At 44.3% G+C, this 230686-nt stretch carries 192 protein-coding genes, 2 tRNA genes and 1 pseudogene (2 of these 195 cut by a window edge); 98 read left to right on the top strand and 97 right to left on the bottom strand.

The features are described from left to right. Window positions 1-433: the end of a glycosyltransferase family 4 protein gene (locus tag AC2D6U_RS10630; RefSeq protein WP_484720963.1), read on the top strand. The gene continues 797 nt to the left of window position 1, outside the view; only the last 433 of its 1230 coding nucleotides appear in the window; its start codon lies beyond the left edge, outside the window; it ends in the stop codon at window positions 431-433. Here AC2D6U_RS10630 and AC2D6U_RS10635 read toward each other — a convergent pair. Then, window positions 399-1595, bottom strand: a complete 1197-nt coding sequence (locus AC2D6U_RS10635; RefSeq protein ID WP_484720964.1) for a gliding motility protein GldB-related protein — start codon at window positions 1593-1595, stop codon at window positions 399-401. The two genes, AC2D6U_RS10630 and AC2D6U_RS10635, sit on opposite strands and share 35 nt — an antisense overlap. Before the next feature lie 147 nt (window positions 1596-1742). Here AC2D6U_RS10635 and AC2D6U_RS10640 point away from each other — a divergent pair, with 147 nt between their 5' ends. Then, window positions 1743-2372 carry a porin family protein gene (locus AC2D6U_RS10640; protein WP_484720965.1) on the top strand — a complete coding sequence of 210 codons (630 nt, stop codon included), beginning with the start codon at window positions 1743-1745 and terminating at the stop codon, window positions 2370-2372. Window positions 2373-2420: 48 nt separating this feature from the next. Here AC2D6U_RS10640 and AC2D6U_RS10645 read toward each other — a convergent pair whose 3' ends face one another. From AC2D6U_RS10645 to AC2D6U_RS10675, 7 genes are all read right to left on the bottom strand, one after another. Beyond that, the gene (locus AC2D6U_RS10645; RefSeq protein WP_484720966.1) at window positions 2421-2855 is read right to left on the bottom strand and encodes a hypothetical protein; all 435 of its coding nucleotides are present in this window, start codon (window positions 2853-2855) and stop codon (window positions 2421-2423) included. 4 nt (window positions 2856-2859) lie between these two features. After that, entirely contained in the window at window positions 2860-3402 is a 543-nt protein-coding gene (locus AC2D6U_RS10650; RefSeq protein ID WP_484720967.1) for a hypothetical protein, read from the bottom strand. Between the two features lie 149 nt (window positions 3403-3551). Next, window positions 3552-4031 carry a hypothetical protein gene (locus AC2D6U_RS10655; RefSeq protein WP_484720968.1) on the bottom strand — a complete coding sequence of 160 codons (480 nt, stop codon included), beginning with the start codon at window positions 4029-4031 and terminating at the stop codon, window positions 3552-3554. Next, a complete protein-coding gene (locus AC2D6U_RS10660) occupies window positions 4028-5239 on the bottom strand; it encodes a hypothetical protein (protein ID WP_484720969.1) in 1212 nt (403 codons plus the stop codon). Before AC2D6U_RS10660 ends, AC2D6U_RS10655 begins: the two co-directional genes overlap by 4 nt. Before the next feature lie 359 nt (window positions 5240-5598). Continuing rightward, window positions 5599-7155 (bottom strand): Rne/Rng family ribonuclease, encoded by a 1557-nt coding sequence (locus tag AC2D6U_RS10665; RefSeq protein WP_484720970.1) that lies wholly within the window; start codon window positions 7153-7155, stop codon window positions 5599-5601. Between the two features lie 169 nt (window positions 7156-7324). Then, window positions 7325-8143 (bottom strand): tetratricopeptide repeat protein, encoded by an 819-nt coding sequence (locus AC2D6U_RS10670; protein WP_484720971.1) that lies wholly within the window; start codon window positions 8141-8143, stop codon window positions 7325-7327. Between the two features lie 20 nt (window positions 8144-8163). After that, complete coding sequence (locus tag AC2D6U_RS10675; protein ID WP_484720972.1) at window positions 8164-8466, bottom strand: HU family DNA-binding protein; 303 nt, start codon at window positions 8464-8466, stop codon at window positions 8164-8166. 144 nt (window positions 8467-8610) lie between these two features. Between AC2D6U_RS10675 and mutY the strand changes: the two genes are divergently transcribed. The 7 genes from mutY (at window position 8611) to AC2D6U_RS10710 (ending at window position 16603) form a co-directional block, all read left to right on the top strand. After that, complete coding sequence (gene mutY, locus AC2D6U_RS10680) at window positions 8611-9705, top strand: A/G-specific adenine glycosylase (RefSeq protein ID WP_484720973.1); 1095 nt, start codon at window positions 8611-8613, stop codon at window positions 9703-9705. 4 nt (window positions 9706-9709) lie between these two features. Beyond that, the gene (locus tag AC2D6U_RS10685; protein ID WP_484720974.1) at window positions 9710-10159 is read left to right on the top strand and encodes a single-stranded DNA-binding protein; all 450 of its coding nucleotides are present in this window, start codon (window positions 9710-9712) and stop codon (window positions 10157-10159) included. Between the two features lie 21 nt (window positions 10160-10180). After that, the gene (gldE, locus tag AC2D6U_RS10690) at window positions 10181-11509 is read left to right on the top strand and encodes a gliding motility-associated protein GldE (RefSeq protein WP_484720975.1); all 1329 of its coding nucleotides are present in this window, start codon (window positions 10181-10183) and stop codon (window positions 11507-11509) included. Further along, a complete protein-coding gene (gldD, locus tag AC2D6U_RS10695) occupies window positions 11502-12092 on the top strand; it encodes a gliding motility lipoprotein GldD (RefSeq protein ID WP_484720976.1) in 591 nt (196 codons plus the stop codon). Before gldE ends, gldD begins: the two co-directional genes overlap by 8 nt. 158 nt (window positions 12093-12250) lie before the next feature. Next, window positions 12251-14344: an ATP-dependent DNA helicase RecG gene (recG, locus tag AC2D6U_RS10700; RefSeq protein ID WP_484720977.1), complete on the top strand. Its 2094-nt coding sequence runs from the start codon at window positions 12251-12253 to the stop codon at window positions 14342-14344. Window positions 14345-14635: 291 nt separating this feature from the next. Next, window positions 14636-15439 (top strand): DUF6503 family protein, encoded by an 804-nt coding sequence (locus tag AC2D6U_RS10705; RefSeq protein ID WP_484720978.1) that lies wholly within the window; start codon window positions 14636-14638, stop codon window positions 15437-15439. A gap of 114 nt (window positions 15440-15553) precedes the next feature. Further along, on the top strand, window positions 15554-16603 hold the full coding sequence (locus tag AC2D6U_RS10710) for a WD40/YVTN/BNR-like repeat-containing protein (protein ID WP_484720979.1): 1050 nt from the start codon (window positions 15554-15556) through the stop codon (window positions 16601-16603). Window positions 16604-16747: 144 nt separating this feature from the next. On the opposite strand, the gene acs is transcribed toward AC2D6U_RS10710, so the two are convergent. From acs to recF, 4 genes are all read right to left on the bottom strand, one after another. Further along, window positions 16748-18646: an acetate--CoA ligase gene (gene acs, locus AC2D6U_RS10715; RefSeq protein WP_484720980.1), complete on the bottom strand. Its 1899-nt coding sequence runs from the start codon at window positions 18644-18646 to the stop codon at window positions 16748-16750. 148 nt (window positions 18647-18794) lie between these two features. Beyond that, window positions 18795-21443, bottom strand: a complete 2649-nt coding sequence (locus tag AC2D6U_RS10720) for an ABC transporter permease (RefSeq protein WP_484720981.1) — start codon at window positions 21441-21443, stop codon at window positions 18795-18797. After that, window positions 21433-21780, bottom strand: coding sequence for a PadR family transcriptional regulator (locus AC2D6U_RS10725; RefSeq protein ID WP_484720982.1), 348 nt, complete (start codon window positions 21778-21780; stop codon window positions 21433-21435). The genes AC2D6U_RS10720 and AC2D6U_RS10725 overlap by 11 nt, the downstream gene beginning before the upstream one ends. A gap of 96 nt (window positions 21781-21876) precedes the next feature. Continuing rightward, window positions 21877-22980 carry a DNA replication/repair protein RecF gene (gene recF / locus AC2D6U_RS10730; RefSeq protein ID WP_484720983.1) on the bottom strand — a complete coding sequence of 368 codons (1104 nt, stop codon included), beginning with the start codon at window positions 22978-22980 and terminating at the stop codon, window positions 21877-21879. 89 nt (window positions 22981-23069) lie between these two features. Here recF and pdhA point away from each other — a divergent pair, with 89 nt between their 5' ends. The 4 genes from pdhA to AC2D6U_RS10750 all read left to right on the top strand — a co-directional run bounded on the left by pdhA (window position 23070) and on the right by AC2D6U_RS10750 (window position 26704). Beyond that, window positions 23070-24104 (top strand): pyruvate dehydrogenase (acetyl-transferring) E1 component subunit alpha, encoded by a 1035-nt coding sequence (pdhA, locus tag AC2D6U_RS10735; protein ID WP_484720984.1) that lies wholly within the window; start codon window positions 23070-23072, stop codon window positions 24102-24104. A 55-nt stretch (window positions 24105-24159) separates the two neighbouring features. Then, window positions 24160-24831, top strand: a complete 672-nt coding sequence (locus AC2D6U_RS10740) for a tetratricopeptide repeat protein (RefSeq protein WP_484720985.1) — start codon at window positions 24160-24162, stop codon at window positions 24829-24831. Window positions 24832-24896: 65 nt separating this feature from the next. After that, on the top strand, window positions 24897-25373 hold the full coding sequence (gene ribH, locus AC2D6U_RS10745; RefSeq protein WP_484720986.1) for a 6,7-dimethyl-8-ribityllumazine synthase: 477 nt from the start codon (window positions 24897-24899) through the stop codon (window positions 25371-25373). Window positions 25374-25384: 11 nt separating this feature from the next. Continuing rightward, window positions 25385-26704, top strand: coding sequence for an aspartate kinase (locus AC2D6U_RS10750; RefSeq protein ID WP_484720987.1), 1320 nt, complete (start codon window positions 25385-25387; stop codon window positions 26702-26704). Window positions 26705-26814: 110 nt separating this feature from the next. On the opposite strand, the gene AC2D6U_RS10755 is transcribed toward AC2D6U_RS10750, so the two are convergent. Continuing rightward, entirely contained in the window at window positions 26815-27714 is a 900-nt protein-coding gene (locus AC2D6U_RS10755) for an MBL fold metallo-hydrolase (protein ID WP_484720988.1), read from the bottom strand. A gap of 115 nt (window positions 27715-27829) precedes the next feature. On the opposite strand from AC2D6U_RS10755, the gene AC2D6U_RS10760 reads away from it, so the two are divergent. Continuing rightward, a complete protein-coding gene (locus AC2D6U_RS10760) occupies window positions 27830-29461 on the top strand; it encodes a M14 family metallopeptidase (RefSeq protein ID WP_484720989.1) in 1632 nt (543 codons plus the stop codon). A 1-nt stretch (window position 29462) separates the two neighbouring features. Continuing rightward, entirely contained in the window at window positions 29463-30953 is a 1491-nt protein-coding gene (locus AC2D6U_RS10765; RefSeq protein WP_484720990.1) for a M28 family peptidase, read from the top strand. 196 nt (window positions 30954-31149) lie between these two features. Here AC2D6U_RS10765 and AC2D6U_RS10770 read toward each other — a convergent pair whose 3' ends face one another. Genes AC2D6U_RS10770 through AC2D6U_RS10780 form a run of 3 tightly spaced genes read right to left on the bottom strand, consistent with a single transcriptional unit; the run spans window position 31150 to window position 33899 of the window. Further along, window positions 31150-31368 (bottom strand): hypothetical protein, encoded by a 219-nt coding sequence (locus AC2D6U_RS10770; protein WP_484720991.1) that lies wholly within the window; start codon window positions 31366-31368, stop codon window positions 31150-31152. Next, window positions 31358-32182 (bottom strand): type III pantothenate kinase, encoded by an 825-nt coding sequence (locus tag AC2D6U_RS10775; protein ID WP_484720992.1) that lies wholly within the window; start codon window positions 32180-32182, stop codon window positions 31358-31360. Before AC2D6U_RS10775 ends, AC2D6U_RS10770 begins: the two co-directional genes overlap by 11 nt. Window positions 32183-32228: 46 nt before the next feature. After that, entirely contained in the window at window positions 32229-33899 is a 1671-nt protein-coding gene (locus tag AC2D6U_RS10780) for an amidase (protein WP_484720993.1), read from the bottom strand. 65 nt (window positions 33900-33964) lie between these two features. Between AC2D6U_RS10780 and AC2D6U_RS10785 the strand changes: the two genes are divergently transcribed. Further along, entirely contained in the window at window positions 33965-34387 is a 423-nt protein-coding gene (locus AC2D6U_RS10785; RefSeq protein WP_484720994.1) for a hypothetical protein, read from the top strand. Here the strand turns inward: AC2D6U_RS10785 and AC2D6U_RS10790 are convergent. Next, window positions 34376-35809: a DUF5723 family protein gene (locus AC2D6U_RS10790; protein ID WP_484720995.1), complete on the bottom strand. Its 1434-nt coding sequence runs from the start codon at window positions 35807-35809 to the stop codon at window positions 34376-34378. The two genes, AC2D6U_RS10785 and AC2D6U_RS10790, sit on opposite strands and share 12 nt — an antisense overlap. A gap of 194 nt (window positions 35810-36003) precedes the next feature. Here AC2D6U_RS10790 and polA point away from each other — a divergent pair, with 194 nt between their 5' ends. Together polA and AC2D6U_RS10800 are read left to right on the top strand one after the other, a co-directional pair. Next, window positions 36004-38802, top strand: a complete 2799-nt coding sequence (gene polA / locus AC2D6U_RS10795) for a DNA polymerase I (RefSeq protein WP_484720996.1) — start codon at window positions 36004-36006, stop codon at window positions 38800-38802. After that, on the top strand, window positions 38802-39749 hold the full coding sequence (locus AC2D6U_RS10800; protein ID WP_484720997.1) for a pyridoxal-phosphate dependent enzyme: 948 nt from the start codon (window positions 38802-38804) through the stop codon (window positions 39747-39749). The genes polA and AC2D6U_RS10800 overlap by 1 nt, the downstream gene beginning before the upstream one ends. Window positions 39750-40179: 430 nt before the next feature. Here AC2D6U_RS10800 and AC2D6U_RS10805 read toward each other — a convergent pair whose 3' ends face one another. The 3 genes from AC2D6U_RS10805 to AC2D6U_RS10815 all read right to left on the bottom strand — a co-directional run bounded on the left by AC2D6U_RS10805 (window position 40180) and on the right by AC2D6U_RS10815 (window position 42255). Further along, window positions 40180-40629 carry a hypothetical protein gene (locus AC2D6U_RS10805; RefSeq protein ID WP_484720998.1) on the bottom strand — a complete coding sequence of 150 codons (450 nt, stop codon included), beginning with the start codon at window positions 40627-40629 and terminating at the stop codon, window positions 40180-40182. A gap of 79 nt (window positions 40630-40708) precedes the next feature. After that, a complete protein-coding gene (locus AC2D6U_RS10810) occupies window positions 40709-41245 on the bottom strand; it encodes a TrmH family RNA methyltransferase (protein WP_484720999.1) in 537 nt (178 codons plus the stop codon). Window positions 41246-41343: 98 nt separating this feature from the next. Then, window positions 41344-42255, bottom strand: coding sequence for a Cbp1 family collagen-binding glycoprotein adhesin (locus AC2D6U_RS10815; protein WP_484721000.1), 912 nt, complete (start codon window positions 42253-42255; stop codon window positions 41344-41346). A 220-nt stretch (window positions 42256-42475) separates the two neighbouring features. Between AC2D6U_RS10815 and mutS the strand changes: the two genes are divergently transcribed. The 5 genes from mutS (at window position 42476) to AC2D6U_RS10840 (ending at window position 49156) form a co-directional block, all read left to right on the top strand. After that, window positions 42476-45082: a DNA mismatch repair protein MutS gene (mutS, locus tag AC2D6U_RS10820; protein ID WP_484721001.1), complete on the top strand. Its 2607-nt coding sequence runs from the start codon at window positions 42476-42478 to the stop codon at window positions 45080-45082. A gap of 93 nt (window positions 45083-45175) precedes the next feature. After that, window positions 45176-45248: transfer RNA gene (locus AC2D6U_RS10825), tRNA-Gly, on the top strand. A 117-nt stretch (window positions 45249-45365) separates the two neighbouring features. Continuing rightward, window positions 45366-45611, top strand: coding sequence for a GIY-YIG nuclease family protein (locus AC2D6U_RS10830; protein ID WP_484721002.1), 246 nt, complete (start codon window positions 45366-45368; stop codon window positions 45609-45611). Between the two features lie 5 nt (window positions 45612-45616). Further along, window positions 45617-45700 (top strand) — tRNA-Leu (locus AC2D6U_RS10835). Between the two features lie 252 nt (window positions 45701-45952). After that, window positions 45953-49156: a VPS10 domain-containing protein gene (locus AC2D6U_RS10840; protein WP_484721003.1), complete on the top strand. Its 3204-nt coding sequence runs from the start codon at window positions 45953-45955 to the stop codon at window positions 49154-49156. 125 nt (window positions 49157-49281) lie between these two features. On the opposite strand, the gene AC2D6U_RS10845 is transcribed toward AC2D6U_RS10840, so the two are convergent. Together AC2D6U_RS10845 and AC2D6U_RS10850 are read right to left on the bottom strand one after the other, a co-directional pair. After that, window positions 49282-49797, bottom strand: coding sequence for a DUF6155 family protein (locus AC2D6U_RS10845; protein WP_484721004.1), 516 nt, complete (start codon window positions 49795-49797; stop codon window positions 49282-49284). Then, on the bottom strand, window positions 49794-51113 hold the full coding sequence (locus AC2D6U_RS10850) for an alpha-L-fucosidase (protein WP_484721005.1): 1320 nt from the start codon (window positions 51111-51113) through the stop codon (window positions 49794-49796). Before AC2D6U_RS10850 ends, AC2D6U_RS10845 begins: the two co-directional genes overlap by 4 nt. Before the next feature lie 48 nt (window positions 51114-51161). Between AC2D6U_RS10850 and AC2D6U_RS10855 the strand changes: the two genes are divergently transcribed. From AC2D6U_RS10855 to AC2D6U_RS10865, 3 genes are read left to right on the top strand one after another with little or no spacing between them, the layout of a single operon-like run. After that, a complete protein-coding gene (locus AC2D6U_RS10855) occupies window positions 51162-52181 on the top strand; it encodes a bestrophin family protein (protein ID WP_484721006.1) in 1020 nt (339 codons plus the stop codon). Window positions 52182-52229: 48 nt separating this feature from the next. After that, a complete protein-coding gene (locus AC2D6U_RS10860) occupies window positions 52230-52838 on the top strand; it encodes a DUF4956 domain-containing protein (protein ID WP_484721007.1) in 609 nt (202 codons plus the stop codon). Then, complete coding sequence (locus AC2D6U_RS10865) at window positions 52835-53530, top strand: DUF2490 domain-containing protein (RefSeq protein WP_484721008.1); 696 nt, start codon at window positions 52835-52837, stop codon at window positions 53528-53530. Before AC2D6U_RS10860 ends, AC2D6U_RS10865 begins: the two co-directional genes overlap by 4 nt. Here AC2D6U_RS10865 and AC2D6U_RS10870 read toward each other — a convergent pair whose 3' ends face one another. Next, window positions 53531-54925, bottom strand: coding sequence for a CotH kinase family protein (locus AC2D6U_RS10870; protein WP_484721009.1), 1395 nt, complete (start codon window positions 54923-54925; stop codon window positions 53531-53533). A 141-nt stretch (window positions 54926-55066) separates the two neighbouring features. Between AC2D6U_RS10870 and AC2D6U_RS10875 the strand changes: the two genes are divergently transcribed. Together AC2D6U_RS10875 and AC2D6U_RS10880 are read left to right on the top strand one after the other, a co-directional pair. Next, window positions 55067-55531, top strand: coding sequence for a (2Fe-2S)-binding protein (locus AC2D6U_RS10875; protein ID WP_484721010.1), 465 nt, complete (start codon window positions 55067-55069; stop codon window positions 55529-55531). Next, on the top strand, window positions 55528-57696 hold the full coding sequence (locus tag AC2D6U_RS10880; RefSeq protein ID WP_484721011.1) for a xanthine dehydrogenase family protein molybdopterin-binding subunit: 2169 nt from the start codon (window positions 55528-55530) through the stop codon (window positions 57694-57696). Before AC2D6U_RS10875 ends, AC2D6U_RS10880 begins: the two co-directional genes overlap by 4 nt. Window positions 57697-57707: 11 nt before the next feature. On the opposite strand, the pseudogene AC2D6U_RS10885 reads toward AC2D6U_RS10880, so the two are convergent. Beyond that, window positions 57708-58674, bottom strand: a pseudogene (locus AC2D6U_RS10885) (hypothetical protein). 300 nt (window positions 58675-58974) lie between these two features. On the opposite strand from AC2D6U_RS10885, the gene AC2D6U_RS10890 reads away from it, so the two are divergent. Then, window positions 58975-59553 carry a YdeI/OmpD-associated family protein gene (locus tag AC2D6U_RS10890; protein ID WP_484721012.1) on the top strand — a complete coding sequence of 193 codons (579 nt, stop codon included), beginning with the start codon at window positions 58975-58977 and terminating at the stop codon, window positions 59551-59553. Here AC2D6U_RS10890 and AC2D6U_RS10895 read toward each other — a convergent pair. Together AC2D6U_RS10895 and AC2D6U_RS10900 are read right to left on the bottom strand one after the other, a co-directional pair. Next, window positions 59550-60227, bottom strand: a complete 678-nt coding sequence (locus tag AC2D6U_RS10895; protein ID WP_484721013.1) for a response regulator transcription factor — start codon at window positions 60225-60227, stop codon at window positions 59550-59552. The two genes, AC2D6U_RS10890 and AC2D6U_RS10895, sit on opposite strands and share 4 nt — an antisense overlap. Window position 60228: 1 nt before the next feature. After that, complete coding sequence (locus tag AC2D6U_RS10900; protein ID WP_484721014.1) at window positions 60229-61728, bottom strand: sensor histidine kinase; 1500 nt, start codon at window positions 61726-61728, stop codon at window positions 60229-60231. A 117-nt stretch (window positions 61729-61845) separates the two neighbouring features. Here AC2D6U_RS10900 and AC2D6U_RS10905 point away from each other — a divergent pair, with 117 nt between their 5' ends. Next, entirely contained in the window at window positions 61846-62691 is an 846-nt protein-coding gene (locus AC2D6U_RS10905) for a GLPGLI family protein (RefSeq protein ID WP_484721015.1), read from the top strand. A 23-nt stretch (window positions 62692-62714) separates the two neighbouring features. Beyond that, complete coding sequence (locus tag AC2D6U_RS10910; RefSeq protein ID WP_484721016.1) at window positions 62715-65402, top strand: carboxypeptidase regulatory-like domain-containing protein; 2688 nt, start codon at window positions 62715-62717, stop codon at window positions 65400-65402. Window positions 65403-65534: 132 nt separating this feature from the next. Here the strand turns inward: AC2D6U_RS10910 and AC2D6U_RS10915 are convergent, their stop codons facing one another. Then, window positions 65535-66653 carry a DegT/DnrJ/EryC1/StrS family aminotransferase gene (locus AC2D6U_RS10915; protein ID WP_484721017.1) on the bottom strand — a complete coding sequence of 373 codons (1119 nt, stop codon included), beginning with the start codon at window positions 66651-66653 and terminating at the stop codon, window positions 65535-65537. Between the two features lie 59 nt (window positions 66654-66712). Between AC2D6U_RS10915 and AC2D6U_RS10920 the strand changes: the two genes are divergently transcribed. The 4 genes from AC2D6U_RS10920 to AC2D6U_RS10935 all read left to right on the top strand — a co-directional run bounded on the left by AC2D6U_RS10920 (window position 66713) and on the right by AC2D6U_RS10935 (window position 71028). Then, on the top strand, window positions 66713-67285 hold the full coding sequence (locus AC2D6U_RS10920; RefSeq protein ID WP_484721018.1) for a DUF5655 domain-containing protein: 573 nt from the start codon (window positions 66713-66715) through the stop codon (window positions 67283-67285). Window positions 67286-67384: 99 nt separating this feature from the next. Further along, window positions 67385-67741 carry a hypothetical protein gene (locus AC2D6U_RS10925; protein ID WP_484721019.1) on the top strand — a complete coding sequence of 119 codons (357 nt, stop codon included), beginning with the start codon at window positions 67385-67387 and terminating at the stop codon, window positions 67739-67741. Window positions 67742-67805: 64 nt separating this feature from the next. Then, a complete protein-coding gene (locus tag AC2D6U_RS10930; RefSeq protein ID WP_484721020.1) occupies window positions 67806-68306 on the top strand; it encodes a hypothetical protein in 501 nt (166 codons plus the stop codon). Window positions 68307-68628: 322 nt separating this feature from the next. Beyond that, window positions 68629-71028, top strand: a complete 2400-nt coding sequence (locus AC2D6U_RS10935; protein ID WP_484721021.1) for an ABC transporter permease — start codon at window positions 68629-68631, stop codon at window positions 71026-71028. A 52-nt stretch (window positions 71029-71080) separates the two neighbouring features. On the opposite strand, the gene AC2D6U_RS10940 is transcribed toward AC2D6U_RS10935, so the two are convergent. From AC2D6U_RS10940 to AC2D6U_RS10955, 4 genes are read right to left on the bottom strand one after another with little or no spacing between them, the layout of a single operon-like run. Further along, the gene (locus AC2D6U_RS10940) at window positions 71081-72694 is read right to left on the bottom strand and encodes a S8 family peptidase (protein WP_484721022.1); all 1614 of its coding nucleotides are present in this window, start codon (window positions 72692-72694) and stop codon (window positions 71081-71083) included. Next, on the bottom strand, window positions 72687-73178 hold the full coding sequence (locus tag AC2D6U_RS10945; protein ID WP_484721023.1) for an asparaginase domain-containing protein: 492 nt from the start codon (window positions 73176-73178) through the stop codon (window positions 72687-72689). The genes AC2D6U_RS10940 and AC2D6U_RS10945 overlap by 8 nt, the downstream gene beginning before the upstream one ends. Before the next feature lie 21 nt (window positions 73179-73199). After that, window positions 73200-74255 carry a PorP/SprF family type IX secretion system membrane protein gene (locus tag AC2D6U_RS10950; protein ID WP_484721024.1) on the bottom strand — a complete coding sequence of 352 codons (1056 nt, stop codon included), beginning with the start codon at window positions 74253-74255 and terminating at the stop codon, window positions 73200-73202. After that, on the bottom strand, window positions 74230-82383 hold the full coding sequence (locus AC2D6U_RS10955) for a PKD domain-containing protein (protein ID WP_484721025.1): 8154 nt from the start codon (window positions 82381-82383) through the stop codon (window positions 74230-74232). Before AC2D6U_RS10955 ends, AC2D6U_RS10950 begins: the two co-directional genes overlap by 26 nt. 460 nt (window positions 82384-82843) lie before the next feature. Between AC2D6U_RS10955 and AC2D6U_RS10960 the strand changes: the two genes are divergently transcribed. From AC2D6U_RS10960 to AC2D6U_RS10985, 6 genes are all read left to right on the top strand, one after another. Further along, entirely contained in the window at window positions 82844-83833 is a 990-nt protein-coding gene (locus tag AC2D6U_RS10960) for an AAA family ATPase (protein WP_484721026.1), read from the top strand. Window positions 83834-83970: 137 nt separating this feature from the next. After that, a complete protein-coding gene (locus tag AC2D6U_RS10965) occupies window positions 83971-85464 on the top strand; it encodes an autotransporter outer membrane beta-barrel domain-containing protein (protein ID WP_484721027.1) in 1494 nt (497 codons plus the stop codon). An 83-nt stretch (window positions 85465-85547) separates the two neighbouring features. Beyond that, window positions 85548-88433 carry a TonB-dependent receptor domain-containing protein gene (locus AC2D6U_RS10970; RefSeq protein WP_484721028.1) on the top strand — a complete coding sequence of 962 codons (2886 nt, stop codon included), beginning with the start codon at window positions 85548-85550 and terminating at the stop codon, window positions 88431-88433. A 99-nt stretch (window positions 88434-88532) separates the two neighbouring features. Continuing rightward, window positions 88533-89435, top strand: a complete 903-nt coding sequence (locus tag AC2D6U_RS10975; protein ID WP_484721029.1) for a TIGR01777 family oxidoreductase — start codon at window positions 88533-88535, stop codon at window positions 89433-89435. A gap of 33 nt (window positions 89436-89468) precedes the next feature. Continuing rightward, window positions 89469-90176, top strand: coding sequence for an LOG family protein (locus AC2D6U_RS10980; RefSeq protein WP_484721030.1), 708 nt, complete (start codon window positions 89469-89471; stop codon window positions 90174-90176). Further along, the gene (locus AC2D6U_RS10985) at window positions 90176-90829 is read left to right on the top strand and encodes an HAD family hydrolase (RefSeq protein ID WP_484721031.1); all 654 of its coding nucleotides are present in this window, start codon (window positions 90176-90178) and stop codon (window positions 90827-90829) included. The genes AC2D6U_RS10980 and AC2D6U_RS10985 overlap by 1 nt, the downstream gene beginning before the upstream one ends. Here the strand turns inward: AC2D6U_RS10985 and AC2D6U_RS10990 are convergent. Further along, a complete protein-coding gene (locus AC2D6U_RS10990) occupies window positions 90826-91455 on the bottom strand; it encodes a hypothetical protein (RefSeq protein ID WP_484721032.1) in 630 nt (209 codons plus the stop codon). The genes AC2D6U_RS10985 and AC2D6U_RS10990 overlap by 4 nt on opposite strands. Before the next feature lie 100 nt (window positions 91456-91555). Between AC2D6U_RS10990 and AC2D6U_RS10995 the strand changes: the two genes are divergently transcribed. The 10 genes from AC2D6U_RS10995 (at window position 91556) to trhA (ending at window position 102976) form a co-directional block, all read left to right on the top strand. Further along, window positions 91556-92173, top strand: coding sequence for a hypothetical protein (locus AC2D6U_RS10995; RefSeq protein ID WP_484721033.1), 618 nt, complete (start codon window positions 91556-91558; stop codon window positions 92171-92173). Continuing rightward, complete coding sequence (locus AC2D6U_RS11000; protein WP_484721034.1) at window positions 92170-92487, top strand: winged helix-turn-helix domain-containing protein; 318 nt, start codon at window positions 92170-92172, stop codon at window positions 92485-92487. The genes AC2D6U_RS10995 and AC2D6U_RS11000 overlap by 4 nt, the downstream gene beginning before the upstream one ends. Further along, on the top strand, window positions 92480-93472 hold the full coding sequence (locus AC2D6U_RS11005; RefSeq protein ID WP_484721035.1) for an endonuclease/exonuclease/phosphatase family protein: 993 nt from the start codon (window positions 92480-92482) through the stop codon (window positions 93470-93472). Before AC2D6U_RS11000 ends, AC2D6U_RS11005 begins: the two co-directional genes overlap by 8 nt. 83 nt (window positions 93473-93555) lie before the next feature. After that, window positions 93556-96417: an excinuclease ABC subunit UvrA gene (uvrA, locus tag AC2D6U_RS11010; protein WP_484721036.1), complete on the top strand. Its 2862-nt coding sequence runs from the start codon at window positions 93556-93558 to the stop codon at window positions 96415-96417. 264 nt (window positions 96418-96681) lie between these two features. Next, on the top strand, window positions 96682-97995 hold the full coding sequence (locus AC2D6U_RS11015) for an NAD(P)/FAD-dependent oxidoreductase (protein WP_484721037.1): 1314 nt from the start codon (window positions 96682-96684) through the stop codon (window positions 97993-97995). A 64-nt stretch (window positions 97996-98059) separates the two neighbouring features. Continuing rightward, window positions 98060-99121 (top strand): sensor histidine kinase, encoded by a 1062-nt coding sequence (locus AC2D6U_RS11020; protein WP_484721038.1) that lies wholly within the window; start codon window positions 98060-98062, stop codon window positions 99119-99121. A 9-nt stretch (window positions 99122-99130) separates the two neighbouring features. Then, window positions 99131-99853, top strand: coding sequence for a LytR/AlgR family response regulator transcription factor (locus AC2D6U_RS11025; protein WP_484721039.1), 723 nt, complete (start codon window positions 99131-99133; stop codon window positions 99851-99853). An 80-nt stretch (window positions 99854-99933) separates the two neighbouring features. Continuing rightward, on the top strand, window positions 99934-101547 hold the full coding sequence (locus tag AC2D6U_RS11030) for a mechanosensitive ion channel family protein (protein ID WP_484721040.1): 1614 nt from the start codon (window positions 99934-99936) through the stop codon (window positions 101545-101547). Further along, entirely contained in the window at window positions 101544-102344 is an 801-nt protein-coding gene (locus AC2D6U_RS11035) for an ion transporter (RefSeq protein WP_484721041.1), read from the top strand. The genes AC2D6U_RS11030 and AC2D6U_RS11035 overlap by 4 nt, the downstream gene beginning before the upstream one ends. Beyond that, on the top strand, window positions 102341-102976 hold the full coding sequence (gene trhA / locus AC2D6U_RS11040) for a PAQR family membrane homeostasis protein TrhA (protein WP_484721042.1): 636 nt from the start codon (window positions 102341-102343) through the stop codon (window positions 102974-102976). The genes AC2D6U_RS11035 and trhA overlap by 4 nt, the downstream gene beginning before the upstream one ends. A 4-nt stretch (window positions 102977-102980) precedes the next feature. Here trhA and AC2D6U_RS11045 read toward each other — a convergent pair whose 3' ends face one another. Further along, entirely contained in the window at window positions 102981-104000 is a 1020-nt protein-coding gene (locus AC2D6U_RS11045) for an RluA family pseudouridine synthase (RefSeq protein ID WP_484721043.1), read from the bottom strand. A 43-nt stretch (window positions 104001-104043) separates the two neighbouring features. On the opposite strand from AC2D6U_RS11045, the gene AC2D6U_RS11050 reads away from it, so the two are divergent. Next, the gene (locus AC2D6U_RS11050) at window positions 104044-104931 is read left to right on the top strand and encodes a 1-aminocyclopropane-1-carboxylate deaminase/D-cysteine desulfhydrase (RefSeq protein ID WP_484721044.1); all 888 of its coding nucleotides are present in this window, start codon (window positions 104044-104046) and stop codon (window positions 104929-104931) included. Here the strand turns inward: AC2D6U_RS11050 and radA are convergent. From radA to rbfA, 4 genes are all read right to left on the bottom strand, one after another. Next, entirely contained in the window at window positions 104928-106301 is a 1374-nt protein-coding gene (radA, locus tag AC2D6U_RS11055) for a DNA repair protein RadA (RefSeq protein WP_484721045.1), read from the bottom strand. The genes AC2D6U_RS11050 and radA overlap by 4 nt on opposite strands. Before the next feature lie 23 nt (window positions 106302-106324). Then, window positions 106325-109252, bottom strand: coding sequence for a DEAD/DEAH box helicase (locus AC2D6U_RS11060; protein ID WP_484721046.1), 2928 nt, complete (start codon window positions 109250-109252; stop codon window positions 106325-106327). 75 nt (window positions 109253-109327) lie between these two features. Next, entirely contained in the window at window positions 109328-110554 is a 1227-nt protein-coding gene (locus tag AC2D6U_RS11065) for an ABC transporter permease (RefSeq protein ID WP_484721047.1), read from the bottom strand. Further along, a complete protein-coding gene (gene rbfA / locus AC2D6U_RS11070; RefSeq protein WP_484721048.1) occupies window positions 110551-110928 on the bottom strand; it encodes a 30S ribosome-binding factor RbfA in 378 nt (125 codons plus the stop codon). The genes AC2D6U_RS11065 and rbfA overlap by 4 nt, the downstream gene beginning before the upstream one ends. Window positions 110929-111050: 122 nt before the next feature. On the opposite strand from rbfA, the gene AC2D6U_RS11075 reads away from it, so the two are divergent. Continuing rightward, window positions 111051-111980, top strand: a complete 930-nt coding sequence (locus AC2D6U_RS11075) for a DUF6427 family protein (protein ID WP_484721049.1) — start codon at window positions 111051-111053, stop codon at window positions 111978-111980. On the opposite strand, the gene AC2D6U_RS11080 is transcribed toward AC2D6U_RS11075, so the two are convergent. From AC2D6U_RS11080 to AC2D6U_RS11095, 4 genes are all read right to left on the bottom strand, one after another. Continuing rightward, window positions 111963-112394, bottom strand: a complete 432-nt coding sequence (locus tag AC2D6U_RS11080; RefSeq protein ID WP_484721050.1) for an RpiB/LacA/LacB family sugar-phosphate isomerase — start codon at window positions 112392-112394, stop codon at window positions 111963-111965. The genes AC2D6U_RS11075 and AC2D6U_RS11080 overlap by 18 nt on opposite strands. After that, window positions 112391-113221: a twin-arginine translocase subunit TatC gene (gene tatC / locus AC2D6U_RS11085; RefSeq protein ID WP_484721051.1), complete on the bottom strand. Its 831-nt coding sequence runs from the start codon at window positions 113219-113221 to the stop codon at window positions 112391-112393. The genes AC2D6U_RS11080 and tatC overlap by 4 nt, the downstream gene beginning before the upstream one ends. Next, window positions 113222-114496, bottom strand: coding sequence for a serine hydroxymethyltransferase (glyA, locus tag AC2D6U_RS11090; protein ID WP_484721766.1), 1275 nt, complete (start codon window positions 114494-114496; stop codon window positions 113222-113224). It abuts the gene before it with no gap. 77 nt (window positions 114497-114573) lie between these two features. Further along, window positions 114574-115047, bottom strand: coding sequence for a response regulator (locus AC2D6U_RS11095; RefSeq protein WP_484721052.1), 474 nt, complete (start codon window positions 115045-115047; stop codon window positions 114574-114576). 218 nt (window positions 115048-115265) lie between these two features. Between AC2D6U_RS11095 and AC2D6U_RS11100 the strand changes: the two genes are divergently transcribed. Then, complete coding sequence (locus AC2D6U_RS11100; RefSeq protein ID WP_484721053.1) at window positions 115266-115808, top strand: RNA polymerase sigma factor; 543 nt, start codon at window positions 115266-115268, stop codon at window positions 115806-115808. After that, window positions 115805-116812: a tetratricopeptide repeat protein gene (locus AC2D6U_RS11105; RefSeq protein WP_484721054.1), complete on the top strand. Its 1008-nt coding sequence runs from the start codon at window positions 115805-115807 to the stop codon at window positions 116810-116812. The genes AC2D6U_RS11100 and AC2D6U_RS11105 overlap by 4 nt, the downstream gene beginning before the upstream one ends. 46 nt (window positions 116813-116858) lie before the next feature. Here AC2D6U_RS11105 and AC2D6U_RS11110 read toward each other — a convergent pair whose 3' ends face one another. After that, a complete protein-coding gene (locus tag AC2D6U_RS11110; RefSeq protein WP_484721055.1) occupies window positions 116859-119864 on the bottom strand; it encodes a CHAT domain-containing protein in 3006 nt (1001 codons plus the stop codon). A gap of 99 nt (window positions 119865-119963) precedes the next feature. Between AC2D6U_RS11110 and AC2D6U_RS11115 the strand changes: the two genes are divergently transcribed. Together AC2D6U_RS11115 and AC2D6U_RS11120 are read left to right on the top strand one after the other, a co-directional pair. Beyond that, window positions 119964-120416 carry an SRPBCC family protein gene (locus AC2D6U_RS11115; RefSeq protein ID WP_484721056.1) on the top strand — a complete coding sequence of 151 codons (453 nt, stop codon included), beginning with the start codon at window positions 119964-119966 and terminating at the stop codon, window positions 120414-120416. Window positions 120417-120438: 22 nt separating this feature from the next. Next, the gene (locus tag AC2D6U_RS11120) at window positions 120439-121680 is read left to right on the top strand and encodes an aspartyl protease family protein (protein WP_484721057.1); all 1242 of its coding nucleotides are present in this window, start codon (window positions 120439-120441) and stop codon (window positions 121678-121680) included. A gap of 50 nt (window positions 121681-121730) precedes the next feature. On the opposite strand, the gene AC2D6U_RS11125 is transcribed toward AC2D6U_RS11120, so the two are convergent. Beyond that, on the bottom strand, window positions 121731-124238 hold the full coding sequence (locus AC2D6U_RS11125) for a zinc-dependent metalloprotease (RefSeq protein ID WP_484721058.1): 2508 nt from the start codon (window positions 124236-124238) through the stop codon (window positions 121731-121733). 114 nt (window positions 124239-124352) lie between these two features. On the opposite strand from AC2D6U_RS11125, the gene AC2D6U_RS11130 reads away from it, so the two are divergent. Beyond that, complete coding sequence (locus AC2D6U_RS11130) at window positions 124353-125456, top strand: NAD(P)/FAD-dependent oxidoreductase (RefSeq protein WP_484721059.1); 1104 nt, start codon at window positions 124353-124355, stop codon at window positions 125454-125456. Here AC2D6U_RS11130 and AC2D6U_RS11135 read toward each other — a convergent pair. After that, a complete protein-coding gene (locus AC2D6U_RS11135) occupies window positions 125453-126355 on the bottom strand; it encodes a UbiA family prenyltransferase (protein WP_484721060.1) in 903 nt (300 codons plus the stop codon). The genes AC2D6U_RS11130 and AC2D6U_RS11135 overlap by 4 nt on opposite strands. Before the next feature lie 50 nt (window positions 126356-126405). On the opposite strand from AC2D6U_RS11135, the gene AC2D6U_RS11140 reads away from it, so the two are divergent. Next, a complete protein-coding gene (locus AC2D6U_RS11140; protein ID WP_484721061.1) occupies window positions 126406-127488 on the top strand; it encodes a type III polyketide synthase in 1083 nt (360 codons plus the stop codon). Here AC2D6U_RS11140 and AC2D6U_RS11145 read toward each other — a convergent pair. After that, window positions 127485-127919 (bottom strand): hypothetical protein, encoded by a 435-nt coding sequence (locus tag AC2D6U_RS11145; protein WP_484721062.1) that lies wholly within the window; start codon window positions 127917-127919, stop codon window positions 127485-127487. The two genes, AC2D6U_RS11140 and AC2D6U_RS11145, sit on opposite strands and share 4 nt — an antisense overlap. Window positions 127920-127954: 35 nt before the next feature. On the opposite strand from AC2D6U_RS11145, the gene AC2D6U_RS11150 reads away from it, so the two are divergent. Beyond that, window positions 127955-128647: a methyltransferase domain-containing protein gene (locus AC2D6U_RS11150; RefSeq protein ID WP_484721063.1), complete on the top strand. Its 693-nt coding sequence runs from the start codon at window positions 127955-127957 to the stop codon at window positions 128645-128647. On the opposite strand, the gene AC2D6U_RS11155 is transcribed toward AC2D6U_RS11150, so the two are convergent. Continuing rightward, window positions 128644-129228 (bottom strand): nitroreductase family protein, encoded by a 585-nt coding sequence (locus AC2D6U_RS11155; protein ID WP_484721064.1) that lies wholly within the window; start codon window positions 129226-129228, stop codon window positions 128644-128646. The genes AC2D6U_RS11150 and AC2D6U_RS11155 overlap by 4 nt on opposite strands. Then, on the bottom strand, window positions 129225-131465 hold the full coding sequence (locus AC2D6U_RS11160; RefSeq protein ID WP_484721065.1) for a TonB-dependent receptor: 2241 nt from the start codon (window positions 131463-131465) through the stop codon (window positions 129225-129227). The genes AC2D6U_RS11155 and AC2D6U_RS11160 overlap by 4 nt, the downstream gene beginning before the upstream one ends. Before the next feature lie 94 nt (window positions 131466-131559). On the opposite strand from AC2D6U_RS11160, the gene AC2D6U_RS11165 reads away from it, so the two are divergent. The 3 genes from AC2D6U_RS11165 to AC2D6U_RS11175 all read left to right on the top strand — a co-directional run bounded on the left by AC2D6U_RS11165 (window position 131560) and on the right by AC2D6U_RS11175 (window position 136236). Further along, a complete protein-coding gene (locus AC2D6U_RS11165) occupies window positions 131560-134661 on the top strand; it encodes a S41 family peptidase (protein ID WP_484721066.1) in 3102 nt (1033 codons plus the stop codon). Window positions 134662-134704: 43 nt separating this feature from the next. After that, window positions 134705-134980 (top strand): Rieske (2Fe-2S) protein, encoded by a 276-nt coding sequence (locus AC2D6U_RS11170; protein WP_484721767.1) that lies wholly within the window; start codon window positions 134705-134707, stop codon window positions 134978-134980. 65 nt (window positions 134981-135045) lie between these two features. Further along, window positions 135046-136236, top strand: a complete 1191-nt coding sequence (locus tag AC2D6U_RS11175) for a DUF418 domain-containing protein (RefSeq protein WP_484721067.1) — start codon at window positions 135046-135048, stop codon at window positions 136234-136236. Here AC2D6U_RS11175 and AC2D6U_RS11180 read toward each other — a convergent pair whose 3' ends face one another. Further along, on the bottom strand, window positions 136237-137211 hold the full coding sequence (locus AC2D6U_RS11180; RefSeq protein WP_484721068.1) for a glycosylasparaginase: 975 nt from the start codon (window positions 137209-137211) through the stop codon (window positions 136237-136239). It lies immediately after the preceding gene. A 152-nt stretch (window positions 137212-137363) separates the two neighbouring features. On the opposite strand from AC2D6U_RS11180, the gene AC2D6U_RS11185 reads away from it, so the two are divergent. The 3 genes from AC2D6U_RS11185 to AC2D6U_RS11195 all read left to right on the top strand — a co-directional run bounded on the left by AC2D6U_RS11185 (window position 137364) and on the right by AC2D6U_RS11195 (window position 140716). Beyond that, window positions 137364-139562: a family 20 glycosylhydrolase gene (locus tag AC2D6U_RS11185; RefSeq protein WP_484721069.1), complete on the top strand. Its 2199-nt coding sequence runs from the start codon at window positions 137364-137366 to the stop codon at window positions 139560-139562. Between the two features lie 73 nt (window positions 139563-139635). After that, complete coding sequence (locus tag AC2D6U_RS11190) at window positions 139636-140247, top strand: hypothetical protein (RefSeq protein ID WP_484721070.1); 612 nt, start codon at window positions 139636-139638, stop codon at window positions 140245-140247. A 55-nt stretch (window positions 140248-140302) separates the two neighbouring features. Further along, window positions 140303-140716: a YccF domain-containing protein gene (locus tag AC2D6U_RS11195; protein WP_484721071.1), complete on the top strand. Its 414-nt coding sequence runs from the start codon at window positions 140303-140305 to the stop codon at window positions 140714-140716. Between the two features lie 330 nt (window positions 140717-141046). Here AC2D6U_RS11195 and AC2D6U_RS11200 read toward each other — a convergent pair whose 3' ends face one another. The 17 genes from AC2D6U_RS11200 to AC2D6U_RS11280 all read right to left on the bottom strand — a co-directional run bounded on the left by AC2D6U_RS11200 (window position 141047) and on the right by AC2D6U_RS11280 (window position 160860). Then, on the bottom strand, window positions 141047-141586 hold the full coding sequence (locus AC2D6U_RS11200) for a hypothetical protein (protein WP_484721072.1): 540 nt from the start codon (window positions 141584-141586) through the stop codon (window positions 141047-141049). A 304-nt stretch (window positions 141587-141890) separates the two neighbouring features. Further along, window positions 141891-143699: an acyl-CoA dehydrogenase family protein gene (locus tag AC2D6U_RS11205; protein WP_484721073.1), complete on the bottom strand. Its 1809-nt coding sequence runs from the start codon at window positions 143697-143699 to the stop codon at window positions 141891-141893. 34 nt (window positions 143700-143733) lie between these two features. Next, window positions 143734-144087, bottom strand: coding sequence for a four helix bundle protein (locus tag AC2D6U_RS11210; RefSeq protein WP_484721074.1), 354 nt, complete (start codon window positions 144085-144087; stop codon window positions 143734-143736). Window positions 144088-144138: 51 nt separating this feature from the next. Beyond that, window positions 144139-145317, bottom strand: coding sequence for an acetyl-CoA C-acyltransferase (locus AC2D6U_RS11215; protein ID WP_484721075.1), 1179 nt, complete (start codon window positions 145315-145317; stop codon window positions 144139-144141). Window positions 145318-145350: 33 nt separating this feature from the next. Further along, window positions 145351-147735 (bottom strand): 3-hydroxyacyl-CoA dehydrogenase/enoyl-CoA hydratase family protein, encoded by a 2385-nt coding sequence (locus AC2D6U_RS11220; RefSeq protein ID WP_484721076.1) that lies wholly within the window; start codon window positions 147733-147735, stop codon window positions 145351-145353. 1 nt (window position 147736) lies between these two features. Next, on the bottom strand, window positions 147737-148171 hold the full coding sequence (locus AC2D6U_RS11225) for a MarR family winged helix-turn-helix transcriptional regulator (protein ID WP_484721077.1): 435 nt from the start codon (window positions 148169-148171) through the stop codon (window positions 147737-147739). A gap of 116 nt (window positions 148172-148287) precedes the next feature. Beyond that, window positions 148288-148488: a hypothetical protein gene (locus AC2D6U_RS11230; RefSeq protein WP_484721078.1), complete on the bottom strand. Its 201-nt coding sequence runs from the start codon at window positions 148486-148488 to the stop codon at window positions 148288-148290. Window positions 148489-148491: 3 nt separating this feature from the next. Next, window positions 148492-150324, bottom strand: coding sequence for a tetratricopeptide repeat protein (locus tag AC2D6U_RS11235; protein ID WP_484721079.1), 1833 nt, complete (start codon window positions 150322-150324; stop codon window positions 148492-148494). Window positions 150325-150698: 374 nt separating this feature from the next. Continuing rightward, entirely contained in the window at window positions 150699-152318 is a 1620-nt protein-coding gene (locus AC2D6U_RS11240) for an Ig-like domain-containing protein (RefSeq protein WP_484721080.1), read from the bottom strand. After that, entirely contained in the window at window positions 152308-153186 is an 879-nt protein-coding gene (locus AC2D6U_RS11245; protein ID WP_484721081.1) for a class I SAM-dependent methyltransferase, read from the bottom strand. Before AC2D6U_RS11245 ends, AC2D6U_RS11240 begins: the two co-directional genes overlap by 11 nt. Beyond that, the gene (mnmG, locus tag AC2D6U_RS11250) at window positions 153183-155048 is read right to left on the bottom strand and encodes a tRNA uridine-5-carboxymethylaminomethyl(34) synthesis enzyme MnmG (protein WP_484721082.1); all 1866 of its coding nucleotides are present in this window, start codon (window positions 155046-155048) and stop codon (window positions 153183-153185) included. The genes AC2D6U_RS11245 and mnmG overlap by 4 nt, the downstream gene beginning before the upstream one ends. A gap of 66 nt (window positions 155049-155114) precedes the next feature. Then, window positions 155115-155543 (bottom strand): rRNA maturation RNase YbeY, encoded by a 429-nt coding sequence (gene ybeY / locus AC2D6U_RS11255; RefSeq protein WP_484721083.1) that lies wholly within the window; start codon window positions 155541-155543, stop codon window positions 155115-155117. Continuing rightward, window positions 155544-155945 (bottom strand): ATP-binding protein, encoded by a 402-nt coding sequence (locus tag AC2D6U_RS11260; RefSeq protein ID WP_484721084.1) that lies wholly within the window; start codon window positions 155943-155945, stop codon window positions 155544-155546. Window positions 155946-155953: 8 nt separating this feature from the next. Further along, window positions 155954-159301 (bottom strand): DUF4175 family protein, encoded by a 3348-nt coding sequence (locus AC2D6U_RS11265; protein ID WP_484721085.1) that lies wholly within the window; start codon window positions 159299-159301, stop codon window positions 155954-155956. Between the two features lie 94 nt (window positions 159302-159395). Then, on the bottom strand, window positions 159396-160154 hold the full coding sequence (locus AC2D6U_RS11270) for an exodeoxyribonuclease III (protein ID WP_484721086.1): 759 nt from the start codon (window positions 160152-160154) through the stop codon (window positions 159396-159398). After that, window positions 160151-160516: a hypothetical protein gene (locus AC2D6U_RS11275; RefSeq protein ID WP_484721087.1), complete on the bottom strand. Its 366-nt coding sequence runs from the start codon at window positions 160514-160516 to the stop codon at window positions 160151-160153. The genes AC2D6U_RS11270 and AC2D6U_RS11275 overlap by 4 nt, the downstream gene beginning before the upstream one ends. After that, window positions 160516-160860, bottom strand: a complete 345-nt coding sequence (locus AC2D6U_RS11280; protein ID WP_484721088.1) for a carboxymuconolactone decarboxylase family protein — start codon at window positions 160858-160860, stop codon at window positions 160516-160518. The genes AC2D6U_RS11275 and AC2D6U_RS11280 overlap by 1 nt, the downstream gene beginning before the upstream one ends. Window positions 160861-160881: 21 nt before the next feature. Here AC2D6U_RS11280 and AC2D6U_RS11285 point away from each other — a divergent pair, with 21 nt between their 5' ends. Next, complete coding sequence (locus AC2D6U_RS11285) at window positions 160882-161583, top strand: ComF family protein (protein WP_484721089.1); 702 nt, start codon at window positions 160882-160884, stop codon at window positions 161581-161583. 44 nt (window positions 161584-161627) lie between these two features. Here AC2D6U_RS11285 and AC2D6U_RS11290 read toward each other — a convergent pair whose 3' ends face one another. Beyond that, entirely contained in the window at window positions 161628-163292 is a 1665-nt protein-coding gene (locus AC2D6U_RS11290) for an SUMF1/EgtB/PvdO family nonheme iron enzyme (RefSeq protein WP_484721090.1), read from the bottom strand. Between the two features lie 246 nt (window positions 163293-163538). Here AC2D6U_RS11290 and AC2D6U_RS11295 point away from each other — a divergent pair, with 246 nt between their 5' ends. Both AC2D6U_RS11295 and AC2D6U_RS11300 read left to right on the top strand, forming a co-directional pair. Next, on the top strand, window positions 163539-164693 hold the full coding sequence (locus AC2D6U_RS11295; protein WP_484721091.1) for a sensor histidine kinase: 1155 nt from the start codon (window positions 163539-163541) through the stop codon (window positions 164691-164693). Continuing rightward, window positions 164690-165412, top strand: a complete 723-nt coding sequence (locus tag AC2D6U_RS11300) for a LytR/AlgR family response regulator transcription factor (RefSeq protein ID WP_484721092.1) — start codon at window positions 164690-164692, stop codon at window positions 165410-165412. Before AC2D6U_RS11295 ends, AC2D6U_RS11300 begins: the two co-directional genes overlap by 4 nt. Here the strand turns inward: AC2D6U_RS11300 and mfd are convergent. Beyond that, window positions 165399-168752, bottom strand: coding sequence for a transcription-repair coupling factor (gene mfd / locus AC2D6U_RS11305; protein WP_484721093.1), 3354 nt, complete (start codon window positions 168750-168752; stop codon window positions 165399-165401). The genes AC2D6U_RS11300 and mfd overlap by 14 nt on opposite strands. Window positions 168753-168874: 122 nt before the next feature. Here mfd and AC2D6U_RS11310 point away from each other — a divergent pair, with 122 nt between their 5' ends. Next, entirely contained in the window at window positions 168875-169501 is a 627-nt protein-coding gene (locus AC2D6U_RS11310) for a cytochrome c oxidase subunit 3 (RefSeq protein WP_484721094.1), read from the top strand. A 56-nt stretch (window positions 169502-169557) separates the two neighbouring features. On the opposite strand, the gene AC2D6U_RS11315 is transcribed toward AC2D6U_RS11310, so the two are convergent. Continuing rightward, window positions 169558-170787 (bottom strand): hypothetical protein, encoded by a 1230-nt coding sequence (locus AC2D6U_RS11315; protein ID WP_484721095.1) that lies wholly within the window; start codon window positions 170785-170787, stop codon window positions 169558-169560. 436 nt (window positions 170788-171223) lie between these two features. On the opposite strand from AC2D6U_RS11315, the gene AC2D6U_RS11320 reads away from it, so the two are divergent. Next, window positions 171224-172135: a PKD domain-containing protein gene (locus tag AC2D6U_RS11320; protein WP_484721096.1), complete on the top strand. Its 912-nt coding sequence runs from the start codon at window positions 171224-171226 to the stop codon at window positions 172133-172135. A 92-nt stretch (window positions 172136-172227) separates the two neighbouring features. Here AC2D6U_RS11320 and AC2D6U_RS11325 read toward each other — a convergent pair whose 3' ends face one another. From AC2D6U_RS11325 to AC2D6U_RS11340, 4 genes are all read right to left on the bottom strand, one after another. Next, window positions 172228-172983 carry a LytR/AlgR family response regulator transcription factor gene (locus AC2D6U_RS11325; RefSeq protein WP_484721097.1) on the bottom strand — a complete coding sequence of 252 codons (756 nt, stop codon included), beginning with the start codon at window positions 172981-172983 and terminating at the stop codon, window positions 172228-172230. 3 nt (window positions 172984-172986) lie between these two features. Beyond that, window positions 172987-174006 carry a sensor histidine kinase gene (locus AC2D6U_RS11330; RefSeq protein WP_484721098.1) on the bottom strand — a complete coding sequence of 340 codons (1020 nt, stop codon included), beginning with the start codon at window positions 174004-174006 and terminating at the stop codon, window positions 172987-172989. An 8-nt stretch (window positions 174007-174014) separates the two neighbouring features. Beyond that, window positions 174015-175268: a hypothetical protein gene (locus tag AC2D6U_RS11335; protein WP_484721099.1), complete on the bottom strand. Its 1254-nt coding sequence runs from the start codon at window positions 175266-175268 to the stop codon at window positions 174015-174017. A gap of 130 nt (window positions 175269-175398) precedes the next feature. Beyond that, window positions 175399-176481: an amidohydrolase family protein gene (locus AC2D6U_RS11340; protein ID WP_484721100.1), complete on the bottom strand. Its 1083-nt coding sequence runs from the start codon at window positions 176479-176481 to the stop codon at window positions 175399-175401. 79 nt (window positions 176482-176560) lie between these two features. On the opposite strand from AC2D6U_RS11340, the gene AC2D6U_RS11345 reads away from it, so the two are divergent. Next, window positions 176561-177319 (top strand): SDR family NAD(P)-dependent oxidoreductase, encoded by a 759-nt coding sequence (locus AC2D6U_RS11345; RefSeq protein WP_484721101.1) that lies wholly within the window; start codon window positions 176561-176563, stop codon window positions 177317-177319. Window positions 177320-177360: 41 nt separating this feature from the next. Then, the gene (locus AC2D6U_RS11350; protein ID WP_484721102.1) at window positions 177361-177600 is read left to right on the top strand and encodes a hypothetical protein; all 240 of its coding nucleotides are present in this window, start codon (window positions 177361-177363) and stop codon (window positions 177598-177600) included. 28 nt (window positions 177601-177628) lie between these two features. Here the strand turns inward: AC2D6U_RS11350 and AC2D6U_RS11355 are convergent, their stop codons facing one another. Continuing rightward, a complete protein-coding gene (locus tag AC2D6U_RS11355) occupies window positions 177629-178102 on the bottom strand; it encodes a hypothetical protein (RefSeq protein WP_484721103.1) in 474 nt (157 codons plus the stop codon). 61 nt (window positions 178103-178163) lie between these two features. Here AC2D6U_RS11355 and prfA point away from each other — a divergent pair, with 61 nt between their 5' ends. Beyond that, the gene (prfA, locus tag AC2D6U_RS11360) at window positions 178164-179237 is read left to right on the top strand and encodes a peptide chain release factor 1 (RefSeq protein WP_484721104.1); all 1074 of its coding nucleotides are present in this window, start codon (window positions 178164-178166) and stop codon (window positions 179235-179237) included. Beyond that, the gene (locus AC2D6U_RS11365) at window positions 179237-179659 is read left to right on the top strand and encodes a secondary thiamine-phosphate synthase enzyme YjbQ (protein WP_484721105.1); all 423 of its coding nucleotides are present in this window, start codon (window positions 179237-179239) and stop codon (window positions 179657-179659) included. Before prfA ends, AC2D6U_RS11365 begins: the two co-directional genes overlap by 1 nt. Here the strand turns inward: AC2D6U_RS11365 and AC2D6U_RS11370 are convergent, their stop codons facing one another. Then, a complete protein-coding gene (locus tag AC2D6U_RS11370) occupies window positions 179660-179869 on the bottom strand; it encodes a helix-turn-helix transcriptional regulator (RefSeq protein ID WP_484721106.1) in 210 nt (69 codons plus the stop codon). Window positions 179870-180062: 193 nt separating this feature from the next. On the opposite strand from AC2D6U_RS11370, the gene AC2D6U_RS11375 reads away from it, so the two are divergent. Beyond that, a complete protein-coding gene (locus tag AC2D6U_RS11375) occupies window positions 180063-180200 on the top strand; it encodes a hypothetical protein (protein ID WP_484721107.1) in 138 nt (45 codons plus the stop codon). Here the strand turns inward: AC2D6U_RS11375 and AC2D6U_RS11380 are convergent. Beyond that, on the bottom strand, window positions 180195-180737 hold the full coding sequence (locus AC2D6U_RS11380; protein WP_484721108.1) for a hypothetical protein: 543 nt from the start codon (window positions 180735-180737) through the stop codon (window positions 180195-180197). The two genes, AC2D6U_RS11375 and AC2D6U_RS11380, sit on opposite strands and share 6 nt — an antisense overlap. A gap of 11 nt (window positions 180738-180748) precedes the next feature. After that, window positions 180749-182161, bottom strand: coding sequence for a pyridoxal phosphate-dependent decarboxylase family protein (locus AC2D6U_RS11385; RefSeq protein WP_484721109.1), 1413 nt, complete (start codon window positions 182159-182161; stop codon window positions 180749-180751). Between the two features lie 93 nt (window positions 182162-182254). Between AC2D6U_RS11385 and AC2D6U_RS11390 the strand changes: the two genes are divergently transcribed. The 6 genes from AC2D6U_RS11390 (at window position 182255) to AC2D6U_RS11415 (ending at window position 186076) form a co-directional block, all read left to right on the top strand. Further along, on the top strand, window positions 182255-182848 hold the full coding sequence (locus AC2D6U_RS11390) for a LemA family protein (RefSeq protein ID WP_484721110.1): 594 nt from the start codon (window positions 182255-182257) through the stop codon (window positions 182846-182848). Further along, window positions 182848-183288, top strand: coding sequence for a TPM domain-containing protein (locus tag AC2D6U_RS11395; RefSeq protein WP_484721111.1), 441 nt, complete (start codon window positions 182848-182850; stop codon window positions 183286-183288). Before AC2D6U_RS11390 ends, AC2D6U_RS11395 begins: the two co-directional genes overlap by 1 nt. A gap of 1 nt (window position 183289) precedes the next feature. Continuing rightward, entirely contained in the window at window positions 183290-184081 is a 792-nt protein-coding gene (locus AC2D6U_RS11400) for a TPM domain-containing protein (protein ID WP_484721112.1), read from the top strand. 95 nt (window positions 184082-184176) lie between these two features. Then, the gene (locus AC2D6U_RS11405; RefSeq protein ID WP_484721113.1) at window positions 184177-184593 is read left to right on the top strand and encodes a VOC family protein; all 417 of its coding nucleotides are present in this window, start codon (window positions 184177-184179) and stop codon (window positions 184591-184593) included. A gap of 74 nt (window positions 184594-184667) precedes the next feature. Then, entirely contained in the window at window positions 184668-185225 is a 558-nt protein-coding gene (locus AC2D6U_RS11410) for a transposase (RefSeq protein ID WP_484721114.1), read from the top strand. Window positions 185226-185347: 122 nt separating this feature from the next. Continuing rightward, window positions 185348-186076, top strand: coding sequence for a DJ-1/PfpI family protein (locus AC2D6U_RS11415; RefSeq protein WP_484721115.1), 729 nt, complete (start codon window positions 185348-185350; stop codon window positions 186074-186076). A gap of 337 nt (window positions 186077-186413) precedes the next feature. Here AC2D6U_RS11415 and AC2D6U_RS11420 read toward each other — a convergent pair whose 3' ends face one another. The 3 genes from AC2D6U_RS11420 to AC2D6U_RS11430 are packed head-to-tail and all read right to left on the bottom strand — an operon-like array spanning window position 186414 to window position 189504. Continuing rightward, window positions 186414-187112 carry an ABC transporter ATP-binding protein gene (locus tag AC2D6U_RS11420; protein ID WP_484721116.1) on the bottom strand — a complete coding sequence of 233 codons (699 nt, stop codon included), beginning with the start codon at window positions 187110-187112 and terminating at the stop codon, window positions 186414-186416. 8 nt (window positions 187113-187120) lie between these two features. Next, the gene (locus AC2D6U_RS11425) at window positions 187121-188593 is read right to left on the bottom strand and encodes a DUF5687 family protein (RefSeq protein ID WP_484721117.1); all 1473 of its coding nucleotides are present in this window, start codon (window positions 188591-188593) and stop codon (window positions 187121-187123) included. Window positions 188594-188598: 5 nt separating this feature from the next. Further along, a complete protein-coding gene (locus tag AC2D6U_RS11430; RefSeq protein WP_484721118.1) occupies window positions 188599-189504 on the bottom strand; it encodes a M28 family peptidase in 906 nt (301 codons plus the stop codon). A 124-nt stretch (window positions 189505-189628) separates the two neighbouring features. Here AC2D6U_RS11430 and AC2D6U_RS11435 point away from each other — a divergent pair, with 124 nt between their 5' ends. Next, a complete protein-coding gene (locus AC2D6U_RS11435; protein ID WP_484721119.1) occupies window positions 189629-190645 on the top strand; it encodes a hypothetical protein in 1017 nt (338 codons plus the stop codon). Between the two features lie 67 nt (window positions 190646-190712). Beyond that, the gene (locus AC2D6U_RS11440; RefSeq protein WP_484721120.1) at window positions 190713-192257 is read left to right on the top strand and encodes a M20/M25/M40 family metallo-hydrolase; all 1545 of its coding nucleotides are present in this window, start codon (window positions 190713-190715) and stop codon (window positions 192255-192257) included. A gap of 46 nt (window positions 192258-192303) precedes the next feature. Here the strand turns inward: AC2D6U_RS11440 and yjjX are convergent, their stop codons facing one another. From yjjX to AC2D6U_RS11460, 4 genes are all read right to left on the bottom strand, one after another. Continuing rightward, window positions 192304-192843 (bottom strand): inosine/xanthosine triphosphatase, encoded by a 540-nt coding sequence (gene yjjX / locus AC2D6U_RS11445; protein ID WP_484721121.1) that lies wholly within the window; start codon window positions 192841-192843, stop codon window positions 192304-192306. Then, window positions 192836-194008, bottom strand: a complete 1173-nt coding sequence (locus AC2D6U_RS11450; protein WP_484721122.1) for a hypothetical protein — start codon at window positions 194006-194008, stop codon at window positions 192836-192838. Before AC2D6U_RS11450 ends, yjjX begins: the two co-directional genes overlap by 8 nt. Before the next feature lie 174 nt (window positions 194009-194182). Beyond that, window positions 194183-197482 carry a WD40/YVTN/BNR-like repeat-containing protein gene (locus tag AC2D6U_RS11455; RefSeq protein ID WP_484721123.1) on the bottom strand — a complete coding sequence of 1100 codons (3300 nt, stop codon included), beginning with the start codon at window positions 197480-197482 and terminating at the stop codon, window positions 194183-194185. A gap of 103 nt (window positions 197483-197585) precedes the next feature. After that, window positions 197586-200051 (bottom strand): S9 family peptidase, encoded by a 2466-nt coding sequence (locus tag AC2D6U_RS11460; RefSeq protein ID WP_484721124.1) that lies wholly within the window; start codon window positions 200049-200051, stop codon window positions 197586-197588. Between the two features lie 177 nt (window positions 200052-200228). Between AC2D6U_RS11460 and AC2D6U_RS11465 the strand changes: the two genes are divergently transcribed. Genes AC2D6U_RS11465 through AC2D6U_RS11480 form a run of 4 tightly spaced genes read left to right on the top strand, consistent with a single transcriptional unit; the run spans window position 200229 to window position 205011 of the window. Then, window positions 200229-200711 carry an ADP-ribosylation factor-like protein gene (locus AC2D6U_RS11465; protein ID WP_484721125.1) on the top strand — a complete coding sequence of 161 codons (483 nt, stop codon included), beginning with the start codon at window positions 200229-200231 and terminating at the stop codon, window positions 200709-200711. Then, window positions 200708-202606: an ATP-binding protein gene (locus AC2D6U_RS11470; RefSeq protein ID WP_484721126.1), complete on the top strand. Its 1899-nt coding sequence runs from the start codon at window positions 200708-200710 to the stop codon at window positions 202604-202606. The genes AC2D6U_RS11465 and AC2D6U_RS11470 overlap by 4 nt, the downstream gene beginning before the upstream one ends. Window positions 202607-202622: 16 nt before the next feature. Then, window positions 202623-204269: a sensor histidine kinase gene (locus tag AC2D6U_RS11475; RefSeq protein WP_484721127.1), complete on the top strand. Its 1647-nt coding sequence runs from the start codon at window positions 202623-202625 to the stop codon at window positions 204267-204269. A gap of 1 nt (window position 204270) precedes the next feature. After that, complete coding sequence (locus tag AC2D6U_RS11480; protein ID WP_484721128.1) at window positions 204271-205011, top strand: LytR/AlgR family response regulator transcription factor; 741 nt, start codon at window positions 204271-204273, stop codon at window positions 205009-205011. Window positions 205012-205091: 80 nt separating this feature from the next. On the opposite strand, the gene AC2D6U_RS11485 is transcribed toward AC2D6U_RS11480, so the two are convergent. After that, window positions 205092-207608 (bottom strand): M14 family metallopeptidase, encoded by a 2517-nt coding sequence (locus tag AC2D6U_RS11485; RefSeq protein WP_484721129.1) that lies wholly within the window; start codon window positions 207606-207608, stop codon window positions 205092-205094. A 19-nt stretch (window positions 207609-207627) separates the two neighbouring features. Here AC2D6U_RS11485 and AC2D6U_RS11490 point away from each other — a divergent pair, with 19 nt between their 5' ends. After that, entirely contained in the window at window positions 207628-208236 is a 609-nt protein-coding gene (locus AC2D6U_RS11490) for a 2'-5' RNA ligase family protein (RefSeq protein WP_484721130.1), read from the top strand. A gap of 7 nt (window positions 208237-208243) precedes the next feature. On the opposite strand, the gene AC2D6U_RS11495 is transcribed toward AC2D6U_RS11490, so the two are convergent. Beyond that, window positions 208244-209137, bottom strand: coding sequence for a DUF3298 and DUF4163 domain-containing protein (locus AC2D6U_RS11495; protein WP_484721131.1), 894 nt, complete (start codon window positions 209135-209137; stop codon window positions 208244-208246). Then, window positions 209100-209618: a DUF6702 family protein gene (locus AC2D6U_RS11500; protein WP_484721132.1), complete on the bottom strand. Its 519-nt coding sequence runs from the start codon at window positions 209616-209618 to the stop codon at window positions 209100-209102. Before AC2D6U_RS11500 ends, AC2D6U_RS11495 begins: the two co-directional genes overlap by 38 nt. 57 nt (window positions 209619-209675) lie before the next feature. On the opposite strand from AC2D6U_RS11500, the gene AC2D6U_RS11505 reads away from it, so the two are divergent. Together AC2D6U_RS11505 and AC2D6U_RS11510 are read left to right on the top strand one after the other, a co-directional pair. Further along, window positions 209676-210260 (top strand): HupE/UreJ family protein, encoded by a 585-nt coding sequence (locus AC2D6U_RS11505; protein ID WP_484721133.1) that lies wholly within the window; start codon window positions 209676-209678, stop codon window positions 210258-210260. Window positions 210261-210278: 18 nt separating this feature from the next. Then, window positions 210279-212618, top strand: coding sequence for a M1 family metallopeptidase (locus AC2D6U_RS11510; RefSeq protein WP_484721134.1), 2340 nt, complete (start codon window positions 210279-210281; stop codon window positions 212616-212618). Window positions 212619-212758: 140 nt separating this feature from the next. Here AC2D6U_RS11510 and AC2D6U_RS11515 read toward each other — a convergent pair whose 3' ends face one another. From AC2D6U_RS11515 to AC2D6U_RS11535, 5 genes are read right to left on the bottom strand one after another with little or no spacing between them, the layout of a single operon-like run. After that, the gene (locus AC2D6U_RS11515; protein ID WP_484721135.1) at window positions 212759-213475 is read right to left on the bottom strand and encodes a hypothetical protein; all 717 of its coding nucleotides are present in this window, start codon (window positions 213473-213475) and stop codon (window positions 212759-212761) included. Between the two features lie 55 nt (window positions 213476-213530). Then, a complete protein-coding gene (locus AC2D6U_RS11520; RefSeq protein ID WP_484721136.1) occupies window positions 213531-214289 on the bottom strand; it encodes a LytR/AlgR family response regulator transcription factor in 759 nt (252 codons plus the stop codon). Beyond that, window positions 214286-215311: a sensor histidine kinase gene (locus tag AC2D6U_RS11525; protein WP_484721137.1), complete on the bottom strand. Its 1026-nt coding sequence runs from the start codon at window positions 215309-215311 to the stop codon at window positions 214286-214288. The genes AC2D6U_RS11520 and AC2D6U_RS11525 overlap by 4 nt, the downstream gene beginning before the upstream one ends. Window positions 215312-215328: 17 nt before the next feature. After that, entirely contained in the window at window positions 215329-216003 is a 675-nt protein-coding gene (locus tag AC2D6U_RS11530) for a hypothetical protein (protein WP_484721138.1), read from the bottom strand. Between the two features lie 4 nt (window positions 216004-216007). Beyond that, window positions 216008-216652 (bottom strand): hypothetical protein, encoded by a 645-nt coding sequence (locus AC2D6U_RS11535; RefSeq protein WP_484721139.1) that lies wholly within the window; start codon window positions 216650-216652, stop codon window positions 216008-216010. A 475-nt stretch (window positions 216653-217127) separates the two neighbouring features. Here AC2D6U_RS11535 and AC2D6U_RS11540 point away from each other — a divergent pair, with 475 nt between their 5' ends. Together AC2D6U_RS11540 and AC2D6U_RS11545 are read left to right on the top strand one after the other, a co-directional pair. Beyond that, window positions 217128-218354, top strand: coding sequence for a hypothetical protein (locus AC2D6U_RS11540; RefSeq protein ID WP_484721140.1), 1227 nt, complete (start codon window positions 217128-217130; stop codon window positions 218352-218354). Window positions 218355-218358: 4 nt separating this feature from the next. Beyond that, window positions 218359-218778, top strand: coding sequence for a hypothetical protein (locus tag AC2D6U_RS11545; RefSeq protein ID WP_484721141.1), 420 nt, complete (start codon window positions 218359-218361; stop codon window positions 218776-218778). Window positions 218779-218874: 96 nt separating this feature from the next. Here AC2D6U_RS11545 and AC2D6U_RS11550 read toward each other — a convergent pair whose 3' ends face one another. The 5 genes from AC2D6U_RS11550 to AC2D6U_RS11570 form a co-directional block, all read right to left on the bottom strand. Then, window positions 218875-219306 carry a DUF2141 domain-containing protein gene (locus AC2D6U_RS11550; protein WP_484721142.1) on the bottom strand — a complete coding sequence of 144 codons (432 nt, stop codon included), beginning with the start codon at window positions 219304-219306 and terminating at the stop codon, window positions 218875-218877. Between the two features lie 2 nt (window positions 219307-219308). Then, entirely contained in the window at window positions 219309-221474 is a 2166-nt protein-coding gene (locus AC2D6U_RS11555; RefSeq protein ID WP_484721143.1) for a TonB-dependent receptor, read from the bottom strand. A gap of 115 nt (window positions 221475-221589) precedes the next feature. After that, a complete protein-coding gene (locus tag AC2D6U_RS11560; RefSeq protein ID WP_484721144.1) occupies window positions 221590-222342 on the bottom strand; it encodes a LytR/AlgR family response regulator transcription factor in 753 nt (250 codons plus the stop codon). Continuing rightward, window positions 222339-223424 (bottom strand): sensor histidine kinase, encoded by a 1086-nt coding sequence (locus AC2D6U_RS11565; RefSeq protein WP_484721145.1) that lies wholly within the window; start codon window positions 223422-223424, stop codon window positions 222339-222341. Before AC2D6U_RS11565 ends, AC2D6U_RS11560 begins: the two co-directional genes overlap by 4 nt. A 59-nt stretch (window positions 223425-223483) precedes the next feature. After that, a complete protein-coding gene (locus AC2D6U_RS11570; protein ID WP_484721146.1) occupies window positions 223484-224191 on the bottom strand; it encodes a LiaF transmembrane domain-containing protein in 708 nt (235 codons plus the stop codon). A 292-nt stretch (window positions 224192-224483) separates the two neighbouring features. On the opposite strand from AC2D6U_RS11570, the gene fumC reads away from it, so the two are divergent. The 5 genes from fumC (at window position 224484) to AC2D6U_RS11595 (ending at window position 230632) form a co-directional block, all read left to right on the top strand. Next, window positions 224484-225884 carry a class II fumarate hydratase gene (gene fumC, locus AC2D6U_RS11575; protein WP_484721147.1) on the top strand — a complete coding sequence of 467 codons (1401 nt, stop codon included), beginning with the start codon at window positions 224484-224486 and terminating at the stop codon, window positions 225882-225884. Window positions 225885-225921: 37 nt separating this feature from the next. Beyond that, window positions 225922-226578 (top strand): Ezrin/radixin/moesin family protein, encoded by a 657-nt coding sequence (locus AC2D6U_RS11580; RefSeq protein WP_484721148.1) that lies wholly within the window; start codon window positions 225922-225924, stop codon window positions 226576-226578. A gap of 83 nt (window positions 226579-226661) precedes the next feature. After that, window positions 226662-228362 (top strand): single-stranded-DNA-specific exonuclease RecJ, encoded by a 1701-nt coding sequence (gene recJ, locus AC2D6U_RS11585; RefSeq protein WP_484721149.1) that lies wholly within the window; start codon window positions 226662-226664, stop codon window positions 228360-228362. Between the two features lie 10 nt (window positions 228363-228372). Further along, the gene (lptB, locus tag AC2D6U_RS11590) at window positions 228373-229119 is read left to right on the top strand and encodes an LPS export ABC transporter ATP-binding protein (RefSeq protein WP_484721150.1); all 747 of its coding nucleotides are present in this window, start codon (window positions 228373-228375) and stop codon (window positions 229117-229119) included. Beyond that, entirely contained in the window at window positions 229106-230632 is a 1527-nt protein-coding gene (locus tag AC2D6U_RS11595; protein ID WP_484721151.1) for a GH3 auxin-responsive promoter family protein, read from the top strand. The genes lptB and AC2D6U_RS11595 overlap by 14 nt, the downstream gene beginning before the upstream one ends. Here AC2D6U_RS11595 and AC2D6U_RS11600 read toward each other — a convergent pair. After that, window positions 230629-230686, bottom strand: the final stretch of a protein-coding gene (locus tag AC2D6U_RS11600) for a redoxin domain-containing protein (RefSeq protein ID WP_484721152.1). It continues 536 nt past the right edge of the window; only the last 58 of its 594 coding nucleotides appear in the window; the start codon falls outside the window, past its right edge — the gene reads right to left on this strand; its stop codon occupies window positions 230629-230631. The two genes, AC2D6U_RS11595 and AC2D6U_RS11600, sit on opposite strands and share 4 nt — an antisense overlap.

Consider the following 230686-nt stretch of genomic DNA (forward strand, 5'->3'; position numbering starts at 1 on the left):
ACAACTTAATAACGTCAAACTGATCGGTCATCAGAACAAAGAAGGGGTCCGAAGAATCCTCAACGTCACCGATGCTACGTATGTATGTTTTAAGGCGATACCTGTTTTAGGAACGAACAGCCCCAACAAACTTTTTGATAGTTTGGCAGCGGGAAAATTGACCATTGTCAATACCCCCGGTTGGACCAAAGACCTTGTTGAGCAGCACCAATGTGGGTTTTATGCTGACCCTCATCAACCTGAACAATTCATTAATCAGTTGAAACCCTTTTTAGAAGAAGAAGCCTTGCTTAAGGCCTATAAAAACAATGCCCGGAAAATTGCGGAAAAGCTCTTTTCCAAAAAGTTACAAATCGAAAAGCTCGCTCAAGCATTGGACCCAGAAAAACCAAATGCCATTAACGCAGACGCGGCCTATACTTTGACAGCCTAAGAATTTTTTGGACATCCGTTTCTTCCATCAACTCCTTAAACCCTACGCCTGTTTCCTCGCGATAGGCCTTTACAATTTGCCACCCGACCCATTGGCCTATTCTGCCCGGACATATTTTATCGATCTCAGGTACTGCCGGTCTTTCATCGATGTAACGTGTGAGTTCAATGGGCTTTTCACTGTAGACCAATTGATTATCCAAAAAGTAGTTCCATATCACTGCCTCGCTGGTAAAGGCATTGGCCATTTGCTGAGGCGTATAGCCCATGATGATGTGTTCGTCTACACAAGGAAGCAGTTCATGAGAAAACTCCAAAGCTTTGCCATAGTAGATCATTTCGTCGAGCAAGCTGCGGTTCTTTTGGTTGGTCTTATTGAACCTCAAGGAAGTGAACTGCATGATCTGCGGTGCCAAATGCTCTGGGGTCAATCTTGATTTCACATACTCATAGACATTAGGGCGAAATGAGGCCTGCTCTCCCAGGTAGTAGTCCAAGCCGAGAATAAGTAGCGAATCGGAAATAAAAATGTCTTTGCCAAAACCTGAATATACTGCCTGTACCTTAGGCATTTCAAAACTGGGATAATGACCAATAAGTCTTTGATAGGCCCTGTCCAAGTCAAAGCGCAACTGGCCAATGTCCATCAGTTCCAACACATCCTGATAAAGTGTATCCACATAAGGATTTTGCAGTGTCTCAAAGTTCTCTTGATCTAAGTCTTTGATAGTAATGAATCCGAAAGCCGTTGATAGGAGTTCATATTCCTTTGGGTTTCGATCTAGGTAGAGCCCTACTCCCTCCAAAGTATTGACGTTGGTGATGGTAGAGGAATTCAATAGCGCATGTAGGTCATACAAACTTCTGCCTTGTTGAGCAGAAAGAAAGGGGTAAGCCAAAAGGTCTCTGATGTCTCTATGCTGATTGAGCAATTGCTCTAATTGATCAACAGTCGAAGCCTTGTAGATCTCTTGTACTTTAGGCGTTGTGATCAGCCGAAGTACCTGAGCGTGAAAAGCTGCTTCAGGCTGTAAACTTCCATACTCAAAGAACTGATCCCGGATAATCGGGTGCGACTGGAAAAACTCCTTCATTTCTGGAATGCTCTGGAGTTCGTGAATCTGATGCGTCAGATCTTCAAAATCCAACGTGACTTCCTGCATTGTCCCTTCCTGAAATTGCTCACAAGCATTATCATTGGAACAAGCAAAAATCAGAAAACACAGCACCAGTAAACTTCCCTTTTTCAACATCCTCTTTTATTTCAATGACAAAAGTATTTATTTATTTTTACGCATATGAGAAAATCAATGCTAGCTGTCATTTTCAGCATCCTTCTTTTCGGACAGCTAAATGCTCAAGATTACAAAATCGGTATCAAGGTAGGTCCTACCTTTTCCATGACCCGAACAGGGACACAGGGCACCAATACTTCAATCGATGGAGATGGTACCGCGGTAAAGTTCATGTTGGGTGCCTTTGTCGATATTGGCTTTAAGGAAAATTATTACTTCCAAACGGGTGTAAATTATGCCACTAAAGAGACTCGAATCAGTGCGTCTCAGACAAATGCAGGAGGAGCAATTACAGAGCAGTATGCACATGAATACTTGCAATTACCTATACTATTGAAGCTCTATACAAACGAGGTAGTACTAGATACCCGTATTTACCTAAACTTTGGTTTGATCCCGGAGATCTGGTTAAGTACCTCAAATGAAGTAGTAAGTACTGTGGTCATTGAAAGCTTCAAGAGCTTTGACTTGGCAGGGAATGTTGGTGCTGGTGTAGAACGAAGCCTAGGTCCAAATACGAGGTTATTTGGTGGGCTGAACTTCAATCTTGGGTTTCTGAATATGGTAAAAGACCAAAGTAGCCAATTTGAAGACATTACTGTTAAAAGCAATCTACTTGCCGTTGAAGTCGGCATTAAGTTTTAATAAAAGGCCTTCTACATTTCGGTTACCTGTTTTAGCCAAGTGGTTTAATCAAAGGCCAACAAAGTCCACAAACTCAAGGTCCATATTGAAAATTGCTAATGGTGTTAACCCCAAAGCAAACTTCCTTCTTTTATAAATGGCAAAATAATAGTCATCTGTCCGGTAAAAATGGATACTGTATTCATTTTCAGCTTCACCCCAATGACTTTTCTCGTTTAAAAGAGCGGTAATGCGCGAGCATGTTTGAGTATCTTTAACTGCACGCAATTGCACCGCCGGTATGTCTTCCAATCCATTTCTTTTTTTTATGGTATTGTAGGGGGGATTGTCTTTCTTAATTAGAAAGAACTTCAAGGTTCTCTCGGCTTCGTAATTAGGCTCAGGACAATTCTCAAGTCTTCTTTCGGTGTCTTGAGTTATCAAAAGCATAAGAAAAAAAACTAATTGAACCGTTGAGCAAAAGTATAATGTATTAAACCTCATGACATCAATAATTACAACGTGAATAATATGTATTATTATAGAGAACATTAGTCCTAACAATGTTACTTCCATCCATATTATAGCCTACAACGTTAGGATTGCCTGTTCTTTCTGCTATTGCAAGTAATAGATTGTAATCATCAGTGTTAGTTCCTGATTGATACGAATCCGAACCACCTTCCCCGCAAACCACTTTAGTATTTTCACCTTCAAAAAAAGGATGTGTATGAATAAAACCCACGGTTCCTGCGGGCATTTCATCTAGAAAATTAGAAGGAGGAGTCATGCCACATGCATAAGCTGGCCAGTCCACAGGAACAATACTGTGCGCACCATTGGTATCTCTTACAATCCAACCGCCTTTCTCTATCCTAGAAACAATAGGTTCTAGCGTAAGGCTATTTCTCCACAAGTTTGACATATAAAGATTCATATTTACATCATCTAAGATAGGATCGCCAGTGGAGCATGGATCTTGAGGTTCATCATAAACATCGACCACAGCAACTTCACCATCTGCACATCCAGTATCATCACTGCTTGACATTGCTGTAGTGTAGCAAACAGTAATTAATATGGATCTTGATGCAGATACGTAACTATTAATAAATGCTCTTTTGGTGTAAAAGCTATTTGTACCAAGAAAGGTATTAGTCGTTCTTAACTCATTACACATGAAAGCATAACCGTATAATCTTAGTAGTCTAGATAATAATCGCCCTTAAGATAGTGCCATATACCATCCCTGCTTTTTTCAAAAATATATACAAATTCAGAGCCTCCTTTTTGATACTTAAATCTACCTAAGTAGCATACTCTGTTCATGCTCATCGAAAAAGCTGGGCTAACTAAAACGTTAACTTTTATAGGATTAGAATTCAGTAGTTCAATATAGGTTTTTAATTCTTCAGAAAATTCCAAATCCTCTTTTAATGGATGTAGAAAATTCACCTTAGAGAAATATGGTTTCAGCTTTTGGTAATTCTTAAATGATTCAAGTTGAGCATTAACTTCATCTTGATTTAATGATTCCTTTTCTAAAACGAAGCTGAACTCTTTGGCTTTGAAGCTTTGGATTTCTCTCAGCAAAATTTTTGACAAAGCCTGATCTTGAGCAAATAAGGAAATGCTAGTTATAAAAGAGATGACCGTTATACAACCAATTTTTCTTTTCAATTATTCCTCTTTAAGACTAATAGGGCATTATGCTCTTCTATAATTTGACCATAGGCCTCAACCTCAAACCACCATCCTTCTTCAGCATTTGGTCTTCGCCATATATCATTATTATAATTGAAATCACCCCAATGAACAAATTCATGCAAAATCGATGCGCCTATTAAAAATGCTAGGGCATCAGCACCATCGGTACCAATCATAGAGTTTTCTAGCTTCATTAGATAATCAATATCCAAATATAATCGGTCTGGTGTTCTTTTATCGAAAGAGGCATAGATACCAGAGTCATTGTGTTGTTTTATATATATTAATGGACCAGCCCCCCACGTCAAAGCTTCTTGGATTTCAGAATTAGTCATTGAAGTGAATCTTTTAATAGCGTTTGTTATACGATCAATTCTGCCAACCTTGGGCATCTGATTAGATAGATACTCTGTTAATTTTGGGTAAAGAATGTCATAGTTTAAACCTTCGGGATATTTGAACATTGGCCTTCTTTTATAAACCACGGCAACCTCGCCTTCATCGCACCCAGCATCATCACTGCTTGACATTGCTGTAGTGTAGCAAACAGTAATTAATATGGATCTTGATGCAGTTACACAATTATTCCCACAGGAAGTAGAATCATCGAAGTCAATCCACTCATCATAGCAAACCTCGTTATAAATGGTATTATTATAGTTAGGATTGCTGTTTGGGTCATTGTCCGTTGGTGGCCCAGAACCTCCTCCACCGGGACCTCCTACCTGCGAAGTGGAGTTCGAACAGTCCGTATTATTAAGCACAGCTTTAGGGCTTTCAATATTTGCAGAAAAAATACCTTGCGTATAGTTTCCCGTGATTTGCTGCTTCACAATTGTGCCTTTAAAACCATGAATTGAGCCTGTCAGTAAATACTGAGCTTTAAATTCTTCACTCATAGTATAAGTGTATAAAAAAGGCTGAGAAAAAGAACTTTCTCCTAATCTTCTGACGATAATATTTTTAAAACTATAAGGCTCTGTTTCTAGGTCCTTCACGATAAAGGTGTAAGAAATATGACCGAGTGAGTCAGTAAATTCTGTAATATTCTCCCAATCGACACTAAACTCAACGTTACTGTCTTGACCTCCAAGACTGTATAAACCGTTTGAAGCGTCTCCTAAACTAGCTTGAAGTGTCTCTGTTACAACGGGTATCTCATACCATTTTTTAGTCACCATTGATCTTATGGGTTCTTGATTTGGCGTAATCTCCTCTACTTCTTGGCAACTAATTATGAAAAAGCATCCACAAACTAATGCTAAGTAAAAGTATGCTTTTTCTAAACTATGGAGGGGGGGGGTATGACTTATTCATGGGTTTATTGATTTATCACAAGTTTATATCAAAATTTTAAATATCACAAGAAACCGTTGCAAATTACATTTTTCTGATTTTCATCATCATTTTAATGACTTCAAAACAGTTTTTATTCTATAAAAACTGCCTGATGTTGAAGTCGGCATTAAATTCTATTAAAAAAGCCTTCTCCGAAATCGAAGAAGGCTTTGATACTTTTGAATACTGAACATCAAGATGATCAGACTTTCAATTCTATTTCCTCACCATGCTTGTTATAGAAGGTGTATTCACTTAAGCTCAATGAGCTATCGGTCTCCAGTTTGATCCAGCTGCTGTACTTTCTGTACCACTTCCATCGGATAGAGAACATCCCCTTAGTGAAATACGCATGCAAGAAAGGATGCACCGCAATGGTTATGCCTTTCTCATTTTGTGTTTGCATCAAGTACTCCAGGTGCTTTTCGATCTGATCAGAAACCAGGATCGTTGCTCCTACCTTTCCTGTGCCTCCACAAGTCGGACATACTTCGCGGGTCACAATATTCATCTCCGGTCTAACCCGTTGACGTGTGATCTGCATCAAGCCAAACTTAGAAACAGGTAAAATGGTGTTTTTCGCACGATCATCCTTCATCACGTCGCGCATGTGCTGATACAGTTTTTTCCTGTTCTCTGCTTTGCGCATGTCAATGAAGTCAATGACCACGATGCCACCCATATCGCGCAGACGCAATTGCCTAGCGATCTCTTTAGCCGCTTCCATGTTCACTGATAAGGCCGTAGACTCTTGATCTTCTCCTGCATTGGACTTGTTGCCACTATTGACATCAATAACGTGTAAGGCTTCCGTATGCTCGATGATAAGGTAGCCCCCTTTGGGTAGACTCACCGATTTTCCGAACAGGGATTTAACCTGCTTTTCGATCCCAAATGCTTCAAAGATCTTCGCTTTACCGGTATACGGTTTTACGATCTTCTCTTTATCTGCAGCGATCTTTTGCACGTAGCCCCTGATCTCTTCGTACATGTCTTTGTCGTCAACGACAACCGAATCAAAGGATTCGTTCAGAATGTCACGGATCAAAGAGGAAGCTCGGCTCATTTCGCCGATCACTTTTTCTCGTGGTTTTACTTTATGCAGATTTTGAATGCCTTCCTTCCAGCCATCGACAAGGTTTCTAAGGTCTTTGTCGAGTTCTCCGACACTCTTCCCTTTGGCAACCGTACGAACGATGACACCGAAATTTTCAGGCTTAATGGATGATATGAGACGGACAAGGCGTTTACGCTCTTCTCCATCCGCAATTTTTTTCGAAACGTTGATCGAATTCGAAAATGGCACGAGCACCATGTAGCGCCCAGCCAATGACAACTCACAAGTGAGTCGTGGCCCTTTTGTAGAAATTGGTTCTTTAACAACTTGTACAAGAATCTGCTGTCCTTTCGACAGCACTTGATTCATCTTACCAAGTTTGTTGATATCGGGTTCCATCTTGAACTTGCTCAAACCACCCGTTGCATGTTTGTTGGTTTGCGCTTGTTTCGAGTATTTGTTCAAGGACCTGATCTGCGGACCTAAATCTAGGTAGTGCAGAAAGGCATCTTTTTCGTAACCGATATCGATAAATGCTGCGTTGAGACCCGGAACAATTTTTTTGACCGTTCCTAGGTAAATATCACCGACTTTGAATTTGTTCTCTTCATTGTCGTGATGAAATTCAACGAGACTTTTATCCTTTAAAAGGGCTAAACGAGCTCCATCATGAGTCGAATTGATAATTAATTCGTTACTCACTGTGAAAGAAGTTTAGATTAAGAAATGAACCTTATGCAAAATGCACAAGAAGAAGTGAAATTACTTCTTCTTGTGTCTGTTCTTTCTTAGTCTCTTCTTTCTTTTGTGGGTCGAGATCTTATGTCTCTTTCTTTTTTTACCGCAAGGCATAATCTTAATTTTTTATGTTTTACTTAATTCTTCCGAGGTACTCATCAGCAGCCGTAATGATCTGCTCAGCAGCACCCAATTCTTTCACTTTTTCGAATTGTGCCTGAGCCTTGACCAACTGGCCTGTCTCATAATAACACACTCCTAAAAAGAAAATTCCTTCTACATTCTCCGGATAATAAGAAACCAAGCTTTCAAAACGGTCTACACCGTTTTCAAATTGCCCTGTTTGGATAGACATTCTACCCATGCTCATCAATGCCTGCTGATTGCTAGGATCTTGTTCAATGATGTCTCTCAACATCATGATTCCCTGCATCGGCGCACTACTAGACACATAGGTCATGGCAATGTTGTGTTGCACGTCAAAGTTCTCAGGTTCGGCTGCGAGAACTTTCTCGTAGGCCTCTCTGGTCTTGTTACCCATTGACATTATTTTCTGCTCATCCAAGGCGAAGGTAAAGGCCTCATAATAAGCATCACCGGCCATCTGCCAGTTATTGACTGTATTAAATGTTGTTGCGAACTCGGCAGCATAAAATGCTGCACTGTCGTATTTGTTAATGCTTCGAAAGACGCTCATCAGGGAATCTAACGCTACCCGATCGTTGGTCATTTCTCCGTTGACGAAGAGTTGGCTTTTCCATTCTAGCACCCTACCCTTCGCTTCTTCAGGAATCTCAGAGCTATGATCTACCACCCCATTAGGTTCGGCAGGATCAATAAACGCCTGAGCTGTTTGATCGCTATCGTTGTCGACTACCACTTTTGGCAAGCTATACAGTCCGACGACTGCCAAGAGTGCAACAACCAATAAAACGACCTGTCCTTTATTCATATAGCCTTACGGCTTCTTTATTATTTGTTCGCTGCTTTTACGCGATCGCTTGTTTTGATCTGCTCGATGAAAACCTTTGATGGCTTGAAGCTGGGCACAAAGTGCTCGTCTATCACTATCGCAGTGTTTTTAGAGATGTTTCTGGCGATCTTCTTTGCTCTCTTTTTGTTCACAAAGCTACCGAAACCTCTTACATATATATTTTCTCCTTCTGCCATTGAATCTTTCACTACCGCGAAAAGAGTCTCAACAGTTGTAGTAACATCAGATCTATCAATTCCTGTCTTATCAGCTATCTGATTTATAACATCTGCTTTAGTCACGCTTAATTGTATTTAATTAGTTCAAAAATTCGTAAAAAACTTATTCCCAGTTATTTTGGTGCGCAAAATTACACGTTCAGGTTTAATATTAAAAGCAAACCTCAAAAAATATAGGATAACATGAGGCTTGTTTGAGGGTAAGGCATGGGAGAGCAGGATAATAATCAAGTATTTACAAATCAATTACTTAAGTGGTATGCCTCAGAAAAGCGCGAGCTGCCCTGGCGGAATACCAAAGACCCTTATCGCATCTGGCTTTCGGAGGTCATCCTTCAACAAACGCGCATTCAACAAGGCCTGCCCTATTACGAACGATTCGTTCAAACCTTTCCCAACGTACACTCTTTGGCTGAGGCTAAGGAAGAGGAAGTCTTGCGCTTGTGGCAAGGACTGGGCTATTACTCCAGGGCCCGAAATCTACATGCCTGTGCCCGACAGGTCGTTGAAGCTTATGATGGACGTTTTCCAGAGAGTTATGCCCAACTACTCGAATTGAAAGGTATTGGTCAATATACTGCTGCAGCCATTGCTTCTTTCGCCTTTGATAAGGCACATGCTGTAGTAGATGGCAATGTGTTTCGGGTCTTGAGTCGCTATTTTGGCATCAGCGATGACATTAGCGAAGCCCGTAGCTTCAAGGTATTTGAAGCCAAAGCGAATGCGCTCATTCCTTCAACCAACGCCGCCAATTTCAATCAGGGGATCATGGACTTTGGGGCGATTCAGTGCAAACCGAAGCAACCCCATTGTGCGTTATGTCCATTGTCTGCTACCTGCTTTGCCTTTAACAAGGGAATGATCGGGCAGCTCCCGGTAAAAAGCAAAAAGATCAAGGTCAGGAAGCGTTACTTCAACTACCTCGTCATCTCGTATGGTGAAGACTACTTGATGAAGGCAAGAGGAGAAAAAGACATTTGGCAAGGAATGTATGATTTTGCCCTTCTTGAAAGTAAAAAGAGCCAGTCCGTGGTGAACACCTTAGAGGCTTTTGAAAAGAAGAATGGATTCTCTGTAGCCCATCATCACGGCCCAGTAAAGCACGTGCTCTCTCATCAACAGATTTTTGCTCAATTCATAGGGCTAAAGGTGCAAGATTTCGATACCTTTGAACAGTTAAAAAAAGAATTTGACTGCCAAGTCTTTTCGGCAGATCAGATCGAAGCACTTCCCAAACCTATTCTGATAGAGAAATATTTGAAGGAAGTTGTTTTTTCAGTAGATTCAATGACAAAGAACTAGCGATATGGCAGGTGTAAACAAAGTAATATTGGTCGGTAACTTGGGGAAAGATCCTGAAGTAAGGCATCTCGATAATGGCAGAGCCGTTGCCAACTTTTCTATTGCAACAAGTGAAACCTACAAAAACAAAGCAGGAGACAAAGTCACCAATACAGAATGGCACAATGTGGTGCTATGGACTCCTCTTGCTGAGATCGCTGAGCGTTTTTTGAAGAAGGGTAGCCAAGTATACATTGAAGGCAAACTGACCACGCGTTCTTGGGACGACCAAGACGGAAATAAACGCTATACTACCGAAGTTGTGGGTAGAGAAATGACCCTCTTGGGTAGCCGAGACAGCAATGGAGATAGCAGCGGTGGTGGCATGTCTTCAAGCCAAAACACTATGGCTTCGCCGACAGAAAGCCCCGTTTCAAGTATTCCTGAAGATGATTCAGACGATCTTCCATTCTAATGTTGGACTAAAAATTATACTTTGGATTTCCCAGACGAACCCGAGCCGAGTTTAGCGTTATTGTTGCAGCTTTCTGAACTAAGCACTCCTTACATTCTTTTGAATGTATTCGCCTTTGTTGCATTGATTTTTTCAAGCTCATTGATCTCTGGATCTGAAGTGGCCTTCTTTTCTTTATCAAAAGAACAAGTGAACTCCTTGGACCAGAACGCCAAAGCTGACAAAGCGATCATTTCTCTTCTCAACAGAAAAAGACAACTTTTGGCCACCATCTTGATCTTAAATAACCTGGTCAACATTGCGATCGTTACCCTATCTACCTTCTTTACCTGGTCTATTGTTGGAAGCAACACCACAGAAGGAAAGATCGTTGTGGTCCTTTCGGCAGTTGTCACATTTATCATCCTGTTCTTCGGTGAAGTGGTTCCCAAAAACCTGGCCAACCAGCACAACCTTCCTTTTGCGCGTCTCACCGGCCGTGCCTTGTTTGTTGGAGAAAAATTATTCCGCCCTTTCTCTTTTTTACTGATCTCGGTCACCAACATCATTGAGAAAAATGTGGAGAAAAAAGGGAGAGACATTACGGTACATGAATTGAATCAGGCTTTGGAGATCACTACCGGTGAGGATACTACCGTAGAAGAAAAAGGAATTTTAAAAGGCATCGTGAACTTCAGCACCCTGAGTGTAAAACAGGTAATGCGTTCGAGAATGGACCTTACGGCGCTGGATATAGAGCTGGATTTCCACGAGTTAATGGACAAGATCAACAAAAGTGGCTTTTCCAGAATTCCCATTTTCAGGGAGACCATCGACAAGATCGAAGGCATTTTATACATAAAAGACCTCATCGGTCACATAGAGGAGGATGAAAACTTTGCCTGGCAAGAGCTTCTTCGCCCGGGTTTCTTCGTTCCAGAGAACAAAAAGGTCGATAGCCTTTTAAAGGATTTCCAGGAACAGCGTGTACATATTGCCATTGTGGTAGACGAGTACGGCGGCACCTCCGGGTTGATCACCATGGAGGATATCATTGAAGAAATTGTCGGTGAGATCAACGATGAATACGACGATGAAGAGATCGCATTTAACAAGCTCGATCAATCAACCTATATTTTTGAGGGAAAAACCAGCCTACACGACTTCTGCAAGGTAGTTGATATTGAGCCCTCAGAGTTTGATGATGTAAAGGGGGAAAGCGAATCGTTGGGAGGTCTTTTGCTCGAATTGAGCAATAAACTTCCACGCGCTGGTGAAAAAATTGAATTCAAGCGTTTTCTTTTTACCATTGTGGCCGTAGACTTAAGGCGTATCAAACGCGTTAGAGTATTGATAAGGCCCAATGCATAAGATTAGTCCTTTCTTCTTTATCACCATACTGCTTCTTGCATTCAGTTGCGAGGAGGCCTATACACCCAAACCCAAAGGATTTAACCGCATTGACCTACCGGAACATAGCTATCGCGTATTGCCTGATTCATTTCCTTATCAGTTTGAATATTCGAAACTCTCTACGCTTGAATCTGCCCAATCAAAATTTTCAGAGCGATACTGGATCACCTTGAATTACGAAGACTTTGAAGCCATCGTGCAGTTGACCTACAAAAACCTGCAGGACCCCTCCATTGACACGGATGTGTTGCTCAATGAGGCCTTTGAATTGACCAAGCAACATCAGGTAAAAGCCTACTCCATTGAAGAAAGTCTAGTCGCCCTGCGCAACGGACAGGTGGCCAGTATTGCAGAACTAGAAGGCGAAGTACCGACGCAATTTCAGTTTTATACATCTGATAGCACCCAACACTTTTTTCGTGGCGCCTTGTACTTTAATACGGCCATGAAAAACGACTCCTTAGCCCCGGTGATCGAATTCATCAAGACGGACATCATGCATATGCTCAATACGTTTGAGTGGACGTATGACCACCCCTAACTCCTCATGGAAGGAAGGAAAAGATTGCTTCATTCAGCTGTGCTTCTTTCGCAATGACGAAAACAAATTAGAACGGCATTGTGAGCGAAGAATGAGCAAAGCAATCTCTTTTCTTCAATTGTTTTTCGAGTTATAGAAATGAAGTTTAATTTCACACTATGCCCTCATTCTTCGATACGAGCATCGAATTTCTGAAAGGTGTAGGTCCCCAAAAAGCAGCGTTGATCCAAAAGGAACTGGCTATTTTTACCTATGGAGACCTTATCCAGCACTACCCTTTCCGTTATGAGGACAGAACTACCTTCCATCCGATTAGCCAAGTCAGCGCCGACATGCCTTTTGTACAACTCAAAGGAAGGGTCACGCGATTGGAAACCATGGGAGAAGGAAGAAAGAAACGTCTGGTTGCACGTTTTGCCGACGAAACCGGAGAAATGGAGTTGGTCTGGTTCAAAGGAATTCCTTGGGTGAGTAAAAAGCTGCAGTCTGGAGTAGATTATGTTGTCTTTGGAAAGCCTAGCGCTTTTGGCAGAAAACTGAATATCGCCCACCCAGAGCTGGAGGTACTGACCTCTCAAAATGCCAATGCCGGCTTCTTGCAGCCTGTTTATCATAGCTCGGAAAAACTCAAGGCAAAATTCATAGATAGCAAAGCCATTGGCAAGATGATCCGCCAGGTCATGGTCTTAGCGGAAGCACAGATCCAAGAAACTTTACCACCTCATTTAATCGACCAATTTGGTCTGATCTCAAAACCGCTTGCCCTGTGGCATATTCATTTTCCGAGCAACCTGGAATTGCTGAAAAAAGCTCAATATCGACTCAAATTTGAAGAGCTCTTTTACGTTCAATTGAGGCTCTTAAAGCTAAAGCTCAGCCGAATTGAAAAATACAAAGGTCAGGTGTTTAGAGATTCGGCTCTGCTCACTCAATTTTACAACGAAAACTTACCCTTTGATTTGACTGGTGCCCAAAAACGGGTGATCAAAGAAATTTACCACGACATGAAGTCGGGCAAACAAATGAACCGACTGCTGCAAGGGGATGTGGGCTCTGGAAAGACCATCGTTGGTTTTATTTGCATGCTCCTGGCCGTGAGTTCAGGCGCTCAATGTTCTATGATGGCCCCGACCGAAATTCTCGCAGATCAACACTATCAAGGGCTAAAGGAGTATGCTGATCTGCTAGGCATCAAGATCGCTAAGCTCACGGGCTCTACGAAAACAGCCGCTCGCAGAGAGATCCATGCTGGCTTACTCGATGGTAGCCTCAAAATCTTGGTGGGTACTCACGCCTTGATCGAAGATAAAGTGCAGTTTAAGAACCTGGGGTTAGCGATCATTGATGAGCAGCATCGTTTTGGTGTGGCGCAACGTGCCAAGCTATGGCGCAAAAACACCACTCAATACCCACATATTCTGGTCATGACCGCCACTCCTATTCCAAGAACCTTGGCCATGACGCTGTATGGTGACCTGGATGTTTCGGTGATAGATGAATTGCCCTCGGGCAGGAAACCCATCAAAACCATCCATCAATACGATTCCAAGCGATTGGAAGTATTTGGTTTCATGAAACAAGAGATCAAGAAAGGCCGACAGATCTATGTCGTTTATCCATTGATCGAGGAGTCGGAAAAGCTTGACCTCAAGGACCTGATGGACGGCTATGAAAGTATTGCCAGGGCTTTCCCTGAGCATCACATCAGCATTGTCCACGGCAAGATGAAACCGCAGGATAAGGATTTTGAAATGCAGCGTTTTGTTCGGCACGAAACGCAGCTCATGGTCGCTACAACGGTCATTGAAGTAGGTGTCAATGTCCCCAATGCTACGGTTATGGTCATCGAAAATGCTGAGCGTTTCGGGCTGGCGCAACTGCACCAGCTGCGCGGCCGCGTAGGCCGCGGTGCCGAACAATCGTACTGTGTGCTGATGACAGATGTCAAATTGAGTAAGGAAGCCCGCACTCGATTGGAAACCATGGTGCGCACCAATAATGGTTTTGAGATCGCCGATGTAGACCTCAAGCTACGAGGGCCAGGTGATATCACGGGAACGCAGCAATCGGGTGTATTGGATCTTTTGATCGCCGATATTGCCAAAGACTTTTCTATTCTCCAGGCGGCCAGAAATGCTGCCTCTGACCTTTTGGACAAGGATCCTGAACTGAAGAATCCTGAGAATTATAACATCGCCAGACACATCAGCTCGTTGAAGAAGTCGGTGGTGAATTGGGGAAGGATTTCTTAACAGTTGAATGTTAAGTGCTCACACTAAAAACTTAACCCCGATAAATCCTTTCTGTTAAACGCTTGAAACTTAATAGCCTTTAGCTAAGACACCTCTACTTGCTAAAAAGAAAAATTTGTCCAATGTTATTGAAAGCATCTTCTGTACTAATTCCCCTCCCTATTAAGGAAGGGCCGGGGCCTGCCTACTGGTAAAGGCAAGGTGGTTGAACAAACCCAAAGCCCACCAAGTTCTACCAATGGTATTGACCCCCTTTGATCAAAAGACTAACTTCAACCCAAAATCAACGTCATGCAAAAGATCCAACTCTTCCTCTCAGCAATAAGCCTTGTTGTTTTTGCCCTTGCCTGTAATGCACCAAGCGAAAAGCAAAATGAAACAAGTGTTGCTGGCAACCCACCTGCTGAAGGCTTCAATCTGGCCGGTTCAGATGCCAAGGCCATTGCCATTGCGGATGAGGTAATGGAAGCCATGGGTGGCCGAGAAGCCTGGGACAATACACAGTATGTTTGCTGGAAATTCTTTGGTAGAGATGCCTTAGTTTGGGACAAATGGACAGGAAATGTACGCATTGATGCAGCGAATGGAATGACTTACCTGACCAATATCAATGACGAAAGCGGTCGCGCATTCAAGGAGGGCAGAGAAATTACCGATGCTGATTCCGTTGCTAACTTGATGCAACAAGCGAAAAGCATTTGGATCAATCATTCCTATTGGTTGGTGATGCCGTTCAAACTGAAGGATTCTGGGGTGACCCTGACCTATGTGGGTGAAGAGACTACTCAAGACGGCCAAATGGCTGATAAGCTGAACCTGACCTTCGAAGGTGTAGGAAGAACTCCACAAAACATGTACTACGTTTGGGTTGACAAAGAGACCCGACTTGTCAGCCAATGGGCGTATTTCCCATCTACAGATGCTGAAGAACCCCGCTTCGTCATGCCATGGAAGCAATATGAACAGCATGGAGAAATCTTGCTTTCAGCAAGCAGAGGTGAGCGAGGAATGGAAGACATTATGGTCTTTGATGAATTGCCAGAGACTGTGTTTACCTCTTCTGAAAAGCCTGACCTCAACGCTATGATGCAATAAAATTAGCACGTCATCCTGAACTTGTTTCAGGATCTCTTTACTTTTCCATGGATTACAATAATTAGAGGCTGAAACAAGTTCAGCATGACGATTACTTTTTCTATTTTTCGTTCTATGAAAAACCTCCTCCTACTCTTTTCTTTACTTTTTATGCTCTCCTGTTCAAGCGACAAGAAAGAAGAGACCAACCAACAAATACCTTTTTGGCAACCGCTTGAATCAGGCGTGAGGGCCAGTTTCCGAGGATTATCCGCTGTTTCCGATCAAGCAGCCTGGGCTAGCGGAAGCAGAGGCACCGTCATCAGAACAACAGACGGAGGGGACACTTGGGAAAATGTGGCTATTTCTGGAGCTGACACCTTAGATTTTCGTGATATAGAAGCCTTTGACGCAAATACTGCTATTGTCCTAAGTGCAGGCTTACCGGCAGTGATCTATAAAACGACAGATGGTGGACAAAACTGGGAACAGAAATATTTCAGCATGGCAGAAGGCACATTCTATGATGCCATGGACTTCTGGAATGAACAGGAAGGCATTGCCTTTGGTGACGCCATCGATGGTAGGCTTTTGATCCTTAGAACTTTTGATGGAGGAGAAACCTGGGAAGAACTGCCATTTGACCAAAGACCACGAGCCCTAGAAGGACAAGGTGGCTTTGCAGCCAGTGGCACTTGTCTGCGAACGGTTGGCAACAACGCCGTGTATATCGGTTTAGGCGGACAAGAAGCCAGTGTACACTACTCCACCGATAAAGGAGAGACCTGGCAAAAGACCATTTCACCGATTCAATCCGGTGAACCTACTGAAGGCATTTTCTCCATTTATTTTAAGAATGAAATGGAAGGCATAATGGTCGGTGGAGATTATCGGGGAGACTCGTTGACAGCCATCAATGCCGCTTACACCACCAATGGTGGACGCACCTGGTTGCCAGTGATGTCGAGCATGAAACCAAAAGGCTATCGTTCGGGAGTCGCCATTTGGAAGAATTATGTCTTTGCTGTTGGCCGAGAAAGCTGCGATTACTTTAAAGAGGGAGATGAAGCCTATAGCCCTATGGAAGGTCAGTATTATGCGGTGGACGTCTCGAGAGATGGCGAAGCCGTTTGGGCTAGTGGACCGAGAGGTGCTGTTGCGAAATTGATATTTCGCGAGCAGTAATGAGTATTGAGACCTTCTTTAGATACAAAATGCACATCAAAAGAAGATATGAGCGATGACTTAGAGATTCCCGCCTGCGCAGGAATGACGAAGAGAAAAAGTAGTGAGCAGCGATTCTCAATACGCAATACCCTCAACTCAATACTACAACCCTGCGCCGGCTATGATCTCCTCTACCACCTCAGGATTCAACAAGGTTGAGGTATCTCCTAAATTCGAAACATCCTTGCTCGCTACTTTGCGCAAAATGCGTCGCATGATCTTTCCTGACCGTGTTTTAGGTAAACCCGGAACGATCTGCACGATGTCAGGCTTAGCAATCGGACCGATGATATTCCTAACCGTTTCTTTGATCTCCGCGATCAGGTTCTCTTCTGTACGCCCTTCCATGTCGCAGATCACATAGGCGTAAATACCCTGTCCTTTCACGTCATGCGGATAGCCTACTACTGCCGATTCCACCACTTTTGGATGCTCGTTGATGGCATTTTCTACCTCTGCCGTGCCCATTCTGTGCCCGGAGACATTGATGACATCATCTACTCTACCGAGAATTCTAAGGTAACCGTCATGGTCGCGTTTAGCGCCATCACCCGTAAAGTACATGCCTTTGTATGCACTGAAATAAACATTTCTGCACTTTTCATGATCGCCATAGGTAGTGCGGATCATCGAAGGCCATGGGAATTTGATGCATAGGTTGCCCTCCACATTATTCCCCGTTAATTCTTTTCCCTCAGCATCTACGATCACCGGTTGAATACCAGGAAGTGGTAAGGAAGCGTGTGCCGGTTTGTTCGGCGTAATGCCCGCTAGGGCTGAGATCATGATCCCTCCCGTTTCGGTCTGCCACCAGGTATCGACCAACGGACAATTTCCTTTTCCAATGTGCGAATGGTACCAATGCCAGGCTTCTTCGTTGATCGGTTCACCTACTGAGCCGATCACTTTTAACGAGTCTAGCTTGTATGGCTCAAGCGGTTCCAGGCCATGGGCCTGCAAGGCACGAATGGCCGTTGGAGCAGTATAGAATTGGTTGACTTGGTATTTGTCGCAAATGGCCCAGAACCTTCCGGCATCGGGGAAGGTCGGGACACCTTCAAACATCAGCGTGGTGGCCCCAGCCAGTAGCGGACCATAGACAATATAGCTATGACCCGTGATCCAACCGATGTCGGCAGTACACCAATAAATGTCTCCTTGTGTGTATTGAAATACGTTCTCAAATGAATATTGTGCATACACCATGTAGCCACCCGTGGTATGCACCACTCCTTTTGGTTTGCCTGTAGAACCGGAGGTGTAAAGAATAAAAAGCATATCCTCTGAATCCATCTCTTGGGCTTTGTAGTCGGTCGATTGCCCCTCGATCGCGTCATGCCACCAAATGTCACGCCCCTCCACCATGGTCACTTCATCATTCGTGCGCTGATACACAATGACCTTTTCAATCGAAACGCATTTTTCGAGCGCCTCATCCACCACTGCTTTCACCGGAATGCGCTTGGCTCCGCGGAAGTTTCCGTCAGAGGTTAGAACGGCTTTGGCCGAGCAATCATTGATGCGGTCAGCCAAGGCAGAAGATGAAAAGCCTGCAAAAACGACAGAGTGGATCGCACCAATTCGTGCACAAGCCAACATCGCTACAGCTGCCTCCGGCACCATTGGCATATAAATGATCACCCGATCTCCTTTACCTATGCCCTGGGCTTCCAAGGCATTGCAAAACTGATTGGTCATTTCATAGAGTTCGCGATAGGTGATGGTTCTGCCTTCTTCGTTGGGGTCATTCGGCTCCCATAAGATCGCAGGCGTGTCGCCTTTGGTGTGTAAATAACGTTCAAAGATATTCTCCGTAATGTTCAGCTTCCCATTCACAAACCATTTCACATCGGGACCATCAAAATTCCATTCTAAGGTTTTATCCCAGGCTTTCTTCCAATGAAACGACTCAGCGATTCTGTCCCAAAAGGCTTCAGGTTCCAAAACAGATTTTTGGTATTCATGAATGTACCCGGAAAGGGTTTGAATTTTATGGCTCATAGGTGTTGAGTTGACTTGTCAGTAAGAAATTACCAATAAACAATTGGCTGAATAAGTTAAGGGATTCCGTTTTCAGCCACAATGCCAAAAGTAAAAATGGTAGGATAGTTCACCCAAAATACAAACTCTTCATTTTTGCAGCGACCTTTTACTCGTTTCTTAACGCATATGCCGGATTAATCCTGGCCGTTTTTATCGAAAGGATGCTGATCGTAAGCAGAATCAAGAGCAGCAAACCCATGGCCGTTATAATAAATACCGATGCGCTGATACCATTTTGATAGGTAAAATTACCCATCCAATTCTGCATAAGACTGAAAGTAATAGGCACTGCGACCATTGTGGAAACCAGACCAACAAGGATAAACCTTGTGTTGATCAATAGTAAGATTTGCCCAATAGAAGCACCCAAAACTTTCCTGATTCCTATCTCCTTGACGCGTTGCTTTATGGCGATCAACACGATACCGATAAGACCAGCGATAGACAAGAAAATAGAGATTCCAGATAAAAGCGTTGTCAGCAGCAGCGTTCTAGATTCTTCTTGATACATCTCATCTATTTGTTGATCTAAAAACCCATACTCAAACCTAAGTTCAGGATAGAACTCTGCAAATGCACTTTCCAATTCATTGACACTGGAGGTAAAATCAACCTTATCCAATTTAACCAATATTTTATTGTAACTCTGAGGTCTGATCGTCATGATCAAAGGCCTGATCGGTGTATGTAAAGATTGGTAATGGAAGTCTTTTACAACACCCACAATTTGTCCTTTAATCAGGTTTTCATTGAAATTCCAAACGATATTTTCTCCGACTCCAGACACCAATCCCAATTCCTTTATCGCAGTCTCATTCATAACAAATGAAGTTCCTGCTGAGTCAGCAGCTAAGCCAATATCCAAAAAGCGTCCTTCCTTCAGTTCAATATCCAATACGGCCAATGCTTCTTTATCAACAAAAATTTCTAAAGCATCTATGCTTCTTGTTGGATCAGCTTCGGCATACAACGAGTGTTGATTGAATTGTCCGCCGGGAGGGTTAGATATAGTCGAAGCTTCTTTTACCCCAGCGATTTGCCTCAATCGATTCTTTATGATTTCAGAACGATCTTCCCAATTGTCAATATCAATCATCACAAGGTTTTCAGCTGAAAAACCTAAGTCTTTATTCTTGATAAACCTGATCTGATCAGAGATGATCAAACTACCTGAGATCATGATAATTGCCGCTACGAATTGAATGCCCAATAAGGCCATTCTCACCCTAGCACCACCAATCTTCTTTCCCCCTGCTCCTTTGAGGATGTCTCCAGGCTTAAATGCGTTAAGATAAATCGAAGGGTAAGCAGCCGCTAGAATCGCAGTGAGCGTTGTGATAACGATTAGAAAACCCAGTGATTGAGTAGTCAAAATCAAGTCAGTATCGATATTTCCTGATACCAGGTGATTAAATTTTGCTTCTAATCCTCTGATGCTAAAAAGTGCCAATATCAAGGCTGCATAAGAAATCAGAATAGTCTCGAAAACGAACTGCGTAAGTAACTGTCCTTTACGCGCACCCAAGGTTTTCTTGACTCCAACCTCTTTCAGTCTTTGAGCCGAACGTGCTGTACTCAGGTTCACAAAATTGATGACTGAAATCAACAATATAAACAAGCCGGAAACGCCATAAATGATCAAATAGGTCATGCTACTGTTTGCCTCAAGTTCCCATCTGATATTAGATTTCAAATGAATATTGGTAATAGGCTGAAGTGCGAACTTGACCTCGCCTTGCCGAAGACTTTCCAGGTCTTCTTGAGGCCAATTCAAATATTTTATTGCAAAATCAGGAATTTTAGATTCGACATTTTGGGCCGAAGAACCAGCTTTCAATTTCACATAATTAAAATGTCCAAAATCGCCCCACGATAGCCAGGCATCATTAAAGCTCATAGACTTCAGTGTCATGTAAGAGATCAAGAAATTGAAGTGAAAATGAGACTCCAGCGGGAAATCTTCCACCACACCAACAACCTCAAGCATATCTGTACTAGGTCCAAATGAAAGTCTGTTACCTAAAGCCTCCTCACCTAAGAAATAGCGCTCAGCCATAGATTGAGAAAGGACCACCCCATTTACTGTCTGCAATGCCGTTTCCGGATTCCCCTCAATAAACTTGACGTCAAATACATCGAAAAATGTACTATCTGCAAAGAAGCCATCAGGCTCTTCGAAAGTGATATTCGATTTCTCCAAAGTAATGGGAATAGTAACTTTTGTTAAGCCAGGACCATAAATTGGCGAAAGAGTCACGGCAGTCTCTACTTCTGGAATATCAGAAACCATGGCCTGTGCCATAGGGTGAGGCGTACGGGTCTGTGGATTTTCATTCATCCACGCCACACGATAAATATCTTCTGAGCGTTCATGAAATTTATCGTAGGACAATTCTCTATTGACATGTAGATAAATGAGCCCACAAACTGTAAAGGCTAAGACAAGACCAATAAGATTAAATGCTGTGCTTGCTTTTTGCCTCCACATACCGCGAATAGCAAATTTGAAATAACTGTTGTACATGATGAGAAAATTTGATTGTTGACCAATTTTTTTTAGAGCAAAAGGACGTAGAAAATGAAGGGCATGAAACCAGTAACTAAAAGCCGCTGTGAATCGCGAGTTTCGAGTTCTGAGTTCCTGGTAATGCTCAAAGAGATCTCCTTCAATTTCTTCCAGAAGTTCGTCTTTGCAGACCAATCGCAATAGACGTTCCGGTGCTTTTGGGGGTTGATATAGTCGTTCAGGTGCCACTAAGGTTGAGCCCTTTTAGTACGACATCGGGTATTTGGTTGAATAATGCATTGCGCATTTGATAGGTGTGTTCCAATGCCTTTTTTCCTTCCGCAGTGATATGGAACAGGCGTTTTCTTCGTCCTCCTCTTTCGTGAGTAGCCTCAGCAAGGTCAGATTTCAAAAAGCCCTTTTCCTGTAGTCGGCTTAAGGCAGAGTGAACGGCTCCTATGGCTACCTTTCGATTGGTTTGGCTGATGATCTCCTCCCGAATGTTCAATCCATAAGCTTCAGGATGTAAGACACCGACAATCAGTAACACCAGTTCTTCAAATTCACCTAATTGTGTTCCTTTCATCTATCAAAATTCGTATTTGTAGAACAAACATAAGAAGCAAATTCTACATTTATGAAACTTGATATAAATTATTGCTTTTCGCGTTGAAAAGAACACCTAGACCTTGTCTAAAATCCTTCCATCATTGACATGATAAAAATTACTCTCAATGTCTAGGGCTTGAAAAAAACCGATCGAGCGTTCGGGTCGGGCATCGGTAATGAAGATCTGACCAAAGCGATCGGATGCGACCATTTCGATCAACTTGGCGATTCTTGTATCATCCAACTTGTCGAAGATGTCATCCAAGAGCAGAATGGGGTCTTGGCCCTTGTGTTCCTTCAAAAAATCATAGTTGGCTAATTTCAAGCTGATCAGATAGGACTTTTGTTGTCCCTGTGAACCAAACTTCTTGATGGGCTTGGCTTCCATCTGAAACTCAAAGTCGTCTTTATGGACTCCTACATTCGTTCGTTTCAATGCAAGGTCCTTTTTTATTGACTTCTCGAATTGGGCATCAATGGGCGCATGAAAATGAGAAGCATAAGATATATCGACTGCCTCACCATGGTCACTGACCTCTTCATAGTGCTCAGATAAAAGTGGCTTGAAGAAGGCCAAAGCCTCTTTTCTCTTTTCATAAATGAACGTGCCTAGCTCGATGAGCTTTGCCGTATACGGGGCCAACTGATCTGCATGAAAAGTATGTTGCTCAGCAAAGCGCTTCAGTAAGCTATTTCTCTGTTTTAAGACATGGTTGTAATTGATCAAATGTTGGAGATACACCGGATCCGTTTGACTCAAAATAGCGTCAAAAAACTTACGTCGCTCATCGCTCGCACCGCGAATCACATCCGTATCATTCGGTGCGATCATGACCACGGGAATCTTACCGACATGCTCACTTGCTTTTTTGTAGGGTACATTATCCCACTTGATCTGCTTTTTCTTTCCTAGTTCCAAGGCGCAGAGCACCACGCCTCTTTTCTCGCCAAAAGCAACCTCTCCTTTGATGGAAAAAAAGCTTTCCTCATGTCGCACACAGAGTTGATCTTGACTTTGTTCTGCACTTTTTGTGAGCGCCAGGTAATAAATAGCGTCCAGAAGATTGGTCTTTCCACTACCATTTGGTCCTAAAAAACAGTTCACCTGTGAGGAAAAGCTGAGCTTTGCCTCCTGATAATTTTTGAAATTGGCGAGTCTGATGGATTCCAGATGCATTAGTTTCAAAGTTGAACGTTTTTGTCTTATTTTCGCAGTCCGAATTGAATTATTGACGAATCGGGTGAAACCCATCAAAATACAAACACATGGCAGCTACTAAAGCGAAAACAACCAAAGCCAAGGCGACAAAAAAGCCAAAGTTTGACAAAGACACCTACATGTTCTGGTTTGAGAACATGATGCTTCAAAGAAGATTTGAAGAAAAAGCAGGCCAATTGTATGGCCAGCAGAAGATCAAAGGTTTTTGTCACCTCTACATTGGTCAAGAAGCTTGTTCTAGTGGTTCTGTTACGGCACTGAAAGAAGGTGACAAATGGATCACGGCCTACAGAGATCATGGGCAACCTCTTGCGCTTGGGACGGACCCGGGTAAGGTGATGGCCGAATTAATGGCGAAAGCCACAGGCATCTCAAAAGGAAAAGGCGGCTCCATGCACATGTTTGATAAAGAAAAGGGATTTTTTGGAGGACATGGTATTGTTGGCGGTCAAGTGCCATTAGGTGCGGGCATCGCTTTCGCCGAAAAGTACAAAGGAACAGATAACCTGTGCATTTGTATGATGGGAGATGGAGCTGTACGACAAGGTGCCTTCCACGAAGCCCTAAACATGGCCATGACCTGGAAACTTCCGGTGATCTTCGTGATCGAAAATAATGGTTATGCCATGGGTACCTCAGTAGCCAGAACCTCGAACGTGAGGGAATTGTACACCCTGGGTGAAGGATATGACATGCCTTCGGCTCCGGTTGATGCCATGAACCCAGAAAACGTGCATGTAGCGGTAGAAGAAGCCGCTGATAGAGCCCGAAGAGGCGACGGCCCAACACTGCTGGAATTTAGAACCTATCGATTCAAGGGGCACTCTATGTCGGATCCGGCGAAGTACAGAACCAAAGAAGAACTGCAAGAGTACAAAGACAGGGATCCTATTGAATATGTACGTGCAAAACTCATTGAAAACAAATGGGCTACTGAAGAAGAATTGAAAGAGATCGATAAAAAGATCAAAGCCGATGTGGTGGAATATGTAAAGTTTGCAGAAGAGTCTCCTTACCCGGATGCCTCAGAGGCATACAAGGATGTTTACATGCAAGAGGACTATCCTTACATATTAGAATAAGTAGAATCCATTGTTTTCAACAATTTCTTTATATTTGCGACCTAATTTTTGAGAGATGGCGGAAGAGCAAAAAAAGTCTGGTAAAAACTCTATTGAAAAGTTCAAATCGGAGGTTGGACCTATTGGCTTTATTGGTGCGATTGTAGGTTTAGTGGTTTTAGTTGGCGCGAGCGTCGTGTTCTTTTTGAACTTTAGACAAGATCAACGAAACGAGGAGGCTCAAAATGAGATCTTCCAAGCACAGTATTACTACGAAAAGGATAGCTTAGACTATGCCCTTAATGGTGATGGAAGAAACTTAGGTTTTGTCCAGATCGTAGATATTTACAGCGGTACAGAAGTGGCCAATTTAGCAAGCTTTTATGCCGGTGCATCCTATTTGAAGCTCCGCGATTTCCAAATGGCTGCAGATTATCTTGAGGGCTTTTCTTCTGAAGAAGAAATCGTCATGGCACGTGCATTGAAGCTTTTAGGTGATGCGTACATGGAGCTAGGCAATTTCTCAGATGCGGCTAAAAACTATGTGAGTGCTGCCAATACTGTAGATGATCAATTCTTTTCTCCTTCTTACCTCATGAGTGCTTCTTTGGCCTTTGAACGAGGTGGAGAGTTACAAAAAGCGATCGATGTATTGGATCAGATCGTCACAGATTATAAGGAAGCAACCAACGAAGTGTTGGAAGCACGAAAACAAAAAGCACGATTGGAAATCCTTGCCGGTCGTTAATGAAGAAATTAAAACATTAACTATTTAAGGTAAGGCTGCGGTCTTACCTTTTTTTATTTACCGTTATGGCATCAAGTATTAAGAATCTTAGCGAATACAGTGGGAAAAACGTCCTGGACGTGAGCAAGAAAAAATTCGGCATCGTTGTTTCAGAATGGAACGAGGAGGTAACAGAAGCACTGTACAATGGGGCGTATGAAACCCTATTAAGCCATGGTGCTAAAAAAGAGCACATCATTCGAAAAACTGTACCCGGCAGTTTTGAGCTTTCTTTAGGCGGACAATGGATGGCACAGCAAGAAGATATCGATGCTGTGATCTGTATTGGTTGTGTGATTCAAGGAGAAACCAAACATTTTGATTTCATCTGCGATGCTGTTGCGCAAGGCATTACCAACGTATCGCTCAAATACAACAAACCTGTGATCTTTGGTGTGCTCACACCAAATACGCAAAAACAAGCTTTAGACAGGGCGGGAGGTAAATACGGTAACAAGGGAGATGAAGCGGCCATTACCGCCATCAAAATGCTCGGTTTTTAATCATCAGCAACATGCAAGTCTTAAAATTTGGGGGTACGTCAGTTGGTAAACCAGAGCGCATGCATCAAGTCGCGCAGCTCATTACCCGAGATGAGCGGCCCAAGGTGGTTGTCCTATCCGCACTTTCGGGTACCACTAATGCATTGGTCAGTATAGGAGAAGCGCTTGCAGCGGGCAAAAAGCTGGTCGCTAGCGAAAAGATCGGTGAACTAAGGGCGCATTATGATGAGTTTATCAATGCCTTGCTTTCTTCCGAAGACAAAAGAATCGAAGCCCGTGAGATCATTAATGAGCATTTTGAGTTCTTTCAAATCACCCTTAAGATCTCCTTTAATGAAGCCCTGAACCGTGATATTCTGGCTCAGGGAGAATTGATGTCGACCAAGCTCTTTACGCTTTATCTGGCCGAGCAAGGAATCAAAGCCGCCCTTCTACCAGCACTTGAGTTCATGCGCACCAATGAAGAAGCTGAACCGGATATTCCATTCGCTGCTGAAAAATTGGCGGCATTGATCGATTCGCACAAAGACATCGACCTCTTCATCACGCAAGGCTTTATCTGTAAAAACTACAAAAACGAAATCGACAATCTCCAACGAGGGGGAAGTGATTACACAGCTTCTCTTATCGGTGCGGCCCTCAAAGCCGATGAGATCCAAATTTGGACTGACATTGACGGCATGCACAACAATGACCCACGGGTGGTGGACAAAACCTTTCCTATTGCTGAGCTTTCCTTCGATGAAGCGGCGGAGCTGGCCTACTTCGGGGCCAAGATCTTGCACCCGGCATCCATTTGGCCTGCCCAGAAATTTGGCATCACGGTCAAGTTGTTGAATACCATGCAGCCGGAGGCAAAAGGCACGGTGATCAGTAAACAGAGTAATTCGGATGATGTGAAAGCCCTTGCGGCCAAGGATGGGATCATTGCGGTGAAGATCAAATCTTCTCGCATGCTGTTGGCCTATGGTTTTTTGAGAAAAGTCTTTGAGATCTTCGAGCGGTACAAAACGCCGATCGACATGATCACCACGTCAGAGGTTGCTGTATCGGTTACCATCGATGATGATACCCATTTGACTCGCATACAGCAGGAGCTGTCATCTTTAGGAAAAGTGGAGATCGATCGCAATCAAACCATTATTTGTGTGGTGGGTAATTTTGTTGCTGAGAAAAAAGGTATTGTGAATAAGATCTTCGATGCCTTAGATGATATTCCGATTCGAATGATCTCTTACGGTGGCAGCCGTCATAACATCTCTTTACTAACGGACGAATCCAATAAGGAAAAGGCCTTGAAGATGTTGAATGAGCATCTCTTTGGTCTCTAACCACCCCCAACCCCTCCTTAGAAAGGAGGGGAGTTATCATCGGTTATTTTTAATAAATAAGAATACAATTCCTCCTCTTTTCAAGGGGAGGTGTCCGCAGGACGGAGGGGTTACTCCTCAAATAACTCGGCCCACACAGCAGTGACCGCACGCGTCTGAGTCCCTTTCCACTCCGGTGCACCTGGCACTTCTTCTGCTTTGGCCAGTTCTTCTTGCGTTTTTCCAGCAGCCTTACCTGCTTTCACAAAGGCGATCACCTTGTCCAAATAATTTTGAAATGCCTTCAAATCTTCGCGTGATCCTGTGATGTCGTAGCCGTTCCCGGAGTGACCAAAAACAAAAAGCGTATCGTCGTCGAATGCTTTGTATCCCTTCTCCATCACTTCCATCCAGTTCTGCACATTCGCTCCCGAAGACTTATCAATGAAGGGCACTCGTTTGTTGAAGAGCAGGTCGCCTGTATGAACGATGTTGGCATTTTCAAAATGCACAAAAGAATCACCATTGGTGTGCGCAGCACCGAAATGATGCAGTGTAATTCGTTCTTTTCCCACCTTATTGAGCATTTTTCCTTTCTTGTAGGTCTCATTTGGCAGCAGCTGATCGTCCAAACCGCCTCTTCCCTCAGCCACTCGTTTCTGATTCATCAAAGAGTTCTCGTGTGCAACCACTTTATCGACCATTCCTTTGAAGGCAATACTTCCTGCCGAGTGATCTCCATGATGATGTGTATTCAGCAATAGGTCGACACGTTGAGCACCACTTTTCTTGAGTTCCTCGATCAAATGCCCGGCTTGTTCTGGAAATTGTGAATCGACAACTGCGAGGCCATCGTCACCCATATAGGTGGCTATCGTACCTCCTCTTTCTGTGAAAATATACACGCCATTCCTCAACTGCTTGAATTCATAGGTGTCTTGAAAGAAGGCGATCCAAAAATTTGAGCTAGGCAAAAGTGAAAGGGAGCCGAGAGCTGAAGCTTGCTTGAGAAAGTCTCTTCTTAATGACATGATGATAATTAGTTAAGGTTGACGAATACCTCAATCTAACCATTTATGTAAATGAAAGTTCAAAAGCACCTCCTCTGCCCTTGCTTTTTGTAATTTAGGACACAAATCAAAACCCATGAAAAGAATACTCTTCTCTTTTGTAGCGCTTGTTCTTGCGCTAGCTCTTCATGCTCAAGAATCCTGGCCTGTGGAGCTCTTGACAAAACCAGAGCAAACCAACTACCGAGAAACCTCTACTTATGCTGAGGTAATGTCCTTTATCAATGCAGCAATCGCCGGCAGCGATCACGCTCGACTGATCAGTATGGGAACCAGCATGGAAGGAAAGGATATTCCTGTGGTCGTGTTGGCCAAGCCGATGGTCAATAGTCCAGAGGAAGCAAAAGCCAGCGGAAAACCCGTGATCTATGTGCAAGGCAACATCCATTCAGGTGAGGTTGAAGGCAAAGAAGCAGTACAAATTATGCTGCGCGAAATATTAAAAGGGGATAAAGGGTATTTGTTGGGCAATCAGATCATCCTCTTCGCTCCTATTTACAACACAGACAGCAATGACAAACTTGAACAAGGTCGTCGCCCATCACAAGAGGATAGCCCTATTGAAGTAGGTATACGTGCCAATAGCCAAGGATGGGATCTAAACCGCGATGGTATGAAAATGGAAACCATCGAAACACGAGGACTCTTTTCAAACATCATTTTGCCTTGGGACCCCACTCTTTTTGTTGACCTACACACCACCAATGGCGTTTGGCACGGTTACTCCTTGACTTGGGCACCAAGTTATCATACGGCTGGAGAAAAAGCACCATACGATTACACATGGGATGTTATGCTTCCTGAGATCACCGAAACAGTGGCCTCAAAGGACGATGTGCATTTGGGCCCTTATGGCTACTTCTACACGCGAAGAGATGGATGGCCAATAAAATCCATCTACACTTACAATCATCACCCACGCTATCTGGTCAATCAATTCGGACTGAGAAATCGCATGGCGATCCTGAGCGAAGCCTTCGCACACGAAAGGCTCTATCAGCGCATGAATTCAACTTATGCTTTCGTGCGCGAGATCTTGGAGCACACTAACAAAAATGGAAAGGAAATGATGCGCATCAATCAGGAGGCAGAGCAAGCCGCCATCGATTTGGTGAAAACGCAAGGAGGAAAGGTGACCAAGGGTGTACGTTTTGAAATGGTGCCACTAGATGAGCCTGTTGAACGCTATAGGATCTACGACCACATCAAGAGCAGCAATGCACGAGGACAAGAAGCCTTCATTCGTAAACCGAATATCATTACCCTCGAAAACATCACCAATTACTCCGGTTTTAGCGCCACTAAGGAAGCTGTTTTACCCAAAGGCTACTTGATCCCTGCGGAATTTGAAAACATTGTCAACCATTTGCGACGTACCGGTGTCAAGGTAAAACAACTCACAAAAAACCAGCGAGCATCGGGCGAAGTATTTGAAGCCAGTGCGATCACTTTTGCCAATAGGCCCTTTGAAAAGCATTTGATGGCCACCTTAGAAGGAGAGTTCAAGCCTGAAACCAAACGATTCAACAAAGGCGATTACTGGGTAGATCTTGCCCAGCCTTTAGCCAACCTCATTTTCTATCTCTTAGAACCGCAGTCCGACGACGGCTTGGTGACCTGGAATTTCTTCGATCAGTACTTCGAAGAAAACGGCATTGCCGAAAAGCCTGTAGAATATCCTATCTTTAAATACTTTGAACTAAAATAAAATGAAAAGCCTTTTTAGCCTTACTGCACTCACTTTGCTACTGACCTCAGTAGCCTGTGCACAAAAAACAGATCTTGAAATCACCCAAGAAACAGTTGATCAACAAACCATCAAAGACCATATTTATTACTTGGCCTCAGATGAAATGCGTGGAAGAAACACCGGATCGCCTGAAATCTTAAGGGCAGCTGATTACCTCGCCGAACAGTTAGCCAGCTATGGCGCACAACAGGTTCCGGGAGCAGACGGTTGGTTTCAAGCCGTTCCGTTAAGATTAAAATCTCCCGCCACATCGGGCTCTTTTTCTTTTGGAGGAAGAAACTTCAATCTCAACAACGACTTTTTGGTAGTTGAAGGCAAGAGCGGAGAATTTAATGGTGAAGTCGTTTACTTGGAATACGGGCTAGAAGCTGACTACGAGGGAAAGGAAGTGGAAGGAAAATTCGTTTTTGCCAAAGCGGGTGATGGAGAAACATCTGATAGAAGAGCCATTCTTCGCTTGAGCAATGAAAAATATGAACTCGCCAGGGCCAATGGTGCTGCCGGCTTAGTTGAATTCTATTCATCTCCAGCTACCCCATGGCAACAACTCAGTTTCACGTTTAACCGCGTGGGTATTTCTTTGGATGAAAGCAGTAGCGATGCGCCGATCATTCCACACCTGTGGCTGAAAGACCTTGATAATGCCAATCAACGCTTTATGATGACGCGGAGCATCAAGCGAGCGGAATTGACTATTGAAGGCATGAGCAACGAGATCACAGGAGATAAGAATGTCTTGGCCATGGTCGAAGGGACCGACCCTGAGTTGAAAAATGAATTCATCATGTTCTCTGCACATTACGACCATGTAGGTGTGGGACGTCCTAACGAAGAAGGCGATTCGATCTACAATGGAACCCGTGACAATGCCATTGGGACAGTAACGGTTCTTTCTGCGGCAGAGAACATCGCCAAATACCCTATGAAGCGCTCTGCACTTTTCGTGTTGTATACCGCGGAAGAAAAGGGACTCCTGGGTAGCCGTTATATGGCCAATAACCCGATCATCCCGAATGAGGACATCGTATTTTGCTGGAACAGTGACAATGGAGGATATAACGATACCACGATCTCTACGATCATAGGACTTGAGCGTACCACAGCTTCTCAATTCATCAAAGATGCCAATGTGGCCTTTGGCTTAACCGCTATTGATGATCCGGCTGGTGAGCAGGGACTATTCGATCGTTCGGACAATGTAAACTTTGCCCGCAAAGGCATTCCTGCGCCTACCTATAGCTTGGGCTTTAGGGCTTTTGATGCTGAGATCATGAAGTACTACCACCAACCGAGCGATGGTCCAGAAACCGTAGACTATGATTACTTGGAAAAGTTTTTCAAGAGTTATGTGTTTGCTTCTCGCTTGATCGGCAACGCACCTGAACGACCTTTCTGGGTGGAAGGCGATAAATACTATGAAACAGGAAAGCAGTTATATAACATGAACTGACCCCGGTTGCATTAAGATTTGACAATTATCCATAAAGAGCCCTCCTTCGCTTAATGCTTTGGAGGGTTTTTTATCTCAATAGCAGGTCACCATTGTCCCTCCTTAGCGCCTGACCGATAGCCGGAGGGTGGTGCTAGCCGCAGCATTCATTGAAGAAAAGTTTAATCCTCTTATTCCCTTACTGATTTAGGATGGGTCAAGGGTTGTCCTGACGTTTCTTTATTCGCTTAGGCAACATGACAAAGCGATAATAACCCCAGGCAATGCCAGCAGGTACTGCAAAAATGAGGTGTAACCAATACTTCTCCGGCTCAAGAGGAACGTCCGCATCGACGTAAGGCACCACAACATAAACGATCGTCCATAGGGCGATGCCGTAAAGTATTCCACGCCAGATCCATGGTTTATTTTTCATCTTTCAACGTTTCGTATATGATCCGAAGTCCCTCAAGTGTCAATTGCTTGTCGACAACATGAAAACGCTCATGTAACGGGTGTAAAATAGATGATAATCCACCCGTGGCCACAACTTTATAGGTGGTCCCCAGCTCTTTTTGAATCTTATCCAACATACCTTCAACCAAACTTACATAACCCCATAAAATGCCATTCTGAATGGCCATGGTGGTATTGGTACCGATCACAGAAGCAGGTAGTTCTAAAGGTACCTCAGGAAGTTGTGCCGTCTGTCCAACTAAGGCATTGATCGCCGTTTTCAGACCGGGGGCAATGTTAACACCTCTGATCTTTCCACTTTCATCAACAATGGTAAAGGTCAGCGCTGTTCCGAAATCAACAATGATCACATTTCCTCCATGAAGGACCTTTCCTGCAACGGCATTCGACACAAGGTCTGTTCCGATCTCATGTGGGTTTTGTGTGGTAATAGGAAGCTGATCATAAATGGCTGGCCCTACAAACAGGGGCTTTTTTTCAATCAGCGGACGAGTAAATTCGGTCAGTATATCAAATAACTGCGGCACCACAGAAGACACCACAATACCTGAAACGTCCTCCATTTTCAGATTGGCTTCCAGAAAATTGAGTCTGAGAAACATCTCATACTCCACTTGATTGCGCACAGGCAGCGTTTCGAAACGCCATTCATGGGTCCACTTTTCTCCGTCGTGAAGTCCAAAGACTATATTGGTATTACCGGCATCGATGGCTAACAGCATATTCGAAGATATCAAATAATTATTCATGTCATGCTGAACTTGTTTCAGCATCTAGGACAAAAAGACCCTGAATCAAATTCAGGGTGACGAAAAGTGATTAATCCACAAACTTCGGCGGATGCTGCTCATCGAAATCTGTTGCTTCTTGATAAGCCCTGGCCACAGCCAGAATGGTCGCCTCGTCGAAGAGGTTCCCTATAAACGAGATACTCGTTGGTCTGCCGCGCTGGTCGTATCCGTTTTTCAGCACCACGCACGGATGCCCTGTTAGATTCGTCGTCAACAACTGGCTGCCCCCAAAACTTGGCGTAACGATCACATCATACGCTTTCATCAATTCATTGACGCGTTGCACCAGCTGATAACGGGCACGATTGGCATTGATGTAATCGACAGCAGAAGTAAATCGAGCGGCTCGAAATGTATTGGGCCAGGCACCAGCATTCTGACGGACCAACAAGGTGTCCTGATCGGAACGTGTGAGGGCATCAAAGGCGGCGGCAGCCTCTGCCGTCAGAATTGACTGCATGGCAGGAAAAGGAAAATCACTGACCCATTTTACCGGCTTCAAATCGGCCCCCAAAGACCTCAATGCCACTAAGGTCAGGCTATCTTGTTCGCGCATGCCCCTACCTCTTGGATCAAAATAATCGGCGAGGTAACCCACCCTCAAACTTGACAGATCAGCTGCTCCTTTGTAATTGAAGGGATGATCCTCAACCGTCAGGTCGATGTTGTCTGTTCCTCGAATGGCATCAAATACCAGCGCACAATCAAAGGCATTTCTGGCCATTGGCCCTATTTTATCCATGCTCCAACTCAGGGCCATGGCCCCAGCTCGACTCACCCGCCCGAAAGTAGGTCTTAAGCCCGTCACCCCGTTTCGCGTTGAAGGAGAAACAATAGAACCTAGCGTTTCCGTACCGATAGCGAAAGGAACCAAACCTGCGGCTGTAGAAGAGCCTGAGCCAGCTGAGGAGCCGCTTGCTCCTTGTTCGAGGTCCCAAGGGTTTCTGGTGGTACCGCCATACCATACATCTCCCATGGCCAAAGCACCCAGTGTCAACTTGGCCACTAAGACGGCGCCGGCATCATCCAATTTTCGGATCACCGTGGCCATTTCTTCTCCACGGTTTTGCTCTTGGTAAGGGCCAGCGCCCCAAGTCGTTTTATAGTCAGGCACCGCCAACAGATCTTTCGCTCCGTACGGAATACCGTGCAGTGGGCCCAGGTAGGTGCCTCCGGCCAGTAATTCATCCGCCCTTCGAGCACTCTGCAAGGCTCTTTCTCTGGTAATGGTGATCACCGCCGCGAGCGTATCTCCATAGGTTTCCAGCCTATTTAAAAAGAACTCTGTCAACTCTACTGAGCTGATCTTTCTTTCCTTGATCAAAACAGACAATTCCGCTACGGTGTAAAAAGCCAACGCATTTGGATCTTTGGGTAGATCCACCTTTTCAGGAAAACCCCATTCAATTCGTTCTTGTCTTGCAGGAATCGGTTTGCCGCCCTTGGGAGGATTAAACCAAAGCACCGGAGGCACGCTGTTATCGATCTCATAGTCGTGCAATTCTTTAATTCCCTCAAGACTTCGATTCACATTGGGCAAGAGTTGTTTGATCTCATTATCGGTAAATGCTAAATCGAGAAGTTTTTGAGCACTTTTTACATCATTCGCCTCAATGGCCAATTCCTGAGCCAGCTTGAATCCAGATAAAAAGAGCGCCACGCCCAGTAGCGCAAAAAGGATTAACTTGGGAGATCTCATAGGGTTGTGGTTAGTTTAAGTTGATTTCTTTTCAACCAAAGTGAAGTGAATAAGTTATAAAAACGATGGAGACACAGCAAACACTTTTCCCTCATTGGATGAGAGGCTTTCTTTTGATTGCCACTGCCTACAATGCCGGTTGGGGCATTTTCATTGGTTGGTTTCCCGATACCTTTTACAGTTGGGTATTAGAGACGCCTGACCTTACCGCTCCTGGCTTGATCATTTGGCAAGGCAGAGGCGTTTTGTTTATGGCGGCAATATACTTGGCCACAGCCATTTATCCCGCTAAACTGTGGTATTTGCCTTTTTTTGGCGCATTGACCAAAATTGCCGGATCTGCCTGGTTTTATTTCGAAGTACTGAACCAACAGGTTGGTGACAAAGCACTCTTCCATTTGCTGATGAATGACTGGATCTGGGTACCCGTGCTGATCTGGATTGGGTTTGAAGCGTTACGCTATCAAAAGGTAAGATCACCAAAATAGGAACTTCTTGCGCCTGTACTGTGGCGTTCTTTTTTGACGTACTATTGCTGTCCCCATACCCGATTTTGAGAGACAATTTGCTCTTTTAACTTTTGATTTGAGTTGATGAATACTCAAATTAAAAAACATACCAAATGAGGTTCTCTCCGCACTGAGCAATGATCCCAAACTATGAGTGCCCGCTGTGAGAGGTCCATACCTTAACCCTGTACCAAATTCAATATCCCCTTCCATATTCCAATAGAGAGGGAAATAAGCACCCCATTGACCAACATCATATCGAGGGGAAACCGAAATGCTATTGGGATAATGTATTCGGTAATCCGTATTCATGAGACTGGAAAGATCAAGCTGTGCAGACATATTGACGAACCATCCTTTCCTCAAATGGTAATCATAATTCAATTCAAGCCTTGTTGGAAGACTAACTGAATATTCACCCACAAGATCAGTTACGTTGGCAACTGTGGCTAATGAGTCTCTTAAAGACCGAAGACTGGAAAGGTTAGCTAACAAATTTTCATAATTAATAGGATCTGTTTGAGATATGGAATTGATGATATCGAAAGAAGCAGAACCGTAATTATACTTAATGACCCCAACGTCAAGAATGGAAATACCAAATCTATGCTGATATAAAATGTCTGGCTTATTCACAATGCCGTACATCGCTTTAGATTGTCTCCTGGATAGCATAACCTCGTAAGCGATACCAATATCCAGTGCTGGATGGAGACTAGAAATTTTAGGAAGCTCAAAAGGGAGATCCCCATCAAAGATTTCAAATTCATTGAGGTTAGCAGAGTACCCAATTTGACCCTCTAGGTCTATTAAAGAGATGGAATCATTACTTATTCTTTGGTAAGAAAGATCATCAATGTCGACAAAAACACTCCCCAAGGTACCCATTAACTTAGCGGTGATCCCCACTTTTAGCCTTTCAAACTTGTTCTCCAAAAGAACATTTGCATAAGTGATACCAAATTCATGCCATGAGTTATTAACAAATTCACCAGACTGATCAAATGCATTTCTATCTCCAAAATTAGGAGTGATGTCCTTGCCTGTAGATAAATTTCGAAACTGATATTGAAATGCGATGGTCTTTTTGGGAGAAATTGAAAACAGACCAGAAAGACCGCCTAATGTTTGATCTCCTATGACGAACCTATTTTCAGAATTGATTATTCTTTCAAAAGCTAGATTACCGATCTCATTCGTATGCAAATATCCAAAATCATTTGCCAAATAAGCATTCAAATTGATTAAACTCACATCAAACTTGTATGGACTACCGGCAATGAATGCTGGATTCAATCTGGCATTTAGTACTCCTGAAAATTCAGACGGTAAAAATCCATTAAAGTGTTGAGCTGAAACTGAAAAACAGCAACATAGTAAGCAAACGGCTATGAACCTCATTAATATTTGAAGAAAGCGAATAATTAGTTAATTGAGAGAAAATCACAATTATAATATTTCCAATGATTCTTTCTTCTTACATAAAAACATATCAAAAAGGTCCTGATTGACATTTTATCACAAAAGACATGGGGAGGGTTACGATTAAATATCATTGCCTTCCTGAGAATCTTTGGATTAATTAACTTTAACAAATGAGTAAACCGGATAAGACCCTCTTTCTTCTAGATGCCATGGCGCTGATCTATCGGGCACATTTCGCCTTTAGCAAAAACCCACGCATCAATTCAAAAGGACTTAACACAGGAGCGCCCTTTGGTTTTACCAATAGCCTCTTTGAAATCTTAGACAAAAAAAAGCCAACGCACATTGCGGTCGCTTTTGATACCAGCGCTCCAACTTTTCGTCACGAGCAGTATGCTGAATACAAAGCCAATCGCGACGAAACGCCTGAAGACATTCGCATTGGTACGCCCATTGTGAAAGACATCGTACGGGCTTTTAATATCCCCGTTCTCGAATTAGACGGTTACGAAGCAGATGACATCATTGGCACCTTTGCCAAAAAAGCAGCCCGCCAAGGCTTTGAGGTCTTTATGATGACTCCCGACAAAGACTACGGACAGCTCGTTGAAGAACATGTCTATCTCTATAAACCTGCCTTTATGGGTAATGCCGTAGACATCATGGGGGTTCCTGAAGTATTGGCCAAATGGGACATTGAACGAATCGATCAGGTTGTTGACATGTTGGGACTTCAAGGAGATTCAGTAGACAACATCCCCGGTATACCCGGCGTCGGGCCTAAGACTGCAGCCAAACTCTTGAAGCAATACGGTTCGCTTGAAGAGATTGTGGCCCATGCCCATGAGGTCAAAGGGAAACTGGGAGAAAAGATCTCCACTTTCGGCGACCAAGGGGTTTTATCCAAGGAATTGGCGCGTATCGATGTAGAGGTGCCGATCGAGTTCAAGGAAGAGGACATGAAATATGAAGGGCCCAATGTGGAAGCCCTGACCAAAGTGTTTGAAGAACTGGAGTTTCGAACCACACTCAAGCGAATTCTAGGGGAGCCGAGCAGTCCTTCTGCCGCGAAACCTAAACCGGCTGCCAGTGCCCAAATGGGTCTATTTGGTGAAGAATCCGCCCCTTTGCAAGAAGAAGAAGCCTCAGTGGAAAAGCTATCCATTTCCACTACGGCTCATGATTATCAGCTCATTGATAGCCCCGAACTGCGCAAGCGACTAGTGAAATACCTGGTCGTTCAAGACGAAATTTGCTTTGATACTGAAACCGATAATTTGGAAGCTATTGAGGCCAATTTGGTCGGTTTGGCTTTTGCCTATCAAACCGGAGAGGCTTACTACGTTCCAGTACCTGGAGACCGAAAAGAAGCGCAAGCCCTTGTCGATGAGTTCAAACCTGTTTTTGAAAAGGAAGACCTCACCATCATCGCCCAAAATGCCAAGTATGATCTTCAGGTGATGAAGAACTATGGCATAGACATCAAAGGCAACATATTTGATACCATGCTGGCGCACTACCTCATCGACCCGGATACGCGCCACAACATGGATGTGCTGGCAGAGAATTACCTGAATTATAGCCCCGTTTCCATTACCGAGCTGATCGGTAAGAAAGGAGTCAAGCAGGGAAACATGAAAGACGTGCCCGTAGAAAAAGTGGTAGAATACGCCGGAGAAGATGCCGACATCACCCTACAGCTCAAACATCAGTTGGCTCCCAAACTCATTGAAGATAAGCTGCTCAACTTATTTGAAGATGTTGAAATTCCACTCATGCGGGTTTTGGCTGACATTGAGTACAACGGGGTAAAGATTGACACCGAGGTGTTATCCAAAATGTCCAAGGAACTTGAAGAAGAAAGCGCAAAAGCAGAAGCCGAAATCTTCGAAATGGCCGGTGAAGAGTTTAATGTAGCCTCTCCCAAACAGCTCGGGGTGATCCTGTTTGATAAGTTGAAATTGGTGGAGAAACCAAAAAAGACCAAAACGGGACAATATGCCACGGGTGAGGATATTCTAAGCAAACTGGCTCATGAACATGACATCGCCAAACGCATTTTGGAGTTTAGAGAATATCAAAAACTAAAGTCTACTTATGTCGATGCGCTGCCGACCATGATCAGCCCGGTGGATGGATTGGTACATACAGATTATCGTCAGGCTGTGGCCGCAACCGGGCGTTTAAGTTCAAACAACCCCAACCTACAGAACATCCCCATCCGAACGGAAAAAGGAAGAGAGATCAGGAAAGCCTTTATTCCTCGAGACGAAGACCACGTTTTGATGGCGGCCGACTATTCGCAAATTGAGTTGCGTATTGTCGCAGCTTTTGCAGAAGACAAAAGCATGATCGAAGCCTTTAAAGAGGGGCGAGATATTCATGCAACCACCGCTTCAAAGGTCTTTAAAATTCCATTAGAAGAGGTAGACAGAGAAATGCGTGGAAAAGCGAAAGGAGTCAATTTTGGGTTGATTTATGGGATTTCATCCTTCGGTTTAGCACAAAACATCGGTATTTCTAGAACTGAAGCGCAAGAGATCATCTCGGCTTATTTTGATGAATTTCCAGGGGTGAAGCGTTACATGGACGAGCAAGTGAACAAAGCGCGCGAATTCTCTTACGTGGAAACTATTTTGGGCAGAAGAAGGTACCTCCGCGACATCCACTCAAAAAACATGACCATTCGAGGTCATGCTGAGCGAAACGCGATCAATGCACCAATTCAAGGGTCAGCAGCCGACATGATCAAACTGGCCATGATCAATATTCATCAATGGATGAAAGAGCAAAAACTCAAGTCAAAAATGATCATGCAAGTGCATGATGAATTGGTCTTCGATGTTCACAAAACGGAATTAGAAACCATGAAGACTAAAATACCTGAATTAATGATGAATGCCATCCCATTGGACGTTCCCATGGACGTAGAAGTGGGAATCGGAGAAAACTGGTTAATTGCACACTAATGAAATTTCAGGTTAGCCTCCAAGAAATTGCTCAAGCGCATGATCGGATTCGTCCTTTCATTCATCGTACGCCGATCCTGACCTCTGAAAGTGTCAATGAGATCGCTGGTTGCCAGCTCTTTTTCAAATGTGAAAACTTTCAAAAAATTGGTGCATTTAAAGCACGAGGGGGCATGAATGCCGTCTTCTCCTTGCCTAAAGCACAGCGCGAAAGAGGAGTTGTTACCCACAGTTCAGGAAATCATGCACAAGCCATCGCCCTCGCTGCCAAAATAGCAGGCGTCCCAGCTTACATCGTAATGCCCAAAACAGCTCCTGAGATCAAGAAAAAAGCAGTGATCGGTTATGGTGCGGAAGTCACGTTTTGTGAACCCACGCAACAATCAAGAGAAAAAACAGCCAGCAATATTCAGGAAGAAACGGGTGCTACCTTTATTTCACCCTATAATGATTATGCGGTCATCAGTGGTCAAGCCACGTGTGCAAAAGAATTCTTAGAAGACCAAGACAATCTAGACGCTCTCATTGCACCCGTTGGAGGTGGAGGGCTGCTCGCAGGCTCCGCCTTATCTGTTCATTATTTACGGCCGGAAGTAAGGGTTTATGCCGGAGAACCAGAAGGGGCTCAAGACACCTTCTTATCGATGGAAGCCGGTGAGCACATTCAGGTGGAAAGCCCAAAGAGCATCGCGGATGGCCTGCTGGCCACCATGGGAGACAAGAACTTTGAAATCATTAGAGCCCTTGTCCAAGAGGTATTTCCCGTGAGTGACCCTGAAATTGTTGGGGCCATGCGCCTCATCTGGGAACGAATGAAGATCATCATTGAGCCGAGCTGCGCCGTACCTGTAGCCGCTATCTTAAAGAACAAAGGCGTTTTTGAAGGAAAAAAGGTAGGAGTCATTTTAACGGGGGGTAATGTGGATGTGGGGAAGTTGCCTTTCTGACCGACCACCCACCCCTCCTGACACAGGAGGGGAGTTAAATTCGTATCCTAATTAAGAATCATAACCCTCTGAAGCATTGAAAATCTAATTCTTCTCCTTGGAAAGGAGGAGCCGGAGGTGGTTGACTACTTTTTTTATTTGCAAATTCTAAGGCAAAGAAAAATGTGTGGAATCTAAATCCAGGATTTTACTCTATTTGGGAGATTCCCGCCTTCGCGGGAATGACGAATTAATGTGATTCTGAGATTAACATTACCCCCAAAATACATAGGCATAATGCAAACCAAATCCCTCTAATATTGACTTTATCATCCTTACTGATTTTATATACAGCAATTCAAACAAATAGGTACAGACCAAGAATCATAAAGATTAGACCAAGGACAAATTTCGCAATATTCATTACTCAATACTTGTGACTCAAGACTCACTACTTCATCGGTGCATAAGGATTGATCTCTCTCAGCTTTTCTTCCAAGGCTCGTAGGTCCTTCAGCCGCATCCAGCTGACCTTGATCTTGTGCTTTTTCAATCGATCCTTTTCATCCAGCACCTGCAAACCGATGTGTAGGTGATCGGTCTCGAAATAGCTATCAAAATTGTATTTATTGAGTAGAACACTTTTCGATTGGTTAGAAAAAAGTGGTTTTGTCTTGATCATTAGCCCTTCCTCCAGCTCGGTTGCCTGCAGGTGAACAGGCCAATTCATGAGGTAGGAAATAAAACCAAAAATAGGGGCAAATGCAGCCAGTAAAAAGAGTGTCGGTAACTCCGGGGCAAGAATAAACTTATAGACGAAAACGACAAGCACAAAGAGCCCGTAAAAGTAGAGCAAATACTTAAATCGATTGATCCTTCCGCGATTGTCGATGTCTTTCATTGTAACAAAAATACGTCATTCTAGACTGAATCTTAGAAAAGCCAGAACCAAAAGAGTGTTTCAGTAGCCTTTATTCGATCTACCTAGGAAACTTCATTTTCTTGACCAAGTCCCAAAGAACCACGCCAATGGACACGGATATGTTGAGGGAGTGTTTGGTTCCGAATTGTGGGATTTCAATACAACCATCTGCTTGCTGCACAACTTCCTCTTCCACACCAAATACTTCATTGCCAAAGACCAGGGCAATCTTTTGTCCTTCGGGTAACTCAAACTCTTCGAGTGAAGTGGACTCGTCCGCTTGCTCGATCGCAAACACTCGGTAGCCTTCTGCTTTCAATTGCCCAATTGCCTCAAGCGTACTCCCATGGTGCGTCCAATCAACCGTATCGGTCGCACCTAAGGCCGTTTTGTGTATTTCTCGATGGGGAGGCTGTGCCGTGATGCCACATAATGCGATCCGGTCGACAGCAAATGCGTCTCCAGTACGAAAAGCCGAACCGACATTGTGCATGCTACGCACATTGTCCAGGACAATGACGACTGGAAGCTTTTCAGCAGATCTAAATTCTTCGTTGGTCAATCGCCCAAGTTCTTCGTTTTTCAATTTTCGCATGCCTTGCAAAAATAGAAAAAACATAAAGAGCGCCCATCATTTCTGATGGGCGTACCCAAAGCTCCCGCTGAATCGGGACGCATCACCACAACAAGCCCTTAGGTCTTTTTTGAGATCACCAAGTATTGAGAGATCCGCCAAAATGCATCAGGATTTGTGATCTCCAGTATTTTCTCCTCCTCTGAATCTCCAGGCAGTATGGCATATGAATCGGTCGGATGCTCACTGACAAGGGCCAATACGTTAGCTTGGATTCTCAAGCGATTGACCTCGCGTTTGTCGACTTTCATGAATTGGGTAAGGCTGACATCTTCTTGTAAGGTTACCCGTCTGCCGAGTAAGCCCAAGAACCCTCCCTCTTTATCGACCACTCCTTTTTCCTTGAGTTCATCGTAAGTACCAATCACCAAGTAGCCTTTGTTCAATTCCTTATTCAGGGCCTGAAGTTGATCGATCTCAAATTCCTTTTCTCCTAAGGTTTCGACGTAAGTAGTCAGTTGCTTAGTCAAGGCATCTGTTTCTTGCATCATCCTCGCAAGGGATTCGTCCTTTTGTGCAAGCGCCGTTTTCAACTCGACAATTTCCTTTGTCTTCGTTTTCAAGTCTGCTTGCAACCCATTGATCTGGCGTTGAAATACTCCCAACTTCAGATCTGAACTCCGTACCTTGCCATTCAAGATCTGAATGTCTTGAGCACTGCGTAGGATCAATTCATCGATCAACTGAAGCGCTGAGAGCATTTGATCTTTTTGATCATTACTAAAGCCTTCAGACCGCTGGTCAGCAATTACCTGTTCACGCTTCACGATCTCGTCGATCCGCGCTTCTACATCATCGATCATTCCAACCATCTCCTCAAAAATCAACTCCTTCTGCAACGCCCGCTTTTCCAAACGATCTACCTCTTGTGCTAGCACTTCTTTTTTTTTGTTGCTAGCGGATACACCAAACCACATCGCGACGGTCAGGGCTCCAAGTAGAAGTACTCCTATTTTCATTGTCTGTTTCATTTTTACTTTGTTAAAGGTTATACAATGTTTCTGCCCTAAGGGGCTATTGGTGGTGTAGTAAGGGGTTGTTGGGTGAGTTTTCCGGATCGCTCGACTTTATAACGAAGTTTTTAGTTATTATTTTATTGCCTCTGAAATTATTTTCAGAAAGGGCTTTTTCGCGCTTTTCTCCCAGTCCATTTTTAGTATTTTTGACAAACACCTATCTCATTTTTTCAAGATGGCGAAGACGAAGGCAGCGAAGGAAACTCCACTGATGAAACAGTACAATGCGATCAAAGCAAAGCACCCGGGTGCATTGCTTCTTTTTCGTGTCGGGGACTTTTATGAGACCTTTGGTGAAGATGCCATAAAGGCCAGCAAGGTCTTGGAGATCGTGTTGACAAAAAGAGCAAACGGTGCGGCAAGTCACATAGAACTGGCGGGGTTTCCGCATCATTCTTTGGACACCTATTTGCCAAAACTCGTTCGTGCCGGTCATCGCGTCGCCATTTGCGATCAGCTGGAAGACCCCAAATCAGTGAAAGGGATCGTCAAGCGAGGCGTTACTGAATTGGTTACTCCAGGGTTGTCGTTCAATGACAACGTACTCGAACAAAAAAGTAACAATTACCTGGCCTCTTTACACTTTGGCACAGACGAGATCGGTGCTGCTTTTCTGGACCTATCCACTGGAGAGTTCTTATGTGCCCAAGGGAACGGAGCTTACATTGACAAACTAATTCAAGGGCTGAGTCCTTCTGAGATCATTTTTTCCAAATCAGATCGCGCTGCATTTGACGCACAGTTCAGAGACCGACACAACACCTTTTACATCGACGAATGGGTTTATGCCTATGACTACGCTTATGAGCGCCTAACCAATCATTTTGACACCAAAAACTTAAAAGGTTTTGGCATAGAGGAAATGGAAAAGGCGATCATTGCTGCCGGTGGCATTCTTTATTATTTAGAGGACACAGAACATAAAGAGCTGGGCCATATTTCAAGCATTAGCCGCATTGAAGAAGACAAGTACGTTTGGCTCGATAAGTTCACTATTCGCAACCTCGAACTCGTTTATCCACAACACCAAGGGGGCATCCCGCTGATCGACATCCTCGATCAAACCCTTACGCCAATGGGTTCCCGTACATTGAAACGTTGGATCGTGCTTCCTTTAAAAGAAAAACGTCGAATTGAAGAACGCTTGACCATCGTCGATGCCTTCTATGGCAACGAGGCGCTGACGGATGAAATTACCGAGCACCTCAGTCAAATCAATGACTTGGAACGCTTGATCTCAAAAGTTGCTGTTGGTCGCATCAATCCAAGAGAGATGTTGCAGCTCAAGAAAGCACTAGAACATACCGCTCCCATCAAGGCCTATTTGGATAATTCAGGAAATGATGCGCTCATTCATCTGGGTGATCAATTGAACACTTGCAGTAAGCTCCTTCAAAAGATCAATGCAGAACTCAAGGAAGATGCCCCGATGCTGATGCATCAGGGCGGTATCATTGCTGAAGGAATAGATGAGGAGTTGGATGAACTTCGTAAGATCGCCTTTAGCGGTAAGGACTACCTCGTTCAAATTCAGCAAAGAGAAGTTGAAGCCACAGGCATCAGCTCATTGAAGATCGCTTATAATAAGGTTTTTGGCTATTACCTCGAAGTGAGCAACACCCACAAAGACAAGGTTCCCCAGGAATGGATCCGCAAACAAACCTTAGTCAATGCAGAACGCTACATCACCGAAGAATTAAAAACCTACGAAGAAAAAATCATCAATGCCGAAGACCAATACAAGGTCATTGAGCAAAGACTCTTTGCCGAACTTGTTGCTTTTGCGGCCGATTACACCCATCAAATTCAACAGAATGCACGTCTTATCGGCATGCTTGATTGTTTGATCTCATTTGCCAACGTAGCCAAGCTCAATAACTATTGCCGACCACAGATCAACGACAAGATGCTCATTGACATCCAAGACGGGCGTCATCCGGTCATTGAGAAACAATTGCCGGTCGGCGAATCCTATGTTCCCAATGATGTGTTACTCGACGACCAAACGCATCAGATCCTCATCATCACCGGACCCAACATGGCCGGAAAGTCCGCCCTTTTGAGGCAAACTGCGCTCATCGTCATCATGGCGCAAATGGGAAGCTATGTGCCTGCCACTAAAGCCTTACTAGGGCTTACCGATAAAGTATTTACACGAGTTGGAGCTTCAGACAACCTGTCAAAGGGCGAGTCGACCTTCATGGTAGAAATGACCGAAACAGCCAGTATTCTCAATAACCTATCGGAAAGAAGCCTGGTCTTGATGGATGAGATCGGACGTGGCACCAGCACCTATGACGGCATATCGATCGCTTGGTCCATTGTTGAGTTTTTGCAAAACCATGACAAATTCAGACCAAAAACCCTTTTCGCTACTCACTATCATGAGCTGAACCAGCTGGAAGAAGATTTTCCCGGAATCAAGAACTTCAATGTTTCCGTGAAGGAAGTAGGCAACAAGGTCATATTTATGCGAAAGCTCAAGAAAGGTGGAAGCCAGCACAGTTTTGGTATTCATGTTGCCCAAATGGCAGGCATGCCAAACCCTGTCGTCATCAGAGCTGCTGAGATCATGGGGCACCTTGAAAAAGACAAAATCCGAAACCAAACCGAAGACAAACTCAAGGACGTGCCAAAAAATAACTTCCAATTGAATCTTTTTGAGGCTGATCCTTCGTTTAATGAGATCAAGGAGATCTTACAAAATTTAGATATCAATACGATCTCTCCTGTTGAGGCCCTACTGAAATTGAACGAGATCAAAGGCAAATTGAAGGAGTAAAAAAAATTTAACTAGCCGTTGTTTATTAATACCCCTTCATTAAATTTGCACTCCCATTCGCACTACGAGCGAATTAGGTATTGAAAATTGTAAGCGAGAGTAGCTCAGCTGGTAGAGCACAACCTTGCCAAGGTTGGGGTCGCGGGTTCGAATCCCGTCTCCCGCTCAATAGCTAAAAAGCGTGTTTACACGCTTTTTTAGTTTAAAGCCCTATTTGGCTACACTGTAGCTGTTGCCGGAGTGGTGGAACCCGCCTACCGGCAGGCAGGTTGGTAGACACAAGATGTATTTTGTTTATGCCATATCGAGTAAAACTCGGAACTACATTTATGTAGGCCTTAGCAACAATGTAGATAGGCGGTTCATTCAACACAATACAGGTCGCAATAAGACCACCAGGCCTTACAAGCCATTTGTGTTGTTTCACACGGAACAGTTCAATACGAGAGCTGAGGCACGAAAAAGAGAAAAGTATCTAAAGTATGTGTCAGGCAAAGAATACTTGAAAACGAAATTGGCTACACTGTAGCTGTTGCCGGAGTGGTGGAATTGGTAGACACGCAAGACTTAAAATCTTGTGAGCATCTGCTCGTGCGGGTTCAAGTCCCGCCTCTGGTACAAAAGCCTTCCCAATTTCTTGAGAAGGCTTTTTTATGCCTTTACTTTTTGGGGCTTTCTCATTGACGCTTATCGAAACACATTGGCATGTGCCAACCACATGCTGAGATATAAACAAGCTAACCTGAACTCGGCACAAAAAGGGGTTTATATGCGTTGATTAAAATAGGTTAATACCGCTTATATGATTCATATGGGATGTGACACTGTTATGCGCTAAATTCCTTCCTCATTTGAATCAATCCTAAAACCATGAAGAAGTCCAAAAGCAGCTCAATCACCATTGCCTTGAGCTTGGCTGTGTTTTGCTCAGCATTTTTTTATAGCATTTCAATTTCAGCGCAAACCATCGATTTTTCTAAGATGGAATCGCTCCAACCACGAAATATAGGGCCTGCCGGTATGAGTGGGCGAATCACGGCTATTGATGTCGTGCGTTCTAGCCCAGAACTCATTTATGCCGGTTCCGCTTCTGGTGGAGTGTGGAAGTCTGAAAGCGGAGGAATTGCTTGGGAGCCTATTTTCGATTCTGAATTACCCCTCTCTATTGGTGCTTTGGCCGTTAGCCAAAAAAACCCGGATGTAATTTGGGTAGGTACCGGAGAAGGAAACCCTAGAAACAGTTTAACGGGTGGATATGGTGTATATAAAAGCATTGATGCCGGTAATACCTGGCAACTGATGGGGCTAGAAAAGACCAGAAATATTCACCGAGTGATCATTCATCCTGATGATCCTAACACTGTTTATATTGGTGCCATAGGTTCTCCTTGGGGAGACCATGAGGAAAGAGGTGTTTACAAAACCACAGACGGAGGAGAGACTTGGGAAAAAGTACTTTATGTAGACCAAATGACCGGTGTTGGAGACATGGTCATGGACCCTTCTAACCCGAATAAACTATTGGTCAATATGTGGCAGCACAGAAGAGAGCCATGGTTTTTCACTTCCGGCGGACCCAGTTCAGGACTGTACTTAACTTTGGACGGTGGTAAATCTTGGAAAAAGCAAACAGCTGAAGACAACGGACTTCCAAAAGGTGATCTAGGCCGAATGGGTTTGGCATTTGCAGAAAATAGACCCGAAAGAGTTTATGCGATCATTGAAGCCAAAAACAATGCCTTCTACCAGTCAAATGATGGAGGTTTTACATGGAAAATGGTCAATAACAAGTCAGAAATTGGTAATCGGCCTTTCTACTACTTCGATATTTTTGTTGATCCTCAAAACGAGAACAGGGTATATAGCATTTACAGCAATGTTAGCGTTAGTGAAGATGGAGGGAAGTCATTTGAAAGATTAATCCCCAATGGCCTTATTCATGTAGATAATCATGCCTTATATGTCAATCCTGATAATCCTAAATACATGATTCTTGGAAACGATGGAGGTATGGCCATCACACGAGACATGGGTACCACTTGGCAGTTTATTGAAAATTTACCGCTCAGCCAGTATTATCACATTGCAGTAGATAATGAATTGCCTTATAATGTCTATGGCGGCATGCAAGACAATGGTAGCTGGACAGGCCCTGCTTATGCTTGGGTAAATGGTGGCTTAAGAAACGATTATTACCACCCCATGTCAGGGGGCGATGGCTTCGATGTATTACCAGATGCAGATGATTCAAGATTTGGTTTTTCCATGTCGCAGCAGGGTAATGTACTGAGGTATGACAAATACACTGGAAATTCAAAATATGTGAAGCCAATGCATCCTGATCCGGATGTAGAGCTAAGATTCAATTGGAATGCAGCAATAGCACAAGATCCTTTTGATAACAGCACGATTTATTTTGGAAGTCAGTTTGTACACAAAAGCCCAGATAAAGGCAGTAGCTGGGACATCATTTCTCCTGACCTTACTACTAACGATACCACCAAACAAAGACAAGATGAAAGCGGTGGCCTTACCATAGATGCGACAGGTGCAGAGAATCATACGACTATTTTGGCCATTGAACCAAGTCCACTAGAGCAAGGTGTTATTTGGGTTGGAACAGATGATGGAAATCTTCAATTGACTAGAGATGGTGGTAAAAGCTGGAATAATGTAATTAAGAACATTAAAGGAGTGCCTGAAGGAAGCTGGATTCCTCAGATCCATGCATCTCCCTATAATAATGGAGAGGCCATTGTGGTGATCAATAATTACAGAAGGTTCGATTTCAAACCCTATGTTTTCATGACCAAAAACTACGGTAAAAGCTGGAAATCGCTAGTTGGTGACAAAGGTATCTTCGGATACGCCCTTTCTTTTGTTCAAGATCCAGTAGAACCGAATCTTATGTTCTTAGGTACTGAACATGGTATGTATATTTCTATCGATGGTGCTGAAACATGGACGAAATTTAACAATGGCTACCCTAATGTTTCTACGATGGACATGGTCATTCAGGAGAGAGAAAGCGACTTGGTCATCGGTACTTTCGGTAGAGCAATTTATGTATTAGACGATATCCAGCCCTTGCGCGTACTTGCACAAAAAGGTCAGGAGAATGTTTTAAATACTTCCGTAACTGCAGTGCCGCCAAAAACGGCATATAAAGTAGATACCCGCTCTGGGAATGGACAACGACATCCTGGAAGTGCTACTTTCGAAGGGCAAAACAGAAGATATGGTTTTGCTGAAATCAAATTCTTTTCCAATCAACCAGAACAGAAAGCGAGCAGCAGCCGTGGAAGCCAGAGTAGAGGCGGTCGTGGAGGGCCTCAAGCTAAAATTGAAATTTTCGATATGGATGGAACCCTCGTCAGAAGCTTTGCCTCTCCCGTAAGAGATGGATTGAATATTGCCAGATGGAGATTTGATGAAAACCCTGTGGAGTCTGAAGATAGCTCTCCTCAAAATCAAACGGGTATTGCCAGATTCTTAACAGGAGGGGCACCTGCAATGCCTGGTACTTATCGAGTGAAAATTTCAGTGGGTGATGCTGCTGACGAAACTACTTTAACATACAAAATGGACCCGCGTCAAGACATTTCTATGGAAGCGCTAATTGCCAGCAGGGAATTGATGAGGGAAATTGGTAGCCTGTCACAAGATGTCCTAACTATGTCTAAAAAAGTATCCGAAGACTTGAAGCAGGTAGATAAAATTCTTGAGGCGCTTAAAGACAAAAGTGGAGATCAGTTTACTGAGATAAAAGAAAGATCGAAAAATGTCAAAAGTGACTTGGACGAACTACAATCATTGATTGGAAGCACAGAACGAGGTTTCCGAGGTGGAGACTCCGATGGTCCAACGCCTTTGTTGATCAACATCTTCACAGCCATGCGATCTATAAGCGGCTCAAATGACATGCCAGGTAGAACGCAAGAGATGTTGATGAATAGAGTCAAAACTCAGAAGGTAGAGGTTGAAAAGAAAATGGAGAGTTGGTATGCCGAAAACTGGAATCAATACCTCAGCGCTGTTAAGGTTTTGAACTTCAATCCGGTAGGTACTAATTAGAAAAATGATAATAGCTGAACTGCCTTGTTCTTAGCCCTTGGTATAGCAAGGATTAAGAGCGAGGCAGTTCATTCCCTTGCTTCTTTGAGGTTTATCATGAATGTTCTGGTAGCACAGGCTCACTTTTAGCTATTGCGCTTGGCCAATAAATCATCCATGCCAGAAGCATTGAACCACTCTTGTTCCCAGGCGGTCTCGAGTATGGCATTGATTCTCTTCATATAAACTGTCCTCAATCCATTTTCATAGATAAAAGATACGGCTTGTTCAAATGAACTGAACATGCTTTTATAGAAGGCTTCTTGATTGGTGTTTTTTTGCCCGTTGAATCTTTGTGCCGTCTCTAAGTTGAACAACATGACATCAGCGATTAATGCGGCATCCATTCCTAAAAGTAGAAACTGCTTGATGTACTTCTGAGCAACCGATCTTCTTGCCCTAGCCTTTCGTCCTTTGATAGGGAAATACTCATTCGCAATTTTGAATTTTGCCTCTTCCACCAGCTTATCTTCTTTCGGGTTGAACACAAAATTGTAATACGTCTTTACTGGTTTAAATCGCGTATACAAGTCTAAGACCTGATCTTCCAGCGCTTGCTTGCTCAGGCTTTGAAGATATTTGGTGAGTGCCCTTTTGCTCATTCTTCCAAATCAATTGCCCCATCCAATTGCAAGGCAATGACCGTGACCTGCTCGTCCAAAACTGCTTCTGGAATATCAATATAGAGTAAGCCCGGTTTGCTGCTCCAATACGGTTTGTTATGAATCTGTTGTGTCAGCTTGGTGCCATTGCCCACCACTCGGATGCGATTGACCTTGTTCTTCAGTCCTCGAACAACAATAGGTCCGTTGGGTCGATGAGGAACAAATAAATACAAGGTCTTTTTATCCTTGCTGAGGGTTGATGGCCCGTGATAGTAATTTGTGGGAATTCCTGCTTGCGAACCATAAATCGCCTCTTCGTGCTTGCGCGTCCAGCGGCCCATCTCTTCTAAAATAGCCGCTTGTTCCTCCGGAATAGTTCCGTCTGCCTTCGGTCCAATATCCAACAGCAGGTTACCACCCATGCTGATGCAGTCTATAAAAATGCGAATGATCTGGTTGGCGGTTTTGTAATTGGTGTCATTCGCCTGAAACCCCCATGAGTCATTCATGGTCATGCACAACTCCCAAAAGTCAGCGGTGGGTTTTGACAATGGAACGCCTTGCTCAGGGGTATCATAATCACCATGGCCCGCGAGTCTCGAGTTGATGATGGCCTTCGGATTTTCTTCAAGTAATTTTGTTCGAATTGTAGAAGCCCTCCACTCTTCTGCTGTATGTTCCCAGTCTCCATCGAACCACCAAAGGTCTGGTTGGTAAGTGGAGGAAAGCTCGTCGAGCTGTCCCTGCATCATGGTTTGAAAAGCTTGCCATCGCTTGGGGTCCTCTGTCAACTCGTATCGTTTTTCGTCCGTTTTGAAGTGTGTATACGTTTCGCTTGACCAATCCGGCAATGAAAAATAGATTCCCAATTTTAAGCCTTGCTTTCTTATTGCTTTGGTCAAGGGGCTTAACAGATCGCGCTTGGCTTTGGCATGTTGCACGGCGTTCAATTGGCCAAACTTGCTGTCCCATAAGGCAAAACCATCGTGGTGTTTTGATGTGATCACTGCATATTTAGCACCACTTTGTTTGATGAGCTTAGCCCATTGCTTCGGTTCATAGTTCTCCGCACCAAAACCGTCTGTTTGCTTGAGATAATCCGCATGAGAGATGTAGCCATTGTAAAACGACCAAGATTCGTCGATACCATTGACCGAATAAATCCCCCAATGGATGAAAATGCCCAGCTTGGCCTCTTCAAACCATTCCATTTTGGCTATGTCGCCCTGAGGGGTTTCTTGAGAAAAGGACTGCCGTTCTGAATAAAAAAAGATCAGAAATAGCCAGGCTGCAATTCGAGAAATTCTCTTCATGACGCACTAAATTGATTAAAAAAATAAAGAAAACCTCTACTTTGGAATATGCTTGTTTACAAGAAGTTCAAATTTACACGGGTATTTACCTTTGCAGGTTATCACATCATTTGGTTAAGTATTTATGTTTCTGCCATCATAATCGCTTACAAAGAATTTGACTTAACATGGCTAAGCATTCCGTGGATCCCCTTAGCGACATTGGGAACTGCCGTTGCATTCTATGTTGGTTTTAAGAATAACAGTGCTTATGACAGAGCATGGGAAGCCAGAAAGATCTGGGGAGCAATTGTAAATGACAGTAGAAGTTGGGCAACAAACCTCCGTGCCTTTTTAGGCGATACGGAAAATGAAAAAGGAAAATCCGTCGTGAGTGAATTGATTCACAGACATATTGCATGGCTCTATACCCTAAGAGTTCAGCTGTTAACACCTACAGACTGGGAGCACGATAGTCAAGAAGGATGGATCAGAACAAGAACTCGCTTTTTCAGAAAGCATTTTGGTTTGGGCCTCTTTGAAGAAGAAATCAGGTCTTCTGAAGTTTACAATTACCTGATCAATCCAGAGTTCGAAGAACTGAAGTATTACAAAAATCCACCAACGCACATCATTGATAAGCAGGCGCAACGCCTAAGAGATGCTTATGAACAAGGAATGCTAGACACTTTCAAACATATTGAATTGCAGAAACTGTTAAATAACTTTTATACCCATCAGGGGCAATGTGAACGGATAAAGAAATTTCCCTTGCCCAGACAATACGGAAACATGAGCCTTTACTTGGTCGCCATTTTCATCTTTTTACTTCCTTTGGGCATGATTTCAATTTTCAGTCAGCTTGAGGGCGTATATTTCTACAGCTGCATTCCGTTGACCGTATTGTTAGGCTGGGTCTACGTGGTGATGGAAACGGTTGGAGATGCTACCGAAAACCCTTTTGAAGGATTGGGTAGCGATATTCCAATGCTCTCCATTTGCCGCACTATTGAAATAGACCTCAGACAGATGCTAGGTGAAAAAGATATACCACCAGCCATCAAAGAAATAAATGGTATCTTGATGTAATCCTTTTAAATTGAGGGTAAACAAACGCTGAATCATAACTCAAACCAATTGATAACAACTATAAACAACGCCATCACCTGGATCAATGATGACTTTTGGCAAATGCTTTTGCTCTTTGGCATCAACTTGTTCTTCACCAGTTTGATCATCCGCCAATTGTATTACCGATTCTCCCAGCGCACGGATTTCGTCTTTACCTATTACATGGTCAGCATTGTGTTGTTTTTCCTCTGTTTTACTCTCAAGAAGTTTACACTAGACCTCGGCATGGCCCTCGGGCTGTTCGCCATCTTCGGTATTATTCGCTACAGAACCCAAACCATCAATGTGAAGGAGATGACCTATCTGCTCGTGATCATTGGGGTTTCCGTGATCAACGCACTTTTCAATGATAAAATGTCGGTAGCTGAGATCCTAGGCGCCAATGTGATCATTGTTTCAGGTATTTTGATCATTGAGCGATACGTAGTACAAAAAGTTTCAGTCAAAGAACGACAGGTCGTTTACGATAACTTAGACAATTTGAAACCGGAAAATGAGCAGAAGTTACTCACTGACCTAAAAGAAAAAACAGGTCTTGACATCACAAGCGTAAATATCGGCAAGATCGATTATACCAATAAAATGGCCACCCTAAACATTTTATACAGAGGATGAGTCGCTTAAAGCCGATCTATTTGCTCTCTTTGTTCTCCTTCTTGTCCTTTCAACAAGCGGTAGGTCAAGAACGCCTTCAAGATGCTGAATTATGGCTTAAAATTGCTGCCGAAGCCAAATTAAGTAAAAAGCTAGAGATTGGACTGGAAGAACAGATACGCTTCGACCAGAACATCAGTGAGCTAAAAAGTTACTTCACAGAAATGGCATTGGGCTACGACCTCAGTGAACAAATTGCCTTGCTCGGCCGCTTGCGCTATACAACGCGCAACGATAACAGTGGTGCTACACAAGGAGAGTTTAACTTTTTACGCTATCAGTTGGGCACTCGGATCAAGCATCGAACCGGACAGTTTCGATTCAGTCATCGCTTGCTCTATCAACGGGCCGACAGAGTAGACATTAGACCTGATGAAGGAGACATCATTGTAAAGTATTTCCGGTACCGCTTCAAAACGGAATATAAAATCAAAAACTGGTCGTATGATCCGGAAGTGTCGCTAGAATATTTTCGGCCTTTTGAAAATCCTTTGGATGACCGACCGGATGCCATTCGCTTGAATGTGGGTACAGAAAACAGCCTCGACAACATTGGTACTTTCGGCATCCAGTATCGCTACGAATGGACGGTGAATTATGCCTTCCCTCGAGCCAACCACATCATTGCCTTAAGCTATTCCTATAATTTTTAATTACCAATCGCTCATTTGCTCATCCATCCAAAAATGGCGACTAATGATCCAAGCTTTAAGGTAATCTAACTCTTCCTGATACGTTTGGCCAACAAAACTATTGAAAGGCAATGTGGTGCCCAAAACTGGCCATCGGTCATAATTCCTTTCAACCGCACCATTTTCATTTAAGTAAGCCGCCCATTGATCGATGATGTTCATCATGTTCGCTACACTCAATTGGCCGGATTTATGTAACTCCCAACGTTGCTTGATCACGGCTTTGAATTGAGGGTCTTCCAGCAGTCGTTCCCACCAAAAATGGATGAGCCAAAGGTCTCCTGGAAAATTCCGATTGTATTGGTACATCCATCCCGTGCGGGCACTCCTACCATCGTTGCCAAAGGCCAAATTAAAATCCCAAATAGGACCCATCTTCAGTTTGTCGTTTTGTGGTTTGTGCAAAAAAGTGCTCAGGCGATAACCATCCGGATTGGCTGCGATCTCGTTCAAAATGAAAAAATCGGCAAAGCTGTTCAAGTCGATATACCGCGTATAGGCTCTACTCTCGGTTGTAAAATCGTCGTTAAGCAATGCTTCTTCAAATGCTGCAATGTATCCCTGGATATAGTCTTTTTGTGCCTGGTTGATCTCGTCTCGATTAGGGTACTCGTACAAGAAGTATGTTTCCTCTCCTCTTTTGTCTCCATAAGGTTCGTAGGCTAAAGAGGAACCATCGGCACTATAGGCTGATCGAAAGCCTAATCGCTCGCTGTACAAGGCATCGCCTGCCCAATCTGAATTTCCCGTATCTCCGCTTGTTTTATCGATCTTCAAAAGGTAACCTCCGGTCAGTGCGTCACCAGAAGTGACCCCCGCATTCATGCGCTCAATGTCCACCCGATTAACCCCTCTCTTAATTCGTTCCATCATGACGTAAAGGCCAAGGTATTCGCCATTCTGCTCGACCTCTACAAATTGAGTCTCGGGGGCATAGACACCAATTTGGTTACTCAGCAAATAGATCAAGGCGTTGCGCATAAACGTTTTGTCGCTGTAGGGTCCGTAAAGAACCCAATCCTCTTCATCACCAAATCCAAATAGATCTAAACTACGGTCTTCACCATTCACCTCTTTCAATTCGATGCCATAGGATTTTTTAGGAAAGAGGCGACGTGAGGTCGACCCCCTCAATTCGATGCCCATTTCTGACGCATACAACTCCTCTCCTTGGTTGTAAATAAAAATCCTACCGGGAACCTTCGGCTCGTCCGGAATCTCTTCATCGGCCTCAAATGACACAAAAGGAACATTGCTTTGGTCGAACCCGGTATTCCCATTTGGTATGGTCGCTACTTCTGGGTCTGAACAACCAAAAAAAACCACCAAGGCAAGAATGACTACGCGTTTTATCATATAACAAATATACGGCTGAAAGATGAGTTTAGTGTATAGCGTCAAGAAAGACTTAAACTTTCATTCATTTAACGGATTAGCCTACCTGGGCTTAATTTGTATGAATCATTATTCCTATCTTCCCTTTTGAATTAACAAACTATGGAAATCAGTTTTTCATTGAATAATGAGCCGGTAACCGTTGAAGCAGAGGGTAGTACCCCTTTACTTTGGATACTTCGAGACACCTTAAATAAAAAAGGGACCAAATTCGGTTGCGGAAAAGGCGCCTGCGGTGCCTGCACGGTCAATATCGACGGCATTGCCATTCGCTCATGCTCTTATCCCGTGATGGCCGTAGCGGATAAAGAAGTGTTAACCATTGAAGGGCTACCGGCCGACCATCCAATCAAAAAAGCCTGGAAAGAAGAGATCGTTCCGCAATGCGGGTATTGTCAGCCCGGTTTTATGATGGCCACCAATGCCTTATTGAATAGAAAAACAGCCGTCACGGATGAAGACATAGACAATAACATCTCCAACGTCTGTAGATGTGCTACCTATTATAGAATGCGGAAGGCGATTCATCGCGCCTCAACACTAAGCCAAGAAAACGTCCAGCCATGAGTGAGAAAAAGCAGAAAAAAGGTTGGTCAAGAAGGAAGTTTCTCGTGCGATCAACAGCCGGTCTAGGCCTTGTGATTGGAACAGGGTATTTCACGAAGAGTATTTGGCGAAGATATCTGGCTGAATTTGCCAATACCATCGATACTCCATATCAGGGAACCTCATCCGATCCGACCATTTGGTTCGAATTAACCGCTCGCAATCAGGTGATCTTACACTCGACCAAAGTAGAAATGGGACAAGGTGTACATACCGGGCTCGCACAAATTGCAGCAGAAGAGCTTGGGGCCCGAATGGAACAAATGAAAGTAGTACATGCAGAGTCCATGTCGGGCAATGTCGACATGTTCGCAACAGGCGGAAGTACTTCCATTTCGAGTTTATGGACTCCTTTGCGTGAAATTGCCGCCACCATGAGAGAAATGATTCGCAACGAAGCGGCAAAGATCATGAAAACCACTCCCGATCAAATTAAAGTGGAAAATGGCACCGTCACGGATGGCAAAGACATTTTCACTTTCGGTGAGGTTGTTCAATTAGTCAAAGAGTGGGAAGAGGTAAAGAAACCGAGCCTGTCCCCCATTGAGAATTCAAGGTATATCGGCAAACCTATTCCGCGCATAGACCTTGACGATAAAATAAATGGAGCTCCTATTTATGGAATGGATGCAGAAATGCCTGAAATGCTCTATGGCGCGGTGCTCCGCTCTCCTTTTGTCGATGCCAGTTTGAAGAGTGTAGACACATCCGCAGCGGAAAAGATGCCCGGAGTAGTGAAAGTGGTCAAGGAAGAGGACTTTGTGGGAGTAGTTGCCAACTCCTTTGTTGAAGCAGAGAAAGCCAAAGAAGCCATTGAGGCTGAATGGTCCAAAAACAATACCTGGAACTACAAGGACCTTGAAGCCATGATTGAGGTGGGCAAAGGAAAAGCTCAACCCATTCAACGATCGGGCGATGCCGCTTCACTTTTGGCCGATGAAGAAGGACTGATTCAAGCAGCATACAAAAGCCCAATGGGCGCACATGCCCAATTAGAACCTAATGGTGCCGTTGCTTTTGTGGAAAAGGACAAAGCCACAATCATCATGTCAACGCAAGTCGTTGAACTGACAAGAAAAGAAATTGCCAAACGTCTTGGCTTTAGCAAAGATCAAGTCAACATCAAACCCACCTTTTTAGGTGGTGGTTTTGGCAGGAGGCTACACACGCCCAATGCCATTCAGGCAGCCGTGATGTCAAAAGCGGTGGGTAAACCCGTCAAGAGTTTTTTGAGCAGAAAAGAGGAATTTCAGCATGATACCTTCAGACCGCCTACGCATCATGTCTTAAAAGCAAAACTGAACGATGAGGGGCTCATTGAAGCACTTGAACATCATGTCTCAAGCGGCGATGTTTCCTATGGTTCGCCCCTTTTACCGGCTTTCGTCAATAACCTCATGGGGTCAGATCTCGGTGCCTGGAGAGGTGGGATGATCCACTATTCGGGGATTCCAAACTACCAAGTCATTTCCTGGAGAGTACAGCTTCCTTTTGCCACAAGTTGGTGGAGAAGCTTGGGTTTATTGGCGAATACCTTCGCCATCGAGAGTTTCATGGACGAGCTGGCGGAAAAGGCAGGAAAAGATCCGATTGCTTTCCGTTTGGCCCAGATCGATGACAGCAAAAGAGGCCAACGGCTTAAAGCGGTGATCGAAGCTTGTCGAGACAAAGCAAATTGGAAGGCAGGAGCCTCAGAAGGCAGAGCACTAGGTTTTGCCTGTTCCACCGACGTCAATGTACCTTGCGCGCACATTGCGGAAGTATCCGTGAAAGAAGGGGAAATTCAAGTTCACAAAGTCACTTGTGCCATGGACCCCGGTATGGTCATCAATCCAGATCAGGTCAAAGCACAATGCGAAGGCTCCATCATCATGGGCTTAAGTGCGGCCATGTTCGAAAAAATGACCTTGGAAGAAAATGAACTCAAGCCGATCATTTATGGCCCCTACAAAATGGCACAACTCAAGCATGCCCCAAAAGAGATCGATGTGGTGCTCTTGGAAAACGACGATAAACCAGGCGGCGTTGGTGAGCCTCCATTGGGACCAATTGGTGCAGCCATTGCCAATGCAGTGTATCAATTGACCGGAGAGCGAAAACGCAGCATGCCTCTGGCTGAAGCATAAGGAAGGGCCGCTCAATCTTGAGGCGGCTTATGAGCAACCAAGCCTTCGGTATATAAATTGGGGTTTTCCAGGACCAAATTTAGGATGACCCGGACTATCTCTCCCATATTGTTGCAGGCTAAAAAACGTGGCTCGTTATAATAAGTGGCCAACTCCTTTTTCAATTGATCGATCTTGTCTTTTGAAGAGAGCTGGTCGTGTGACATGGCATCCAAGAGATCTACTATTCGTTATTTTTCAGTTTTGATTCGATTGCCGACCAAGACGCGCTCTTCTTTTCTGTATTGTCGAGCTGTTTCAGGTGTCATTTCTTCCAATCCGATGGAGATCAAGGGGTTGTTCTGCTTAAAGTATTGGGGAAGATAAATGTTCTTTTTCCCTTCATAGGACTGCTGGTCAAAATCAATGGACTTGATCCGGTAAGTGATCTCCTCAAAGTCTGGCGTGACATCAACCACAAAATTACTCGAATGCATATCACCCAACAACCGGACGAAACAACGTTCATTAAATTTGACGAACTCCTTGGCCAGTCGAGTCTTGTTCAATTGCTCTTGACCCAAATAGTTTTTGATAAAGGCGTCGCCCGGAATACCAATGATGTGCTCCTCGATCAAGGTATCGGCATGCACGAAGTAATTGATGCGGTTCGGGGAAAGGAGGTGTTCTAGTTCCAATCCGTAGATCCTAGAGGCGTCTGCATTTTTTACATAGAAATAGTCGAAGTTATCGTTGATGTCATTGACCACCCGGATGCGAAAAGGCTGCGTGAACCTCTCGCATATCTGCCTGAGGATAAAAAACACTTTGCCAGAGCGTATCATTGCCTCCACTGTCGTATAGAGGGATTGCGCTATCATAGCGAAGAAGATCGGCGTATTCGATAGGCGCTTCTACTAACCGATCGTATTGGGAGAGGTATGCCCTCAATTCCTGACTGATAGCGACAGGAATCTTCTTCTTACTGATCATAACCATGCTGAAAAATTACGCATATGTTCCCTAAGAAATCATGACGCATCTCATGGCTTTTGCTTTTTGACAGTTCTGTGACAGATAAAAAGGACAGAGGTTTAACTTCTATGCGTAAAGCGATGAAAATGAAAAAATCATTGCCTCCTTCATTCTCGTGGTTGGTATAGTTCTAATCAGTTGCCAAAAAGACAAAGCTGTAGGTAGGTTACGATGTAAACCAACTTCGTGGTATTTGGGTCGTTGAAATAAGTGATTCTTTCTTCGAAGAATAAACAGTATTCGCAGAATAGGAGTTCTGCTCCTATGATCGCCACCGAGAAGTTCGAAAAAATAGAGGTAGCCTCTGCTGAACACTTAAGGGATTGGTTGAAAGAGAATCACCACAGAGATGAGAGTTTTTGGTTAGTCATATGTAAAAAAAGCATCCCGGACAAATACGTCTCAACCGAACAGGTTTTAGATGAACTCCTAAGTTTTGGATGGATCGACGGTATCAGAAGAAAACTCGATGAAGGGCGTACCATGCAACTCATCTGCCAACGCAAAACCCAGCATTGGACAAAAACTTACAAAGACAGAGCCCAAAAACTGATCAATCAAGGTAAAATGGAGGAACCTGGGTTTCAATCCATCGAAGCAGGAAAGCTTTCGGGACTCTGGCATTTTATGGATGATGTAGATGCACTGATTATTCCTAATGATCTTGAAAAAGCACTCAAGAAAAAGTCAGAGGCCTTTACTTTCTTTGTCAATATCAACCCCTCAAGCAAACGCTTCGTGTTACGCTGGTTAAAGCTGAGTAAAACTGAAAAAACAAGATCGAAGCGCATCGATGAATTGGTTGAACTTTCGGCAAAGGGTGAGAAGCTGAAAGGCAGTTAACAAACTAGCTTATAGCCAAAACCTCTCACATTAAGAATCTGAATGTTTTCGTCCGCCGCCAACTTTTTACGCAGTTTTGTAATGAAAACATCCATGCTTCGGGCATTAAAAAAATCATCGCTGCCCCAAAGTGTTTTGAGGATCAAGGTACGGTCAGTCAGCTCATTTTTATAATTCAACAAGGTCTGCAGCAGCTGCGCTTCTCGATGGGTCAGCATTTCCTGCTCTCCATCGATTGTCAAAGTTTGCTTAGCAGGGTTGAAGCTAAACCTCCCGATCATCAGCTCTTCTGAACTGTTTTTCCCATTCCCCCGATTGAGCAGTGATTGAATCCTTACGATCAGCTCCTCCATGCTGAACGGCTTTTTGAGATAGTCATTCGCGCCATAACCAAATCCTTCCACCACATCTTCTGTCCTGGATTTAGCCGTTAGAAAAATAATGGGAATCGTGGTGTTTTGTCTGCGGATCTCTTGGACCAAGGTAAAACCATCCATCTTGGGCATCATCACATCAAGAACCAACAGCTCTGGCCTTTGCAGTTCGTATTGCTTTTTGGCTTCCTCTCCATCTTCACAAAGAATCACATCAAAGCCCCTGGTTTCTAAGCTTTCTTTGACGATGGTTCCCAGGGCCAATTCATCCTCTGCCAATAAAATCTTATGTCTGTCCATCTTAAATACTGATGACGAATTTTGTTTCCCTCTCTTTCACCTGAAGTGCTATGGTACCACCATGTTTTTCGACCATGGCTTTCGAATAATAGAGTCCGATACCAAAGCCCTTTACGTTGTGCACATTACCCGTGGGTACTCGATAAAATTTTTCAAATAGGCGTTCCTGCTGCTGCTTGTCTAGCTTTCCACCATCATCGATCACCTCCCAGATGATCTTGCCTCCTTGTGCGCTTAAGCGCACCTCGACGTTGTCTCCACCATATTTTAAAGCATTGTCGATCAAATTACTGATGGCATTCTCCATATGAAAAAGGTCGATGTCGACCCATCTTTCGTTCAATGCATTCTGAAAAATCAGCTCCTTGTTTCCTTTCACCAATTCGAATTTCTCAAGTAATTTTTTGGTCATTTGAACAACTTCTACCGATTCTTTTGCCAATTCGATCTGATCGGAGTCAATGGTCGCCGTTTCAAGTAATTTCTCCACCATCGTATTGAGCTTTTTTAGCTGGTCAGATGAAATGCCCAAATACTTTTTCGTTTTCTCCAGGTCATTTTTCTCATTAAAAAGGGCAATGCCTTCGATGGCTGTACTAATGGTAGCAATCGGTGTTTTAAACTCATGAGTGATGTTACTGATCAGGTCGTTCTTGATTTCAGCCAATTGCTTTTGCTCATTGATCACTCGATACAAATAGAGCAGGGAGCCAACTACGGAAGCAATGATCAAGAGTGAAATAAATAAATCGACGCCACCCTTCTTGAGAATGGCGAGCGATTCATTCTCATAACGAATCTGTAGGCTTTGGTTTCGGGGCAGATAGGTTGATTTAGATAATGAAACCAATTGAAATTTAGGGTTATCTTCTCTTGATCGATACTCCTGAGTTGTGGTTTTATGGACCAATTGATACGCAATCGTAATTTTTTTCCGTTCAAGTTCTTGATTCAAATAACCATTAAGGCGGTCAAAATCCAGGCCCCCTTCGCGCAGAGCAACCAGTATCTTTTTGGCCATCAACTGCAACTCTATTGAATCTCCCAATGGCCGGAACCTATTTCTGACTTCGATTTGGGTCAACGAGTCCGGTTGCAATCGTAGGACCATGCCTGAATCTTGGTGTATCTCTGTCGTTGTAAATGACGAAGGAAGACTATCTTCTTTCAGCACGTACGCTTTTAAATCAAATCGCTTTTCACTACCTGACGAAAAACGCATACTGCTATCGATTGTGCTTTCCCGTCTGATCGTGAGCCCTTTTGTGGCTAGTATGGAGTCTGAAAATTCGGACGTTTCTGTAATAAAAACCAAATCATTACGTGCCCGATCAGCATAGTATGCCTCAACGGCTAGATCTAATGCCTGCTGGACATCCCGTTCAAACCGTTGTTTATTGACACGGTAGTTCTGCACATTGGTGTATACCTGAGCAGCCACGGTGACCACCACCGTGATGGAAATTAGGTAAATGATTCGCTTGAATTTCGTTGCATTCACAAATCAAAGATACTGAGTAAAAAGGAATGGATTTCCTTATCTTAACAGACGTTAACACTGCTTAACACATTTTTTTAAGTGGATTGCCTTGATTTGTTGCATCAAAAAAACAAACCCATGAAAAGTTTAACACAACGTATCCTCTTGATCATCGGCATTTTTGTCGCTGGAATTGTCACCCTGTCCGCACAGCAATTTGAAGGCAAAGCCATCTACCAGTCTGCGCGTAAAATGGGAGAATTTTCAATTAAAGCAGAAGGCGTGACGCCAGAAATGGAAGCCCAGCTTAGGCAGCAAATGGCCAAGCAGTTTCAAAGAGAATACGAATTGACATTCAATCTGACCGAATCGATTTGGAAAGAGGAAGAAAGCCTAGGCGGAGGACCTGCTACGGCTTCAGCAGGAGGTATGATGATCCAAGTACAATCGGCAGGCGGAGGATTGACCTACAAGAACACCGCCGAAAATCTGTTCATGCAGGAGACAGAAGTATTCGGCAAACCTTTTCTTGTTAAGGATGAATTAGAACCTAAAGAATGGGAGCTTACCCAAGAAAGTAAGAAAATCGGTAATTACACCGCTTACAAAGCCATCTATACGTATTACAGGGAAGGCATGTCAATGTCGTTCAATAGCGATGAAGACCAAAATGAAATGGAAAAAGTCATTGATACCATCAAAATTGAAGCGTGGTATACGCCTGATATTCCTGTTTCACAAGGACCATCGAATTTCTGGGGCTTGCCGGGTCTGATCATGGAAGTCAATGACGGCAGCATGTCCTATGTCTGTACCAAGGTCATCCTAAATCCGGAAGATAAAATCAAGATCAAACGACCAAATAAAGGCAAGGAGGTCACTAGAGAAGAGCTGCGAATCATCACGGAAGAAAAGACTCAGGAAATGATGAAGAAATACAGCAATGGAAACGGTGAGGTGACAATCAAAATTGGTCGAGGATAGCACAAAGTCCCAAAGGTCAACTCATGAAACAACTCATTTTATTCTTTCTCTTCTTCTCTTTTACAGCAACGGTCAATGCCCAAGAGAAGGTCAACTACTTCGGAGAAGTACGAGATACACTCGGCTCCCCTTTACAGTTTGCCAATGTATTGGCCCTCGATACGGTCACGAACAAAATGGCAGCTTTTGCGGTCACCAACCAACAAGGCCAATTCAGGCTGAGTTTGGAAGCCAACAAAGCCTATAAGTTGCAGGCTACATTTATCGGCTACCTGCCTTTTGAGGGCTATTTTTCTCCAACAGAGAGCAACAGCATTCCTTATCGAATCACCTTAAAAAGTGATGTGAAGCGGCTTAACGATGTGGAAGTCGTACAAGAAATGCCCGTGCTCATTCAAGGGGACACCATAACCTATAAAGCGGACGTATTTACGCAAGGCAACGAACGAAAGCTGGAGGATGTTCTCCAGGACCTGCCAGGTTTTGAAGTAGATGAAGACGGCGGAGTGAAAGTGCAAGGCAAAGACGTAAGCAAAGTACTCGTTGATGGCAAAGAGTTTTTTGAAGGAGACACCAAACTCGCCACCAAGAACCTCCCTGCCAACGTGGTTGATAAAGTACAAGTGCTCCAAAACTACAACGACATCAGTCCGTTGAGCGGAGTAAACAACAGCGAAGAGATCGCACTCAATATTCAACTCAAAGAGGACAAAAAGAATATCGTTTTCGGAGACATTGAGGCTGGTGGAGGTCCTGAAGGGCGCTATTTAGGGCATGCCAATACCTTCTACTACAATGCAAAAACGAACATCAACCTTATTGCCGACGCCAATAACGTAGGAATACCTGCGTTCACCATGCGCGATTACTTTCGGTTCAGCGGAGGCTTTGGCGGTTTTGCTCGAGGCAGTGGCTCCTCATTTAATATCACCTCCAACAATTTGGGCATCCCCATGGCTGAGCGAAACAATGCCAGAGAACTCAATAACCTGTTGGGTGCCCTCAATTACAATTTCACGCCAAGTAACAGCTGGCGCATAAGTGGCTTTGCCATAGGGTCTCAAGTGGACAATACCCTAGGCTCGGTTTCACAAAGAACGTACATTTTACAACCAGGAGATAACGAAGAACTGTTGGCCTCTCAAACCAATGTCAATAGCCGTTCGGGTTTAGGGAAGTTGAGCATTAAATACGTGCCAAATCCTAACTTACAAATTGACTACGGCGCCTTTGCACGAACTTCTGACCTATCCACCAGCACCAGCTCTCTTTCTGAATTCGGCGGTAATTCAAATGAGATCGTGGGAATAAATACGCAACGTCCCTTATCTGTAGAACAACAATTGCGTGGATTTTGGGCAGCAAATGATCGCGACATCATCTCGTTCGAAGCCAATTACAATTACCAATTTCAAGATCCTCTGTTCGATCTATTGACAACTCAACGACCTTTTGCCGCCTTGATCCCAACGCAAGGCACAAGTCCATTCAATTTACTCCAGTTTAAAGAAGTGACCACCCATAATCAGGAAGCGGCGATCAACTATTACCGCATTCTGAATAAAACCAACCACATCAACTTCAAAGTAGGCAATGTGTACTCACGTCAAAACCTGACATCTCAGCTGGTCGAACGACTTGATGATGACTCTGAATTGCCAATCAGCGATCCTCAGCTTCAAAATGATGTGGACTTTACTTTTAAAGATTTCTATGCTTCGGTACTCTACAAAACCAAATGGGGCAACCTCGAATTTACGCCTAGTTTGAACTTGCATTACTATGAGATTGAGAACCGCCAGTTCGATCAAGCCGATGGTTTTACCAAAACGCTGCTTCTACCTTCAGTGAATGCCCGCTACAACTTCCGGCAATCCCATTCACTCACTTTCAATTACGATGTGACCGCGGACTTCACCGACGTGCAGAACTTTGCCAGAGGCATCATGGTGAGAAATTACAACAATCTATTTGCGGGAAACCCCATGTTGCGCAACAGCTTATACCACAACCTGTCCCTGAATTACTTCAACTTCAACATGTATAATTTTTTAAATATTTATGGGGGCTTGAACTATTCGAAACGCTTGAATGACGTCAGCAACTTCATTCGCTTCGACGGGTTAGAACGAATCAACTTGCCCATCAACATCGACGCCGCCAACGAAAGCACCTCAGCTTTTGCCAGCATTGACAAGCGCTTTGATGCTTTTCGGGTAAGCCTTTCCGGTAATTGGTCGCAAAACCTGACCAACAATATCATTTCTGATGTTCAAAACCTGAATGAATCATTCAACCAATCCTACAAATCGTCAATCGATACACGATTGTGGAAGGTCATTCAACTTGAGCTGGCCTATCAGCTGTCTTTGAACAATTATAGTGGAGTGAATAATGCAAACAGTTTCGAAAACCATCAGCCGTCAGCCAACCTATCCGTTGATTTTCTGAAGAGCTTTACGTTTGAAGCAGACTATCAGTACAACCGCTACGTGAACAATGGCACAAACAATGAGCAAACATTTGACCTGTTTGATGCGGAACTGCGCTTCCGAAAAGAAGGTAGCCCCTGGGAATTCAAAGTGGAAGGAATGAACCTATTCAACACTAGAGGCGTGCGAATGGATTCCTTTAATGAAAGCTTGATCAGTACTTATGAATACTTCATTCAAAAAAGGTATTGGTTATTATCAGTAATGTTTGATCTATAAATAATCTCAACGTTAAACGTCATTCCCGCGAATGCGGGAATCTCCCATTGAAAGCGTAAAAAGCAATGAGATTCTACACAGCTCTTTGGGTGTCAAAAATTACCCAAGGAGCTTCTGGAATAAAGAAATTAACTAGGAGAAGAAACCCTTAATACAAGACACTACATAAGCCTGCTCTTCCTTTGTAATCCCCGGAAACAGCGGGAGTGAAAGGCTTTCATTTTGCAGACGATACGCCACTGGAAAATCTTGAGGACCCCACTCCATTTCACTATAAGCCTTAGTAAAAGGAAGCGCTGCAGGGTAATGGATCTGGGTTTGAATACCATTGTCTTTTAGATAGGATTTCAGCTCGTCTCTTCGCTCAGTAAGCATCGAGAACACGTGAAAAACATGTTCATTTGATTGGGGTAGCTCAATGGGTAAACCTGCTAGGGCTTCGATGTAGTATTTCGCCGCCTCCTTTCGCTGTGCATTCCAACTTTCAAGATAAGGGAGCTTCAAATTAAGAATCGCCGCCTGCAAGGTATCCATTCGGCTATTGCTCCCAGGAAATTCATGATTGTGTTTATCAGGCGCTCCATGATTCGCCAGTTTTCTCACCTGCTTGGCCAGTGCTGTATCATTCGTGATCATACAGCCTGCATCGCCCAAGGCGCCAAGGTTTTTGGTAGGATAAAAACTGAAAACGGCCGCATCTCCAAAGGTACCGGCTTTCTTTCCCCCCATTTCAGCAAAAATAGCCTGGGCACAATCTTCAATGACCAATAGCTCATGATGCTTGGCTAGCGGCATTAGCTGATCCATTTCGCAGCACTTGCCATACAAATACACTGGAATGATGGCTTTTGTCCGAGAGCTGATCTTTGACTCAATTTGAGACACATCGATCAACCCATCCGAACCTACGTCTACAAAAACAGGCCTTGCACCCAAATTGCTCACCACTTCGGCGTCGGTGATCCAGGTCATGGCCGGTACAAGTACTTCGTCGCCTTCTCCGATTCCCAAGGCTTGCAAGGTAAGCTGCAAGGCATCTGTGCAATTGCCCGTCGAAACGCAATGTGGAATGCCGTGCGCCTCAGCAAATGCGGTTTCAAATGCGGTCACCTCTTTTCCGTAAACGAAATAGGAGGACTCAAGCACCTGAGCAAAGCATTCCTTGAGTGCCAATTCGAGCGGTTGATGTATTCTGGAAAGGTCAAGAAAAGGAACTTGCATGGTTGAATTTAAATCAATTTTCCAAAGCATCAATAACCGTTTAAACGAGGTATTCTGTAAATTCACTAGTCACCAACCTCACTCTGATCATGGCGACACCAGAAGAAATGCTACAAACCATGTTGAGCAACTTAAAAGAAAAGACCGGTAAGGTCCTCAACGAGTGGCACCAAGTACTCAAAGAACATAGCCCAGCTAAACATGGTGATGCGATGAAGGTATTAAAAGGAGATCACGGCGTTTCACATGGTTATGCTAACCTGATCTCCCAAACCTTTTTTAAACCAGAGCTCCTCGAAGCCAAAACAGCGGATGCAGACCAAGACGAAGAGCTGGTAAAAGGAAAGGAGGACATCGCGGAGCTATTCCTCGCAGCCAAACGCCTTTTCTCTGAAATCGAAGGGGAAGTGGAATTTGCCTACAAGAAAACCTACATCAGCCTAAGAACACCAAAAAAACAATTTGCCTTGCTTCAACCGAGTACCAAAACAAGGGTCGACGTCGGGTTAAACCTGAAAGATGTTACCCCGCTGGGTATGGCCGAAGCTGCTGGAAGTTGGAACGGTATGGTCACCCATCGGATCAAACTCACAAGCATTGATCAACTCAATGAAGAATTCAAGAATTGGCTGCAAAAGGCCTACTATGCTAACAGCAAATGAAACCCTTTCAACCCATTAAATTTCAAGACCTTGATGATCTATTCGCATACTTGCCAGAAGATCAATTAAAGATGGTGGAGCTATTGCGCGATTTTGTCTATGAATGCCTTAGAAGAAAAAGCTGTTGATCCGGCTGATGTTTCCGAAGAATTGTCCATCCTGCAACAAGAACTGTCAGGAGAGACCAAGTTTAGCAGAGTCCGAAGTTGCCACGGGAGCATCCTGAAGCGAGTGAAGAACAAGTATGGGTACACGACTCCGGGTTATTACCAAACCCAATGGATGGCCATCGGCATGGGCGCTTTTGGGCTACCGCTTGGATTAGCATTTGCCCTAGCCATTAACAATTTTGCCTTCATGAGTATTGGACTCCCCATTGGAATGCCTATCGGGATGGCGATTGGTGCTGCAAAAGATAAAAAGGCCAAGGATGAAGGAAAAATGCTTACCCTTTAACTGACGAAAGTCATCCTTCAAGAACGGACAAGCATGTAAATTCCATGCAAGAATTTTTTCAGTTATGTCCAGTTTCCGCATCAGGCCCCGGTTCAAAGAACAACTATCACTGAACAAAGAATCCTTTAAAGAACAGATCAGCCAATCTCTCGAAGATTCAGCCGAATGCGTTGGTTTGATCTCAGAGTCATACTGTGTATTGAAGATCCCAATACAAGAAAGACATTACTGGTCGCCTCAATTGACCATTACCATCGAAGCCGAAGAAGACAAACAGCAAATTACCGTGAGAGGCTTGTATGGTCCAAAACCTAGTGTCTGGGCTGTCTTTTTTATGGGTTATGCTGCCTTGGGCGTACTCAGTCTTTTTGCCGGAGTCTTTGGTTTGTCCCAACTCATGTTAGAAAAACCTGCGCCGATCCTATGGTCAATTCCCGTCTTCGGACTGGTTGCCCTCATCTTATATTTCGTTGCCCAAGGCGGTCAAAAAATAGGTGCAGAACAGATGTTCCGCCTCCACCACTTTTATGAGGAGGCAATGAAACATCATGTCAAAATTGACTAAGTATTTTAGCTTAATTCCATTGAGCGGCTGGACAAAAAAATGCCCGGGGTTTACTACGTCCCGGGCTTAACAAATAAACCACTAACTGTATGAATAAGATTACTTGACGTAACCTAAATTTTCGATTGCAATAGAACGGTTTCAACTATCGTACCAATTCTAATCTATATACTCTACAGATACGATTTCCCCCCTTAAGGTTTCATGAGGGAGGTTAATTTAACTTTAATTAACCGTTAACAAGAGCCCCTGTTCAAAAAAGTTGTCCTTTTTTTCTTTGCATTTGACCCACTAAAAAAATAGATTAACGAAATTTTTAGTTATGGTCAAACTCTCATTTCTTCAAGCCCTAAGGCACTTACGTAAACAAAAGTTCTTCAGTAGCCTTAACATCCTTGGTCTCACACTGGGCATATCAAGCTCGCTTTGGCTCATGCTTTTTTTACAAAATGAATTGACATTTGACCAACATTTTGATGCGCATGAACGAATCTACCGAGTTGGTCATACCTTCAAAGCACCGGGTGTTCAATTCAACACGGCCTACTCTCCTTCTGAATTAAGTCCCATGTTGGCAGAGCGATTCCCAGAAATAGAATCCTTCGCTCGCTTTTTATCGGCACCAACCCCCGAAATAGCATTCAGTGAAGAGGTCTACACAGAACGACAAATGTATTATGCCGACCCGGCAGCGGTCGAGCTATTCTCTTTGGCCTTTGTCAGGGGTAACCCTCAAACAGCATTAACAGAACCTAATTCCATCATTCTGTCGGCATCTCTTGCGTCAAAGCTATTCGGACAAACCGATGCTTTAGGACAAACGCTTACGGCCAATAATACAGAAGTCAAGGTTGCTGGTGTTTTTCAAGATCTCCCTCAGAATACACACTTCCAATTCAAGGCCTTGCTATCAGGGGTGAGGGATCGCGGGTTTGCCATGCAAAATGGCGTCTTCAATTCAGAAGCCTTGTGGAACCCTGATTGCATCAACTACCTGAAGTTTACGTCTGTGGAAGCCAAGGCCAATTTTGTAGATAAATTCCCTGCCTTCGATGAAGAATTCTTTGCCCCCTTTGGCAACATGATCAATGGAGAACACATCCTGTATTTACAGGGCTTGGATGAGATACACTACGACCAGCTCCAACTTGACGACGACTTTGCTAAGGGAAACAAAGCGAATATTTTGGTATTCAGTATCATCGGCATCTCCATTCTCTTGATGGCCTGCATCAATTACGTCAACATGGCAACGGCACAAGCCAGCCTCCGCGCGAAGGAAATTGGCATTCGTAAAGTGCTTGGAAGCAATCTGCAAAGATTGCGCATGTCCTTGCTCAGCCAGTCGCTTCTGCAGGTACTCATTTCCTTCGGCTTCGCCATCGCATTGACCAATCTATTGATCGAGCGCTCACCGCTGCAGGGTTGGTTGGGTGTTAGTTTCGACTTTACGCTCTTTGAATCCCCTGAATTACTAGGGGCTGCTTTTGGCCTTGCTGTAGTCACTGGCTTGCTGGCCGGAGCCTATCCTGCCCTCTATTTATCAAAGATCGGTACGGTTCGGGCACTCAAAGGAACCTGGGTAGCCGGCAGAGGAGGCAATTGGCTTCGTCAAGGGCTGGTTACTTTTCAGTTCATCATTTCGATCGGCGTACTGGTTTCTACTTTCTTGATGAAAGATCAGATCAACTTCCTACAAGAACAACCCATGGGATTTGCACAAGAACAACTTCTCATGGTCAACCTCCGAGACTCCGTGGCGCAAACCAAGTACGCCGTACTGAAAAATCAGCTCGAACAAGAAGCAGCCATTATTGGAGTGACCTCCTCTAGCTTTGCCCCCGTAGAGGGCATTGGCTCTATGGTGTTCAAGGTAGAAAAGGAAGGAGAAATGCAACAACAAGAATTCAAGTACATCAATGGGGGTTCCGATTACATTGAAACCTTAGGCATTGAATTGATAGATGGGCGTTTCTTCGATGAAAACATAACGGCTGGTAATCAGTATTTTGTTGTGAACCAAACCACTGCCAGCTTATTGGGCTGGGAAGAACCGGTGGGTAAAAAAATGGGGTACTTCCATCAGGAAACCCCCGGGCAAATCATTGGTGTGGTAAAAGACTTCAATTTCTTTTCATTGCACAATCCAATTGAGCCCCTGGTGATGGTCTACAACCCGAATCCGGGGCAGCATTTGATTCTCCGATTTGAACAAGGGCAAGAACAAGCCGCCATCTCTGCACTCACAGCCGCCTGGAATGAGGTCGTTCCAAACTATCCATTGGACTACCGCTTCTTGAAAGAAACCTTAAAGGCACAATACGAAGCGGATGCAACACAAAATAAATTGGTCGGATTCATGACTGCCCTTTGTGTGATCATTAGCCTGATCGGCCTGATGGGCTTAACCGCCTTCAGCGTCGATCAAAAAAGGAAGGAGATCGGTATCCGCAAGGTATTGGGAGCCCTTTCTTTTCAAATCATTGGACTGGTCTATACCAAAACCTTTCAACTTCTCTTACTCGCTAGTGTGATCGCATTACCCATTTCTTATTATGCCATGAATGTTTGGTATCAGAATTTTGAATACCAAACTCCGATCAACTTTCTACTGATGGGTTCAGGGGTTTTGGCGGTTATCATGGCCACCTTCTTGCTGGTTAGCGCATTTGTCCTGAACACTGCACGAAAAAACCCGACTGAATCGCTGCGAAGTGAATAAAAAAAGCCATCCTGACTCATCGGGATGGCTTCTGATTTTATGTTTCTGGCAACTACTTTTTGCCTTTCATGGTCATCGACTCTGCCATCTTGATGGCTTCATAAGCATTGATGATGCCTCCTGAAACAGAAAGTTCTTTGAAGCGAACTTCTTCTCCCGTTCCTGGCTGAGCAACCGTTAGGTCTTTGAAGCTTCTTACGGACTTCATCAAAATGTCTTTTACCTGATCGGCAGAAAGATCGGGATAGTAAGACATGAGCAAAGCGGCCACACCCGCCGTCACCGGAGAAGCCATGCTCGTTCCCTGGGCATCTTTGTACTCGTCACCTGGCGCTAAAGAGTAGATCTTTACCCCCGGGGCAAAAAGGTCCACGTTGTTCTTTCCATAGTTCGAAAAATTACCCACATAGTTGCCTTCAGACCCCCAAGAGGAAGCGCCTACTTCTATCCAGTTCGCCATGTCTTCTTTCCTCCCGATGTAATCGTTTGGAAAGTTGGAAGCTTCGTCGATGTTCTCTGCGCTATTACCCGCTGCATGCACCAACAATACGCCGTTCTTTTCTGCATAAGCGATCGCCTCGTATACATAATCCGTATGCGGCGAATAGGCCTTTCCAAAACTCATGTTGATCACTTTCGCTCCATTGTCCACTGCATAACGAATGGCATTGGCTACATCTTTGTCACGCTCGTCGCCATCGGGTACCGCACGAATGGCCATGATCTGGACATTGTCGGCAACGCCATCAATCCCAAGGTTATTGCCTCTCTTGGCGGCGATAATGCCTGCTACGTGGGTGCCATGAAAATTATCGGTGCCTTGACCGATCACATCATTATTGCCATAGCCTACCTCGTCAAGCTGATCAGGATTATCGCCCACGATCTTTCGGGGTTCAAACTCAAGATTGTATCGATACTCAGCATCTTGTGCAATCTGTTCCATATCCTGTGACAACAGGTCGATCATTACTTCCAATGACATGGTGGTATCGATCATGGTATACAGCTGAGTCAGCATGCCCTTGCCCATCATCACCACTTCGTCGGTCGATTGCACTTTTTGGATGTCCTGAAAAGTGACCTCATCCGTGTACAGGTAGGCCTCAAAGAACTTCTTGTATCTTCTGAGCTGGCGATCTATATTGCCCAGCATCATGTTTTGACTTTGTGCCTCTCCAGAAACGCGTTCAAAGGTTTCTTTGACCTCTAACCAATACTCAAAGCCAGCCCTTTCACGCTTCTTGAAGTCATCGGCCGTTTTGCCTTCATAGATCCTTCTTAAGCGCTTGTATTCTCTCGTGATCTCATAGGTGTCTTTGTCGACATTTTGTCCATCCTTACCACCGATAAAATTCCAACCGTAGACATCGTCCACGTAACCGTTATTGTCATCGTCGATGCCATTATTGGGGATCTCGTCCTCATTGATCCAAACCACATCGCGTAGGTCTTCATGTTCAATATCAATGCCTGAATCGATCACAGCAACGATGACTTTTTGGGATGTTTTTCCGGCTAGAAGTTCTTGGTAAGCTTTTTCCGTGCTTACCCCATTTACCTTGTCGGTAACCGGATCGAGATTGAACCAATTCTTAGGCGGTTCTTGCGCTTGTATGGCCACTGTGATCATCAACAGCGCCAATAGGAGTTTAAATCTATTCATGTATTTGTTCAAATTTTCCATTTTGCTTATTCTTTCTACACTGCTCCGGACGGAGTAGCCCGTCGTTCATCGCGATAAAAGTACCATTTTCCAGACTCATCACGGCTCCTACCGCCATGCCTACATTGAAGTCTGCATCCGAATCCTTGAAAGCCTCGGGTAGAAAGGCAGCAGTACATACGATGGTTTTGTTGGGAATGTTTCCCACAAACCGTGCCGTTTCGATAAGGGTATCTGATCCGTGCGTGATGATGACACGCTGATGCATTGATTCTTCGATCAAGGATTTCAAGTGCTGGCGGTCATCATCTGTCATCTCAGTGCTGTCCTTTTTCAAAGGAGATAACCAATGAACATCTGATATGCCCGCTCTTTTTAGGATGTGTAAAAAGGCCGGTTCACCAATCTCAAAAGCGTAACCCTTGTTGGTCTTTGGATACGCTTTGTCGATGGTACCCCCAGTCTGGATGAAAAGGACATTCACGGGGGCAATATAATGAGTTCATTAGTATTTAAAACAAGGCAATCGAGTATCTCTTCTTGAGCGCTTTTTCACTTCGCCAAACTCAAAGGTGAGGGAGAACTCATGGGCACCTCCGGTAGAACCTGCCAACTTGGAGACTGTGAAATCATAGCTATAACCAAAGGACAACTGGCTATTTAATTCAAGGCCCACCAGCGCGATGATGGATTCATTCTTGATCACTCGATCAACAGATTGAATAGGAATCCCTCGATACCAACCTCCAATAACAAAAGGTTGCAAATAGAATTGAACACCGGCATCTAACTGATTGAATGGGCCTTGTTTTTTGTAATTCAAGGCAAAGGTGGCGCTCCGCTCTTGAAATTGATAGGCAACGGTTCTCAACCTCCTGCCCTTTTTAAAGTTTAATTTAAAACCTGTGTGAACCGAGTACTTGCGCTCCAGTCGGCTTTCTTCCCCAATAAAGGATTGGTTCGGTTGATTGATGTGGTGAACAGAAAAGCCCAACCATGAACTGCTCGTATAGATCAGTCCACCTGCTGAAGCGCTGACAAAGCCCACCCTGGCACCTCGCTCAAAGGTCTCTCCACTCGGTCCGATCACTTGACCATTGACAATGTCGATCTGATTCCCAAACACAAGCTCTTCAAAATTGACGTCTTTATTGAAGTAAGACAATTGAACCCCCGTTCGTAGCACGAGGCCTTTGGCCAATTGAAGTTTATAGGAATACAAGGCACCAATTTCCTGAGATTTATAGTCCAAAAACCCTTCTGAGTGCTCGGTAATAATCACACCAAAACCACTTTCGTAGGCCTTGGAAAACCAGTCAATATAAGCCGACATGGTCGTAAAAGAATGGTTCAAGGCAGGCCATTGGTTTCGATAATTCACACCAACCCTTCCCCTGTCAGCTCCACCCACCAAGGCAGGGTTTAAATATAGCGGCGAGGCATAGAATTGCGAGAACTGAGGGTCTTGTGCTTTCAGATCGAAGCCCTTGATCAGCAAAAATGCTGTAGCGATCAAGATCAAGAGTTTTTTGAGCTTATTTGAGTAAAGCAAAGATTCCATCTCTTTCTACGTTTAATCCATTGAAACTTATCCCTATCAATTTGAAGATGTAGTTGCCATTTTCGGCTCTTCTTCCATTCACAAAACCGTCCCAGCCTTTGGATTCCACATCTCGTGTACTCCAAACCACCTCTCCCCAAGTGTTGAAAATGATGAGCTGTACTTCGGTGAGGCCCCGCATTTCAGGACGGAAAAAATCATTGTTGCCATCCCCATTTGGTGTAAAGGCATTCGGGATGATCACCTCGTATCCTTTGGTGAGGTCGAGCACTGCTCGTTTTTCAGAAGTGCAGCCTGTTCGGTCGGTTGTGGTGAGTACGACTTCGTACTGCCCCGGGGCATCATACACATGGATTGGATCTACTTCACTCGACTCGAATCCATCCCCAAAATCCCAATGCCAATCAATGATCTCACCAATGGATTCATCAAAAAAGCTGACAGGATCTTTGATCGCCAGTTCTCCGGTTTCGTCAAGAGAAAGCGCATTGTAGAAATAATCGGCCTCGCCCAATTCGGGAATGTCGATATCGATCGAATTCAGCTGGAAACAGCCTCGTCCATCGGTTATTTCCAAAGTCAATCGTCCAGGTGCCGTCAGTAATATTTCACTCGAGTTACTTTCCCCTCGAGACCAGCTGTAACTGTAATTGCCAAGCCCGCCTTTGACGTTGGCCAGAACTCGTACCCCTGCGATGCGGTTGTCACAGTCGATAAAGGGTTGAGAAGAGAGTCCAATCTGCAGAGGTTCCGGTTGTAAAACGGTATAGGTGCCTTGTTGAGAACAACCAAATGCATCAGATACTTCTACTACGTAGGTACCGGGCAAAACATTTTCGAGGTTCGATGTCGTTGCGCCGTTCGACCAACGGTAACTGTACGGCTTGGTGCCTCCTGAAACGATCAAATTGACCCGACCACTTTCTGGATCATTGCAGGCATCGGCATTTTGGATGAAGGCATCCAGTGAAAGTGCCGTTGGGTTTACGATGTTAAATACTTGTTGTAAGGTACACCCTTTGTTATCTGTGACCAGCACGTTGTACTGACCCGGAGTTAAATTTGTAATGGTCTCCGACGTAGCTCCCGTACTCCACTGAATAGCCACGGGTTGTATCCCTCCTTCAATGTTGAGGGCAATGGAAGCATCTCCGGCACCAATGCAGCTTATGGGTTCAACCACAGGATTCATTCGAAAAAGCTCTGGCGAAGCCAAATTGAAATTGCCTTGTACCTGACAACCGTTCGCATCCGTTACCAAAACGGAGTATGCGCCAGAGCTTATGCCGATGATGTTTTTGGTGGTTTCCCCATTCGACCATTGATACGTATACGGCGTGGTTCCGCCACTCACATTGATCTCTATCGATCCATTTCTATCGTTGAAGCACTGGCTTTCATTGACAATCGCATTTCCAAGCGTAAGTTCTGCCGGTTCTGTAATGGTGAACACGCGCTCTTCAGTACATCCTTTCTCATCTCGGACACGGATGGTGTAGTCTCCTACCGCGAGATTATCGATGGACGTGCCCGTATCTCCCGTGCTCCACAAAATGTCATAGTTACCCGAACCTCCGGTGATGTTCACAGAAATTCTACCATCATTGTCTCCTTTACAATCCAAGTTCAACTTACCATTGGTATCTATGCTGATGGGCTGTGCAGGCTGCGCGATGGTGTAATTGACCTGAACGAGACAGTCATTCGCATCGGTAACCGACACGGTGTAGGTGCCCGCGCCTAATCCACCTACGGCACTTGTTCGCTCACCATTGCTCCACACATAGGTATAGGGTGCAATTCCTCCTTGAACATCAACTTGGAGAACCCCAGACCTTTCACCAAAACAAATGAGCTCATCTGTCCCAGTGACAGCCGCAGAGAGTACCTGAGCAGGTTCGGTGATGACTACTGAAGCAGTAGTTGCACAGCCTCCTTGATCACTGATGACCACGTTGTACACGCCTGCATTCAAGTCACGAAGAATGGCTGAATTGCCACCATTGTTCCAAGTATAGCTGTACACTCCACTGCCTCCGGTGACGTCCAACTCGATCAATCCGGTGGACTCACCCTTACACGACACATCACGCTTCTTGATTTGCACATTCAAATCGGAGGACTCCCCAACTACGGCTGCTGCGCTTATCGAACAGCCATTTGCATCGACCACCGTTAAGTTATAGGTTCCTGCAGCAACATCGAACTGATCTTGAGTCGTGCTTCCGTTTGACCAGATAAAATTATAGGGTCCTTGACCACCTGTCACTGATGGTTGAATACTCCCATCTGTATCTCCAAAACATGAGGTCGGATCGATATCAAATTGAATAGCCAAGGCCTCCGGTTCTGTAATGGTATAGGTGTTTGTAAAGGTGCATCCTTGTGCATCGGTAATGGTCAGTGCGTAATCTCCTGCAAATAAACCCACCTGATCTTCTTGATTTGATCCATTTGACCAAGCGTAAGTGTACGGGGCCGTTCCGCCAGTGGGCGTTACTTGTAATTGCCCGCCGGGTTGGCCTTGACAGCTCACATCAGTAATGCTAGTGCTTGCACTCAAAGGGGCCGTTGGCGCTTGAATCACAATGTCTTTTGTTACCTGACAACCCTTGCTGTCCGTCACAATGAGCTGATAACTTCCTCCGTCCAACCCTGACAGATCTTGTGTGGTCGCACCGTTGGACCAGGCATAACTAAAAGGTAAATTTCCTCCCGACACGGTGACGTCGATACGACCATCCGCTGCACCAAAGCAGCTCACATTGGCGGTCACCTCATTGATGACCAAATTCAAGGGTTCTTGGATCGTGTAGGTCTGGGTAACCGCACAGCCATTCGCGTCGGTCGCTGTCACCGCGTAAGCTCCAGGAGGTAATCCGCTGAGGTCTTCTGTTGTTGCTCCGTTTGACCATAGGTAGGTAAAAGGACCAACTCCTCCGGATACTGAAACATCAATGACTCCATCGCTATTTCCCTGACAGGTGACGTCTTCAACCGCCGCCGTAATGGCAATCTCATTTGGCCCCCCAACAGTAAAGTTTGCGATAAACGTACAATTGTTGGCATCACGTATATTCACTTGGTAAGTTCCCTGACTCAACCCGGCAATATCTTCAGTCGTGGCTCCTTGATTCCAAACAACGGTATATGGGGCCGTTCCACCAGCAATCGTCAGGTCAATAGCCCCTTGGTTATCACCAAAGCAATTTTCATTCGTGACTGCACCCGTTGCGGTAAGGGCTGCGGCAGGTTCTGTAACCGTATAGGTTTGTGTTGCATAACAACCATTTCCATCGGTGATGGTAAGGGAGTAGGTCCCTCCTGAAATGTTGGATAAATTCTTTTTCGTTTCGCCATTAGACCAGGCATAGGTGTAAGGCGCAGTACCTCCTGATACGCTCATGACAATAGCCCCATCATTGGCGCCAAAACAGGTGACATTTTTAATCGTTTCGTTCAAGGTAATGGCTAGTGGCTCTTGAATGCTGTAGCTTTTGGAAACTGCACAACCATTGGCGTCAGTGATGGTAACAGTATAGGCTCCCGGAGATAATCCGCCAAGGTCTTCCGTCGTTGCTCCGTTTGACCATGAAAACGAGTAAGGGCCTGTTCCTCCAGAGGGGGTCAGATCGATCGCACCCTCTGCTTGGCCTTGACACGAAATGTCTTGTACTGCAGCAGTTGCATCGACTGCATCTGGTCCACTCACATTGAAATCAACAACGACTCTACAGTTCTTGGCATCGGTGATCGCGACCTGATAAGCTCCTCGTCCTAAGCCGGCAACATCTTCTGTGGTTGACCCTTGATTCCATGCAATGGCATAGGGGGCTGTTCCTCCTGAAATGGTCAGATCGATAGCCCCTTGGTTATCACCGAAGCAATTTTCATTCGTAACCACACCGCTTGCGGTAAGGGCGGCTCCAGGCGCATTCACCGTGTAGTTTTCTGTTCTCACACACCCATTTCCATCGGTGATGGTCAATGCATACGTTCCACCTGATAAATTGAAGATATCCTTTGTCGTCTCTCCGTTCGACCAGCTGTAGGTATAAGGAGTAACTCCTCCTGACACATTCAATTGAATATTACCATCTCCTGCGCCAAAACAGGTGACGTCGTTCACCGTACTCACCACATTGACAGCAAGCGGTTGTGTGATCTCGAAATTTCGGACTTGCGTACAGCCAGATGCATCTTGCACCGTGACTTGATAATTTCCGGCGGCCAGCCCGCTCACGTCTTCCGTCGAGGCACCATTTGACCAAGTAAAGGTATAGGGCAATGTTCCCCCTGAAACGGTTAGATCGATCGCCCCACTGGCAACACCATTACACACAATATCTGTCGTTGCCCCACTAACTTGCAACGATGGAGGCATCGCGATACTATAGGTTTCTGTTACAGAACATCCATTGAAATCGGTAACAATCACCTGATAGGTTCCCACCGTTAAGCCAAAAACGTCTTTGGTCGTTGCGCCATTGTTCCAATTATAGGTATATGGAGCGGTACCTCCTGTTGGATTCAGTACGATCGAACCATCACTTCCCCCAAAGCAACTGATATCTGAAGGGCTACCATTTGCGGCCAAAACTGCCGCAGGTTGACTGATCGTGATGCTCTCAGCAATAGTACATCCATTAGCATCCGTTACCGTAACGTTATAAATGCCGGCACTTACGCCTGCTAAATCTTCTGTACTGCTTCCATTATCCCAAGAATAGCTATACGGAGCGGTACCGCCGGTCACGGTAATGTCAATAGCCCCTGTGTCATTTCCAAAACAGTCTACGTCGGTAAACGTATAGGCCAAATTTAGCGCAATGGGTTGTGTGATGGTAAAGGTTTGGTTTACGGCGCACCCTCTGCTGTCCGTCGCATTCACGGAGTAAGTACCGGGAGCAAGACCCGTCACGTCTTCTGTGGTCTCACCATTTGACCAGGTAAAGGTGTAGGGTCCCTCACCTCCACTCATGGTGATGTCGATAGCCCCGTCATTAGCCCCATTACAGCTCACTTCTGTTGCTGAACTTGTGAGCACCAATAAAGGAGGGTCTGTGATGGTATAACTTACTGTTTCTGTACACCCATTATTGTCTGTAACAGTAAGGTTATAGGTCCCCGCCGGAAGGCCTGTGAGATCCTCTGCAGTGCTACCATTTGACCAGTTGTAAGCATAGGGAGCGGTACCTCCTGCAACCGTCACATTGATGATACCATCAGCCGCTCCATTACAAGTGATCTGGCTCGCACTTCCAGTCACACTCAAGGCAGCGCTTGGCTCCGTTATCGTCATGGTTTCTATAATGCTACAGCCTCTACTGTCGGTGATGGTCACGTCGTAGTTGCCTGCCGCCAGACTATTGATATCCTCGGTAATGGCTCCATTGGACCAAGAAAAAGTGTACGGGGCTGTCCCGCCGTTCACGGTTAGATTTATCAACCCCGTACTTTCACCAAAACAACTTACGTTTGCCTGACTAAATGTAGCGCTCAACGCAGTTGGTTCGGTCACATTAAACATTTCCACTTGGGTACACCCATTGCCGTCCGTGATGGTTACGGTATAATTTCCTGGAGCTAGTGCGGTTCTTGAGGCCGTTGTTTTTGTCGCGTCGTCGGCCCATGCGTAGGTATACCCTCCTGTTCCTCCTGTGGCATTTAATTGTATCTGTCCATCATTCGCTCCGTTGCAACTGATGGGAGTCACGGTTGCATTGCCTGCGAGTGGTGCCGGCTGCGCAATGGTGAAGGCAAGGAATTTGGTACATCCGTTATTGTCGGTCACCGATACATTGTAGTTTCCTGGCGCCAAGCTGTTCAGGTCTTCCGTGGTGGCACCATTTGACCATGCATAGGAATAGGGCGCCGACCCACCGGTGACCATTAGATCAATTTGCCCATTGTTGGATCCATTACAGGTGGCATTCGTTTTCGTTCCGAACAAGGCAAGCACAGTTGCCGGTTCGGTTAATGTAACCGTCAAATTGACACTGCAATTTTCGGCATCACGGATGGTGACAGTGTAGGAGCCTGCCGTTAAATTACTGAGGTCCTGGGTAGTGGCGCCAGTTGACCAGAGATAGGAATAGGGAGCCGTTCCCCCTGAAGGAGAAATATCAATGGCCCCGGTCGATCCGCCTCGACAAATCAGGTCGGTTTGAGTAAACGTTGTCGTTAGAGGCGCAGGGTTATTGACCGTATAGTTTTCTGTGATCGAGCAGCCATTCGTATCTGTGATGGTAACGGAATAATTTCCGTCTGCCAGACCCGTCCGATTGTTGCTGGTTGCTCCATTGTCTGCCCAAGAATAGGTATAAGGGGCCGTTCCGCCTGAAACGGCTAAAAAAATGCTGCCATCACTAGCGCCGCTACAGGTAATATCGTTCACGGTGGCATTTCCTGTTAAAATACCCGGTTCGGACAAGGTGATCGCCTCTGTTACGCTACACCCGCCTGCATCAGTAACGGTCACACTGTAGGTTCCTGCTGGCACTCCGTTGACGGTTTGCGTGGCATCCCCTGTACTCCAGTTATAGGTGTAGGGTGCCGTTCCATTGGTAGGAGCAACGGAAATAGAACCATCGGCTAATCCATTACATGTCGGCGGCGTAAGCGATGGATTAACCGCTATGCGAATGGGGTCATTTATGGTGATGTTCTCAACGTAAGTACAGCCCGAATTATCCGTAACGGTGACGGTATAAACACCGGCGGTCAAGCCATTTGCAGTAGGTCCTGTATCTCCATTCGACCAAACGTAGGTATAGGGTGCTGTCCCTCCTGTCATCGCTACCGTTATGCTGCCATCATTGGCGCCAAAGCAAGAAGGAGAAGTCAAGGTTTCACTTGCCTTTGATATGGGTGCGGCAGGCTCGCTGATCACTAAACCAACGGCTGTTGCAGTACAGCCATTGGCATCGGTGACGGTCAATGAATACGTGCCAGCTGTACGATTGGGTAGATTCTGACCTGTATTACCAGTGCTCCAGCTGTAGGTATAAGGAGCAGTACCACCCGTCACATTACTTCTGATCCGCCCGGTGTTGTCACCAAAACAAGCCACGTCACGGATGTCAGGATTAATGGTAAGCACTCCAGGCTCCCCAACAGTAAAGCTTGCGACGTCTATACATCCCGATCCGTCGGTAATGGTTACCGTATAATTGCCTGCGCTCAAGCCGCTAATGTTTTGGGTGGTCGCTCCATTTGACCATAAATAGCTGTAAGCACCTACTCCGCCGGTCACCGACAGGTTGATACTTCCATTTGCATCGCCATTACAAAGGGCATCATTGATGGTGGCGGTCGGTACGATCTCAGGGGGAGAGCCTACCGTATAATTCGTCGTAGTGATGATACAAGGGTTTCCAGAGGGATTCGCATCTGTGATCTCTAAGAAATACTGCCCTGGTGCCAAACCGGTGGCATCTTGATTTGTGGCCACAACAACATTTTCACTTACCCGAATCCATCGATATGAATAATTTCCCCAACCCCCTGTTACGTTGATACTAACGGCACCATCAGCGCTATTGAAACAGGTAGCGTCCGTCACACTAGCTCCATTGTATTGCAAATAGTCCGCAGGCTCAGTGATGGTGAAGGTGATCGTGCCGGTACAGCCGTTGATATCCTCGACTTCAAAACGATAGTCTCCGGCACCTAATCCTCCCAATGTAATAATGGGAGTGGTTCCTGTTCCTGTTTGTACCAGGTTGCCGTTTGTGGCATTGAAGAGCTCCCAAGGATACGGTGGATTTCCGTTGGCCATGGTAATGATCACTTGTGCATCTTCGTTATCACGACACGTAACATCATTGACCACAACACCGCCCGTCAGATCGGGTGGGTTTGTGATGGTGTATGTGGCATTGATGGCATCTCCATCATTATCTGTAACCGTCACTGAATAATCATCAGGGGCCAATCCATCGACGAAAAAAGAATTTCCTCCAACAACATTGCCCCCACTATCCCTCCAAACGTAGGTATAAGGAGCCGTTCCGTTGGTTACACTAATGGTAATGCTACCCACACAGCTGTTGATATTCACGCTGGCGATGACAGGTGTAGTCTCATTGGCCAAGCCAAATGACGGAAGGACTACAATGAAAATCATGCTCAAAGAAAATATTACTTTTCTAAGTATGATGGACTCCCTGTATCTGGTCAAAAGATCCATAGTGTGGATAAGGACATTAATGTTTAGGTTAAAATGGTTACTAATTTTGGGCTTTAAGAGACTGTATACAAGTCTTTTGGATGCTTTATAAATACGCTTTTGTGTAAATTAGAGCGTGAAATTTGAGTGGACAAAAGAATTGTACATTTCAACTATTGTTCGAAAAGCGATTCTCCGTATTTGTTCAGGATATTCTTGGCGCTTAACTGCATTTTTTGCTATCAACTGCCTCAATGCGTTAATCTTTGTGAAAATGCAGCCCAAATTGTCCGCCGACATCAGAAATCCTCCATATTTGGGGATTGCATAGCACTGAAAATGCTGATACGTTCATGTAAGTATTGTGTAATTGTATGCGCGAAATTTTTATTTTAGCGCGCTCAGGAAAACATCGGATATGGAAGAGGTAGCAAATACAGAATTGAAACAAGCACACCAAGAGAAGGTTAGTCGCGTTGCGAACGAAGTAGGCAAGATCGTTGTCGGCCAGGAATACATGGTCAATCGACTCATGGTTGGGCTATTTACCAATGGACACGTACTGCTGGAAGGTGTTCCCGGCATTGCCAAAACGCTAACGGTCAATACGCTGGCTGACGTACTGCATCTCGACTTCCAACGCATTCAATTTACACCTGACCTATTGCCTGCTGATTTGATCGGTACGATGATCTACAATCAGAAAAAAGCAGAATTCGAAGTAAAAAAGGGCCCTATTTTCGCCAATGTGGTGTTGGCCGATGAGGTGAACCGTGCCCCTGCCAAAGTACAATCGGCTTTACTCGAAGCCATGCAAGAGAAAACGGTCACTATTGGAGAGCACAGCTACCAATTGGATAGACCTTTCTTGGTATTGGCTACCCAAAACCCCGTAGACCAAGAAGGAACCTACAGCTTACCCGAAGCACAGATCGACCGCTTCATGTTGAAAGTGAAAGTAGATTATCCGACCAAAGACGAAGAGATCGAGGTAATGCGCCGAATGTCAAACATGAAGTTCAAACCTGAAACAGAGACCTTGCTGACAAAAGAAGACATTTTCGCCATCCGAGACGAGGTAAATCAGGTCACCATCTCTGAATCGCTCGAGCGCTACATCATCGAGTTGGTCTTTGCTACCCGAAGTCCAAAAGACTATGGCTTGAACGACGAAGCCTATTACATGCAATTCGGTGCTTCGCCAAGGGCAAGTATTAACCTCAATCTGGCAGCAAAGGCCATCGCCTTCTTCAACCAGCGAGATTATGTGCTGCCGGAAGACATCAAGGAGATTGCGAAGGATGTATTGAACCACCGGATCATCTTAAATTATGAAGCAGAAGCCGATGGAATCAGTACTGAGCAGATCATTGAAAAGCTCCTCCAGAAGATCCCGATCAACCATTGATCCGTTGGGTTAATCTTGGCTTAACATAGAACATCTTTTCTTAAAGTGCACCGTCTCCTTTCTTAACAGAGGCGTAAAGTGTTTTTGATATAATCCTGTCAATTTTGTGGCATAATTTTCAAAACCTAATCAAAAACATGAAAAACTCTGTTAAACAATTATTCAACCTATTGCTTTCCTTGGCAATAGTAGCAAGCATTACCTCTTGTGGTGATGACGACCCATCTACTCCTGATGCGCCAACGTTAACGGCACCTAGTAATAATACGGTGACGGTCGGTGAAACAATTTCACTCACTTTCAATTTTACAGCTGCGGGCGGATTGAATACAGCAAACGTCTCATCTGCTGAAGGAGGTTCTGCGACTGTCGGGGATATTACCGCTGGAGCAACTTCTGGTAGTTTCACTGTTGACTATACTGCCAACAATACGGCTGGCGCAGGTTCAGTTGTTGTTGCCATAGCAGACAACTCTGGACAAACGACAAACGCCACTGCGGTTATTACAATTTCTAATATTCCAACAGTAAGCGTTCGTGGTAATATTGAAGAAAACACAACATGGACCGCTGATAATGTTTATATTCTTGAAACACGAGTTACTGTAGTAAGTGGTGTCACTTTAACCATCGAGCCAGGTACTGTTATCAAAGGAAATGAAGGTCAGCAAGCTGCTTCGACGGCTTTACTAGTTGCTCGAGGAGGCACTCTGAATGCCCAAGGTACTGCACAGTTGCCAATTATATTTACGTCGATATTAGACCCAATTACTCCTGCTAACATCGCGGCTGGGGAATATGCAAGTACTACTTCTCCTACTCAAAATGGTCTGTGGGGAGGCGTGATTGTCTTAGGCAATGCTCCTATCTCTGCTCAAAATGACAACGGTGATGATTTAACTGAGGTTCAAATCGAAGGTATTCCTTCATCGGATCCAAATGGCTTGTATGGTGGAAATGACCCTACTGATAATTCAGGAACAATTTCTTACATCTCGATCAGACACGGCGGTACTAATATTGGTGCAGGAAATGAAATCAATGGCCTTACCTTAGGTGGTGTGGGTTCTGGCACCACAATTAGTAATGTGGAAGTAGTCGCAAACGCTGATGACGGTATCGAAATTTTCGGTGGAAATGTATCAATCGATGGAGCTGTTGTTTGGAACTCGTATGATGACTCAATGGATACTGACCAAGACTGGGTTGGAACTGTCTCAAACTTTATTATCGTCACTCCAATCGGTGGGTCTGCATTTGAGCTGGATGGTCCTGAAGGAAATACAAGCAGAAACATGCACAATTTATTCACCAACGGAGTAGTATTTGGTGGAAGCGAAATCGACCACATTGTTGATTGGGATAGCAATACAAATACCAGCATTACCAACACGTATTTCTTCGGAATCACGGGTGGCAATATTGAAACCTTCGGTGGTGATGGAAATGGAAACAGCAACAACTGGGAAACTGACCTTGCCGACAACTCAGGTGGTTTCTTTGACGGTGTTCCTAATGGTGTAGTAACTTATGGAATTGCCGTAGGTGCCAAAACTCATGGTCCATCAGCAGCTGATTTTGCTTGGACTTGGGCGGGTGCATCCGGTGCTTTAGCTGATTTAGGATTGTAATTAATTCATTTAACCATATAGAAAACCCACTGATATTGGCCGGTGGGTTTTCTCTTTTTTTGAAGGCCAATTAATGATTAGCAATGAAAAACTACAGGGATTTATTTATTCTGCTTTTGATGTGTGTTTCATCTTATGCGCTTGCTCAGAATGGAACACTAAGGGGTACTGTTATTGAAGACTCAACGGGCGAGCCGCTTTACGGAGTAACAGTAATTCTAATGGGAACGAACAATGGAGCCATTTCTGATTTTGATGGAAAATTTAGCATCAATGCTCCAGCGGGCACCTATCAGGTGCAAGCCTCTTATATTGGTTTTCAGAAAGTCTTTATCAATGAATTGGTCATAAAACCAAATGACGTTACCGTAATTGACCAGATTCGCCTGGTGGAAGAGTCTGAAATGTTGGAAGAAGTAGTTGTTACAGCTGAAGCAATTCGAACAACTGAAGTTGCCCTACAAACGGTCAAAAGAAAATCGTCTAATGTATTGGACGGTATCTCTTCGGAGAGCTTTAGAAGAATAGGTGTCAGCGACGCTGGTGAAGCGGCAAAAAGAGTAACCGGAGTTTCTGTCGAAGGTGGCAAATATGTCTATGTTCGAGGACTTGGCGACCGCTACACAAAAACCACACTCAATGGCTTAGACATTCCTGGACTAGACCCGGATAGAAACAGTATCCAAATAGATGTCTTTCCGACCAATTTGATCGACAATATGGTGATTCTTAAAACATTCACACCAGAATTGCCTGCAGATTTTACCGGCGGAATTGTCAATATCGAAACCAAAGATTTCCCCGACCAAAAGATCTTCGATGTTTCTTTTGCAATAGATTACAACCCTTCCATGCATTTTAATGCTGACTACTTTACCTATGAGGGAAGTAATACCGACTTTTTAGGTTTTGACAACGGGGTTCGAGCCTTGCCTCAAGGATACGACTTGGTTAATGCACCTAATCCTTTTAATTCTACCGACCAAGAGGTCTCTAACTTCTTGAATGAATTTAGCCCAACAATGGGCGTAACTCCCCAAACCAGCTTCATGGATTACAGCCTGGGCTTCACCTTTGGCAATCAGTACGAGCTAAAAAATGGCCATAAACTTGGTGTTCTCTTGACAGGAAACTACAGCAACAACACCATCATGTACGATGATGCTTTTTTTGGTGAATTCCAAAATGACAGAAACACAAGCATCACTGATTTTCAGCGTGCCGCAACAACAGAAGGTGTTTTGACAGAAAGAGATATTCTTTTAGGAGGACTAGCCGGAATAGCCTACAAAACGCAAAACTCAAAGTATAGACTAAACTATATGCGTCTCCTCAATGGTGTTAGCCGATCCGGTGACTTTGATCTGATCGATGATGACAATGCCATCGGAAAATCAGGTTACACTGGTATTTCCGAAAACCTGGAATACAACGAAAGACAAGTTGATAATTTATTCTTCAATGGAGAGCATCACATAAATGGTGATGCATGGACTATCGATTATCGTGCTTCATCTACTTGGTCTAAGCAAGAAGACCCTGATATTCGCAAAACAGCCTTCACCCGCTTTGGAAATGACGATCGTTTGAGATTTGTGAGTGGTGCTGCTGGAAACCCAAGCAGACTCTGGAGGTCTCTTGAAGAAGTGAATATGGGAGGTAAAGTTGACATCACAAACGAAAGAAACATACTCGGCCGAGATGGAAAGATAAAGTTTGGCGTCAACTACATTTTTAAGGAGAGAGATTATCAGATCGTTGACTTCAATTTAAACTTCTTTAACGGTCAACAAGAAGAATGGACAGGAATTGGTACGGAAGTATGGACACCTCAAACTATTTATCCAGCGGGTTCAATCTACCTAGTGTCTGGATTTAGTGAGCCTAACCCCAACCAATACAACTCCACTATCAACAACACGGCTGGTTATATATCTACTGAATTTAATCCAGCAGAAAACCTAAAAACGATCATCGGTGTTCGTGCTGAAAATTTCGTTCAGAGACACACAGGTCGGGATCAGCTTCAGCAACGTGTTTTAGAAAACGATGTGGTATTAGACAACCTGAACTTTTTCCCATCTGCGAATTTGATTTATGCCGTTGGTGAGAAGCAAAATTTAAGGTTATCCTATTCAAAAACCATTGCTCGTCCGTCGTTTAAAGAACTCTCTTTTGCGCAAATTTTAGATCCTGTTTCCAATAGAATCTTTAATGGTGGTCTTTTCCCAATCGACGATTGGGACGGTGAATTGAAATCTACTGACATCGATAATTTCGATTTCAGATGGGAATTGTATTGGGATAGAGGACAAACAATCTCGTTCTCTGCTTTCTACAAGGCCTTCGCAAATCCGATTGAACTCGTTCGTTTACCACAAGCTCAAACCAATGCCGAGTTTCAACCTAGAAATGTTGGCGATGGTCAACTTTATGGTATTGAGGTTGAGTTCAAAAAAGCCTTGGACATCATCAGTGACAGAATTAGCATTTACGGTAATTTGACATTAGTTGAATCAATTATTGACATCTCTGAAACCGAACTACGTAACAGAAATAACAGCGCGAGGGTAGGAGAAGTAATTGAAGACACGCGTAACATGCAAGGTCAGGCCCCATGGATCATCAATGCGGGATTGTCGTATGATGACTACGAAAGAGGAATTGACGCTGGTCTTTTTTACAATGTGAAAGGCAAAACATTAGCAGTTGTTGGAGGCGGTATAGACCCAGATGTATTTGCACAACCTTTCCACAGTTTGAACTTCAACTTGAACAAAGTATTTGGAGAAGAAGAACAATGGTCTGTGAATGTCAGTGTGAATAATATTTTAAATGACACGTTGGAACAATTCTATGAAAGAGATTTTTCAAATGCAGGAGAAGCAGGTCTTAGTGCACCTTCTGAAATCTTTCAGCGATGGAGTCCGGGTGTATCCTTTGGTTGGGGCATAAGATACTCCTTCTAAACCCGAAAGAGAGAGATACAAAAAAGCTGATTCAATAGTTGAATCAGCTTTTTTTTCGCCTAATTAAACAATTCAGTAGTCAGATGATGTTCATTCTTTATGGGTAAAAAAGTATTGATCACCGGGGGCACAGGACTTGTCGGACAACAACTCGTTCCAATGCTTCAAAAAGCAGGATACGAAGTAGCCGTTCTGAGTCGGCACGCCAATGAGCAAGGTCCGATAAAGACCTATGTCTGGGACATTGAGAAGGAATACATCGACCCATTGGCTTTGGAGCACACTGAGGTGATCATCCATTTGGCCGGGGCTGGAGTGGCTGATAAACGCTGGTCGGCAGAACGCAAAGACCTCATTTACAACAGTCGCGTAAAGAGCAGTCTATTGCTATACAACTCCTTAAAGTCGCATGATCATCAGGTCAAGACCTTTATTGCTGCATCAGCCATTGGCTTGTATGGTGCGGATACTGGAAGTAAATTGATCAAGGAAGAGGAGCCTCAAGGATCAGACTTTTTGGCACATGTGGTAGACGCGTGGGAAAGCGCAACGAGTAAAATCAGCTCATTGGGCATTCGGTTAGTACAGCCCCGCATTGGTATTGTGCTGAGTGCAGAAGGTGGCGCTCTAAAAGAACTGCTAAAACCTCCGGTTGCAGCTCCCCTAGGCAATGGTCAACAATACATGAGCTGGGTCCACATAGAAGACCTGTGCCGAATGATACAATTTGGTATAGAAGAAGATAAATTGGTCGGGCCTTTTAATGCCGTTGGGCCTGAGCCAATGACCAATAAGGACTTTACAAAACTTGCCGCCAAGGTGATGGGCAAACCTTATTTGCCCATTCCCGTTCCTTCATTGGTACTGAAACTCATGCTCGGCGAGATGGCCCAGATCGTATTGGGTGGGAGCCGTATCAGTGCAGAGAGAATACTCAAGGCAGGCTTCAATTTTGCGTATCCTTCCTTAAAAGGAGCCTTGGAAGAACTAAAACAAGCCTAACTAAAGGTTGCGCTTTTGTACTAAATTATCCGTATGAATTCAAACGAAGAAAAAATCAAACAGGCCTTTCAAGACCGCAACTGGAACGAGATCAAAACACATGATTCATGGGTGATCTTCAAGGTAATGGCGGAAATGGTTGAGGGCTTTGAAAAACTCGCCAAAATTGGTCCCTGTGTCTCTATTTTTGGGTCGGCAAGAACCCCTTCCGATCATCATTACTACAAAATGACAGAAGAGATCGCAGCCAAATTGGTCCGACACGGCTATGGTGTTATCACAGGTGGTGGCCCCGGAATCATGGAGGCAGGGAACAAAGGAGCGGCGTCTGAGAAAGGGAAATCGGTTGGACTCAATATTGAATTGCCCCATGAACAAGGCAACAACATCTACATCGATCCTGACAAATTGATCTCATTTGATTATTTCTTTATTCGAAAGGTCATGTTCGTCAAGTATTCACAAGGTTTCGTGGTCATGCCAGGAGGCTTTGGAACGCTCGATGAATTCTTTGAAGCCATGACGCTGATCCAAACGAATAAGATCGGTCGCTTTCCGATCGTCTTGGTAGGGAAACAATTCTGGGGAGGCCTGATCGATTGGATCAAAAGCACCATGCTGGCCGAGGGAAACATTAGCCCCGAAGATCTCGACCTGATCAATTTGGTCGAGACACCAACAGAAGCGGTACAGGTGATCGACGAGTTCTACTCTAAATACTTGCTCTCTCCAAATTTCTAATGATAAAACATATCATATTCGATTGTGATGGTGTTTTGATCGACACAGAGATCGTTGCGGCAGACGTCGTCTCTGCTTTTTTGAGATCAGAGCAGGTCCAAATCTCCAAAGAGGAGTTCATTACTCGGTTCACGGGAAAGACGTTCACCGACATCATCGAATTGCTAAAGTCCGATGGGGCATTGCCAAAGGATTTTGATACCACGGCAGCAGTTCCCGTACTGGATCAAGAGATTAGGAACAATCAACGCGCAATAGCCGGAGCCCCCGAGCTACTTCAGCGTTTGTCCCTTCCTTTTTCGGTGGTCTCTAATAGTGCAAAGGATTACGTTGAAGAGGCACTGGAAAAACTCGAGGTGCGGCAACTGGTTCAAGACAGGGTCTTCAGTGCCGAACAAGTGGCCAAGGGCAAACCGAGCCCCATGGTCTATGAATTGGCGCTCACAACAATAGGTCTTCATCCCAAAAACGTCATAGTGATTGAAGATAGTCACTCCGGAGTAGTGGCCAGTACATCCGCAGGAATAAAGACCATTGGGTTTTTAGGAGGCAGTCATATCAGGACCGGCCACAAGGAGCGCTTGATGGCCCTTGGTTGCCAGCAGACCGTAAGCTCACATACTGAGTTAGCGCAATTACTGGAACAGATCTAAAAACGCCCAAACTTAAAGGCGATTGTACCCGTTGCACCACGAAGCAAGTTTGTTGCAGCAATGGGTTGATCATTGGCTGCATAGCGCAAATCAATGTCAGAGGTGAATAGATAGCTACCACCAACCGCGATGCGCATAAAGGACAAGACGTTCAATTGTAGCTCAACACCCGGATTTAGAAGGAAGAAGCCGGCTTCTTCATAGGCAATGCCAGATGAGATATTCGCGGGCTCATAACCAACACCTCCCCCACCAATAAGCACAGGAAAAGCAAGGTGCACCAGTTTAGTAGGTTGCCAAAAGTACTCTAAAAGAAGGCCACCATAGCCTCCTTCAAAACGATAATTCCGATTGAGATTGGTATCGAATCGCTCTTGCGAGGAGAAAGTCATTCCACCACCTCCAACCACAAGCCGATGGTTGATGACCCAACCTCCTTGGCCTCCAATAAAAAAGGCGTCTAGCCCATCAACGGCACCATAGGCCATCTTGAACCCTCCATAACCTCCGCTGCTGTACAAGTTAAGTCCGTCGCCAGCCAGCGTTCGCACTTCATTACTATAATTCTCTTGTGCCTTGGCATTGATGAAACAAAAAAACGCCAAGAGTAGGACCAGTTTTTTCATTGTCTTGTTGTTTGAGTTTTTCAAGGCATACGAAAAAGAGTCTTCCTTGTTCCAGTGAATTAAAAAATTAATTAACTTTGTATTTCAAAGTACTTTCAAAATGGATAAGGACTACAGAAAAGACATCTCTGAGATCAGGAACATGATGGAGCGTTCTTCACGCTTTATTTCATTGAGTGGCCTTTCCGGCATCATGGCTGGAGTTTATGCACTAATCGCTGCCTTTATTGCCTATAAGATCGCCTACACGTATGAAACAATTGAATACCAAGAGATGCTGGTCAGGAACGTTCGAGGCAAAAGGCTTGAATTGCTGCTCACTGCCATATCGACATTGGGACTTGCCATCATCACGGGAATCATCTTAACCAAGCAAAAGGCAAAGAAACAAGGGGTAACAAGTTGGGACAAAACGGCTAAAAAAGTGGTCATGAACCTGTTGATCCCCTTAGTCGCCGGAGGCATTTTAGTGGTCATCTTGTACCACAACGGTTACATCAGGCTGATCGCCCCAATGACCCTCGTCTTTTACGGTTTGGGTCTGATCAATGCGAGCCATTTTACCTATCGCGACATTCGGCTTTTAGGCATTTCAGAAGTGATCCTCGGACTTTTTGCCTGTTGGTTCACCGGATATGGTTTGCTCTTTTGGTCCTTGGGCTTCGGGCTCTTACACATTGTTTATGGGGCACTCATGTATTACAAATACGATAAATGAGACAGCACTTTCAACACCTTAATAAAGCTTTTGACAACCGCGTGCGCCTCGGCATCATGGCGGCCTTGGTATCGAACGAATCCATGGATTTTAAAAGCCTTAAGGTTTTGCTAGACATTACAGATGGCAATTTGGCCAGCCATTTAAAAGGACTTGAAAAAGAGGCTTACATCGAAGTACAAAAACAATTCATTGGGAGAAAACCCAACACGACCTACTCTGTCACCAAAAGTGGGCGAAGTGCTTTTCAAGAACACATCAATGCGCTTGAATCCATCATTAGTCAACAACTAACTACAAGAGGAAATGAATAAAAGGAAATTATCTTATCTGCTCAAAAGTCTATTGGTTCTCCTCCAGGTGTATTGCTGGTTTAGACAACCGAAGAACAAAGAACGTCTCATTGCCTTGTTCTTCATGATCCCGGGAATTGTTCTTCTGGTGCCCTCGTTCAACTTTGAACTGACCCTTATTCAGTCCTTTCTTTTTCAGTCCATGATCCTTTATGGCGTATTGAGTGCCTTCTGGATCTATAAAGCACACTATCGCGTGTCCGTGGTCAACTTTGTCGTGTTTTTTGCCTTGCTGGTCAAGATCAGCATGCCCATTCCCACCCGATCAGAATTCCTGACCAGCAACGAATCGATCAAGATCATGCAATTCAATGTATTGGTCAACAATTACCGCTATGCGGCCACGATCGAACAAATCAAAAAAGAAAATCCTGACTTTATCTCCTTTCAAGAGGTTTCGAATGATTGGGCAAATGCCCTAGAGCTTGGCCTTGGGAAAGACTACCCCTATTTTCAAGTCGTTCGACATCCCGACGAAAGTCAGGGACTGGCCATCTTCAGTAAACACCCCATGCGTGCGCTGCAATACCACGAATGGAGTGGCACCGCGAACTTGAGTGGTCAACTCCTTATCGGAGAAGAGGCGGTCAATTTCTTGAGTTTGCACACGCGCTCGCCAATGACCAAGGAGAAATGGCAAACACGAAACCAGCACATCGATGCGGCAGCAGACTTTGTGGCTGCACAAAAGGGTGAGTTCCTTGTCCTAGGAGATTTCAATACCGTTCCATGGGACCAACAGCTCAGTAAGTTTCGTAAAAAGACGCAACTGAAGGACAGCCGCAAAAAGCTCACCCCTACTTTTCCAGCCTGGGGACCAAAGTATGTGGCGCAAATACCGATTGACTACATTTTCCATTCAAAGGGAATTTCCTGTCAATCACTAGACTCGGTTAAGCTCACTTCTGATCATGAGGCAGTGATTGGCAACTTTCAACTATTATAAATACGCCTTTATCCATAACCTTTATCTTTCTGCTTCGGTTGTAAAAGCATTCTGAATTCATGACTTTTGTGGATTCTTTGCCCATGGAAAAACGCAACCCCGATACACCGATCACCCTTGCCCCCATTGACCTCACCGGACACGAGCAGATAGAGATTTTTGGTGCCCGAGAACACAACCTCAAAAACATTGATGTTGAGATTCCGAGAAACAAATTGGTGGTCATTACGGGTATATCAGGATCTGGAAAGTCCTCTTTGGCTTTTGATACCATTTACGCGGAAGGGCAACGCCGCTACATGGAGAGTTTTTCGGCCTATGCGCGTTCTTTTATCGGGGACATGGAACGACCAGATGTCGATAAGATCAACGGGTTAAGCCCGGTGATCTCCATTGAACAAAAAACCACTTCTAGAAATCCCCGCTCAACGGTCGGCACCTTAACTGAGATCTACGATTTTCTTAGGTTGCTCTATGCACGAGCAGGCATCGCCTATTCTTACATCACTGGCAAACCGATGATCAGGCAATCGGAAGATCAAATCGTTGAACACATTATCCACAATTTTGAACGCAAAAAGCTGATTCTATTGGCACCGGTGGTCAAAGGAAGAAAAGGCCATTACCGTGAGCTTTTCGTTCAGATCAGAAAAATGGGCTTTACTAAGGTCCGCGTCGATGGTGTTGTGCTGGAGCTCATGCCTAAAATGCAAGTGGATCGATACAAAACACACGACATCGAAATTGTTGTGGATCGAGTGATCGCGGATGAAAGTGACCGCTTTCGCATTACCAAAAGTGTACAAACCGCATTAGCACAGGGCAAGGGTGTCCTCATGATCAGAGACGAAGCGGGTGAGATCCATCATTTCTCTAAATACCTGATGGACCCGGAAACCGGGCTTTCCTATGATGAGCCTGCGCCCAATAACTTTTCGTTCAATTCTCCCTATGGAGCCTGCCAAACCTGTAATGGCCTAGGTCAGGTAGAGGAGATCACCAAAGAATCGATCATTGCCGATCCGAACCTGAGCATTAGTAGAGGTGGCTTTGCCCCCTTAGGTGAATACCGCGACATTTGGATCTTCAAAAAGCTGGATGCCATTTTAAAGCGGCATAAGGTCAACCTGACCACACCGATCAAGGAAATACCAAAAGACGTTTTGGACGTCATCTTGTTTGGAGACGATGTGCCTGTTGCCGTTAGCTCTAAAAAATATCCCGGTACGCAGTGGAATACGAAATTCGAAGGGATCATTCGTTTCTTAGAAAAGCAAAAGGAAGAAGGCACTGAGAAAACTCGAAAATGGATAGAAGATTTCATGACCGTGAAAACCTGTCCTAGCTGTAATGGCAGTCGGCTGAAAAAAGAATCCCTGCACTTTCTTATCGCAGACACCAACATATCGCAGCTTGCCGAAATGGACATCCAAGCCCTTGCAGACTGGTTTGTGGGCTTAGAAGAGCGCTTAACTGCAAGACAAAAACAGATCGCTCCGGAAGTACTCAAAGAAATCAGAAAACGCATCGGATTCTTACTGGATGTGGGCTTAGACTACCTCACCTTGAATCGGCCGCTTCGGACGCTTTCAGGAGGAGAGGCACAACGTATACGTTTGGCTACGCAAATCGGTACACAACTGGTCAGCGTATTGTACATCATGGACGAGCCTAGCATTGGACTCCATCAACGCGATAACGAGAAGCTCATCAAAGCCCTGCAAGAACTTCGGGACATTGGCAATACCATCATTGTTGTTGAACATGACAAAGACATGATGCTGGCTTCGGATCATATCTTAGATATCGGTCCGGGAGCTGGCCGCCATGGCGGGCAAGTAGTTGCTTCCGGAAGCCCAAAAGAATTTTTAAAAGCACGCGGAACTACCGCTCAATACCTAGAGGGAACCAAACGAATTGAAGTGCCAAGCGCTAGACGCGACGGAAATGGCAAGGCGCTCAAACTGAAAGGCGCCAGTGGAAATAACCTGAAAAATGTTACCCTTGAGCTTCCGCTCGGTCAGATGATCTGCGTCACAGGAGTTTCGGGCAGTGGAAAGTCTACTCTTATTCACGATACCTTATTTCCGATTCTCAATCACCACTTTTTCAGAAGCAGAAAAGCCCCATTAGCCTACAAAGGCATCGAAGGTCTTGAGCATATAGACAAAGTCATTGAAGTAGATCAATCGCCAATTGGCAGAACGCCAAGGTCTAATCCGGCCACCTATACCGGTGTTTTCACAGACATCCGAAGCCTATTCACCGAATTGCCCGAAGCAAAGATCAGAGGCTACAAAGCAGGAAGATTCTCCTTTAACGTCAAAGGAGGACGCTGCGAAACCTGTGAAGGCGCAGGAATGAAACTCATTGAGATGGACTTTTTGCCGAATGTGCACGTCCCTTGTGAAACCTGTAAGGGCAAACGCTATAACCGAGAAACTTTAGAGGTACGTTTCAAAGGAAAGTCTATCTCTGACGTGCTCGAAATGACGGTAGAACAAGCCGTTGATTTCTTCGAGCATCAACCCAAGATCTTGCGAAAGATCCAAACATTGAACGACGTAGGCCTGGGGTATATCTCGCTCGGACAACATGCGACAACCCTTTCTGGCGGTGAAGCGCAACGGGTGAAATTGGCCACAGAGCTCTCCAAAAAGGATACCGGACAGACCCTCTACATCCTCGACGAACCCACCACCGGATTACACTTCCAAGACATTCAACACCTGTTGGATGTTTTGAATCGGTTGGTGGAGAAAGGCAATACCGTGTTGATCATTGAACACAACATGGATGTGATCAAAGTAGCGGATCATATCATTGACCTAGGACCTGAAGGCGGAGACAAAGGAGGAACCATCATTGCGCAAGGAAGCCCGGAAATAGTAGCCAAAAGCAAAAAAAGCCATACGGCGAAGTTTTTGAAAGCTGAATTGGTCTAAAAAAAGATGCCGCCCTTGCCAAGGCGGCACCATCTTCAACCAAAACATTAAAATCAACACACAATGAATCAACTTCACTTGGGCTTTAGCCCTCGTCCGATTTTAATTTCATCTTACTCTTTTACTTTTCTTGTCTACTTAACGGCTATTGCAGCGAAGTAGTGCCTTTAGAATAGTAAATTTTTGTTAAAATTTTATGTTTTAACCTTATCCCATAGGCAACGCGGTAGAGCTAATTTGCGTTCCATAGGTAACCTGTCTTACATGAAAGCATACGAACACCTACACCTCGATATTCCTTCAAATGGTAAAAAACGCATCATCATCATTGGTGGTGGTTTTGGTGGAATTCAATTGGCCAAAAGCCTGAAAAATTCGGCTTATCAGATCGTGATGTTCGACCGCCACAATTACCATACATTTCAACCGCTACTCTACCAGGTGGCAACAGCGGGTCTAGAACCGGATTCGATCGCCGGCGCACTGCGCCAACTATTTGAATCGCACAAAGACTTCTATTTTCGAATGGCTCGGGTCACCTCGGTCAATGTCAAGACGAAGCGTGTGAATACCTTGGTAGGTGAGCTGAGTTATGACCTGCTCGTGATCGCCAACGGATCCAAAACGAATTACTTTGGCAACGAAGCATTGTATAAGAGAACCTTCCCGCTGAAACGTATTCCCCAGGCGCTGGACCTAAGAAGTCATATGCTGCAGAATTTCGAGCAAACCGTCATGTCGCCCGACGTTCAAGAACAAGACCGTTTGACCAATTTTGTGATTGTTGGTGGCGGGCCAACCGGTGTCGAAGTGGCGGGAGCCCTAGGAGAGCTGAAGAAACACGTGTTGCCTAAAGATTACCCCGACATTGATTTCAATATCATGAACCTCCATTTAGTGGATGCCGGGCCACGTTTACTGGGGGCGATGTCCGAAGCCTCCAGCGAGAAAGCCTTGGCCTACCTCAAAGAATTTGGCGTGAACGTTCGCCTCAACACGATCGTGAAGGATTACGATGGGAAAGATGTCATTCTTTCTGACGGCACCGTCATACCTGCCAAAACGGTCATCTGGGGCGCTGGCGTTACAGGCAACCTCATTGAAGGTATTCCTGAAGAACAACTGATGGGTGGGCGAATCAAAGTCAATGCCTACAATCAGGTGGAAGGGCTGGAAGATGTCTTTGCCATAGGAGATGTCGCCGTGATGGCCTCCGAACAGCACCCAAAAGGACATCCTATGATCGCTCCTGTTGCCATGCAACAAGCGAAACGACTGGGAAGTAACCTGAAAAAAGAACGCGAAAACTGGCAGGCCTTTGCGTACAAAGACAAAGGAAGCATGGCCACTATCGGAAGAAACAAAGCGGTTGTGGACCTGCCGAAATTCCATTTTGGTGGTTTCTTCGCCTGGACGGTTTGGATGTTTGTGCACCTTATGTCAATCATTGGGTTTAGAAATCGACTTGTGGTGCTGAGCAATTGGATCTGGAATTACTTTACCTACGACAGAGGCACACGCTTGATCATTCGCACCTTTTACCGCAAAAAAGACTTCAAGCCGAGCGACAGCCTTTAAGTTCCATCACCTTTCGGGAAAATGCGGGTTCAAAATCACTTCAGAATGATTATTTTTCCGCTGCATGAGAAAAAAGAGACTTTATTGGTCTTTACAAGGCGTGGGTTGGGCCATCTACCTGATCATCAATATGATCACCATTTACCTCGACCCGCAGGGCTTGGCCGAAACGGAAGGCCAGGTGCTAGTCGGGTACATCAACAACTCGGTAGATACCAGCATCCTATTTCTACTTTCGCATTTCTTCTTGCGCACCATCATCATCAAACGTGACTGGTTAAGCATCAACATCGGACGTGTTATTCCTCGGCTATTTCTGGTCATTTTTATCACCAGCACACTCTACCTCCTGTTTTCTGCAAGCATCAATAGTCTTTACCTCGACCTAGATTTCAATAGCCCTGAAGGACTTACCAGCAACGTATTGCTGCCCTTCATTGCCTCCCTGGTTTTGTATATCATCTGGGTGGCCATCTATTTTCTATACCACTATTTGGAGAGTAACAACAGGTCATTAAAGTTTGAAGCCGCCATGAATGAAATGCACCTCAACCAATTGAAATCTCAATTGAACCCGCATTTCATTTTCAATGCTCTCAATAGCATGCGGGCACTTGTCGATGAAGAGCCACAAAAGGCCAAAGTTGCCATTACGCAATTATCCAATATTTTGAGGAACTCACTGATCACAGACATGAAGCGTGTCGTCAATTTCAGAAATGAACTGAGCACAGTGAGGGATTACTTGGCACTAGAATCCATTCGTTTCGAGGAAAGACTTCAGGTAGAATTTGACATCTCTCCGGGTTCAGATCATTATGAAGTACCGCCTATGATGCTGCAAACATTGACAGAAAATGCCATTAAGCATGGAGTTTCGAATTTAGTCAGTGGTGGAATCATTCAGATTTCTACTGAAATTGTGGATTCCGTGATGAAAGTGAAGATCAGAAACAGTGGTCAGCTTCAAAACGGCAAAGGAAATAAAAAGAAAACCACCGGTGTCGGCTTGGTAAATACACAAGAAAGACTGAAACTGATCTATGGAGATCGGGCAAGCTTCAAAATGTACAATGAAAATGATAAGTTTGTAGTTGTTGAAGTCAACATTCCGCAACGGATATAAAAATTCTTTATGAAAGCACTTATAGTAGATGACGAAAGGTTAGCCCGGAAAGAGCTCACCAATCTTTTGCAAGAGTACCAAGAAATCGAGATCGTGGGTGAAGCGGTGAATGCCGAAGATGCCGAAGAAAAGATCAAAAGCCTGAAACCCGATCTGCTCTTTTTAGACATTCAAATGCCAGGTAAAACAGGCTTTGAATTGCTAGAATCGTTGGATACCGTTCCGGAAGTGGTCTTTACCACGGCATACGACGAGTATGCTTTGAAAGCCTTTGATTTCAACGCACTGGATTATTTATTGAAACCCATTGAACCGGACAGATTAAAAGAAACGATCACCAAGTTACTGAGCAGAAAAGCCTCTGATCAAGAGGAAGTAAAAGTCACTGACCAAAAACTGGGGCTGCAAGACCGCGTCTTTGTTAAGGATGGGGATAAATGTTGGTTCGTTAAGCTAGAGAACATTCGGTTATTCGAATCCGATGGCAATTACATCAAGATCTACTTCGAGAACTTCAAACCCATGATCCATAAATCATTGAATGCGCTGGACGAAAAACTGGACGATCGTTCATTCTTTAGAGCCAGCCGAAAACACATCATCAATTTGACCTGGGTCGAAAGCATAGAGTCTTGGTTCAATGGCGGATTAATGGTTGTGCTAAGAGGTGGTGATAAGGTGGAAGTGAGCCGTCGACAAGCCGCACGCTTCAAAGAAATGATGAGTTTATAAAGCCCATTGGACACAACGGAAAAGAATACCCTGGCTCAAAGGTCAGGGTTTTTTTATTGAAAAAACCTACATTTAACCTTATGAAGAAACTAGTGCTTCTCTTTTGCTTAAGCCTTCTATTTACTCCTCTTTGCCTTGGTCAAGACTCTCTGGTGAGTGCTGACACCTTAGCCAAAGCAGCAACAGAGGTAAGAAAAGACTCTATTCCCATCCTCAATGGCATTGGCCCCTATTCCGCTCAAGTTCGCAGCTTTAGAATACAGGAGAAGATCCGCGCTTACCGACAAGCCACTTTTCGCCCGGAAATCACCATCATTCGCGGAAAAGGAATCAACGATCTCATGATCGGTGAAGACATGATCATGGCGGTAACCCAAGCCGACGCCGATGCCCTGGGGTTCAGTCTGGCAGGAGCGACCGCTTTTTATAAAGAGGAAATTGAAAAAGCCATTGAATTCAATAAGCTCAATCCAAGAGACAGCATTTTGATCAATATTGGTATTGCCTTACTCATTCTCGGGTTGTTCTATTTTGGTTTACGTTACTACAACCGGCTTTTCCGCCTCATCTTTTTTAAGATTCATGGTCAAAAAGGCAAACGCATCAAAGCCTTGGTCTTTAAGGACTACGAATACCTCTCAGAAGAGCGAATGGTCAGTGTAGTTGTGGTGGCGGCAAAGGGTATCCGCTTAGCGCTTCTACTCTTTATCATCTACTTGCTTCTCCCCCTCTTGTTCAGTTTATTCCCTTGGACACAAGGCATCGCACAAACGCTTTTTGGGTACATCATCGATCCGCTGAAAAGCATCAGTATTTCGTTCTTAAACTTTATTCCGAACCTCTTAACTATTGGTGTGATCATCGCTGTGGCTTTTTATGTGCTGAAGCTTCTAAAGTTCTTCCACGTTGAGGTAGCCAAAGAACGACTGAAAATTTCAGGCTTTTATCCAGAGTGGGCCAGACCTACCTATAACCTGATCAAAACGATCGTTTTTGCCCTGACCTTTGTGGCCATTTGGCCCAATCTGCCCATGTCTGATTCCAATATTTTTAAAGGGGTTTCCACGTTTTTTGGTCTGTTGATAGCACTTGGGGGTGCCGGAGCATTCTCCAACATCATTGCAGGACTGGTATTGACCTACATGCGGTCTTTTAAGATTGGGGACCGCGTGAAGATCGGAGAGGTAGTAGGTGATGTAAAAGAAAAAACCTTGCTAAACACCCGCTTGAAAACCATTAAGAATGAGATCATCACGATCCCAAACGCGCAAATGCTGAATAGCCACACCATCAATTATTCAACGGCTAATGACGAAAATGGACTCATGCTGCACACGACAATTACCATCGGCTACGAGGTGCCTTGGCGCGATGTGCACAAACTACTGGTTGAAGCCGCGCTGAAAACAGAGCATGTGAAAAAGCTTCCTAAACCATTTGTGCTGCAAACCAGCTTGGATGATTTTTATGTCAGTTACCAACTCAACGCCAGAACTCGAGAGATCCATCAAATGGCATTGATCTATTCAGAATTACATAAAAATATTCAAGACGAATTCAACAAAGCCGGCGTGGAGATCATGTCTCCTCATTATGCTGCATTACGAGATGGCAACCATACCACCATATCAGCAGATAAACTACCGGAAGATTACAAAGCTCCAGGCTTCAATTTAACTAAGCCCGGCGCATGAGTCTTCGAAAGCGCTTAGATACGGTCATTTTTGGAACGGATACACCCGCAGGTAAGGCCTTTGATGTGGCCTTGCTAATTGTCATCCTATTGAGTGTATTGACGGTGATGTTAGAAAGCGTTCCATCGCTTCAAGATCGCTATGGCACGCTCTTTCGAAACATGGAATGGTTCATGACCGCCATTTTTACCATTGAGTATATTATTCGTGTGTGGATCACTGAACGCAGAACCAAATACATCTTCAGTTTTTATGGAGTGATCGATCTCCTTTCTGTTTTACCGACTTACATCAGCATGATTTTAACAGGTACACAGTACTTGCTGATCATTCGCGCATTACGGCTTCTCAGGGTCTTTCGAATTTTAAAGCTTGGCCGATTTGTTGGGGAAGGAGAGCAATTGGGTAAAGCACTAAAGGCGTCTCGGCACAAGATCACCGTGTTCATGGGTACCGTCATGATGCTTGTGATCATTCTTGGCACCATTATGTATTTGGTTGAAGGCAAAGAAAATGGCTTTGACAGTATCCCATTGAGTATTTATTGGGCAATTGTTACCCTCACCACAGTCGGTTATGGCGACATTGCCCCTCAAACCGTCCTGGGTCAAACCATTGCCTCATTTGTGATGATCCTTGGCTATGCCATCATCGCGGTACCCACGGGCATCGTGACAGCCGAACTCACAAAAAAACCTGAAGCATTAGAAAAACACAAATGCGGTACCTGCGGTGGCTCTGGCCATGATGCCAATGCCATTTATTGCAAATACTGCGGAGAACGACTACCCGATTGAAAAAAGAGATCAAACTTACCGGGTATACCCCTGAAGAAGAGCGCGCTAATTTTTGGACACACTTAGTTGGTGTCTTTTATGGTTGTATTGGGGCAGTTCTTGTCATCTTCACTACTTCGGACAAACCACAACTTTGGAGCTCCTTGATCTTTTTCCTTACTGTAATTATTCTATATGGCAGTTCCAGCCTATATCACTTTGCCACCGGGAAAAAGCAAAAAATACTATTCAAGAAGCTCGATCATATTGCGATCTACCTGCTGATTGCAGGCACCTTCACTCCATTCTGCTTTGGCCTTCTAAGAGAAGTGCCCATTGGACAACAACTGGGTATCGCCATCTGGGTTTTCGCTCTTCTTGGCACCGTCTTCAAAGTGTTTTTCACAGGAAAGTATGAAGCCATCTCCCTACTCTCTTACCTGGGCATGGGTTGGCTCGGCTACCTGATGTTTGATGAGATGAGTATGCTGGCTGGCGAAGCGGTAGTGGATTACATGCTATACGGCGGGTTGAGCTATTCTGTAGGGGTTATCTTTTACGTCATGAGAAAACTAAAATACCATCATGCGATATGGCACCTGTTTGTCTTAGGCGGAACAGTTTTCCACAGTATTGCCATCTTTTCTCTTTAAAATGTCATTCTTGCTTTACATAATTGCGCCACTTGGTCAGCACGGCCTCGAAATCCGATGGTAATTCTGAATCAAATTGGATGAATTTGCCAGTTCTTGGATGAACAAAACCCAACGACTTGGCATGTAGGGCCTGACGCGCCATGATCTTGAATCCATTTTCTACAAAAGATTTATACTTAGAAAACTGCGTCCCTTTTAATACACGATCGCCACCGTACGTTGCATCATTGAATAAAGGATGCCCTAAATACTTCAAATGCGCCCTGATCTGGTGGGTACGTCCCGTTTCTAGATTGCATTGTATAAGGCTCACATACCTCAGGTCTTCCAATACTTTGTAGTGTGTGATGGCATGCCGGCCTCTCGTTCCGTCTTCAATTGCAGTCGTCACACGACGGTCTTTTTCGCTTCGCCCTAAATGCACATTAATGGTCCCCTCTACAGGTTCTAGCACTCCCCAAACCAAGGCATAGTACGTCCGCTCAATGCTGTGGTCGAAGAACTGTTTGGCCAAACTGGTCATTGCCTTTTCTGTTTTGGCGATGACCAACAAGCCGGAGGTGTCTTTATCAATGCGGTGGACCAGCCCTGGACGCCCTTCATTGTTCTCCATGGTGGGCAATTGCTGAAAATGGTGGGTTAGTGCATTGACCAACGTACCTGACCAATTGTTATACGCCGGATGCACCACCATTCCGGCCTCTTTATTCACGATCAGGATATCTTCATCCTCATAGACGATATTGAGCGGAATATCTTCTGGAATAAGCTCGGTCTCTCTTGGTGGTTCAGGTAAGGCAACCACCACCTCATCCCCCGACTTCACTTTAAAATTGGGCTTAACCTCAAGACCATTGACTTTAACAAATCCATCTTTGATGCCTTGCTGAATCTTATTCCTCGTCACATTCGGCAGACGATCCATGAGGAACTTATCAATTCGATACGGTTGCTGACCAGGATCACAGACGATGCGATGATGCTCAAATAATTCCTCTGATTCTAGATCCAATTCGGTCATGGTCCTTTAAAACTTCAAACAAAGATATCACTAACTTCGGTGCATGAAAATCGGTTCAACGCCAATTCATTCTCTTTCGCATCCCGTTGCTCTTGAAAAAGGTGTTTCGCTCTATGTAAAAAGGGAAGACCTGAACCATGAACACATGTCAGGAAACAAACTCCGAAAGCTAAAATACAACCTCCTAGAGGCTAGGAAACGACAGCAGAAGACTATTCTGACGTTTGGCGGTGCTTTTTCTAACCACATTTATGCAACAGCTGCTGCTGGAAAGGCCTATGGATTCCAAACGATTGCGATCATCCGGGGAGAAGAACATTTGCCTCTTAACCCTACACTTCAATTTGCAAGAGATCAAGGCATGCTACTGTATTATCTAGACCGAACTCGTTATCGGTCCAAACACATGCCGATAATCTTGGATGATCTTCGTGAGAGATTCGGTGATTTTTACCTCATTCCTGAAGGGGGAACGAACGAACTCGCCATTCAAGGCTGCCAAGAGATCCTGTCAGACGATGAACTTCAATTCGATTACTATGCCTTGTCAGTTGGAACCGGAGGAACAATTGGGGGCATCATTCAGCGGTTAAAAGGCAAACAGCTCGTCCTTGGCTTTAGCGCACTAAAAGGAGGCTTTCTTGAAGAAGAAATAAAGAACTTGTTTAAACAATATAATCTTCCTCAATTCACTAATTGGGACATCCATAATGACTATCATTTTGGGGCGTACGCAAAAGCGACCCCAGACCTAATGGCATTCATTAAGAACATGGAGAATGCTTTCGACCTGCCCTTAGACCCGGTTTATACCGCAAAAGCCCTTTACGGCTTGCTTGACATGATCGAACAGGGTGCATTTCCTGAAGGAAGTAGCCTACTTTTTATCCATACAGGAGGCCTCCAAGGTAGGGCCGGATTTGGCCTTTAACCAAAAAGCATTTCGAAGGCATCTTTCAGCTTAGAAAAACCTTTCACTTGAATTTTCACATCAGGGGGTATCGCTTTTAATGCATGTTTTGAAATATAGATTTCCTTAAATCCCAATTTCTCTGCCTCAGCGATACGGTTTTCAATCCGATTTACTGCTCTTATTTCGCCACCAAGACCTACCTCTCCGGCAAAGGCAATGTCATCGCTAATGGGGATGTCATGATAAGCACTGACCAAAGCAGCACAAACCGCCAGATCTAGTGCGGGTTCATCGATCCGCAAGCCGCCAGCCACATTCAAAAATACATCTTGGCTACCAAAACGCAAGCCCCCTCTCTTTTCAAGAACAGCCAAAAGCATGTTAAGTCGTTTGGTGTCAAAGCCCGTCGTGCTTCTTTGTGGTGTCCCGTAAGTCGCTGCACTTACAAGGGATTGCAATTCGATCAGCAATGGTCGATTGCCTTCAATCGTAGCTCCGATGGCAACCCCGCTCAGATCATCTGCCTTTTGTGAGATCAAGATCTCCGACGGATTCGACACTTCTCTGAGGCCCGTACTCTGCATCTCATAGATGCCCAGTTCTGCCGTAGAGCCAAAACGGTTTTTAACCGTTCGCAAAATGCGATACGAAAGGTGTCTATCCCCTTCAAATTGCAAAACGGTATCAACCATGTGTTCTAATACTTTAGGTCCGGCGATACTTCCATCTTTGGTAATGTGACCGATCAGAAACACAGGTGTTTGGGTTTCCTTTGCAAAGCGCATTAGCTCAGCGGTACAATCTCTTACCTGTGAAACGGAGCCCGGTGCCGATTCTACTTTTGACGACTGCAAAGTTTGAATCGAATCAATGATCACCAACCTGGGTGCCAAGGCCTTGATTTGTAAAAATATCTGGTCAAGCCCCGTTTCTGCCAAGATCGAGCAACTGGTTTCTTCATAACCAATTCGATCCGCTCGCATTTTGATCTGCTGCTGGCTTTCCTCACCAGAAACATACAGCACATTGGTGTTCTTGGCGCTGAGGGCCAATTGCAACATCAAAGTAGATTTTCCAATTCCCGGCTCTCCACCGATCAACACCAACGACCCTCGTACGATGCCTCCTCCCAGCACACGGTTCAATTCTTGATCACCGGTCTGCATCCGCTTTTCCGCAGTCGATTGAATTTCATTCAATTTTAGCGGTTTGCTGGCCACCTTCGCCTGCCCCTCATCCGCCCATGCCTTTTCAAGAGTAGCACCTCCTTTGGCAATGCGCTCCTCAACATAGGTATTCCATTCACCGCAAGACGAGCACTTTCCTACCCATTTTGGTGAACTCACGCCACAGTTTTGGCAGACATAAACCGATTTTAACTTGGCCATACCGAAAGATAAGGAAAGCCCGCTTAATTCAGGAGTTCGCCAATGTCATCTGCCGATAACTTTTTGACAAAACTTTCTTCCGTGGTGATCAGGTCTGACGCCAAGCGGAGTTTATTCTTTTGAAGTGCTAGAATTTTTTCCTCTACCGTATTACGGGCAATGAATTTATAGGTAAACACTGTGTTTTGTTGCCCAATACGGTGCGCCCTGTCGACTGCCTGTGCTTCAATGGCGGGATTCCACCAAGGGTCTAATAGAAATACATAATCAGCACGCGTAAGATTCAACCCTAAACCACCGGCCTTCAAGGAGATCAAAAAAAGCTTCACTTTCTCATCCTCTTGAAAGCGCTCCACTTGCTTTTGTCGGTCTTTCGTCGATCCGTCCAAGTAGGCATACTCCAGTTTGCGCTCCTCAACAAAGCGCTTGACGATGGACAGATGCTTCACAAACTGGCTAAAGATGAGAATCTTATGTCCTTCACTGACGGCAGACTCGATCATGTACATGATGTCTTCTAGTTTACCGGAATCTCCCGTATAGTCCTCCTCCACCATCAGCGGGTGATTGGCCAATTGCCTAAGCTTCGTTAAGCCTTGCAGTAACAGCATCTGCGATTTTCTGACCCCCTCTTTCTCAATGGTGTCCAGGATCTTATTTCTGAAGTAGGTCTTGACCTCTTCATACTTTTCTTCCTGAGCGGCCGTCATGTCACTGAATTTGATCTGTTCTATTTTCTCAGGCAGGTCCTTGGCTACTTGTGCTTTCTGCCTTCTCATGATAAACGGCTTAATGATCACATTCAGCTTTCTGGTCTTTTCTTGATCCTGCTTCTTTTCAATCGGTAGCAGAAACTCTTCTCTAAAAAACTTTTGCGTTCCCAGCAATCCGGGGTTGATGAAGCTGACCTGAGACCAAATATCTAAAGTGCTATTTTCGAGCGGCGTACCGGTCAAGATCAAACGATATCGACTATTCAATTCCCGAACCGCTTTTGAAATAATAGAATCGGGGTTTTTGATGGCCTGAGACTCATCTAGGATAACATAATCAAAATAGAATTCCTTTAGAATGTCCTTGTCTATTCGTGTGATCCCATAGGAAGTAATCACCAGATCAAAGGACGCGAACTGCTCCGCACTCTTGACTCGGGTGGAGCCCGTATAGACCAACACCTTTAAATTAGGAGTAAACTTTTTGGCTTCGAGTTCCCAATTGTAGATCAACGAGGTGGGCATAATTAGCAAAGAAGTACGGGAAGGCTCCTCATCCTTCCTGGCTTGAAGCATCGCCAAGGTTTGGACCGTCTTCCCTAAACCCATGTCATCCGCCAAACAGCCACCAAAATTAAATTCACTCAAAAAGCGCATCCAATCATAGCCCGCTTTTTGGTATGGCCGCAGTGTCCCTTTGAACTGTTTGCTCATCGGGTATTCATCAATTGCTTCAAACCCTTGTAGCTGCTGAAGTTTACGATCCATGGTCACTTTTGCCAGCTTGCCATTTTGTAGATCCTGGATAAGCGATAAATGGTGTTTTTTAATGCGGTGCTGATGCGCTTCATGATTAACAAAGGCGAATAGCTCCGAATAATCTGCTACCCATGCATCTGGAATCACCGCGATCTCCCCATTGGGAAGCTCAAATTCACGCTTGTGCTGCTTGATCATCACACGGAGTTGCTCAAATGGGATCTCAAACTCTCCAAACTTTACGCTTGCGTGTATATCAAACCAATCGATGCCCTCGCTGACTTCAATGTCGATACTCGATTCACCTATGAAATATTTTTTGCGGTCATCACCACTCTGCTGTACTTCGATGCCTAGTTGATCAAGTTTTTCTGCATTTTCATTCAACCAGCTAAAGGCCTTTCCTCTGCCCATGGTCATGCGACCTTCCTTCAAGGCCAATCCCATGGATTGCAATTCGGTCAAGATCTCTTGTTCCAGTTTCCCGTGCCGATACACTTTGTGAAAGGTATATTGTCCATTCTCCTTTTCCAGTTGAACGGACGCCTTTGGCTGCTTTTGGTAGCTGAAGCGGTAAGGGCCATATTTCCAATCTACTTTGAACAAAATGCGGGCATCTTCACCAGCGTCCCTTGCTCCCGCACCTGACTTTTCGAAGAGGTCTCCATTAGTGGCTTGAACCAATTCAGAAAACCGAAGCCTCGGTTCCAAGTCAAATTTTTGTGTCTGAATTTCAAAGCCTTTGGCATACACGTCGAATGAAGAAACCAATTGGGTCACAAACTTCTCATAATAAGTCTCTTCAAACTTGCGAGGTATAACGATGAACTTCTTTTTGAGAAATGGCTTCAGCTTTAGTCCATCGACATTCTTTGCGAAATGAATCAGTTTGTCGCCAACGACCATAAAAGCGGGCTCATGGCAAAGCAAATACGACCCATTGTATTGCCACTCCAGCTTTTCTCCTTGAAACTTAATGGTGGGGAAGTAATGCGTATTCTCCTCATTGCGGCGAAAATGAAACAATACCGTTGCCTTGTCCTCTTTGTAATGAATGCGCTTCCAGGCCGGTTCCCCGTCCCTACCCATCTCAAAGATCATTTTCCCTGCTAGCTTGGCTAAAATTTGAGCCCTTTTTCGCTCAATGAACTCATAGATGGTTTTTTGAAGCACTTCATCTCCTGTCTCTTTTGAGAAAACCTTCAAAAAAAAGTCCGCCGGCTTGATCTTCTTTTGATAAAACTTCAGAATGATGGCTTCTTGCTGAATCTGGTCCATGAGCTTGATCAACTCAATGTCGGTTTCGTCTATAGCCGATTCAAATTCATGCGCATTCTTCGCAGAAATGTTTTGATGCTGTAGGGTAAGCCTTCCTTTGTCATCGAGCTGTACAACGAAGGACTCGAACAAATATCCCAGGTATTCGTGCTCGAATAAAGAGTAGATCAATTGGAACGGTTGGGAGGTCGATACCTTCATAGAAAGTGTAAAGCGGTTTGCAAATTAAGTAAATCTGCAAAGCGACAAAAGACCGAAACTATTCTTCTTCCGATTTTAATCGAGATGCTTTTTGTGGTCTGTCTTAGCAGCCAACACAGCCGGCCGGTAGGACGTAATTAGGGTAATAACGATCATGGAAAGGGCAACCCAAAGCACATCCGAAAAGATGAGCTTTACAGGATACGCGCTAATCAAAGAGGTTGACATCCCCATGCCTACAAGACCAAAACGCTCTTGAATCAAACAGATGAGCACGCCAAGACCAATTCCTACTAATGCGCCAGACAAGGCGATGAACGCCCCTTGTTTTAAAAAAATGGACTTGATCAATTCCGGTTTTGCACCATAGGAGATCATAACAGCAATGTCTTTCCGTTTTTCAATGGCCAGCATCGATAAACAGAAAAAAATGTTGAATGAGGCAATGGCGGTAATGAATGATAGCGCAATATAAACAAATAGCTTTTCGATCTTGACCGCGCGCAGTAAGTCTGCATGTTGTTCTTCACTATTCATCACGGTGAATTCATCTCCTAGAAATTCCTTTAGCTTTCCTTTCAAAGGTTCTATGGAAGCTCCTTCCTCTGCATAGACTTCAATGCTCGTATATCGGTCTCGATACCCGGTCAACTGTTGCACAAAGGCCAAGGAGGTCAGCACATATTTCTCATCATAAGTCTGTTCGATCTGAAAGATTCCTGAGGGATAGAGTCTTCTTTTGTTCAATGCGCTGCTTGTATTCAAGGCCCCTGCCTTCAAGTTCTTAGGAAAAATCGCCTCAATCGGTAACATATCGCTCTCGACCAAAATGCCCATTTGATAAGCTACACCAACACCTAACACAGCAAAGGTTTTTGGTCCCTCTTCAAACTTCAAATCACCTGTTAGCATGAAGGTATCGAGTTTATTCATGCGGAGGAGGTCATTACCGATACCTTTGAGACGCACCACTGCTTGCGTACTTCGGTAGTTGAACACCACGTTCTCTTCTACCACGGGAGCAACTCCTTTAATGCCCGGTATGTCTCCGATCTGATCAAGTTGCTCTTGGCTGATCTCAAAAGTTTTGCCCAATGCTCGCTCAATTTTAAGATCGGGATCGAATGTCCCATAAACCCCTTTGAGTACATTTTCTAAGCCATTGAACACCGAAAGCACAATGATGAGGGCCATTGTCCCTATGGCAACACCAACAATGGATACGATAGATAAGACCTGAATGAAATTATTAGGCTTTCTTGCGAAGAAATAGCGCCTGGCTATGTAGGTTGATACACTCACTCTTCATTGTCTTCCGTTGCAGGAGGAATATTGAGGCTGTCCAAGAGTTTATCCATTTTATCCGCTTGTTCGGCAGTAGCATCAAGAAAAAAGGCCAATTCTGGGGTCACCCTGACCTGATTGCCAATGCCTCTACCCAAAGCTCCTCTCACCTTAGATTTATTGCTATTGATGACCTCGATCAATTCGTCAGCATACTTAATGGGAAAAACGGAGATATACACCCTCGCCAAGCCAAGGTCAGGACTCATCACAACATCCGTTATCGTCACAAGCTTCCCGGCAAATTCAGATGAAAATTGCAGTGTAAAAATCTTGCTGAGTTCTTCTTTAATCAGTTTACTAAACTTTTGTTGTCTTTTCGTTCCTGCCATGGGTCAAATATCATATTTATTGCTGTATTTTCCTTATCCCAAAATTTACCTTATTTGCGGGAGATTGTAGTCCTATTGTGTTAAGTCTATTTCGGAAAAACGACCCTTTCTTAAATGTTTTGTTGATCATTTTATTGGTCATCGTTCGACTGCTCTATACGTTTTTGGGTGATCTTAACCTTCAAACGACAAGCGGAACACAAAGCTATTTACTCAACGAGGTGTTTAGTCTTTCCCTTAATGCCTATGGCCATATCTGGTTCTCGGCAGTATTTGTGATGATAAATATGCTGCTCATCAACCAACTGATCCGCTCAAACCAAGCCTTTGATGAAAACAACTACCTGGGAGGGCTGACGTATCTCTTACTCTCTAATTCTGCTATTCCATTTTTCCAGCTAAGTGGTTCTTTAGTGGCCAGTACCTGCCTTCTTCTTGCGCTTTCCCTCATACTTCATCATGTAAAGCAACGGGCCTCTGAAGAGAATCTCTTTTTTACCGGTGTGTTGATCGGGCTCTCTGTACTCTTCTACTCACCACTTGCGATTTTTTTACCCCTTACCTTATTGGTCTACGTTTTCTACACAAGAACCATTCCCAGGAGGTATGTCCTCGCAACCTTTGGTTTCTGTTTTCCTTTCATTGTGACCTATAGTATCTCATTGTATGGAGCCAAGACTTTTCCACTATCCTTCTTTTTTGAGAACCTTTTCTCACGCAGTATTGCTGAAGATAACCTACTGTCGTTCTTTTTCGTCCTGGTCCCTCTCTTATTAATGATGAGTAAGTTGTTAGGTTCTTTCAATGGATTGAAAATGACGAATCACCAGATCCACTTTCATCGGATCATGTTCCTACTCTTTCTGTCTGCTATCTATCTATTTTTCGCAGCCGGTCAAACCTTTGGCTTAGTATGGGTATTGAGCATTCCTGCAACTTATTTCATTTGCAAGAGCTTATTGGAGATGCAAAGGCCATGGGTAAGAAATACCGTGTTTTTCCTATTGCTTTGTGAGTTGAGCTACCCTTATTTATCAGCAGCTTATTTTTGACACCCGACGTGAATGTCGCCCCCCCTCAAAATCAGTGGTCAGAAATGTTTTCACCATCTCCAAGGCCTCCTTATAGGAAACAAATCGAGCAGGGACGCAAATGATGTTAGCATCATTATGTTGCCTCGACAAAGCAGCTAATTCTTGATTCCAAACTAGGGCTCCTCGTATTTCTTGATGCTTATTGACGGTCATACAAACACCGTTACCACTCCCGCAAATGGCAATACCCTGTTCTACCTTACCGTTAACCACTGCATCAGCCAATGGATGAACATAATCGGGGTAGTCTACAGAATCTGCAGTATTCGGACCTAAGTCGACTACCTCATAACCCATTTCCAATAAATCCTTGCTCAACTGCACTTTAAAATCGAACCCTGCGTGGTCTCCTGCAATGCCTACTTTTTTCATTTTTCTTCTTTTTCTGCTCTTTTTTCAATCCTTCTCGAAATAAAAATACTCACCTCATAAAGGAAAAGTAAAGGGAAAGCGATCAGCAATTGACTAATGACATCAGGTGGAGTGATCACCGCTGAAATTATCAATATGGCCACAACAGAATGCCTTCTATACGCCTTCATTAAACGGGGTGTAATAATCCCTGCCTTGGAAAGGAAATAAGTAACCACGGGCAATTGAAACATAATTCCACATGCCAATGCCAAAGTTGACACTAAGCCTACCAAAGAATTAATGTCAATGATGTTTTGAATAACATCAGAAAGGGTATAATTCGCCAAGAAGTTGATGCTGAGCGGTGTTACGATGAAATACCCAAAGGCAATGCCAGACAGAAATAAAAAGGTGACAACCGCGACAGCTCCCCTTGACGCATTCTTCTCTTGCGTCCTTAGTCCGGGCTTGATGAAGCGCCAGATCTCCCAAAAAGTATATGGAAATGCTAAAATTAGCCCAACAATTAATGACGACTTGATGTGCAACGTGAATTGCCCCGTGATCTGGCGGTTTTGAATATCGATAGGAATATCTGCGCCAAGACACAACAAAGGCGATCGCAACAAATCGGCCAATTCGCATAACTTCTGATAGGTCCAAAAGTCAGCCCTTGTAGGGCCAAAAATAATTTCGTTCCAAACAAAGTCTTTGGCCAAGAAGGCTAAAATGGAAAAGGCAAAAATCGCTATTGCTGAACGGATAAGGTGCCACCTCAGTTCCTCGAGGTGATCAAGGAAACTCATTTCCTTTTCATCAATATCCTGTAATTGATCGAGTGCCAATTATGCCTTAAATAAAGGGAAACCTGACATCCATGTGTTCACCTCTGCTTTGATCGCGCTGAGCTTCGCTTCGTTCTCATGATTGATCAACGCGTCATCGATCAAGTCCACAATCTTTACCATATCGGCTTCGTTCAAGCCCCTCGTGGTGATCGCTGCAGTACCTACACGCATACCAGAGGTCACAAATGGCGATCTATCGTCAAAAGGCACCATGTTCTTGTTGATTGTGATATCGGCTTTACCTAAGGTTTCTTCTGCAACCTTACCTGAAATCTGCTTAGACCTTAGGTCGATCAACATCAAATGATTATCCGTTCCATCCGATATGATGTGGTAGCCTCTTTCGACAAAGGCTTGCGCCATCGCAGTGGCATTTTTCTTTACTTGTAGCACATAGTGCATGTACTCGTCCGTGAGTGCTTCACCAAAGGCGACTGCTTTGGCGGCGATCACATGCTCTAAAGGACCTCCTTGTGTTCCAGGAAAGACCCCGGAGTCCAACAGTTGAGACATCATTCGTGTCCCTCCCTTTGGAGTAGTTAATCCCCAAGGATTTTCAAAATCTTCCCCCATCATGATCAAGCCACCACGAGGGCCACGAAGTGTTTTATGAGTCGTAGTGGTTACGATGTGACAATGAACCAAGGGGTCATTAAGTAGTCCGCGTGCAATTAAACCGGAAGGATGTGAAATATCAGCTAGCAACAAGGCACCAATTTCATCGGCTATGCTGCGTAGACGCGCATAATCCCAATCTCTACTATAGGCAGAGGCTCCACAAATGATCATCTGTGGATTTTCTCTTTTGGCCGTTTCTTCGACCACGTCCCAATTGATCAGGCCGGTTTCCTTTTCAACACCGTAGAAATACGGTTGGTAAAACTTACCGGAAAAATTCACGGGAGAACCATGTGTTAAATGACCTCCATGAGAAAGGTCAAAGCCTAATATTTTATCTCCGGGTTTCAAGCATGCCAACATAACGGCGGCATTAGCCTGTGCACCAGAGTGCGGTTGCACATTTGCCCAAGCTGCTCCAAAGAGTTCCTTTACCCGGTCGATCGCAATATTCTCCACTTGATCAACCACCTCACAGCCTCCATAATACCGCTTACCAGGTAAGCCCTCAGCGTATTTATTCGTGAGCACGGAACCCATGGCGTTGATTACATCTTCAGAAGCATAATTCTCTGACGCAATCAGCTCAATTCCGTTGGTTTGTCTTTCTTTTTCTTTTTGAATGAGATCGAAAACAATGGTGTCTTTAGGCATGGATTTCTTTTTTGCCAAAAATAAGCCTTGCCCGTGGAAATACAATGAATAGAGTAGGCAGATAATTAAACTGCTGATCAGCTAATTACGGAGAGAATTGTTTCTAAGACCTGGGTTTGGGTAAATGGCTTTCCAATGTAGCCATCCAACTTATATTTTTTAATGGCTTCACTGACTTCATCGTAAGAGTAAGTTGTGTATGCCAAGATTGGAACCGGACGATCGCGAAAATTTTGACTATCGCGAATCATTTTTGTGGCTTCAAACCCATCAATCAACGGCATATGTAGGTCCATCAATACCACATCCACCTGATGAGCATGGAAGGTTTGCAGTCCTTCTTTCGCTGAAAACGCTTTTAAGGCGCTTGCTCCAAACTTACACAGCGTTTTTTCTGCAACGCTCAAGTTGATCGGATTGTCATCAATGACTAAAATGGTCTTATTCGCAAGGATCAATCGGTCGTCATTGACCGCACTTTGCCTTTGGCCGTAAATTTCATCCGTGGAAAGGATTTCATTATCTAAAAGAAAGTAAGACCTTGCACCCATAATATTTGTCTGTATATTATTAGTGATTTTCAGATAGGAAAAGTCACCCTTCGACACGGTTTTTTTTCAAAAAAATTTTCATCACCTAACAATTTGACATTAAACATGATGTTTCCTGCTTTTTATGTGACTATTCCTTCTCGTTTGAAAATATTTCAAATATTTCTGCCTCCTTTGGGTGACCTTTGTCCTGTCTCAATCACTAAATAATACCGAGCATGCGTGAGGCTTCCTTAATCAATCGCCTGCATAAAGGTGACAAGACCGCTCTCGAAGAGATCTATAAAGCATATCGAAGTGGTTTTATCAATTGGATCACCTATGCACACAAATGCTCAGATGAAGAGGCTATTGATATATATCAATACTCCATCATCTCCTTCTACGAAAACGTTGTGGATGGATCAGTTGAAGAAATGAATGACGCAGGAATCAAGACATATCTCTATTCCATCGGTAAGAACAAACTATTAGCTGATGCCCGAAAACAGGCGAAGATATCTTACCAAGAAGAGTTAGAAGATATGGAATTGATCGAAAATGACGAGGCCGAACTAGGAAATGAACGAAAGCAATTCTTAGCCAGTGTACTTCAAAATTTAGGAGAACCTTGTAGTCAACTTTTGAAACTATTCTATTTCAATAATCTCTCAACAGATGAGATTGCTGAGATCATGAACTATAAAAATGGAAACACGGTAAAAAATTTAAAATACAAGTGTATCCAAAGGATTAAGAAAGAATTGAACAGAGACCAATGAATAATTTAGAACTAATTGATGGCTACCTCTCTGGTAGACTCGACAAGAAAGACAAAGCGGCTTTTGACGAAGCATTAGCGCTGGATCATGAATTCGTTGAGGAATTTCAGGAGGTAAAAGAGATTCAAGAAGGTATTAGGGCTCTGTCAAGAAAAGAAGCCCTCAGCTTTATACAGGAAGTTGAGGAGGAAGTACAACACAGAGAATCAACCCTAAACAACAATAAAATGAAGAAGACGATTGTTGCTGCAGCCAGTTTCATACTGATTGCGGCTTTTAGTTTCTTCACCCTATCCAACAATACAGAAGACTCAACACTTCAAGGTATCTATGAGAAGAATTACGAATCCTATGATAATATCTATGGTATCGTAAGGGGTGAGAATGAAGAGGAAGCAACGCTTGCTACCGAGGCTTTTAGAGCTTATGATCTTGGAAATTACAGTCTTGCAGCAGCGAACTTCAGCGAACTCGTAAAAACAGAGCGCAAGGCCATTAATTATTTTTACATGGGGCTATCCAATTTGGAAGCCAAAAATCTAGATATGGCCATTCAGAACTTAAATGCTACCATCAATAACTTTGATGAATTCGATGCCCAAGCTGCGTGGTATTTGTCATTAGCACATCTGTCAAACGGTGACGAAGATGCTGCCGTTGCGAGCTTGTTTGGTTTGACCTTAGAGAATTCGATCTATAAGAACAAAGCTGAAGCTGTCTTGAGAGAGATGGGGTTAAGCGCTACCTCTTTGGATGGAGGAGTTATCACGGACGTAAAACTTAGACCAAAAGAAGATGCTGCACCTAGTGGTGCCTTTGATTTTGATGGCCGAAGAAGAATACAGTTTGGGTTTGCCATCTCAGAAACCGATGGTAAAACCTATCGATTCCTGACAGATCAGCCTATTTATGGACTACATGTAGGTTCTGAGGTAGAGATGATCGTAATCCGAAGAAGTAAAGGAGACCGAGATGGTTTCGCCTTTATCTTAGGAGAGCGTTAGTAAAGACCTTCTTTCCAAACACACACGAACACGCGAGAAAGAGAGCTTAATAAGTTCTCTTTCTTTTTTTTATGGTCACGACAGATAGTAACAATAGAATTACCACCAAGCCATAGACCAAATAATCATTGCCTTGGTCTTCAAAGTGCATATCCTCTCCCAAGTGAACAAACGAAGCCCAATAAAAAGGATGGGCAAAATATACATCTGCATTCTGTAGATAGTTCTTTTTGGCCAGGTCTAAAGACTTGTTGATTGAATGTCCATCATCAATAAAGGATGTATACATCGATTCTATGAGTTTTGAGGTTACTTTATCGTTGACCTTCCATAGACTCATGACTACGGATGGTACCCCAGACAAAGCAAAGCCGCGTGCAATACTAAAAGTGCCTTCTCCTTTGTTCAGCATACCTGATCCACTTTCACAAGCGCTCAAAATAGCCAACCTGGCGTTTAGCCCTGCCAAATAAAGATCAGAGGTGCTTAGCGCCCTATCCTCTCCTGAACTAAAGATCAAACGCGCGTCGTATTTACTCAAGGTATCGGACTCGCCATGCACTGCTAGGTGGATAATATCATAGTCTTTCGATAGGTCCATGAATTGTTCTTTTGATGCCGAGTTAATGAAGGTGCCCTTGTAGGAGGCCTTTAAAGAGTTAATCTCTTTTTCCGTACCGGGTAGAGGAGCGTATCCATCAACCGTAAGATCATTCGAAAAACCAAGCCCTAGTACTTTTTTAGGGGCTCTTATCGATTGTTTATCAGACACGGTCAACGAAGAGAGTTCATAACGAATTGCATATTGTTTAATGAGGAAGTTCATTTGATCGAGGCTTTCACCCGAATAGCTTGAAAGTAACGCCTCAAAAGGTAGCCTTGCCAAATATTGGTCGGGTATGATCACGATTTTCCGGATGTTTTTCAGGTCGTTCAAAGCAGGTGCCAACAGCTGCTCGAAAAGAAAAGCAGCATTTCTTCCATAGGTCTCCGCGTCCTGTTTGAATGTTTCGATTTTCGGAGGCTCCACCAGATAGACCAACACCTCGCTCAGAGTGTTTTCAAACTTGTTGTCTCGTTCAATCCGATGAAAAAAGATTTCTCCCTTTGTGGTTCCCAGTAAGTAAACAAATTGCTCTCCGTAGAAATACTCGACACGCAAGGTCCCTCTTTCAGTCACCCCCTTTTTCATGGGATCATTGAATAGCATATCATACCCCGTCCAATTGGCTGCCTGCAGTTCTTGATCAATGCTGTCTAAAACAACGGCTAAATTGGCCCGAAGCTCAAGCAACGAATCATTTAATGAAACAATGGAATCGCTCGTGACGCTGTTGTCGATCAATGAATAAAAAATGCCCTCCAGCTTATCCAGTTTCTTTTTGTAATTACTGAATCGTTGTTTGAGCCTTTGGTCAACAATATTATTGTTCACCTTTTCGTATTCAGCCGATTGCTCCAAAAAGAGAATGGACTTACTCAGTCTGGCAAACTTTAGCGCTTCTAGAAAGTAGTCATCCGATTTCTTCTCTTGGTAAAGTTGATAAGCCGTTTCAATGGCAGATTCATAAACAGAGCGAAACTCCTCAGAAAGAAAAAGTTTACCCTCGGTGGCCTCGAATTCTTGTCTTCTGCGCAACAGAATCTCATGAATGTTTGAGGCATATGTTAAGCCCTGTTCTTTAAGCGATACATCATCAAGACTATCGATGGAGATGTCTTTGAATAGCGCTGCCTTTCGGGCAACCGTTGCCAACTGATCTAAAGAAAGATCTTGAGTAGAATCATAGGGAAATTCATACCACGGCCTGTCATTATTTGGCAATGAATTAAATAAAGCAGAGTCATAATTGAGTAAGGCCAATTCAATAGACCTTCTTTGATTGTGGTAATCACCGATATCATCAAATGGCTGGTGCAACAGTGTCGATGGCATTGAAATTTCATTTTTCAGTATATCCAAGCCCCTTAGGTAATAGTCTAACCCTTCCGCTTCTCTTCCTGTGTTGATCAAGCAATTGCCAATATTGAAAAGCATTTTTCCATAGAAGACTGCTTTTATTGGCTCTTCTGTTCCAATGGCCAAAGAGCCTTTGAGATAATCCAAGGCCTGATCATACTCACCCATTTGACTATAGATCAACCCGATGTTACCCATAACAGCATAGTATTCTTCGTACTGCTCAATAGAAATATTCTCTCGTTCCATTACTTCAAGCAGTTGCATTCCGGTTTTCAATGCTTCATTGTAATCCTTTCGATAGAGCAAAACATCCATCAGGTTTTTGAATGAATTGGCATAGACTTCAAAGCCATCATCCTCTTTCAGCACGGCCTGTTTATTCTCTTGTGCATAGCGATACCCTTGAATAGCATAGGTCAGTGCCCTCTCATAATCACCTATTTCAATGTACATGTCGGGAAAGTCTTGCAGAATGTAGAGGATTTCGTATTCGTTTCTTGTTTGCTTATTTAGCTCCCTTTGGTACCGAAGGTTGACATAAGTTAAAAGCGTATCAGTACTGCCGTTTGAATAAGAGTAGGTGTAATACTTGTAGTCGACAATGTCCTCATAAAGTACCGTGTCAATCGTTAAGGCGCTGTTGTACAGCTCCATCGTAGTATCCATCAGTGAGCGCGCCTGGAAAAAATCATAGGTTCGATAGTTAAACTGCGCAAGGGTAAAATAGACCCTGGCCAAAAGCAAATCGTCAGTTGTTAGATGTTGTTTAGCTAACGCGGCCGCTTCTTTAATATAGGGAAAAGCATCAGGATAGTCTTTATCAGGTAATCTTCTATACACCCTGGCCTTAAGTTCTAGGGCAGCGATAAGTGACCTCATGTCGTTGCTTCTTCTAAAAAGGTCAATTTTACGGTCTAGCTCAGCGTTTGCACGGGCAAAGGATCTTACCCCCTGTAAGGAATCCGCTACCGCCAGTTCGCTCGGAGGGTGTTGGTCATAGGTTTTTATTGGCAGATCTTGAGCCTGAATGACTTGAAAGCCAAAGACACAAGTCAGAAGTAATAATATGTATGCCTTGCCGTTGCCCAAAAATCTGTGTTAAGGTGATGAATGAAGATACAAAGAACCATTAATGCCTGCAACAAGACAAATTTAAGAACACATTAAGGATTAATACGTTTTCACTACGTGAGGATACTATTAAAAACACCTGTGGAGCAAGAATGGAGAGCCGTTAAAGCCGGTTTCAATGACGATCTTTTTCTACAACTTAACCCCCCAATACCCAAAGTAAAGCTATTGCAGTTCGATGGATCAAAAAAAGGAGATACTGTGTCAATGGAATTGAACTTTATCTTGTGGAAAGATCAATGGACGAGTATAATTACCTCCGATAGCGAAAATCAAGGAGGATTCGACTTTGTAGATGAGGGAAAGCGGCTTCCTTTTCCTTTTAAAAAATGGAGGCATCACCATAAAGTTGAGGCACAAGGCAGTGGTTCTGTTATTATTGATGATATTCAGTACAGGACTAGCCTTTACATCATGGATTATTTGATCTACCCTTTGCTCTATCTGCAGTTTTTATACCGAAAGCCTGTTTATAAGAAAGTTTTTGGTTTAGGAAATGCTAAAAAATAAGTTTCGGTCGACACGTTAGCCTATGCGAAAGGTTCTTTTTATATCATTAGTTCTTTTTGGCTTTTTGAGCAGTGCTTACGCTCAACAGTCGTTTGGCTATCTATTTCAAAAAGGAGCAATACGAGACAGCATTCGGTTTACGAACGAAAGCAATCTCATCGTCATACCGATAAAGATCAATGGGAAAGGACCTTATAAGTTTATTCTTGACACAGGGTCTGAATCAGGTATGATCTTCGACGAGAGTATTATTGATACATCCTATATCGCACAGAATCGCGTAGTCCCTATTTATTCTGGAAACGGTGAGTTAGTGACCGAGCTTTTGGTTGCACTATCGCTTGACATCACATTTGGAGGTATTCGAGGAAAAAGCCAGTCCATGCTTGTTTTTCAAGAATACAATCTGGATATCCGCAATGCACTAGGAGTTGATGCCAGGGGCATATTAGGATCCGAAGTTTTTAACCGATTCATCGTTGAGGTCAATTACGAAGAGGAGTTATTGATTCTCCACGACCCAAGAACTTTCAAGAAACCACGAGGCTATAAAAAGGTGCCCATCGAGTTAAAAGACTCACGTCCTTTTGTAGAAGTCAGCATCAAACAGAAGGGTCAGCGAAGGGCCAAAGTGAACCTGCTTGTGGATTCCGGAGCTAGTAGTCCCCTTTTCTTGGATGCAGAAAATAACGAGAACATCACTATTCCCAAAGAAAACATCCATCACACTGTTGGGAATGGATTAACCGGCATCATTGATGGCAAGGTTGGCCGGGTCAAACGATTGAAGATTGGGACCTTTAAGTTCTCTAATGTGGTGACTTCATTTCCAATCAACTGGGAAATCGAAAAAAAGATCAAGGACACTGATAACGACTTGATTCGATATGGCACCATTGGGTCTGACGCTCTTTCAAGATTCCATGTCATTTATGATTACTTGAATGAAGTCATATACCTTAAAGCGAATAAAAAATACAGAAACAAGTTTCACTTCAATACCATTGGCTTTAGGATTGTCGCTTTAGGAGAAGAATACAATGAATTCTATGTGAGCGAACTAATCCAAAACTCTGATGCGTCAAAAATCGGGATCAACGTAGGAGATCAAATCTTTGCCATCAATGGTAGGCCTGTTTCTTCTTTTAAATTCTCCGAGATCAATTCCATTTTACGCGCTGAACCCGCAACCAAAACCATTTTGATCCTACGCAGAAATGGTGTCCTGATTAAAAAAGTGATCAAGCATAAAAAATTGATATAAAAAAAGCCCCTTCAATTTAAAGAGGCTTTTTCTATATACATACTTACTTATTACTTCGGATCTAGAATATCATTTACTCTAATGAGCGCATCTTCCAAATGGATCTTGCTCATTCTATCCCTTGTTCTTGGGATTGCCGCTCTGATCGCAGACTGCATCGTTTTCAGCTCTGCTCTTACAACAGGTCGGATGTCAGATTGTTTGGCATTGATGCTAGGACCAAATGAGCTCGTTAACTCTCCTGTCATTAGGGTCTCCAAGCGATCAATATGCGCTCTTTGTAAGTTTCTACGGTAGGTATCAATGGTTGCACCTGTCCTCAACTCACTCCAAATGCCTTGTCTTAGGTCTGCCATCATTTCAAGCATACCATAAGCATCATTCCCGTTTAAGGTTTCATTCTCAATGATTCTACCTAGCTTTCTCCATTCAAGGGTCGAGTTCAACGCCCTTACTTGCATCGATCTCATGGATTCCACCGTACCATAATCTCTTAGTCGGTTAATGATCTCATCATCGATCATCCACTCTGGAGTTTGGAACAATTGCTCGTTCAAGAAGGCCATGGCCTCTTTTTGTTTGTCTTTTGGCGCATGCGTATAGATCACGCCTTCTTGGTCGGCATTTTTATAATCTTCCTTCACACCACCAATGTAGCGGCCAACATGACCCATGTAACGATTGAATTGAGATTGTACCTCACCATACATTTCAGCAAGCTCTGAATAATCAGAACCTTCAACATAGGTCCAATCTCTCAAATTATTCATGATCACCTTAAGGTTTTTGATACCATACATGCTTGCCTTCATGGCGTCATCACCAAGGTCTTCACTTTGAGCGGTGTAATCATTTGGATTGCCTTGACGGCCGTACCTGTACAATGGATCTCCTTTTTTGTCTTCGATCCACTTTCTTAACGTTGGTAATTCGTCTTCAGGAGAATCCGCATCCAGAATAGGTCGGTAACCCCAAGCGATGGCATACTTATCGTATTCACCTACTTCAGGCATTAAAGCAACCCCTTCGTCACCAGGCTGCGCGATGTAATTGAATCGTGCATAGTCCATGATGGAAGGCGCAGTACCCATTTTCTTGGTGAAGCTTGGTGAACGCAAGGAATCCACAGGGTAAGCTACTGAAGAAGCAAAGTTATGCGGTAAACCTAAGGTATGGCCAACCTCATGCGAGGAAACGAAACGAATCAAACGAGACATTACGGCATCATCAAACTCCGGGCTTTGTGCCATTGGGTTAATCGCAGCTGTTTGCACGAAGAACCATCTTCTCAACAAGGTCATTACATTGTGGTACCAGTTGATATCACTTTCTAAGATCTCACCAGAACGAGGATCACTCACGTGAGGTCCATTCGCATTTGGAATTGGTGAGGCCAAATAACGTACGACTGAATAACGTACATCTTCAGGACTCCAATCAGGATCTTCTTCAGGGCTTGGCGGGTCCGCAGCTATGATGGCGTTCTTGAAACCTGCCGCCTCGAAAGCCACTTGCCAATCTTCGATACCGTCTTTGATCGCTTGTCTCCACTGCTCAGGAGTCGCACGGTCTACATAATAGACAATCGGCTCTTTTGGCTCAACAAGCTCCCCTCTTTTGAATTTTTCGATGTCCTCGTCTTTTACTTCAAGTCTCCATCTGTCGAGGTATCTTACTGTTTTCGACTGCTGAGCATCTAGACCGTAATCAGTAGTTCCTCTAGCAAACCACCCTACTCGTCTGTCATACATTCTTCGCTGCATAGGAACCTCCGGCAACAAGATCATGGAGTTGCTCATGAGTACAGAAATAGACCCATCGTCTCTTGCTGAAGGCGAACTACTTGCCAAATACGTTTTCACGTGTCTCAACTCAATGTTCTCAGGATAACTGCTTACTCTTTCTACATAAGACCTTTCGTTGTCTAAGCGAGTGACTCTATACTGTGTTCGGTAACGTTGAGGAAAGCCTAAAGGCTTGATGTCTTTGGTCAACAAGCCTGTCGCTTCGATCACAACGCCAGAAGAATCTTTTGACATGGCTTTAATTGGGAAAGAAGCCAAGATCGGCGCGAAATTAGAGTTTTCAACGGCCTCCGCAATTGGCAAACTGTCTGCCGCAGTTACAACGGTAGAGATAATTCTCACGTTGATTTGATCATTCACACGTTCCCAACGCAACATTTGTGTGTTGGTCTTTCCTCCACCAAAACCTATGCCTGAGGCAGTTTTAGCGATTCGAGTCACCATGAGCATGTCTCTGCCCAATAGGTCATTAGGAATCTCAAAGAAATACTTGTCATCCAATACGTGGACGTTGAACAAGCCCTCATCTGTTTCTGCATCGGATGTAATGACTTTATCAAAAGGCTGAATGCCTCCTTTTTTAGGTGCTGGTTTTTTTGCCTGCTCAGCAGCAGCGGCCTTCTTTTTAGCCTCTTCTTCCTGTTGTCTTTTCTTTTTTCTGCTTTGTGCATCAGCATCAACTGTACCCAAGGTGAGTACAAAAAGCATCAATAAAGACAACAATACTTTTCCATTAAGTTTCTGTCTTATCATCTTACTTAGGTTTATTTAGTTTCATGAAAGTATGTTTTTAAACTTATATTCAAAAAACTAAGTTCTTAGGCTGTTTTACTTGAATGGCAGCAAGCTGTGGTAAGGGGAAATAATTTGAAAAAAATTTTAATCATCGGTGGTGGATTAGGTGGTTTAACTGCAGCTATTCTATTGGTTCGCAAAGGCTTCGAGGTCATTTTATACGAGAAAAAGAAGTATCCTTTTCATCGAGTTTGCGGTGAATACATCTCCAATGAAGTAGTAGACTTCCTAAAGCGGAACGGACTTTTTCCTGAGGTTGACGTATCCTCCATTACTGACTTTCAATACAGCACGACAGATGGTCAATCGTATCAAATGCCGCTGGACCTAGGTGCCTTTGGTGTAAGCCGATACTATTTCGATGATTTTTTGGCGAAACTTGCCGTTCACGATGGGGTCGAATTAAAGGCCGGCCAATTCATCACCAGTATTGCCAAGGAAGAAGGGGAGTTTTATGCTACAGATAATTTAGGAGAACGTGTTCAAGCAGACTTGATCATTGGTGCTTATGGCAAGAACAGCAATCTCGATCGTGTACTTGATCGAAGGTTTTTGTCACAAGAAAGCCCTTACATCGGTGTCAAATACCACATCAAAACTGCCTTTCCGAAAAACCTCATCGCCCTACACAATTTCGAAAGTGGGTACTGCGGCATCTCCGCAATAGAGGAAGATAAATACAACATGTGCTATCTCGGTGAGCGGGCCGTGTTAAAAAAACATGGTAGCATCCCCGCTATGGAAGAAAACGTGCTTTGCAAAAACCCCTTTTTACAAACGCTTTTCAAAGACTCAGATTTTCTTTTTGAGAAGCCCGAAGTGATCAATGCTTTCTCCTTTGCTCCTAAGTCTCCTGTTGAAAAAGGCGTCTTTATGATTGGAGATGCTGCCGGGTTGATCACCCCGCTTTGTGGCAACGGGATGGCCCTTGCCATTCATTCTGCAAAACTCCTTACTGATCTCATCAGCGAAATGCCAACAGCTGAACAGGCTGTCTTGGAAAGCCATTATAGCAGGCTATGGAAAAATTCATTTGCCAGACGTTTATGGATAGGTCGACAAACACAAAAACTTTTTGGGACCGGGCAGCGCTCTGCTATTGCCTTAAAAGTGATGAAGAGCAGTCCGTTTTTTGCTAAGAAGATCATGAAAAACACGCACGGCGAGCCCTTTTAATAGACGCCAACCACATTCAACACTTGCGTGTAATCCAGAAAAAGGTAAATGAAAAATAGCGCCAATGCGGTAGAAGAGATCATATTTAATCGCATGGTGTTTTGATAATTCGCTTGAGTCTGATCTTTCCATGTTTTGATCATCCACCAGCTGAAAAAAAGCACAACCGGTAACATGGCCAGCACAAAAGCTCCGGCATACTTGATGTCAAAAAAGGTCCTGAAAAACCAGATGAATCCTAAGGTTGCTAAAGCAAAGCAACTAGCCGTGAACAAGAAAGTCCCCTTGATACCCAAAAGAACGGATAGCGTTCGGTCTCCTCGTTTTGTGTCCTCCGCATGCTGATAAATCTGTGTCATGGGATAAGACCCCCAGAGAATTGCCGAGGCCAGTAATCCACCATAAAGGGGTTTGTCATTCATCACCATCAGAAAATTGAAGTCGTTGAGGCCTACGTAGGTCAACCAAACCACCCATGCTCCTTGAAAAAAGCCGGCAATCATCCAGCTCAATAAAGCAAACCGTTTCAATCGTATCCGATCATTGCTGTATGCGCGTGACACCAAAACATAGGCCAATACCATCAAGGTTAGGGTCCAATTACTGTATAAATACTGCGTCAAGGCCAAGCCGATCAAGTCAAACAGTGAGGCCAAGTAGTACAGGTTCTTATCTACTTTCGGAGGGTTTTTTAGTCCTCCAATGCTCCCTTCGTCTTTGTCAAAATAGCTATTGTAAGCGTTCGAAGCAGGATAAATGAAGAGGTGAAGAATCACGAGTAAGCCTAGCATTCCTTGTTCACTGAAATTAGGGCTCAATGACAGCGCAAAGAGGTAAATGGGTAGTAAAAAATAAGAAAAGGGAATCCTTAGGTGGAGCCAAGTAGATTTTTTGAACATATCTCTCGCTAGTCGTGAACAATTTAGTCCAAAATAGACTATAATCGTATGTGGGGGTAAACATTTTATCTATCGGCACGGCAGTGCCCTCGAATAGGATAGAACAGCAAGAGGTTTTTGAGTTCATGAGCAAAGCGCATGGGCTAAAAGGCGACGAAAAACAACGGTTACAGGCGCTATACCGCGTGTCTGCCATTAAAGAACGCTACTCCGTTGTCCCTGACTATGGTACATTGGACAAAAGTCTGTGGAAACTCTATCCGCAAAATGATAGCCTCTCTCCTTTCCCAGATACAAAAACACGAAATGACATTTACCGAAAAGAAGCCCTTTCGCTTAGCCTCCAAGCAATAGACAACTGTTTGAGTGCTTTTGATAAACAGGAAATCACTCATTTGATCACCGTGAGCTGCACGGGCCTCTATGCACCGGGCATTGATATCGACATTGTCAACGCATTAGATTTGAACAAGTCAGTGGAGCGAACGTGCATCAACTTCATGGGGTGTTATGCTGCACTTACCGGACTGAAGACTGCTAATCAGATCTGCCTTGCAGATCCTAATGCCACTGTGCTCGTGGTCTGTGTAGAATTATGTACCCTACACTTTCAAAAAGCAAATGATGAAGACAACCTTATTGCCAATGCGCTTTTTAGCGACGGTGCCGCAGCTGTTTTAGTGAGTCAATCCAAACCATTTGAAACTCCTGCGCTTCAAATCAAAGACTTCAAAAGTGCCATTTACCCTGACGGCCAGAATGACATGGCATGGAACATTGGGAATCATGGCTTTGAAATGAAGCTAACAACCTACGTCCCCGACTTGATCGAAAAGGGAATCAAAGAACTGATCGGCCAACTGCCCATCGAACGACCGGATTTCTACGCCATCCACCCAGGAGGAAAGCGCATCCTTGATGTGACAGAATCGGCGTTAGGGATTGAAAAACGGGCAACGCAAGCTTCACATGACGTGCTAAAACGTTATGGCAACATGTCCTCCCCAACGATTCTTTTTGTCTTAAAGGATATGCTGCATTCATTCACAAAGGAGGACAGCGGAAAGAGTTTAGCAGCCATGGCTTTTGGTCCTGGCTTAACGATGGAAACAGCCGCCTTTGATCTTCTTTAACGCAATTTTTTGAATTGCTCGTTGTACCAAAGGAAGCGACCAAGGTTAGTGTTTTGATTCATCAACAGCTTTTGTCTCCTTTTGTGGTAGGCATAGGACGGTTTTCTTGAAAGCCCACGATAGGGTGACCTACTGAACATGAGCTCTCCGGTTGCCGTAATAAATGGTTCTCGATCAATCGTAGAATCTTTGTCCATAAAAATGAATGAACCCGTGACAACAGCCTGTTCTGGCCTGTCTCGTCTGCTCTCTATTTGCCTCCACTCTTCCTCGCTTGGCAGAAAAATATCTTGCCTAAGCGGATAATAGGCCATTGGATTTTTGTAGTTTGAGGTGAATGCGATGATAAACTCTTCTGCGGATTGGTTCTGTCCCCAACAGGGTTTAACCAGCATTACAGGCAACAGCAGCAAGAAGACATGTTTGGTCATATTTTAAGATAATCAAAACCTCTTAACTAGTAACGGTGAGTTTCAAAAATCGTTCGTACGAAGAAGAACTAATGGATGACCTTGCCTCTTCCGGAGAAGTCATCACACAAACCCTGAGAGAACTGGATACGATCAACCGACTACTGGGTGGAAATCAGGTCACAGCGAACGGGCTGAACCTATTGACCAAAGGAATTGATCGTCCTTTGGTTATCGCTGACCTCGGCTGCGGTGGTGGCGAGATGCTGAAATTGGTTGCCCAATGGGCAAAAAGAAAAGGCATTGAGGTGGAATTGATAGGTTTTGATGCCAACCCTCACATCATTGCCTATGCAAAAGATCATTGCTCCTCTTTCAAGAACATACATTTTGAGGTGGAGGACATTTTTGGATCATCATTTCGGAAAAGAACCTTCGATGTGATCCTTTGTACGCTTTTCACTCATCACTTTAAAGAAGACCAATTGGTCGACATCTTCAAACAGTTTAAAAAGCAGGCAGAAATAGGGGTGGTCATTAACGACCTGCACAGGCACTGGTTCGCCTATTATTCCATCAAATTACTGACTCGACTCTTTTCCAAATCCGATATGGTGAAGAATGATGGTCCACTATCGGTCAAAAGAGCCTTTATCAGGCCTGAATTACAAGCTCTTTTGGCATCTGCTGACATTGAGGCCAAACACCTCAGTTGGCAATGGGCCTTTCGATGGCAGTTGGTTTTTTAGCCAACCCAATTGACCTTTTCCCCTATTGGTTGTCGAAGACCTTTGGCCTTCAGCTCGCCTTGAATGCTTCCTACGTACAAAAAGCCCATGAGCTTATCTTTTTCACCTAGCCCAAAAAACGTCTTTGCCTTTTCCATGTAGGTAATTCCTCCTGTTCCCCAGTAGCAACCCACTCCATATGCTGTAGCTGTCAGATACATGTTTTGCACCGCCATCGAGACCGCAGCAATTTCTTCCACTTCTCGAATGGACTCTTCTGGATCCCGCCGCATGCCAATGGCAATAACATGAGAGGCCATCATGGGTTGACTCGCCAATTTTTGATATTTCCTTTCTTCAAAAGAACCGTCTGCCTGTGCTACCTCTTGGTACAACTCGGCTTGAAAGGCAGCTAGTTTTTTCAATCCTTCGTTGTGAAATACGGTAAAGCGCCAAGGTTCTGTAAAACGATGCGTTGGTGCCCAATTGGCATTTTCTAACATTTGTTGGATCACCTCGTCTGCTACCTTCTCCTGGCTATACATTTTCGGAAAAACCGATCTTCTGTTCTTGATCAGCTCATTCAAGTCGTTCGTTTTCATTTTTTCAATCGTATAATGAGGTCAACGGAATAATTTCGTGTCGGGGCCGGCTGAAAATAACGACCTCCAAAAGCATTCAAATCATTGCCTAAGCTATAGCTTTCATTGAAAATGTTATCCACTCCAGCAGAAAGTTCAATATCAAATTTCTCTCCCGTCTGTCGCCATCCTAATTTGGCAAAAAGCATATGATAGGCCTCCGCAAAGACTGTATTTTCGTCATTCAATGGCATGGCGTCCGTGTACAAGTAAGAAACATTGGCAAAAAAACCTGCTTCCAACTGAGTGTCCGTTGAAAACCCGACAATCCAAGGGGCAGTTCCGGTCAAGGCATTTCCAGAAAAATCGTCTCCCCCGGATTGGTAATCTTTGAATTGAAAATCATGATAGGTTATCGCCAAACGACTACTGACCGTCTTGATAAAGCCACTCGATCTGGTTAACCATGGCCTGAGGAGCTCTAACTCTGCTCCTTGTTGTTGTAAGCGACCGGCATTTCTAAAAAGAACCACTCCGTCTTGGTCGGTGAAAGAGGTGATCGACTCCGTCAACTCAAAACGAAAAAGGGAAAGATCGTAAGAAAATGCTGAGCCCCCTCCTCTCAAATTGAATTCATAATTTACTCCTCGCTCCGGTTGAAGGGCCTGATTGATACTTCCTTCGTTCGTCCTGACCTCTAATGTAGTCGGTACCGAATACCCCGTTGATACCGAAAGGTGTGCGCTCAATGCTGCTGTGATGATCTTACTTAATGCGATACGTGGATTAAGGCTTGGATCAAACCGCTTGGTAAACGATGTCGGGTTATTGGTGATCTTGTCAATGCTTCGATCAATGGCGTAGACCGTATTGGCAAAACTTAACCCTGCCTCCAACTTCCATGAATCTGTCAAAAAATAATGTGCATTAACAAAGGCGGTAAAGTCGGTATTCGTCAGCTCATCAGCAAAGCGAATGGTGTCGCGTTGACCACCCACATTACCAAAATTATCAGCCTCCAACCAAGCCACCTGAAACTCAGCACCCATGAAAACGGAAAATTTAGTAGGGTCTTTTGAGAGTTCAAAAACAGACCGGCCACCAAGCCTTGTTTCTTCCTCTTCTTTATAATCCAAAATAAAGGGGTTCTCAAATCGGCGAATGCTGGCGAAAAGGTGTGTGTTGTTAGAAAGGCCATTCCCCCATGTATAGTTCTGCCCAATTTTGGCCAAAAGCATCTGATGATCAATGGATGCGTTTTGACTGGCACTTCTAGGCCTGGCCTGGGTCGGATCCTGCTCAAATTGATCCTTGGTCAGGCCACCAGGAATTTCATAAAAGAGATCCGAGTAGATTAGGCCCGTCTCGATCGTCCGAGCTTCGGATGTAAACAGCAGACCATTCAGCTCAAAAACACTTTTTTTCATGGCATTATGGTCTCGGTATCCATCCAGTTCATGGCGGATTACTTTTGCCGTCCACGAAGACTTTTCCGTGGTGCTGTTTGCCTGAAGACCATATCGCAGAAGACCAAATGACCCTACGCTGAACTGCCCTGTGATCGAATTGACCAAGGGCGCATAGTTGGTGCTCTTGAACTTCATGACGCCCCCTGTTCCTGCGCCGTACATGCTACCTGCGGGTCCCTTTATCACTTCTAAACCGTTCATGTTTTGCCTATCCAACAGGTTCAAAAAGGTATTCCCTCCGGCATCGGTAAATGGGATATCATTCCAATAGACTTTCACATTGCGTACCCCAAAAGGGGAGCGTAGTGAACTGCCCCTGATGGACACACGATAACTTGCTCCTGCGCGTTCTTCAAACCTGATTCCCGGTGTCAGGTTCAGCGGTCTAACTAACGATTGCTGATCGAAGCGATCCAGTTCAGCGGCATCGTACCGACGAATTGCACCGGCCACCTGATTCAGCTTGCTGTTCGAACCAAAGCCCTCTACCTCCACCTGATCGAGCATTGCCGTTTTTGGCGTTAGCACCAACTGATAGGTACCCTCACTGACGTTTTCCATCATTTGGTCTTCAAACGCTACATGCGTGAGGAGCAACCGTTCGATGAAACTTACTTTCAAATCGAACAGCCCTGAGGCATCGGATACCTGCTGAATGACAGGGTTTGTTGACTGCAGTACGACACCGGATACAGGCTTGAGTTGTTCATCCAAGACCTTAATGTTGATTTGGCTGAACAGTCCAAAAGGAATGAACAAAGAAAGAAGAACCCACAACGTTACTCTCATGATAATACCGAACTAAACCTCCTCATTCCGCTAATGTTTTCTGGTTTTTAATTGAACACAAACCTAGGTAACTTCTCGCATCAATTTGAATGATATGAAAAAACTACCCTTACTCATCGCTTTATTCGCCTCTTTGTCGATGACCGCACAAGAGGCCTTTTTCACTTCCTCACCTAGTTTGACACCAGATGCTGACAAGATCGTCTTTTCGTATGACGGAGACCTTTGGGTAGTCGACAGCGAGGGAGGGGAAGCCTCAAGGTTAACGGCCATGGAGGGGAATGAGTCCTTTCCCAGAGTGAGCCCTGATGGCAAATGGATCGCGTTTACAGCAGAGGTCATGGGAAATTCAGACCTCTATTTGATGCCTATCACCGGCGGTGACATCAAGCGCCTGACCTATCATTCTGCAGCTGATCGAACAGAAGCCTGGTCTTGGGATAGCCAAACCATCTATTTTCGCTCAAGTCGAGAAAATAGGTTAACTGCCTTTTCTGTCAACATCGACGGAGGTACCCCCAAGCGCCTCGTTGAACACCATTTCAATTGGCCGCACAATCTCGCCATACATCCTGATGGCAGAATTTTCTTCAACGAAAGTTGGGAGAGTAGTAACCAGATCACTAGAAAAAGGTACAAAGGGTCTTTCAACCCGAATATCAAAACCTACAATCCAAAAAACCAAAACTATGAGGAACTGACCAGCTACCAGGGAAAAGATATGTGGTCTACCATCGATCGTTCAGGGAAGGTCTATTTCGTCTCTGATCGTGACAATGGAGAGTACAATCTCTTCGAATTAGCAGACGCTCCACAACGCTTAACCAACTTTGACACCAGCATCAAAGACCCACAGGTCAGTGCCAACGGTCGGTTGATCGTTTTTGAAAAAGACTACCAACTCTTTACCTACAACCCGGCAAGTAAAGAAAGTAAGAAAGTGCCCATCACTGTCCTGAATCATTCGACCTTGGCCGCTGACAAAGAATTCAACACCAAAGGGAATGTTGGGAGCTTCGATGTGTCGCCTGATCAGAAGAAGATGGCCTTTGTGTCGAGAGGACGGCTTTTTGTTTCTGACATTTCCGGGAAATTTATTAAAGAGCTTCCCACCAGTAGCACTGAACGAGTCATTGAGGTCAAGTGGTTAAAAGACAATGAGACCTTGCTCTATACAGAAACGATCAATGGATATCCAAATATTTACAAGATCAACGCCAAGACGGGTGATGGCATCCAGCAATTGACCAATGATGAACTATTCATCGGAAACATTGAATTGAACCCTGAAATGACCAAAGCCGCCTATTTCGGTGGTAGAAATGAATTGCGCCTCCTCGATCTAGAAAGTTTTACATCAACAACCGTGGCCAATGAAGAGCTTTGGGGGCTCTACAAGCCTCAACCTCGTTTCTCTCCCGATGGAAAAATAATCGCCTTTACCGTGCGCAACGATTTCGAAGAAGACATTTATGTCTATGCTATCGAGCAGGGCACATTAAGGAACTTGACCAAAACTGGTGTCTCTGAAACCAATCCCTTTTGGGGACCAGAGGGCAAATACCTTTACTTTGAAACCAACCGAACCCAACCAAGCTACCCTTTTGGATTGCGCGATGGCGACATTTATCGTATTCCCCTAAAACGACAGGAGGAGGCGTTCAAATCAACCAAGCTCGCAGAGGTTTTTGACCCAAAAGACAAGGACAAAACATCAGAAGAGGTCACTGTTTCCATTGACGAAAGCCTCCAAGCGGTGGAGGTCATGGAGCGCGTAGGCGCAAGTTTCGGGACACAAGGTGCCCCTTTCGTATTAAAGAAAGGGGATGATACGCACATTATCTATTCATCCAATCATGATGAAAACCAACGAGCCCTTTGGGTCACTACCCTTTCCCCCTTTGAAAGGCCCAAAACCGATAAGATTGCCGGCAGTGGTGGCTCAGGCGGTATCATCCATGTGGGTGGCACCCTTTACGTCAACGTACGTGGTACCATCAACACCTTGGATATCGGTTCAAAAAAACTCAAAGCCATAGACACTGAACTCAAATTCAGAAAGTCATTGCGCAAAGAATTCGATCAAATGTTCTACGAAACCTGGGCTGGTATAGAAGAAAACTTCTACAATGAAACCTTCCACAACATGGACTGGCCTTCGCTTAGAGACCAATACGCCAACTACCTACCAGAGGTTAAATCAAGAGCCGAACTACGGGTGTTGCTTAACGACCTTTTAGGAGAATTGAACTCCTCGCATATGGGATTCCGGTCAAACGGTCCCGAAGAACGAACCGAATATCGTACCAGTTCGGCAAGCCTTGGTTTAGTCTTTGAAAAAGAATCTCCATACACGGTTCAACATATTATCAAGGATGGTCCCTTTGACTTTCCTGGAAAAGCGCTTTCCGCCGGCGATGATTTAATCGCTATTAACGGCGTGGTCATCGATCCTGAAATGAATCGTGAATATTACTTAAGTACTACGTCGATCGATGAGGAGATGACGTTGACTTTTCGCAATGGCAAAACAACCAAAACCTTAAAAGTTCACCCCCAGAGTAGCGGCCGCACGCAGACCAATCTTTACGACGAATGGGTAGATCATAATCAAGCCATAGTAGACAAGGAAACGAAGAACAAAGTGGCCTATGTGCACATGAAAAACATGAGCGGTGGAGAACTTCAAAACTTTCTTGTTGAGATGACCTCTGAAGGCTATAACCGCGATGGACTAATTCTTGACCTCCGCTACAATACGGGAGGAAATGTCCATGATGAAGTGCTCAAATTCCTTTCGCAAAAGCCTTATTTACAGTGGAAATACCGCGAAGGTAAGCTGACGCCACAAGGCAATTTTGGTGCGGGAGCCAAACCCACTGTTCTCTTGATCAATGAACAAAGCCTCAGTGATGCGGAGATGACCGCTGCCGGATTTAAGGCCTTGGGCCTTGGTAAGATCATTGGTATTGAAACCTATCGTTGGATCATCTTCACCAGCGGCGCTAGTTTGGTCGATGGCTCGTTTTATCGCCTGCCTTCATGGGGAACGTATACGCTTGATGGCCAAAACCTGGAAAAAACAGGCGTTTCACCTGATATTGAGGTCCCCATGACCTTTAAGGACAGAATTGATGGGAAAGACCCACAACTGGCTAGGGCAATTCAAGAAGTCATGCAGCAATTGAATAATTGATTTGCCGACCCTCAGACTATATGACACGGAAAAATTCCCTGACTTGTTTGCGGAAAAGCAAGTCAGGGTTTTTCAGTTACCCAATTTCAAAGTCTGCATTGCCTTGTATAACGGAGAATACTACGCTTTTTCCCATTTATGCCCTCATCAAAAGCATCCCCTTGCTTCGGCCAATATTACGGCCTTTGGAGAAGTCGTTTGTCCGCTACATGAATACCGTTTTTCTCTGTCAGTTGGAAATGAGGCAAACAACAAATGTCAGGCCTTAACCCGCTATAAATTGCATTTGAACGCTGAAGGAGTATATTTAAGTTTTTAAGCATGTAAATTTATTTTTCGGCAAGAGCGAGTTACATTCTTCATCCCGTTGGTGAGAAAAGTCGTGTGGTTTCACTCGATATTCTACGAGGTGTTGCCGTTCTGGGTATTCTGGTCATGAATATTCAGAGTTTTTCTATGCCTTCTTCGGCCTATGTCAACCCGTCGAGTTTTGAAAACTTAGGGGGTTACGATTTCTACGTTTGGCTCCTGAGCCATGTGTTTGCCGACCAAAAATTCATGGCCATCTTTTCCATGCTTTTTGGGGCCAGCGTGGTCATGATCTCTCAAAAAGCAAGAAAAGAACAGCTTCGGTCTTCAGACCTACAGTACCGACGATTTATTTTCCTAGGCCTTATCGGAATCGCCCATGCCTATTTACTCTGGATGGGTGATATTCTTCTTCTCTACGCTATCTGTGGATTACTGATGTTTATTTTCAGAAGCAAAAGTACCGCCACCCAAATCCGAGCAGGAGTTATTTTTCTGGTCATTGGATCCGCCATTAGTCTATTGATCGGCTATTCCGTTCCGCTGTGGGAACCAGGAGAATACGAGGCCACCGCTGCAGAGCTATGGAACCCTGCAGCCGAAGCACAACAAGAAGAAATTGACTACTACACCAGCAGCTGGGAAAGACAGCTCTTCATCAGGGCCCCACAAGCTTTTGAGATGCAAACCACGGTCTTCGTTTTTCAAAGCTTCTGGCGTATTGCCGGCTGTCTATTGATTGGAATGGCTTTGTACAAAAGACGAGTCTTTAAACTCAAGCAATCCTCAAAATACTATGCCAAAATGGTGGCGTATGGTTTAGGCATCGGACTCCCTCTTGTTATCAGCGGCACCATACTGGATTTCCACTACGATTGGGATTTTCGTTTAAGTTTTTTCTTCTTTTCTCAATTCAATTATTGGGGTAGCATATTGATGGCCATCGGTTACATCGGTATCGTTATGCTATTTTGTAAGGCAAACACCCGCAGCTTTTTTGCCAAACAGCTTGCCAACGTGGGAAGAATGGCCCTTTCGAATTACCTCATGCAATCCATCATTTGCACCTTCATCTTTTATGGTCATGGCTTCGCTCTTTTTGCAGACTTGGACCGTTCTGCACAAGCGGTGATCGTTTTGGGGATTTGGGTAGTGCAAATTGCCTTTTCTTCTTTCTGGTTAAGCTATTTCAACTTTGGCCCCTTTGAGTGGATCTGGCGTTCGCTGACCTACGGAAAGCCTCAACCTTTCCTTAAATCCAATTGATTAGCCCTGATAATACCCGGCATCGATCAACTCTTCCTGATCACCTGACTTGACTGCAAAATTAAATCCCTTGTGGATGCCAAATGCACCGTATTCCCCGTTCTTGCTCAAGGCCAAAAAGCCAACTTGAAGATTCTTGTAGTTGTCGGGATACTTTTTTACGATTCGATTGACCGCCTGTTCACAAGCTTCTTGTGGAGAATATCCCTGCCGCATGAGTTCGACGATCATGTGTGACCCGCATATTTTAATAACAAACTCTCCTAACCCGGTGGCCGTCGCTGCACCAATCTCATTATCGACATACAAGCCCGCGCCGATGATCGGCGAGTCACCAACGCGACCGTTCATTTTCCAAGCAGCCCCACTAGTGGTACATGCACCGGAAAGGTCGCCGTAATCATCTAAGGCTACCATACCGATGGTGTCATGATTTTCAACATTGATCTCCGGTTGGTAGTCTTGATTCTTCAACCAGTTTTTCCACGCCTTCTCTGCATTGGGTGTCAATAAATTCTCTTCCTTGAAGCCCTGAGCAAGGGCAAATTTCTTCGCTCCTTCACCAACCAACATCACATGTGGCGTGTCATCCATGACCTTTCGAGCAACAGCAATTGGGTTTTTGATGTCCTGTAAAAAAGCCACGGAGCCACAGTTTTCATTTTCATCCATGATACAGGCATCAAGTGTAACGTTTCCATCTCGATCCGGAAAACCACCTATCCCAACCGTCGCATTGTTCGGGTCATTCTCAGTGACCATGACGCCTTTTTCCACCGCATCAATGGCCTTGCCTCCCGTAGATAGCGTCTTCCAGGCCTCTGCATTGGCTTCCATCCCATGGTTCCAGGTTGAAATGACAATAGGTTTTTTAACGGCCTTTTGGGGCGCACAGGCCAATGAAGACAAGCTTGCGCTCGTTACTGCCAGCCCACTAAAGATGGACGACTTGATGAATTTCCTTCTGTTACTCATACATGTAATTTTCTAAAATTTAAGGAAAAATTCACCCAATGATACCCCTTTAATAAAAGCGTTTTTTTTTCGAGCTTAATCCGATAAATTGAAGGATGCGCAATTCATTCCTTTTTCTGTTAGCCTCTGTTCTGCTCCTCGGATGCAAAACCATGTCCCCTGACGTTCACGAACCCCATATCGTTCCTGAACCCTTGAGCATAAGTTTTGACATGGAAAAGTATTATCCGCTACACGAAAAGCCCACCCTTTCTTTTGAAGATCCTCTTGCGGAGGAAAGTGTCCGTTTTTTAGCTGATTACCTGAATGAAATGGGTTGGAAAAGTGAAGTACACAAGGCCTCTGAGTTGACGGATATTCACTTCCAGAAAACTGCGGGCTTGGCCGATGAGGCTTATGAGTTATCGGTTGACCATCGAGGGGTTTTCATTAGAGCCGCTCACCAAAAAGGATTCTTCTATGGTGTGCAATCTTTCATTCAACTGCTAACCCCCGGAAAGCATATTGCTAGCTTACCTTACCTAAACATCAGCGATAGCCCGCGTTTTGCATGGCGAGGTCTACACTTGGATGTGGGGAGGCATTTCTTTTCGACCGATTTTATCAAAAAGTACATCGATGTGATGGCCATGTATAAGTTCAACACCTTTCACTGGCATTTGACCGAAGACCAAGGCTGGCGCATCGAGATCAAACAATACCCAAAGCTGACTGAAATTGGAAGTCAACGGAAAGAAACCGTCGTAGAAAAAAACTTCAACCCTTATGTTGGTGACGGTCAACCTTATGGTGGCTATTATACCCAAGAAGAAATCAAGGAGATCGTTGCTTATGCGGCCGAACGTCAAGTGACCATTGTACCAGAAATTGAAATGCCTGGTCATTCGCTTGCTACCCTCGCGGCCTACCCAGAATTAGGTTGTGGACCAGGACCTTATGAAGTTGGCACTCGTTGGGGAGTCTATGATGACATTTATTGCCCTAAAGAAGAAACGTTTACCTTTTTAGAAAATGTGTTGACCGAAGTGATGGCGCTTTTTCCGAGCAAGTACATTCACATTGGTGGCGATGAAGCCCCGAAAACCGTTTGGAAAAAAAGCAAGGTGGCCCAAGAGGTAATGAGAAGAGAAGGCCTCAAAGACGAGTTTGAATTACAAAGCTATTTCATCACGCGCATGGAGAAGTTCTTGAATGCCAATGGACGTCAATTGATCGGTTGGGATGAAATTCTTGAAGGAGGCTTAGCCCCTGGTGCAGCCGTCATGTCGTGGCGAGGAGAAAGCGGTGGCATTGAAGCGGCAGAAGCTCGCCATAATGTAGTGATGACGCCTAACGGCAACATGTATTTCGACCATTACCAAGCCGATCCAAAAACAGAACCCCTGGCCATCGGTGGCTTTACCGATTTAGAAAGTGTCTACCGTTACGAACCGATTCCAGCAGGTCTGGATGATGAATACCATGAATATGTAATGGGTGCACAAGCCAATGTGTGGACAGAATACATGAAAACCTCTGACTATGTGGAGTACATGGTGTACCCAAGAGCAGTGGCGTTGGCTGAAACCGTTTGGTCTGCCAAAAGCAACAGAGATTGGACGCATTTTCAAGAAAAACTGCCCCATCAATATGCCCTTCTTGACAGCAAAAACGTCAATTATCACATCAGTCAACCCAATGGACTTTCCAATTCATTGACATTAGACGAACAGGTCAGCATTCAGTTGTCAAGCACATACGAGGGAAGCACGATCTATTACACCACGGACGGAAGCGAACCTAGTGAAGGATCAACACGCTATCAAGACGAAATTTCATTAGACATTTTAGATCCAATTGAAGTCAAAGCCATTACCGTTTTGGCTGGAGGAGCGAGAAGCACGGTGGCAAGTGCCACCTATCAAAAAGCAACACTTTACGAGCCCATTCAACCCTTGAAAGCCGATAAAGGGCTGGAGGTATTCATGACTACCGGTGGCTTTGGATCCGTCAATGCCCTGACGCCCAAGGGCCAAGCAGAGATTGTGACATCCATTTCCCTTCCCAAGGAACAACCGGCACAATTTGGTTTGGTCTTTCGAGGGATGATCAATGTGCCATCTGACGGCATCTACACTTTTTTCACTACATCTGATGATGGGAGCAGCTTGTCCGTAGCCGATGAATTGGTTGTAGACAACGATGGTCCACATGGCCCTCAAGAAGCCTACGGCCAAATTGCCCTGAAGGCTGGCTTTCACACCTTTGAAGTCAAGTACTTCGAATCAGGAGGTGGCGAACGATTGACGGTTGAAATGGAGGGGCCAGGAATCGCACGAAATGACATTGACCCTAACCTATTTTACCATTAACCGTTAAGCTAAGTTGTGAGTGGCTCAAGATGGTCATACTAGCGACTCGCCATTTTTATCAAAAACTCAAGACATGAATAAACGAATTTTTGCCAGTATCGGCATTGGCTGTATCGTAGCCATTCTCGTCTTTGTCAATCACCAAAGAAAATCAAAAGAAGACAGGTTCTTGGATGCCATTAGCTCCTTCATCTACAATGAAGCAGGAGATTTTGAGCGCTACAATGCGCTAGAATTAAAACCGATCACCAACGAACTGCTATTGGAAGATGTACAATTGAAAAATCAGTTGGCCGTCGTTAAAGATACCTTAACAGAAAAAGTTAGCCTTTTGAAAAGTCATGCAAAGTTTCCAAAAAGCTGGGCAGACGAGGTCAATACTTTTCAACAGTTAGTTCCTGATCAAATCGATGATTGGATTCGACTCAAGGCAAAAATCGACCTCGCGTTAAGCACTATTGAAGACAACCGTTTAGCCCTTTTGATCCACAAAGAAACCGTTGCACTCAATCTGATCGAAGCCAAACTCAATGCGCTCAACCTTTCCGTTTATAGCGTCGACCTTTCAGGGCAAGATCATATCCATTACCTCCATCGTTTTGCATTGGATGGTGAGGAAGTACTATCAGTATTTGAGCTCGATGCTGATAAGAAAGAGGTCATTTCTTACAAAGCGATTGGTTAATAATTTTCCCTGAATCGTTATTAAAACGACCAATAACCCTTAACAAATAACCTGTATGCGTTTATTAGGAAATATCATTTGGATCGTCTTTGGAGGTTGGATGATCGCCTTGGAATACATCATTGGAGACATAGCGTTGTGCATGACCGTGGTTGGCATTCCTTGGGGCATTCAGTGTTTTAAGCTAGCCATTTTAGGCTTCGCTCCTTTTGGTCAACGCGTCGAATCAGGTTCTGCTACCGGAGTCTGCTTGTTGAAAGCACTGCAACTCTCGAACAGATTCTTTCAGTCGATTATTTCTCTATCGAGAAATTCTCTCCTTCAGAATGACGAAACGAGGCGTCATTATGAGTGTCCAGAGCATCAAGACCGAAAGAATCTGTCCGTTAAGTCCACTGCCAAAGACCAACAGATTCTTTCGGTCGTAAACTTTGCCTCTCCACAAGTTTTCTCCCTCAGAATGACGTGAGCCATACAAAAAAGCCAACCTCCTCTTTCGAGAACGTTGGCTCAAATAACTTTCAGTTACTAGTATTAGTTTTTGTAACTACTGTTAAAGATTTGATTTTCTTTTTTAGAATTTCAAGAGTTAAATAATCCTCCAGCCAGTTTTTCTTGAAGAATAAAGACTAATAAAATAATCGAAAAGATCAGGCCTGTCAATGTTATTCGTAATAACATTCTTCTTTCTACTGATTTCTTTGTCAACGCTTTTCGAATGAAAAGATATTGATAAACTATCGAAGACGTAATCATAAGAAAAAGTACAATAGTTAAAACTTCTTGCGTATTCATAAATCTACTCTCTAGTCATACACCACATTACATCAGCTAAAATTAAAGCAAAGCCTAAGCCACCGAGACCAATTCTCGTACCAACCTTGCCTAAAGCTTTCACTAGAGCCTTTCGAACAGCGTATCTTGACATAGCCCTTCCATACCATGCGTCAATAATCAGCTCGGCCCCGAGAGCCTCAAAAGCACAATGAGCCAAACGACTTGTATCTATTGGGTCTGAGTACCAAGCCGATCTGACGCTAGAGACATCATTCTTGTACAAAAGAGGATTGTTTTCCACTTCCTTTGAGAATATTAGTAGCGCAGCTAAAATTACTGCTTCTTTATTCTCCTCAAGGTATTTCGAGCCGAACATTTCAATTAATTCTTGGTCTTCAAATCCATAATGTGAAACTAATTTCAAAGCGGATTCACTTAGGTCTGCCTTTAATACCTTGGCAAGCTCCATTTTTTGAACTTCAGAATTTTCTTGATTGACATTAGCCTGGTAAAGATTACGCTTAATAAGGTCATTGTTTTCCAAACTATGAGACAAATCCATTCCAAAATCAATTATCGATTCCTCAATAATTGAACCCCCAGTCGGATCGACATCATCACTACATGATATGTGTGAAAATAATAAAATACAAGTAGCCCGAATTTTAGATAATTTTTCATTGTGTAATGTTTAATGTGATTAAATGTGATTAAATATATCGAAATTATATTAAAATAAAAAGCCAACCTCCTCTTTCGAGAACGTTGGCTTATGTGATTCTTCTCAAACCCCTCTGTCCTTAACCTTTACTTTTTTCATTCAGGAGATTCCTGCCTGCGCAGGAATTACGTGAATAAATAAGGGGTTAAGCGAAGAAATATGGGAATTTTCCTTCTTTGATCATGGTATCGGCTACTTGTCTACGAAGCTCTTTTACATTCACTAAGTCCATTTTTGTGAAGCGCTTCAAGCCCATCAACATCACTTTCTGTTCGTCACCTTTAGTGAAGGCTGCAATCGCCTCTTTGGCAGATGCATTGATGATGTTGATCGCTCGCTGCATGTAGATCTTCGTCATGGCCACATAGTCAGCACAGGCTTCCTCTCCCCTCAAGCTGATGAGCTTCTCTGTTCGCAACATGGCCGATTCAACCGCGTAGGTCTCGATCAAGATGTCCGCAAGGTTCATCATCACCTCTTGCTCATCTTCGATCTTGTCTTGAAGTGCCATGGCTGCTTTGCCTCCGACCATCAAGAATACTTTTTTCAAATTCTTGATCACTTCTTTCTCTTCAGCAAAAAGTACTGACTTATCAATTGAAGAGAAGGTAGGTACTGAAGTCAATTCCTTTGACACATCCATTGCCGGCGCATAGATATCAAGCTCGCCCTTCATGGCTCGCTTTAACAACATGCCCACCATCAACATGCGGTTGATCTCGTTCGTGCCTTCATAGATCCTGGCAATTCGAGAATCTCTGTAAGCTCGTTCCATTGGAGCATCTTGTGAGAATCCCATTCCACCGTAGACCTGAACACCCTCATCGACCACATAGTCCAACACCTCGGAGCTGTGGATCTTCGAGATCGCACATTCGATGGCAAACTGCTCGACCCCTTTCAGTTTGGCTTGCGCATCATCCATACCGTCTGCGATCAGGTCATTGATCTTGTCTTCAATATTCTGACCGGCACGGTAATCCAAGGATTCCGTGACGAAAATACGCGTTGCCATTTCGGCCAACTTGCCTTTGATGGCACCAAAATTTGCAATGGCGGTTCCAAATTGCTTGCGCTCATTGGCGTATTGAATAGCTTGTGAAGTCACCGTACGGCAACCACCCAAAACACCTGCTCCTAATTTCACACGGCCAATGTTCAAAATGTTCACGGCGATCTTGAAGCCGTTCTGTCTTTCTGAAAGCATATTCTCCACAGGCACTTCACAGTCGTTGAAGAAGACCTGACGAGTAGAAGACCCTTTGATTCCTAATTTCTTTTCCTCTTCACCCATGCTGATTCCACCGAATGATTTCTCCACGATGAAAGCGGTCAAGTTTTTGTCGTCTTCGATCTTGGCGAACACGATGAAGAGATCCGCAAAGCCAGCATTCGAGATCCACATCTTCTGACCCGTGATCTTATAGTGGCTGCCATCTTCAGAAAGGACCGCTTTGGTCTTGCCTGAATTGGCATCAGATCCGGCGTCTGGTTCGGTCAAGCAATAACACGCCGCCCATTCGCCTGTAGCCAGCTTGGGCAAATATTTAGCTTTCTGCTCCTCCGTTCCGTAGTACAGAATAGGCAAGGTACCGATTCCAGTATGTGCACCGTAAGTGGTGGAGAATGAACCCGCAGCACCGATAATGTCGGCAATAAGCATGGACGTGTTGAAACTCATGCCCATGCCCCCATACTGCTCAGGAACTGAGATCCCTAAAAGTCCTAGTTCACCAGCCTTTTTGAAAATGCTCGGCACGAGGTCCGGCTCTTTCATGCTGTCAATGCGCTCAACATTCGGATGGATCTCGGTATCGATGAAATCCTGACATGCGTGCGCCATCATTTTTTGCTCTTCAGAAAACTCTTCTGGAATGAAGACTTCCTGATACTCTGTTTCTCTGACGATGAACTCACCGCCTTTGATGCTTTTCTTTTCTGCTACTGTAGACATTTTCGTATTACGTATTGCGAAGTGCGTATTGCGATTAATTCAGTTTCCTTTTCAACTTATAGATCATTCTTTGAATGTGATCTATTTGATCGAATAGCGCTTCTAGTTGTTCATTCTCATTTACATAACGCAGTTTTTCAGCAATGATCAATTGAGTTTCAAGTTCACTCAGTGATCCATTAGCCATTCCCAAAAACTGCTTGAATTCACCTATTGAATTCCTACCCGAACCTTCACTTATGTTTGAAGGAACAGATACCGCTGCTCTTCTTATTTGACTCATTAGGCCAAATCTTTCTTCTGAAGGAAATTTTGCTGAGATCAGATAAATTGACTCGGTCAATTCAATGGCCTCTTGCCAAACCTTCAGTTCTTTATAATTGTGCATATCTATTGTGTTTATTGGTCGTCATACGCACATCGCGGTACGCAATTCGACCTAATTCAAAAACTCATAAATCCCTGCTACGCCTTGGCCGCCACCCACACAAGCGGTTACCATTCCGTATTTGGCATTGCCCATTCTGCGCATTTCGTTGAAAAGCTGAACAGAAAGTTTCGCTCCCGAACAACCAAGTGGATGGCCTAATGCGATCGCACCGCCATTCACATTCAGTTTGCTTCGATCAAGGTCCAATTCTTTGATCACGGCGAGTGATTGCGCTGCGAAGGCTTCATTCAGCTCAACCAAATCCAGGTCAGACTGCTTTAATCCTGCTTGTTTCAATGCTTTTGGCACTGCCTCCACTGGACCAATACCCATGATGCGTGGATGAACACCGACTGCGGTGTAAGTGACCATTCTTGCAATGGGTTCCAAGTTCAATTCCTTTACCATTCGTTCCGACATGACCATCACAAAAGAAGCACCATCGGAAACGGGAGAAGAATTCCCTGCCGTTACCTGACCTCCTTGTGCAAAAACAGGTCGAAGCCCGGCCAGAACATCCATCGACGTATCTGCTCTCGGTCCTTCGTCTCTATTGACGGTGTAGGAAGACTCTTTCATTTTGCCATCTGCGCCAACTGACTTGTTCAAAACCTCAATAGGAACAATTTCATCGTCAAACTTTCCTGCTTCTTGAGCGGCAACTGCTTTTTGATGTGATTCAAACGCAAATTGATCTGCTTCCTCTCTGGTGATCTTGAATTCATTGGCAACTTGTTCAGCCGTAAGCCCCATACTGAGGTAATAGTCGTTATGGGCTGTAGCAAGCTTGTAGTTCAACGCAGTCTTGTATCCCATCACTGGAACCATGCTCATGGATTCAGTGCCGCCAGCTATGATGCAATCGGCTGTACCGGCATGTACGCGAGCCGAAGCCAAAGCGATCGCTTCCAAGCCCGAACCACAGTAGCGGTTCACCGTCACGCCGGGTACTTCGATCGGCAACGACAGTAGCGAGATCATTCTTGCCATTTGCATGCCTTGCTCCGCTTCGGGAACGGCATTTCCGACAATTAGATCATCTACTCGTTTTGGATCAAAATTTGGCACTTTTGATACCAAATGTTTGATCACATCTGCAGCCATGTCATCGGGACGCACCGTTTTCAATACACTGCGTTTTCCGCGACCAACTGCTGTTCTATATCCTGCAACTATGTAAGCATCCATATTTCTGAATGTTAAATGTTAAATGTTGAATGATTAATTTCTCAAAGGTTTGCCTTTGAATAAAATGGAGTGAATCCGCTCAAGCGTTTTCGGCTCTGCTGTCAGCTCGACAAACATTTGTCGTTCTAGGTCTAGCAGATATTGCTCCGATACTTCCTGTGGTTGTGTGAGGTCGCCGCCACACATGATCCAACCCAGTTTACGTGCGATCTTTGCGTCATGCTCGGAAATGTAATTGCCCAAAAGCATTCCATTGATCCCTGCTTCAAACAAGGCAAGACCCACACGTCCTTGTACTTTGATGTCTTTTCGCTCCACCGGTTGTGTGTACCCTGCCTCATGTAATTCCAACACTTTGGCTTTAGCATCCGTCAATAACCTTTTTCGGTTCAAGGTGACACCATCTTGAGGTCTAAGAATACTCATTCCTCTGGCCTCCTCAGCAGAAGTAGCCACTTTTGCGGTGGCTATGTTCATAAATGCCTCTTGTAGTCTATTCAATTCCGGATCGCCGGAAGCTACTGAATCGGCCACACGCAAGGTAAGTTCCTTCGTTCCGCCACCTCCAGGGATCAAACCGACACCTACCTCAACCAAACCGATGTAGGTTTCGGCATGGGCTTGAATAGCGTCACAATGCAACGACAACTCACAACCACCACCAAGTGTTAAACCTGCCGGTGCCGCCACGACCGGGATAGTTGAAAATTTTGCACGTTTCATGGTGTTTTGGAACTGTGCCACCATCAAGTTGACCTCATCAAACTCTTGATCTCCCGCAAACATGAAGAGCATGGCCAAATTGGCACCCGCTGAGAAATTTTCCCCTTCATTGCCGATCACTAATCCCTTGTAATCCTTTTCAGCCATAGAGATCGCGGTCTCAATGCCCTCGATTACTTCTTGTCCAATGGCATTCATTTTAGTGTGGAACTCCAAACACAGCACGCCATCTCCGATATCGAAGATAGAAGCCCCTGCATTTCCCCAGACCTTATTCGTTTCTCGAATATTCTCCAGAATAACCAGGTCCTCCATTCCAGGGATCACTTTGTACGATTTAGAAGGAATGTCGTAGTATTTTTTGATGCCATTCTCAATGACATAGAAGGATTCGTTTCCTGCGTCAAGCATTTCATGCACCCAAGCCGCAGGCTTCAATTCCATTTGCTCCATCTGCTCAACGACCTTTCTGACGCCCAGTAGATCCCAGGTGTCAAAAGGACCCATTTGCCAAGCAAAGCCTGCGCAAACGGCTTGATCTATTCGATACAGCTCATCCGAAATTTCAGGAATACGATAGGTGACGTACCTGAAGGTGTCATAAAAGGTCTTTCGATAGAATTCGCCTGCTTTATCATCGAAGTTGACCAAGGTTTTGACACGCTCTTTTAAGTTCTCTTGATCCTTGACTGCATCCAAAGCCTTGAAATTCGCTCTTGTTCGCTCGACGTATTCAAAGGTTCTTAAATCCAGCTCAAGAATGGTGCGTTTCCCGTCAGCATCTTTGGTCTTCTTGAAATAACCTTGACCGGACTTGTCGCCAAACCAACCTCTTTCATGGACCTCTTTCACAATGCCTGGAAGTACAAACTTTTCCTTGGATTCATCATTCGGTAAACCGGCATGCAGGTTATTCGCTACGTTCACGGTAGTATCGAGGCCCACAACATCCATTGTTCTGAAGGTGGCTGACTTCGCACGTCCGATGATGGGTCCGGTCAAACGATCGACCTCACCCACGGTCATTTCCATCTCTTCAATGGTATGCATGGCCGACATGATGGCATAAATACCAATGCGGTTGGCAATAAAGGCCGGAGTATCTTTACACAATACCGTTTCCTTACCTAAATAAAGATCCCCATAATGCATCAAGTAATCGATGATCTCAGGATCAGTCTTTGGTCCTGGGATGATCTCTAATAATCGTAAATAACGCGGAGGGTTAAAGAAGTGCGTTCCACAGAAATGTCGCTGAAAATCATCACTTCGTCCTTCACACATCATGTGCATTGGAATACCAGATGTGTTGGAAGTAATTAAGGTGCCGGGTTTTCTGTATTTTTCAACTTGTTCAAATACGATCTTTTTGATGTCCAAGCGCTCAACAACTACTTCGATGATCCAGTCTACATCGGCGATCTTCGCCATGTCGTCTTCAAAGTTGCCCGTACTGATTCGCTTCGCAAAATCAGCATGGTAAATGGGAGATGGCTTTGACTTCAATGCAAAAGTCAAGGCATCGTTCACGATTTGATTTCTTGCCCGTGGATCCTTTTGTTGCTCTTCGCTCAACTCGCGTGGAACGATGTCGAGCAGGATTACTTCAACTCCAATATTAGCGAAATGGCAGGCTATTCTTGAGCCCATCACTCCCGATCCTAATACCGCTACTTTTTTGATCTTTCGATTCATATTAAAAGATGGATTTTGAGTCTATAATTTGATTTATCTTACTAATCACTTCGAAAAACGCATCTAGCTTTTCTTCCGCAATCGATTGCTGAACAGCCTCATTAAATTTGATCACTGTTTCTCTTGAAATGCGTCTCTTTTCTTGACCAAGGGCTGTTAAAAAAACCCTAACCGAACGTCCATCGTTCGGGTCTTGTTCTTTGTAAATAACACCCATCTCTTCCATGCTCTTCAACATGCGCGTCAGACTACGAGATTCCAATCCCATCATGGGAGCGATCTTGGTCGCAGGTGTTCCTTCCTTAGGATCAATGTTCAGTACCACATAAGCCTGAGAAGTTGTGCTGTTGTGTCTCGCCGCCTCTTGGTTGTACATTCTGTGAATTGCGTGCCAACAGCTTTTTATTTGGTGATCTATGGTCTCTTCTCTCTTCATACGCTACTTAAGGGTTACGAATGTAAATAATATTTGTTATGCATGCATACTATTTTTTAAATTTATTATGCATGCCGAGTATATTTTACTCCTAGCGTCGATGAAAAATGACTGGGTTAAAGTTCAGAGACATCAAAATCCTCTCCCATTCCATAGCGGACGAGGTCATGAAGTTCATAGTTTTCCAAGGTGTGGATGTCCTTCAGTTGACAATTACCATTTGAGAAGATCTCCAAGATTTCAAATTCGGAGGTCTCACCATAATTGATCAAGCGAAAACGCTTACCGACACGAAGATTATTGAAGGATTTTGCCACTAACTAATTATTGAAATCACCTCTGAGTTCACGGAAACGTTGCCTTGATTCGGCAACATAGATACTTCCAGGAAATTTTGTGAATAACTCTTGATATCGCTCCATGGCTTCATCGGTCCGATTCAGATCGCGATCCAATACTTGTGCTGCCATGAAAAAAGCATCATCACCCAAGATATCGTAATAATAGGTTTGGTTGATCTTTTCTAAGGCCGCAAGAGATGCCTCAAAATTACCGAGTTCCCTTTCCGTTTGTGCCTTCAAAAATAAGAGCTCATCGGATAATGAATGTCCTTCAAACTCTACCAACATGCTATCAATAGCGTCAAGCGCAGTGGTTTTTTGATTCTGGAACAACATAAGTTCGATTGATGCATAGCGTTGCATCGCGATATCAGTGGAATCAAAGACGGTATTGTTTTTTATGAGAATGCTTAGATCCAAGGCATCGTTGGCTATTTCCCTGGACGTAGCTAATTTCAGAATATCCAAATGTCCTTGTGCCAATTCAAACTCTCCTTTGAAGTAAGAAAGCTTTGCACTTTTAAGCTTGGCTGTATATCCAAGGGGCTCATCTTTAAATTCCCGTTCTACCTGACCATATAAAAGGATGCTTTCCCATGGTTGTTCATCGAGCAAATAGATATCAGCCAAATCCATTTTTGCTTCTGCGATTACCCGTTGCTTGCCCGCAGGTTGGCTAATCAGCTCATTCAACACGACTATTGCCGAATCAATTTCATTGAGTTGAAAAGCATAGAGCAAGGCGACGCGACGCTGTGCCTCCATGGCGGCAAAAACATCTCGGGAATTCATGCTATATGTCTCATAATCGGCAATGAGTTCTTTTATAGCAACGGTATCTACTGGATAAGTTGCTTTCAATACTTCTTCCCTAGCAAGAAGTGCATATCTCGACGCTAAACGCACGTTGGGACTTTCAGGAAAATCATCGATGATGTAAGCAAAAGCTTTATCTGCTGTTCGATAGTCCTCATTTCGATAAGCGATCATCCCAACATTAATGATGTTCCTTCCCTCATTCTGAACCCTTCGATCCAATGCTCGAGCCTGTCTAAGCGCTGCACTAAAATTCTTTTGCTGCAAATGTGTCCAAACCAATAAGTCATTGTAAAGGGGATTCCCGGGTTCATTTTGTATGTAATCATACAAGGTTAGTTCCAGCGTGTCTAAGTCAACAGACTCGATCAACAGGCGTTGAAAACTGTTCTTGACGTAATTAAGATTACCGGGTTGTGCTTTAGCAAAGTTAAGGTACTCTTTGATCATGTTCTGTTTTTCGTTCAGCACCCGATAAACATTTGCTAACTCAAGTGCATAGAGATCTGGTTTTCCCAGACGATCCCTACCCTGAACATAAGCCTCTAACGCAAATCCTCTTAAATTCTTGGCATAGAAATGCTGCGCTAAAATTCGAATTTTGTTGGCATTACTCTCATTTGCCGCCTGCTCTGCAACCTCTTGAACTACTTCACCGAATTCCTTCTCTGCGGACTTCTTATCACCTGTTGCTAAATAGACAACGCCAAGATCTACCTGATAGGTGAAGTTTGATGGAAAGGTCTGAATAGCCTTCTTGACATGTTTTTCAGCAAGATTAAATTGCTTCTCTTTGATCAACAGGTCCAAGTAATTGTCGTGGACAAGCGGAATATTCCTTTTATTCCGTATGAGTTTTTCATACTCCTGTTGGGCTTTTTCATAATCGCCTTGATAATAATACTCATTTGCTACAGCGATTGGGTCAGCATTTTGTGCTAAACCAAGTCTAACCAATCCGAGTAACAAAGAAATGATCAAGGCACTTTTCCACATAATGCTACAAGCTATATTATATTATTTAAGATTATTAAATATTATCATTATTTACTAGTGCTGTGGATTTGTGGACAAGTGAACTGTGCACAAGTTGATTAGTTGATGTGCTCGGTTTGTACCAAAAATATTCTGCTTATCCACAGTTAATAATTTAGAAACTATTGATTTTTAATTAGTTAGTATGACCTGTGTATAACTTAGTCGATTCGTGGATAAGTATCAAGACTCTTATCCACGGTCTATAACTTAAGGACGGAATGTTTAAAAATTTGTTTGTGTTTCAACTGATTTTCACAGGAGTCAACTTGGTGTCGATGAATTGGTTTCACTCCACAACTCAATTTATTTATGCACGTGTTGTGCATGTGTTATCAACGTAAATTAATGACCAGATCGGTCACTGCCCAGTTGCGACGCACCTCAATAAGTTGTGAGGCTGTATTGGAGTCAACGTAGAATTGCGCTGGTTCGGGTGGTTCATTGAGTAGTATGTTTCCAGTGTCCCAAATGCCATTTCCATTTAAATCTTGAATAACGCGAATCATGTAGGATCCGGCATCAAGAAAGGCAAACTCGAAGTTCGATGTGTTTACTTCTTGTACGATGCCCAGGTTGCGTGTGTTAAGCAATTGTACAATAAGAGCACTTTTACTATTGGTAACGCGTCCTGAAATGAGTGCCGTTTCCTGTTCCTGTGCTGCTCGGTAGGTCTTGCGTAACAGCGCACTTGTATCTCCATCGATGGATAGAAAAGCACCTTTATTCATAGTAACTGTCAATGCCTGATCGGGACGTGGCGCGTAGTCCTTAATAGATAATGGGAAGCGAATGAGAGTATTGAAATTTTCAGAGATGATAGATTCTGTTGGAAATGGAAACACGTTTAAGCTGTCAAGGGAAAGGCGGATACTATCGAAGTTTTGAACGATGATAGGTTTATTAAAACGAATGGTGATCTCTTCTTCGGGTCGAACGAGTTCTCGACTAGGACTTATGGATACTTTTAATGGCTCTGGTTCAACTTCAGATTGGATAAAGTAATAGGAGGCCGTATCGATCAGAACGTTTCCTACAGAGTCTTGTGCCTGAAAAATTAATTCGGTGGTGTCGTTGTATTGTTCTACAGTTCGATAAAAGCGAATGGTCTGATCGTCTTTGTTGAGATAAATATAGGAGGATGAGTTGTTGGGTTCGAAAGATGTGATGGCCTTGTTGAAGGTCAATTCATAGTACCGACCGAATTGCCTACCGGATGAAAGCCGGAGTTCTTTGGTACTTAGACGCTGAACGGTAAAATCAATTGCATTTATATTATCGTTGACGTCAAGGGTATCGGGGTAGAAGCCATACTGTTCCCCTTCTGCATCTGCTTTATTGTTGTTGTTTTTGTCTTCGAAGGCATAGACACGATATTGGCCTGGAGGTAAATTTTGGAAACGATATCGTCCAGCTGTATCTGTTCTGGCATAGTACTGTGCATTTCCTGATAAAACGTTGATGCTGTCGCTTGCGTTAAACAAAGAGACCATGGTTTTCTCCATTGGTAATTGGTCGTACAGATTCAGTATCTGCCCTTCAATGCTTAAGGAGTCCAAGTAGTCGCCTGTGGAGAAGCTGAGGCTAAGATTTTCCGCAGGATTTCTCGCGGTGATGTCTTGAATGGTATTGGCAAAACTGAAGGTGTATGTTGTGCTATCTTGAAAGGGCTCTGTAAAAAGAAGCTCTATCGTGTTACGATTTGTTCTCGTTCGATATGCGCCTTTTGGCTGTGGGGTGATGATGAGGTCAGTTTCAATTTGATTGGTTTGTATCATCTCATTGAAGACCAATAATATGCTTTGACCTTTGTAGTTGAGTTGTTCATTCGTGGGTACCGTTCGAATCAGTAAAGGCGCCTCTTCATCTGCACGCCCTCCAGTTGGAGAGCTGACGCGCGCGCAAGCACTCAATAGCACGAGCAAAACAAGTTGATATAGTCCTTTAATCTTCAAGTTTTTTCAGAACGTAAAGAAGACTGCTGTATTCGCCAGAAGTCTTCGCCAATTGATTAGAGCGATATCCATGCCATAATGCCTTGACTGGGGCAAATTTAGATTTTTTGTATTGTTCGGAAAGTAGACTGACATAATAACTATCAAGTCTCATGGGTAGAACCTTTGATACGCCAAGATTGAATTGGTAGGCGAGTGAATCAAGACTCTTTTGGTTGAAATGGTAAAGATGCCGTGGTACATCGTATCCTGCCCAGTCGGTTCCGTAGTATTGGGCATCATAGGATAGAGGGTTAGGAAGTGCCAGTACAAGAATACCGTTTGGATCTAAGCGTTGCTTTAGTGCCCCTAATGTGTGATGTAATTCATGCACATGTTCGATTACATGGAATGCGGTGATGACATCGTATTGTTGTGTTGGCAAGTCGTCAATGGATGTTGCAGTTGGTATCTGTGGATCAATAAGTCCTCTGGCACTGGCATCAGGTTCAACACCGTTGACCTTATAGTTTCGCTGGTACATGTATTCCAGGAATGAGCCTGCGCCGCAGCCATAATCAAGGAGTCGCTTTCCGCTATGCTCCTTTTTTATGAGTAGGTACTTGTTCTTCAGATTGATCTGCTGTAGGCGTTTGTATACATAGTCGAATAGAATGCCTTTCGATTGACCATGAGACACATAACTATTTGATTTATAATAAGTTACAATTTCTTTTTCATCTGGACGGGGATTGGTTACTAGTCCCTCGCAGTCATTACATAGCTCAATGTTGAATAACTCTTTAGACCCAAAATGATCAGCGACTTTGAAGAAGGGATCAAGCTGGCTTGAGCCACAGATCGGACATTTGGCTAGTTGCTCCATCATCTGCCCATATAAACCATAAGGATAGAGATATCCGCGGGTGTGATACCGCTGATCCTTGATGCTTGACCGATCGTTTTTGGCTGTTGCTTTTTTAGTTTTTCTCTACCCTCGGCAGACAAGGCTTTGATCTGATCGAAATCCATATCTGCACGAATTTGTAGGTTTTCAAGGTCAACCATTTTTTGTGCAAGCTTTTCTTCCTTGTCGATATAGTCTTCGTACTTGATGTGTATGTCAGCTTGCTCCAGTATCTCCTGGTTGTATTGGTCAAAGTAAGCGGCGGTATCAGCACTAATGTTCCGTAAGTCGCTAACACTGACCTGAGGACGTTTGACTAATTTGTTGAGTGTAGTGCGATGCTGTATTGTGGCTGTCTGCTGGTTGGTCAGAAAGGGGTTCGCCAATTGTGGGTCTACCTTCTTCTGGATAAGATCGTTTCGTAATTGCTCAATCAATCGCCTTTTCTCCTTCATTTGGTCGAGCATTTCTTGATTGGCTAAACCTATATCATAACCTCGTTGTGTGAGTCGAAGGTCTGCGTTGTCTTGTCTAAGAAGGATGCGATGCTCAGCGCGTGAAGTGAACATGCGATAGGGCTCATCTGTTCCTTTGTTGATCAAGTCATCTATGAGTACGCCGATGTAGGCTTCGGATCGTGATAGGGTAAACTCTTTTTGACCGTTGATTTTCAGGTGCGCGTTGATTCCAGCGATAAGGCCTTGAGAGGCTGCCTCTTCATAGCCTGTTGTCCCGTTAATTTGTCCCGCGAAATAGAGGTTTTCGATCAGCTTGGTTTCCAGCGTATGATGAAGTTGTGTGGGTGGAAAATAGTCGTACTCGATGGCATAGCCAGGGCGGAACATTTTGGCATTCTCAAACCCTTTGATCTTGCGCATGGCTTTGTATTGTATATCCTCGGGCAGTGATGTTGAAAATCCATTGACATAGATTTCAACAGTATGCCACCCTTCGGGTTCAATAAAGATTTGGTGACGGTTACGCTCCGCGAAACGGTTGATCTTATCCTCTATCGATGGACAGTAACGTGGGCCAATGCCTTGTATGGCACCATTGAACATCGGGCTACGATCGAATCCTGTGGCTAAGATGTCATGTACTTCCTCATTTGTATAGGTGATGTAACAACTCCTCTGCTCTGTTAGCGCTGAAGTGCTGGCTCTGTAGGAAAACTTGCCTGGAAGTTCATCGCCGGTTTGTTCTTCCATTTTGCTGTAATCTAGACTTCGGCCGTCCACTCGTGGAGGGGTACCGGTTTTCATCCGTCCGGCTTCAAAGCCGAAGGTTTGAAGTTGCTCAGTGATGCCTGTTGATGCCCGCTCGCCTGTTCGTCCTCCTCCGAACTGTTTTTCTCCAATGTGAATGATGCCGTTGAGAAAGGTTCCCGAAGTTACCACCACTGATTTGGCTTGGAACTCGAGGCCCATACCTGTTGTCACTCCAACGACTTTATCCTCCTTGATAAGAAAGCCTGTAACCATCTCTTGCCAGAAATCGACATTAGGATTGGCTTCTAATGCCAAACGCCATTCTTCTGCAAAACGCATGCGATCATTTTGTGTGCGAGGGCTCCACATGGCAGGTCCCTTAGAACGGTTTAGCATCCTGTATTGAATCATCGATTTATCGGAAATCATACCGGACATTCCACCGAGGGCATCAATTTCTCGCACGATCTGTCCCTTGGCGACACCACCCATCGCTGGATTGCAGCTCATCTGGGCAATGGTGTTCATGTTCATGGTAACAAGTAGTACGCTTGATCCCATGCTTGCTGCTGCATGAGCTGCCTCACATCCCGCATGTCCTGCGCCGACTACTATTACATCATATGTTGGATACATGGCCTAATTGTTTCACGTGAAACATTAAAAAAGATCGAGCGGTTCACGTTCCACGTGGAACAGCACTCAATCTTGCAGCAAAGATAAGCAAGCATCTTCTGTTTTTCGCATCTCTTGTTGGAGTGCCAGGGTCTTGTCATCAAAACCTAGAAGATGTAGAAGTCCGTGAATCATGACGCGATGCATCTCTGTTTTCCAGGGCAAGTTCTGTTCTTGAGCATTTTCTTTGACGCGGTCGATGGATATGAAGATGTCTGCTTCTATCGTGTTAGATAAATCTTCTCGTTGGTCGAATGTAATGATGTCGGTATAATAGTCGTGATTGAGGTAAGTCTTGTTAATGTCAAGCAAATAGTTGTCTGAACAATAGATGTAGTTAAGTTGGTTGATCTCGTAGCCATATTCGCTGGCGATTGAGGTTAGCCATGTGCGTAACTTGCCTTTATGGGAGAGGTTTAGGCTGACATCTTCGATAAAGAACTGTATGGTCTTCATCTAATCGAGATAGAATGTAAGGGAGACCCTCCTGCCCTCTTCGGTGAATACGACCTCATCTGCTAGATGTCGCATGAGGAAGATTCCTCGACCTCCCGGGTTCTTGACGTTTTCAGGGGCTGTAGGATCTGGAAGGTGGTCTTGGTTAAAACCTTTGCCCTGGTCTTCGATAGTAAAGGTAACTTCGTCTTCTTTGAGTTCGGCGGATAAAGTGACGAGTTTGCGCTTATCCGAACCGTTTCCATGAAGGATGGCATTATTAACAGACTCCACCACCGCGATCATGATGTTTCCGTACAAGTCGTCGGTTAATTGGTATTTCTCTTTGGCATTGTCGACAAAGCTTTCCACGATGCGAATGTTTTCTGCGATGGAGGGTATTTCAATGCTAATGCTGTTCATGGAGCGGATTACTTGTTATTCTTAATTTTGTTGAAATACTTATTGGTTTCCTTCTTGTAGTAAGGATTGAGTTTTGTAGGGATCGTTTTTAGCAATTCAATTTCTTTTTCTTTCTGCTTGAGGTAGTCCAACATACTCTCAGGTACAGAAAGTTCGTATTCATAGGCGGTTTGCGCTTCACGTTTCTCATCTTCTCCACGCTGCTCGACGGCGTTTTCAGCTTCGAGCATTCGTGTTAAGATGTCTCTTTGTCGTTCGATCGTTTCTTCTGAAATGTTCTTATTCAGTAGATCCATTTCGGTGAGTTCCATTTGCTCAATAAGCTTATCGATCTTTTCACCTAATTTATTTCCGTTGAAACCGGTTTCAAAGTTTTCTAATGCATTTCTCAAGCGTTCTTGTTGTGCTGCAAGTTTGGCTAATTCTTCAGAGAGCGCACGACCTGACTTTCCACTTTGTTTGAGTTCTTTGATTTGTTCACTCAATTGTTTTTGCAGTTCTGACAAGCCACTCATGGGCATGTTTTTTTCTCCTTTCTTTTTGCTAGAGCCACCCATCTGTGATGCCATTTGCTCCTGCATATTCTGAAGAATATCGTCTAAGAGAAGGGCTAGATTGTTTACAGATGTCATCGTAAACTGCTGTCTACCAACAGCTTGACTGATATTCTTCTCCTTGAGCGCCTCTACAGTTCCTTCCATTTGGGTATTCATTTGATTCAATTCTTTCATCACGAAAGAGCTAATCTGGAATACGCGCTGACTCAATGCGACCAAGCTGTCTTGTATGATCTTTGAGTCATCTTGAATCTTAAGCTGTTCTTGGGATAAGGTGACAAATCTAGGGTCACTTTGCCGGATGTCTTTAAACTCATTCATGAGCTCCTCTTGGCTGAAGGATAACGTAACCAGATTGTCTACCAGGTCTCTGAGGTTGTCTAAGTTTTCTTGTTGTTGCTCCATTTCCATGCCGCTCTGCATGGACTCAAGGCTTTGCTTGACCTCTTTCATCTTTTGAGCAGCACGTTGTTGTGCCTTACTCGCCTTTTGACGTTTTCCCGAGTTCTTTTGCTGATTCTGTTCTTTTTCTTCTGATGCGCTTTCCTGTTCCTCCTCTTCAGATTGTTCTTCTGTTTTTTCTTCGCTCAGCGCTTCCTCAGCTTCTTGCTGCTCTTCTTTAATTTCTTCAAACGACTCGTTGAGGTCTTTAGGTAGCGCTTCTGGGTTTTTCCGATCTTGATTGAGCTCATTCAATTGATCAAGCTCTTCTTGAAGCTTCTCTAGTTCCTCCATTTCCTTCCGTTGTTCTTCGGCCAAGGCTTCATCTGACTTGTCGCCATTCTGAGTTTCTTCTTGAAGTGCCTCTTGGTCTTGGATAGCCTCGTCGAGTTTTTCGATTTTTTCTTCAAGCTTCATGTCAAACTGGAGCTTTTTGAACAATTCGAGCGTTCGTTCTAGATCTTCTTCCAGGTTCTGACTGTTGTTCTTAATTTCTTCTACTTGATCCCTAAACTCTTCGATATCAGCATTTTCTTCGAGTAATTTCCTTAATTCATCATAGAGTTTGCGTGTTTCTTCGTCAAGCACATTGTCCATGATCTCTTGAAGCTGATTCATTTTTTGCTGAATGTCTTCGCTTTTGGGTTCGAATTGATTTTGCTTTTTATTGTTTTGCTGATTCTCCTTCTTCAGTTGCTCAAGTCTTTTATTCAATTCGTCCTTTTGCTTGAGGATGTCATTCATCAACTTTTCGTCCTGCCAGTCGAGCTCTTTTTTTGTTTTTAAGCGTTCGTCCAACTCATCGATGCTGTTTTGAAGTTCTTCGGCTTCCTTGAGTGTTTTATTGATCTCTTGAGCGACTTGTTGGTTGCCTTGTTCGATCTCGTCTGCGATTTCCTCTTTGGACGGAATTTTGAAAGAATAAGTACCTGTTTTGCTTCGTTTGAACCCATTGATGCGATCGTTGTCCACTACTTCTATGAAGTATTTTAATTCACCCCCGGCTTTGATGTTCGCACTGTCAAGCCGAAAAACGTAATAATAGGTTTGGTCCTTAACCCCTCGTTCAATGGGTATATCCGTCAATTCAAATGCCTCATCACCCTCATAGGCATAACGAAGCCGTAACGCACTAAATCCGTAATCGTCCTCGATCTGACCAGCAAATACAATGTCACGATAAAGTAACGTGTCTTGATATTGCTCCAGTCGAATTTTTGGGTATTGATCTTTGATGACCTCTATGGAAAAGCTTAAGGAGTCTTTGTTCTGTGAGAACTCGTTCGATAAAACCAACTTGTAAGGTGAAGAGGCCTTGAAGGCGCTGTCAAAGCGGAAACTACCCTCTTTCTGTTCGAAAGGAAAAAGCTTCTCTGCCAGTTGAATGTTGGCATTTTCAGTGGCACGTGTTCGTAATGACCAGACCACATTGGTCCCTTCAGGTATGCGCAGGTTTCCGGAGTTTTGAACGGTCTCCTTTGCTAGTTGTGTATGTTGGGGAAAGGTCAATTCGATTTGAAAAGCCTCCAATAGCGGTCGTTCCACCACTTTCAGTTCATAAACGGAAGAAGAGATACCGGCTCCCTCTAGCTGAAAGCGAAGGTCCGAGTTTAATCGGTCAAAGACATAGCTAAAGTTGCCATTTCCTTCACTCTTGGCTTTTACCTTTCGTCCATTAAGATCGATAAAGGCTTCTGGGGGTGTTGTTTGGCCAATGGTTTGAAAACGAAGTTCAAAGGCCTCAGATCGAAAACCAATCAGCTCATTGGTCGCAAGCTGAAAAGAGAACGGTGCTTCTGGGATGTAAGCTGTATTGAAATTGATGATTCGTTCAGTGCTCTTCGTGATCAGCTGAGGAAGAAAGACCAAGGTGAGCAAAATGGCCGAAACGGGAGGAATAACATAACGCAAATAGTATGTATTGCGCTTGAGGTCAATGGCTTGCACAAAGGGCACTTGCCCAATTTCATCAGCCTTTTGCTTGATACTTGCTGAGATGAGGGCGTTTTGGGCATTCGATAGTTTTTCCAGCTGAAGTAAATTCAACAATTTATCAGACACTTCTGGAAAGAACTTTCCAACCTGTTGAGCGACCTCTTCATTTGTTATTTGGGCTTTTCTTCTACTTCTTATAATCAAGTACCTGATAATCAGTAGGTAAGCACTAATTAAAGATGAAATTACATAGGAGAAAAACAGGATAGATCGGCCTAGCTCATTGAATTGAGCACTGAACTCCAAGGTGTTGATGAGAAAGAATACCGCAGCAACACCCGCTACCCATAGCAAAGAACCTTTAAGTGCTTTGTTCAGGTAGTACTTTTTCTTGTAGGCTTGGAGCTGTTCTTTAATTCCCATAAGTGTTTCATCCACGGATGAATCGATCAGTCAATACAGAAGAAACGTATGAATGACCCTTACCGTTTTGATATAAAGAGGAATATACAAGGAATCAATCAATTTCTAATGAAATAGGACAGTGGTCTGAATGTTTTACCTCTTGCAAAATGCTTCCATGGCTTAATCTGCCCCGCATTTCCTCTGTCGCCATCAGGTAATCTATTCGCCACCCTTTGTTGTTAGCTCTGGCGTTGGCGCGGTAACTCCACCACGAATACTGATCGGCCTCCTCATGGAATGCCCTAAAGCTATCGATAAAACCAAGCGCGATGAATTTGCTGAGCCAAGCGCGTTCTTCAGGTAAAAAGCCGGAAGAATTTTTGTTGGAAACGGGGTTGTGAATGTCCTTAGCGGTGTGAGCAATATTATAGTCACCACAAATGATCAGTTGAGGTTGTGATTTCCTAACGCTTTGCGCATAATCATAAAAGAAGTCTAGCCATTCATACTTGAACTCCTGACGAACATCGCCCGAGGTGCCGCTGGGCATGTAAACGCACATGACAGAAAAGTCTTCATAATCGGCACGAATGACACGTCCTTCTTGGTCATATCGAGGGTCTCCGCAGCCATTGACAACGGCCTTAGGTTTGGTTTTACTCAGAATAGCCACCCCACTGTAACCTTTCTTCTCTGCCGTTTCCCAGTACATTTCGTACCCCAAGTCAGAATAAAAGTCTGGCACTTGTTCAGGAAGTGCTTTTAATTCTTGCAGACACAAGACATCAGGGTTTTCTTGACTAAGCCATTCTTTGAACCCCTTGTTCAGGGCTGCCCGAATGCCGTTTACGTTGTAAGAAATAATTTTCATGCCTCAAATATCAGGTTATATTCCTCTTCGAAATAGTCTAGCACACTAAGCTTTAGGAGCTTTTCTTGATCCAATAGATCAAAATGCGGCAATTTCTTCAACGGTTTCCAGTGGGGCCAACCGTCTTCGTCTTTGCCTGCCAATTCATAGTAACCGGCTAAGCTCAACACCTTGCAGATAGCAATGTGCATCAGGTCTTGTTTTTCTTCTTTGCTGAAATTCTTTCGTCCAGACCCGAGCTCTTGAACGCCAATCAAGAACAGCACGGCGTTAAGGTCTTTGGGTCTTTTACCGATTTGCTCACCTAAATGTTTGAGCAATTTGACCCACCTAATTTGTAAGGAAAGGTCTTTTTTATACATCAGCTTACTTTTTGGAGTTCATCCCAGTATTCTGCGGCCCGTCTTAAATGAGGAATCACGATGGTTCCTCCAATTAAGTTGGCGATCGCAAAAGCCTCATAGACTTGCTCCTGTGTCCACCCCACTTCTTTGCATTTTCCCAGGTGGTATTTTACACAATCATCGCATCTCAACACCATTGAGCCGACTAAGCCTAGCAGTTCCTTAGTTTTGACATCGAGTGCTCCTTCATTGAATGCGTTAGTATCGAGGTTGAATATTCGTTTGATGACAAGGTTATTCTTTTCCAAGATCTTGTCATTCATTTCTTCCCGATATTGATTAAATTCTTGAACAATACTCATTAATAGCTGAATTTAAATGACATGCATATCAAAGAGGTCTTCTCAGATTTTGTCTCTTTATTCTACCCGGCGCTCTGTGTAGGTTGTTCCTCACCATTACCAAGAGGTGTTGCGCATATCTGCGTCAAATGTCGTTATGATTTACCAAAAACTAGCAATCACAAGCTGCAAATTGAATCGTTGAATGAAAAGTTTAATAATATAGTCGACCTGAAGAATTTGTTCGTCTATTGTTATTATCAGAAAGGGAGCGTTTTTCAAAAGATCATCCATCACATGAAGTATGAGCATGAACCGGAGCTGGCCGAGATGTTGGCCTGTTGGTATGCAGAAGAGCTAAAGAGTGATGGACAAGCAATGGCATTTGATTGTGCTGTTCCGGTTCCTCTATACAAAAGTAAGGAGCAGCAAAGAGGCTATAATCAAGCAGAACGCATTTGTCGAGGGCTTTCAGCTTCACTAAGTACACCGATACTGACAGATGCCTTGCTCAGGGTAAAGCACAATGAATCCTTGACCGGGCTCAGTAAAATCGAACGAATGACAGCGCTCAAGGAAACCTATGTATTGAATGCACGGCATCGCGATCGGCTAAAGAACAAAGCGGTGCTGCTGGTTGACGACGTGCTGACCACGGGATCAACGATTATTGCTTGTGTTGAGGCATTAAGGGTTGCGCAGCCGGCAAGCATCAGTGTTTTGGTGCTAGGAGCTGCGAAATAAAAAAGGGAGCAATTGCTCCCTCTTTCTTGAAAACTCTTTGAGACTTATCTTCCGCCAAATAACCCGTTCGATTGATCCAGTTGACTGGTTCCGATCGAGATCATGGCACATCTGAAACCAATGGTATTGGTACTCTTGTCCATGTCGAGGAATCGTCTGGTTCCTGGCGCCATCCAGTATGCAACGTCTTTCCATGAACCTCCTTTATAGACCTTCGCTCGATCATTGATCAACGAGCGATACCCTGTTGTTTGAGGCTGGCCATTGGCATCGGTAGGACGTATTTGATCCTTCGTATTCGGATTGCTGGAGTTAGAATCCCAACCATAATTGGATTGTGGGTCACTGGTATCTTCATCCCCAAGGCTTCTTCTTTGAGGGTTCATGTCATCAAATTCAGAAAATGCCAGCGGACGATAGGTATCGTAGACCCATTCACTCACATTACCCGCCATGTTGAATAAATTGAAGTCATTGGCTTCGTGTTGACCGACCTCTTCCGGAAGAACTGCCCCGTCGTTATTCACGCCGCCGGCAATACCACCATAATCTCCTCTGCCTCTTTTGAAGTTGGCCAAGAACTGTCCTCTTTCTTTTCCATATGGGTTTCGGGTGCTTCTGCCGTCCCAAGGGTAAATCCTCCCGTATTCTTCGTTCTCATCCAAGTAAACGGTTCCGATCGTGGCTTTGGCCGCGTATTCCCATTCTGCCTCGTTGGGAAGCCTAAAATCAGGGAGATAGATGCCTTGTTCAATGAATTTAGTTTCGTTAGCATCTTGATTGATGTACTCAACCACTTGCTTTTGCCAGTCGAAAAAGGTTTGCATAGAGATGAATTGCTCATCCGCAACACCTCCCTGTGCATTTTGATTTGCGCCACCGGCTACGTTATTCGGTTTTTCACTAGGGAAAGGGCTCCCGTTTCCATCGGCTAATACATAATCTCCTCCATTCGTTACAGCGAAGAAATTATCTCTGAAGTCTTGTGGAAGCTCTTCAATGTCCAATTCCATGATCAAGCCAAGGTTAACGTAGTCCGTTCTCCATTTACAATAATCCTCTACCTGTCTCCAGGTGACACCAACAACGGGGTAGTTATTGAAACCCGGATTACTGTAGTAGTTTTTCGCATAGACCGAGTTGAAAGCAAACTGAGATTCCCATACCTCATCATCAGGTTCAATAGCTCCTTTTTCTTGTCCATTGATGCTCAGGTTAGCCGGAACGAATATCAGGTTTTGATTTGGTCCTGGCGGTAAATTCTGGTTTCCTCCTTGTCCTTGTTCTTTGTTTTCATCGTCTTCCGGGTCGAGCACTTCGATATTGGATGGAAGGGTAAGATCCATCGGGTGAAACTGATGGTGGACATAAGACTTCCAGTTGGAGTTGGTCACTTCTGTTTCGTCCATGAAGAAGGAATTCACCGTAACCGTGCGTTCAATGTTGTCTCGTGAACCATAGAGGTCTTGCTCATAGGAGCCTAAAACGGTACGACCGCCTTGTACAAAGACCATTCCAGGAGGAGAGGGAAGTTCTTGTTCGCTGTACGGACGGTAACCCAATAGGTCACTGTCGGTTGCATATTCTGCACCCGTCTTGGAATCGACATTGCTGCCTCCTCCAATCCCTAATAATTTGCAAGAGCTCATGGTGAAAACCACTAGGCTACCTGCCAATAACGTTTTTATAGGTAAGTTGAGGAATTTCATGTTCAACGTTTATGTCTTGTTGAGGTGTAATAACCCGCTAATATACATTTTACGCAGTGTTTCACAAAGCATCTGTGTTTTTGTCAAACGCAGTATCAGCAGCGATATTTCATCGATTTAAGTAATTTTCATCACTCGAGTGAACTTTCTGATGCACTAGCCGCCAAAATGAACGGCTAATCCCGTTAATTGACCACTTACTTTTCTTTATTATGTCCTTAATACGAATTTCAATTCTTTTGGAAGATGAATAAGAATAAGCTGTATTGGTTGCTGCAGTTTGGTGGCTGGGGAGGTTTGATGGTCACCTCTTTCATGGCCATGCTCCTATTTGTGCCTAGTCCTTTGGCTTTGATCGCAAATATCGTCTTCATTCTTATCGGAGTTTTGATCAGTCATGTGTATCGACTCTACGTGAAAAAAAGGAATTGGAAGCAGCTATCGGTTCCGAAACTTGTTCCGCGCGTCTTATTGGCCTCTATTATTCAAGGCACCATCTTGGGGTTGCTGAGTTTGGGGGTGATTATTGCCGTTTTTGTGGTGGTAGCAAAAGCAAACCCTGAAGTGCTACAAGAGGTAATGGGCACACCGCAAGTGGAAGGCCTAGACCCTGAATTACAACAAAAAATCAATGAAGCTACGCTCGCCCAGTTTACACCGGGCAAGATCATTATCTCCATTTTGAGCTTCGTGATCAGCTTTGGCGTTTACTTTATTTCTTGGTCAGCACTCTATTTTGCTTATCAATATTTACAGCGAACAAGGGAAGTGGAAATTGAAAAATGGAAGTTATCGGCCTCTGTAAAAGATGCGGAATTAAGTGCCTTAAAAGCACAAATCAATCCGCATTTCATCTTTAATAGCCTCAATAACATCAGGTCCTTGGTTGTGGAAGATTCCAATCGGGCACGGGATTCAATTACACATTTATCCGACTTGTTACGATTTTCCATTCAATTTGACCAATTTGAAAAGGTAAGTTTAGACAAGGAATTGGCGGTTGTAAAAGACTACCTTAACCTGGAGGCCATTCAATTGGAAGAACGGTTAAGGTACCAATTCAACATTGAGCCTGCGGTTAATGAAATTGAGGTTCCGCCGATGATCATTCAAACCTTAGTGGAAAACGCCATTAAGCATAGTATTAATGAACTTCCTGAGGGAGGAGAGATCATTGTTGAGTCAAAACTTACGCATGAGTGCCTAACGATTTATGTGAAAAATACAGGGCAATTGAAGATCAAGCCGTCAAGCAGTAACCGCAGAGGCATTGGAATCAACAATTCTCGCGAACGTTTGAGGTTGCTTTACGGAGAAAAGGCCAATCTCAGCGTGGAAAACATGAATGAGCAGATGGTGTGTGCCACTATTAAAATACCTTTAGAAGACAACACAGTATGAAAACATTAGTCGTTGACGATTCACGTTTGGCCAGAAATGAGCTCAAGCGCTTGTTAAAAGAATTTGATAAAGTTCAGGTTATAGGCGAGGCGGCCAGTGTCGATGAAGCCAAAGAGAAAATAGGAGAATTAAAGCCTGATTTGATCTTCTTGGACATTCAAATGCCAGGCAAGAACGGATTTAAGCTCTTAGAAGAACTAGAATCTGTGCCTGAGGTGATCTTTTCTACGGCTTATGATGAATATGCCCTCAAGGCATTTGAATACAATGCCCTAGATTATTTGGTCAAGCCTGTTCAAAAAGAACGATTGGCAGGAGCCGTCGCCAAAGTCTTTGATAAAATTCAAAAGAAGAAAGAGCAAGCGGAAGAGCAAGACGACCGATTGACCATCAATGACCAAGTCTTTGTTAAAGACGGTGAGAGGTGTTGGTTTGTGCAGTTGGCGGATATTCGATTGTTTGAGGTAAGCGGAAACTATACCACCGTTTATTTCGAGGAATCAAAGCCCATGATCACCAGAACCTTGAACTATTTGGAGTCTCGCCTCGATGATAAAACCTTTTTTAGAGCGAATCGCCAGCAGATCATCAACCTGAAATGGATCGAACGTATTGAGCCCTGGTTTAGCGGTAGTTTACGTATCTATTTAAAAGGAGGTGAAGAAATTGACGTGTCGCGCAGACAAACATTGAAATTTAAAGACATCATGAGCTTTTGATCCCAGTCAAGAGCTCAATTCCCTCTTTTACGGTAGTTACTTCTTGAATGGTGAGGATCAAACGGGTCTTGTATTCCTTCATTTTACACCGCTTGGAGTTTCCTTGAATGAAGGCCAAAACGCTTCCAAATATGGGTGACTGAAAGTAGGCTTCGCTATCAGAGGAAACGAAGTAACATTTCATGTTTCCATTCTTTAAGACCACTTTTTCAAAGCCGAGTTGTTCACCCAACCAACGTAGTCTAACTGTTCTGATCAGTTGATCGACGGACTCAGGAATAGGACCAAATCGGTCGATAAGTTCTTGTGTAAACTTCTCAAGTTTTTCCTCATTCTTGATGTTATCGAGTTTCGCGTACAGATTCAGTCGTTCAGAGATATTGGAAACGTAATGATCCGGAATCAAGATCTCAAGGTCAGTTTCAATGGTGGTGTCCTGAGCGATGGCTTTTGCAGCTTCTTTGACCAAATCGGTTTTAAACAGGTCTTTGAAATCCGTTTCTTTAAGCTCCTGCACCGCATCATCCAGAATCTGGTGATAGACGTCGAAACCAAGGTCTGAGATAAAACCGCTTTGCTCGGCTCCCAATAAGTTTCCAGCTCCACGAATGTCCAAATCGCGCATGGCTACTTTGAACCCGTCGCCGAGATCAGAGAATTCTTCTAATGCGCTAAGTCTTTTGCGAGAATCAGAGGTCAAGCCAATGGTCGGTGGGGTAAGTAAATAACAGAATGCTTTACGATTGGAACGGCCTACTCGTCCGCGCATTTGGTGCAGATCAGATAAGCCGAACATGTGGGCATGGTTGATGATGATGGTGTTGGCATTTGGAATATCCAGCCCGGATTCGATGATGTTGGTAGAAACCAGCACATCAAACTCCCCTTCGATGAATTTGACCATTCGTTTTTCCAAGGTCGCACCGTCCATTTGACCATGCGCGATGCCAACCCGGGCATCAGGTACCAAGCGTAAAATGATATTTCCCACCTGCTCAATGTCGCTGATGCGATTGTGGACGAAGAAAACTTGTCCTCCTCTTCGTAGTTCAAAGCTAACGGCATCTCGAATGAGGGTCTCATTCATGGTATGCAACTCGGTGGTCACGGGCTGCCGGTTGGGAGGAGGAGTTGCAATGACACTCAAGTCGCGAGCACCCATTAAAGAAAAATGCAAGGTTCTAGGTATTGGAGTGGCTGTGAGGGTCAGGACGTCAACGTTTACCTTGAATTCTTTCAGCTTGTCTTTGACGCGTACACCAAATTTTTGTTCTTCATCGATGACCAGTAAGCCTAAGTCTTTGAATATCACGTCCTTGTTCACGATGCGATGCGTCCCTACCAAGATCTCTGTTTCGCCCGATTTCACTCTTGCCAAGGTTTCTTTGATCTGTTTGGTCGTTTTGAATCGATTGATGTATTCCACCTTAACAGGCAGGTTCGCTAGCCTTTCTGAGAAGGTCCGATAGTGCTGCATGGCCAAGATAGTTGTTGGCACAAGTACTGCTACTTGCTTTCCATTGGCAGCGGCTTTGAACGCCGCCCTGATGGCCACTTCTGTTTTGCCAAAGCCCACATCACCGCAGACCAGACGGTCCATCGGGTGTGGTTGCTCCATGTCTGCTTTGACATCTTCAGTGGCTTTCGCTTGATCGAGGGTGTCTTCGTAAATAAAAGAAGATTCAAGCTCTGCTTGCATAAAGCCGTCTTCTGCAAAGGCATAACCATTGGCTTTTTTTCGTTTGGCGTAGAGATTGATCAGGTCCTTGGCGATGTCTTTGACCTTTCCACGTACTTTTTTCTTTTTGTTCTCCCATTCCTGTGAGCCGAGCTTACTCATGGAAGGAGGCACCCCTTCTTTGCCGGTATATTTTGATATTTTATGAAGCGAGTGGATGCTTACATACAGCAAGTCATCATCGCGATAAACCAAGCGAATAGACTCCTGGGTTCTTCCGTTTACGTCCACCTTTTCCAGACCCGCAAAGCGCCCGATGCCATGGTCAATGTGGGTCACATAGTCTCCAGTTTGTAGTGAGCGGAGCTCTTTAAGCGTAAGTGCTTTTGACTTGGAGTGCTTGGTCTTTGTTTTGTACTTGTGGAAACGATCGAATAGTTGATGGTCGGTGTAGACCAGTAGCTCTCGTCCTTTATCGATAAAGCCTTTTCTCAGTCCGATGTGTAAGGGATGGAACTTAATGCTGGGGTCCAGTTCGGTGAATATGGTCTCCAGGCGATCGGTTTGGCTTGGTGACTCTGCAGCCACTACCAAGCTCATGTTCTGCATTTGCCAGCTACTCAAGTTTTCAACGATCAGGTCGAAATTCTTATTGAATGATGCTTGTGCCTCTGCATGGAAAACGTGCTCATGTGTCGCGTTAATGTAGAAACGGTTTCCAAACTCAACCTGCCCATAATCGTGGAGCTTTTCTACAAAGGTTTCAGAGGTTTCGAACAGCTCCCTTGGGCTGAGCACCACCTGAACATCTGTTGCTGAAAGTACATCGTCAAAGTTATCGCTTGCTTTGGCATAATATTTATCAATGACATCAAGGGTTTGCTGATAGTCTTTGAACCAGATCTTGGAATTGTTGGGTACAAACTCTAAAAAGCTTTGTCGAGACTCTTCCAGTAATTTGGTTTGCACATTTGGTATGATGTTGATCTGCTTTACCGTTTCTTGACTCAATTGGGTAGCAGGATCAAAGGTTCTGATGCTGTCTACCTCATTACCAAAGAGTTCGATTCGATAGGGCAAATCATGTGCATAGGAGTACACATCTATGATACCTCCCCTTACGGAATACTGTCCTGCCTCGTAAACAAAGTCGGTAGGTTCAAAACCAAAGGTTTGCAAGAGCTCAGTTAAGAACTGAACATCTATCTTTTCCCCAACTTTGGTGCTGAAGGTATTGGTTGATAATGCTTTTTTATTGATCACCTTCTCCGTGAGTGCCTCTGGATAGGTAACGATCAATTCCCCAGACGAGGACTTGTGATTGATCCGGTTGAGGATCTCTGCCCGCATGAGAATATTGGCATTTTCTGTCTCGTCGAATTGATAAGGTCGTTTATAAGAGGTAGGAAAAAGCAGCACCTCCTTTTCTCCTAAGAGGTTTTGAAGGTCATTTTGGAAATAGGCGGCCTCTTCTTTGTCGTGCATGACCATGATCATGGTTTGCTTATTCAACTGATAGACCGAAGCGGCGATAATGGCATCCAAGGAGCCGATAAGTCCTTTCAACCGCAAATGATTTTCTTCATTGGGCTTGAGCTGTTCAGCGATGGTCTGAACGACAGGGTCTTCTCGGTAGATCTTTAAGAACTCTTTTACTCTCAAAACGCGCGGATTGGGCTGCAAATGTAGTGAATAAATGAGCTTCTAAAAGTAGATGGAAAGAAACCCAAATTAATTGTTCCTTTGCATAACTCTTTTCCTAGTTGAATGGTTAATGTCTTCTAATGGCAACTCAAAAAGAGAAGTTGGACCTCAGAAAAGAAGCGTTCAAGCGCATGGAGGAGATGCATCCCCACCAGGTCTTGCTTTATGTCAGCATGATCGGAAGCGGGGTCATTTTTCTTTTTATGATCGTTGCCTTTACCGTATCAAGGCCTGAACAGCTGGACTTCTTCAAGATCGAGTTTCCTAAGTCCTTCATTATTTCCACCCTCATCATATTAAGCTCCAGCTTTACCGTTGCTAAAGTGTATCCGGCTTATTTGGCAGATGACCTAGAGGAGGTCAAAAAGTGGTTGGGGATAACTTTCCTTCTAGGGGTACTTTTTGCGGTACTTCAGTTCACCGGATGGCAAGAATTACAAGCAAAGAATATCCTGTTCAACGGAGAGAGGAGTGGTGCTTACCTGTATGTCGTTTCTGGAATGCATGTTTTGCACATGGTTGGCGTGATTGCGTTTGCCTTGTATTTGTTATTAGAGGCCCACAAGGTGTCAAAAGATGCTGTACAACACTTGATCTATGCCACCAATCCCTATCAAAAGATCAAATTCAAAATGCTTAATGATTTTTGGCATTTTGTTGATGTCTTGTGGATCGTGCTGTCTATCTATTTTCTATTCTCTTTTTGATAAAAAAACAGCCGAATGAGCGTCTTCGGCTGTTAGTCTATTTCGCACGTTGCGTTCTAATCAAATTTGATGATCTCAATGTCTTCCCAGATGACAAAAGTGGGGTCTCCACTCCCTGTAAAGATGAGCACTCCGTCGTTGTCCTCGCTTACATCACGAGCATCTCCAATAACGAGCTTGGTTCCGTTTTTAAGCATCACCTCTGAATAGTCATAGTTTTTCGGTGCTACACTGGCCACATGTTCCATGGGAATGATGTACTCCACGTCATCGTCATTTCCTTGTAACATTTCGAAGTTGTAGGCTTCGTCGAGGTCGTAGATAATCCTTCCACTAAAGGATTGTCCGTTGACAGTGGTCACGGTACCGCTTAGTTCTTTAACCCTGGCATACGCTTCATAGCCTGGCGCCGAAGCGGGTGCTTCTGAAAAGCGAACACTTTCAAAGTCCCTCCACGTAATGTCAACTCTGCCAAAGTCAGTGGTCACAATGATGCCACGATTTCCGCTATTTACGTCATTAGAACCGCGGAGGTATAATTCACGACCAGAACTGAGCGTGACGTTGCTTCCTCCTCTATCCTTTTCGATAGAAGCGATCTTTCCAAATTCGATCTTTACATCACCATCCTCTGTATCTCCATCCAAGATGTCTGTTGATAAACGTTCGTCGTGGTCCCATTGGATGAAGCCGGTATATGACCCGCCATAGAATTCCACGGTACCATAGAGCGGCTCTCCAAGTTTGGGGCTGAAGTTTTTTGGTGCGGCGTTGAATTCGATCTGTTCAATTCTACTCCATCGAAGAGTGGTTTTGCCCAGCTCAGCATCCATCACCTCAATGTCAGCGTTAAAATCGTTCGATCCATCTTTGACGTAAAGCGTTTCACCATTGCGCAAGGTTAGTTTAACTTCTGATCTTCGGTTGATCTCTAATCGCGAAATGTCACCAAATCGTGCTTGGAATTCATGGGTGGTTTCGTAGTCACTAGATCCCCAGCTGACCCAGCTGCCGCCCCAGCTGCGACGTCCTTGTCTTTTCTTATCACGCAAGGCTTCACGATCTTCACGAGAAAGGTACCGGTAGTTGTCATTGTCTTCTTTGGTGCCGTTGAAAATATCCGTCCAAAGGGCTTCTTCTTTTCCCCACCGTAATTGTCCGGTATAGGAATCACCATCAATGGTGGTGATGGTTCCATAGATCAAGGCTTGCTCCTGTCCTTGAAGGAGCAAGCTGGAGAGAATAAAAAATGTGCTAATTACTAATGTTGTGTATTTTGAGTTCATGACCTTAAGTTTTTTGTTGTTTGATGTGTCAAAAATCGAAAGAGAATGGTTCTATAAAAACCCATGAAGGTTCTACCGGGGAATTAAAGAACTGAATCGGGCAGGTTATTGACTGAACAGGGATGAGCGGCATTTTGTATACTGTAAACAAAGCAATGCATGGGCCCAACAGCGAACGGTGATTTTTGAAATAAGCAGACAGTTTGGTCAATAGCCCTTCATGGGAATGATGAATTCGGGGCTTTCCGAAATCTTTTTCTATTACATGCAATGAAACCTTTGGAGGATTCGTTGATGTGTTTTTGATGTAGTCTCAAAAGCATAAATGACGTAGTGAAAAAGGTCGTCAAGTTTGTATCAATCAATCTTTGTCTTTACTATTGCGCTGATTCTGACGAGATCGCAGAAAACATACTTAATTATTACGAATAGAATTATGAAAAATTTTGGAAACAAATTATTAGGAAGACTAGGCATGTTCTTTGCCCTAGCTTCTGTGATGGTTCTTGTCTCTTGTGGAGACGATGACCCAACTCCGGTTGTAGCAGGTTTTACTGCTGAGGTAGACGGAGTAACAGTAACAGTAACGAACACTTCTACTGGAGCAAGTTCTTACTCTTGGGATTTTGGTGACGGTAGTGATGCCCTAACCATTACAGAAGGTGCTTATACCTACGCTGCAGGTGGTACTTACACGATTACGTTGACGGCTACTGGTGACGGTGGTACAGATACAGCAACTGAAGAAGTAACTGTTTCACTTCCTTGTACTGAAGATGCTGCGGATGACGTAGCTGCAGGTTCTCTAAACCTTAAGTTCGGTGGAGATGTGAAGTTCTTCGACAACTTTGGTGGAAGACAAGTTACACTAGCTTCTAACCCTGATCTTAGCGGTAACCCTAGTTGTAGCGTGCTACAGTGGGTAGCTACATCTGCAGGTTGTGAAACTTGGGGTGGTGCCGGTTGGAGAATCGGACAAGAGCCAGGTGCTGGTGCTAACGATGCTTGGGGTACAGGTGGACCATTGAACTTCGACAACATGGGTTCAACCTTTACTTTAGACGTATGGGGTCCTACAGGTACAACTGTAAACCTTAGATTGGAAAGATTAGGCTTCCCAAATGTTGAGCCAGTTCAAGAGATTCCAGCAACCAAAGCAGCCGATGGCTGGGAAACCTTGACTTTTGCGTTTGTTGCTCAAGATTTAGGAGACAACGCCTCTGGAGCCTTAACTCCTGACGGAATCACTGATACTTACGAGTCTATCATTATGTACATCAACAAGGACGCTTGTCCTACTGCTGATCAGACATTCTATGTTGATAACTTGGTACAATCAGGTAATTAATATTACATAAGTTTATTTGGAAGGGATGCTCGTTGAGTATCCCTTTTTTTATGCCTAAAAAGTAATGTGTAGAAATGAGTGTGCTAAATGGCTTATTGATCAAGCCATTTTTTAAAAACAGGTGTTTTCTCTGAACTCACAACGATGTCCAGCTCACTAGCAGGTTCCAGCACGAGTTTCACACGGCCTTTGAAGTAAGGATGGATGTCTGCAACACCATCAAAGTGCACCATAAACTGACGATTGACACGGAAGAAGTCCTTGGGGTCCATGAGGCTTTCCAGCTCTTCAAGCGTTTGATCAATGGGTAATTTTTGACCATCAAACGTGACCAAATAAGTCAGCTTATCCTTAGAAAAGAAATAGGCAATTTTATCCACAGGCACTGCTTTTATGCGCTGACCGAATTTCACCAAGAAGCGCGACTTGTATTCTTTTTCGCTGTTGATCAGGGCCTGTATTTTGTTGAAGTCAATGGCTTGAGATGAGTTGGTTGTACGTTGGTCATATTTAGTAAGGGCCAAGCGTAGCTTTTCTTTTTGTATGGGCTTCAGTAGATAATCTATGCTATTGACGTCAAATGCTTTGATCGCATATTCATCGTAAGCGGTGGTGAAGATGACCGGACAATCGACACGGACCTCTTCGAATACCTGGAAACTCTCACCATCTAGGAGCTGAATATCGCTGATGATGAGTGAAGGGGCTGGGTTCTGCTGAAGCCATAGTTTGGCGGCCTCTACAGACCTCAATGTTGTCACCACATGTAATTCGGGCCGAAGCTCTTTTAGAAGCTGGCAAAGCCTGTCAGAGGCTAGTTTTTCATCTTCAAAAATAACTACTTCCATGGGCTATGTTTCGTCGAGTTCAACAAGTGGAATTTTGATGATAAAATGTTCGGCATTGTGAAAAACCTGTACTTCCTTTTCCGTAAAGTAAGCGTATCTTTTTCGAATGTTCTCAATGCCGGTATGGCTATGGTGACGGTCTTCGATTTTCTTCGGTTGTAAGTTATTTTTGACGCTAATGAATCCATTTTGACTCGTCAAATGAATTTTCAAGGGCTTGGTTTCGCTAATGGTGTTATGCTTGATCGCATTCTCAATGAGCATTTGTAAGGTTAACGGAGGAAGATATTTCTTATGGTCTTTGGAATCAATATCGATGAACGTTTGAATCGTGTCTTCAAACCGAATTTCCAATAAATAGAGATATGAGGCGATGAACTTCAATTCATCATTTAGGGAGATCAACTCTTCTTTGCTGCTTTTCAATATGCTTCTATAGACTTCAGCAAATTTTTCAAGATACGTTTGAGAAAGGTCTGGGTTTACCGCAATGAGAGAAGACAGGATGTTGAGGTTATTGAAGAGAAAGTGAGGGTCAAGGTGATTCTTTAAGGTAGTCAGTTCAGCTTTAATGGTTTCTTTTTGAAATTCTTCGGCTTTGACTTGTGCCGTTTTCCAATTGCTCAAGAATTGGATGCCAAAGTTGATCGAAATAACTGGTAAGAGCAGCAATAAGCCCAACAGGTTCATGCTCAATATCTGCTCTTCATCAGGAGGGTCTTGAGTTAAGCCGAGTTTCAAGATCAGGTAACTGACATTTATGAGCACTAAGGATAACAGGATCCCACTGATCAACTGCCAATAAAAACGCTTATTCCCATGGACCAACCAAGGCAATCGCTTATCAAGTTGTTTCGTCAATAACCTGTTCGATAGCCATATCAAAAGCAGGGTGATGCTGATCCAACCTGTGGTAAGGTAGAGGGCTTGATCACTTTCGGTGAGGTAAAGCGCAAGAAACGCTCCTGCCACCAGAACCAGTGCGCTAAGAATAGAAATGAGATTGCGTTTGATGTATGCCACGTCAATGCCTAATTGAATGCGATTTCATCAATTTTAGCCCATTTGATATAAACGGGTTCTTCGTTTTTCGAGACAAAGACCAGTATGCCATCATTGGCACTTGTGACATCACGTTCGTCGCCAATCAAGAGGGATCTGCCATTTTTGAGCGTGACCATGGAGTAATTGTAGTTTTTGGGAACAATACTCGAGACGTTTCTGAAAGGAATATCAAACTCAACTTTATCGTCTCTGCCATCTAATATTTCAAACTCCCACGATTCGTCCAGGTCATAGACCAGAAGGCCGCTGTATTCATTTCCATCAATGGTTTTTACGGTGCCTGATAATCCTTCAGAAACGGGAAAATCGGTGTAGGACAAGCCCGTAAAAGACTGAGGTGAAAGATCGGCAGTTCTGAAATCGCGCCAGGGAATGAGGACGCGGCCAACTTCTGGATCAAAAACGACGATTCCTCGGTTTTCATCATTCACATCGTTGCTTCCGGAAAGTGCTAGCTCTCGCCCAGAGTTGAGGGTTACCAATACACCATTTCTGTCCTTTTCTATGGATCGGATGCTACTGAAAGGAATTTCCCTATCGTCTCCTCTCTCCTCGCCGTCAAGCACTTCGTCTAAAAAACGCTCGTCTACATCCCATTGAATAAGCCCCGTGAAGGTTCCTTTTCTACCGGCATCTACGGTTCCACAGATCGGAGAGCCAAAAGCGTTAGTGGCATTTTGCGGTGCTTCCTTAAAACTCACGCGTTCGATCCGGCTCCATTTTAAAGAGACTTCACCGAGTTCTTTATCAAGTACCTTTACTTCCCCACCAATGTCAGAATAACCTTCCCCTGCGACTTCGATGATCACCCCGTTCTTGATGCGTATTCTTGCTCTTGAGCGTCCGGTAGGTTCTATTGAGACAATGTCGCCAAAACGTGTGTCGAATTGATGATTGGTTAGGCTGAGTTTGTCTTCCCAAATGCTCAATACGCCAAGGTCAATTCCTAACCAGCTATTCTCCCCGCTTTGTTCGGCGAGCGCCTCGATTTCTGATGTGGATAAGAATTTCAGAAAGTCATTGGACGTCTTTTTGGCATTCAATAGTTCGACCCAATAGACCTCGTCGTCTCCCCAACGGATGAACCCGGTATACACGTCTCCACTGACCGTTTCCACATCGCCATAGAGAAAGACATTCTTTTCTTGTGCTTCTGCCTTGTTGACGACAATGAAAAGCGCCAAGGCTATGCCGATGACCAAACCGACTTTTTTCATCATGGATTCTTGTTGTTGATTCTCTTTGACCATACTACAAACATAGACGAACAGTTGTGCATTTTGTAGCGAAAAGGAGCGTAGCGGTGATAACATGAACCGAACCGGGAGATAGTTTTACTGAATCGTTTTCTTATTTGGGAAAGGCACTTGTGTCTAAGCCCGGAATTATCCTTAAGGCATTCTTGTAGTACAACTTCTTTAAAATGCTGTCCGGTAGACCTAAGCCGTACATTTTCCAATACGCATGGTATTTTTTGTAATAGGGAAAATACTCGTCTTCGGTTTCAAGTACCCGAAAATAGGTGAAGTACTCCTCAGGATTGTAGGCGTCCTTCCCAAAGAGCACTCGGTCTTGATACTTTTCAAAGAATTGGTTGGCAAATTTAGGTTGCCTTCCAAGCTCAGCAATGACTGCTCCGATTTCCACCACCATATTGGGCATTTCATCCAATAACTTGCCCAGCGTAGTGAGGTCGTTGGCAAACCAACCCATATGCGCCGCGATAAAGGTGGTTTTTGGATGCTTTTTGAATACGTTGTGCTGTTCTTCGATCAGCTGTTCCCATGGGGCAGGATCGGAATCGCTTCTTTTTCGACGAGGCCTTAATTTAAGCTCAAGCCACCGTTCATTGTTGGCATCCCAAGGTTCCCAAAACTGTTTAGGGTCGGCGGTATGTATCAAAACAGGAATGCCAAGTTCGCCACATTTTGCCCAAACGGGGTCCAATCGAGGGTCATCTACAGCGACTCTCACGCCATTGGCATCCGTTACAGAAAGGCCCAGGCTCTTAAAGATCTTCAGGCCGCGCGCTCCTTGTTGATAATCTCGTTCGAGTTGGTCGGCTGCGCGTTCGCCCCAGTCTTCGTCAAGATTGTTGAAATTTAAATTCGCAAACACAACAAAACGATTCGGCTGGTTGGCTTTGATATTGGTCATGGCATCGGCAATGGCTTTACCGCTTCCCCCCGACAGGTTCACCATCAAGCCCATGTTGAGCCCATCCATTTCTGCAGCTAATTCATTTAGATCACGTTCACCCATTCGCCATTGATGACTGTGCACATCGATGAATGGGAACTTGGCTCTTGTGACTGGATTTTCAGGGACCACCAAAGTAGAAGGAGGATTGTATTCTTCAAAAGTCACCTCTTGAGCCGACAGGGTCAGGCAACCAAGGAGGAGGAATAGGTTAAAAAATTGATATCTTTTCATAGGGAATAAGGTGTTTTCAGACTTTTCAAGTTTGGCAAAAGTCTTTTCCCTAGTAAGTTATTAGAAAATAATCAGAATCATGAATGTTTCGTTGAAGGGAAAAATAGTATTAGTAACCGGTGGTTCGCGTGGAATTGGGGCAGCCATTGCGAAGGAATTGGGTGCATCAGGGGCAACTGTTGCCTTGCATTTTCGAAAGAATGAGGCAGAGGCCCAAAACATCGTTCAAACCATTGGAAACGCAAGCCGGGCATTTCAAGCGAACCTAGCCAATGCCAAAGAGGTCATTAACTTGTATAAACAAGTAATGACTAATTATGGGCGCTTGGATGTACTCATCAATAATGCTGGCATTGCGCTATCAAGCGATTTCGTTTCAGAAGATGAGTCGTGGCTGGAGGAGTGGGACCTGCAATATGCGGTGAACACACGTGCCTTAGCGCTGCTCTGTAAAAAGGCCATTGCTGATATGAAAAAGAACAATGGTGGCCGTATCATCAACATCGCGTCGCGCGCTGCCTTTCGAGGAGATACCCTAGATTATTTGGCCTACGGTTCTTCTAAAGGAGCCATACCTGCCATAACTAGGTCTATTGCACGCTATTGTGGGAAAGATAATATCCATGCATTTTGCATTGCTCCCGGCTTCGTTCGCACCGACATGGCGCAGGATTTCATGGACCAATACGGCGAAGATTTTGCGCTCAATGACATAGCGCTCAATGCATTGACTCAACCGAAAGACATAGCGCCAATGGTTGCTCTATTCGCAAGCGGCTTAGCAGATCATGCCACAGGCTGTACCCTTGATATCAATGCGGCCAGCTATGTGCATTAGGATTTTTTGTATATTCAGTACTTAACCAAACATCACATACAATGAATGAACCAATTGAAAAATCAATGAGTGTAACGGATTGGCTAGTGACCCTTATTGTCACGGCCATACCTATGGTAGGCTTTATCATGTTATTTGTCTGGGGCTTTGGCGGGAATGCACCAACGGCCAAAGCAAATTGGGCAAAAGCCGCCCTGATACTCTATGCCATAGGAATTGTCCTTGCTGTGCTTTTTTATGGCGCCTTATTAGGGGTTCTAGTGGCCTCTGGGAACATTTAAGTCATGCGAGTGAAGGGCCTTCGGGCCCTTACTTGTCTATTGAAAGGACGATGTCTCGTCTTTTGAATTCAATAAAGAATACTCCCTTTGCTCTGCCGTCAATTAAGGCAGGCCTTGTATAGAGCAATACGGTATCTCCCTCTAAGATCTGTACTCCCGGTTCCGATGTGATGTTGTTCTCCGCATTGTAAGCGTAGGCATCGAATACTTGGAAACGCTTTCCGCCATAGACAGAAATTTGATCGAAAGCGATGAATCCAGCTTTCGTTTGCTGCATGTTGGGGCTTAAAAACGAATAGGTGCCATCCACTTGCTGCTCAAGTTTGAAGGCTGCAGCTTGTGTATTGCCCAATTGCATGGTCTTTTCCACAATCTCTCCTTCAGATACCTTTTTGATCTCCCGTGCTTCCATTTCAATTCTTGCTTTGGTGGTATCGATCTTTTGGTCTCCACAAGACATCATGAAAAGTGATAGAGTGAATAAGAGTAGCCGTTGCTTCATGGTGAACAAAATTAATATCAATAGAGATTGTTTGTTAATTTTACAGCTTAAATCATCACATATGCTTGATAAACTCGAGGCGATTCGATTACGATTTGAGGAGGTGGGTCAGTTGATCATTCAACCAGAGGTGGCTTCCGACATCAAAGAATTTACAAAACTCAATAAGGAGTTCAAAGACCTGGAGAAGATCGTGGTAGTGTACAAAGAGTACAAAAACGTACTCGATAATATTGAGTCGTCTAAGGAACTCTTGAAAACAGAAAAAGACGAAGAGTTCCGAGAAATGGCCAAAATGGAGTTGGACGAACTTGTTCCTCGTCAGGCAACGCTAGAAGATGAGCTTAAATACATGCTGATCCCCAAGGACCCAGATGACTCAAAGGATGTCATTGTAGAGATCCGAGCGGGAGCAGGAGGAGATGAAGCGGGCATCTTTGCGGGTGATTTATACAGAATGTACGATCGATACATCGATTCCAAAGGCTGGAAGAAGGAGCTGATTAGTTTGAGCGAGGCTTCGAGTGGCGGGTTTAAGGAAATAGTCTTTAGTGTATCAGGAGACGATGTCTATGGTTCCTTGAAGTTTGAGTCAGGCGTACACCGCGTGCAGCGTGTGCCGGTAACGGAATCACAAGGGCGTGTGCATACTTCCGCTGCCTCGGTTGCCGTTCTGCCGGAGGTGGAAGATGTGGATGTACAGTTGGACATGAAAGATGTAAAAAAGGACACCTACCGTGCATCGGGTGCTGGAGGGCAGCACGTCAATAAAACCGAATCTGCTGTGCGTTTAACGCATATTCCAACCGGAATAGTGGTCGAATGTCAAGATGGACGGTCCCAACACAAGAACTACGATAAGGCCTTGCAAGTGCTGCGCTCAAGGCTTTATGAAAAAGAGTTGAAAAAACAACAAGAGGAGATCGCCGGAGAGCGCAAGTCGTTGGTAGGCAGCGCCGATCGATCGGATAAGATCAGAACCTATAATTATCCCCAAGGTCGTGTTACAGACCATCGAATTGGTTATTCTGTGCACAACTTACCTACTGTGATGGACGGACAGATCGAAGATTTTATCGAGAACCTTCGAATGGCTGAAAATGCAGAAAGAATGCAAGGCGGAGGGGATGAGTGATGTATTTCCAGCGGGAAATAGTGCTCAAACCAAAGCCAAGAGGCTTTCATTTGATCACGGAAGAGCTCATTCGTTCACTTCCAGAGTTGAGTAACCTGTCAGTCGGTCTTTTTCATGTGCACATCAAGCATACATCCGCAAGTTTAAGCATCAATGAGAATGCAGACCCTACGGTTCGTGAGGATTTTGAGGCACATTTTAACTTGCTTGTCCCTGAAGAAGGTACGCATTATCGGCATACACTCGAAGGACCTGATGACATGACCTCTCATATCAAAGCCAGCATATTGGGCGCTTCGGTGACAGTTCCGATCACAAACGGAAGGTTAAACCTAGGCACATGGCAAGGCATTTATTTGTGTGAGCATCGCAATCATGGCGGAGCTAGAAGCTTGGTGCTGACAGCCCATGGGAATGGATAACTACTGCTTGTAATCAGAAGCTTCCAACTCAAATAGTTTATTCACAGAAGTGTTAAAGATCTCTGAGATCTTGAGGGAGAGCACCGTTGACGGCACATATTTTCCTCTTTCAATGGCATTGATACTTTGTCTGGAAACACCCACGAGATCAGCGAGCTGCTCCTGCGTGATCTTACGCTTTTTACGCATTTCCCGAAGTGTATTCGTCATTTTTTGATCAGGCTATAATGATTATTGCTCAAGATAGGTTGAGGAGAATAGTCATTATGCTTTCTTGGGTTAATTTTTCATTACTAATGATCGGTCAGATGAAGCCATTTGTTATAGGCTTGTTAAAAATCTGTGAACTCCTTCTGAACAAACAGTTTTTGATATATCTTTGCCCCTCTAAAACAAGAAAACTATGCTATTTGATCCTCCTATCGCTAGTGGTGCTAATACGTTCATCTGGATCGTGGTGATTCTAATCGGTTTTGTTGGAGCTGTTAGTCAGCACGACGCCCTGTTCAAAGGCAAAAAGAAGAAAGAGCAAGACTCATAAGCGCTCCGTCAATCGATAGAAGTCGTAAACGGTCTTTTCAAACGCCTCTTTGCTCTCGTCAGTAAAGAATGGCTGCCATTCGTTATTGAGCCAAATGGAGAATTGGCTCTTTTTCCTTAGTTTTTGATACACCAAACCGGCAAAACGCGCATGACTCGTTTTATTTCCCGGTTCGAACGCGATTTCCCCTGAACTACCCAGTTCTTCATTGCTCCAGCGGAGTTTGAGTTCGTTGAGCACAATGAATTCGTTCGGTTCTAATAAGAGGTAGGCCTCGTCATAGCGCCAATTGTTCACTAGTGCCAATCCAAGTTGGGGTTTGCTCGGGTCAAGAGCCTCTTTCCAGCGATATACTTCTAGTTTAGCGGCTTCATTGACCTCGAGTCCATAGTCCATGCGACGTGTGTTCTTAAAGAAGAGCTTAGAGGCATCATTGGTGCTAAATTGCACTTCATTGGGATCAAGGGCATCGTTCTCAAGTTGACCGCATGAAAGCAGTACAAGCAAACTTCCCAAAAAGACAACTGACCGGCACATGAATTAAGTACTTATTTTTGACTGATTTGTTCAGCGGTTTCTTGAATCAATTGCCAAGCGTTTTCGATATGATAGGCTTCCAGGTTGGTATTACCAAAGGACAAACGCAGCGCAAAAAGGTCATTCACTTTGGTTTGGGTAAAGAATAACTTACCTGTAGCATTGACGGCTGTCATAATTTTCTCGTTGATTTCATCGAGCTGTTGCACTGGGCCGTTGGTGTATCGGAAACACACGGTGTTCAGTGGAACTGGAGCCAACAAGTCAAAATCAGGGTGCTCTTCAATTGCTTTGGCCAGCCAGCGCCCTAAGGCGATGTGTTTTCGAATCTTTTCTTGAATTCCTTCAACGCCCATCTCTCGGATCACAAACCACAGCTTAAGGGCTCGGAAACGTCTTCCCAAAGGAACACCCCAATCCCGATAGTTTTTCACCTCACCATCTACGCTGGTTTTCAGGTAATCGGGAGTAATAGAGAAGGTATTGACCAAACTGGCCGGGTCTTTGACGAAATAGGCAGTACAGTCGAAATTGGTGAACATCCACTTGTGCGGATTGAAGACAAAACTATCGGCCTGAGCGACTCCCTCGGCCATCCATCTCATCTCTGGACATACCAGTGCGGTTCCTGCGTAAGCGGCATCCACATGATGCCAAACGCCGTAACGTTGGCATATCGATGAGATGGCAGCGATCGGATCGATCGCCGTGGTACTGGTCGTACCAATGGCCGAGACCACACACAAAGGTGTATATCCTTCTTCTTTGTCCTTTTTGATTTGTTCCTCAAGCTGTTCAGGAATTAGAGCGAATGCGTCGTCTACCGCTATTTTTCTCAAGTTATCCGAACCAAAACCAGCGATCTTCACCGCTTTGTCAATAGAGGAATGAATTTCTTTTGAGGCGTAGACAACAAAGCGCTCACCGGAGAATCCTTTTTCATTGACTTGATAATTGGTCTGTTTTTCTCTGGCGGTTAATAAGGCGCATAGAGTGGCAGTGGAGGCTGTGTCCTGAATTACTCCCGTGAATGACTCATCCAAGCCGATCATGTCCTGTAACCAATGCATCATTTGCTCTTCAAGTTCTGCCGCTGCTGGCGAAGTCAGCCAGATCATGCACTGTGCGCCCATGGTACTCATCAACATTTCGCCAAGCACGGAGGCTTTGCTTTTGTTCGCCGGAAAGTAGGCCATGAAGTTCGGGCTCTCCCAATGCGTCATCCCGGGTACGATGATCTCCTTAAAGTCCTTAAAGATCTGGTCAAAGGATTCGGGCGATTGAGGGGCTTGATTCGGTAGCTGTTTCAGTACATCGCCCGGTTTTACATTGGGTAAAACAGGGTAATCCTCAATGTTTTCAAAATAATCGGCCATCCAGTCGACCAAGTCGTGGGCATGTTTTCGGAAAGATTCAGTATCCATTTAGCAACGTTTATCTGTCATATTGTCCGATAACAAATGTAGCACATATCTTGTGGTGTAAATGCCGTATTATGAATCAAAGCTAATATGAAAATGAAAAAAGGATGGATTGTTTTGATCGTGATCGCTGTGATTGCGCTCATTGGTTATTCAAGCATTAAAGGTACGTATAACAACATGGTGCAGCAAGATGAAGGCATTGGCGCTGCTTGGGCTCAAGTCGAGAACCAATACCAACGAAGAGCAGACCTTATTCCTAACCTCGTGAATACGGTAAAGGGGTATGCAGATTTTGAGCAAGAGACGTTAACAGGTGTGATCGAAGCGAGAGCAAAAGCCACTTCTGTGACGATTGACCCTTCAAATCTGTCTCAAGAGGCCATTGCTAATTTTGAACAAGCACAACAAGGCTTAAGTGGTGCGTTGAGTCGTTTATTGGTCTCTGTCGAGCGCTACCCAGACTTAAAGGCCAATACACAGTTTCAGCAATTACAAGTACAATTGGAGGGAACAGAGAATAGAATTTCTGTTGAACGAAGAAACTTCAATGAAACGGTAAGAAGTTACAATACCTACATCAGAAGTTTCCCAAAAAACTTGTATGCGAACATGTTTGGTTTTGAGCAGAAGGGCTACTTCGAAGCAACCGCAGGCTCTGAAAGTGCACCAGAAGTAAGTTTTGACTAATGGCTGAAGCAAGTTTTACGAGCGAGCAAAAGAAGCGGATTAAAGCCGCTATAGAAGAAGCAGAGTTGAATACAAGCGGGGAGATTCGTGTGCATTTGGAAAACCATTGCAAAACAGAGAATGTGCTCGATCGTGCGGCGCAGGTATTTGCCGAATTGAATATGCACAAAACAGAGGCTCGCAATGGTGTTCTAGTGTATATGGCCATCAAAGACCATCAATTTGCCATAATTGGCGATGGGGGCATCAATGCACAAGTGGAGGATGACTTCTGGGATGTCACAAAGGAAAAAATGGTCAAACATTTCAAGGAAGGGGACCTTACTCAGGGCATCGTAGACGGTGTTCTTTGCGCAGGGGAACGACTCAAGGAGTTCTTTCCTTACCAAAAAGGCGACCAGAATGAGTTATCGGATGACATATCATTTGGAAAAAACTAGTATGCGAAGGACACTTATATTCCTATTTCTACTCGGCAGCTTAGCCGCTTGGGCACAGTCGGACTTACCACAAAGACCGAACCCTCCAAGATTGGTCAATGATCTAACCAGTTCGACACTCAGTACGGGGGAAGTTCAGCGCTTGGAACGAAAGCTATTGAATTATGAAGACACCACCTCAACCCAGGTGGCCATTTTGATTGTCAACAGCTTAAATGGCTATGAGGTAGTTGACTATGCGCAGCGCGTCGGTGAGAGCTGGGGCGTTGGACAAGCAAATAGAGATAATGGTGTTTTTATTGTGGTTGCAGTAAAAGACAGAAAAGCAGCTATTGTTACGGGATATGGCATGGAAGGGGCGATTACGGATGCAGCAACATTTACTATTCGTGAGGATTTTATGAATCCGCGCTTTCAAGAGGGAGACTTTTACAGAGGGCTTGACGACGCAACAGATGTAATCTTTAAACTGGCTTCGGGCGAATTTACTGCTGATCAAGTAGCGAAAGGGCGAAGGAGAGGTGATGGTGGAAAGGGTATTCCTTTTGGGTTTTTATTCATTCTCTTCTTTTTCATCCTGCCTGCCATTGCTGGCCGAAGAAGACGAAGAGGTATCGGTACAAGAGGGATTCCATGGTGGGCTTGGTTAATGATGGGTTCAAGTATGGGAGGCCATAATCGCAGGGACAATAACTGGGATAATTTCCGTGGAGGCGGAGGTGGTTTCGGAGGCGGCTTTGGCGGCTTTGGTGGCGGCTCCTTCGGCGGTGGCGGTTCCGGTGGCTCTTGGTAATTGAGAAACAAACAATCGAAATTAGAAGGCTTCGTATTCACGAGGCCTTTTTTAATGCCAAATCAATTAAATTTACCGAAAACAAATAACGAACTATGTCTACTCCATTCCACTTAGCCTTTCCGGTAAAAGACATTGAGTCTACTCGAAGCTTTTTTGGTGACCTTCTAGGTTGCGAGATCGGTCGTTCGACGGACAAATGGATCGATTTTAACTTTTTTGGGCATCAGCTCAGTGCACATGTAAAGCCTGAAGAATTGGTGCAAGCCAATACGAATGCGGTTGATGGAAAGAACGTGCCGGTACGGCATTTCGGCGCTGTCCTGGAGTGGAAACAATGGCATGATTTGGCGGATAAGCTTAAAGCTGAAGGAATTGAATTTGTGATTGAACCTTATATCCGTTTCAAAGGCGAGGTTGGGGAACAAGCCACCATGTTCTTTTTAGACCCAAGTGGCAATGCCTTGGAGTTTAAGTCATTTAAAGATGCGTCGCAGATCTTTGCGAAGTAGCGCTTCGATTAGGAGTCATGGCTTCACTCTAAGTAAAACCATGACTACGGTATTAAACAATAAAACACACAACAATGAAATTCGAACAGGATCAGTTTTATCATATCTATAATCGAGGGAATCGGCATACCAGGATATTCTATAGTGGTGACAACTATCGCTACTTCTTGAAAAAACTAAAGAAGCATATCTCACCTTTTGCGACCATATTGGCTTACTGCTTAATGCCTAATCATTTTCATGTTTTGGTCTACACGAGCAAAGCATTAGATGAGAATGAATTGAATCATAGTATCGGGGTGATGTTGAGATCATATACCAGAGCGATTAATAAGCAAGAGTCCCAGACAGGGTCTTTATTTCAATCAGCTACAAAGGCTAAGCTGATTAAGAATTGCGATACATCTTTGGTGTGTTTCAATTACATCCATCTCAACCCACTTAAAGCGGGATTGATAAAAAAGCTGAGAGATTGGGATTATTCGTCTTATCTATTCTATGCGAATTCCAGAAAGGATGAAATCGTCAATAGAGAAGATACTGAGGCATACCTAGGAATAAGGCTTGAAAACTATCAGGAGGATATTCAGCATTATCTGCCTGACGAGCACACTGTGAAAGCTTTGTTCTAGGGGTGTTGAAGTGAAGGCTTTTCTCCCCGCCTTGGTTTATAACTAGTCATGGCTTCACTCTGAGTGAAACCATGACTAGGAAAACCATGAAAAGAGTCTCAATAATAGACTAAATTTATGCTATGAGAAAAATGCTCTTTCTATTGCTTTTAGCAGGAATCATGGTGTCTTGCATTCAGACTGATCGGCAAGAAGTTGTTGAGACAACTATTGAGATCTATCAAGAGGAGAACAAACCAAAAAAGAAGCTCAATGTCGGTTTTTTAGCCATCAATGGAGTCTATAACTCAGAGTTAATGGCTCCTTACGATATTTTCCAGCACACGATTTTCCATACTGAACCGGCCATGGAGACTTTTATTGTTTCTCCTACCCTGGAACCCATTGTGACCTTTGAAGGGATTACCGTAACGCCACACTATTCGTTTAAGGACGCACCGGACATTGATATTCTGGTCGTGCCCAGTGCAGAGCATAACATGGATAGCGATCTTGAAGACGAGAGCTTGATCTCTTGGGTAAGGGTCGTTGGGCGCAATGCTCAATTTGTGATGAGCTTGTGCGATGGTGCGTTCATTCTTGCTCAAGCCGGTCTTTTGGATGGGCTGAAGTGCACGACCTTTCCTACTGACGTTGAAAAATTCAAACAGACCTTTCCCCAATTATATGTGTACGAAGAAGTTTCTTTTGTTCACGATGGAAAGGCGATCACTTCTGCAGGAGGAGCAAAAAGCTATGATCCAGCGCTTTATTTGGTGGAATACCTTTATGGCAAACAAGTAGCCGAGGGTGTAGGCCGAGGTCTAGTTATTGACTGGGATTTGGCAGAATATAAAGCGATCTATCCTTAATTATTTATCGTCTTGCTGAATATGTTTCAGCATCTATTGATCTTGCCAAGAAATCTCAATTCTCTTTTACAACTGCTTGAACTCAGGAATAAAACGTTTAATGAGGTTAAGCTTCCACTCCCTATGCCAATTTTAAGTTGCTTTTCTCTGGCGAATGCTTCTTGAATGGAACCTCAGAATAAACGAAGTCCTTGCTTGTATTTAGAAGCAAAATCGCTCCTAAGACTCTAGATATATGTCGTTCGTAACCCCGATAGAAAAAGTTGTTCTCTTCCGGTTAGACATGACATCTATTGAGCCGCCTTTGGTTAGGCTAACGTTCCAATGAAGCATCCATTTAGTAAGCCCCAAAATATTCTTCAAGGTCTTTCAGTGTACTTTCACTTGTAAGAATGTCTTGCTTGATCTCTCCCTTTTCCAATAGGACAATACGTTCACAAACTTCTGTGACGTGGTTGAGGTCATGGCTCGAGATCAACATGGTCAGTTGGTTTTCTTCTTTCCATTTTTTCAAGGTGTTCTTAAGCCTGATCTGTGTTGTGGGGTCTAGATTGGCGAAAGGCTCATCCAATAAGATGACTTCCGGGTTACCCATGAGTGCTGCAACGATACCCACTTTTTTCTGGTTTCCTTTCGAAAGGTCTCGGATGTATTTTTTCTTCCCCCGGATTTCGTCGTTAAATAGCTCATCGAATTGCGTCAGGTATTCGTTCAAATCCCCGCTGGAATAATTGTGGAGGGTGGCAAGAAACTCGAAATACTCGTCAGGAGTAAGGTAGTCGATCAAAAAGGCCTCGTCCAAATAGGAGCCGGTATAGTATTTCCACTCTTCGCTTTTGCTTACATCCTCTTCCTTGCTGTTGACGTGTCCCGTGGTTGGGCGCACGAGGTCGAGGATCATTCGGAAAAAGGTGGTTTTACCTGCGCCGTTATTACCAACAAGCCCAAAGCTTTCTCCTTTGGCAATATCAAGGGACGGGATGTTAACGACGGTAACGCCTTTATAAGCTTTTGAAAGTTCTGATATGTGAATCATGGTCTTTTCTATTGTGCGCGGAATCCCGCAGCGATTTTATGTCTCTTATTTGTAAATGTTTCGGTCAGTTTATCGATGACCTTCTCCCTAAAAAGGAAGCCAATGAGGCCAACGAGCCCCACTAGTAACAAGCCAATGGCGTCGTTTCCGATAGCGCGGAAGGGCAAGTAGAACACATAGGGCAACAACAGTACGGGTAAGGCGATCAGGAATTGTGCGGCTCCCACACCTTCATAATTAAAGGCGGCCCCTTTATTCAAATTGATCTTCTTCGGTCCGTTCATTGCGATGCGCATGACCAGCGGAATGTTGATGCCGATGTTGAACAGAAAAGCAGCCAAGTTGATGAGGATGATCTTAACACCAAAAAATCCATAGCCCAAAGAAAAAACAAAGGCTATGGCCGCCGCCACAACGAACATGTAATATTTCGCCTCGAAGTATTCTCGGTAGCTTACTTTTCGGGTCAAAACGAAATCAAAATAACCACTTTCCCAGCTCAATAGGAACTGACCGTAATTGATGAAAAAGATGCCGGTAACGAAGATTCCGACAAAAAGGAAAATCCAGTCCATTTCTTTATAGGCGTCTTGAGGGTAGAAAGCCAAGCCATAGAGCAATAGGAATCCGCTCAGGATCAAGGCGCTTCTGGGTCGCTTATGGCGCAAGATCAATTTAAGCTCTAGGCCAATAAGCTCTCCCGTGCGACCGAATCGCTTTAAAAAGCCAAAGTCACCGGTGATCTTCGATTTGTTCTTGCTTAGGCTAAGCTCCTCGGGATAGGTGTTATTGACGAAGTATGTATAATTGACGCGATAGGTTAGCCACCAGGAAAGTGGAAAAACAATCGCCAAGAGCGGTTGCTCTAAGATCCAATTGAAGAGCCAAAGCGACAGGTCAGACACCGCGATGAACCCAAAATAGTCTAGTCCACCAACGACCGTAATGACCAAGAACATGATCAAGAATAAATTCGGGACATCATTGAGCTTCTTCTTGAAGTACATGGTTTTGAAATGCACGGTGAAGGCTGCTCCTACGATCATCAACCACCACATGAATCCTGTGTAAAACCCATACTCCGTTCCTATTTTGATAAATGCAAATGGGCTAAAGACGAGAATGGCCAAGAGGTTAAAAACGGATACCTGGCTTTTCCGTAACATGAAATGAACCACACGGCCTTTTTTCATGGGCAGGTGGAGGTAAGGCTCTATGGCTTGAACGGGAACATTCTGCAAAAAGAAGCGCAAAAAGAACTCAAAAATAAAATAATAAAGCAGCGCCTTGTTGATGAAGGTTATGGGGTCTGTGTCCACCAGATCCTCCAAGCCGATAGCGATAAAAACGCCAAGAAGGATCGCATAGGTTAAGAGCATTAGTGCTGCAAAGCCCAGGAAGATATTGGCCAATACACTTTTCGCCCAGATGGAAGAGCGCGTTTTTTCTTTCCAGTTTTGACTAAGTAATGTGGCGAACATAGGGATCAGTTAAGGTTTACATCGAGCGCAATGATACTGTCAAGGATGGTGCTCACGGAGAGCACAAAAAAGCGCCTGTCAATATTCTCGAAGGTGTCGGATGCTTTATGGTAATTCTCATGATCCTCCACTCCGAAATAGAGAAAAGGAATACCCACCCGATGAAATGCGCCATGATCTGAAGAGTAGGTCCAGTTGTCACTGCCTTCGCCTGTGTCGTGTCCAAATCGCAGTTTAACTCCGGGAAAGTCGATTTTTTCTAGAATGGGTTTGAATTTGGGGTAATGAGAGGTGCCCGCCACAAAGAGTTCATTCTTATCACTGACACTGATCATGTCCATGTTGATGTTCAGTTTGATCATCTCGAGTGGTAATCGGGTAGAATCTGAAACGAATGCTTTGGCTCCCTGCAAGCCCATTTCCTCCGCATCTAGTGCTGCAAAGATCATGTTATGTCTGGGCGGATTTCGCTCAAAATATTCCATAATAGCCAGCATTCCGGCTACACCAGAAGCATTGTCATCAGCCCCGTTGTAAATGGCCCCATCGACCACCCCTAGGTGATCGTAATGTGCCGTGATCACAAAGGCAGAATCAGAGGAGACGCCTTTAATGTAACCGATGATGTTTATGCCCTCAATTTTTTCACCGCTGCGATTCGTGAAGGAAAAATCATGGCGATATTTTTTCTCAAAGCTTTTGATTCCAATGGCACTCATTTGCTTTCCGATAAATCGGCGGGCGGCCTCTGCCCCGTCAGTTCCAGTTTTTCGTCCTTCAGCGGCATCATGACTTAATTTTCTCAAGTCTTCTAACAAGATGGTGCTGTCGATCTTTACAAATTGTGCCTGTCCTAAATAAGGCAGCCCAAGGAACAGAAGAGCCAAAATGAAATTTCTTTTCTTTCTCATCGTTTTTGAGATTAACGCATAAAATGCTTCATATTTAAGGTTGAACTCACTATAAACTTAGCGAATCACATTGCATATCGTAACCAATTATATCTATAAATTTTTCATTATCAACTGTTTCCTGTTGTGCAGTTCATGGGCACAGTCACAGAACTACCTCCGTTTTTATCAAGAGCATCTCGCGATCAGTGAGGCCTTGTATCCTCCTGAAGATATATTGAATGGAAGTTCATTGGTCCTTTTTTCTGTTTCTAAGGATGTTGACACAAATGAATGGCAAGAAAAACTCACCGAGTTGCAGACTTTCTTTGCCACACAAGGCATTGATGCTGTTGCTTATGTGAATGTCACCTCTCTGTATAATATTCCGGGCGAGGCCACAGGAGTTCCCCAGGTCTTGAGAACCCGAGACATCAAGAATCTGATCTTGTTTCATTATTTGGGTGAGGAACAGAACATGTTTTTAGCCATGGGCCCTTTAAGTGATCAAATGAACTTCTGGACGGAAGGAGACTCCTTTTGGATGCGAGCTTCTGCTTCTTTTGACCCAGTGTTTAACGAGCTCGATACCTACTTTAGGACAGGAGCCCGGCCAAGAACGAATCTGCTGGTGAATGACCATCCGGAGTTCTTTCAACCCCAACCTGAAAATGATCGGATCATTTTGACCACAGCACCTCAGATCCGACCCAGCTACAAAGTTGCACTTCGTAATTGGGAGGTTGATTTTTATCGCCGTTTTGGCGCCCATAAATTATTGGATGCCCATGTCAATGCGCCAAAACAATATGAAGCGCAATGGCAAGAGAGGTACGACCTCTTCTCTTCCCTTGCCTTAGACACAACCAATATTATTGAGTTTGTAAGGCATGATCTGAGTGACCCGGAATTGAAGCGGCTCAGGTACGACTATGAGTTGACCGCAATTTTTGGCAATCATGAGCAACTCAGTTCATTTTTTAAAACGGATGAACCCATGGCTCTATTTGATGACGAGAGGGTGGTGTTCTACATGAAGAGCTTGGGAAGCAACACCATTTATTTACCGCGGGGTTGGCGGCCCGAATACGATTGGACAATTGCCTTAAGCCGAATATTGGAGGCCTTTAGGGCCAGTTTATATCCAAAACCAGCTGAATAAGTCCAACCATCAAATAATTTTATGTTTTAGGCATTTTACTTTCTACTTTTCTTAAAACGGATTTACCATGAAAAGAGCACATGTATTTTTAGCTATAGGAATAGCATTTTGTTTGAATCTGTCAGCATTTCAAGGGACAGATATTGATTACTCATCGGTTTACCAAATCAAAGATGAGGGCTTCAACAATAGTCAGGTGATGGACATTGCCTGGCATTTGACCGATCGCATTGGCCCTCGCTTGACAGGATCGGAAGGGTTACAAAAGGCCTATGAATGGACCTCTTCTCAAATGAAGGAATGGGGCCTATCCAATGTGGAGGTTAAACCTTGGGGAGAGTTTGGCGAAGGTTGGGATGTGAGAAAGTCCTACGTTGCCATGACAGTGCCCTATTATCAAGCAATCATAGGAATTCCAAAAGCGTGGACGCCCGGAACAAATGGCTTGTTGACCGCAGAGGTGGTTTATGTTGACATTAATGAAGAGTCGGACCTCAACAATTTTAAAGGAAAGTTAAAGGGAAAAGTGGTTATGCTGCCTACTACGATAGAAGCAAAAACCACCTTTGAAGCCGATGCCAGAAGGTTCTCAGAGGACCAATTGGCTTCAATGGAGCAGCGCAACGTGAGTGCAAGCTCCAATTTTTCGGCGCAAAGCATTTCTGATTATCGTCGGGTAGCACGGATGAGAAACGCCGCTTATGAGTTCTTCAAACAAGAAGGAGTGGCTATGGTATTGAATACGCACAGGGGAGGAGGCCAAGGTACGTTCTTCACCTCAAATGGTGCACGCCGAGACCCTAATCCATTGCCCGAGATGGAAATCGCTCCGGAGCATTACAACCGAATGGTCAGGTTGGCGATGAAAGGAGAACCTGTGATGATTGAGGCGGACACGAAAACGGAATTCCACAAAAAGGATCAGCAGGGCTACAATGTGATCGCTGAGATCCCGGGCTCTGATCCAGCATTAAAGGATGAGGTGGTCATGCTAGGTGCTCACCTGGATTCCTGGTTCGCAGGCACAGGGGCTACGGATAATGCGGCAGGTTCTGCCACAATGATGGAAGCCATTAGAATCCTAAAAGAGTCAGGCGTTCCTCTAAAAAGGACCGTTCGCATCGCCTTATGGAGCGGTGAAGAGCAAGGAATCTATGGTTCGCGCAACTATGTCCAGCAGACCTTTATGAACGAAGGTACGCCGAATGCCGCGCATGAGAAGTTTTCTGCTTATTTCAACATGGACAACGGAACGGGAGCCATTAGAGGAATCTACCTGCAAAGTAATGAAGCTGTCAGGCCAATTTTTACAGAATGGTTCAAGCCGTTTGAAGAGGTTGGTGCCAGCACTATAACGATCAGAAATACGGGAGGAACAGACCACTTGGCCTTCGATGGCGTAGGGTTACCCGGGTTTCAATTCATTCAAGATCCGATTGACTACAGCACGAGAACGCACCACACCAACATGGACCTGTTCGAAAGACTGCAAGTGGCAGATTTGAAGAAGAATGCGGTGATCATTGCCACGATGGTGATGCAAACGGCAAACATGGATCAAAAGATGCCTAGGAAGCCCAAGGAGTTTGAAAGCCTGAACCGAAGTCGATAAGAAGCTAATGTAAGAAAGGCTCTATGACATGTTATAGAGCCTTTTTTTATATGTCGTAAAGCGGGGCATTCACAAAGGGAATGAGCGCCAGAATAACAGCCGGTTCATAATAAGCAGCTCTGTCGATCAAGCCGTGGGTTAAAATCCCTACAGCACCATTGCCTTGCTTTGAGTTCTGGCGGTCAAAGACCATGTCATCAGCATGACCCAGTTCGATTCCGGAAAGCACAAGGTTTCGTATCTTCGGAGGAAGCTGGAATGATGCAGATCGCGCTTTTCCTTCTTTCTTATCACTAAGGATATACATCCAGGCGAAGGCTTCCATGCCTTGACCGTCATCGGCAATGCCGCCTTCAAGTCCAACCCAATAGTCGGCATCTTTTTGTGCTGTTCTGGCATTCAGTGCTCGGTTTCTGGCGCCAGTTAAAGTTTCTGCATCGCTCATGGGCTGCTCTGCGACGCCTGAGGACACGGAAACGGACTCCACAAGAATGTCATATTCTGGGAAAGTTTTTTGAAAAGCGTCCAGCGTACAATTGATTTTGACAGGGTTCTTCGAGGCAACTACTACCTTAATCTTATTCATTATTGAGGGCTTGCAGTTTTTCTGTCATTTGTAATCTTTCGTAATAAACCTTGAGGGCAAGGACCACCTTTTGGTCATTAGGATTGATGGTATACGCTTTTTCCATGTAAGGAAGCGCTTTTCGAGTCCATTCATGTCCTATTTCTTCCACCTCTTTGCCTCTGATCTGGTATTCGTCTTTGCTCATTAGGTTGATCCGAACATAGACACGGTTGGCCTGCTCATTGATCATGACGGAGTAGTTGTAGTTTGCGGCGAAATCTTCCGGAAACTGAGACAGGTATTGTTCGTATTTTCTTGCTGCTCGCTCGTAATACTGTTCCGAACGCTCCGGTTCACCATTGATGTAGGCGGCTTTAAAAATACGGTCAAATAGATCTGCTTGTCGAATGATCAGCAGTGGGTTATTAGGGTTGCGTAAAAACGCACTATTTAGGACAGATTCCGCCTCTAAAAAACGATTCAAGCGGATCAGTAAGCGCACTTCCTGAATCACATAAGGGATGTGATTAGGGTATTCGAAAAGTGCTTCTTCCACATATTCCAGCTGCTGCTCATAGCTCGCGTCCATGGACTGACTCGATACGATGATGCCATTGTAGACTTCTTTGCTGAGCTTTGTATAGGTTTTGAGCTCCATGTAGTTTTGAAAGGCCTCAGGATAACGTCCTGCATTTTGTGCTCTCAATCCGGAGTATAAGTAAGCCAAGGTGTCAGCCGGCTTTGTGGCTTTCGATATTTCGAAGGAGCGAAGTGCCTTGTCAAATTCTTTTTGCTGAAAGCTCGCGACACCTGCATTGATACCATCTGCCCAAAGGATCTCAATTTGATTGGTCGCTAGGATGTGTAAGTTATTGGTTCGCTCGGTCAGTTGCTGGGTCTTGATGTAGGCGGCGATCACTTGATCTATGAAAGTTTCATAGTTCGTTTTGATCGCATCCAGTTCGGGTGCGTCACTTTTTAAAATCTCATGGTAGACCCGTGCCTTGGTATACCAGGCACGAGGGTTTTGTCTCATCTCTGGCTCATCGAAGGCATCATCAATACTGTTCTTGGTCTCAACGTAGTTTTTGTCATTGAGGAAGGTGTTCGCAATGGAAATAAGATCCTGTGCGGAACTGTGTTCAGCAGAAAAACTGAGTAATATGATGATAACGAACCTCAATAGTACAGGTTAATGACCCATTCAATTCTGTTTAGTACGCGTATTGGTTCTTATGAAAAAGGGCAATATTTGCTTTTGAAATACAAGAAAACGAATTTCACATACATCTCATCGTGATTTACGATAAAACGCACAAAATTAAAGCTTTAAAGTCCAAAATGAAATTTTGCGTCCTTAGTTATTGGTCCATTTTGGGAGCTGTCCGCTCAGCTCAGGTCCCGTGTATTGGTTAAGAACTTGGTCCATCGCAGATTTAAACCCACGTGCTTCGCGCATGATATCCGAAAACTGTTTTGCAGCGATCTCATAGTTTTGTACGGAAGTACCTGTGACATTGGAAAGAGAGCCAAAGACATCTCCCAAAGCACTTTGAGCGCGTTGTCTGGTGCTGTAATCTCCATCAATATCTAATCGATTCAACGTGCTATTGCCATTGATCATGCGGTTCAGTTCGTCATATCTTCTTTCCAGGTTTTCTAATTCCTTTACCCTTGCCAGAGAACGCTCAATGGGCATCGTTTTGGCAGCCGCTTTCAACTCATTCAAGTTGCGTTGCGCGTCCGATAAGTAAGTGCGAAGAAGCCCCATGGCATTAACCAATTTTGCTGCTTTCTTCTTGAATGCGGCCATTTCAGCCCAGTCGTTCGCTGGAAGCGTGCGGTTGTTGAGCTCTTTTACTTCAACAGAAGTGGTGATGTTCCAGTTTTGAAATTCTCCTTTGATCACAGCATTTAGCTCCACGCGGTAAGTTCCCGGCACCACGTAGATTCTTGAACTGCTTAGATTTTGCATGGGACCGCTTTGTCTGGTTGTTACGTTGTCGAAGTTCATGTAGGTGAGGTCCCAAACCATTTGGTTAAGGCCCTTCCTCAATGCTTCCCTTCTTTCACTCACCACTTCACCTGAGGGGTCTGTGATGGTAAAGACCAGATAAGATGGTGCTTCATTTTGCTCTGCCTCGTACTGTTGTACAGTCGGATAAGGAATGGCTTCACCCTTTTTGAACTGCTCTGCTTCACGTTTCTTCCGTTCGGCAGCCAGGGTGGTTACGCCTTCTTTTACCCAATATTTGATCACAGCCCCTCGAGTGGGGTTATCTGCTGCGTAGAACATTTCACCTTGAAAACCTTTGTCTCGTGAACCAAGACTTCCTAGTGGTGTCCAGGTATTGAACATGTAGGCCGGTTTAACTGCGAGGAGGTGGGCTTCTTTCTCTTTCATCTCTTCGCTGATCTCTCTCAGGCCAGAATAGTTATCCAAAACATAAAACCCTCTGCCGAAGGTGGCAAGAACCAAGTCGTTTTCTCTTTCCTGAATCATCATGTCCCGTACATTAATAGTGGGTAAACCCGATTTCAAGGCAGACCAACTGCTGCCCCCGTCTATGGAGACGTGTACTCCATATTCTGTGCCAACAAACAACAGATCAGCCTTAACATGGTCTTGTTCGATGGCATAAACGGCCCCTTCCGGAAGGTTGGCACTGATGTTCTTCCATGTCCTTCCCTTATCGGCACTCTTGTAGATATAAGGGGTGAAGTCTCCGCTTTTGTGATTATTGAAAGCAGCAAACACCACATTTTCGTCGTGCTTTGAGGCGACGATGTCGTACACATAGGTATTGGCAGGTACCCCCGGGAATTCGTTGATTTGAATCCAGCTTCTTCCGCCGTCCTCTGTAATGCTGATTTGTCCATCATCGGATCCGACATAGATCAACCCTTCTACTATCCTCGATTCATCCAACGAAACGCCGGCGCCATATCGAGAAGTTGAGCCATTTTTTGCCACGGCATCCATAGGCCAGACTTTGTCCATCACGGGTAGTAAGTTTCTGTCGATGTTTTGGTCAAGTTCGTCGCTGATGACTTCCCATGAATCACCACGATCTCTGCTACGGAAAAGCTTATTGGCCGCATAATAGATGGTCTTAGGATCGTGTGGGCTCACCATCAGGGGAGAATCCCAGTTGAAATTGTAGGCTTGTTCTCCTTCTCTCGGTTTTGGTTGAATGGAAACCGTTTCACCGCTTTGTTTGTCGAATCTGACCAAGCCACCATTCTGGTATTGTGAATAAATAATGTTGGGGTTGGTGGGGTCTGCAACCGACTCAAAGCCATCTCCACCAAGAGTAACGATCCAATCTGAGCTAAGGATACCGTGCTGGCTGACGGTTTGTGAAGGGCCAAGCAAGCTGTAGTTGTCTTGCGTACCTCCCATGATATTGTAGAATGGCGACGCGTTATCAACGGAAACTTTGTAAAACTGCGTAACCGGCAGGTTCGTGAAAAACTTCCAGTTTTGTCCTCCGTCAAAAGATTCATAAACACCACCGTCACATCCTTGCATCATGTGAAGGTTATTTTTTGGATTGATCCATAGCGCGTGATTGTCCCAGTGTTTACTCTTTTCACCAAGATCCGTAAATGTTTTTCCTCCGTCTCGAGTCACTTGCGTGAAGGTGTTCAAGGAATAGACGATGTCCACATCGACTGGATCTGCCACGATCTCTTGGTAATAGTTGCCACTGGTGGAATGGCCGGATTGTTTTTCCCACGAAGCACCTCTGTTGGTACTTTTGTAAAAACCACCTTGACCGCTTTGCGCCTCAACAATGGCATAGATGACTTCAGGATCGGCTGGTGAAATGGCTAATCCAATTCTGCCCTTATCGCCGCCTGGTAAACCTCTATTGATCTTTTCCCATGAGGCGCCGCCATCTTCTGATTTATAAATGCCCGATTCAGGGCCTCCGCCCAAATAGGTCCATTGTCTTCTACGTCGTTGATGAGCGGTTGCATAGAGCACACCCGGGTTTCTTGGGTCCAGGTGCACTTCATTGATGCCGGTGTGTTCACTAATGTCAAGCACCTTGTTCCATGTTTCCCCTCCGTCAGTGGTCTTGTATAAACCCCTGTCTCCACCGGCACTCCATAGTGGTCCGGTTGCTGCCACATAGACTGTTTTTGAATCTCTTGGGTCAATGGCGATCATGCCAATGTGTTCGGACTCTTTTAAGCCCATGTGCTTGAAGGATTTTCCTCCGTCAATGGACTTGTAGATACCATCTCCATAAGAAACCGAGCGTTGGTTGTTGTTTTCACCGGTACCGACCCACAAAACACTAGGATTATTTGGGTCAAGAGCGAGGGCCCCTATCGAGTAGCTCCCATAGTTATCAAATATTGGCGTGAAGGTGGTGCCTGCATTGCTTGTTTTCCAAACCCCTCCTGCTGCAGCAGCCACATAGAATTCACTGTGGTTATTTGGGTTGACCGCAATGTCTGCAATCCTTCCTGAGGTTAATGCTGGTCCGACATTTCTGAACTTGAAGCCGCTCAGGCTAACCCCCTCCAAGGGGTTGCTGACCGTTTCTTCTGGGCTATTTTTTGATTTTTTTCGTTGTGCATTTCCTTCCTGAGTAATTGAGAATAGGAGCACAATTAGGCTGAGTAAAAAAGTGAGTCTCTTCATGGTATTGATACTTTACAGCTTTTAAGATAATGCCTTTTTGTTTGAGTTGATGCTATGCCAACCAAAAGGCAAGAAAAAAGCGTCATTTGACGCTTTCTTTCAACTATTTTCCTTTGGAGTCTAGTGCCGTGGCTTCGGGTTTTGTGCTGGCATTTTTGACGTGCTCTTCCAGCCAAGTATCCATTTCCCACAGCATGTGCAAAATGGATTCTTTTGCCCGATAGCCGTGACTTTCGTCTGGCAACATCACCAAACGGGCCGTTCCTCCATGGCCTTTGACAGCATTGTAAAAACGGATACTTTGGATAGGAAAGGTTCCCGAATTGTTATCCGCTTCGCCATGAATCAACAAAAGGGGTTCATTCACCTTGTCGGCATGCATAAAGGGTGACATGTAATTGTACAGCTCAGGCGCTTCCCAATAACTTCTTTCCTCTCGCTGGAACCCAAAAGGCGTAAGCGTTCGGTTGTAAGCACCACTTCGCGCAATACCAGCAGCAAAAAGGTCTGAATGGGCCAACAGATTGGCTGTCATGAAGGCGCCATAAGAGTGTCCACCCACACCTATTCGGTTTCTATCGCCTACACCCAGTTCGACAACTGCATCGATGGCGGCTTCGGCATTCATCACTAACTGCTCTCTAAAGGAGTCATTCGGTTGCTTGTCTCCTTCCCCAATAATGGGCATTTCGGTGTCTGCCATGACGGCGTAACCCCTTAAGACCCAGAATAAGGGTGATCCGGAGCTTACTCGGGTGAAAGAGTAAGGAGTACCTCGCACTTGAGCGGCATTGGCCTTTGATTTGTATTCTCTTGGGTATGCCCACATTAGCACCGGCAGTGGTCCATCCTTCGTTTTGTCATAGCCGGCAGGCGTGTAGAGCACTGCAGTTAGGTCGACGCCATCTGCCCGCTTGTATTTGATGATCTCTTTATTGACGGCCATCATTTCTGGCTGCGGGTGTTCAAAATTCGTGATCGCTGTGCTTGTTCCTTTTTTTAAGTCTCTAAGGAAATAGTTTGGCGGGTCAGTTTCCGATTCGCGAATGGTGATGATCGCATTCGCTTTTTTATCGATGATGTCCACAGGCCGTTCATAATAAGGAGCTTCTGATCTGAAAATGATCTCCGTTTTGCCATTTTTCAGATTGAATTTGCTCAAGTAGGGTCTGTCGCCCTCGGGAGAACCACCGACACTCGACATGAAGACATCGTCTTTGTCAAACTTGAGCACATAATACCCGTATTCGTTTTTTACGGTCATTGGGCTACCAGGATCACTGTATCGGTCGGTGGTCGATCGGTCAATGATCACTTTTCCTGTGCTACCTGGCGTAGAAGGATCGATCAACGTTCTTTTGTCGAGCCGTTGTGCCCACCATTGTTCAGAAAGGATCGCCCTCTTTTCGTCTCCCCAAGTGATGCCTCCATAGCGTAAAGAGGTTTTGGCCAAGAGCTCCGGCTCTCCGGTAAAGGGCGCCATTAGCATGTAAACCGCATCTCTCTCATCCGTTTCCATGGCAGGGTCTCCGCCATCCATGGCTTCAGCCCAATAAAGCGTTGCCGGTTGATCTGCTCTCCAGCTCACACTTCGTTTGCCAAGGCGTGTGGCGTCAAAGCCTTTTGGTCTGACCTCATCTAAAGGGATTTCTGCAAGCACATCAATTCGCTTGCCTGCATTGTCCCAAATCTCGTAGTTAAACGGAAAACGAGAGGCGGGAACCAGATAAGAAAATGGCTTTTGAATGGTTTGTACGAGAACAAAATTGCCATCAGGAGAGGCGTTGTAGTTCTTTATGATGTCTTGGTTTCCAAATTTTGTTGCCTTACCGTTTACATCAATCTTCATCAATTGCACGGAGGTGTAATATTCAAATAGTGCTTCGTCGTAGCTATTTTTCAAGAGGTCTTGATAGGTTCTTGAGGCCGCTTCAGCGCCGGATGTTTCTTGAATAACAGGGCCTTTCGGTGCTTCTGGTCGCTCAGGAGCCATTCCTCGATTAGCGACTATGGTGCTGACCAACAAGGTTTCATTGTCAGGCATCCAATCAAAGGCTTTGACATACGCATTGTTTACGATGGCCTCTGTCAATTGGGTAGCCTTTCGTTGGTTCACGTCAGCCATCCATAATTCAATTCCATTGCTTACGGTATTGGTAAAAGCGATCTTTTTTTCATCGTTCGACCAGCTCACATTACCGATTTTTGCGTTATCCGGCATTCCGGTAAAGCGGAATTTCTCCCCAGTTTTGATGTTTTGCATCTCAAGACCAGTCATGTGCGATGCCCTACTGCGTCCATTGGTTCTCGGGTTGATCCTTGTACCACCAATGCGCAATTCGGGAGCCGCAACCTCTTCAATGCTTGGGTAGCCCGGCCGTTCCATTAAAAGCATCCACTCGCCTTTAGAGTCAATGCTTACGGATGGAGTTGAAGGTGCTTCGATCAGTTTGGCGATCACCTCTGGGGGTTTTTGATAGACATCTTGAGCCAGCGCAGGCTCAAAGCTCAAAATGAAGACCACAAGTAGGGTCAAACAACATGTTTTGTAGGTACGGAAATTCAACATAATTGTAGGGTTAAGAAAGATTTAAGGTAGTGCATTACGGCTTAAATGCAAGATGACTGATACAAGGCCTGATTTTAGGCGGTTGAACGGTCGTTTGCTGACATAAAATGCTCGGAATTGGTGGTTTCGCTATGTTCCTCGAAAACCATTTAATATCTTATTCACTTCAAGGAGATCATGTCAACAGTCAAAAAGATCGTAGTCCTTGGGAGTGTCAGTTCTGGAAAAAGCGCACTCCTGAGAAGAATAAGAGGCTTGCCTTTTCAGAAAGAGGAGGCGCCTACCTTGGGCTTACGCGTGTCTAGCGTCATGCCGGACCATGCGCATATCGAAAAGCTCGTTTTTTGGGAATTAACAAATGCCGGGAAGCTCGAACATCAACCGGTGGATTATTTGAAGGGCGCCCACGCCTGTATTTATGTCTTTGATCTTTCTCGTCCGTCCACTTATCTGAACCTAAATGCGGAGATCAACTTTTTGAAAGAGGTATTACCCGGTGTAGACATTCTTTTGGTAGGCAACAAACGAGACCTTGTCTCGAAGAAGCAATGTCAACAGCTTGAAAAAGAGCTTCAATCTGAGGCCTTGCACTTTGTGAGCGCTAAACGTGATGAACAGTTTCAACCGGTACTTGACCATTTGATAAAGCGAATGCTATGAATTGGGACTTAGATAAAATAAAGCTAGGCCTCGTAAAGCCTTTGGTTCAGGTCACCCTGTTTGAGGTCAATGGGCGTCTGCTGCAGTCTTGTAATACATTGATTCCGCTAACACAAGGGGAGTCCCTATATGATCGGTTTGATTTTTTAGCCAGTATGGAAGACTACTTTGGGCAGATGCCTGTTGGCGAAGAATTGCGCTTGAATCCAATGGAATGGCATGAAGAATTGAGCGCATTAGTGGTGGTCAGGCTGGCAAAGCTTGATCAGCACACGGTACAATGGATTTTATTCGACAAAACGGTCGAGCAAGAACGGATGAAGACGGTGTTGCAGGGCAGAGATCGGGCGGTGCTCAACGAAGAATATTTACAACTGGAGAAAACCCTGCTGGAAACCAAAAAGAACCACCTAGAATATCAGAACCAAGAGCTGCAAAGAATACAACAGTTCAAACAGCAGTTCTTTGCGGCCATAAGTCATGAGATGCGCACCCCATTGAATAGCATCACAGGCTTGGTAAAACTGCTGGAATGGAGTGATCCAAAAGAGATCTACAATTATTTACATGCCCTCAAGTCTACTTCTGACCATTTGAACAGCATCATCAATGATGTGCTTGATCTATCGAAAATAGAGGAAGGTAAACTCTTGTTAGAATCGGTGTCTTTTGACCTGAAGCAGTTGATCAACACTGTGGTTAAAGGGTTTTCATTCGTTGTCAAAGAAAAGCAGCTTAGTCTCAATGTGCATTTCGGTGATGGTTTACCCACATATATTCGAGCAGATCCGACCAGAATGTCCCAAGTACTTTACAATATAATCAGTAATGCACTGAAGTTTACGGAGAAGGGGAGTGTCATGCTAGATTTGAGTGCGAAAAAGGATCGCCTATACGTTGAGGTCAAAGATACAGGAATAGGGATGAAGCCTGAAAGCATTGAGCGTATCCTTCAACCCTATGTCCAAGCTGACGGGCAGAGTTACCGGACATTCAAGGGAACCGGCTTGGGAATGACCATTGCCAATGAATTGGTCAAGATCATGGGAGGCACTTTAAAGATCAGCAGTGCTCTGGGTGAGGGAACTTCAATGACCTTTGACTTACCCTATCAGTTAGCGCAAAGTGCAGACATCAGTATTGACGATCATTACGACCCGACCGCTAATGTGGATGTCAGCCAGTATGCATTCCTGTTTGCAGAGGATGATGCCATCAGTACCCTTGTGATGAAAGAAAGGTCGGCCAAATGGAACCTCAATTCAACCTTTGTGACCACCGCTGAGGCACTCAAGAGGGAACTAAACGAGCAGAAATATGATCTTTTGATCACGGATGTTCATCTGGAAGATGATTATGCACCGGACTTGCTTCGAGAAGTGCGACATGGTGAGGGACTGAATTGTGACATTCCCATCATTTTTTCATCTGGTGATCCAATAGATAAGCACGATGATCTTCGAGCATTGGACAATTGGGCCTATTTGGTGAAGCCTGTGAACCCGAGAGAGCTTTCATTAAAGATCAGGCAGCTTTTACATATCAATACGGAAAACACCTTACCGGCGGTAGACTTGACCATTTTAAGCAATGCTGCAGCGAATGACAGTTCGTTCATGAAAGAATTGATCGATACGATGCTCAATACCTTACCCGATGAAATGGAGAAGCTTGCGCAGCTGGTTGATGCCAAGGATTGGGGTGGAGCAGCAAAGGTGTTGCATAAGATCAAACCAAGCGTCAGTTACTTTGGCATTCCTCAATTGGCTGATGAGAGAACGCAGCTACATGATCAAGTAAAAGAGGGACAAGATATCCTAAAGGAGTTGGTAGAGTTTAGGACTCGAATCAACATTGCGCTAGAGAGTCTGGCCGAACAGAAATTAAAGCTTTAATGTCAGATACTCATTGATGGCAGCACAATACTCATTCTTGCAAGAAAGACCAGCTCAGGGAATTTTATTCGTATCGAATAAAAAACTCAAGATGATGCGATTATTAGTATTTACACTATTCCTCTTTGTTTGTGCCGGGTCAGTGGCGCAAACAACTTTGATCTCAAGTGGCGAAATACGCTTGGCCATTGAGGTCTATGATTTTGAAAATGAGCGATTATATGATATTTCTAAAATCTCTAAGGGCTTTACAGAGGAAGGACTGCCAATTGAATTAATTCTGCCAAGAAGGTCTCAAATCAGAATGTGGTTACCAGACATTGACGAGTCCAATGCGACAGGGTATCGCTTGTTAACCAGTTCTGGGAAATTCAAAAAGCTCGAGAATTTCAATAAAGAATGGGAAGGCAGAAAGGTCGCTTACCTAGGGGCACAGTCCTACAGCGGAGGAGCCAGCGATGCCTTGAGGATTGTGAAACTCAATCCTTACAGGACGATGAGCGACCCTCAAAACACAAGACTCAATTTTGAATGGACGGTAGATTACGATCCAATAGAATTGATGGCTTTTATCCAGAACGACGAGGTCGATGAACGCATGCAATACTCCGATTCCATTATGTATAATCTCTTTTCGAGTGATAAGGCGGTAAAGAGCTACGATTATTGGCTAGAGAATGGTTTTGCGCAAAGATTAGATGAAAATGGACTCCCAGAGAATCCAATCATTCCGCTAGGTTCAGGGGCGCTCTCATTCACGACCAATTCTCCGAGAATTGAGCTGTATAAAGATGGTGATAGAATAGAGTTCACGAGAATTGAAGAACGCTTTAATGATTATTTCGCGTATTTCTATACGCCAAAAGAATCGGGGAGTTACCTGATCAGAATGAACGATCCTAGAAAAACCTATGGTCAGACCAGCAGAACATACGCCTTTTCGGTCCCTTATTCCTTCTGGAAGGAGGGCGGACTCTGGTTAGTGGGAATCATTGCGGCCATTTCAATAGCTTTTGTCATCTATAGAATTGGTGCCAAGCGTAAGATCAATGAGAGTAACTTGCTTAAACAACTATCTGATGCAGAACTGAAAGCGATACGTTCACAGCTCAATCCACATTTTCTCTTTAATGCGCTGAGCGCTATCCAAAATCTGGTCAATCAAGGCAAAAATGACTTGGCTAATGACTATATCGTGAAATTGAGCAAGCTACTCAGGAGGGTTCTTGTGCAGTCGGATGAATCTTTACACAGTTTGCAAGAAGAGCTGGAGTTAGCAGAGCTTTATTTGGAGTTAGAAAAACTCCGCATCCCTTTTGAATACCACATCAAGGTTGATGAAGGTTTGGACCGTAACACGCTGATTCCCTCCATGATCTTGCAGCCTTATTTGGAGAATGCCGTTTTCCACGGTGTTTCTAAGTTCAAAGCGAATCAGATCAGTTTAGTTGTTGGTCAATTGGGCGATCAATTGATTTTTGAGATCAAAGACAATGCAAATCACGAAGGCAACTTCTTCACGGAAGGAAAGGGCATGAGTATGGGTAGAGAAAGAATCGATATTCTACGAAAACAGCTTGGAAACCAGCTCCGGGCGGGGATCAATACCACAAAAGGAACCAATGGTTTTGAAGTAGAGATCAGTTTACCTTTGAATTTATAAAATGCAGCAGCTGACCGCCATACTTGTTGACGACGAAGTTCATAATAGACAGAACTTAAGCGCTATGTTGGCAAAGTATTGTCCTGAAGTTGTCGTTTTGGGTGAGGCGGCTTCAGTGCCGGAAGCTTTTCAACTGATCAAATCCACCGCTCCAGAGGTGGTATTTTTAGACATTGAAATGCCGAATGCCAATGGTTTTGCCCTACTGGAGCTTTATGAAGAGTTGCCTTTCAAGGTGGTTTTTGTCACTGCTTACGACGCTTATGCGCTAAAGGCCATTAAATTCTCTGCTTCTGATTATGTCCTAAAGCCGATCGATCATGAGGACCTGCGCAAAGCGGTAAACGACCTGCTTGCTGAAAGTCAACCGACAGAGCTGAGCCGTGAAAGTCTGGATTCTTACTTCAATCAAAAGGAAAAGAAGATTGCCCTTACCTTGTCAGATGAAATTCGATTGATCACTTTATCGGAGATCGTCAGGATAGAAGCGGATAGCAATTATGCGAGATTCTTTCTCCGCAACGAAGAGGAAATAGTAGTTTCCAAGCACTTAGGTTTCTATTACGAGATCCTCAAGGATTTTGGCTTCATGCGCGTACATCAATCGCATCTGGTCAATCAGCAATATGTTGATCGCTATGTGAAAAGAGATGGTGGTTATCTTTTGCTCAACAATGGACATCAAGTCCCTATCTCTAGAACGCAAAAGGAGAACCTGTTGAAATGGTTCTCCTCTTTGTAATTCTTTTTTCCATCTTGAGCCTGCCGAAAGAGCTACAAATTTTGGGCAGATTCCTAGGCAAGCTCAGAATGAGAAATAAATTACTGCCCCACCAAGAACAAGGCATTTGCGACCATCAGCTTTCCATTTTCCCAGAAGGCCCTGAACAAGGGGTTATCGGCCAGGTAGATCATGGCACCACCCCCTTGGTTTTCGACACCAAAGACCAAAGACTCGGCCAATTGTTCCTTGACCTTTTCTCCAGCGACTCCTGAGATATGTGAAGTAGTGGAAGCAATGGTTCCAACATTCCAACCATTGCTGAGGTAGTCAAATGCTGTGCTGTTGTTCTTGAGCGTGAAATAGCCGGCATCATAGCCGAACCCTAAGGGGTGCGAATTGTCAATGTTTAGCTTGAAGATGGCACCTGGTAAGCGGTATGGATCTGCTTTTCGGCTTCTTTCGGCAAAAGGAACTAGTGCGGCTTCTTTCTTTTCTTCTTCCGTTCTTTCGTCTTCGCTGCTCTTGCGTTTTAAGGCAATGCCATCTTTTCCAACAAAGGTATTGATGGCCCTGTCGATGGCAATGACGCGGCCACCACCTCTTACCCAGCTTTGCAATTCTTCTAGTTTACTGCCTCCGAATACTCGACCATATGAACCGGATGGAAGTACCAATACGTTGTAGTCAGCCAGATCAATTCTACCTGCGTCGTTTGTGTCCACCATGGTAATTGGGTAGTCTAATTCCTGCTCCATAAAGTACCAGAACTCTCCGAAACCTAAGGAGGAGACGCCTTCTCCGCGCATGACCAAGATGTTCGGCTTTTCAATGAACGGTACATTGTTCGAGCCGAAGTCTTTGCCCGAGTCGGCAAAGGTGGTTGGGGTTGCCACCACTGTGCGTTTGTACTTTTCGGCCGCTGCTTTGACGACTTCATCAAACTGACTTCTGAGGTGTCGGTTACCTTTTCGCGTAATGATCAATGTCCCTGAACCATAAGCTTCACCCCCAATGGCAAAAGGCACCATGGCATAACGCAGTTTAATGTCATGCTTCAATAGCTCGGCCAAGAATTTAGCATCTTCAATGCTCTCCCATTTGACTAAGTAAGCAGCTGCCCCGGGAGTGATCTCGGCGCTTGTGGATGGCATGACATAAGGACTCGGCTCCACTGCAATGCTCTGTTCTGTGGCATATGCTTCTAAGCCCATCATGTAAGGAACAGCCCAGGCAGTGATGTCATACGTTTCTACCGTGCTGACATATGTATTGGGCTCAAAGAGGGCCTGGATCAATACAGCTTTTGGCTGATTGGCCGAAATCAACAAATCACCGTTTTGAATGGTGACACTTTCTTCTTCATTGGTCATGTAAGCAAAGGCAGGTACTGCCTTTTTGGATGATCCGACGCCGTATTCGATCAAGTGTCGATCTAAGAATTCCGTCAATTTTTTGAGCTTATCCGGATGATTGGTTCCTCGGACGATGTAGGTTTTGTACTTGGCTTTTGGATCATTGACTCCCTTTTCGAAGTATGCAGTGAACTCATCCACCATTTTGTCCATGTTGGTGGAGGCCACCTCGACGGTAGACATCCCTGTAGTGTAATGATGAGCGATGGCATCATTAAGGGTGAGGGTATCTCCTTCATCTGTAAGAATGGCTAAATCGCTACTGGCTTGTTCGTAGGTCATGCCGATGGCACCATTGTACATAGGGTAGGAATCGCCATAGCTCGGATACAGGATATCGAAGCTCTCTTTGGTGAAGAACAACCAGCTATTCTGATCGAAGTATTTGGCGTGGTTGCGCCCAATGATCTCTTGAAAGTCTCTCTGCCACGGGGTTACCTGATCGTGAATGGGTTCGGCAGCTGGCGCGAAATAGTAAGGGCTGTTGCTTCCTTGCTCATGAAAATCGACATGGATGTGTGGCATGATGGTATTGTACAAAGCCATGCGTTGCTGCGATTCGATCTGCTTTTGCCATGCCCAATCTCTATTGAGGTCGAACAAGTAATGATTCGCTCTACCGCCAGGCCAAGGTTCATTGTGCTCAATGGCATCTCGTGAAGGGTTAGGGCGCGTACCGGCAACTTGGTTGATCCAGTTGGCATAACGGTCTCTACCGTCAGGGTTGATGCACGGATCCAGGATGACCACAGTGTTCTTCAACCAATTTTGTGCCTCGGCGTTGTTTGGGCGTGCCAATTCGTAGAGCGTCTTCATGGCCGTTTCAGTTGAATTGGCTTCATTGCCGTGTACGTTGTAGCTCAACCAAACGATCCCTATCTTTTCACCGACGGGGTCGCCCTCCATTAGCTTTGCGCGCTTTAAGTTGTCGGTTCGGATCTGGTCCCAATTGTCGATGTTTTCTTGAGAAGAAACATAGGCGACCATGAGGGGTCGTAATTCGTTGGTCTCTCCGTATTGCTGCGTTTTTACATGATTCAATTGGGCGGCGACATGCTGATAATAGGCCACCACTTTATGATGAGGTGTAAATCGAGTACCGAGTTCATAGCCCAGGAATTCATCGGGGCTTTGAAGACTCTGGGCCTGAAGACCTGAAACGATAAGAGAAAGTAGAAATACTAGAAGGAATTGCCTTTTCATAAGTTGACTGTTAAAGAGTTTGGAATTTACGTTAATTTCGAATCCGTGCAAATTTGCTTTTGACCTTTGGTTGAATCCGATGAAGACCAGCGAAGCCAAATACTTTCTTGCCTTACTCCCCAAAGAGCCCTTGGCGAGTGATATTTTTCAGATCAAAGAGGAGATCTCAGCGAAATTCAACACCAAAGGAGCCTTGAAGTCACCTGCGCACCTGACCTTGCACATGCCATTTTTGTGGAAAGAGCGCAATGAGCAACGACTTATCCAGTTGCTTGTGCGTGCAACTAAGTACAGCCCTTTTAATTTGTTTTTGGATGGCTTTGGTGCTTTTCCACCAAGGACGATCTATATCAAAAACAAGGAATCTGCTAAATTACGCACCTTTCACAAGGAATTCATTAGCTATACGAAGCAGAACTTGAAGCTGTTGAATACGACACATAATCGAGGGTTTCATCCACACATTACCGTAGCCTTTCGCGATTTGAAAAAGGAAGCATTTGATGCCGCCTGGCCGGTCTATCAGCAAAAAACCTATGAAGCAAAAATGCTGGTCGACTCCTTTTGGTTGTTAAAGCACGACGGTCGGCAATGGCATCCGTTCCATGAGTTTCCTTTTGTAGACTAACGAATTGTTATTCTGTTGCGGTTGAGTCACTCAGTAAGGGGTACAGTAGGCCCTCTTTTTTCACGAGATCGATGTAATCTGTAAGCTTCAGTTCTAGCTCGGTGGGTCCAAGGGAATACGGACCGATCTCATAAGGGTTGAAGTAAAAAATGAGGGATTGTCGGATGATGGCAAAATTCTCATTCAGTGTGAACCGATCATCTTCGAACCAATAACCCGCTGAAGAAAGGCTGTTTTGAGGAGGGATCTCTTTTTGCATTCTGAATTCGATCTCCGCCGCTTCGTTGAGTGCGCGTTCGTAGCCTTCTAAGAAAAGGTCTCCTAACGTAACTGCTTTTCCCGTTTTCAAATCATAGGTTTTATAGATTTGACTGTTGTTTGGGTGCGCACCTCCGGTATAGTTGAATACACTGCTTGCGATGCTGATGTAACTCTCGTTTTGGTATAAGATGTCCGCATTGATCTCAATTAGCCAACTCTGTTCAAAATCCTCAAAATCCTTGATCAATTGTTCAAAAGAGCTCGTCAGTTCGTCCATCATTTCCTCCACCGAATTAACGCCGCTTTTTTCTACAGGAGCATTCATTAAAATTTCTCTTTCAATGGCCGCGTTGATACTTTTCATTACTTCGGGTGACACTTTTCCTGTAATGACCGGGTATTCGATCTGAAACAAGAGGCACTGCCTAGCACTAGAATCCGCTTCACATTTCCCTACCTTTTGGTCGATCTTCTCGACACGATACTCCACGTACTGAGGGATTGGCGCAGCTTTTAACTCAAGATTACGTTGTTCCTGTTTATCTCCAAATTGACAACCAGAGGTGATCAGGACCATCACAACGAGACATTCAGTGATCAACTTAGAAGTTGAACGTGGTATAGGTGTCTTCTTTATCAAGTTTATAGCTCTTTAATGTTTCGTTTGCCTTAAAGTGGACAATGTTCTGTTGGTCGTCAAAGATTTCCATGAGCAGCGCATTGGTGATCTCGGCTTCGGACACTGCGGCGATGCCTTCAATTTCGTAATAGCACCAACGGGCGTCCGATTCTACTTCCGAGCCGAGGTATTTAAAAGGGTATTCTTTTCCATTGATCCGAAAGAATACTTTTTCTGCTAAATACCCTGCTATTAGGCTGTCCAATCGTTTCAGGTCTTTGGGTTGGTAGGTGTCAACGTAGCCTAGCCCATGAAACTTTTTAAGGCCTTGCTCTAGATCATCGATAAAAATGCGTTGGCTTACCTGTATCGATTGTGCCTCTTTATTGTGCACTATGTCGGTCACACTTACATGAAAAGGATGCCAAACCGAGAAACAAGCTAGAAATACCGTATATAACAGATTGATGCGCATGTCACACGAAAGGGTATGTCGATTCAAAATTAACTTTTATAATTGCAATCCTGTTACAAGACAGGATTATAATCTGAACAATTTATGGGCCAATTTGGCATTTACTTTGAATTAGGTAGGGAGCACATCCTCGACATCAATGGCATCGACCATATCCTTTTTGTGGTGGCCTTGTGCGTGATCTATCAATTGCAGGACTGGAAAAAGGTGTTGATCTTAGTGACGGCTTTTACCATTGGGCATTCCATTACTTTGGCATTAAGCACCTTGAATTTGGTGAATTTCAGGTCTGATATCATCGAGTTTTTGATTCCTGTGACCATTTTTGTGACGGCTTTTGGCAATCTTTTGCGCAAACAAAGTGCCTTAACACCCTCTAAATTCAATACGAATTATTTCTTTGCCCTCTTTTTTGGATTGATTCATGGCCTTGGGTTTTCGAATTACCTGAAAAGCCTGTTGGGTAAAGAAGACAGCATTGTGACGCCACTGTTGGCCTTCAATGTTGGTCTTGAACTTGGCCAGATCATCATTGTGCTTTTCTTTATGGTGATCGCTTTTGTATTTGTTAGTCTCTTCAATGTTTCGAGAAGAGATTGGACCCTAATTATTTCATCTGCAGTGGCGGGCATCGCCATCACGATGATGATAGAAACAAGATTTTGGTAATTAATGAGTAAAAAAGATATGAAAAAGGTAACCCTCTTACTATTGGCTCTTGGCTTTGTGTCAACTTCATTGATGGCACAAGTGGTCAATAGCAATCATGGTAAACGATTTGAACAACTGGAGCGTATGCTTCGCGACCCAAGCGTCTACAGAAGTGCTTCAGGTGCACCTGGACCCCAATATTGGCAACAAAAAGCTGATTATAAGATCCAAGCAACCTTAGATGATGAAAACCAGCGCATCGATGGTGCAGAAACCATTACCTACTACAACAACTCACCGGATCCCTTGGATTACCTCTGGATCGCGCTAGACGAGAACGTCAGACATCCGGATAACGATTCGTATAAATTTGACCCAAGCAGCATTCGCCCGCGCATGACCTACGATCAGATCGAAAGTTTGGATGGTCATGAGAACGATTGGGGATTCCACATCATGAAAGTAGTTGATGCCAAAGGCAAACCACTGCCCTACACGATCAATCAGACCATGATGCGAATTGACTTGCCTCAAACCTTGAATCCTGGTGCAAAGATCGAGTTTAGCATTGATTGGTGGTACAACACCACCCCAAGAAATGAATCAGGAGCTCGAGGAGGACATGAATACTTTCCAGAAGATGGCAATTACATTTATACCATCACGGGTTGGTTCCCTCGAATGGCCGTCTATTCTGACTTCCAAGGATGGAATAACAAGCAGTTTACCGGTCGTGGCGAATTCGCGTTGACCTTTGGTGATTACGATGTGAAGATGACCGTGCCGGCTGACCATGTGGTGGGGTCTACTGGTGAATTGCAAAACGCGCGTGATATTTTGACCAGTGAGCAAATGAAGCGTTGGGAACAAGCGCAGCAAGAGTTTGTCGATCCGGTGAAGATCGTGACCCTAGAAGAGGCCAAAGAGAACGAAAAAGAAGGAACGACAGCCACCAAAACATGGCACTACAAAGCAGAAAACGTACGGGACTTTGCCTGGACCTCTTCTCGAAAATTCGTTTGGGATGCCATGGCGGTAGACATAGACGGCAGAGCCGACAACCCAATGGCCATGTCGTACTACGCCAAAGAAGCCTATGGTATCTACGAGCGCTATTCAACGAAGGCTGTTGCCCATACCTTGAAGACCTATTCAAAATACACGATTCCTTATCCTTATCCGGTGGCCATTTCTGTAGAAGCTTCGAACGGAATGGAATACCCTATGATCTGTTTCAATTACGGCAGAACACTGCCTGATGGAACCTATTCAGAATCGACGAAGTATGGTGCGATCGGTGTGATCATCCATGAAGTTGGACACAATTTCTTCCCTATGATCGTGAATTCTGATGAGCGTCAGTGGACCTGGATGGACGAAGGCTTGAACACCTTTGTCCAGTACCTCACCGAGCAAGAGTGGGATCCGAATTATCCACACAGAAGAGGTCCGGCCGCCAAAATTGCTCCGTACATGGCACTACCGAAAGAACAATTGGAGCCGATCATGACCAACTCAGAAAACATCATTGGTTTTGGTAATAACGCCTACGCAAAAGCAGCAACAGGGCTGAATATTTTGAGAGAGACCATTATGGGCAGAGAGCTATTTGATTATGCCTTTAAGGAATATGCGAAACGATGGGCCTTCAAACATCCTACACCTGACGACCTGTTCCGCACCTTGGAAGATGCATCAGCAGTAGATATTGATTGGTTCATTAGGGGCTGGTACTTCACCATTGACAACGTGGACATCTCATTGGATAAAGTCGAGTGGTACAAACTGAATACGCAAGACCCTGAGGTGGAATATCCCATTGCTGAGGCTAACTTCAACGAGATTCGTCAAGACATCGCCATGCAGCGCAACAAAGAAGAAGGGATGTCTTACTACGTCGAAAGAGACGAAAGACTGCAAGATTTCTATTATTCTTACGACCGTTTTGAGGTGACAGAAGAAGCAAAACTGGCGTATCAGCGATTTAGTGCTTCGTTGAGCGAAGAGGAAAAGACCTTATTGGGTGATGATAAAAACTTTTATCAATTGGAGTTCTCGAACGAAGGGGGGCTAGTCATGCCGATCATCATTGAGTGGACCTTTGCTGATGGCACCACAGAAATTGAGCGCATTCCAGCCTACATCTGGAGAAAGAACGAAGAGAAAGTGACCAAAGCTTTCATGAAAGACAAGGAAGTGGTGCAGATCCGTATCGATCCGAATAGGGAAACAGCTGATACGGATGAAATGAATAACTATTGGCCAAGAAACACTGGGCCTACTCGTTTTGAGCTATTCAAAAGCAGAGGAGGCGGTGCCAGAGGTCAATCGGCGGGCTCGAACCCAATGCAGCGAGCGAACCAAGGCAACAACTAAAATTAGAAGCCCTGACAGAAATGTCAGGGCTTTTTCTTTATGAGTCGATGTAGGATTGTCACCAGCATCCTTGATAGAGAACAACGCGTTCAATAGCTGCCTATCAAATGGACTTTAAGGCTAAGCGGTGCGGAAAAAGCTTATTTTTTTATCAACCGTATGGTCCTTCTAGTTGGTGCGCCACTATCATCCCTTGCAGGATAAAACACGCCCTCGATACGGTTTCTACGTTTTTGATAAAGGTAGACAATGCCATATTCTTGATCTGCCGCCTCTGGAGAACTCGGTGGAAGTTCATATTCAAAGGCCTTCATGGCTCCCATGTCTAGCGGTTTGAAATTGTATCGTGTACTATTCGGTTCGAGTGAAAAACGAACCGTTGCATCATCAAAAGGATGCCCTTTCGAGCGCACCCGCCAGCTATAGCCTAAGAGTTCTGGTGGTGAAAGGTTTTTTTCATCCAATGGGTCAAAGTGATATTCGGTGGGGCGATCATCTAATGTTGAGCTGAGGATGACCTTTTGTTCGTTGAATATGCCAAATAGGGTGTCCCGTTTACCGAATAAGTACAGGCTGTCCTTAACGATGCGAGAAGTCCAGCGCTCTTCTCCTTCCCAAGAGTAGCTTCGAATGTCCTCAGCTTCGAAAACAATGCTCATTAATCCCGGTGAATAGAGAAAAACGGAATCTTGGGGCACTTCATCTGCCAGTGCAAAAGAGCCTTCTTCTTCAAACATGGTATATACAGGTTGTTTGGCTTTGACAAAGGCCATTACCCAGGTGCCCGACGGTGTCTGAGCAGAAAGTGTCAGGGAAGAAAAGGAAACCAAAAGTGGCAGCAGAAAAAACTTTCGCATAGACAAGTTTAACAGTTCTGGAAAAGATAAGTTGTCTTTCAGCTGGTTAATTCCCTCAACGGTCGAGCCATTTTTTGAAGTCTTGCACTTTTTCGCGGCTCACGATGGCATCCATTTCATCTGAATCGTGCAGTATAATGCGTAGACGAGAATTACTGTAAGCGACCATGTCTTTGATCGCTTTCATTGAGATCAAGTATTTTCTGTTGATGCGAAAGAACTGCTCCGGATCTAATAGCTCCTGTGCCTGTTCCACCGTAAAGTCAATGATGCGTCGCTTGTTGTGGATATCATTAATAAATGTCGTCTTTTCTTGACTATATATGTGCCGTATATCGGATACCGCCACCGTTTTGATATGTTCTCCCACTTTTACAACGAAGCGTTCTTTATAGCGTTTGGTGTATTGGCTCATCGCTTTTGCCAATGCACCCATGTCAAAGGCTGGTTGCTCTTTTGTGGAAAAGCGCTCATGGTATTTGAGCAATGCCTGCTTAAGCTCTTCCGGGTCTATGGGCTTCAATAAATAATCGATGCTATTGACCTTAAAGGCCTGAATGGCATATTCGTCGAAGGCAGTGGTAAAAATAATTGGCGCCTTTACTTCTACCTGTTCGAGGATTTCAAAACTCAATCCATCAGCTAGCTGAATATCAAAAAAAAGAAGATCAGCGGTGTGTTGAGAGAGCCATGCCGTGGCTGTTTTAACCGAGTCGAGCTGAGCTAAAATGTGGGTGTTTTCATCAGCGGCCAAGAGGAGCTTTTCGAGCCTTTTGGCAGCCATATTTTCGTCTTCAACAATTAAAACATTCATGATTCGACAGTTAACAGCGGAAGTTTAACAATGAATTCGTCGGGTCCGTCTTGAATTTCGACTTGTTGGTTGGTGAGAAATTCAAAGCGTGAGATGATGTTGGGTAAGCCCATACCGGAAGACTCTTCAATGGGTATGTTTTTCTTTTGCAGGTTGTTTTTCACCACGAGCCGGTCTTCTTCAATGAAGACCTGAATGTGAAGTGGATCCTCTGTCGAAATGATATTGTGTTTGATGGCATTTTCGAGCAGAATTTGTAAAGAGATCGGCGGGACCATTCGGTGCTCATGTCCTTTGAGTTGAATGTCAACCTGAAGTTTTTCGTCAAAGCGAGCTTTCTGAAGGACCAGATAAGCATCGACGAACTTCAATTCTTCACCAAGAGAAACCAACTCTTTGGATCGTGTTTCCAGTACGTAACGATAGACTCTCGATAGTTGCCTGATGAAGTCAGCCGCCCTGTCTTGGTCTTCATAGACTAAATTGGTTAAGGCATTGAGGCTATTGAATAGAAAGTGCGGGTTGACTTGATTCTTCAAGGATTCATACTTGGTCGCCATTTGCTCTTTTTTCAAGCGCTCAGCATCCAAAGCGGCTTGTCGCCAATTGCGGAAGAAACTGGCGGCATTCAAAAAGAAGCTAATGATAAAGGTGATGCCAATCGCGATCAACGCAATGCTTCCGATGCCTGACATCTCCACATCAAGTGTCCATAAAAGTATCAGGTAGGTCAAATAGACGGCTGCCGGCGAATAGACCACAACACCAATAATGCCCCAAATAAAGCGCTTGCCCGGTTCTTTGAGCCAGGAGACCTTGGTGGATATATAATCGGACAAATGTCCATTTCCTTGCCACAAAAGCACCCACATCAGTCCAGAGAAGAGCATCGAATAACGTTCTCCCCAAATGTTGTCGAAGCAACCCCCGCACCAGATGAGCGTGGTGAATGCGCCAAAAACGAAGATCAAGCTGGTGTTGATCAGCTCTGACTTCCAATTGATTGTGTTGACGTAGGCCATTGAATAAAACTAATTAATTATTTGCTGCTGACGATACAAAATTGCTTCCTATACTTTCTAGCCCAATAAGAGATCAGCGGTGAACCGATGGCTGCGGGAAGGGCCCAAAGGACCCAACTCATGTTATTGGATACACCTAGTGATTCGCCATTTTGCACAAGAAATGCTGTAATGCTAGCAATCAAAGCACCACACATGGAATTCATATGGGCAAACCACCACCATAACTTTGGCTGTTCCGTCCTACGAAAGCTCTTGTAATAGAGCCATCCCGTATTTGCTGTGAAGAAGCCAAAAAAGAGTGACAAGTAACCCATAGTACTGCTGATTCCATTGATGAGCAAGAGTCTTGCTCCTATGAAGATCAGTGAAAGGCCAAAGAGTATCGTGATGATAGATGCTGTCCAATCATACCACTTAACGATTCCGTCTTTTTTGATCTTCAAGACACGAATTCCTGAAAAGCTCATGTAGAAACTAAATACAGCAATGATCAATAGGAAGAAGTTAAAACGAAGGAGGCTGATGATCAGCAACGCACTAATGAAGATCCAAAGCATGGACCAGAAAAACACACGACCTACTTGTTTGTGCAACTTGTTTCCTTTTTTGCCTATAAAAGCAGCCATTAAGCCGGAGATCAGGGTAAGATCTCCGGCTGTGGCATGTGAGATGAGTAGGATTTTTTCCAATGGATTATTGTTGACACTGTCCGATGAGTGATTCGGCAACGTTCTTACCCCAAGTTGGAGCAAAACTCTGTCCTTCCTGCTCTGTACTGAATTGTGCGAGCGCTTTTTGAGCCATGGAACAAGCATTAGCAGTGCTTGATCCAAAGAATTGAGCCGTACCGAACTGCATTTGTGCCATCAATGCCATTACTCTTGGGTTTTTCGGGTCCAGACTCATGGCTTCGCCAAAGGTTTGCATCACTTTTGGTGAGAGCATTTGGCCTCTATTGTTTGGGTCGGCAGCGAGCTGCATCATGTACACATAGCCCTCAAGTGCTAACACCTCCGAGTTATTCGGCGAATGTTCTTTGGCTTGCTTGGCAAGGTATAGGGCTTTCTTACTGTATTGATCTTTTGTGCTGATGCTTTCTGCCATCATGCTCATGCGTGTGTAGGCCAAGCCGGCGTAATAAGGAGCATACCAGTCATCTTGTGCGACAGCAGCTACACGTTCGAATTTTCCTGCAGCAGCCTGCAAATCTTCAATGGATTGGGCAGCACCCAGTTGTTCAAGTCCGGCGATCATGGCGTTGATGTAAGCTTCTTGGTTTTGGGCATTCAAGGCGAAGGCCGCAACGAGCATTCCGATAAGTAAAGTGATCTTTTTCATTTTATTTTGAGTTTTGTTTTTGGTTCTGACTACGGGAGCTAAAGTAGCGCATGTTTACCCCCACCGAAAAAAAGACTTACTGAACTGTAGCATTTCTAGGATGAGTTGTAATGCCTTATAAAAAATTGAACCAAACGATTTTTTAAAGTCGATGTATGAAATGATATTCTAAAATGAAATATATAATGTTTTGAAAGCAAGGCTTTAAAATCATAGAACAGTTGTTCACAGTGGAAAAATTGTAATGTGCGGCGGTTGCTTGCATTTTTTATGCGGTTGATTTATCCTTTCAGAAAATCAATAAACCCATGAATAAATCATACTCCCCCCCCAGGTATCTACTGTAAAGTTTTATTTCTTATTAGCTCTATTAATAACTAGTATAGTTTTCTCTGGATGTCAGGATAACGAGGACATACAGCCAACTAAGCAAAAGACAGAAAGGCTGATCGTTAAGGAAGAGCATATCCCTGAGGTGAAAGAGAAGCTCTTTCAAAAACTGAGAGGAGCCAACAAGGAAGGGCTTTTTCAAGTGGCCAATGAGGGCGCTGAAAAGTTCAAGATCAAATGGGATCACATAAAGCTATTAAGAGATTCAACCGGTATTGAAACCTATGCCTTTGGTGTTGAAGACATTAATCATGACCCAAAGACCTTTTATAACTTGATCTTCAAGCTCACACCTGAAGGAACTCCTTATCAGCCTTATCTGATGAAATATTCCATGACTGAAGCATTTGCAGAGCAGTATTATGCTACAGGCTCATTGGATGGTTTTACCGGTTCAATACAAAAGATTATCATAAAAGATTTGTACACTGCATTTCCAGGCCTATTGGTTCAGCCAGATAATGACGAGCAGATGGTAGGAGAACCCTGCCCAACAAATACCCAAATGAGTAACGGTAGTTCGAGTTCGGGAAGCACGGGGACATCTGGTTCGGGAAGTTCAGGGACAGGGACCAATGATACATATCAAGGCTCAAGCGTGACAACAAGTTTTAGATGTCAATACTTTGTAACTCCGGTGGACGTATTTCAATGTGAAGATCAACAATGTAATACGAAAACTTATGATTATACCTACTATGAATACTCAAAGGTTTGTACTACTTCCTACATCGTAAACTCATCATCCGATGGTGATGATGCTTGTAAGCCAAAGACTGAGGATACGCCGATCATTGTTCCTGACCTACTTTTTATAATTGAAGATTATGGTGATCTTGGAAATGATAATTGTGTTGAAAGCTTAGTCGAATTACCTAGAAGTTTAGTAACGGAAGATGGTACGAGTGTAAATATAACTTTCGGCACAACAACAGATGGCGTAAACGCATATCAACCAGTGGCTCCAAGCTTAGACCATATGCTAAGGTTTGCTCTGGATTACGTAAATTATACTTCAGGAAGTGAATTGAAGATATATAGCCTTGGCATATCATCAACTACGAATGGTGCTCATTCATCCCCTTTGAGTAATCACTACAGGTCAAAAGCAATGGATATTTATATGATTAATGGTATGAGAATTGAAGATATGACAGATTTGTCTCTAGCATATCTTTTACAAGATGCCTTTGAATTATGTCATAACATAAGGGAGAATTTTGGGCCAAAGTTCTTACATAAGAACAGAAGTATTTGGTCAGTTTCTACTCACAATGATCATATTCACATATCTTCTAATACGTGTAATTGAAATCATGAAGTTTTATATTAGCACTATATTATTTATGTGTCTTTTGCAACACATAAATGTAAAACCAACTGTCCGTCAAGTGGAAGACGAAAGTCTTTCTGGAGTAATATCATCATTAATTCCTAAAGAATACCTTATATCAAATGATTTTTATATAGCCTTACATAAGAAGTGGAATTCACCAGAATCTGGATCTGATGGTAGTCATGATGCATCGCAGTCTTTTTATATTGTAAACTACATTGGTGAGGATTCTCCCATTTCAACCGTTTATGAGATTGGTCCATTTTATTCTCCTCAGGTATATGAAATTAGATATAGTGAAAAGAAAATTGAAATTGAAGTCATTTATTTTTTCAATTCTAAAAGAGTTAAATCTACAATCATTGCAAGTTCTGGTAAAGTAAGCCTGAGTGATCATTAGTTGACTAATTATTATTTTTTGTCCTCTAGGTTTAGAAAACGTTGAAAAAGCCACAGTCGAGACCGTGGCTACCCAAGCTGCATATTTTGAGAAAGTCTAATAGTTCAAGTACATCATGTCTATTTTGATTTCTTGATCTCCTTCTACATCAAAGCTGGCTTCTGACCAGGTCGCCGGCCCCATGTTGGATTGTGGGTTGTTCGAAAATCCCCAGCCTTCCAGCGGCATGCCATTTGACTCCATGTCAAATTCGTCATTGGCATTTTCATCGTGCATTAGGGCAATGGCATATTCCCCATCGGGCACGCCCTCCATGATAATTTCTACGGTGCCGCGTTCGGCATCAACCGAAACGGTTTTGAAGCCTTCCCCATTAGGGAAATCGGAGGTGCCGTCGTGAAGGGCCACGCTGATGTAGCCATTTTTGTTCTTGATGCCGCTGACTTTAATGGTCAACGTATTTTCTGATTTTTCTGTTAAACCCGGCCACATCAGGCTGGCCAAAAGGGTTGTCATTAAGAGTTTCATAATTATAAATTTTCAAGTTGGTTTTGATTTCTATCTTTTGTCAAGGTGATGAACAGGCCAAAGAACAGGAACCGTGGTGCCGGTTGCCTAATGGCGCGGCTCTCGTAAAAGCCATTGCCATCGGCTTGGTTGGCATATTCATATCCGAAGACATTATTTCTGCCTAAAACATTTGAGCAAGAGGTATATAAAATGATGTGTGGCCTGATCAAAAATGCAGCATTGAGACTCAAATCAGCGAAGTAAGGCGTTGCATCATTATCGAAACCGGCTTTGTTCGGATTATGGAATAAACGCTGAGAGGCGAAAGCATAGGTTGCTCCAAACTGCGTTCGTAAAGGTTCGACGAAGTGCTTGATCACGACACGGAAATTGTGTTTCGCCAGAAAGGCCGGTGCTGCCGCGATCGGATAATCCTGGTAAAGTCGCTCGGCGTCGGTCAAGCTATAGGATACCCAATAATCGGTGTTTTTAATGGTTTGTCCGTCTCTCCAAAACACATCGATGCCTCTTGCATGTCCAAAGCCATTGTTTGCGAATTGACTTGGTGTAAAGTCGCCGGGGTTATCAAATGTGATCAGGTCTTGGTAGTCTTTGTAAAAAGCTTCAATACGGAACACTTGATTGAGGTTGGTGTATTGGTAATTGGCGATGTAATGGGTCGCCATTTCCGGGTTTAAGGTCGGATTGACTACACTGTATTCGTTTTGTGCTTGCTGTACAAATTGACCATAAGCCAATGAAAACTGTCCTTTCTCACTTGCTTTGTATGAGGCCGCGACGCGAGGGCTGAGCCATCTTTTGTTCGATAAGCTGGAGTATTCCATGCGAAGGCCTGTTCGTATGACGAATCGATTGGATGCGAAGAAATCTAACTCTGCAAATCCGGCGGCGATTTCATCATTGAACTGGTAGGAGGCCGCTTGTGGTTGCTGACCCAGTCGTCTGGTAAATTGATTGGTCATGACTTCTAGGCCGGTATTCAGACTTAATTTGCTGTGTCCATCCCAGTTCAACGCGGCTTTGGCGTGCCATCCTTGCGTGTGGTCAGCGAAATTCATTTGATTGAAGACGATGTCGTCCGTATTGCTTGAGAATGTAAGTCCACCACGAACGGACCAGCCGTTATTGAGCAGGTCTCGATAGCTCAAGTTGACATATTGGTAGTTGTTGGTCAGATCGATAGTATCCTTGCTTCCTGTGTTGAGGTTTTGCTCTCTCAAGCTAAAATGAGAGCGGTCAGTGTTGGTATATAGTTTCAAAAGACCGTCTTTTCCTACGGATTGTCGCATCACAAGCTCACCCACAAATCCATGAGGAGGAGTTTGCCAATCCAATGTTTGGGTAATGAGCTTTTGATAAGGCCTTAAATCGGTATATTGAAGCTTGGCCGAGATGGAGGTTTTATCCCAAGCTTCTGTGTGACTGATGTCGACACCCACGGACATCACGGAGATCTCTGTTTTGTCTTCCATGGCTTTGTCGTTGGAATTGAGCACAAGCACTGAACTCAAGGCTTGGCCGTATTCAGCGGAATAACCTCCCGTGCTGAACACGGTGCCCTTGAATAAGAACGGACTAAACCTTCCGCGGGTAGGCACATTGGGAATGGTTGAATTGAAGGCATTCTTTACCTCCAGGCCGTCGATGAAGACCTTGGTTTCATAGCCTTCCCCACCTCTTACAAAGACTCTACCCGATTCGCCCACAGCGGTAGTACCGGGTAGGGTATTGATCGCCCCCATGATGTCTCCCGCGGCACTTGCCGTAGTGACGATGTCTAAGGGTTTGAGCACCGTCGATTTTTTGACTTCTGAGGCTTCAAAAGCACCTGCCGTAATGGTTACCCCGTCGAGTTTATTGATGCTTTCCTTTAAGATCAGGTCAAACTCAAGTTGCTTTTTATTGATTTGGATAGGATACTCTATGGTTTCGAAACCGATAAAGCTCACTACCAAGAGCTGTGCGCCCTCTGCTGAGGTCTCGAAACGAAAGTGACCATCAGGCATCGTGTTGGTGCCATCAAACGTATTTTTGATGTAAATATTTGCACCAGGAATTCCGAGGCCGCTTTCGTCTTTGACCGAACCGCTGATCACCCGTTGGGCATTGAGCTCAAGGGCTGTGACCAGCAGCATCAGGAAGCACATGAGTTGTTGACCTTTCATCCGTTCGTTGTTTTGATAGGATGAAGGTGCAGAGATCTAAGTCCTCGTTTAAATAAGTCTTACTGAACTGTAGAATTTCCTAGATGAACTGTAGTTGTTTGCTTTTTGATGAAATTCAGTACTTCAACACCTCTTTCAATTTGCCGTGGCCACTCCTGCTAACGGGTAGTTGTTTGCCATTTTTCAAGGTGAGCAAGTAAGAGTCTTTCTCATAAAGCTCCAGCTTTTCGATCATTTTGACATTCACCATGTGCGACCGATGAATACGAATAAACTCACCATCTGGTAAGCCCTCCTCGAGGTGTTTCATGCGCATCAGTTTAAGAAACTTCCCGGCTTCTGCATGAATGGCCACATAGTCATCTTGTGCTTCAAAATGATGGATGCTATCGAGTGGAAGAATTTGGATCTTATTCCCCGTTTTGACCACCAATCGGTCGATCTCCTCTTCTTGTTCCCTTCGTGTGACGGTCAGTTGTTGTGTTTCTGCCTTTAGCTGATCCTTTTGCCCGATCTTTTGGATCGCTTTTTTCACCGCTTCAGTAAAACGTTCTTCACTGTACGGTTTGAGCAAGTAATCAGTCGCATTGAGTTCGAAGGCTTTTATGGCGTACTGATCAAAGGCGGTGCTAAAGATCACCACCGGCGGTTCGTCGAGCAGTTCGAGCATTTCAAAACCTGTGATCTTGGGCATTTGAATGTCTAAAAAGATCAGGTCAGGTTTTAATTCTTGAATGGCCTTCAATCCTTGAAACCCATCTTCGCACTCTTTCAAGACCTCAATTTCTTCAAATTTGGCTAAGTACGCCTTGATCAGCTCTCTGGCCAAGTTCTCATCATCTATGATTATGGTTTTGATGCTACTCATCCTTTTTGTGGAATTTCTAGTCTAACGGTAAACATACGTTCTGTTTTATGAATGAAGACCCCATTGCTGATGCCATAGATCAAACGAAGTCGTTCCCTGATATTATGAAGCCCGATTCCCTTCCCTTTTTTTCCTGTCGCATTCGGATCGTATTCGTTGCTTACGGCGACCTTCAGTACGTTTGATTCGCAGCTTGCCTTGAGCGTGATCGTGATCTTTTCAAGACTTTCATAAATGCCGTGTTTGATCGCATTTTCGAAAAGGGGTTGTAAGATCAAGTTAGGCAACAGTAGTGAACGGCACTTTTCATCCATATCCACAACAATGGCTAAACGCTCACCAAACCGTACTCTTTCAATGTCAAGATAAAGCAAAATGTTATTCACTTCGTCCTTCAGTGATGTCATTTGATCATTTTGCTTGCCTAAAGAATAGCGAAGAAAGTCCGATAACTTGACGATCATCTCACGCGCTTTTTCAGGTGAAATGATGGTAAGAGATGATATGGAATTCAAGCTGTTGAAAATAAAATGTGGGTTGATCTGAGATTTCAACATCTCCAATTCTGAACTTTTAAGCATGGATTCTAATTGAGCTTGCCGAGTAGAACGTTCGTTCAAATAATCAAAATAGATCAGCTGATAATAGATCAAGACAATAATGATGTAATACAGCAGCCCTAGCCCTACTCGCCAAGGAAGCGACTCCTTAAGAAAAGTGAGGTACTCTTCATCACCATAAATACTTTTTAATACCGTTTGGGACAGAAACACGATCAGGGCAACTGACAGGGCAGCTGCGGCGAGGTGGGAAACGACCAGGTTGAAGAGTTGAGAGCTTTCTAGCGAGCTATAGCGTACATTGAACCAGTAGGCCAGGCCTGCTCCGTAGAAGAGGAGGTTGTAGACCAAACTGTCGATGGCCGCCTGCTCAAAGCTAAAATCATAAAAAAAGTATAGAGCAGAAGTGAATACCCCCCATACGAATACCCAAAGCAAGGTATACAGGATGATGTTTCTATTTTTGATGAAGGGGTGGTCCATAAAAAATCCGCCGAAGCGGAAAATAGCAAAAAGCTTCAAGCTTTAAGCTGCAAGCTTCAAGTATTCACACTTGAAGCTTGCAGCTAACTCCTTGTAGCTTACTTCACGGACCCTCCTCCAAAAAGAACCAATCCTTTAATGACCATTTCCTTGCCATTATTCGCTTCGTTCTCACTGATTAGCTTTCTATCGTCAGAGAATCCTCCAAAAATTGCCGTTACCTTGATCTTTACATTCATGTCAGAAGGCACTGTGATTTCTGTGCCACCGAACATGCAGAATACATCCAAAATATTCGTGCCCTGAGCAAGGTCAGCATTCATCAGGTTCAATTCAGTTCCCCCAAAAATGGCGGTTAGTTTTCCTCCTTTGAACTCCTTTGACGTTATGTTGCGCTCTGCTCCACTGAAGATGGCGATCTCGTCTAATGCATCATCGTTATCTGTCAGTGTTTTTTTTTCGAACTCGTCGACCCTATTCCTTCGTAAAATGAGCGAGGCACCGATGGCAACAAAAACAAGCGGCCATAACCTGAAGACATCACGGAATTCAAAATCCCAATTGAAATACCACGCCATTTCATCGAGCATAAAAAGCCCACCGATAACGATCAGGGTAATTCCAAAACCCACCTTTTCTCTTACAAAGGCAATGAAGAGGCCAATCACGATCAGGATGGTATACCAACCAAATAAGTAATCAGGTAAACGAAACCGGACAATGTCTAAATTGTCTAATGTTAAGAGGACACCTATTATAAGGAAGATGGCTCCTGTAATGATTCGCTTGTTTAATTTTGATTCCATTGTTCTGCTTTTTTAACTGTTGTTTTGAGTTTGCCGTCTAGCGGCTTACATGACCTCGGGCTTTCAGGGCGACCAACCCTTGACCGATTGCTATGTTGTTATTCAAATGTACGCGCTTCTATTAGGAGAGGTCTCAGGTAATCGGTCAGTGCACGCTGGCCATCGGTAAACGCGCTCTTGGTTCGATTTAATTTTCACGGCGAATCTGCCATTCGGTGAAATGCATTTTTTCATTTCTGTTTCAAGCGTTCATCGGCTAACTTGCGCCTTCATTCAACATCACTCATTTCTTATGGAATTTAGAATCGAAAAGGACACCATGGGCGAGGTAAAAGTACCTGCCGAGAAGTATTGGGGAGCACAAACGGAGCGGTCAAGAAATAATTTTAAGATAGGTCCTGCCGGAAGTATGCCACTAGAAGTGGTGTATGGCTTTGCCTATTTGAAGAAATCCGCTGCTCATACCAACTGTGAGCTGGGCGTTCTGTCTGAAGAGAAAAGAGATTTGATATCGGCTGTTTGTGATGAGATCCTAGAAGGAAAGCTGGATGATCAGTTTCCTTTGGTCGTTTGGCAGACAGGTTCTGGCACCCAGTCAAACATGAATGTCAATGAGGTGATCGCCAACAGAGCGCATGTGCTTGAAGGAAATGAGCTGGGCAAAGGCGAACGAAAGATTCACCCCAATGACGACGTCAATAAGTCGCAGTCATCCAATGACACGTTTCCAACCGGAATGCACATTGCTGCTTATAAAATGATCGTTGAAACGACCATTCCAGGCGTAGAGCAACTCAGGAATACCTTAAAAGCGAAATCCGAGGCTTTTATGCAAGTGGTAAAGATCGGAAGAACCCATTTGATGGATGCCACCCCCCTCACTTTGGGCCAGGAGTTTTCAGGCTATGTTTCTCAACTTGATCATGGCATCAAAGCATTGAAAAACACATTGGCTCACCTGTCTGAACTGGCACTAGGGGGCACAGCCGTAGGAACGGGTATCAATACGCCGGAAGGCTATGCTGAATTGGTGGCGCAGAAGATCGCCGAGTTTTCAGGGTTGCCTTTTGTCACGGCAGAAAACAAATTTGAAGCCCTTGCAGCGCATGATGCTTTGGTCGAAACCCATGGCGCTCTCAAGCAGCTTGCGGTTTCATTGAATAAAATTGCGAATGACATCAGGATGTTAGCCTCTGGTCCAAGATCAGGAATTGGAGAAATCATCATTCCGGCTAATGAACCCGGATCATCGATCATGCCGGGTAAGGTCAACCCGACGCAGTGTGAGGCCATGACCATGGTCGCTGCACAGGTTATGGGCAACGATGTGGCGGTGACAGTGGGAGGCGCACAAGGCCATTATGAACTCAATGTTTTCAAGCCAGTGATGGCCTACAATGTATTGCAGTCTGCCCGATTGATCGGTGACGCTTGTGTGTCTTTCGATGAGCATTGTGCTGTGGGAATTGAACCTAATCACAAAAGTATTCAAGCGCATGTCAATAATTCGTTAATGCTGGTCACTGCCCTAAATACAAAGATCGGATATGAAAAAGCCGCCAAAATTGCTAAGACTGCCCATCAGAACGGTACTACGCTGAAAGAAGAAGCCATAAACCTGGGATATGTAACGGCGGAGCAATTCGATGAGTGGGTTCGCCCTGAAGATATGATCGGGAGTTTGAAAAGCTGAGTTTAAAATCCTAATTTGTAGTTATATAGACAGCGAAATGAAGACGACTAGAATTTTTACCTTACTGTTAGGACTTTTTGTGGCAGCCATTGCTTTTGCCCAAACAGAAGATGTCAGGCCTTTGACCAAAAAGGAAAAAAAGGAATGGAAAAAGAGGAAAAAGAAAATGTCTCCGGAAGACTTCAGGCTTTTATACGAGCAAAACACGGCAATGAAAGCTAACATCGCGAGTATGGAAGGTGAGAGCAAAAGTCTTGAGTCCCAGATTTCTGAGAAAGACGAACAAACCAGCGACCTTCAGAAGCAAGTAACGCGTATGCAGGCAGCCTACCAAGCGGCTCAACGTGAGTTAGAAAACTTGAAAAAGGAACCGGTACAACAACCTGCGTACAATCCGAATGTAGTCAATGGCGAAGATTTGAGTGTCGGCGTTGTCTTTAAGGTGCAGGTAGGTGCATTCCGAAAAATGGATCTGGAGAAATATGCTGAGACGTCTAAAGAGTTTAGCCAAGAAGAAATGGAAGAGCTCAGAAGATACGTTATTGGTAATTTCAGAAATTACGAAGACGCCAACGTCTTGAAACGATACCTTAGAGAAATGGGTGTTGAAGATGCCTGGATCGTTCCTTACAAAGACAATCGTCGAGTGCCTTTGAAAGAGGTAATTGGCAATGGCGCTCAAGGAGCCAACTGATAAGAAATAAACTAAAAGTAGGCAGTGCTCTTTTGGGCACTGCTTTTTTTATAATTTTACTTTGATTCATCACACAAGTTGACATGCAGAAACGCTGGGTTTTTGAAGATAGTTTTGATCATGAAGTGATTACTCAGCTTCAGGAAGAGCTCAAGGTTTCGGAAGCCATCGCGATTCTATTGGCACAGCGAAACATCTATTCCAAAGAAGAGGCCAAAGCATTTTTTACACCCAAGATAGAAGACCTGCATGATCCTTTTTTAATGAAGGACATGGATAAAGCTGTGGATCGACTCAATCGCGCCATCGCGAATAATGAGAAAGTGATGGTCTATGGCGACTACGATGTCGATGGCACAACGGCAGTAGCTACCTTTTTCGGTTTTCTATCTAACTATCATCAGTCGCTGACCTATTATATCCCGGACCGATACAAAGAAGGATATGGTGTTTCAGAGGAGGGCATACAGTATGCCGCTGAGCATGGCTTTGGGTTGATCGTCACGCTGGACTGTGGAATAAAGGCAAATCATCGGGTTGCGGATGCCAATGCAAAAGGCATAGATGTTATCATTTGTGATCATCATAATCCTGGAGAAGAGCTGCCGCCAGCATTGGCTGTGTTAGACCCCAAAAGAGAAGACTGTTCCTATCCTTATAAAGAGTTATCGGGGTGTGGAGTTGGCTTCAAGCTGTTGCAGGCCTTTTGTCAAAAGAATGACATCAACGAACGCCTGCTTTTTGATTACCTCGATCTGTTGGCTGTCAGTATTGCCTCAGATATTGTTCCACTGACGGGAGAAAACAGAATTTTGGCCTATTATGGTCTAAAGAAACTAAACCAGCAACCACGGCCAGGTTTGGCCTCGCTGGTTAATCTTTGCAAAAACAAAAGGAACCTCACCATTTCAGGCATTGTATTTGGTATTGGACCGAGAATTAATGCAGCGGGAAGAATGGATCATGCAGGAGCAGCAGTTGACCTACTACTGGCCCAATCCGAAGAGGAGGCAGAGGTGCTGGCCAGCTCAATCGATGTGCAGAACGACGAACGAAGAACATTTGATTCCAGCATTACAGAAGAGGCCTTGGCAATGATTTCAACCAATGAAGACATGATGGCGGCAAAATCGACAGTGCTTTTCAAGAATGATTGGCACAAGGGCGTCATTGGTATCGTGGCGTCTCGCTGTATCGAGCGCTATTATAAACCCACGGTGATCCTAACAGAGTCTAACGATAAGGTTACCGGCTCTGCAAGATCAGTGGATGGATTTGATGTGTATCAGGCCATTTCTGAATGTGCTGATCTGTTGGAGCAATTCGGGGGGCATAAATACGCGGCAGGTGTCTCCTTGCCGACGGAGAATGTAGAGGCCTTTCGGCAGCGTTTTGAAGAGGTCGTCAAGCGTACGATCACCAAAGAACAAACCAAACCTGTGATCAAGGCCGATGCGGTGATCTTTCTGGATGAGATCAACGAGCGCTTTTTCAATATCATTTCGCAGATGGCGCCTTTTGGGCCAAAAAACATGCAACCTGTTTTTGTTTCTGAGAATGTTTTTGCCACGAATGCACGCGTGCTAAAAGGGGAGCATTTGAAGTTTACAGTGAAACAGGATGGAACAGATGCCGCCTTCGATGCCATTGGATTTGGCCTAGGTGACTGCATGGATCTTGTTGATTGCGGAATGCGCTTTCACATGGCATACACCATTGAAGAAAACGAGTTTCGAGGAATCACCTCTTTGCAATTGATGATCAAGGATATCAAGTTCGATTAACGAAAGAAGCATGAATTTAAGAGCCGAAAACCTTATCAAGATATACAAGAAGCGGAAAGTTGTGAATGACATTTCCGTAGAGGTAAATCAAGGCGAGATCGTAGGTTTATTGGGGCCTAATGGAGCTGGGAAGACCACTTCTTTTTACATGATCGTTGGGCTGATCAAGCCGAATGAGGGGCATATCTACCTTGATGATAAAGACATTACGCCCGAACCCATGTTCAAAAGAGCGCAGATGGGCATCGGTTATTTGGCACAGGAACCTTCTGTTTTCAGAAAGCTAACGGTTGAGCAAAATATTCTGGCCGTATTGGAAATGACCAAGTTGTCAAAAACCGAACAACGAGAGAAGATGGAATCGCTATTGGAAGAGTTTTCGCTTACCCACGTAAGAAAAAACTTAGGACGAGTTCTTTCAGGTGGAGAACGAAGGAGAACTGAAATTGCCAGAGCACTGTCTGTTGACCCCTCTTTTGTACTGCTCGATGAACCATTTGCCGGGGTAGACCCGATTGCAGTAGAGGAAATTCAGACCATTGTTGCCCAGCTCAAGAACAGAAATATTGGTATTTTGATAACGGATCACAATGTCCAGGAAACCCTTTCCATCACCGATAGAGCCTACTTGATGTTTGAAGGACGGTTGCTGAAAGCGGGAACAGCGGAAGAATTAGCTGCTGACGAACAAGTGAGAAAGGTATATTTAGGCAAACATTTTCAACTTAAGCGAAAAGACCTCATTGGCAATTCTTAATTCCATATTAACCTGGGTCATGAAAAAGAGGATGCACGACATCGATCTTTTCATGAAGTACCCACTTGAGGTGCAAGAGGAATTATTCAAAAAACTCATCACAACTGCTCGGCATACTGAATTTGGTCGAACCCATGGTTTTGCCGATATCCACACCCAAGAGCAGTTTCGACGGATGATCCCCATATTCTCTTATGAGGAGATTCATCCCTACATCGAGCGCAACATGCGCGGTGAACAAAACTTGTTGTGGCCTTCAGATGTGAAGTGGTTTGCCAAGTCGAGCGGAACCACAAATGCCAGAAGTAAATTCATTCCCGTTTCCTATGAGGCTTTGGAAGAGTGTCATTTCAAAGGAGGAAAGGATATGCTGTCTGTTTACTGCAATGCCAATCAAGAGACCAAGATGTTTGCCGGAAAGGGCCTCACGATCGGGGGAAGTCAGCAAGTGAATCAATTCGATAGCAATAGTGAATCTTTTTATGGGGATGTGTCTGCTGTGATCATGTCTAACCTTCCTTACTGGACACGCTTTGTGCGAACACCTACTTTGGAGATCGCTCTAATGGACGAATGGGAAGCAAAGATCGAACGAATGGCACAATACACCGTGGAGGAGAACGTCACCAGTATCTCCGGTGTGCCCACTTGGACGATCGTCCTATTGCAGCGTTTATTGGACATCACAGGAAAAAGCAATATCCGGGAGGTTTGGCCAAACCTAGAAGTCTTTTTTCATGGCGCGGTTGCCTTTGGCCCTTATCGAAGCATCTTCAAAAAATTAGTCGGTGATGAGCTGACCTATCTAGAAACTTACAATGCTTCGGAAGGATTTTTTGGCATTCAGAATGATCTTACAGAACCAGATATGCTGCTGATGTTAGATTATGGGATCTACTATGAGTTCATTCCTTTTAATGACATTCACAAAGAATCGCCTCAAGTAATTGGTTTGGGTGATGTGAAAGTAGGAGAACAGTACGCCTTGTTAATTTCGACCAATGCAGGCTTATGGAGGTACCAGATAGGAGATACTATTGAGTTTACATCAACAGATCCTTATAAAATTCGCATTTCTGGACGAACCAAGCATTTCATCAATGCATTTGGTGAGGAATTGGTGGTTGAGAATGCTGAGCGAGCGATTGAAGTAGCTGCCGATAAATGCCAAGCCGAAGTGATCAACTTCACCGCAGCACCAAAATATTTCAATGAAGATGAGAACGGAGCGCACGAGTGGGTCATTGAGTTTGAAGATGAGCCAGCAGATATCGAGACCTTCAGGAGTGAATTGGATGCGACATTGCGCATGGTCAATTCAGACTATGATGCGAAGCGCTACAAGAATATTGCCCTAAGCATGCCCATTGTCCACGTCGCGCCGAAAGGTACTTTCTACCAGTGGATGAAGGGAAGAGCGAAACTGGGAGGACAAAATAAGGTGCCTAGGCTATCCAATACCCGTGAGTATTTGGATGATATTCTCAAGAAGCTACAAGAAGTAAAGGCTTAATTTCTACTAATGTCGCAACCGATGGATTTGCTCGTTGGATAGGCGATCTCTTCA

This window comes from Roseivirga sp. YIW32, from assembly GCF_057219245.1.

Excerpts from the sequence above, each read along its gene's own strand:
- AC2D6U_RS11395 (WP_484721111.1), top strand. The coding sequence starts at position 182,848 with ATGGCTGAAGCAAGTTTTACGAGCGAGCAAAAGAAGCGGATTAAAGCC.
- AC2D6U_RS11340 (WP_484721100.1), bottom strand. The coding sequence starts at position 176,481 with ATGAAAAGATATCAATTTTTTAACCTATTCCTCCTCCTTGGTTGCCTG.
- AC2D6U_RS10830 (WP_484721002.1), top strand. The coding sequence starts at position 45,366 with ATGTATTTTGTTTATGCCATATCGAGTAAAACTCGGAACTACATTTAT.
- AC2D6U_RS11375 (WP_484721107.1), top strand. The coding sequence starts at position 180,063 with ATGCTATTTGATCCTCCTATCGCTAGTGGTGCTAATACGTTCATCTGG.
- AC2D6U_RS11005 (WP_484721035.1), top strand. The coding sequence starts at position 92,480 with ATGAATAAAAGGAAATTATCTTATCTGCTCAAAAGTCTATTGGTTCTC.
- AC2D6U_RS11425 (WP_484721117.1), bottom strand. The coding sequence starts at position 188,593 with ATGTTCGCCACATTACTTAGTCAAAACTGGAAAGAAAAAACGCGCTCT.
- AC2D6U_RS10955 (WP_484721025.1), bottom strand. The coding sequence starts at position 82,383 with ATGATTTTCATTGTAGTCCTTCCGTCATTTGGCTTGGCCAATGAGACT.
- AC2D6U_RS11430 (WP_484721118.1), bottom strand. The coding sequence starts at position 189,504 with ATGAGAAAGAAAAGAAATTTCATTTTGGCTCTTCTGTTCCTTGGGCTG.
- mnmG (WP_484721082.1), bottom strand. The coding sequence starts at position 155,048 with ATGTATCCAACATATGATGTAATAGTAGTCGGCGCAGGACATGCGGGA.
- AC2D6U_RS11350 (WP_484721102.1), top strand. The coding sequence starts at position 177,361 with ATGAATGAACCAATTGAAAAATCAATGAGTGTAACGGATTGGCTAGTG.
- AC2D6U_RS10810 (WP_484720999.1), bottom strand. The coding sequence starts at position 41,245 with ATGCGAAAATTGAAAAACGAAGAACTTGGGCGATTGACCAACGAAGAA.
- AC2D6U_RS11545 (WP_484721141.1), top strand. The coding sequence starts at position 218,359 with ATGAAGTTTTATATTAGCACTATATTATTTATGTGTCTTTTGCAACAC.
- AC2D6U_RS11480 (WP_484721128.1), top strand. The coding sequence starts at position 204,271 with ATGCAGCAGCTGACCGCCATACTTGTTGACGACGAAGTTCATAATAGA.
- ybeY (WP_484721083.1), bottom strand. The coding sequence starts at position 155,543 with ATGAAGACCATACAGTTCTTTATCGAAGATGTCAGCCTAAACCTCTCC.
- AC2D6U_RS10790 (WP_484720995.1), bottom strand. The coding sequence starts at position 35,809 with ATGAGGTTCATAGCCGTTTGCTTACTATGTTGCTGTTTTTCAGTTTCA.
- AC2D6U_RS10815 (WP_484721000.1), bottom strand. The coding sequence starts at position 42,255 with ATGAAACAGACAATGAAAATAGGAGTACTTCTACTTGGAGCCCTGACC.
- AC2D6U_RS10990 (WP_484721032.1), bottom strand. The coding sequence starts at position 91,455 with ATGAAAAAACTGGTCCTACTCTTGGCGTTTTTTTGTTTCATCAATGCC.
- AC2D6U_RS10880 (WP_484721011.1), top strand. The coding sequence starts at position 55,528 with ATGAGTGAGAAAAAGCAGAAAAAAGGTTGGTCAAGAAGGAAGTTTCTC.
- AC2D6U_RS11560 (WP_484721144.1), bottom strand. The coding sequence starts at position 222,342 with ATGAGTAGCATCAAAACCATAATCATAGATGATGAGAACTTGGCCAGA.
- AC2D6U_RS10800 (WP_484720997.1), top strand. The coding sequence starts at position 38,802 with ATGAAATTTCAGGTTAGCCTCCAAGAAATTGCTCAAGCGCATGATCGG.
- AC2D6U_RS11215 (WP_484721075.1), bottom strand. The coding sequence starts at position 145,317 with ATGGATGCTTACATAGTTGCAGGATATAGAACAGCAGTTGGTCGCGGA.
- AC2D6U_RS10725 (WP_484720982.1), bottom strand. The coding sequence starts at position 21,780 with ATGAAAGGAACACAATTAGGTGAATTTGAAGAACTGGTGTTACTGATT.
- AC2D6U_RS11235 (WP_484721079.1), bottom strand. The coding sequence starts at position 150,324 with ATGTGGAAAAGTGCCTTGATCATTTCTTTGTTACTCGGATTGGTTAGA.
- AC2D6U_RS11415 (WP_484721115.1), top strand. The coding sequence starts at position 185,348 with ATGAGAAAAATGCTCTTTCTATTGCTTTTAGCAGGAATCATGGTGTCT.
- AC2D6U_RS11285 (WP_484721089.1), top strand. The coding sequence starts at position 160,882 with ATGCATATCAAAGAGGTCTTCTCAGATTTTGTCTCTTTATTCTACCCG.
- AC2D6U_RS11030 (WP_484721040.1), top strand. The coding sequence starts at position 99,934 with ATGAAGAAACTAGTGCTTCTCTTTTGCTTAAGCCTTCTATTTACTCCT.
- AC2D6U_RS11020 (WP_484721038.1), top strand. The coding sequence starts at position 98,060 with ATGAGAAAAAAGAGACTTTATTGGTCTTTACAAGGCGTGGGTTGGGCC.
- prfA (WP_484721104.1), top strand. The coding sequence starts at position 178,164 with ATGCTTGATAAACTCGAGGCGATTCGATTACGATTTGAGGAGGTGGGT.
- AC2D6U_RS11200 (WP_484721072.1), bottom strand. The coding sequence starts at position 141,586 with ATGGATTTGTCTCATAGTTTGGAAAACAATGACCTTATTAAGCGTAAT.
- AC2D6U_RS10775 (WP_484720992.1), bottom strand. The coding sequence starts at position 32,182 with ATGCTGAAACAAGTTCAGCATGACATGAATAATTATTTGATATCTTCG.
- ribH (WP_484720986.1), top strand. The coding sequence starts at position 24,897 with ATGGCATCAAGTATTAAGAATCTTAGCGAATACAGTGGGAAAAACGTC.
- AC2D6U_RS11520 (WP_484721136.1), bottom strand. The coding sequence starts at position 214,289 with ATGAATGTTTTAATTGTTGAAGACGAAAATATGGCTGCCAAAAGGCTC.
- AC2D6U_RS10925 (WP_484721019.1), top strand. The coding sequence starts at position 67,385 with ATGAATGCCTTAGAAGAAAAAGCTGTTGATCCGGCTGATGTTTCCGAA.
- AC2D6U_RS11580 (WP_484721148.1), top strand. The coding sequence starts at position 225,922 with ATGAAGACGACTAGAATTTTTACCTTACTGTTAGGACTTTTTGTGGCA.
- AC2D6U_RS11125 (WP_484721058.1), bottom strand. The coding sequence starts at position 124,238 with ATGATAAGACAGAAACTTAATGGAAAAGTATTGTTGTCTTTATTGATG.
- AC2D6U_RS11365 (WP_484721105.1), top strand. The coding sequence starts at position 179,237 with ATGTATTTCCAGCGGGAAATAGTGCTCAAACCAAAGCCAAGAGGCTTT.
- AC2D6U_RS10805 (WP_484720998.1), bottom strand. The coding sequence starts at position 40,629 with ATGAAAGACATCGACAATCGCGGAAGGATCAATCGATTTAAGTATTTG.
- AC2D6U_RS11060 (WP_484721046.1), bottom strand. The coding sequence starts at position 109,252 with ATGAAGGTATCGACCTCCCAACCGTTCCAATTGATCTACTCTTTATTC.
- AC2D6U_RS11080 (WP_484721050.1), bottom strand. The coding sequence starts at position 112,394 with ATGAAAAAAGTAGGCATTGCAGGAGACCACGCAGGGTTCGATTTTAAA.
- AC2D6U_RS11260 (WP_484721084.1), bottom strand. The coding sequence starts at position 155,945 with ATGAACAGCATTAGCATTGAAATACCCTCCATCGCAGAAAACATTCGC.
- AC2D6U_RS10770 (WP_484720991.1), bottom strand. The coding sequence starts at position 31,368 with ATGAAAAATAAACCATGGATCTGGCGTGGAATACTTTACGGCATCGCC.
- polA (WP_484720996.1), top strand. The coding sequence starts at position 36,004 with ATGAGTAAACCGGATAAGACCCTCTTTCTTCTAGATGCCATGGCGCTG.
- AC2D6U_RS11315 (WP_484721095.1), bottom strand. The coding sequence starts at position 170,787 with ATGAACTCAAAATACACAACATTAGTAATTAGCACATTTTTTATTCTC.
- gldD (WP_484720976.1), top strand. The coding sequence starts at position 11,502 with ATGCATAAGATTAGTCCTTTCTTCTTTATCACCATACTGCTTCTTGCA.
- recG (WP_484720977.1), top strand. The coding sequence starts at position 12,251 with ATGCCCTCATTCTTCGATACGAGCATCGAATTTCTGAAAGGTGTAGGT.
- AC2D6U_RS10985 (WP_484721031.1), top strand. The coding sequence starts at position 90,176 with ATGATAAAACATATCATATTCGATTGTGATGGTGTTTTGATCGACACA.
- AC2D6U_RS11335 (WP_484721099.1), bottom strand. The coding sequence starts at position 175,268 with ATGATGAAAAAAGTCGGTTTGGTCATCGGCATAGCCTTGGCGCTTTTC.
- AC2D6U_RS10755 (WP_484720988.1), bottom strand. The coding sequence starts at position 27,714 with ATGTCATTAAGAAGAGACTTTCTCAAGCAAGCTTCAGCTCTCGGCTCC.
- AC2D6U_RS10980 (WP_484721030.1), top strand. The coding sequence starts at position 89,469 with ATGAATTCAAACGAAGAAAAAATCAAACAGGCCTTTCAAGACCGCAAC.
- AC2D6U_RS11420 (WP_484721116.1), bottom strand. The coding sequence starts at position 187,112 with ATGATTCACATATCAGAACTTTCAAAAGCTTATAAAGGCGTTACCGTC.
- AC2D6U_RS11370 (WP_484721106.1), bottom strand. The coding sequence starts at position 179,869 with ATGACGAATACACTTCGGGAAATGCGTAAAAAGCGTAAGATCACGCAG.
- AC2D6U_RS11460 (WP_484721124.1), bottom strand. The coding sequence starts at position 200,051 with ATGTTGAATTTCCGTACCTACAAAACATGTTGTTTGACCCTACTTGTG.
- AC2D6U_RS10875 (WP_484721010.1), top strand. The coding sequence starts at position 55,067 with ATGGAAATCAGTTTTTCATTGAATAATGAGCCGGTAACCGTTGAAGCA.
- AC2D6U_RS11320 (WP_484721096.1), top strand. The coding sequence starts at position 171,224 with ATGAAAAATTTTGGAAACAAATTATTAGGAAGACTAGGCATGTTCTTT.
- AC2D6U_RS11295 (WP_484721091.1), top strand. The coding sequence starts at position 163,539 with ATGAATAAGAATAAGCTGTATTGGTTGCTGCAGTTTGGTGGCTGGGGA.
- AC2D6U_RS11160 (WP_484721065.1), bottom strand. The coding sequence starts at position 131,465 with ATGAGAGTAACGTTGTGGGTTCTTCTTTCTTTGTTCATTCCTTTTGGA.
- AC2D6U_RS11205 (WP_484721073.1), bottom strand. The coding sequence starts at position 143,699 with ATGTCTACAGTAGCAGAAAAGAAAAGCATCAAAGGCGGTGAGTTCATC.
- lptB (WP_484721150.1), top strand. The coding sequence starts at position 228,373 with ATGAATTTAAGAGCCGAAAACCTTATCAAGATATACAAGAAGCGGAAA.
- AC2D6U_RS10870 (WP_484721009.1), bottom strand. The coding sequence starts at position 54,925 with ATGATAAAACGCGTAGTCATTCTTGCCTTGGTGGTTTTTTTTGGTTGT.
- AC2D6U_RS11325 (WP_484721097.1), bottom strand. The coding sequence starts at position 172,983 with ATGGAAGTAGTTATTTTTGAAGATGAAAAACTAGCCTCTGACAGGCTT.
- AC2D6U_RS11515 (WP_484721135.1), bottom strand. The coding sequence starts at position 213,475 with ATGCGAAAGTTTTTTCTGCTGCCACTTTTGGTTTCCTTTTCTTCCCTG.
- AC2D6U_RS11165 (WP_484721066.1), top strand. The coding sequence starts at position 131,560 with ATGAAAAAACTACCCTTACTCATCGCTTTATTCGCCTCTTTGTCGATG.
- AC2D6U_RS10905 (WP_484721015.1), top strand. The coding sequence starts at position 61,846 with ATGAAAAGTTTAACACAACGTATCCTCTTGATCATCGGCATTTTTGTC.
- AC2D6U_RS11270 (WP_484721086.1), bottom strand. The coding sequence starts at position 160,154 with ATGAAAATTATTTCTTACAACGTAAACGGCATTCGGGCAGCCCTGAAC.
- AC2D6U_RS10850 (WP_484721005.1), bottom strand. The coding sequence starts at position 51,113 with ATGAAGAGAATTTCTCGAATTGCAGCCTGGCTATTTCTGATCTTTTTT.
- AC2D6U_RS10895 (WP_484721013.1), bottom strand. The coding sequence starts at position 60,227 with ATGGACAGACATAAGATTTTATTGGCAGAGGATGAATTGGCCCTGGGA.
- fumC (WP_484721147.1), top strand. The coding sequence starts at position 224,484 with ATGGAATTTAGAATCGAAAAGGACACCATGGGCGAGGTAAAAGTACCT.
- acs (WP_484720980.1), bottom strand. The coding sequence starts at position 18,646 with ATGAGCCATAAAATTCAAACCCTTTCCGGGTACATTCATGAATACCAA.
- AC2D6U_RS10890 (WP_484721012.1), top strand. The coding sequence starts at position 58,975 with ATGATCGCCACCGAGAAGTTCGAAAAAATAGAGGTAGCCTCTGCTGAA.
- AC2D6U_RS11050 (WP_484721044.1), top strand. The coding sequence starts at position 104,044 with ATGAAAATCGGTTCAACGCCAATTCATTCTCTTTCGCATCCCGTTGCT.
- yjjX (WP_484721121.1), bottom strand. The coding sequence starts at position 192,843 with ATGAATAAGATTAAGGTAGTAGTTGCCTCGAAGAACCCTGTCAAAATC.
- AC2D6U_RS11265 (WP_484721085.1), bottom strand. The coding sequence starts at position 159,301 with ATGGGAATTAAAGAACAGCTCCAAGCCTACAAGAAAAAGTACTACCTG.
- recF (WP_484720983.1), bottom strand. The coding sequence starts at position 22,980 with ATGCATCTGGAATCCATCAGACTCGCCAATTTCAAAAATTATCAGGAG.
- AC2D6U_RS11485 (WP_484721129.1), bottom strand. The coding sequence starts at position 207,608 with ATGAAAAGGCAATTCCTTCTAGTATTTCTACTTTCTCTTATCGTTTCA.
- mutS (WP_484721001.1), top strand. The coding sequence starts at position 42,476 with ATGGCGAAGACGAAGGCAGCGAAGGAAACTCCACTGATGAAACAGTAC.
- pdhA (WP_484720984.1), top strand. The coding sequence starts at position 23,070 with ATGGCAGCTACTAAAGCGAAAACAACCAAAGCCAAGGCGACAAAAAAG.
- AC2D6U_RS11440 (WP_484721120.1), top strand. The coding sequence starts at position 190,713 with ATGAAAAGAGCACATGTATTTTTAGCTATAGGAATAGCATTTTGTTTG.
- AC2D6U_RS10685 (WP_484720974.1), top strand. The coding sequence starts at position 9,710 with ATGGCAGGTGTAAACAAAGTAATATTGGTCGGTAACTTGGGGAAAGAT.
- AC2D6U_RS10780 (WP_484720993.1), bottom strand. The coding sequence starts at position 33,899 with ATGAGATCTCCCAAGTTAATCCTTTTTGCGCTACTGGGCGTGGCGCTC.
- AC2D6U_RS11145 (WP_484721062.1), bottom strand. The coding sequence starts at position 127,919 with ATGACCAAACATGTCTTCTTGCTGCTGTTGCCTGTAATGCTGGTTAAA.
- AC2D6U_RS11275 (WP_484721087.1), bottom strand. The coding sequence starts at position 160,516 with ATGTATAAAAAAGACCTTTCCTTACAAATTAGGTGGGTCAAATTGCTC.
- AC2D6U_RS11025 (WP_484721039.1), top strand. The coding sequence starts at position 99,131 with ATGAAAGCACTTATAGTAGATGACGAAAGGTTAGCCCGGAAAGAGCTC.
- AC2D6U_RS11155 (WP_484721064.1), bottom strand. The coding sequence starts at position 129,228 with ATGAAAACGAACGACTTGAATGAGCTGATCAAGAACAGAAGATCGGTT.
- AC2D6U_RS11465 (WP_484721125.1), top strand. The coding sequence starts at position 200,229 with ATGTCAACAGTCAAAAAGATCGTAGTCCTTGGGAGTGTCAGTTCTGGA.
- AC2D6U_RS10650 (WP_484720967.1), bottom strand. The coding sequence starts at position 3,402 with ATGTCAAGCAGTGATGATACTGGATGTGCAGATGGTGAAGTTGCTGTG.
- AC2D6U_RS11225 (WP_484721077.1), bottom strand. The coding sequence starts at position 148,171 with ATGAAGAGAGAAGAGACCATAGATCACCAAATAAAAAGCTGTTGGCAC.
- recJ (WP_484721149.1), top strand. The coding sequence starts at position 226,662 with ATGCAGAAACGCTGGGTTTTTGAAGATAGTTTTGATCATGAAGTGATT.
- AC2D6U_RS10930 (WP_484721020.1), top strand. The coding sequence starts at position 67,806 with ATGTCCAGTTTCCGCATCAGGCCCCGGTTCAAAGAACAACTATCACTG.
- AC2D6U_RS10975 (WP_484721029.1), top strand. The coding sequence starts at position 88,533 with ATGGGTAAAAAAGTATTGATCACCGGGGGCACAGGACTTGTCGGACAA.
- AC2D6U_RS11525 (WP_484721137.1), bottom strand. The coding sequence starts at position 215,311 with ATGGCCTACGTCAACACAATCAATTGGAAGTCAGAGCTGATCAACACC.
- glyA (WP_484721766.1), bottom strand. The coding sequence starts at position 114,496 with ATGCCTAAAGACACCATTGTTTTCGATCTCATTCAAAAAGAAAAAGAA.
- mutY (WP_484720973.1), top strand. The coding sequence starts at position 8,611 with ATGGGAGAGCAGGATAATAATCAAGTATTTACAAATCAATTACTTAAG.
- AC2D6U_RS11455 (WP_484721123.1), bottom strand. The coding sequence starts at position 197,482 with ATGAAGAGACTCACTTTTTTACTCAGCCTAATTGTGCTCCTATTCTCA.
- radA (WP_484721045.1), bottom strand. The coding sequence starts at position 106,301 with ATGGCCAAGTTAAAATCGGTTTATGTCTGCCAAAACTGTGGCGTGAGT.
- AC2D6U_RS11180 (WP_484721068.1), bottom strand. The coding sequence starts at position 137,211 with ATGAGTAACAGAAGGAAATTCATCAAGTCGTCCATCTTTAGTGGGCTG.
- AC2D6U_RS10670 (WP_484720971.1), bottom strand. The coding sequence starts at position 8,143 with ATGAATAAAGGACAGGTCGTTTTATTGGTTGTTGCACTCTTGGCAGTC.
- AC2D6U_RS11035 (WP_484721041.1), top strand. The coding sequence starts at position 101,544 with ATGAGTCTTCGAAAGCGCTTAGATACGGTCATTTTTGGAACGGATACA.
- AC2D6U_RS11510 (WP_484721134.1), top strand. The coding sequence starts at position 210,279 with ATGAAAAAGGTAACCCTCTTACTATTGGCTCTTGGCTTTGTGTCAACT.
- AC2D6U_RS11555 (WP_484721143.1), bottom strand. The coding sequence starts at position 221,474 with ATGAAAGGTCAACAACTCATGTGCTTCCTGATGCTGCTGGTCACAGCC.
- AC2D6U_RS11535 (WP_484721139.1), bottom strand. The coding sequence starts at position 216,652 with ATGAAAAAGATCACTTTACTTATCGGAATGCTCGTTGCGGCCTTCGCC.
- AC2D6U_RS11550 (WP_484721142.1), bottom strand. The coding sequence starts at position 219,306 with ATGAAACTCTTAATGACAACCCTTTTGGCCAGCCTGATGTGGCCGGGT.
- AC2D6U_RS11000 (WP_484721034.1), top strand. The coding sequence starts at position 92,170 with ATGAGACAGCACTTTCAACACCTTAATAAAGCTTTTGACAACCGCGTG.
- AC2D6U_RS10765 (WP_484720990.1), top strand. The coding sequence starts at position 29,463 with ATGAAAAGCCTTTTTAGCCTTACTGCACTCACTTTGCTACTGACCTCA.
- AC2D6U_RS11095 (WP_484721052.1), bottom strand. The coding sequence starts at position 115,047 with ATGGGTGCAAGGTCTTACTTTCTTTTAGATAATGAAATCCTTTCCACG.
- AC2D6U_RS10785 (WP_484720994.1), top strand. The coding sequence starts at position 33,965 with ATGGAGACACAGCAAACACTTTTCCCTCATTGGATGAGAGGCTTTCTT.
- AC2D6U_RS11015 (WP_484721037.1), top strand. The coding sequence starts at position 96,682 with ATGAAAGCATACGAACACCTACACCTCGATATTCCTTCAAATGGTAAA.
- AC2D6U_RS10840 (WP_484721003.1), top strand. The coding sequence starts at position 45,953 with ATGAAGAAGTCCAAAAGCAGCTCAATCACCATTGCCTTGAGCTTGGCT.
- AC2D6U_RS10910 (WP_484721016.1), top strand. The coding sequence starts at position 62,715 with ATGAAACAACTCATTTTATTCTTTCTCTTCTTCTCTTTTACAGCAACG.
- AC2D6U_RS11120 (WP_484721057.1), top strand. The coding sequence starts at position 120,439 with ATGCGAAAGGTTCTTTTTATATCATTAGTTCTTTTTGGCTTTTTGAGC.
- AC2D6U_RS11105 (WP_484721054.1), top strand. The coding sequence starts at position 115,805 with ATGAATAATTTAGAACTAATTGATGGCTACCTCTCTGGTAGACTCGAC.
- AC2D6U_RS11505 (WP_484721133.1), top strand. The coding sequence starts at position 209,676 with ATGGGCCAATTTGGCATTTACTTTGAATTAGGTAGGGAGCACATCCTC.
- AC2D6U_RS11195 (WP_484721071.1), top strand. The coding sequence starts at position 140,303 with ATGCGTTTATTAGGAAATATCATTTGGATCGTCTTTGGAGGTTGGATG.
- AC2D6U_RS11280 (WP_484721088.1), bottom strand. The coding sequence starts at position 160,860 with ATGAGTATTGTTCAAGAATTTAATCAATATCGGGAAGAAATGAATGAC.
- AC2D6U_RS10940 (WP_484721022.1), bottom strand. The coding sequence starts at position 72,694 with ATGAATAGATTTAAACTCCTATTGGCGCTGTTGATGATCACAGTGGCC.
- AC2D6U_RS10845 (WP_484721004.1), bottom strand. The coding sequence starts at position 49,797 with ATGAGCAAAAGGGCACTCACCAAATATCTTCAAAGCCTGAGCAAGCAA.
- AC2D6U_RS10995 (WP_484721033.1), top strand. The coding sequence starts at position 91,556 with ATGGATAAGGACTACAGAAAAGACATCTCTGAGATCAGGAACATGATG.
- AC2D6U_RS11385 (WP_484721109.1), bottom strand. The coding sequence starts at position 182,161 with ATGGATACTGAATCTTTCCGAAAACATGCCCACGACTTGGTCGACTGG.
- AC2D6U_RS11410 (WP_484721114.1), top strand. The coding sequence starts at position 184,668 with ATGAAATTCGAACAGGATCAGTTTTATCATATCTATAATCGAGGGAAT.
- AC2D6U_RS10640 (WP_484720965.1), top strand. The coding sequence starts at position 1,743 with ATGCTAGCTGTCATTTTCAGCATCCTTCTTTTCGGACAGCTAAATGCT.
- AC2D6U_RS10965 (WP_484721027.1), top strand. The coding sequence starts at position 83,971 with ATGAAAAACTCTGTTAAACAATTATTCAACCTATTGCTTTCCTTGGCA.
- AC2D6U_RS11290 (WP_484721090.1), bottom strand. The coding sequence starts at position 163,292 with ATGAAATTCCTCAACTTACCTATAAAAACGTTATTGGCAGGTAGCCTA.
- AC2D6U_RS10645 (WP_484720966.1), bottom strand. The coding sequence starts at position 2,855 with ATGAGGTTTAATACATTATACTTTTGCTCAACGGTTCAATTAGTTTTT.
- AC2D6U_RS11355 (WP_484721103.1), bottom strand. The coding sequence starts at position 178,102 with ATGAAGCAACGGCTACTCTTATTCACTCTATCACTTTTCATGATGTCT.
- AC2D6U_RS11380 (WP_484721108.1), bottom strand. The coding sequence starts at position 180,737 with ATGTGCCGGTCAGTTGTCTTTTTGGGAAGTTTGCTTGTACTGCTTTCA.
- AC2D6U_RS11475 (WP_484721127.1), top strand. The coding sequence starts at position 202,623 with ATGGCAGCACAATACTCATTCTTGCAAGAAAGACCAGCTCAGGGAATT.
- AC2D6U_RS10705 (WP_484720978.1), top strand. The coding sequence starts at position 14,636 with ATGCAAAAGATCCAACTCTTCCTCTCAGCAATAAGCCTTGTTGTTTTT.
- AC2D6U_RS10935 (WP_484721021.1), top strand. The coding sequence starts at position 68,629 with ATGGTCAAACTCTCATTTCTTCAAGCCCTAAGGCACTTACGTAAACAA.
- AC2D6U_RS10760 (WP_484720989.1), top strand. The coding sequence starts at position 27,830 with ATGAAAAGAATACTCTTCTCTTTTGTAGCGCTTGTTCTTGCGCTAGCT.
- rbfA (WP_484721048.1), bottom strand. The coding sequence starts at position 110,928 with ATGGCAGGAACGAAAAGACAACAAAAGTTTAGTAAACTGATTAAAGAA.
- AC2D6U_RS11185 (WP_484721069.1), top strand. The coding sequence starts at position 137,364 with ATGTCCCCTGACGTTCACGAACCCCATATCGTTCCTGAACCCTTGAGC.
- AC2D6U_RS11190 (WP_484721070.1), top strand. The coding sequence starts at position 139,636 with ATGAATAAACGAATTTTTGCCAGTATCGGCATTGGCTGTATCGTAGCC.
- AC2D6U_RS10855 (WP_484721006.1), top strand. The coding sequence starts at position 51,162 with ATGCTTGTTTACAAGAAGTTCAAATTTACACGGGTATTTACCTTTGCA.
- AC2D6U_RS11245 (WP_484721081.1), bottom strand. The coding sequence starts at position 153,186 with ATGATGGAGCAACTAGCCAAATGTCCGATCTGTGGCTCAAGCCAGCTT.
- uvrA (WP_484721036.1), top strand. The coding sequence starts at position 93,556 with ATGGAAAAACGCAACCCCGATACACCGATCACCCTTGCCCCCATTGAC.
- AC2D6U_RS11210 (WP_484721074.1), bottom strand. The coding sequence starts at position 144,087 with ATGCACAATTATAAAGAACTGAAGGTTTGGCAAGAGGCCATTGAATTG.
- AC2D6U_RS11100 (WP_484721053.1), top strand. The coding sequence starts at position 115,266 with ATGCGTGAGGCTTCCTTAATCAATCGCCTGCATAAAGGTGACAAGACC.
- AC2D6U_RS10635 (WP_484720964.1), bottom strand. The coding sequence starts at position 1,595 with ATGCAGGAAGTCACGTTGGATTTTGAAGATCTGACGCATCAGATTCAC.
- AC2D6U_RS10950 (WP_484721024.1), bottom strand. The coding sequence starts at position 74,255 with ATGGAATCTTTGCTTTACTCAAATAAGCTCAAAAAACTCTTGATCTTG.
- AC2D6U_RS10915 (WP_484721017.1), bottom strand. The coding sequence starts at position 66,653 with ATGCTTTGGAAAATTGATTTAAATTCAACCATGCAAGTTCCTTTTCTT.
- AC2D6U_RS10740 (WP_484720985.1), top strand. The coding sequence starts at position 24,160 with ATGGCGGAAGAGCAAAAAAAGTCTGGTAAAAACTCTATTGAAAAGTTC.
- AC2D6U_RS10960 (WP_484721026.1), top strand. The coding sequence starts at position 82,844 with ATGGAAGAGGTAGCAAATACAGAATTGAAACAAGCACACCAAGAGAAG.
- AC2D6U_RS11470 (WP_484721126.1), top strand. The coding sequence starts at position 200,708 with ATGAATTGGGACTTAGATAAAATAAAGCTAGGCCTCGTAAAGCCTTTG.
- AC2D6U_RS11045 (WP_484721043.1), bottom strand. The coding sequence starts at position 104,000 with ATGACCGAATTGGATCTAGAATCAGAGGAATTATTTGAGCATCATCGC.
- AC2D6U_RS11390 (WP_484721110.1), top strand. The coding sequence starts at position 182,255 with ATGAAAAAAGGATGGATTGTTTTGATCGTGATCGCTGTGATTGCGCTC.
- AC2D6U_RS11135 (WP_484721060.1), bottom strand. The coding sequence starts at position 126,355 with ATGTTCAAAAAATCTACTTGGCTCCACCTAAGGATTCCCTTTTCTTAT.
- AC2D6U_RS11220 (WP_484721076.1), bottom strand. The coding sequence starts at position 147,735 with ATGAATCGAAAGATCAAAAAAGTAGCGGTATTAGGATCGGGAGTGATG.
- AC2D6U_RS10710 (WP_484720979.1), top strand. The coding sequence starts at position 15,554 with ATGAAAAACCTCCTCCTACTCTTTTCTTTACTTTTTATGCTCTCCTGT.
- AC2D6U_RS10970 (WP_484721028.1), top strand. The coding sequence starts at position 85,548 with ATGAAAAACTACAGGGATTTATTTATTCTGCTTTTGATGTGTGTTTCA.
- AC2D6U_RS11310 (WP_484721094.1), top strand. The coding sequence starts at position 168,875 with ATGGCAACTCAAAAAGAGAAGTTGGACCTCAGAAAAGAAGCGTTCAAG.
- AC2D6U_RS10750 (WP_484720987.1), top strand. The coding sequence starts at position 25,385 with ATGCAAGTCTTAAAATTTGGGGGTACGTCAGTTGGTAAACCAGAGCGC.
- AC2D6U_RS10660 (WP_484720969.1), bottom strand. The coding sequence starts at position 5,239 with ATGGTGACTAAAAAATGGTATGAGATACCCGTTGTAACAGAGACACTT.
- AC2D6U_RS11345 (WP_484721101.1), top strand. The coding sequence starts at position 176,561 with ATGAATGTTTCGTTGAAGGGAAAAATAGTATTAGTAACCGGTGGTTCG.
- AC2D6U_RS11300 (WP_484721092.1), top strand. The coding sequence starts at position 164,690 with ATGAAAACATTAGTCGTTGACGATTCACGTTTGGCCAGAAATGAGCTC.
- AC2D6U_RS11570 (WP_484721146.1), bottom strand. The coding sequence starts at position 224,191 with ATGGAATCAAAATTAAACAAGCGAATCATTACAGGAGCCATCTTCCTT.
- AC2D6U_RS11400 (WP_484721112.1), top strand. The coding sequence starts at position 183,290 with ATGCGAAGGACACTTATATTCCTATTTCTACTCGGCAGCTTAGCCGCT.
- AC2D6U_RS11405 (WP_484721113.1), top strand. The coding sequence starts at position 184,177 with ATGTCTACTCCATTCCACTTAGCCTTTCCGGTAAAAGACATTGAGTCT.
- AC2D6U_RS10865 (WP_484721008.1), top strand. The coding sequence starts at position 52,835 with ATGAGTCGCTTAAAGCCGATCTATTTGCTCTCTTTGTTCTCCTTCTTG.
- AC2D6U_RS10920 (WP_484721018.1), top strand. The coding sequence starts at position 66,713 with ATGGCGACACCAGAAGAAATGCTACAAACCATGTTGAGCAACTTAAAA.